Origin of the sequence: Luteibacter sp. dw_328, from assembly GCF_018449605.1 — a bacterium.
Lineage (GTDB): Bacteria > Pseudomonadota > Gammaproteobacteria > Xanthomonadales > Rhodanobacteraceae > Luteibacter.
In genome coordinates this window covers 1-230,686 of record NZ_JAAVUW010000001.1, presented here as the reverse complement: position 1 = coordinate 230,686, position 230,686 = coordinate 1, and the positions used below count along the sequence as shown (strand labels likewise).

Genomic DNA, 230,686 nt, shown 5'->3' with positions numbered 1-230,686 from the left:
ATCAAGCGTGACAAGTAAGCAGTGATCATTGACCGGCAGAGTCGATGCCAGCCCGTTGCATGACAATGGGGAGCATTCGGCCATGTTGCCCATCGTGAACGACGCGATATCGAATCCCTCCAGCCGCTTGCTGGCCGGGAGGACCACCTCGGTGGAAAACGATGGCTCGGGCTCAAACGCTTCCCAGGCCTTCTCGTTCTCATCGAACTGAAGCTCGTAAGCCTCGTAGTAGAAGAGTTTCAGTCCATCAAGCGAGATCGAGGCGGTGTTCGCCAAATCAACGATTTTCTGAGGCGAATCGAATAGCCAGTGGCCGTTGTGCTGCCAGTAGGTCATGTAGTCGGCAAACGGCTTCGAAATGCAGGCGCTGAGCGAATAGATGTCAGTCACGTTCACTGCGTCCAGCCATTCAGGCCGGTCGGAGACACGCTTGTACAGATATCCCAGCGGAATCATAGTGGGCGTCCATCGTTTTGGATTGCTGGCGAATATTATCGCCGGCCAACTGCGGAGGGTATATGAGTCGATGGGCAACCGTGCCGGACGTGCCGCCGCTTCCCGAGCCTGAGCAGAGCGGCTTCGTGAACAGTGACGGCGCGCGGATCTACTATGCCGTATTCAATCCCCACGGCGGGCGTCCCCATCCGCTAAAGACAGTTGGAAACCTGCCGATACACTTCGCTACGCGCGCGGGCACGCGCACCGGACTGGATAGCAGGGAGTTCCATGAAATATCGGTTTGCATGGTTGGGGCTGATCCTCGTGCTCGCGCAGCAGTCGCATGCGACTGAGGCCGCTCCGGTCCCGAAGCCCGTCGAGGCCTCCGAAAAGCGGATCATCGGTACTCCCGCCCCGCCCTTCCCGCCCAGCGCCATTCGTCAGGGTCACGAAGGGACTGTAAAGGTTCGGGTAAAGCTCAACGCGAACGGCGAGCCGGTAGACGTGTCGGTTGAGGAAAGCAGCGGCTACAGCGAACTGGATGCCGCTGCGGTCAAGGGGGCATACAGCTGGCGATTTCGACCCAGGGTGGTGGATGGGCGAAACATGGAGGATACCGTTGTGGCCCCAGTGACCTTCAGTCACTCTTTCCACTCCGGTGCGCCGGTGGCAGTGCCGGGACCGGAATTCAGCTGCGTCAAGGCATCGATGCCGACCGAGAAAGCCATCTGCAACGACCCGGAGCTCACCGGGCTCGAAGGCGGAATGGACGTTGCTTATCGTCACCGCCACTTTTTCGCCATGCCAAAAGATGCGCGGGCGATGGAGAAAGAACAGGATAATTTTATCCGCGAGCGCGCCGCACGCTGCGTAACGGACGTGCCGTGCATCAAGGAGATGACGACGGCGCGGCTTTGGCAGCTACCGTGGGATCCCGCGAGGTAACGCCCGCTCTTTCATTCCTGAACATCGCCTGCGTTCAAGTGTTGACGCGACGCAGAACGAGACTGCGCCACGTGGGAACCGCGGTCCGCAAGTCGACTGCCTCACCGTCACTGGTGAAGAACAGTCCTGGCTCGCGCTCGACCAGCAGTTTCACGCCGTTGATAAACAGGTAGCCGTTGCGCCGCTCGACGAGCACGTCCAGCGACGGCTTGCCCCATTGATAGATCTGATACTTCCCCGCGTATTTCGTCCACTCCGCACGATCGGGCCCCTTCGGATCATGAGGTCCCTCGTTGTAATCGACGCCGGCCTCCCCTTCGCTGCATTCGAGGTGGGCCGGCAAGTCGCCCACGGCTTCCGTGTACGTCCACGCGACAAGGTCATGGTCGGCATCCGCCGTGAAGAAGGCGGTCGGCGTCACGGCGAGGAACGGGCCATGCATCTCGAAGGCGTCCGACTCGAATCGAAGGCCGTCGTCGGTGTCATGAATGGTGGCGGTAAGGTTCCGCCCTACATAGGTGCCTGCGACCGTTTGCTTGAGGGCAGCCGTCGGCCGGATCGGTGCAATGTCCGTTGCACTGAGCCTCGGAGACTTCGCACCGAAGCGGGCGGCAAGAAGACCATCGATCAGCTTGCGACCGAAGCGATAGGGAGCGGATACCGACCGATTGAACATGGCGGCCCAGGCAAGCTTCGCCTCCGGACAATAGATGAAAACACACCCGAAGCCAAAACCGCCGCCTTTGTGGCTGAGCACGCGGACCGGGGTGTCGCCATAACGCAGTTCGTTGCGAATGACGCCAAGACCGTAGTCGCCGCCGAGGCCAAAGCCGTGCATCGCTTCCCACAGCGCAGGTGCCAACACGGGCTTGCCGTCGATACGTCCACCGTCGAGGTGAAACGCCGCGTATCGCACCATGTCACGTGCACTTGTGTAAACACCGCCTGAAGCTACCAGGGGTGTGACCGCCGGCACGCTGTCGTATCCCTTCTCGTGGCCGACGGCGCGATTGCGCCGCGTGGTATTCACGGCGGCATCGGCCGTGCTGTCGTGCATGCCCAACGGCTCGAACAGCTTCCGGCGAAGCCACTCGGCATACGGTATCCCCGTCTTTGGCGACCGCCGCATGACCGCCGGTCGTCCCGAAACCTTCGACCCAGGCCACCCTCCCACTCTCGATGAGGCAGACAGAAGTCCCCTCGATGCCTTCAGTGCGCATGGCTTCGAGGATGGCGGCACGCTCGGCGTCGATCAGCGTACCGGCCGTACCCAAGCTAGCGCGCGTGGCGGGAAGGCTTTCGACACGCCCGTTCGTGCCGATGGCACCCACGGCGATGCCGGCTGCCGCATGCGCCAGGAATGAGCGGCGATTCATGCTGGGGCTCATGAGGTCTCTCCCTGCTGGGTGGCGGCAGGTTCAACCATCAAATCCGAAAGGTCAACCCGAGCCACGCCGGAAGACATCAGGGACATCGACCGGGCGTTGTCGCCCGATCGATGCCACCCGGTTACTGGCTGATGCGATACATCACGGTCGCATGCGGCTCCAGCCTGGTCTTGATCGAGCCATCGCCCTTCGTGTCCGTGTGTGCCCATAGGTCGCGCACGGTGTGGCTGCCGCCGGCCTTCAGGCCAATCTCGGTCGCGGCGATGGCGACGTCCTTCGCGGTATCGGCTTCGTTGAACACCGCCACTGCGCGGCCGCCATCCTTCAGCGGTTTGACGATGACATGGATGCCGCCGGCATCACGCACCTGCTTGCCCTGCACGCCGAGCGGATCCTGGTCGATGGCAATAACGTCCTTGTTGAGCAGGATCTGTAACGCCTCGGGCTTCACGGTGCGCAGGTCGGTGCCGATCAGCAGTGGCGAGGCCATGATCGACCACAGGCTGAAATGGCTGCGGTATTCGACATCTGTCATCCCGCCGTTACCCACTTCGAGCATGTCCGGATCGTTCCAGTGGCCCAGGTGGGCGTAGCGATCGAGTACCACGTTCTGCTTGAAGATCTTCAGCATCGAGGGGTAGTTGTCGCTGATGTCGCCGGTGGTACGCCAGGAGCCCGCGTCCACGGGGTCCTTGCCCGCCCAGAGCCAGGGTTTGTTCTCGCCCCATTCGCACATGCTGAAGAAGATCTGCCGGCCGCTGCCGCGCAGGGCCTCGGCCATGTCGGTGTAACGCTTGTGCGCGTCCACCTTCTGGTTGTTGCAGTTGTCGTACTTGAGGTAATCCACATGCCAAGAGGCGAAGGTCTTCGCGTCGTCCTTCTCGTGGCCAAGGCCACCCGGGAAACCGCGGTTCTCCTCCAGGGGCTCGCAGGTAGAGACGCCCGCGCTGGAATACAGGCCGAACTTGAGGCCACGCTCATGGATATAGTCGGCGAGTGCCGCAATGCCACTCGGGAAACGCTTCGGGTTGGGCTGCAGATGGCCGTCCTTGTCGCGCTGCCAGTTGGCCCAGCAATCGTCCACGTTTACATACGTGTAGCCGGCATCACGCAGCCCGAGGCTGATGAACTTGTCGGCGACGCCGCGGATCATTCCTTCGTCGAACTCGGCGCGGCAATGCGTGGAGTTCCAGTTGTTGAAGCCCATCTGCGGCAGGACGGACGCCGTCTCGTCGGCCTTCACCGGCGCGGCGGCGACGCCAGCGGCGCAGACCAGTGCACTGAGAACCGCGCCTCGCAGAATGTTCGTCATGGAATCGCTCATCGATACGCCTCGTGTCGGGAGAAGGGAATGGGTCATGGCATGCCTACCGTGGACGTACCAAGGATGGGTCGCTTGAGCGTGCTGAGCACGGGTGCACCTTCCACGAGAAGGTCGAGCACGACGAGCTGGTTGCCATGCGGCTTGAGCCACACACCGGGTACGTAGAGGGTGCGTTGCGGACCGATGCTCCAGGTACGCCCCAGGGCGTGGCCGTTGAGCCAGACGAAGCCCTTACCCAGCCCGGCCGTGTCCAGGAACGTGTCCGCGGCGGCATTGCCGGAGGCAGGCGCGTCGAACGTCGCGCGATAGAAGCACGGCGCATGCTTGCACGCCGCCGAGGTGTAAGACAGCGAGGCGCTGTTGGCGAACGGCAGCGAGTAGTTCTGCCAGTCACGCAGCGGCTTGCCGTTGAGGCTGACGCCACCCAGGATGCCCTTGCGCTCGTTCAGCATTTTCTCGCCGAAGTTGATGCGCCCGTCGTTCTGAACGAGCAGGTCCAGCGTGTCGCCCTTGTGCAAGGCAACCTTCAGGCGGTCCTGCTTCAGCCGGCGATCGAGCGTGCCGATCCGCTTGCCGTTGATGTAGATCTGCGCATAGTCGTGCAGGGTGTCGATGCGCAGCTCACCGGATACGTCGGCGTCGATGCGTTTGCGATAGAGGATGTCGCCATAGGCCTGATCCAGCGACTCCATGGTTCTAGGCTCGGCCGAGGACACCGGTGCTGGCAGGTTGTCCCACAACGATGCCGATTCACCCAGTCGAATGCCGCCGATCGCCTGCGTCCCCGGTGTGGCAGGCACGGGTGGCAAGGCCACGCCGGTTTCCCTGGCGATTACCTCGCGCGCAGCCAGGTACTTCGGGGTGGGACGCCCGCTCTCATCGAGGGGACTGTCGTAGTCGTAGCTGGTGACGTCTGGCTGGTAGCTGTTGTCGTCCCAGTTGGCGCCGTTCATCCAGCCGAACGAGGTACCGCCGTGGAACATGTAGAAGTTGACCGAGTAGCCCTGCTTGAGCATCCATGACAGTTCGTCGGCCACCTTCTTTGCCGGGGCAACGTGGTGCGGCGCACCCCAGTGGTCGAACCAACCGATCCAGTACTCGCCGACCATGTACGGGCCACCGGGCTGCCAGGTGTGCAACTTTTCAAACTTCTGCGGGGCGTGGCCCACGCCGAAGTTGATGACCTGCACGACACCAGGCAATGAGCCGGGCTGCTCCGCACTATCGGAGGTGGTCAGCAGCGACGCATTGAACCCGCCGTCGACGATCCCGTGACGGATCTGCTCCATGTAGGCGGTATCCGTACCGAAGCTGCCGTACTCATTCTCGACCTGTACCGCGATGATGTTGCCACCGCGACTCAACTGCAGCGGTGCCAGCTCCTGCCCCAACCGATGCAACCAGCGCTGGGCCGGCTGCATGAACTTCGGGTCGGTGCTGCGTACCTTGACGTCGGGCTCCTTCAGCAACCAGGAGGGCAACCCACCGAACTCCCATTCGGAACAGACATAGGGACCTGGACGCAGGATCACGTACAGGCCCTCCTCCTTCGCCTCACGGACGAACTCGGCGACGTCGTTCTGCCCACTGAAGTCGTAGTGGCCGGGGGTCGCTTCGTGGGCGTTCCAGAACACGTACGTCGTGATGGTGTTCAGGCCCATCGCCTTGGCCATCTTCAGGCGATCCCGCCAGTATTCGCGCGGGACACGGGCGTAGTGCATCTCACCGGAAACGATGCGGAACGGCTTGCCGTCGAGGACGAAATGGCCCTTGTCGATGGTCATCGGCTGGCCCGCCGCGGCGGGTGCCGCGGCGGCCATGGCGCAAGACAGGACACCCAGGACGACGGATGCCACAACCTTCAATGGCAGCATCAGAACGTGCCTCGCAGGCCTACCGTGTAAATGGTGCCGTCCGCTTCGGCGTACAGGAAGCGATTTTTGTACACGGAGTAGTCGTAGAGGTGCTCGTGCGTCAGGTTGGTGCCTGAGACGAAGACCGACACGTGCTTGTTCAACGCATAGCTCGCGCTCAGGTCCAACTGCCCGTAGGCACTGCGCGTGGCCGGCTGGGCACCCGAGCCATAGGCGAGGCTCTCCAGATACTTGCCGCGCCAGTTGTACGCCGCGCGCACCTGCACGGGACCCTTTTCGTAGTACAGGCTCGCATTGGCCGAGTCACCGATACCCGGCACGGCGAACTTGCCCGATGCCGCGATGACGCCCGGGCTGAGCGCCGTGCTGCTCTTCACGTGCGTGTAGTTAAGCGCCATGCCCAGGCCGTTGAAGGGTTCGGGCAACAGATGCGTGAACTGGTAGTTGAAGGTGACCTCTTCGCCGTAGATATTCGACGAGTTGAGGTTGATCGGCTGCGTGAGCGACCAGATGAACGGCTGTCCGGTGTTCGCGTTCGTGAGGAACGGCACCGGCGTGCTCACCAGCGTGCTGAAGTTGCTGACCTTCTTGTAGAACCCTTCCACGGCGATATAGCTGGCATCGTCGATGTACCACTCAAGGCCCATGTCGTAGTTACGCGAGGTGTACGGCTGGAGATCCGGATTGCCCTGCGAGATGGTCAACGAGTTCGGGCGCGTGCCGAAGCTCTTGTTGTAGTACAGATTGCTGAGTGCCGGCGGCGTCAGTGTCTTGGACAGCGAGAAGCGGTAGATCAGATTGTCCAGCACGTTCAACTTCAGGTTCATCGACGGCAGCCACTTGTGATAGCCGCCCTTCGCCGACTGCGGTGCCAACGGGCCGTAGGTCACCTGGCCGTTGCTGGTGTCGTTCGGATCCACGTAGTACGCGATCGGCGGCTGGTTGACTGCGGTGGACGTCGAAACGATGTTGAGATAGCGCACGCCGACGTCGATCGCCCAGGGCATGTTCCAGACGTCCCCACCGAAGACAGCCTTGGTGAAGAATGACTTCTCCTTCTCGCCTACGTCGTTGTAGCTGCCGGGGTTGGGAATGGCGTCCAGGGTGCCGCCGTTGGCGGCCAGACCGGCAAGCAGCGCGGCGCGCTTGTCGTCGGGGAGCTGGTTATACGCGGCCGGCGAGGCCAGCCAGCTCAGGTAAGCACGCGGATCGTACTGAATCCACTGCGATGGCTGGCCCGGGGACGAGACTCCCTTGATTTTCGGCGGTGCATTGAACACGTACGCACCGATGGCGTCCGGCGGAACGGGAATGGAATAACCGCAATAGGCGTTACAAAGGATGCCGTTTGGCGTGCCGAAGCTGACCGACTTCACCCATTCGTTGGTGTACTGGACGCCAGCCTCGAGCCGATTCAGCACGCCGTCGTTGAAGGCCTTGTCCAGCTTGAACTGGTAGTTGTCGACCTTGTTGGTGACGTTGTTGCCCGAACCTGCGTTGCAGCAATGTGCCGCGAGGTTGTCCATGTTGGTGGACGAGAGGACGTTCGAGGACGTCGGCGGCTGGTTGTCGCCGTTGTTGGTCCAGGTTGGATTGGTGCCGAAGTTCTTCGCGCCGACCACGAGGAAATAGCCGTCGGCGCTCTGCTTGTTCCAGGCCTTGGAACTGGCCACGTCAAGACTGAGCTTGGTCGAATCGTCGATGTCGAAACCGAGGTTCAGGCCGTTCTGGTAGCTCTTTTCATAGCTGGGCGTATACGACGCGACATAGTCGTTCGCCATGACGTTCGGGCCCGAGCTGTTACGCACATAGCTCAGCGCGGTGCCGTTGGCGTCGGTCGTCAGCGACTGGATATCGGAGGTGTTGCCGTACTGACCGAACTCATGCTCGATCGGGTCGACCTTGTAGCTCGAATACATGGTGTCGAACGCGACCGTGAGCTGGTCGATCGGCTTCCAGTCCATGGCGCCGCTGAAGCCCTTGCGGGTGCGTGTCTCGTCCAACACGTTGCTTGCCAGGGTTTCCGGGACCGCCACGTTCGTATAGGTGGGCTTGGCCGCGCCAGGAACGGTGTAGATGTCCTGGTTGGCATACCAGGAATTGGCCTGCGTATTGAGCTGGGTGTCCTTCCGCTTGTAGTAGGTCGCCGAAGCCATCCAGCCGAAGGTGTGATCCTTGTTAGTCCAGCCGAACAGGCCCGAGGCCTTCGGCGTGGTCTTACCCTTCCAGTCGCCGGTCAGGTTGCTGTTGATGCCCGCCCCGCTCCACGCCCCATGGTAGCCATTGAAATCCAGCGGCCGCGCGGTCTGGATGTCCACCACGCCGCCGATGTCGACTTCTGAGATATCGGCCGAGGAGGTCTTGTTGACCTGGGCGACGCTGATGATTTCCGACGGAAGTACATCGAAGTTGAAGGCACGCGAGCCTGAGGCGGTGGCCATCGGCCGGCCATTGATGGTGACGGCGACGAATTCGGGACCGAAGCCGCGCACCGCAATCTGGCTGGACTCACCGCCACTGCGGTTCACCGACACGCCCGGTACGCGCTGGAGCGCGTCGGCCACGTTCGGGTCGGGGAACTTGCCTGCCTCTTCCGCTGAAATGGAGTCGACGACATTGACGGAATCCTGCTTGATCGCCTGCGCGCGCTGGAGCGCCGCCAGCTGGCCGGTGACCGCCACCCCTTCCAGTTCGGTCACCTTCTTATCGTCGGTCTTGCCCTTCGCGGGCTTGGTAGCCTGATCGGGCGTCGTCGCCGACTGCGCTTCGGCCTGAGCCGTTCCCGGCGCCGGTGCCGGTGCCGGCGCTGTCTGCGCGTACCCTGGTGCGCCGTAACCCACCATCCAGGCGACACCCGTTGCCACAAGCGATCGCCGCACGGCGACCGCCAATTTCGTTAGCTGCATGGCTACCCTCCCCCACTCTGTGGACTACCCCAATGTGCACACACAGCTTGCCGCCCGAAGCCCGCCTGCACCGTTACCCACAACGACGCCTTGAAGCCTCGCTATCCCTGTCTCCCCAACCCCTGACAGAGCGGCCAACTGCCACCGTTTATTTGTAGTATTTAATAATATTACCTAGCTTTCCCCCGGCAACAAGCTGCGGCGCAGCATGACAAGTTGGATGAGCCGGTCTAGGTTTAATTTGTACGACAAATGAATTTTCCCTGGGGCAGCGGATAGCTCGATGATGAGTAGCGAAGACCAGCAGACGACCTTGGGCGAAGCGCATTCCGACCTGATGGACCGGCGTCGGTTCCTGAAGCTGACAGGCGCCGTGGCGGCCGTGCTGCCGTGGCTCGGGCTGCCCAGGTTCGCCGAAGGCAGCCCCGTGGAACGCCCCCTTGGCGCTATACCGGCGGCAACCGCAAGGCACACCCTCTGGTACACCACGCCGGCACCGGAATCGAACGTGCTTCGCGAAGGACTGCCGATCGGCAACGGACGTCTTGGTGCGCTGGTCGGCGGCGACCCCGCCTCGACCTTCCTCTATCTCACGGACGCCACGATGTGGCTGGGCAAGCGTGAGGTGGTGTTGGGTGACGATGGCCAGCCCGACTATTCCACCGAGCACTTCGGCAGCCTGGCGATGCTCGCCAAACTGTATCTGTCCGTGGAAGGGCACGAATCCGCGCATATCACCGACTACCGGCGCGAGCTGAATCTTGGCCAGGGAACCCTGCGCGTTTCGTATCGAAAAGACGGCATCGCCTATACGTGCGACGTCTTCGCCAGCCACCCGGATGACGTCATCGTCGTCCATCTGACTCAGGCCGGCGGCGGTCTCTTTAGTGGTTCGGTGGCGTTGCATGGCACGCACGGCGAGAACCCGCCGGCCGGTAGCCACTTCGACGGCGTGCTGGAGAACGGCCTCAGGTACGCGGCGAACGTCGTGGCTGTCGCGGCTTCAGGTACCGTAACAGAAGACGCAAAGGGACTTCACTTCGCGAACTGCAGCGCGCTTACGGTCCTGTTTTGTGGCGGCACCAACTACGCACCGGATTTGGCATCGAACTACATGGATGCTTCGCTCGATCCATTGGCGCTTTCGATAAAGAAAACGAAAGCCGCCGCCACACAGACCCCAGCCACGCTACTGCATACTCACGTAGCGGACTATCGTTCCCTGTTCGATACGATGAGGGTCGACCTCGGCGCATCGACGGACGCACAGCGCGACATGGACACCTGGACACGCCTCCAGGCTCGGGCCGCCGCGGGCTCGCCTGCCGATCCGGAACTGGAAGCGTCCTATCTGCAGTTCGGACGCTACCTGACGATCGCCGGCTCGCGGGACAGCTTGCCAACCGGGCTGCAAGGTCTCTGGATGAGCGACAACGCGCCACCCTGGATGGCCGACTATCACAACGACATCAATATCCAGATGAACTACTGGCTGCCCGACCGCGCCGGGCTGCCTTCGTGCTTCGATGCATTTACCAGGTACTGCCTCAGCCAGGTCGAGGCCTGGACGAACCTCACCCACGAATACTTCAACGATCCGCGCAACGCGTATCGCAATAGCACCGGAAAGATCGCCGGCTGGACGGTGTGTATTTCCACCAACATCTACGGTGGCGGGGGCTGGCGGTGGCACCCGGCCGGGAACGCTTGGCTGTGCAACAACCTGTGGCAGCACTATCAGTACAACCCGGATCGCACCTACCTTGCGCGCATCTATCCGCTACTCAAGGGCGCCTGCGAGTTCTGGGAATCGCGGCTGATCAGCGTCAGCGTGAAGGACCCGGCGACAGGCCTCGCACGCGATGTCCTGATCGACGACGCGGACTGGTCGCCCGAGCATGGACCGACCGACGCGAAGGGCAACACCTATTCCCAGGAATGGGTTTGGGATCTGTTCGAGAACTACCGCCAGGCAAGCTCGCTGTTGGGCAAGGACCCTGGTTATGCCACGTCGATCGCCCAGCTGCAGGCGCGGCTCTATTTGCCACAGGTCAGCAGCAAGACCGGCTGGCTGGAAGAATGGATGACACCGGATAACCTCGGCGAGACGACGCATCGGCATCTTTCTCCGCTGGTCGGCTTCTTTCCTGGCGACCGCCTTCGAGCCGACAGCAGCCCGCCCGGACAGATCGAAGGGGTTACCAGGCTCCTCGAGGCCCGAGGCACGGGTGGCTATGGTTGGGCCTGCGCGTGGCGTGCGATTTGCTGGGCGCGCCTCGGCGACGCTGACAAGGCCTATGGGCTCCTGCTCACCAATCTGCTGCCCTCGAAGAATCACAGCAATGGAACAGCGCAGAATTTCTTCGACATGTACAACATGGATGCGGATACCGACGCCTTTCAGATCGACGCCAACTTCGGCACGCCCACCGCGATGCTGGAGATGCTGTTGTCATCGCGGCCCGGATTGATCGAGCTGTTGCCAGCCTTGCCCAAGGCATGGGCGGCGTCAGGCAGCGTGACGGGTATCGGTGCGCGTGGTGGATTCCACGTCGACCTCTCCTGGCGTAAAGGCAAGCTCACATCCGTCACCGTGCGAAGCGTCGGCGGCGGAGAGACGCGCTTGAAGTGGGGTGCCTGGACCAAGGCCATCGCGCTTCGCCCCGGCACGTCGGTCACTATCACTCCGTCTTAGTGCTCAGGAATTTCCTGAGTCGCTGCGCTGCCTGCATGATGCCTGCCTCGTGGCGATCTTCCAGCACGCGCCGCTCGGCATCGAGTGCCACTAAGCGGTGCTCGTGCCAATACTGACGCACGTCGCCGACCGGGAAGTGCTTGGTTTCCGAGTCGACGGCCTGGAAAGGCGTGAGCAGGGACCCGACGGGACGACGCGCTTCGTTCGCCCAGCGAAGTACATCACGAATGCCCTCGGTGAGGCCTGTTCGCCGCTCGATCAGCGCGTCGAGTGCCTTCTTCGTGTTCTCGACACCGATCCTTTTGTTCTCTTCCCACCCCGCGATTCGTTCATCGACTGACAGACCGTCGCCCTTTCGCTCGTCGTCAGAGAAATACAGCTCGAGGATCGTTCCCTCACCAACAGGCCGGCCCGAACCGTAGAAGATCTGCGTTCCGGGTTGCAGGAGTGGACCGACCCTATCCGGATAGCCGAAAGCGAGATAGGCGCGGCGAACCTCGCCTGGATAAAGGTCTTCCTCGATATCCACCCGGGTGTGGTAGCGAATCCGCGTCTCATGGCCGATTCGTATGTCCACCAACCAGGGCCTTGCCAGAAGAGGCCCCGCCCTGCCGCCAACTTCAGGCCGATAGAGCTCGACGGTTGCCAGCGCGTGCCTTGGCAGCTTCATACCGGACACCTCTCGCTCAGTCAGCAACGTAGTGAAACGGACCAATAGTCGCAGCGCACCAGACGCCGAATCGATGACAGACGGTAGCCCTGACCCAGAGCTCTGTATCGGTGATCACGACATCCATACCCTCACGGAGGGAGATTCCGTGATGGGCCAGGGCGTCGACCGTTCCACGCCGGTTGAGCGGCACGGAATTGTCCTCATACGTGGCATTGAAGTCGACGGGAAGAATGACTAGTGACGTCGCGCCCGGGAGTGCCCTCACGACGGACGCGGCCTGCTCCTCGTCGAGACCGATGAGGAGAACAGCGCGACTGTCCCAGAAAACCATTTCGAAGACGGCACCCTCGATCTGTGGCACCAGCGGCTTCCCCTTCCAGAACGCCGGATTGCCATCGGCGAACGGCAGGTCGATGACCTCAAACCTGGGCCCATGTGGAAAGGCATCGAGCACCCCCCATACGAACTGGGTCTCGTGGGGGACCCAGTGGGCGATGAGATCGGCCCCTGAGATCCAACCGTCCTTGATCTCATGAGGCCACGCGCTCGCCTCGACATCGGCGAGATGCCACATGAAATCGGCCCCGTTCACTCCCATCGCCGAGATGATCTCGGGAAGACCGGGAAGCGGAACCCCTTCGATGATCAGATCCATGCCCGGAATGTAGCGCGCGAAAGCCTCCGATTGCCAACGGTGGAAGGAAGATACATTCTCTCCCGCGGGGGACATGGGGAGCAGGCGCATGGCGAGACTTCTGATGGTGGCCTATCGACCACATCCGCATCAGCGGGACACCGTCCTGGGCCTGCTGTACGAGCAGTATCTTCTGGTCAGTGGACTCGGACTCATCGCGGACCGGCAGCCCTGGGTCATGGAAAGCGCCAACGGCGAGATTGTCTATGTCATCGCCTTCAGCGATGCAGGGCAAGTGGACCGCTGCTGGGAAAACGAAACCTTCCAGGACATCGACAGCCAGTTGTTGCAGCTCGCCGAGATGGTGCCTGTGCACAGCCTGCAAGAAGCCAGCGGCCCTTATCTCGATATGGAAGAACTCGACCTCAGCATGATTGCTGCGATGGCTGGGCAACGGAAAGGAGAATAAGGACATGGCTTATCCCTCGATTCGACTTATCGCGCTGATTGCGATGAGCCTGGCCGGACAACTGGCACACGCGTCGCCGCAGGATGCGACGCCGCACGATCGCGGGGAAGACGCCTCCCTCGTTCCGCCGCCTCCGCCGCCTCCGCCTCCGCCGCCGCCACCCCCGCCCAGGCTCCCCCTCCTACCGGGAGGCGACGGAACGAGGCCCGGCCACAAGCCGACGGAAAACGTGGCTTACCGTCTACGGACCCCGCCTCGTTACCCTCCCGAAGCCGTCGCGGCGAGGCACGAAGGTACTGTCGTGCTGGATCTTCTCGTCGGCGCCGATGGGACGGTCGAGAATGAGATAGTGCTGCGCTCGAGTGGCTATCCCGAGCTGGACGCCGCGGCGATGGCGACGGTACCCCTTTGGCGCTTCTACCCTGCCTACCGCGATGGGCAGCCTCGCCGCGCTTATGCGCATGTCCCCATCATCTTCGCGCTACCTCCTGCCCCAAAATTGCCGGCTGACGGCCCTTGAGGAACATTACGATGTCCAAGGAGTGCCGGTACGCCGCCTTCGCGTGCCTGATGATGGTGTTGGTCGGGTGCGCCACTGAGACGCCGAGGAAGCTCGTGGTGAACACGTCACCATCGGCAGACGACAAGGAAGTGCTGGATGGCGTCCGGATGATCCAGTCGGGCCAGATACAGGCGGCGATCGATGGACCGTTGAACGACGTGATCGGCCGCTACGAGACGAAGTATGCCCATAGCCCGGACCGAATTTATTCTGCCCGTGGTCCAGCACAGGGCCTGCTGTACATGGTGACCGAGGCCGGCAACCTGGGAAAGAACGACGTGCCCGGGGAGCGCAGAAATGCCATCGCACTCGGGCCGGCCTGGGCCATGGCCTACTGGGCCCGGGGCTATGCGTATGGCGAGATGGCGCGCTATACAGACGCCGAAGTCGAAGTGAAGAAGGCGCTCGCGCTTTCGCCGAACGACGCGCAATACACCGGCGAGCTCGCGTACATCTATCAAATGCAAAAGCGCACCGAAGAGTCACTGGCGCTCTACACCGCGATGCCCGACATGATTCCACTGATGGATAACGGGAGCGACACCGTGAAAAATGAGTTCTTCTGCAAGGCGTATCGAGGACAAGGTTACGATCTCGTCGAGCTGAAGCGCTACGACGAAGCCGTGGTCGCTTACCAGGCCTGCATGAAGGTCATTCCGGACGAACCCAAATCGAAGGCGGAGCTCGGGTACATTGAGGGTGTAAGAGGAAAAGGTCACTAAACCACTCGTATCGGGACGAGAGGTACTTCTATACTTCCGCGCCCTTCCGTCTGGTCAGCGTCCATGAAGTACCTCGCCATGTTCCTTCTCGCCGCGCCGATGGTTGCCGCGGCGGCACCGAACGTCTGTGCCGAACGCGGAAACTTCGCGTCACTCGTTGCCGTCGCCCGAAGCAAGGGCCTCGACGAGCGCTCTGTCACCGAGGCGGCCGCCACCGACCCGGGCGCGTCCTTCGTCGTTCGCTTGTCCCACATCGAGATCATTCAGACGTTGTATCGGAACTCGGCCAAGCCGCTCTCGCCGCCGGACGCGCAAGCTTCGGTTCGCCATACCTGCGAGCGGGCGCTGGCGAAGCCTCGCTGACGGAAGTTCGCACACATCCCAAGGAAGCGTCATGAACACTGCAGTTCAGAAAGGCTTGATCGTTTACTCAGCCGTCATCAGTACGGTTGCACTCGCCATATTCCTCATGGGAGCGCGGTCCCAGCCCACACGTTTCGATGAGATCAGCGTTCATCGACTCAACGTGACCGAACCTGACGGGACATTGCGCATGGTGATCTCCAATAAAGACCGCCTTCCTCCCGTGATCATCAAGGGCAAAGAGCGGCCGGAGATGGGCGAGGCCAGACCGCAAGCTGGAATGATCTTCTATAACGATGAGGGTACCGAGAACGGAGGCCTGATCTTCAGTGGAAGAAAGAACGACAAAGGACAGATCGTCGACGCCGGGGCGAGCCTTTCCTTTGATCGATATGGCGCGGGGCAAACCATTCAGCTTGCCGGCGTCGACGACAGCGAGAATCACTTCGCGGGTCTTGCGATCAACGATGTCGGCGGCCAGAGGGTGTGGGCAGGCCGCGACCGTACCGGACTCGCAAGCATCTCGTTGGCGGGAACGGACGGCAAGGAGCGCATTCGTCTGCAAGTGACGGGCGAGGGCCAGGCCAGCATCGTGTTTCTGGATGCCAAGGGCAACGTGATCCAGGAGGTTTCCCCGGCGAAGTGACTCCCTCAGATTCTTTACACCGGCCCGCCAACGCATGGCTCTATGTGACTTACGGCAGGTTATCCGGGACGCTGCTGCGGTTACGCTCGGCGTTTCCCTCCCCCGGAACGTCCCCATGCTTCGTGCGCTCGCCATCGCCTGCTGCCTCGCTGCTCTGCCCGCCTTCGCCGCAGACACCGTCCCGACCGCCGCCGAAACGGCGCAGGGCTGGCATTCCCTGTTCGACGGCAAGACGCTCCAGGGCTGGCACTCCTTCGGTCAGAAGGGCACGGGTAAGGACTGGAGCGTGGTCGACGGCACGATCCAGCTCGATCGCAACCTCAAGGCACCGGACGCGGACTTCGCGGACCTGGTCAGCGAGAAGGAATACGAGAACTTCGACCTCAAGCTCGACTGGAAAATGACCGCCTGCGCCGATGCCGGCGTGATGTTCAACGTCAAGGAATCACCGAAGTACAAGTACACCTGGGAAACCGGCCCGGAAATGCAGATCGCCGACCTGGTGTGCACCAAGCCGGACAGCTATACGCTGTACGAGCGGTCCGGCGACCTCTTCGACCTGATCTCGTCGGACATCGAGAACGTCAACGAGCACGGGAACTGGAACGCCATCGAGATCATCGTCGACCACGGCCATGTGCAGTTCTTCCAGAACGGACACAAGACGGTCGACACCACCCTATGGACGCCGGAGTGGACGGCCCTCGTGGCAAAGACGAAGTTCGCGAAGATGGCGGATTTCGCGCGCTTCCACAAAGGCCGTATTGCCCTGCAGGGCGGCGAAGACAAGGGCGTGCCGCCCATCCGCATTGCGTTTCGCAATATCCGGATCAAAGAGCTGAATTAAAGCCTGGTCGTTGTTCAGAGCACCGACCACATCCAGACCTTAAAACCCCGGCACATTGCCGGGGCAGCGATTTTCAGGTGTTGAGCACTGCTTCAAGCGTTTGCAGCCGCGTCACGACATCGGCAAAGGCGAGCGGGTTCTCAGACAACATTCCCGCCGAAGTCATTGCATCAAAATCCGCCTTGAGCAGCGTCAACTGATCTTCGTCAGGAATAAGCATCCAGCCTTTCGTAAGGCACCGGTCGTAGTTGAACCTTGAGTACGCGTAGAACTGTTGCTTGATGGCGACCACGTCCCGCAACAGCGCCCGGTTCTTCACCGCTTCGCACCCGAGCATATGGTCTGCGAGCATCGCGAGGTCATACCAGTGCCGTGCCTGGCGTTGCGGATTATCCCTGATGCTTTCCCGGACACATGCCGCATGGACGAGCGTCGCCTTCTCCCAAAACGTACGCTCGCCTGAAAGGACGGGAACAACCGCGACCGGGAACGTGATATCCGCAAAGGAAGAAGCGATTTCTGCGTGAATCGGCATGACCTGATGCGGCTCGGTTCGATTGCGTCCGCCGAACTCGAGAAGCACTGACTCAGCGATATACTCGCCCCGGTCCGCACAGCTAGGGTAGTTCACCCGCAACGCACCCTCAGATGCCTCGACCGTCACGGTGTGCTTCGTCAGACCGTCGTTGGCCAGGCATTGTTCCAGCCACGGAACCATGGCATCGACCAGATATTTCTGAACTCTCGCCTTCAGCGACTCAGAGAATTTCTTCTGCCTGGTGCGCGAGAGACCCGGCTCAAAAGGATCGACAGTCGGATCCAGGGACTGGTAGTCAATGGTGATATCGACATCCTCGGACAACCGTCGAATGGCGCCGTACGCTTTGGACAATGAAGTGCCACCCTTGAAGGCCATCGCATAGGCATCGGGTATGCGAAACACCGCATCCAATGCCCAACAGACCCAGATGTCCTTCTCGAGCAATTGCGGGTTCAGATGCGACTGGCTCGCACCGCGCTCTAGGACATCGCGCTGCATGTCTGGCGATAGACGAATAAACTCGGGACCCTTGTTGTTGCCCGCGCGCGCCGCTGTCTTCATCGAAGATATCCCTTCTTCAGGTACTTCCTACTACGCCGTTTGAGCGAGATGACCCCGCGCAGTTCCGACGACCTTTGCCATCCAGCCGGGCATGACGGCGGTGGCGTTGCACAGATCCGCAAACGCCCCAGCGGGGAGCTTACGAGAAATCTGCGCCACGACATCGGCAGTGACGTGCTCGCGCCCCAGATACCACAGTGCGTTCAGCGCAAGCCCGACCGGCGTTCCACGAAAAGCAAGACGCCTTGCGGCGACGTGCTGGAGCGTGACCTCGCCTCCGTTTTCAAGGCGAACAATACGCGATCGAGCCGTCGTATAGAAAACCGGGCGGACCTGCATCTGCGTGCTTAGTCCCAGCTTGCGAGCTGCCTCAGCACCATGGATTTCCAGCTGACCACCTTCCGAGCGAACAATGGCCTCAGCTACTTCCCACGCACCGGGCAGAACCTCACCTACCAGTGGACTCAGGCGAGGCCTCGCGAAGACGCCGCGGGCGAGCCTACGCACCTCTCCGGACCGTACGAGGTCCAAAAGGACCTGATCGACACATGCCCGCGGGCCAAACGGAATGAGGTCCCCCGGCCTGAACACCCGTCCACGAGCGAATTTCCGTATCCGGCTCCGAATCGCCGGCGCGTATTCTGGTCGGGTTTTCATAAGAAAAATGTACTTTATTTCTTTATGAATATCAAGGCTGTCATCCGCCCTGGAGGACGTAGCGCTCGATCGCCACCGCGACGCCGTCCTCGTTGTTGCTGGTGGTCACATGGTCCGCTACGGCCTTGACGGCATCGATCGCGTTGCCCATGGCCACGGCGACGCCAGCGAACTCCAGCATCACGAGGTCGTTTTCCTGATCGCCGATGGCCATGATCCGCTCGGAGGGAACGCCGAGATAGGCGGCCAAGGTGGCGAGTGCCCTGCCCTTGCCGGCTTCCGGGTGAAGGATTTCGAGGAAGTCGGCAGCGCTCTTTACCACCGTATAGCGCTGCATGAGTTCCGGCGGAAGGTTGGCAATCGCCTTGTCGAGGACAGCTTCGTCGTCGACCATCATGAACTTCCGGAAACGCCATGCCGGGTCGACCTGTTCGACCGAACGGTAAAGCAAGGGCGTGTGTGAGATGTACGCATCTCGCACCGTGTGCGAACTGATGTCCGCATTCGGCGTCATCATGCTCCGCTCGTAAAGCACGTGGAAATGCACACCGAGGTCTCGTGCGATTTTCTCGCAGTAACGGAAATCGTCGTAGCCCAGCGTGGTCTCCGCCACCGACTTCGTGCCGGAAGCATTCTGGATCACGGCGCCATTGAAGGTGATGCAGTACTCATCGTCGCCCGCCAGGCCGAGTTCCTCCAGGTACATCTCGATACCCGAGAAAGGTCGCCCGGTTGCCAGGACAATACGAACGCCGCGGGCGCGCGCGGCGGTAATGGCCGCCTTCACCCTTGGCGAAAGGGTGTGCGCGGAGTCAAGCAGGGTGCCGTCCATGTCGATGGCAATCAGTTCGATCATCGGATGTGTTCGGTAGGGGGATGTATCATGTTACTGCATTGCAGCAAACGGACGCCGCCTGGGATACCGTGTAGGCCCGTCGGCCCGGGATTTCACACCGCGACGACACGCTGACCAGCTTCATCGAAACATCCCTATCCCGCGCCATCCGACCACCCAAGGAGCCTGACGATGAAGCTTCGTCCCACCCTCCTGGCTCTCGTAGCCACCGTCATGGTGTTACCCGCCATGGCCAAGGACGTCACGCTGCTCAACGTGTCCTACGACCCCACGCGCGAGCTCTACAAGGCGGTGAATACGGCCTTCGCAGCCGACTGGAAGGCGAAGCATGGTGACAACGTCACTATCCAGATGTCCCATGGCGGCTCAGGAAAACAGGCGCGCGCTGTTGTCGACGGCTTGCCCGCCGATGTCGTGACACTCGCACTGGCCTATGACATCGACGCCGTGGCCGACCGTGGCCTGCTGGCCAAGGATTGGCAAACCCGCCTGCCAGACAACGCCTCGCCCTATACGTCGACCATCGTCTTCCTGGTCCGCAAGGGCAACCCGAAGGCCATTCGCGACTGGGGTGACCTTGTCAGGGACGGGGTCCAGGTCGTCACTCCCAACCCCAAGACATCCGGCGGCGCCCGCTGGAACTTCCTCGCTGCCTGGGGTTACGCGCTCAAGCTGCCCGGCGGCACCGATGATAAGGCCAGGACCTTCGTCAAGACGCTCTTCCAGCACGTGCCCGTGCTCGACACGGGAGCACGAGGCGCCACGACGACGTTCACCCAGCGCGGCATCGGCGACGTTCTGGTTGCCTGGGAAAACGAAGCGCTGCTGGCGAAGAAGGAAGCCGGCGGCGATCAGTTCGATATCGTCATTCCGTCCATCACGATCCTCGCCGAACCACCGGTAGCTGTTGTCGACAAGAATGCCGCGGAGCGCGGCACCCGTGAGGTCGCAGACGCCTACCTTAAGTTCCTCTACTCCCCGCAGGCCCAGGACATCGAAGCGCGCAACTTCTACCGGCCCCGCTCGCCCGACGTCGCCGCGAAGTACGCCGCGCAGTTTCCGCAGGTGAAGACCTTCACCCTGGCCGAGGTGTTCGGCGACTGGCGCAAGGCGCAGGCGAAGTTCTTTGCCGATGGCGCCATCTTCGACCAGATCGGCCCGGGCAACTGACCATGCGCCGAAGGGTTTTGCCCGGCTTCGGATTGAGCCTCGGCTTTGCCGTCACCTACCTTGGCCTAATCGTACTGCTGCCGCTCGCGGCCCTTGCATGGAAGGCGTCGGATGTCGGTTTCGCCGGCATCCTGAAGCTGCTCGCATCGCCCCGCACGCTGGCGGCGCTCAAGCTGAGTTTCGGTGGAGCGCTGCTGGCTGCGGGCATCAACGTCGTGGTCGGCCTGATGGTGACATGGGCGCTCGTCCGCTATCGCTTTCCCGGCCGGCGCATTCTCGACGCGCTCATCGACCTGCCCTTCGCACTGCCCACCGCCGTGGCCGGTATTGCGCTGACAGCCATCTATGCGCCTAACGGGTGGTTCGGCCGTTGGCTCGTGCCGCTCGGCATCCAGGTGGCTTATACCCCGCTTGGCGTGCTTCTCGCGATGGTGTTTGTCGGCTTCCCTTTTGTCGTGCGCACGCTCCAGCCCGTGCTGCAGTCTCTCGAACAGGACGTCGAAGACGCCGCCGAGAGCCTGGGCGCAACGGGCCTGCAGACCTTTCTGCGCGTCGTGCTCCCCACCCTGGTTCCGACCCTGCTGACCGGATTTGCCCTGGCGCTGGCCCGGGCCGTGGGCGAGTACGGCTCGGTGATCTTCATCGCCGGTAACATCCCCCTGCGCTCGGAAATTGCGCCGCTGCTTATCGTCCAACGGCTCGATGAATTCGACTACGCCACGGCGGCTGCATTGGGCGTCGTCATGCTGGCCTTCTCGCTCGTTCTCCTCGTTCTGGTTTCAGCGCTGCAGCGCTGGACCCGGCGGTGGGCGGAGCAGTCCGCATGACGGCGGGCCGTCCCGGACGTCCTGCCAGTGTCGCGCGGCGTCTTGGCCGGGCGTCGATCATCGTGGCTTCCATCCTCTTTCTCTGTCTCTTCCTCGTGGTGCCGCTGGCTTCCGTGTTTGTCGAAGCCTTCCGCCAGGGAGCCCACGCGTTCGTCGAAAGCATTGACCAGCCCGAAGCAATGGCCGCCATCCGGCTGACCTTGCTGGTGGCGGCCATCACGGTGCCGCTCAATGTGGTGTTCGGGATCGCGGCCGCCTGGGCCATGACCCGGTTCCAGTTCCGCGGTAAAGCCTTGCTCGGCGCGCTTATCGACCTGCCCCTGTCCGTCTCACCGGTGGTCACGGGTCTGCTGTACGTGCTGATGTTCGGTGCGCAGGGCTGGTTCGGGCCGTGGCTCGCAGCGCATGGGATCAAGATCATCTTCGCCGTCCCTGGCCTCGTTCTCGCAACGATCTTCATCACGCTGCCCTTCGTCGCGCGCGAACTCATTCCCCTGATGCAGTCCCAGGGCAGCGAAGAGGAAGAGGTCGCACGCGTGCTTGGCGCCAGTGGCCTGCAGACGTTCTTCCGGGTGACGCTCCCCAATATCCGTTGGGCGCTGCTCTACGGTGTGCTGCTCTGCAACGCGCGCGCCATGGGCGAGTTCGGCGCCGTGTCGGTGGTATCCGGACACATTCGCGGGCTGACGACCACCATGCCCCTGGAAGTGGAGATGCGTTACAACGAGTACAACTACGTCGGCGCCTTCGCCATCGCTTCGCTGCTTGCGCTCCTGGCGCTGTTGACCCTGGCAGTGAAGTCCGCCCTGGAATGGCGCTATCAAGCCGCTGAGAATCACTGATGACACTCGCTCTCAAACGGCTGAGCCGCCACTTTCCCGACATTGCCGCGCTCGACGACGTGAGCCTCGACATCGCTCCGGGCGAATTCGTTGCGCTCGTCGGTCCTTCCGGATCGGGGAAGACCACCTTGTTGCGCATTCTTGCCGGTCTCGACTATCCCGATGAGGGAAGCGTCACCCAGAACGGGCAGGACTTCCTTGCCGCCAGTGCGCGGGAGCGCAACGTCGGCCTCGTGTTCCAGCACTATGCGTTGTTCCGTCACCTGACCGTGCGCGAAAACGTCGCCTTCGGCCTCCGCGTGCGGCCACGGCGCAGGCGCCCTTCGCGTGACCAGATCCGTGCGCGTGTCGACGAGTTGTTGAAGCGCGTACAGCTGGCGGAACTGGGCAACCGCTATCCCAGCCAACTCTCCGGCGGCCAGCGCCAGCGGGTCGCCCTCGCACGTGCCCTGGCCGTCGAGCCGGATGTGTTGCTGCTCGACGAGCCCTTCGGTGCACTCGATGCGCAGGTGCGCACCGCGTTGCGCCGCTGGCTGCGTGAGCTCCACGAGGAGCTCGAGCTGACCACCGTGTTCGTCACCCACGACCAGGAAGAAGCGCTCGAGCTTGCCGACCGCATCGTGGTCATGAACAAGGGTCGCATCGAACAGGTGGGTCGGCCCCACGAGGTCTACCAGGATCCTGCCACGCCCTTCGTCTGCGAGTTCATCGGCAGGACGAACCGCATTGCGCTGGAACGGCGGGGAGACACGTGGGGCGCCGGTGGATGGTCCCTTCCGGCAGGTGCCGCGGGCGGGCTGTTCCGATCGGCTGTGGGTTATGTCAGGCCGGAGCATCTGTCGCTGTTGGTGCCTGAAGGTCAGCCAGCGTGGGAGGCGAAGCTGCGACACGTCTATCTCGCGGGGAGCATTGCGCATCTGGACATCTACGTCGCGGACATCGATCAGACGCTTGAAGTCGATGTGGCCAGTGAGGATCTGGCGCGTCTTGCTCTCACCCCCGGGGTGGCCTTGCGCGTCGCCCCGACCAGGCTGGTGGCCTTTCCTCTTGGTGACGGCCCTGCTGGCGTACCCGTGGTCGGGGAACGTTGGATCATGCGTCGTCAGAATACCGAGCAGTCGTAGGGCCTGACGCTACGACGTCGCGTCAGGCCCCGGCCGCTAAATCACTTCACAGCAACGTCCAGCGCAGCGTCCTTGCACTGGCCCTTCTTCGTGAGAATCGGGTTGCAACGGACCGTCACACCACCGGGGAAGCCGACGGAATAGCCGTGCTCCGACGGCTCGCCCGCCGGGTAGTCCGTGCTGATCAACTGTGCACCACTACCCAGAACAACATCACGACGTGAGCCGTCGTTCTTCAGGCCCTGCCCTTGTGCAGGATCGTCGGTACGAGCACGCACGATATAGCCCCGACGCACCAGCGCATCGATCTCATCTGCCGAGCACTCGTTGCATTCGGTGAACGCGGCATCCGCGGCGCCCGGCGTGGCGTTGGTGAAGATCAGGCGGCCTCGCAGCGACGGATGACCCTCACTATAGACACCTTCCATCTTGCGCTGGTCGAGCAGGAACACCACCTTGCCACGCGCCTTGTCCACGGTGGGCCAGCCACCCTGGCGCACGGCTTCGTCCAGACTCGCGTGCCCGCCGCGCACATCGTCGGGAACGACCATCTCGTTGCGCGGGAAGACCGAAGCGATTTCCGCGTCCAGCGCATCGAACACGGCAGGGGTGAACGGCTCGGGGGTCACCGTCGGGATCTTCACCTTCAGCGGGTCCTGCTTGGTCTCGACCAGGACGAACAGCGGCGTGTGTCCCGGGTGAGCCTTCGACCAGGCGCGCAGTTCGGCCAGGCACGCCGTGAACGGCTGGCAGGTGCTGCGCTGGTCCACGCCCTGGATGTGCATCACCTTGAAACCCGGCTTCTCCCAGGTCCCCGGCGCTGCCGTCGGCGGATCCGCCGGCAGGCCATTGAGCGCGATCATGTGATCCATCGCCGGATCCAGATACAGGCCACCCTTGGCGTCCGAGAACACATCCAGCTCCACCTGGCGGACACCGTCGTCAAGCTGGCGGGTCAAGGACGGATGGCTATAGTCGATCGCAGCGAATTCCTTCGGCGCTTCTTTCAGCATCACGCGCCGGGCGCTGGGCGCGAAACCGGCGTGATAGCTGTTATGCGTACCGATAACCTGGATCTGGTTGATGTGGATGTCGCTTGTAGCGGCGGCGAGCAACGAGGCCGACGCGACGAGAGATGAGGCCGCGGCAAGCGGCAGCAGGTAGGAACGTAGGGAAGCCATGAATATCCTCGGGGTAGATCAGCGGCTATGGCGTTTGCAGAGGGTAAAGTCGGAGTCGGACATGGACGGCGGCGGTGAGGTCGTACCCCAGCGCGACGGTGTCGGACCCATCACGAGATCCAGCGTGCCACCCTTGGCGATCTGGCCGTGGCGGAACCACGCCGCGTTGAGCGGCTGACCATTGAGCGTAGCCGATTGCACATAGCGGTTCGTGCCATCGGGCGTGAAGTTCTCGGCGTGGACGCTGAAGGTGTTGCCACCACCCAGGTCGATCGACGACTCGCGGAACGATGGCGTGCCGATCAGGTACACATCCTGGCCGGGGTTCGGATAGAAGCCCATCGACTGGAACGCGTACCAGCTGGACATCGCGCCGGAGTCGTCGTTACCCGGGATGCCACCACGATCCGCGCCGAAGGCACGATGCAGGAACGTCGTGACACGATCGGCGGTGAGGTCCGGACGTCCGGCCCAGAGGTAGAGGTCCGGAATCAGGAAGCCCGGCTCGTTGGTGATATCGAAATGCAGGTTGTCGAAGACCGTATCCAGGCGCTTCACGAAGGCTTCGTTGCCCCCTGACATCGCGATCAGCTTGCGCACGTCCTGCGGGGCATAGATCGAATACGTCCAAAGGTCGGCTTCATAGTAGAAGTCCGGCCACGTACCCCGACGGACCAGGTACTGCGGTGCCCAGCTGCCGTCTTCGTTGCGCGGACGAAGGAAGCCCGTGACGCCTTCCTGCTCGCTCGTCGCATCCCACAGGTTCGCCCAGTTGCCGGCATGGGCACGGTATAGCTTCGCTTCATCGTCATGACCCAGACCGCAGGCGACTTCGGCAATGCTGAAGTCATCATAGGCATATTCCACGGTGCGCGAACCGGCGCGTTCCGTCGGCTGCGCCACATAGCCAAGTCGGTTGTATGTCTCCAGACCCCCACGTCCTTCCTTGCGCGCATCGGTGGGCGCCACCGTGGCGTCCTTCACCATGGCCTTGAAAGCCGTCGCGTAGTCGATACCGGTGAGACCCTTGACGTACGCATCCGCCACCAGCACGTTGGCATTGCTGCCGCCCTGGGTACGACCGTTGTCATTGCCGACACGTGCGTCGGGCATGTAGCCGGCGTGGCGGTAGGTATCCACCAGCGAGCGGACGATGTCGCGCTGCACGTCCGGCGCGATCAGGGTCAGAAGCGGGCCCTGACTGCGGAACGTATCCCAGATCGCCTGGAAATCGTCGTAGTACGGCTCAGCGGACGTCCACTTCGGGTTCTCACCCGTGTGGTCGGACGGCATCATCATGGTGTGGTAAAGCGCCGTATAGAACGTCCGCCGCTGCGTGTCGTCCGCACCGGTGATCTCGATGCGACCGAGCGCCTTGTTCCACGCGGCAACGGCGGCCTGGTGCACGCCGTCGAAGCCCCAGCCGCGCGCCTCTTCCGTCGCATTGCGATGGGCCTGTGCCTCGCTCACGAACGAAATGCCGACCTTTGCCTGGATCGCCTGCCCCGCCTTCACCTGGTAATCGAACGAGGCACCAAGCGGCATGGCGCTGGTGGCGTGCACCGACAATGCCGTGCTGACGTTCTTGTCGAGCCAGGTTCGCGTCGCTACCGCTGGCGTATCGACGATCATGTCCACGTACACATCGTACGGGCCGCCTTCGTTCCAGCCGCCGGCATAGTGACCCACGCCGACGATCTCGGTAGGCGAGACTATGCGCAGGTCGCCACCGAGAAACTGCTGGGTCTCTTCTCCCGTCCCCTTGTAGAGCAGGTCGAGGTCGAGCGTCACATGCCCATCGCCGTCCTTGGCGAACGTATAACGATGCATGCCCATGCGCCGCGTGGCGGTCAACTCTGCCTTCACCTGGTAGCGCGTCAGGTCTACGGCGTAGTAGCCGGGGCTGGCCATTTCATTCGCGCGCGGCGAATGGAAGGCGCCCGGCTCGAGATCGCCCGTGGTGGCAATGACGCGGGCGTTTTCATATTTACCCGAGCCACCGCTCAGGTGCAGGTGGGAGAAGCCGCGGATGTCACCGGTGCTCTGGAAGCCCTTGCGATAACCGTAATCACGTACGTCGGGACCAACCTTCACCATACCGAAGGGCATGGTGGCGCCGACGAAGACCTCACCGAACCAGTCCGACCCGATGAACGGGTCGACGTCGGTGGCATGGTCGGTAGCCATGGCGGCAGGCGCCGCCAGGACCAGGGAGGCAATTGCGCCCGCGAGGGTGCGCCGTGCGATGGAGCTAAAGGTGTACATCGATGGACTTTCCTTTTTCGGCCTGCCGATCAGAACGTGTAGGTGGCCTGCACGGTGTAGTTGCGACCTGCCAGGTAGTAGAAGGTCGGATCCTTGGCCAGGCCGTTGCCCTGGATGGCCGTGCGGTGGTCGAACAGGTTATTGGTCGACAATTGCAGTCTCAGGTCAGGCGTGAAGCGGTAGCCGATGTTGAAGTTGGTGTAGTTGTACGTCGGCAGCTTGGTGTTCGGGTTGTACGTCGCCCCACTGGTCTCGCCGGTGCCAGTGAAACGCGTGCCCACGTATTTAACGAGGAACGAGCCGTACAGCGGGCCCTGGTCGTAGATGAAACCGACATCGGCCGTGGACATGGGCGAATTGGAGATCTGCAGGTGCGTCGTCTTCGAATACGCGCTGTTGATACTGCCGTTCGCGGTGAAGCTGAATCCCGAATCGCCCAGGATGTGCGTCAGTTCGCCTTCCACGCCCTTGTAGATCACGCCGCCCTGGTTGGCGAACACGCTGATCAACGAACCGCCCGGACCGATCGGTTCCTCGACGCTGCTCACCAGGTTGCCGAAGTCGATGTAATAAACATCGATGTCGGCCACGGTGGTCGGGGTCTTCCAGACCACGCCGGCCTGGTAGTTCGTGGTCGTCTGCGGATCGATGTGACCGGCAGGCCCCTGCACGATATTGACCTTCGGCGCCTGGAAGCCCTTGGCCACCTGCACGTACGCCGCGAGGTTCGGCGAGAACCGGTAGTTGGCCGCCACGGAGCCGAGCGTGGTGGCAAAGTGCCCGTCACCGCCGACCGGCAGGAAGTTGGACACGCCGTCGATCGTACGATCGAACACGATCTGCTTCACGCCGGGCACGATGCTCAGGTTTTCCAATGGCCGCCACTCGATCTCGAAGTAGCTCTGCGTCGTATTCGTGTGCTGGCTGGTATCGATGATGTTGGCGTTCGGTTCGCCCTTGAGGACGCGAGGCATCATCGTCGAGAGGTCGACGGTGACCTGGTCCTGCACCTGGTACGTGCGCTCGGCCCATATGCCCGCTTTCAGGGTGCTCTCGAGCCAGTCGCTGCCGACATCCTTCTCGGCCGTGAGGAAATCGCCGGCGGCGCGGTAACGGCTGTGGTTGATCGCACCGGGGACACCGCCATTGGGCAGCAAGGCGATATTCGGCGTGTTGCCGAGCAGGTCCACACCGCCCGGACCGCTGTCACGCAGGCCGTACGTGTAGAACTTGTTGTCGATACGCCAGCTGCCGTAGTCGCCATGCAGCTGGAGGTATTCGAAGTCCGCATGGCGGTCGTCGACGTTGTAATCGGCAAAGCCCTGCGAGGTCGGATCCTGATTGAGGCCACCGAAGTCCAGACCGAGGATGTCGGTCCGCTTCTTCGGCTGTGCGGTAAAGGTGTTCCACTTCACCTTGTTGTAGTCGGCCACCAGGGTCAGGGTCGTGTTGTCGCCCAGCGGCTGCTTTACCTTGAACAGGATATTGTCCTGCTTGAACCCCGCGTCATCGATCAGCCCGTTGGATTCGACGTGGCTGTAATTCACCGACGCCTCGGTGCCGATCTTGTTGAGCACGCCCGTATTGCCGTCGCCGGCGACCTGCCAGGTAGCGCCGCTGCCGTACATCGCGGACACCTCACCTGAGGGCTTGTCGGTGGTCGGCGCCGAATACAGCGCCACGGTGCCGCCAAACGTCGCATTACCAAGGTTGCTTGCCGTACCGGGACCGCGATCGACCACGACCTTGTCCAGGGAGGGTCCTGGAAAGAACGCGGTGGTGGCGTGACCGAAAGCGCCCGGATCACCGAACGGAATACCGTCGAAGGTCACGTCGTATTCGCCATCCTGGAAGCCGCGGATGGTGCCGCTCTTGCTGGAAAGGCCAGCGCCGTTCGGCGACGCATTTACCGCCGAGGGCGTGAGTTCCAGCAAGGCCAGGTAATCCGCCTTGGGTGTCGCGATCGTCTGGATGAAATTTCGGCTCAACACCGACTGCGGCTCGATCTCGAACAGGTTGCCTTGCGTCGGCGCGAGTGCCGCCGCGCTGCCGGGCGGTGCGAGGTTGGGGTCGTCAATGCCGGCAGAAACCGACACACCCTGCAGGTCCGTCGTGCGCTTCGTGATATCCGCGTCCGTGGTTTCGGCGGCGGCGCTGATAGCGGCTGCGAGGGCAGCGAGACCTAATCCAAAACGTACAGCGTGATGCATTGCGTTGAAACTCCTGCGTGTATCGGCCGCGCGGTTGCCCGCGACGGTCAGCTCTGTCGAGCCCGAAGGGATGGGAAACGGAATGTTGGGGAGGGGTGGCGGAAAACAGTAGTGAACGCTACTGTTTACATATGACAGCGCTTTGACGGTCACGTGGCATGGCACGGGAGGCGTGCAGGCATCGCGCTGCAGCACGCATGCCACTGCGAAATAAGTATCATCTGGAACCAATACGTCTTCGCTGAGAACTTACGAAGGCCCACGCCGAGGTCGACCCATGAACAGCGCCACGCGTCGGAAGAAAACCGATGCGCGTCCCGCGATCCCGCTGGACACCAAGCAACAGCCGATGCAGCAGCGCTCGGTCGAAACCTTCGAGTTGATCCTCGAGGTCACATCGCGCCTGCTCGGCGAAGTGGGGGTGGAGCGACTCTCCACCAACCTGGTGTGCGCGAAGGCGGGCATATCGCCACCGGCGCTGTATCGGTACTTCCCGAACAAGTACGCCATCCTCAAGGAGCTCGGCGAGCGCCTGATGAAATGCCAGAACAAGGCCTACCGCGCCTGGCTGGAAGAGGAGAAGGCGCTCAACTACGACGGCTCGCGCGAAGCCAGCATTCGTGGCCTGCGCGACATGCAGGCGGCGATCAACGCGGCGACGCTCGCCTTTCCGGGTGCGGTGTGGATCATGCGTGCGCTTCGCGCGGTCCCCACGCTAAGGCATATCCGTCTGGACTCGCACGACGATGTCGCGGAGACCAGCTACGAAGGACTGCGCGATCGCTACCCGAGCGCCGACCCGGAAGCCTTGCGCGTGGCGATGCGCCTCTCCACCGAAGTGATGTATGCGGCCACCGAAATGGCCGTGGACAATCCGTCGATGGATGGTGACATCATCAATACCGAGGTCGCCGAAATGGTCGTCCGCTACTACGACAAATTCGTCGAGGGCGAAGAACGCTATGCGGCGACCGTGAAGAAGCGCAAGGTCAAGCGTTGAGTTGAGACATCAACGTCAGCGCATTGGGTACAGCCTCGCCCCGCGCCGTGTTGTCGAAGATGCACCAGGCGACCTTGCCCGCTTCTTGCGCCTGGCGCATCCGTAACGCGACGCCTTTGATGAAAGCATCGTCGTAGGCTGAGTAATAGACCTGTGGAGCCCCGTGCAGGCGGATATAGAGCATCGTCGGGTCGCCTTCAGGCGGTGCGACGGCGGCCACGGGCGACGGATGTGCCCATACACATGAAACGCCCGCTTCGCTCATCACCGCGGCCCCTTTAGGCGTGAACCACGTGGCGTGCCGTGGCTCGCAGGCCACCGGCAGCTGCGTGTGTTTTCGCAGGAGGGAGAAGAAGCCCCTCGCGGTCCTCACATCCAGTGCGAGGCTGGGCGGTAGTTGAATCAGGATGCAGCCCAACCTGGCTCCCAGCCCGGACACCTCGGTCAGAAAGCCGAGAAGAGGCTTCTCAGCCTTTCGCAGACGCAGTTCATGGGTGATCGTCTGCGGCATCTTTACGCTGAAGCGAAACGCTTCCGGCACACTCGCGGCCCAACGAAGATAGGTCTTTTCCTGATGCGGCCGGTAGAACGACGAATTGATCTCAACGCATGGAAAAACGCTCGCATAGCGTTCCAGGTGCGTGCCTTCCCCAGGAAAGGACCGCGCGTCCTTTGATGCGAGTGACCAACCTGCGCACCCCACCAGGAGGGGCGATGCACGACGACGCTTCCGCTCGTTCACATGAGTGCTCCCAGGTCACAACGACCTTGAAACGTAGTTTCCACGTGGACTTGTCGAGCCGCCGTTATCCTGACGCCGCGTGCCTCACGTGCTTGTTGAATGCGGCGAAAAGTACAGCACAAGGAAGATCACGAAGGGCCACAGCCACAGCATGACTCTGGCTGTCCAGATTCGCCATTGCAACGGCTCGGGGTATTCGGCCTTGGGGAGGTTCATGTTGAACATGATGTACATGACTGCCCAGGTACTTCCGCTGTAGCCGAACCAGGTCGGCTTTGGCCACCGCCCCTTGTATGCAGGGTCGACATCCATGATTCTTGAAATCGTGCCACGGGCCAGGAAGGTGTACACGGAGGCATAGCCAACGGCGAGGCAACCAAGTTGTGCAGCTGACATTCCTACCTGAGGGCCCCTAAGATTCGATCCTGACGACAGTCCCTGAGCCGGCAGCGGCGGCATCTGGACGAAGACGTGCACATTGATTCTTTCTCACCCGTCGAAAGGGTAGCAAAAAGTGAATATCCTGGTACGCACGATCCTGTTCCTGACCGGCCTCGCGACACCCCTTGCGTTGCTTGCCCATGACATGACGCATGCGAATGGCCCGTCCGCGGTCGTTGCCAAGCTCTACAAGGACTTCGCCTGGGAAGCCCTGGGCCCCTCTGACGCCACGTTCGGGGCGCCTCTCTCGGAGCAACCGACTGCCGTTCTGAATAAATACTTCGACGGGACGCTGGCGTCCCTTCTGGCGAACGATGCCGCTTGCGTGCAGCGCAACCAGGGCGACGAGTGCAACCTTGGCTTCAACCTGATGTTCGCTTCGCAGGACCCTTCCGCGTCGGATCTGGAGATAGAGCCGTCAGGTTCGGATCGTGTGGCTGTCTCGTTCAAGTACCCGAGCGACGGCGAAACGATCCGCCTGGAATACATCACGGTCCAGACGCGATCCGGCTGGCGGATAAAGGACATTATTTACCATAACCAGAACGATGAAAGCCTCGTTCAAATATTGTCGACCAAGCCATGACCAGGATTCTCGCCCTGCTGCTCTCGAACATCCGACCTCGTGCGCGCGACTTTGATGAACGGGTGAAGCTCAATCGTTGAACCGCCGCGTTCTTCGGCATCTTCGCGCCTACTCCCGTGGCACCGGATTGTCGTGAAACGTCGCACGGCAGAAAGCCGATGGATCTCCATTCGGCCAATCCTGGTTGAACCACGTATTCGCGTAGTGGAGTTCGGGCATCCTCAAACCAGCTTTTAAGAGCACCTCCTCGGCCTGCGCCTCGGTCAGGCCACGCCACACTTGCGTTGTCTTGGTATCAATGACGTTGAAGCCACGGCATGGCTTTTCACCCGGAAGCGGCACCGTCTTGTCACCGGGACGCACGAGGCAGGTCGCGACGATGTACTCCTTCATGAGTCCCACCTGCGAAACGTAACGTTCAAGGACGCTGTTTCCCGTCACGTCATAAATGCCCATTTCAGCATGACTCGGAGCGGCCACCCAATAGCCGTTGGAGAGACAGCCGAAATCGCGCACCTTGCATGAGACGCACATGAGGCAGCCCATGAGGATTCCCAGTCTTTGAAGCTTCACAAATACGCTCCTCCCTGAGGCCATCTACCGAAAGCCAAGCTCGATTCACAGCTCACCTCAGCGGGAGCGCGGCACGAGCTCGATGGTGACACCGGCGCCTTTAATCGCCTGGAAGTCTACCGTCGCCGACGGCTCGTACGCCACGTTCAGCGTCTTCCCATCGACCCACCTCATCGTCACGGCACCTCCTGTCAGCTCGCGCGTGCTTTTATGGGAAAGCGTGACAATGTCGAAACCCTCGTCGTCGTCCCGTTGGCTTAGCTTGACCACGGTGTAGAGCGCCGCATTACCCGGCCCGCTCTGCTGGGTGGTTGCCGCATTGGCCTGGTAGTGACCGTCGGGGGACCGTGAGTGGGCCTCCCAGATGATGGCCTGGTCGGCGCTGCAAGCGGACAGTAAGAGTGCGGCTGCCAGGAGGCATCCAGGCACTACCAGCCGCACCGGCCAATGACAGATCGTCACAGAATTCATCTTGAGCAGTCCATGCGCAGGGTCAGTCGGATGAAGCGTAACGTCAGTCCCGTCCGGGGACGTGTCTTTTGTAAGGCGCCCACCTGTCCGAATGATGGTGACTGCCGTGATCATCCGATCGCTGGATCGGCCGCGAAAGCGCGGTCCCCTCCCTCCTGCAGGATCGCCGGGGCGAGCTCGGCGGACGCCGTGGCCAGCCCACTCGAGGTCGTGCTAACCGCCGACTGGAGCATGAGCGTCTCCACTTGTGCGGATTCGTCATGGGATGCACGCCGCGATACCATCGCCAACTGTTGCTGCTCCTGGGCGAGGGCTTCCTTCAACTCGAGCCGCCGCGTGACACTATGTTGGGAGCCGTTACCGTCGATGGATGGCTCGATAGCGCCACCCACTTAATGGCTGGGCACCACATCCTTCACGTGTTGAATGTTGAGCACATAGGGCGTCACCGGATCGGGATCAAGCTGAAACAGGCCCGTTATGGTCGCTATGCCGTGCCGTCCCTGCCGGTTCATCTGGACATAGAAGTGGTGAATATCCTTATGTTTCATAACCGCTTCCGTTTTGATCATCAACTCAATACCCCGGCCAGCGCATAGCCTGTCAGCGATGTTCATATGATCCTCGCCGAGGTAGACAAATCCTCGAACGCGAATCACCTGGTTAACGAACGCCCGAGGGTTCTTCAAGACGCTGCAAACGTCCGTTGAGATGGTCGTGGTCTCGACCTTTACTGTTCCCGCCGACGCTACAAAGGAAACGCTCAAAAGGCAGAGCCACGTGATCGAAACAGGCAGCGCCAGATGCTTCATAGCTTCCATCGTGTTCCCTGGTTATTGGTAACGTAACTAAATCACCGGCGAAAGTCCCCCATCAATCCGAAGATTAGTCCCGGTGATGTACCCGGCCAACGGGCTCACCAGAAAAGCTACAGCACGTGCGACCTCTTCCGGCTCTCCCGTTCGGCCAACGGGTACCTCGGCAAACAGCGGAAGGACCGCGCGCTCGATGGCGTCCCACGGCGCGTCCCGGTCCGCCAATCCCTTCTCCGCGGCAACCTCGCGAAAGCGCGCATCGAGCGCGTCGCTGTGGATCGTACCGGGCGAAATAGCGTTCACGGTGATCCCGCTCGAAGCGACCGCCTTGGCCAGTGACGAAGTCATGGCATTCATCGCCGCCTTGCAGGCGGCGTAGCCGGGAGAAGAGGCAGGCGCCATGGTTGCGGCGAGGCTCGAGATGTTGACCACCCGCCCCCATCGCCGTGCCTGCATTTGCGGCAACAGTCGGGTCGTCATGCGTACGGCAGACAACACATTTCGGTCATAGGCCGTCGTCCAGGAAGCAGGCTCAGTGGTTGCCCAGCTCTCTTTCACGCCGCCGGAACCACCGGCGTTGTTGACCAGGATGTCGACAGGACCGGCACGTTCCCCGGCTTCCTCGACGATGCGCTGCACCTGCTCATCAAACGTGAGATCCCCGACGACGACGTGGCCCCGACCGCCCGAGGCTAGGATATCAGCAGCAACCCGCTGGGCCTGGGCCTTGTCGCGCCCGTGAACAATAACGGTCGCCCCCTCCAGGGCCAGTGTCCTGGCGATAGCTTCGCCGATGCCCTTGCTACTGCCCGTCACCAGCGCAACCTTTCCCTGTAATTGCAGATCCATACCGAAACCCCACGTCGTTTTTAATATCTCGCTACGGTGGCCCCACATGACAGTTCCGACAACTACGCACTTTCAGGTGCCCACCACCCAGGAGTCTCCCGATGTGTGTCTGGGTCCGGCGGGATCGGCGGCGCACGTGACGCGAGTCGTACGCATGGTCCAGGGGCGCTGGAAGCTGCCGATACTGTTCAGGCTGTTTGCCGACCCGACCCTGCGTACCTTGCAGTTGAAGCGTGACCTGGGAAGTATTTCGCAGAAGGTACTAACCCAGCACCTGCGCGAGCTTGCCGAGGATGGTCTCGTCGCGCGCGTCGAACACGCCGGCAAGTCCCTGCGCGTCGAATATCAGCTGACGGAGATGGGCCGGCAGCTGCGTGCTGTTCTCGTTGCGGCACGAATGTTCTCGGTCGATCATCCGACTGGGCAACCTGGATGAAGCGACGGTGGCGTGCCAAGGTCAGTCACGCACCCACCGCCGTTGGCGTTCGTTTCACGCCCCGGCCCCGACGATGGGGCCATGACAACTCGTACCCCAACTCACCTCCTCACGAACCGGTCCCCTGACGGCAGCGCGGATCGGACTGGCATCGAGTCGCCCCAGCACAGGTCGCTCTCGCACCGACTGCTCAGGTACACGAGCTTGCTGGAGGACGCGGTCGGCGCTCAGGACCCCCTACGCGCCCACCGATGGGCCTGTGAGATCCGCAACCTCGGCTGGTCCGCGGCATTGCCCGGTCCGGCCGCCATGGCAGGGGTGTTGGCCATGCGCCTGTCGGATAAGAACGTTTCACCTGGAGAGATCGACCTGGCCCTCGACGAGACCATAGCCGAGGTCCACCGGGCCGTCGCCCGGATGGCCTAGGCAGGAGCAGCCATGGAAGCCCGTGACCTTGGAAGCACCATCACCCTGTACCTACCGCAAGCGAGTGGCGGCTCTGCTCCCTTCAAGGTTTTTCAGGATCGCCAGCCCGTTGGCGAATTCGCCACCCAGGCCGAATCGCTGCGATTCGCCATGGCGCTGGCCGAAACGATCGCTCGAAGCCGCCGCGTACCCGTTCGTGTGCGCAGCGAAGACGAGACAGGACAGTGGCAGAGCATCGAGGCACCGGCAGCGTCGCCGGGATAGCCTTCGTTTCGAGCGACCACCCTGTCAGCGAACTGGCCTGCGAAGGAGCACGACGCGTGCGACAACCGCCAGGCACAGAAACGACAGGGCGACAGCCGCGTTCGTATAGCTCAACATCTCGAACGGATACGACTCGCCAAAGAACACCCAAACCCCAACGGGGTAGAAAAGTACGATGGCCGACGCGGCAACGAAAAGTGTCAGGCCCGCCGCGCGGCGCTTCAATAAGAGCACTCCGCCGATGCCAGCCGTGACGGCGGCGACGACCCAGGTCACCCAATAGGCCTGCAGATGGGCCTTCCACCCCTGCATGTCCACGTCATGACGCCACGGGGGCAACGTTGCCGCGACAACGCGGCCCGTAGCGGACACCCCGTGCAGGCCATAAAGGGATGCCACGAGCATGACTACGGCGAGCGCAACGATTCCCGCACCCAATGACCTGAGAAACATATCTTTCCCTCTTTGTAGATAATCGGCACAGAAACCACCCAGGGACTCTCCATGCGTTTGCTCATGGTTTTTGCGGGAATCGCGGTCGGATTTATCGCATCTCCCGTCTGGGCGACGACGCCCGACCTCTCGTCACTGGCAACGCAGCTCGAAAAGATACGCCACTCCCGTGGCATAGACGAGGCGCGGAACGCCGGGCCCGAGTTCACGCCGGTCAAGCACGCCTTGCGCGAATGGGTGGAGCAGCAATTGCCCCCGGTACCGGGCGCGAGCATGGGGAATGGCACGGTCTACAACATGGATCCCGACGATCTGACGGCGCTGAGCGCGCGACTGACGCAGGCGCTCGACGACGCAGGATTGACGTGCGGCCAGCCGGAATCGTCCGGATACCGGTGCGGGGATCCCTCGCACACGGAAAGCGAACGAGGGTACCTCGACAAGATCCGCATGGCCCCCCTCGACTATCGTTACCTTCTGGTGGTGACCGGGGTGGGGATGCAGTGCGGTTTCGACCAGTCGGCGTACCTCTACGAACAAAGGCTGGATCACCATTGGCACCTCCTGATCAGCATCGAGCAGGACCGGTATGGCAAGGACGAGTACCAGCCCCAGCATTTTCTTTCGATCCAGACATCCTCGTACGACACCGCATGGAACGAACCTGCGCCGCCGCCCCTCGTCACGACGCTCGGCTACAGTCCCTGGTGTTCGTCGAACTGGCAAAGCCTTTATACGAAGTTGTGGCAGGCATCCAGGGAGACGACGACACCGCCTGCGCTGATTGATCGACAGGACAGCCTCTACATGGGCGATGACTTTGTTGCCGGAGCACACCTCACGAACCACGACCTGCTGGTCCAGTACATGGGCCCCAGCATCGACGGCACTGCCTTGGTCCGACCGCATGTCCTGCGCTATCAAATCGGGCCGAACCACGCCGTAAAGCGTGTTGCGCCTGTCGCGCTCGATCCACAGGCATTCGCCGAAGAATGGCTGACCCGACCCTGGGCGGAAGCGTCGCATTGGCTATCCCCCTCCGCCGACAGGACCGCCCTGGCGCAGCTGCACGCGGCAGAGCAACACAGCTATATCACCGGCGAGTACGACGGCAGCGCCAGGCGTTGCCGCGGCTCCACGTCTCTGTGGCAGGTTGCTTACAACCAAGACGCGGACCAGGGCACGCTACCGAGGTACTTCAAGGTTCAGTGGACGGCGCCGTACGACTTCAGCCTGGTTGCGGCGTCCACCAAACCCTTTGCGGGTTGTGACGTGACAGCGGCGCCGCCGCCGTCGACGATCGGCACGTTGTTTCCGGTTCAGGGGTGGACGCCATAGTCGTATTGGCTACCCGTTCGTGCTGTCACTCACGTGGTGGCTCGGCGGCCTTCTGCGGGCCAAGCACGATAGCCAGGTGCCTCAAGTCGTCGACGGAAAGGTCGTATCCCTTTCCGTCCTCGCGCTCCTTCAGCGTTCCAAGTGCATAGACTCTGAAGTACGCCACGTTTTCCGCCTGCTCAAAGAGTTCGAACCAGTAGCGACGATAGCGATAGGCATTGATGGTGGCAGACTTAACGTACAACGATATGGGCTTGCCTTGATGCTTATCGAAAAAAGTGAAACTGAAACCCGCGCCGTATTTTTTGTACCGTGCACCGCCAAACAGCACGCGATCACTCACTCCCAGGCGGGCCCATTCGATCGGGCGAAAGTAGGACTGCAGCGATACCTCACCGAGCCCTTTGACCTGGATCGTCAGGGCTTCGAATTCTTCCTTCGATAGCTCATCTTTCGCCTCCCGATAGCACTGCACAAGCCGTTCCAGGCTATTGGTGCTATGCCTCATCGGCGAAGGTCGACCGCTCCTGCTATTCCGACGAACGCCGCCTCCTTCCCCGGCGTCAAGCTGCTCATCGGGTGGTTCATTTCCTTGCTCGGGGCCGGCCTCCGTGGGGTCGAAGACATCAATGAAATCGTTGAGCTTCAGCTTGGCCTTACGCTCTTCCAGTTGACGATCTGTTTCGCCAGGCAGCCTCTGCCCCACATCGCCCTCGATTCCTACCCACTCGCATGACGCGTCATGATCGTCCACGGGATTGGCTCGATAGTGAGCGGTCTGATGCTTGGTCTGCTCCTGGGGTGGGACGTGATAGTTCACCCCGGTGACCTTGACGCCTCGTTTCCGGCAGGTGTCGGTTGAGCAGAGGAAGCTCAAGGCGCCGCGCTCAGGTCTGGCGAAATAGAACAGCATGGCCCCCGTTATCGGAAGAACCTCCTCCGCTTCAATGCAGTAGGCGTGCGTTATCCGCTTATTGCTCTTCATTCGCATCCGCTACCTATGTCTATCTCGACGCCTGGGAGCAAGGTGACCCCATCACTACCATTGAGCGATGGTAGGTGAAATCGCCCCATTTACCATGGAAGGTGAGGTGGTCAAATTTCAGCGTTACTTCGCGCGCGACAACGTTCTTACTTCGTCCTTCTTACTTCGTCCTTGGTCCAACACCGGCGTCCATCGGTACCCGCAACGCGCCGCTACGCCTTTTGGCCTATGCCGTATAGCCTATTTGTCCGATAGCTGCATCTTTCTCCGAGCCCTCGACGTAAACCCATGGACTGCCGACGGAACGGTAAGTCTGACCGGGGGGTCGAATGTGCTGAATGCGAGGCAGGAACCGCAGGCAATGTCGACGGAATTTCGGGAGCGGGATCCGTGTGAGGGAGCCGGCCGTGCCCGAGTGGTGCGCCGGTCACATCTGTCCGATCGACATGCGAGACCCATCATGAATCTGAAGCTTACCTGCCTGGCCGTTGCGCTAGCCTCCTTACCAGCTGCCGTCCTGGCTTCCAGCCATCGTGAAGCCCCTTTCATTGCCACTCAGCCGCAGGTAGACGCCAGCGACTTCTACATGTTCATGAGTTATGAGACGAACCGGGACGGTTATGTCACGTTGATAGCCAACTACGATCCCCTGCAGGATGCCTACAGCGGACCGAATTTCCATTCGCTCGACGAGAACGCGGTCTACGATTTCCACATCGACAGCAACGGCAATGGTCGCTCCGATCTGACGTTCCGCTTCCGCTTCGATAATCGCGACAAGAACCTCACCGTGCCCGCCGGCGGCAAGCCGCAGGCCGTGCCGCTGATCAACATCGGCGCCATCACCGCCACGGACCAGAGCAACCTCAATCGCACCGAGACGTACTCGGTCGAGGTGATGAAAGGCGAGTCGGTCGCCTGGCGCGGCCAGTCCCTGCTCAACATGGCAAATGGCTCAGGCGTCTTTACCAAGCCCGTCGACAACATCGGTAACAAGTCCATCGCCAATTACGAGGGCTACGCGAACGCCTACGTTTACAACGTGAAGATTCCGGGCTGTGCGGCACCGGGCCGTGTTTTTGCCGGCCAGCGCAAGGATGGCTTCGTCGCCGACCTGGGTGGCATCTTCGATCTGGTCAATCTCAATCCGCTCGGTGCGCGCGATTCGACACCCAACGCGCTGACACAGAAGAATGTAACGACGCTTGCCCTGGAAGTACCCGCCACCTGCCTGGGGGCGACCAAGCAGCAACCCGTCATCGGTGGTTGGACGACCGCCAGTGAGCCGCGCTATCGCGTACTCAACAACGCCGACAAACCGTACAGCTTCGCGGACTTCGTCCAGGTATCCCGGCTTGGTTCGCCCCTGGTCAACGAACTGGTGATCGGGCTGAAGGATAAGGACAAGTTCAACGGCAGCCAGCCGAACCAGGACAAGCAGTTCCTCAGCTACGTCACCAGCCCGACGGTGCCGGTCTTGCTCAATGCGCTGTTCGGAACCGCCGTGCCCCACACGCCGCGTAACGATCTGGTCAGTGTTTTCCTCACCGGCGTTCAGGGCCTGAACCAACCGGCGCACGTCACGCCTGCCGAAGAGCTGAGACTGAATACCTCCATCGCTCCCACCCCGGCCGCCTCGCAGAACGACCTGGGCGTGCTTGCCAACGACCTCGCAGGCTTCCCGAACGGTCGCCGCCCCTACGATGACGTGGTCGATATCGCGTTACGGGCAGAAGCCGGTGCCTTGTGCAGCACCACCATCGGCACGTGCGGCGACCAGACGGCGGATCCGAACAACGCCGCGCCGCTCACCGACGGCGCACGTGCTGCCGGGGCCACCGCCGCCACCTCGCAAGTCACCGGGAAGATTTCTGCCGCTGACACGTATCTGGACCATTTCCCGTACCTCAATACGCCCGTGCCCGGCTCGGTCACGCCGGCAGTCGCCGCGCAGTAGCGCGACCGCCTGAGACATCCTCGTATGCACGCCTTTAAGACGGCGAGCCCCAAGGTGATACGCCCTTCCTTACGGAAGGGCGTATTCCGCCTCGTCGGCATCGTCGCCGCGCTCGGCAGCGGTCCCCTCGTCGCCCAGCACGTCACGCCCTACGTCCCCGATTCGCCGGCCGTTGTCCTGCAACGTGTCCCTCCCGCGACCGATCCACGCGTCCGTCGGTTCGAGCAGCTACGCACCGATGCCGAAGCACACCCTGGGAATGCACAGAAAGCCGTCGTCCTCGCCCAGGCATATATCGACTTCGGGCGATCCACCGGTGACGCGCGCTACCTCGGCCGCGCCATGGCTGTGATCGACCCCTATATGAAAGCGCCGTCGCCACCGATTTCCGCGATGCTGGCCCATGCAACCATTCAGCAGAGCCGGCATGCCTTCGCTGCTGCGCGTAAGGAACTCGAGCAGATACTTCGCCGTGCTCCCGATAACGCGCAAGCCTGGTTGACCGTGGCGACCGTCGCCATGGTCCAGGGCGACTACCGTGGCGCCAACGATGCCTGCGTGCACCTTGCCAATTCAGGTGGCGATTTCATGGGCATGATCTGTACCTCGTCACTACGCTCGCTCGATGGCCGTGCGAAGCAGGCCTATGCCCTGCTGACGCTGATCGAGGACCCTGGCCCGAAAGCTCCGGCGACCATTCGCGCATGGATCGAAAGCCTGATGGCGGAGACGGCCGCGCGCACGGGGAATGTCGATGTCGCCGACGCGCATTTTCGACGCGCGCTTCAGTGGACGCCGGGCGACAATTTCCTGCTTGCCGACTACGGTGAATTTCTCCTCGATCACGCTCGCCCCGCGGACGCCCTGGCACTCGTCGGCAACGACACGACCTCGGACACCTCGTTCCTGATCCGTGTTGCCGCGGAAGTCGCGCTGAAATCACCGCGCGCCGCTGACGATATCGCCGCGATGGACGAGCGCTTTGCCGCCATGACGCAACGCGGCGACCACATCTTCCTGCGCGAACAGGCCACCTACCTGCTCCACGTGCGCGGAAAGGCGGCGGAAGCGTTGACCCTCGCGCGGCAGAACTGGGACGTGCAGCGTGCACCGAAGGACGCCCGGATCTATCTGGAGGCAGCACTCGCCTTGCACGATCCAGCTGCCGCCGCAGACGTCCTCGATTTCATCAAGGAAAGCGGCATGTCCGATGACACCGTCAATCCCCTTGTGACGCAGGCACAGGCTGCCATCGCTGTCGCCCAGGTGAAGCCCTTGCCATCGACGACGAACGGAGCCGCACGGCGATGAACACCACACGCTGGCTCTTCATGTTGTGTGTGGCACTGGCTGCCTTTGCACCCAGTGCCTGGGCACACAAGGAAAGCGACGCGTATCTCAGCCTTCGCACCGACCGGGCTGACGACCATCGCATGCATGGGCAGTGGGACATCGCCTTGCGAGATCTGGATTACGCGGTAGGCATCGACGCCAACCACGATGGCGCCATCACGTGGGGTGAGGTCCAGGCGCACCGCACGGCGATTGAGAGCTATGCGTTGCCCAGACTCACCGTGAAAGGCGACGGCCTGACCTGTGAGACAACCGCAACGGGACAGGCCATCGACGACCATACGGACGGCGCTTACGCCGTTATCCTGTTCGACGCGGTATGCGACAAGAACATCCCCAGCCGGCTGACGGTGGTCTACACCTTGATGGTAGACATCGACCCCTACCATCGCGGCATCGTTACCCTCCATGCAGGCGATCGTGTCGCCGGCGCCGTGCTTGGCCCGGATCGGCCGCAAGCCAGCCTCGACCTGCGAACGCCCGATCGATGGAACGAGTTCACCAGCTTTCTGAATGACGGGATCTGGCACATCTGGACGGGTACCGATCACATCCTGTTCCTGCTCTCGCTGTTGTTGCCTGCCGTGCTTGTGATGCAGCCGCGTAGCGGTCCCCATGTCTGGCGACGAAGAGCAAGCGTCGCGGAAAGCAGTGGCGCGCTGATGGCGCTGAACCCGATTGGTGCGACCCGCGTCTGGCACCCTGTTGAGAGCTTCTGGCCGGCCTGTCTTGACGTCATCAAGATCGTCACCGCGTTCAGCATTTCCCATTCGATCACGCTGTCGCTGGCCGTGCTGGGTATCGTGCACGTCCCTAGCCGGCTGGTGGAATCGGGCATCGCGTTGTCGGTGCTGGTCGCTGCGTTCAACAACGTCTATCCGATGGTCGCCAAGCGGGTATGGCTGATCGCGTTTGCCTTCGGTTTCATCCATGGGCTGGGCTTTGCCAGTGCCCTGACCGGGCTGCAGCTGCCGCCGGGCGCCATGGCCGCGTCCCTCGGTGGTTTCAGCGCGGGCGTCGAAATCGGTCAGGAAGCGATCGTGCTGGCCTTCCTTCCTGCGGCGTTCGCGATACGGCGCACGCGGTTCTACCAGATCGGTCTTCTACGCTGGGGTTCGTGGACCATCGTCGCCATCGCCGCGGGTTGGTTCATCGAGCGCGTGTTCGAGGTCTCGATCCCCGGCTTCGCCTCGATTCTGCCTAACTGATCCTAGAGATCGAGGTTCAAGGTCATGCGGTATTGCCGCGGCTCGCCTGGATGGACGGTAATGCCATCAGCGACCAGTGGACTGGTCGGCGTGACGCGATAATCCTGGTCGTACGCGATGTCGAAGTAACGGCGACCGAAGGCGTTGAGCACGTCGAGCACCAGGGTTAACCGAGGCGTCAACGCGCGACTCAGCCGCAGGTTCGTCACCAGCGACGACGGAGCACGCAAGGCGCCGTCCTGTGACAGGGGATAGCCACCGATGTAGAGCGTCTTGACGCTCGCGGACCACGGCCCGTAGCGATGCAGGGTCACACCGAGCGAGGCTACCTTGCCCACGGCGTTGGGAATGCGATCGCCGGATTCGCCGTTCTCGTCAGGATGGGCATAACGCGCGTGCGTCCAGGCCAGGTCGGCATCGATCAGTACATAACGGCCCAACGTCAGGTGGTTGTTCCACTCCACGCCCTGACGCCGGCTGGCACCGTTGATTTCCGTTCCGCCGGAATCGGCACCGTAGACGAGCTCTGAATCGCTATTGAGCCGCCAGACTGCCAGCGAGCTCTGCAGGCCTGGCACCCACTCGGTACGTACGCCGATCTCCTCGCCGAAACTTCCGACCAGGGCCGGCGCTCGCTGGAGCGTCGCTCCCGTTTGTGCATCGAAGCGGTCAACAGCACCGCGCGCGTCATTGCTGTGAAAGCCCTCGCCCGCGTTGATGAAGAATTCCGTTGTCTGCAACGGTCCGAAAATCAGCGCCATTTTCGGCGAGACGCGGTGATCGTCCACATGACCGCTATTGGGACGATAGGTGCGCGAGGTAAGGTCCAGCGCGATGCCGTCGGCCCGGATGCCGACGATGCTGCGAAACCAGTCACGCCACAGGGTGGTGTTCTGCAGATAAACCCCTGCCTCCGTCTCACCCACCTGGTTGTCGCTCACCGTATTGAACGCCTGGCGTGCCTGCGAATCGTAAAGCGACACGTGGATGAGGTCGTGCCGCACCTGCAAACCGGCTTCGGTCGTACTGTCGTGACCGAGCCAGGAGCCCTGCCAGCCCTTGACGATGTCGGTACCCAGGATGTTGCGCGCGTCGCGTTGATTGAACTGGTCGCCACGAACCGGGTCGTTCTCGAAATAGGTGAAGTTCGACCACAATTGCAGTCGGTAGTGTTCGAGATATGCCGATACCCGCGTATAGCCATCACCGTCCTGTGCGTGCCATTCGCCGGACAGGATCGCGCGTGCGGTGCGGCCACCGTCTGTCGGATCCAGCGCGCAGAAGCGACAGAGTGCTCCGGAGCGGATGAGCTCGAGCGGGACCTGATCGGTTGAATTCCAGCGTGCGGCGTAGCCGAGCGCCTCGGCCGACCACCCACGACGCTCGTCGCCATCGCTGAGCCGGAGCAAGCCGTTGAGCTTGCGCATACGATCGGGGCGTTTCCAGGGTCCATCCTCCTGCATCGATTCGATGGCGCCGAGCAAGGTCGGCCCCTGCGGTACTACCGTCGAGCCAGCGAGCAGCACCCGACGGTATCCATCGGATCCGTAGGTCGTGCTCAGGAGGGGCGCCGGTAGCGCCGCGCGGTAATGCACGTCGGCCGAGCCGGCCGATGAGAAGTCGCCGCTCTGTGCAAAATAGGGGCCTTTCCGGTAATCGATACGATCGACGAGCTCCGGGATCAGGAAGTTGATATCGCTGTACCCCTGCCCATGGCCATTCGTCGGCATGTTCACCGGCACGCCATCGACGCGCGTCGCAAAATCGGTACCGTGGTCGAGGTTATAGCCGCGCAGGAAATACTGGTTGGCCTTGCCCTCACCGGAATGTTGGGTCACCACCAGTCCCGGAATCGCCTCCAGAATCTCGCCAGGCCGCAAGGCAGGAATGTCCCGCAGCAGGCCGCCCAGGATCACGCCCTGCGACGCAGCATCGGACTTGCCCACGCCGTTATCGTAGTGCCCGTCGACCAGGATGGGCGCCAGGTTCACGGAGCGCGGAGGGTCCGAAGGGGTATCGCTGGCGTGAGCCACGTCGAACGCAAGGACGCCGACGACAAGGCACGCCACGCGTCCGAAGGTCCGCTCTACGCCTTTGCCGTGATGCACGCTGCGCCCTCGATCGTATGACCGGTACCCGGTGCACCCCTGCCCCAGATAGGTATACGAAAGCGGATGCGGCGTGGATGCGACGGCTGCGCACGGGACATCTATCCGTTTGAGGCCGGCGAGCCACCGTCACCCTGCTCCGCCGCCTTATACTCCCGCGCTTAAAAACCCGGCTGGTTCCCGCCATTGAGACGCCTGCCTAGCGAGTTCGATGCAGGGTAAACGTGGTCGAGACTTCCTGTGAGAAGCAGTCATCGTTGGGCTCAAGTGAGAGCGTCCAGGAAACGTCGACGTCCGACTCGCGAAGCACTGTCGTCAGCTCAGGAAGCGAGCCGTCAAGATTCACGTTCCTCACAGCATCCTTGTTTGGACGAATTTCCATGGGTTTGGTGCCAGGCGACAAGAGCGGGATGGACGTCGTCAGCTCATGTCCGTCCGCCTTTGCGACGGCACGAATATTCAGCAGGTTGGCACCAAAATGGAACTCGTCGATGACTACCGTCTTTTGCGTCGGGTTCTGAAGCACCAATCGCAGAATGTGGGCCGAGCCATCCTGAACAATCGAACTGCGGGTTGAAAGGGTCTCGCACGCTATGTGCTCTTCTGCGTGAACAACACCCATCCCAAGGACGCCTGACAGGCATGCGAAGAGCACAGCGCCCTGCCAACCTATTCTCATCACTCAACCACTCCAGATAGTCTGAGCTAGTCGCCGGGACCGGCGCGTCGTCACATCTTATCCAGCTTTCTGCTCCAGACGCGCCTTTATTCCTCAGTGCTTGCAGCTGATCGAGCTCCACGCCCTCAGCCGCTGTCGCTGAGCGGTGGTGGCCTTGTCGTAGCGTCCATGCTTGCTTTCGTGGCGCTTGTCGTACCCGAGGCATGAGCAGTACGAGTTGACCGTGGCTTTCAATGGCAGCGACCGTGCCTGGTCAACCTTAATCAATCCACGAAACGCAAGGGGATTGTCTAGGCAGGGCCTGCCTGACGCTAGCGCGGGCCACGCGGAAGGCCGGAATGCAACGTTTCGGTCATAAATCACCCTCGACGCCACACTGACGTAAAATAACCGGCTGCGCTGGATCGACGCGCCTTTTACAGTCAGGAGTCACCGTGAGCCGTTCGACCGTCGCGCCACCGCCAAAGTCCCACAAGCTTTCTACCCAGTTCATTGTCTTCATGGTGCTCGCGGCTGCGGCGCCACTGGCCTCGATGATTGGCAACCTCCCGATCGCCATCTCACGTGGCACGGGCGGGAACGTACCCGTTGCGTTCCTGATCGCAGGCTTGATCCTGATCGCATTTACCACCGGCTATGCCTTCATCGGCCGTCGGGTTGTCAGTACCGGCGCGTTCTATACCTATGTTGCCGAAGGCCTGGGCAAACCACTCGGCGTCGGGACCGCGTATTCCGCGATCCTGTCCTACGGCGCGTTCACCTTTGGTCTCGCGGCGGCATGCGGGTATTTCGACGAGCAGGTCTCGATCGCGGTCGGCCACAGGGTCGATTGGACAATCTGCGCCGCCGTGTCTGTCGTGCTCGCCGGCATTCTCAACTACCGGTCGATGGATGCTTCGACCAAGTTGCTGGCCGTCATCATCATCGTCGAGACCGCGGTGCTTGTCGTCTTCGATGTCAGTGTCATCGCAGCAAAGGGATGGGCAGCCTTCCCGCTTGCCTCCTTCGCGCCCAGCCAGTGGCTCGCACCCGGCGTCGGCGTCTCGCTGATGACGGCGTTCACCTGCTTTGTCGGCTTCGAGTCCGGCGCCCTTTATTCAAAGGAAGCAGCCGACCCGGTACGCAGCATTCCGCTGGCCAGCTATGTCTCGGTCATCCTGATCGGCTCGTTTTACCTGATGACCGCGTGGATCACCGTTGGCGCGCTCGGCGTAGGCGAGGCGAAGGCGACGGCCGTCGCTCATGGCGGTACGCTCATTCTGGACCTCATCAAGCAATATGACGGGCAGACCGCATCCGATATCGCCGGTGTGCTGCTGTGCACGTCGATGCTCGCGACCTATATCGCGATTCATGCCGCCGCCTCTCGCTACGTGTTCGCGCTGGCTCGCGAAGGCTTGCTGCCGCGGATGCTCGCCCGGTTCGACGAAATTCGCAATGTCCCGGTGGCGGCAACCCTCTGCATGTCCGCTGCGACGGTCGTTTGCCTTGCTGGTATCGCTTCTACGCGAACCGATCCCTATGCCGCGATTATTCCGGTACTGATCGGCATGGGTACGCTGGGAATCATTGCGCTTCAGGCAGCGGCGGCGATCGCTATCGTTTTTTATGTTGTTCGGCGTAGGCGTGAAGCGGGGCCGGTCGTCTTGATTTCGTCGGTGTGTGCGGCGATTGGTCTTTCCGTGGCGCTGACGACCGTCTGCGTCAATTTCACTTTGCTGTCGACGGTGAATACGCCGTTCGTGGCGTGGTTGCCGGCGCTGTACCTAGTGACGCTCGCGGCCGGGCTTGGGTTTAGTGTCTGGCTGCGGCAGGCGCGTCCGGCACAGTATGCTCAGTTGGCGTTGGTTGAGCATCGGGAAGCCGTTGGCTGATGCTGCTGTTCCAGTGATTCTCCTGTAGGCGTTCCATCCGATCAGTCCGATAACAGAATGGACGAATACTGGGGAGCGCCTGGATGGCGACGGGATATCCCCTTCCGACAAGGCTGTCGACTGTCGAGCTGCGCGTTTTCGGACAGCTCGCGGACGCCCCCATTTGCCGAGCTTTTTCCTACCTTTCCCCGGCGCTTTCAAACCTTCATACGCAGCTCGCAATCGCAATAACTTGCGCATTGACGGGCGAATAAAGTCCTGAGAGATTCTTGCGAACGCGTTTTTCGGGCAATCCGTCAGCGCGCAGGGACATGCCGTTAAACCAGGGGCCAGGGGGCATCTGAACGACCAACCACATTCGAGTTGCGGCTTTGGCGGCACGTTTGACCGCGTGTGTCCGATGCCCGGGTATCACGATTTAGAGTCGTAGAAGGGAAACAGCCTCTTCCGGCAGGACCGTGTGTCGTAACACGTCTGCCTGAGCTTTTCGATCGGTCGCGCAAAAAGGATAGCGGCTACACGGATGCTTATTTGGCAATGCACCTCCTCGAGCAGACGCTGCTCATTGCGCGGCGAATATCCGCACGAATCCGATGATGCAACCGAATGGTCCTACTCGCTCGATGCAATTCAAAGATTGGAGGCTGCGGAGGACAGATGAGATTGATATCGCAAGTGAGCGACGCGCTCGGATGCCTCTACATAAAATGCTCTGGTTTTGGCCTGCTCGATGACGCGTCCACTCGCAGTTTCAAGGCCAGTGTCTTCCTGGCCACGTGGCTCATGGCCGCCATCTTCTCGGTTTTATGCGTGTTTAACACCTGGGTTTTCGACTTGAGCCGGCTCTATAGCATCTTGGGGCCCTTCAAGGGACCCAATCCAGGGATTGAAGGAATTGGATTTTTGGTGATCGTCGGCATCCCGGCTCTCTGCGTTGCAGTGCGCATCGGCAAGAAGTACAACCGATACACGAGAACGAAAGCGACTTTCACGCAATCCGTGAGCTTGGCGGTTTGGTATGCCGCCGTAATCATGTCGATTCCTGCGAACAAGACCAACTACGGCTGCGTTTTGGTTCTGCTTTTCCACGTAGCTTTCTTCATCTTGCTCTTGCGCGAAGGTATCCAGATCGGAGAACGACTTGAAGAAGCCGAAGGTCGATGAAGTTAATCAAGCTCGCGCGAGGAGCCCTGGGCTGTCTATTTGTCGGTTGTTCCGGAATCGGCCTGAGAAATGACGCCGCAGGCCGAAAACAGCAGGCTGTCATTTTTGTAACCATATGGCTGAGCGTGGCGTTCTTGTCGATTCTCGGAACGTTCAGTCTTTGGATATATGACCTGAGAGATGCGTACTGGAAGATCTGCCCTTATGAGGACGCCAGCGCTCGATCGGCGGGACTCGGCCTCTTCGTTTTAATTGGAATACCAGCACTTTGGCTTGCCTGGAGCGTCGGGAAAGAATATTCAGCGTTCGCAAAGAAAAGCGCCACCTGGCAGGCTTATGTTGGCGTGTCCATCTGGTTTATATGTGTTTTTACGTCCGGCTTGCTCAACCTTAGCCGATATGGATCGCTGGTCGGCCTAGTCATCCACGTGGGATTTTTCGCTTGGCTGATACGGCAATACAGGACAAATCCGCCCGTGCTAGCTGGTATTGCCGGGAGGGTAACGTGAATCTCAGAACAATATTGTGGAGCCAACCCAGGGATGTCTTTCTCTATTCCTGTGAGGCGTACCGAATATGGATGGTGGAATCGCAGCGTTCGTCGCTAGCTGACACCGTCGCAGAGTATCCACTCGCAGGCTACGCGGGGTTTGTTTTATTTTCACTAGTCACTGTCGTGTACCCCGATGCTCGACATCTTAACCATCTTGCGATCGCCTCTGTTTTTATCTTCGCTGGGGTTGCGACGCATATCTATTTGAAGCAACGATGGGGGTTAGCTTCGGTAGTTTTCGCTCGCTATCGCAGGATCCCATATTTCAAAAGCGTCATCGTGGATGCCATCGTGATCCTGATGCTAGTCCTTATGCTGGCAGCCACCAGCGGCAGCCCTATGCTTACGCTGTGTGTGGTCGTTGTCCATTGGCTCATGGTGGGTACGGTCTTTTACGCGCTCATGGAGCGCAGACGTGTGCCGGATCAACAGGGGACGCCATCCCTATCCAGTAACGGCCCCTAACGTGAATCTCAGAGCAATATTATGGAGCCAACCCAGAGATGTGTTTCTCTACTCCTGTGAGGCTTATCGAATATGGATGGTGGAGTCACAGCGTTCGTCGCTAGCTGATACGTACGCGGAGATACCTCTACAAACATACATGGCTTTTGTTTTTTTCTCATTGATCTGCGTCGTGTTCCCCGACGCAAGGCATCTGGGCCGCCTCGAGATCGCCTCTCTTTGTGTCGTCGCAGCGGTCGCGACACATTTTTATTTGAAGCAAAGATGGGAATTAGCTGCGGCGGTTTTCGCTCGCTATCGGCGGATTCCATACTTCAGAAGCGTAATTGTGTATACCGTCATGGTTCTGATGCAAGTCCTTATGCTGGCATCCGCCAGCGACAGCCCAATCCTCACGCTATGTGCGATCGCGGCGCATTGGCTGATCTTGAGTACGGTCTTTTATGCGCTCATGGAACGCAGACGTTTGCCGGATCAACAGGAAACGCCATAGCGCGCCGAAAGCTACTTCCCATGTCAGACGAAAATGCACCTCGAACAACCGACTGATCAGCCTTGCGACGATCAGACCGCGAACGCGACTCCGCAAAGGCCTGCCATGGCCGAAGACACCGGCGAGGGTTATCCTGGAGATGCCGGAGGTTGCGCAAGAAGGCCACGGCAGGGGCGGGAACAACCAACGGATTCACCCGACACGCTGCCGATTCTGCCGTAGCCGCCCGGACAGCAATGGCTAAGCTCGGGCCCGACGTGTGGCCGGTGATACCAGTGCGCCCGGCCTGATGCCGTAACGGCCAACGACCGATCTCGGAGCAGACGAACGGAGATGCCTGTCGATCGATGGCTCGTTTCGCTATTCCTGACGCTCTCCCTCGCGGCCTGCCAGTCGTCGCCCAGCCGTGCTCCGATAGCCCCGTCCGAACTTGAGGGACGATTTTTTCTTATCGGCCGGAACCTCACTACACCTCCGCAGCCCAATATTGGTGTCGTGCAGTATCTATACGAGATGCCCGCATCCGGAGGCCCTCTTGCACTGCGGCTTCCGGAGTACAAACACGTCTCCGACCTGAGTTGGTACCCGTTATCGCATCGCCTTGCGCTCAACAACCGAGCTGATCCCCATCGGGGTCTTTTTCTGCTGGACACCAACAGCGACGCGAGCGACGCCATGGCCGCCCTCACACCTTCGCTGGACGCCATCTACTCCCAAGTCATTAGATTGCCTCCACCGTCGACTGAGCTGCCACTGACAACATACCGAACCCAGGTGGCCTTCTCTCCCGACGGGAGCCGGGTCGCAGGTTTTGACCATGCGGGGCACGTGTGTGTAGCAAGTCCAGAAACCGACGGCGCGATTCACTGCGAGGAGAGCGTCCTGGGATGCGTCGGCTCGACGCCTTCATGGTCGCCAGATGGCCACATGATCGCTTTCGCGGGAGCGATAAAGGCCGACGCGAGCTCGTGCAACCTGTTCGAGCTTTACGTCTTGGATGTGGCGTCTTACACCGTCAGACAGCTCACAGATATTCCAGGCCCTCGCATCGGTTACGAGCCTGACGGAAGCGTCGTGAAGCGTGGAGAAGTCTTGGATCGTTGGCACAAGACCAACAAGCCAAGATGGTCGCCCGATGGCCAGTGGATAGCGTTCACGACCTATGCCGGCGTCGGCCGAATTCATCCCGATGGAACGGGAATGCAAATCCTCGCCAAGGGCACTGGCGGCACCTGGTCACCTGACGGGACGATGATTGCCTACCGCGTCCCAGGAAAGGTCCAGCCGAAGGGCATCCTCTATCCGCGCTACAACATCTCATGGACGCTGTATGTCAGTCGTGCCGACGGGACCGGTGCGACAGAGATTCCCATCGATCCTACGGGGACGATAAGTGTCGAAGATGTGGTCTGGACGAATTGAAGGCACTGCAAAAATTCGGGCCGGGGACCATGCCTTAGGCGGAGGGTCGGCCGCGTTGACGATCAGCCGCGCAGTGGCCCGTCCCACGGGAACGGTTCCTGCAGCGTTTCGACAAGATGGTCGACGAAGGCCCGCACGGTCTTCGGCAGGAACGCGCGGGACGAGTACACGACACTGATGTCCAGGCTGTCCGCCTCGAATCCGGGCAACACGCGTACCAGCTCGCCACGTTGGATGTACGGGCCGAGGATGAATGTGGGTCCAAAGACAATACCCGCACCCGAAACGGCTGCCGCGCCGAGCATCTGTACATTGTTCGCCGACAGACGAGAGAGTCCGTCGATCCGGTGGGAGACGCCCTGGGCGTCCCGCACGGTCCAGTCCGGCACCGATACCGCTTCGCTGAACGACAACAACGGCAGCATGGACAGTGCGGCGGGGATGCCTACCGGGCCGTGCGCGTCGAGAAACGCCGGTGCCGCGCAGAGCACCATGCGACAGGCACCGAGACGCCGTGCGACCAGCGATGAGCTGGTCAGCTTGCCGATGCGCAACGCCACATCGACCGAATCGCTTCGAAGGTCGCTGTAGCGGTCGTCGAGCTGAACCTGGAGCGCCACGGCAGGATGCTGCTTGAGAAAGGCAGCCACGACCGGCCCGAGGTGGAGGGCGGCGAAAGTGACAGGTGCCGTGACCCGCAGGGTCCCGGAAATGACACTCGTCTGCGCACGCGCTTCCTCATCCGCCTCCCGCACTTCGGCCAGGATGCGACGGCACCGCTCGAGGTAAGCCTCGCCTTCCGGTGTCAGGGTGAGCTGGCGTGTCGTTCGCCGCAGGAGCAAGACACCAAGGCCCGCTTCCAGTGCCGCCACGTACTTGCTCGCCTGCGAAGGAGTCATGGCGCACGAACGTGCGGCACCGGCGATGCTGCCGGTGCGTGCCGTCGCTTCGAAAACGGTCATCGAGGTCAAACGGTCCATTCAATCCCATCCTGACCGACTGTCGGTCTGATGTTGCCACTAATCGTCGCCCCATAGGGTCCATAGGATAGAGGGAACCTTCCGAAAACAAACAGGTGTCCCATGTCCGTAGCATCCGCCATTCGCCCGAAACTGCACGTCCGTGAAAAGGGCACCCGTGGCCCAGCCCTCGTCTTTTTGCACTACTACGGTGGCTCGTCGCGCACGTGGACGCCCATCATCGACGCGTTACCCGCTGACACCCACACCGTTGCCGTCGACCTTCGCGGCTGGGGTCAGTCGGAGAAGCCCGAAGACGGCTACACGCTCGCATCCCTCGCCGACGACGTCGAGGCGCTCATCACGGCCAAGGGTCTGACCGACTTCGTCCTTGTTGGCCATTCGATGGGCGGTAAGGTGTCGCAGCTGCTCGCTTCACGCCATCCGGCCGGCCTGCGTGGCCTCATCCTCATCGCCCCTGCAACGCCGACGCCACTGGCGCTGCCGGCCGAAGCGCTGAACGGCTTCGCGAACGTGTACGACACGCGCGAAAGCATCGAAGCTGCCCTGGAGAACATGCTCGTCTCCGAGCCCCTTCCCCACGACCTGCACGAGCAGGTCATCGCCGACAGCCTGTCCGGCGCGCCAGGGGCGAAGGCCGGTTGGCCGCTGGTCATGAGCCAGGAAGACATCAGCGGTGAACTGGCTGGCATTCGTGTGCCGGTGCTGGTCATTGCCGGCGGCGCCGACAGGGTGGACCCCGTCGAGGCACACCAGACCGAACTGCTGCCCCGCCTGTCAGACGTCGAGTTCCACGTGCTACCGGGCATTGGCCACCTTGTTCCGCTTCAGGCACCCGTCGATGTCGCAGCGCTGATGTCCACGTTCCTGGCCCGATCAATCCACGCGCTCACCTGAGAACCGTTCCCGCGACGCGTCGTGACACATCCGCGAAAGAGGTAAGGGCGCAGAACCAACATTTGCGAACATTCTCATGCCCGTCTGATGGGCTTCTCTGTGAACGGTCGAGCATCCATGCCTGCGGGCCTGCCTCTGGCGCGATTTCCAACAACAAGCATTGACGAAGCGGCCTCACCTCGATTGTGCTCCACAGGGCCGCCCGTACCCGCCGGCAATTCGGCACCGTCTCAGACGAATGTCACCGCCCTCCCCCGTTGCGAGCGCTCCGAACCATGTTTGAATTTCTCGCTTTCCTGGTCAGCGCCGTCACGGATTCCTGGGGTCAGGCTGGGCAACGCAGGACCTGGTGGATCCTGGGCGCCATCGTGGTTCTCATCATCGTGGCGTGGGCGGTGCTTGGCAGGCGTGCCGCATAGATCAATGCGATCAGGGCGCTGATCGCGGATCAGACAACCGACTGGTGCGGCCTAAAAAAAAGTAACCCGCCAGCGCCAAAGCATGGACCAAAGGAAAGAACAACACGAAGCTGTCTACGGCGCCGCCGAGGCGCAAACGCGGAGGGAGCATTCCCAAGATCACGCCCGAGACCAGTGCCCAGCCAACGACAACCACGCGTGATGACCGCAACATTGGGAGTGTCGCCTTAGCCACAGCCAATCCGTACACGAGGATCCCTGCGACCCCGCAGATAACCTGCTCATCGGTGTTCGTAAAAAGGAATACCTGGCCGGCAAAGACAGCCATCGAAAGGACAAGCGCTGCGATGGCGATCATTCTGGACATGATTATTTTCCGCTTGCCTGTTACTGGGAAAAGACACCCCCGACGACTTCCGCGGAGTATACGGCCGGCTTCGACTCCCCATGATTTCCCACCATGTCCCCGCCCCCGACCGACACGCAAAGGTCATCAGCCGGTTGGCGGAGGTCGTAATCCCCACCCTGATCCGGTGAGCCTGCCGGCATCACCGGGCCTCGCGGGACATGGACGAGAACGTACGTGTGGTACCGGAATACGACGGAGCTCCCGGGCGGAGAGCCGGACACGGGCAGCAGGCGGCTCGAAGCACTAACCCGCCCATCGTCGCCGAACAGCCGTGCCGTCGTTAGCTCCCGCCCTGGCAGTCCGTCACCGCACCAGCGCAGGCGGACGTAGACATTCAGCTCTCGCCGTCGGATGACACGCGCGTAGTCAGTGTCGGAGTCAAAGTCGAGTCGAAACCAGTCAAAATCACGGATGCGATAAAGCGCGCGGGCGTCCACTGTGGGAATGGACATGACATCGACGGGCGATGCGCGAACGGGGCGCAAGGTGCCCATCGGTACCGTGCACCCGGCCGAGGCTGCAGTCATTGCCATGACGAGGAGAAGAAGCCTGCTACGCGTGGCGAACGTTGACTCCATCTTCGCGTGACCCCTTGGACCGGCATCGTTGCGTCACGGTGCCATGTCCGACGGGTGAGCGATGGGCGAATTCGGTGAAGTCCCTGCACCGTGGTTAGTCGTTGTAAGCGCAGAGCCCGCTGCAATCGGTGGACTTGAACACTTGCTCGAGCTGGCTGTACTCAGCCTGCTCGGAGGCGTTGTCGGGGGATGGCATTCTCAGTATCCGGAAGTAGATCTCTTTGCGCTGCCGTAGAGTGAGCGCGGCAGCCAGTGCGGGTGCCGAGTCGGCGAAAGCCATGAGCATGGCGCCGCGACGCTTGCCGAGCTCGCCCGCACCCGGCGACGCCATGAGGAGGCCGGTGACCATAGCGACCGCGCCCTTTCGAACGGCCAGCGCTTCGGCAAGCACCGTCGCGCGCTTGGGCTCCGGTTGGGACGGCAGCCAGTCCGCGAGAGCGGATAGCTCGTGTGCACCGGCATACATGGTCAAGATCACCAGGGGATACACCACATCGGCGTACTTGTCGGAATTCGCCATGGTCTGGGCAGAGGTCGGGTTGGTTCCCGCGGCAACCCCATCCGCCAGGTAGCGCTGGATAAGCCCAGCAAGCGGTAGCTTGACCTTGAGCACCCACGCCAGGTCCTGGGCAGACGACGGAGCGGTACCAAAGACGGCGCGACCCGAGGACACCTGAAGCAACGCCTGCATCCGGGGATCCGACCCTGCCATGAGCGGCGCGTTGGGATCCTGGCCGTCAACGACTACTTGAGCCCGACGAATAAATTCAACGGCACCGGGCGGCGTGTTCGCCAGGCTGCCGCCTGAGAAGCAGCACACCATTAACGCGCCGACGATCGGCACAAATCCCTTGAGTCGCATGGCCACTCCCCCGTTGGCGAGGGGGCATTATAGGGCGGGGCTTGCGACTGACGCACTCGCTAGCGGGAGCGCCTGGCCTCACCTGCCAGGCATGCTATGCCCGTGCTGCTGGCTCGCCGCTTGCTGATGAGTCTGTGTCTGCGCCTGCGCGGCCAGATCGACGTTGACCTGATCGATTTTCTGGCTGCTCTGCTCTACCGGCGTCTGTATCGCCGGTACGGTGTCAACGCTCGCGACGTTGTTCAGGGTCTTGGGAATGATCACGTCCGCGACAAACACCTGAGAGCCGTCGTCACTCAAGGCCAGCGTATCGATCTTCCTCAAACCGCCCTGCTTCGCCGCGACAGTCAACGCAGCCGCCAGGTTCTCGCTGCCCTGGTCCGGCGTTCGGCCGTGTTTGGCGTCCAATGCGTGCACGTGCGTTTCGGCCTGGCGAAACAGCGCGTGGTCGGGATGGGCGGCATGGTTGAGCATGACGGCAGCCGACTTCGTGGCCTCCAGCTCGTCACGCACGTTGCCCTTGGCCTCATTGGTCCCATAGATCATGCCGGGCGTACGCCAATGACCATCGGCGCCCTGGGTGTAAGCATGGCCGTCCGACGCGTCCCGTATAGTTTCAGGCTGCTTCAGCGCATGAGTGACAGAGTCGGGCATGGGTCCCTGCGCTTGCCATCCGTTCCGCTCGTAGGCGTCCGCATAATGCTGGGCGATGCCGTGAGGTGAGTCCGCGAGATTGGCCGCGATCGTCGCCTTCGCTGACTGCTCCAGCTCCGCGGCGCGTGTCGGCGTGGCCGTCTCCGTATGCGAACTCGTCATCCCGTGTTCCAGCACCTGATCGGTGACATGGCGGGACCATGCGTGCGTCTGAGGGTCACGTACCCACGGCGCATCCACGACGCTCGCGGTATCGTGCGGGCCCGGGCGCTGAGCATAAGGATCGGCCGGCGTGTTGTTGTGTGCCAGCGCCAGATCCACAGCCGTGCTCGAAGCCTTGTAATTGAGCGTGTTCGTTAAGGACGCATCGGCAACGTGCTGCTCGCGACCGAAATATGGCGCACCATTGGCCGCCGTCTTCATCACCGTCTCGGTGTGGGTCCACCCGCTGTCAGGGCGCGCGGGGTCGTAGTGCCAGTTCTTCCCACTCGCGTCGGCCTGGTTGTAAATACGATGGTTGTCTATCGCGTTGGCGATCTTGTCGCCGGCGATAGCGCCACCTATGGCGCCCACGGCGCCGAACACCACCACGCCAGGACCGGACTCGACACCCGCCAGCGCCGCTGCGCCACCGACCGCTTCGGCACCCGCCACCATGCCCAGATTCCGGCCGGCGAAGTGAACCAGCTCGGATTGCCCGCCCGTGACGTTACCTGCGTGAAGCAAGTCGGAGGTCTTGCTGGCGGTGTTAGCCGCGTCATAGGCGACTGCAGCGACACCTGCCACCTCCAGGCCCCTGGCTGCCAAGCTTGCGCCGGCTCGTCCCGCGAACGCCGTCTCTCTCTCGAGCCCTTGCGATTCCTTGACGCTCTCCAGGGAGGGCGGCCCGCGAGGTGCCTGACGCTCCATGACGGGCGAGGAATGCTCGACAGGCTTTGCCGCGCTCGCACTGGCCCCGGACAGCCGTGCCGCCTCCTGCAGGGACCAAGCGTTGCTCGCCGAGGTCATTTGGTCGGCGGTGAGTTGTTTGAACTCGGTGAGGGAATGGCCGAATACGGATTGGTTAGTGGCGTTATATCCGGCGGCCACGTAGACCTTCCCGCGAAGGTCGCCCACGCTGACCGGATGCGCGCCGTTGACGGTCGCGGATTCCGCCAGCGACTTCTCGAGTTGTTGGAATTCAGCCGCCGACTTGCTGGCGAAGGCCAGTGGGTCGGGACCGAAGGAGCTCATGGGATAGCCATTTGTCACGGCGGCGGGATATTGCTGCGCTGTAGGTAGTTCGAAGGTGCTGAAACCCCGCCCTATCGGCGCATTCTCGACAAAGGCCACGAATGGGCGGCCGCTGTTCATTGCGTTGTGGAGATAGGGGGAACTTCCAGCGTTCCACATCATGTCCTGGAGGGCGGCTCTAACGTCATTGTTGTACGGCGCGATACCTTCGCTTGCAAGAAACGTCACGAACTTCTGTTCGACAGCTGCGAATTCACGATTAGCCGGCAACTTGTCAATGAATTTACCCCACGGGGTATCACCGATAAGGCCGGCTTTCGCGCCACCGCCAAGCTGCTTGACGTACTCAGTGGCATTGTCGAAGTTGGAAACCCGAGCACTGTCGTAGCCGGAGTAACCGACATAGTCGTAACCCGACGGCAATACAGGAGGATGGGCCGACATTCTGCTCGACACAAACGTCTCATAGCTCGATGTCGCGTCGGGACCGGAGCCCGGTGCTTTCAGGTAGTCGGCAACTTGCTGGATCTGATCCGATGAAAGAGCCTTGCCGTCGGAGACATTACTGGCACCGCCCATCGTCGCCCGCACGTAGTCGTCGAAGATGAAGGACGTCATGGCACCGACCGTACAATGGGATGCGCCTCCACCAACACCTCGGCCAGCACCACCTGACCGTTCGAGAGCCGAGGAAGGTGCGCGGGAACGACCAGCCCGATATTCTGCAACGGCCCTTCCTGGGTCAACGCCACGTAACGGAAAGCTTCGGTGTTATCCGTGCGGCTCTCGAACGCCTTGACGAACCCTTCTGCCAATCCGCGGATGAAATCGAACCCATCGCCGTCGACTTGAAGCCGCTCCTTCACATTCAACATTGAGTTTATGACCTGAGGCTGACCCAGATCCATGGTGAAAAGACGAACGGTCTCCCCCGCCTCTTCGATCAGAGTGTGCAGGCCAAAGAACCCAAGTCCATCCCGCCTATCATCGTTTTTATAGATCGAGTACTGGTACTCAATTTCGCCTGGCGTCGGTCCTGGCTCCATCCGCGGTGGATAGATCACCAACGAATTCGCGCTATCGACGGCACAGCCGTATGCAGCTACAAAGTGGAGAGTCATGATATTTCTCGAAGGGGTTCGCTGGACTCGTAGCGGCCCCATGCGGAGCCTGCTGCACCGGAACCGGGGAGCGAGACGGAGGTCCCGTGCTCCGCGCCATTTGATACCGGACGAGGCCGGCGAGCGGTCATTCCTGACATAACGAGGGTCCTGTCCCGTTTTCTCGATAGTACGAGGTGGGAACGGCGGATTGCAATCCACAATTGCAAACGATTGAGCGGAGCAACCGAGGTCCGAACGCAACCCCCTTGCTAGATACTTACCGTCATCGCGTGTACGAGCATTGCGGATAGTGCTTGTCAAAAACAAACGCGGTCATGGCACCGACCGTACGATGGGATGGGCATCCACCCATGCCTCAGCCAGAACCACCTGCCCGTTTGAGCGACGAGAAAGATTGGCGGGAACCGCCAGACCGATGTCCTGTAATGGCGCCTCCTCGGTCAATGCGACGTAGTGGACGGCTTCGGTATTATCCGTACGGCTTTCGAAGACCCTGACGAGACCTTCCGCCAGTCGATGGATGAATTCGAAGTCATCGCCGTCGATATGAAGCCGCTGCTTCAGCTTCAACATTGAGTCGATTACCTGAGGCCCGCCCAAGTCTAAAGTGTTCAGGCGAACGGTTTCCCCTGCCTCTTCGGTCAGAACGTTCAAGCCAAAGAATCCAAGACCGTGCCGATTACGGTCCTTGTTATAGATCGCGTATTGGTATTCGACTTCGTCTGGCTTCGAACTTTGCTCCATCCGCGGGGGGTAGATCACCAAACCATTCGCGCTGTCGACGGCAGAGCCATGTGCGGCTACAAAGTGGAGAGTCATGGCATTGCTCGAAGAGATTCACGGGGATCGTAGCGCCTCGATGCGAGGCCTGCTGCACGGCAACCGCGGAGCGAGATGCGTGCAACAAGATCTATACCATGGTTACTGACGCAGCCGGAGCCGATGAGGGCACCTGTTCGTCATGAGATCGCAACGGCAACAGCAACCACATCTGCCAGCACTGCTTATGACGGAGGCGAAAAAGAGCCCCGCATCCATGCGAGGCTCTTGCCTGGTTCAAGCCGCGGCCTGATCGAGCAATTGGCGGACGCTGTCTTTGGCATCCGACGCCGCCGCCGACTCGATGTCGATGCGGCGCGGCTTCATCGCCTCGGGGATCTCACGCCTGAGGTCGATGGACAAAAGGCCGTCTGCGAGCTTCGCCCCGGTGACCTTGACGTGCTCGGCCAGTTCGAAGCGTCGCTGGAAGGGCCGGGTCGCAATGCCACGGTGGAGATATTCGCCTTCGGCTTCACTGTGGCGCTCGCCGCTGACAGTCAGCCAGTTTCCTTGCGACGAAATTTCCAGATCTTGCTCGCGAAATCCCGCCACTGCCATCGTGACGCGATATTGATCGTCAGCGAGCTTGATGGAATCGAAGGGGGGATAGTTGTCAGCGGCCTGTCCGCGCGACGCGGCGGCTTCGAGCAAGTCGAACATGCGGTCAAAACCGACGCTGGAGCGATGAAGGGGTGAAACGTTCAGAAGAGTTCGCATAACCATATCCTCTTGCAACATGGAATGAGTTCTCCGCTCGCCCCCGAAGCGGGCGAGGAGGCTGGTCCCGAAGCGGCCAGCGGTGAGTAATTTATGCAGCCAGAAACATTTTTCAAGAGGGTGGATTCATACTTTGTTTAGCCATCCATCCGACAGCCAACACTCCACGCTCGCATGCAACACCGATCGCAATTATGACTATGCAAATTCGGAAGATCGCGCAAAAAATAAAGATTCGATCACAGCTTCCATGCCATCTTCGGTTTGATCACCTTGAAGAAAGCGGCCATGGACGACGCGAGAGAAGGCTGGCCCCTGACCGCTGCTGAGATGGCCCAGAGCGCCCTGGCGATGAATCTGGCACTCCTTCATTCCGACCTGCCGGAAGCCCGCTTCCGGGCGAGACTTTTGCATTATCAAGCCACCTCGACCGGCGACCCGTCGCTCGAAGACGCCACCGCCCTGGTGGTGCAGCTTCTGGGGCCTCCTGGGTCGACGCCCAGCCTGGCGTGCGTCGAGGCCATGCGAGCGCTGAGCAGGCAACTAGGCGAACAGCTTGGCTAGGGGGGGTGATTACCGTCCCGCTGATCCTGGGGACGATCGCCGCCGGTCTTGGAAGCGGGTCACATTCATGTGGCGACACCAGACCGGCATTTGCTTGTCACTGTGAACGGCATGCGCCTGACACACTCGCCTAAAGATCGTGGCGGTGTCGCACTGGTGCAGGGCAACGTTCCGGCGGTATTTGCTTCGATGCCTGAGGGTGCCGCCCTACAGGTTGACGTCGATGCCGTGATCCCGGTGCAACAGCGGGGGGAAAAGATCGCCGGACATGTAGTGCGGCTTGCCGCCACTCAGTCCGTCTCAATGGATTCCCACTCGGATGCGCCGATCGAGGCTGAAGCCGCGCTTAGCCCTGGGCGCCAGGAGATGTCTGAGCTCACCCCTGTCGCTCCTTCCGCGTGCCCGGTATACCACAGCAGCCTTGTCGCTGACCACGAGCCATCCACGAAGAACGCGTGATGCTGCTTCGAGAAATGGCGTTGTCGGCAAAGGAGGCCGGAAGCGCAAGCCTCGCGGACGACTACACCACGCAGGCGAACGACGTGGTCGCAAAAGCTGAGCCGCTGCGAAGCATGGTCCTGACCACGAGTCCCTTCGGGCACGTCTAAGACCAGTGCACCTCGTGTATCACCGTCGCCGCCACGTCAGTTCGCCGCCTCAAAATCGCCATGCAGGGTCACTAGCTTCCATGTCTACCGACCACGCGCACCAGTCGAACGGTGCTCGACGTCCGGACGACATCGTCACGCCGCAGCGTGACGCCACAAGGGAGATGACCACATGGATCAGCATCACCGCACGCGCCGGCACTTCAGGCGCTCCTGGGCAAAGCCGACCTTTCTGTTCCTGGGCGTGGTGCTTGCCACCTCGGCGCAGGCAGCACCGCACTTTGTTACCTTCATCAACGACGCGGACCGAACGGTAACGTCCGTCGAGGCCGCTCCGGCAGGCACGCGCCATTGGCATGCCCTCGATCTTGGTGGACCGCTGATCGGCGGAAGAAGCGGCCAGGCCACCGTCCGGTTCGACAGCGCGGAGGTATGCAAACAGGACCTCTCGGTGACTTACCGCGGATTGGCGCCGTTGACCATCACGGGGTTCGATATCTGCCGCACCGACCGCCTTTACCTGGGAAAGGCCCTGGCGAAGGCCAGGAACGTGGACGTCGACAAGGTCGAAAGACCTGTATCTGGTGACTCACGCCGTTGAGCGATCCGGCCAACGCGCCCGGAGCTGACCCGCTATCTCCAGAGCGCATGCTGATCCCAATTAGCGGGGGCTCCCATGCTTTGTCTATGATCGTGGCTTGCAAGGAGTGGACGTAGATGATTACTTACGCGATCGCGCCAGTCGTTTACGTCAGCCGCGCATGAGCCAAGTAAGGCTTTAATGGCAAGCAGTGCAAAGTACATCCTGCCTACAGGATAGGTTCCTGCCATATGCTGCCAAGGCCCACTATTGGGTCTCATGGGGATGATACCTAGAACCCGATTCCACATACGCCCGTGATGAGCAGCGATATTTCGTATCGCACTGATGGCGTGGATCCAGTTGGCAAACACTGGGGAAGCGACGCCGAAGGCGGGATAGGTGGCTGCCGTCCTCACCGCGACTTCAATGTTGCAGATCGCCTCCATAATCAGGGAGCGCAACACTTGATCGAATTCATAGCGTGCTACAGCCTCTTCGAAAGTAGCCCCCGCCTCGTAGTCGTCGCTTCCAGGCCTCCGAAATGGAAATAGATAGCCCATGAGTCGGTAGTAACCAACGCGCTCCAAGTAGTAGCTTGCGCGCACAGGGTCTGCAACGTGAAGGCCTCGCAGCTGGAGCTGCTGCAGCTGTGCTGCGTACGTGAGAGGACCCTTCCTGTACTGCACCGTCGCTCTGCTCCCTGCAAGCGCTCAAAAAAAACCCGCCTATTTGCGCGTACAACGATGTTCTGCTGCATAGGCGTGGCGGGTGTGTTGAGCAAAGTATCTCGGAAAGTGGTACTCGATTCAACTAATACGAGCGTTCCGTGGGGGCCAGAATACCAACAAAACAAGCCGAAAATATTTCGCTCACGCAGAATATCAATTCCTTATCAATGACTTGACCTTTTACTCGGAGGGAGTGGCGACGTAACCCCCCACACGGCGTACGCGACTTCCCCTACGTGCCGCGTACGCATAGTTCACAGTTTGGTGCACATCGAACCGAACGTTGAATCTCACGAGTTGCTCGCTGGCCGTTCGACTCCCTTCCGTTTTTTCTCGACCCTGCCGGTGGCTCCCGCATCGACGTCATGCGGCAGGACGAAAGAAAGCCCTTGTGAAGGACCCCGCACGTCGACCCATACTCTCCGCCCACCTGAATTTCAACAACCCGGGTCCACGATGCACCTTTCACCCCGGAGAACACCATGAAGGCTCTGACCTACCACGGCTCGCAAGACGTGCGCGTCGAGACGATGCCCGACCCCACCATCCTTGCCGCTGACGACGTGCTGTTGCGGGTGACGGCAACGGCTATCTGCGGGTCAGACCTTCATCTGTATCACGGCAAGATTCCGGAGACGAAGCACGGCGACATCTTCGGTCACGAGTTCATGGGGGTCGTGGAGGAAGCCGGTCCGGAAGTGACCAACGTGGCCGTCGGTGACCGGGTGGTCATTCCCTTCGTCATTGCCTGCGGAAAGTGCTTCTTCTGTGAAAACGACCTCTTTGCCGCCTGCGAGACGACGAACCCCGACCAAGGGTCGAGTCTGCGCAAACGGTCCATGATGACGCCTCCCGCTGCCCTGTTCGGCTACTCGCACCTTTATGGTGGCGTGCCAGGTGGTCAGGCGGAATTTGTCCGCGTACCCAAGGCCAACGTCGGCCCGTTCAAGGTGCCGGGCAGTCTGTCCGACGAGCGCGTGTTGTTCCTGTCGGACATCTTGCCCACGGGATATCAGGCCGTGCTCAACGCAAAAATCGAGCGAGGCTCCACCGTTGCCATCTTCGGTGCAGGCCCCGTAGGCCTGATGGCCGCCGCTTGCGCAAAGATGTTGGGCGCGGAGAGAATCTTCATGGTCGACGAGGAGCGCTATCGCCTCGATTTTGCAGTCACGGCGTTCGATGTCATCCCCGTCGATTTCAGTTCGGTCGACCCGTCGGAGTTCATTCTCGAGCAGACCGCAGGCCGCGGCGTCGACGCCTCCATTGATGCCGTGGGGTTCGAGGCGAAGGGCAGCACGACGGAAACGGTGCTCAGCACGTTGAAGCTGGAAACCAGTTCCGGCGAAGTGCTTCGCCAGGCCATTTCTGCGACCCGGCGTGGTGGTGTGGTCAGCATCCCGGGGGTCTATGCCGGCTTCATCCACGCGTTCCTCATCGGGGATGCGTTCGACAAGGGCCTCACCCTGGCGATGGGTCAGACCCATGTCCAGAAGTACTTGCCGGAACTCCTTGAATTTATCGAAGACGGCAAATTGCAGCCGGACATCATCATCTCTCACCGCATGAAGCTCGCCGACGCCGCAAAGGGGTACGAGATTTTTGACAAGAAGGAAGCAGACTGCCGCAAGGTTGTCCTCACCCCATGACCCCCGGTTCGCCGGGAACCTAGCGTCCTTCCTCGACAGAGTTGAGCCCTTCCCGGTGCTGGGTGCCCCACTCGCTACGCCTGAGCAAGAAGTACAACCAGCCCAGTGCCGCGCCGCCGTGGCGCATCAACTGGAATGAAAACGGCTCCAGGATCGACGCGAGCAACGCCATGCCAAAACTTGAGGTTGTACTGTCGCCACTCCACCGTCGGTACAAATGCACGGACCAGGCCTGAAACGCCAGATCGACGGCGATCTTGCCCAGGATGATGATCAACACTGGCAGCACGATCGCGACATGGCCACCAAGGAGAAAGGCGAGCAGCAGGAAAAAGGCTGTCAGTCCGTAAAGCGGCTGCACCGTATCGAAAGCCTTGACCGGTAGCATCAATGTGCCGATCAGGCCGTAACGCCGGTTTCCGATCATGCTGCGATACCAGTACTGCGTCTGCAGAAAGCCGGCGAACCAGCGTCGCCGCTGACGCAGAAAGCTGGGCAAGGTGCTTGGCGCGTCCGTGCGCGCCCTGGCGCCACCGATCACGCGTACATCCCAGTCCAGACCACGATCCAGAGCATAGCGACGCAGCCGGTGAATCAGCTCATAGTCCTCGACCAGACAATCCGGATCGAAGCCACCGACCGTCAACAATGCGTCGCGTCGAAAGCACGCAAAGGCACCGGAGACCAGTAGAAGACTATGCGCTCGCATCCACGCATAGCGGGAAATGAAGTTGCGCATGTATTCATAGGTCTGGAACCACTGAAAGAAGCGACCGCTGGCCGTGCGACTGCACACCGGCGACAGCAAGCCTGCTGCTACTACCAGGTTTGGCGATCCGGCAAACGCACGGGACATGGCCGCACATGCGTCCGGTTCGAGCAGCGTATCCGCATCGACGGTCATCACCGTGTCGGTCGTCATCAAGACAATGGCCGCATTCAAGGCGCGCGCCTTGCCACCGTGCGGCATGCGCAGCCAGCGCAATGCGGGGAAGGACGGACTTGGTTCGCTCAGATTGCCCTCGCCAGGGTCAACCAGACCGTAGCGTTCAGCCAGAAGCGCGGCTGTACCATCGGTCGATCCATCATCGGCAATCACAATCTGCGTCGGTACGCGGGTCTGGCCGAGCAACGCATTGAGGGTGATCGACAATACCGCCGCCTCGTTATGCGCGGCAACCGCCACGCCAAGCGTCGGCTGGGCGCCACTGGCCGCAACGGGTGACGGCCTCATGAGCGAGAGTGAGTTCCACGCTACGAAGACCAGCAGCAGCGTGTCGTAAATGACATACGCAATGCCGGTGGACCAGGCAACGACGCCGTGCAGGAAGAATGCCCGCGCGAACAACACGATCCACAGCGCCATCACGCCGCCGTGGATCAGCACACTGATCAAAGGTGTGCGCACGGGCGAGAGGCGCGGCGAGGTCAGCGCTCGCGCGCGATCGAGAGCAAGAAGAGGCGTTTCCATCAACATTTCGGAAGCATCCGTCCCAAGACCGGATGGCGGTCGATCCACTGGTGCTTGAGCGCGCCCAGAATGTGCAGTGCCAGAACCGCATATAGTGCATAGCCGCATAGGGTATGCAGCGTTCCCAACTGCGTATGGAGTTGTTCTTGAAAGCCAGGTTCGAAATGCATCAGAAAACCGATGCGAGGCCATGGCACCACGCCGAACAAAGTCATCGGATGCGATGCGGCAGCGCTCCACGCCGAATCGTGCATCCAGCCACTGAGTGGCAGCGCGAAGATCAGCACGTAAAGTGTGATGTGTGCGGCGTGCGCCGTAGCCTTTTCCCAGCCAAGGAACACGCTAGGAAGCGGCGGCGGTCGATGCGTCAACCGCCACAGAACGCGCAAACTGGCCAGCCCAAGCACCGTGATGCCGATGGATTTGTGCATGTCGATCACCACGCGCGCACCCGTATCCGACAATATCGAGCTCGGCAGCAGCGCGGCACTAAGGCCGAGGGCGACATTGGCGATGATCAACAACGCGATCGTCCAGTGCAGCAGCATGGCGATATGGGTATATCGAGCCCTGTCCTCAATCAGCACATTGGCTGAAGGCTCATGCGCCATCCTTGCGCGAGCGCTTGGTTCAGTGGGTTCGGAAGATTTCACGATAGTCCGCAATGGTGGGCCGTAGCGGTCGAACGTCGGTTAGTGCCTGACCAAATCCATATAGTTGCACACGCGCAAGTCCGACTATGGGCTGCCCTTCTCCCAAAGCGTCCGCGCATGCGCCTGTGCCGTGCATTGAACCCCCATGTGCACCATGGCACCGATGGCCTCCATGCCGTGCGTTACACCTTGAGAATCGACGGTGTCGGATTCATGAGCGCCGCTTTACCTCGGCGGCATCCCAGTTCGGATGTGTCCAGATCTGGTGAGCAACGGCACGACGTGCCGCTTCAACTTGTAACTTCTCCGGCCCGTTCGTGGCCCGTACCGGGACCGCTGTCACCGCCATCCCCCTGTCCCGTATAGCGACGTAACCAGCGTATTCGTAGATGCCCACCTGACATCCAGAAATTTCATTGTTCGGTTTCGGGGCTGCCTCAACTGCTGGCGGTGGAGTGTGAATTTGGCCCGACACAGTAGGCGCTGCCGTTGCGAAGCCGAGAAAGGCCGACCACAGCCAACTCACGCGAAAGCGATGTTTCATTCCCCCTCCTTCTATGCACCGAAAGCTGATCTGATTGTCAGACGAACCGCGACGTGGTCGTCAGGTCGCGAGTCGTTCAACGCGACCGCCTCATCAGCAACCCCTTCTCTCGGGCAAATTCAACAACCTTGTTAACGGCGGACTGCTTGTACTTGAAGTCCCCCGGTCGCGACATCCACTTGACATCACGGCGACCCCTCAGCGCAAAAATCAGCTCATGGCGACGCGCGCCGAAAGTCATGCGCAGGCCGGTCACACCACCCATTAGGAGAAGGCCCACTCGAACGTACGGGGTGGGCGAAATCGACGACCAATACATCGCAAGGTAGACGAATGGACCCCAGGTGACGAGGCTCAACAGCGCTCCCAGTACGATGATGTGCAATGGTCGCTTGTCTCTATATGCAATAAAGACGCACTGCTCGATAGGAATGGCGATTACTTCGCCGCCCACCTTCGACGCGAACTTGCGATTCAAAAACTGGATGCGCTGCGTCGTCAAACCAGTCACTCGATTGATCTGATACTTGTATTCGTCAGCATGCACTAACGTTGCTACAAACTCTTCTTGCTCCATCAATCGCTCCTTGACTTCTTAGCAAAGAAACTGCAACAGAAAAATCCCCTTGTAAGCAGGGGTTTCCTTCCAACATGGCGGAGAGTGGGACGCGATCAACCTAATCTTCCCCAACGCCCGGGACACATTACGCGTATACGGGAATGTGTCACGGGATCGTAGCGTTTTGACCTTGCCTGTCAATGGAAGAAACATTTTTGCCCTGGCCCGTCGACGAGCCCGGGATCCTGGTCATCGTTGATCAAGAGATGCGGGACGTGTGCGACTGGTCAAGTGGCTTAGAAAACTGCTGTGCATGGCACGTCCATGGACAGTTGCCGCATCTCGAGAAGCCGTCCTTTGGGTGGCTTTTCTGTCGCCCCTACTTCTGCCTGTCCGGCCCGAGCGCCACTCCCTGGCCAGAGATTGCGCGAAGGAGCATGTGACGAGGAACGCTGCCAAGGAGCGTCATGGCCGGCAGGAGCCAGCTCAAATGGGATATTCGTTAATTGGACAGACCACCAAAGTGCTGAAGCGCGCTTCCCCCGATTGCGCCGCCTACGGCACCCACAACGAGTATCGCGCCGCCTATGGCCTGTCGTACAAAGTATCTGTGCCTTTCAGAAAGAATCATTTCCTTGGCTGCGCGCGTCCCTTTGCTGTCTTCTCCGCGAACGTAGCGCTGAGGCTGGAAGATGAAGTTAAAACTGTCCGACCATGATGAGAACTCGAGCCACTTTTCTCCCTGCTCGCGTGCCAGCTCTTTCGCCTTGTCGCGGACGCGAAGCATATGTTTCATGTTTCTGAGAATGTAGATGATCCCAGGGCTTGCCCCCAAAAGAAATCCAAGTTCAAATGAATCCATAGTGCTACTCCGGAGGAGTGGTGTCGTCTTTCTTAGGTGGAGGCAATGACGGCGAACGGGGCGGTTGCACGGGACCGACTGTAACCTTCGGCAACGTCCACCCCACGGCTGCACGGATATTAGTACCATCGTTAATACGGGTGATCGAACGCCATCACCTCGGCATGAGTGGCCTATGAGAGCCTACGTGCTTGCAGCGGAAGGTTTCGTGCTACGCATCCAAAGGGTCATCGGGGCTGGTTGTGATGATCCCTTCGCTCCAATGATCCTTGTCGAGTCGATAGGCGTCGGCAGTGAAACCATCCGTTTAAGGCCGAAAACCAGGCTTCGTCTGAGATATTCGATAACGCGATCTGCGATGTAGGAGCATGTAAACCTGAGTCATCGGAGGTCGTCCTCAAGGGTTCGAGCTTCGCTCGCCGCATGGTATCCCGACTCACCGTTCCGATGAACGCCTCACCGTCGTTGTCGACGAAGTTCAGCACGCACATCGTCAGCCATCGCACCTACCTCCTCGACGGCCTTGATCAAACGCTCAGCGGATACACCAAGCGACCGAGACCAATATTTCAGGTCCTGGGCTTCATGCACGTTGATCAGTGTCGGGTCCGTGGGGCCGCGCTGGAGTTTCGTAACATTCATCGTCTGAGCCTCTTCAGAAGAGCATGCGCTCCCACGAAGCTGCGCGCGTCAGTGCTGCGTCATTTGCCGTTGACACATCCATCATGGTGAGGCCGAAGGCTTTGTGTTCTGCTCGTCGCGACATTGCCGGGCTTCCTGCCCGGCATCCCAACGGGAGAGACCGCATGGGTTGGAATGACCACATCGATAACGATTTGTCCGAGTCCCTGAAGGAACTCATAGCCGGTGGGTTCGTCTTCGAAGGGGGCGCTCCGTTTGCCGTCGCTCAAAAGGCGATCGAAGGCGGACGAGCAAGCCTGACGCCGGACGAAATGAACGTTTTTGAAGAGCAGCTAGTTCCGGCCCTCAGAGCGCTCGAACAGGCGAAACTGGAAGACGAAGCCGAGGATGCCGTAGGCCCGCGACCGCCCGCCGACTGAGAACCACAGGCTCGAGGAAGACACTCACGGGGTCAGGACGCGACCGATGGCAGGTCACCACGCAGTCGCTGGCGACCATCCAAAGGCCGAAAATTGGGAGGCAGTCGGTGGTGAATCGCGGTGGCCGCCACGGCCGCATGCCCCACTGCGACGCTGATCTGGTTGAGGCCGGACACGACATCGCCTGCTGCAAACATGCCTGGAACGCTGGTCTCCATGGAACCGTCCACCACCAGTTTCCCGGCGGCATCGGTTCGCACGTCAAGCCCCGTCAGTAGCCCGGTGCCCGGCTCGCACCCCAGGACGGGGTAAATGGTGTCAAACCGGTGCACCCGTCCGTCGATCGTTCTAGCCTCGCACCCCGCCGCCGAAAAGCTCAATGAGTGCACGCCGGCATGGAGGGCAACACCCATCGCCTCGGCACGGCTGCGCTCGTCTGCCGAGGGCGTGTCATCGTCCGGACTGAGGACGGCAACACGTCCGGAGAAGGTCCGCAGAAATCCGGCGTGACCAAGCCCCTCGGATACCGGCGCATAAACCCCGATGGCCTCATCGCGGGCTTCATAGCCATCGCACACGGCGCAAAGGCGCAGCGCGCCCGACGCGATAGCGTCCTCGATGCCTGTTGCCGCTGGCAACCGGTCCCTGATACCGGCAGCAACCAACACCGTCCGGGCAGAAACGGTCGACCCCGCCGCGTTGAGCTGGAAGCCACCCTCCGACGGCTCCACGGCTGTGACGGTTCCGGCCATGAAAGGAACCTCGTGCTGTTCGGCCTGGGCGCGGAAATGCCCAAGCAGTTCCCGGCCTCCGACGCCGAACGGAAATCCGGGACAGTTGTGGCTGACGGGAATCCAGCGCGCTCGTGACTCTCCTGCATCAATCACGAGGACTCGGCGGCGGTAGCGCGCAAGGTAAGTGGCGGCCGTGAGTCCGGCAGGACCGGCACCGACCACGACACAATCGTAGGGTTCTTCCATTTGGACTCCGGGCCGGCTCTGGACGTGGGGCGGACCGCATGATGAGCCTCATCAAATGAAGGCCATGGCGCAGCGCTGTGAAGCCTTGCCCGATTTATGGGTCAGTCGATTCGAGGCAGTCGAGCCTGAGTCAGACCTTTGTCAATGGAATTCGGGGCGTGCTTCGCCACAAGCACTGACGGGAACAAATTCCCTACTGATGGTTTTTCTCAATTGGCCGCCGTCTGCATACATCGCAGTGTGTTCAATAGCGACGACTCCGAGGGTACGCCCCGTCAGACGCTCAATGAGCAACGGGCGCCAACCTTCCCAACCTTGCTCGACAGCGGAGCAACAGTCTGGATAGGCATTCAGAAATTCATCCACACCGCCGTAGGCCGAAATTTTCGCGGCAAATGGGTAAGCGACAGCCGTGCGATTTGCATTGATGATCGCAAGTCGTGGAGGGAAATAGCCGAGCGCGTATCCGATGGCTGCATCGGTGGCGCATCTGGGGCGAAGGGTATGCCTGAATGCTTGGGCAGTAGCCGTAATACGCGCGACCTTAGCGCACCCCAACAAGTGCCAGACCAATCCCAAGAACCGTCAGGGCCAGAAGACCGGTCGGCTTCATCGGTAGACACCTCAGAGGATGAATTGCGCTTAGCGCTGCATGGTGACCTTGCAATAGACGTCGCGGAAAGATTCTCCGACGCTCACTCGAATCGCACTTAAGAATTATTCAAGGCGAAAGCGATTTTCATGAAGAAATCCTTGTCCTATGATGACTAGTTGAAAGATGCCGCAAGTAGGCCCGTATCATTCTTGAGGAACCGTTCAGTCCAGCAGCGAATGCCCTTTGCCGCAGACACTCATGGGAACAAACCTCATTCGTAGGGTTTTATCCGCTTCATCATCGGCTATTGCTTGTCGCCTTATTGCCACGATGCGGTAAGTAATCCCTGTCACTCGCTCGTAGAACGTAGGCGACGAAACTTCCGGTGCACCATCGACGACGGTGCAACAATCGGGAAACGCCTTCAGAAAAGCATCCACGCTCTCGTATGCCGGGTTATACGTGGGCGACAAAAAGCGAAACGTGTGCAACTCGTATTGCACCGCAGAGCGGATACGCTCTTGGTCGCTCGGAGTATGCCCAGAACTGGGGCAATAACCGTAATACACACGCGTCTGACGTATACCAACTGCGCCGATCAACCCCGTCACCATGATCAAGAATGCGCATCGCAGGTAATTCATGGATCCTCCGGTGGAGAAATGAGTTTCGTGCGCTGTGCGCTACGAAACGTTAAAGTTCTAGCGCTCGTGGATTGCCTCCGAAACGCTTCGTCGAAGCGGACTCAACACGTAATCGATGACGCGCCTCCTACCCGTGCGAACCTCCGCAGACAATGACATTCCTGGACTCAATGCGACGCGAGTCCCATCAATGTCCATGGACCCTGTACTCAGCGCAATGCGCACCGGAAAGCGTTGTAGGGAACGGTGTCCAGCTTGACCGTGACTGCCTGACCGGCATGAATGAAGCCAATGTCTTGACTGAAAATCGTCGCCTCGACCTCGGCGGACTGGTCGTCGGGCACAACGGCGATTAAGGGCTGAGCCGTGACCACGCCGCCGACCGTATGAATTGCCAGCTGCTGGATCACGCCATCGACGGGAGCCCGGAGCTGCATCAGGGCGCTGCGTTGTGAAGCCCGCTCAACATCCGGCCCCGCCTGCTGAATCAGTTCGCCGGCTTCGCGCTCCTGATCCAGCCACTGCCGACGCGCTTCCGCCACAGTCGCATTGCGATCCTGGCGCGCTGCGGCGATCCCCGCAATCAACTCGGCACGGCGGTGACGTAGAGAATCCACTTCCCGCTCGGCGCTAATGCGTTCTTGCTCGCGAATCAACCGGCCGCGGTAGCGAGCGCGGAATTCGTCCATGCTGACGACCGTCGGCCGGGTCTTGGATCAGAACTTTGTCGCCCGCAACCCGCGCGACCACGAATGTCTGCCCCTCACCGCAAAGGGCAAGCGCTGGCAACGCGATACGATCAATGCGATCGACGGGCTGGGGGACGACGCGCGCTTTGAGTTCGAGCCGCCGAGCGGTCAGAAGCAACTCGGTTTCGGTGAAATCGCGGTCGCCCACACCAGCTTCGTGGCGTAACTGTGCGGCGTCGGCAGCGATTCCGTGGAAGCGGGCTAAAAGGATTAGCCCGTGCAGCCCTTGGTCCAGGGGCTCCCCTGGGGCTCCCGACTCTGCCGCGTGATCATCGCGATCGCGATCTTCGGGCAACTGAGCCTCTTGGATGGCGTCCAATCCAAACTCCTGCATCCTTGCCTCATTGTGAACGGCCAATGCAATCGCCTGGGCCGACTCGAAACGAGTCGACGAGCGCTGCGAAAACACTGGCCCCCTGCCCGTACAGTGAGACAAATCGCAGAAGCCTGCGTTCATCGCAAATACTTGCGGTGATTGTGCCGGGAACGTGCTGGCTGTCAAGTGCCATTTTCCGAGGCCGTCAGGAGCGTTTCCGGACTTCAGTAGGAGACCGGTTCCGACGTCACCTACCCTCCTCCCAATACGTCCGCGCATGCGCCTGCGCCGCAAACTGCCCCCTATATGCGTCAACGCCCCGATCGCCTCCAGCCCCGCAACCGCATCAGCAACCACATCGGAAGGATGTCGATCACATGAGCCGCTTTTCTGCGCCGCTACTTGCCGCTTTAGTCGCGACGACGCTGATTTCGACGCCCACCGCGGCCAGTGGCACGATCCGGCCCATGACGTTGGACGAAGTAGTTATCGGTGCGATCGCGCTGGTTTCCGGTACCTCTTCAAGCGTGGAGGCATTCTTCCATGCACCGCAAGGAGCACAGAGGGGAACGGTCGGATGGGTTCACCAGCCCATCGCCTACCGGACTCGCGACGGTGTTCTTCTGCACATTCAACTCACCTCGGACTGGGAGAACAAAGCGCCCGATGTTGTGCGCTCGATGGCCGAAGTCGATGGCAAGCAGTGCCTGGACGCGAAGAAGCTTCGAGACAAGCTGGAACATCGCTGGGACATTGAGGGCTTGCGTAAGGCGTGCGAGCCCCGACTTACCGAGGTGGGAAGAAGCTTGGTCCTGCGCGTTTTCGGCTGGGGCAATTTGTCTCAATGTATGGAAAATTCTTTTGGGTAGTATGGCTGTAGAGCGTGAAACATCATTCTTGCAGGGTGGGCGCTGACAGCTGATGTTAAAAATTGGAGCTGCTGAAGCAGCGTTTTACAAAAATTCGTCAGCATGGAAAGCGACGAGCAATAGCGTGGAAATAACAAATGGATTGGGTACCCATAGTCTTCATTACCTTCAAGGTTGCCGTATTCGGCACGGGCATGTTTTTCGCCATCAAGTGGCATTACGATCAAGGTAAGAAGGGAAAGCCCATTGAGAGGCGTGCAGTGCTACGCACGGCGGGCAAGGTGGCTTTGTTCGCCGTCATCTTCGTGCTGTTGGCCGTGGCCCTGTTGCTCGCCACCTTCGCCTTCGGCAAGAAACTTGGCTTGGACTTGAGTTTCCCATGATGGCAAATACGCGAAGCAAGTCAGTCGTCTTCGAGGCGACGGACGACCGCTCGCAGGGTCGCGCGGTGTGCGGCACGGATAGGCATCATGGCTTCTACAAAATCGTGATGACCATGGACTCTCGACCGGGGACCCGCCCGGCTTAGTCGCACCTTTCATCTCCGTTCCGGGCCGTCAGGACCGGGCAGACGATGGAAATCGGACGGCAGTCGAATGATGACTAGTTGGAAGATGCCGCAAGCGGTCCTGCGTCATCCCTGAGGAACCGCTCAGTGCAGCGGTGAATGCGCGTAGCCGCAGGTGTCGACCCCCCGTAAACTTACTCCAGACATAAACCGAGGTCTCCGGGCAATGACGTCGTCCCATTTTCCATACACGTTTAAACTAGAGTCGGGCCGCTTTTGACGTTGCTTCCTGACCTTTCAGTGCGTACTCGCTCGGGGCCAGATGACCAAGCGATCCGCGGGGTCGATGCTGGTTGTAGTCGTTGCGCCAGGCTTCCAGTTTTTGCCGCGCATCCTCGATCGATTCGAACGCATGGACATTGAGACATTCGTCGCGCAAGCGACCGTTGAATGATTCGATCATACCGTTCTCCGTCGGACGCCCTGGGCGGATGAAATCCAGGTGGATGCCGTGGTTGTACGTCCATTCGTCAACGACCTTGCAGGTGAGTTCCGTGCCGTTATCCACCGTGATCGCCCGGGGCAACGGATGCTGCGGACCCAGTCGATCGAACGCCGCGATGAGGCGTCGACCGTTCAACGAAAAATCGGCCTCCAGCAAGATACTCTCACGACTCCACTTATCGATCACCGTCAGCACTCGAAACGGCCTTCCGCTGACGAGCTGGTCATAGACGAAATCCATCGCCCAGTATTGGTGAGCGGCCGTCGGCGCGGGCGTCGGCCCCCGATGCAAGCTGATGACCTTGCGCCGGCGACGACGCATGCGCAGCTGCAGGCCTTCCAGGCAATACAGTCGGTGGACACGTTTACGCCCCACCGCCCAGCCCTCGCGGCGCAGCATCACTGTGATGCGCTCGTAGCCAAATCGAGGGCGGGCCTGGGCCAGGTCTCGGATGCGCATGCGCAGTGCCGACTGATCCTTGGCCTGGCTCTTGTACTATCACGTCGCGCGCTGAATCCCGGCCAGTCCGCATGCGCGTCGGGCGCTCACCTGAAATTGCTCATGGACCCAATCAGCAACGTCCCGGCGGCGGCCTGGCCTCAGATTTTTTTTCGAATAACTTCCGACAGGATTTGCTTGTCCAGGGTCAGATCGGCGACCAGTCGTTTCAGGCGGCCGTTCTCCTCCTCTAGCTGCCTCAGCTGGCGAAGCTCGGCCACGCCGAGGCTGGCGTACTTCTTCTTCCAGACGTAGAAGGTGGCCTCGCTGATGCCCATCTGCCGGCAGACGTCCGTGACGAGCGTTCCTGACTCCGCCAGGCGCAGCGCGTAGATGACCCGTTCTTCGGTAAACCGCGACTTCTTCATCGCTCCTCCGGGGTCCGATCGGGCCGGTGGGTGAAGCGACCTTACCTCTAGTTGTGGGCTGTGTCGAAAAAGTGGGCCCACGTCACTTAGAAAGAACGGTGCCTGGTTTGACCATGCGCAATTGCTGCATCTTTGAAGCCGTCCTTCGGGGCGGCTTTTTTGTTGGCACTGCTGTGCGCCCCGATGGGACGAAAGCCAGGCCGCAAAACCCGGGATGGAACCGATATCGTCAATAGCGTATCTGTAAAAACTTAGAGACCGCCATCATGAGACAAGCACTCAGCGGAACCGAGCGCGGTACATAACCGCAGCCACATCAGGCAGGAGTGATGTCCTGATATTCACCCTCCCCGTACGTCTTTCGCCTGGGCTTGTAAGAGCGCCTCACTCTCTGGGCGCGGCGTCCGTGGTATAGCTTCCGCCCGCTACTGGCTGGCATCCGTTGTCCGTTCGATTTTTCCATCAATTGGTGCGTTTTCTAAATCGATAGCGGTAGCACTGCATAGGCCAAGCCTGACGACACCGTCCTTGTGAACGTCAGCTCGAAACACGCCTCTAAGACTCACGTGCTTGCCATTAAAATCTGTCTCTCGGGCATCAAGTCCACCGCCGTTAATCACGGACAGGCAGGAAGCACCCTTTCGCCACATGGTGTAGTTTTTTTTCTGAGCGACGATGTAGCGCTTTTCGTCATCAATAACTATCCAGCCAGATACGGTCACTTTCTGGCCGTCGAAGACCTCCGGCGTCGAGTTCAATTGCTGAACTGTGACGTCTTGGTAACCCGCGACACTGATCAAGAGAAACGCTATGCCCATAACGACGTTCATGTCAACACCTATGGTTTGAGGAATTACCCCTACTGATTATTCAAATCTTTCTGGACCTGAAGTTGTTCAGTATGGGTCATCTTCCCGACGAGCATTCTCATTTGCAGTCGCCCATCGACCAACTCCCACGCTCCTGCACGTCCCAGACTCTCTGCGATATTAGGAAGGCCTTGAGAGAGTGGAGAAGCGTCTGCATCGCTTTGTAAGCCTTTGGAAGCTGCCCCCCGGTCGCTTCCGTCGATGTGACCGAGGACGAACTCGGAGTTCATGCCGTCAGCTCCTCGCTGCTTAGATTCTCATTCCGGCAACACACCTCGACCGTGCTCGGTCAGCCAAGCCGCAAAGCCAGGCACGGCCTTACGGAACACCGCAGAGATTCTAGCCAAGTCTAGCCCGACCCATTCGGCCTGCATCACCACGAAGTCTGCGGATTCCACGGACAATGTGCTGTTTTTGGTGAGCGCGCACCATACAAGTCGGTTTCTTGCTGATTCCGTCTTGTCGGCATATACCCCTCGCATGTCTGCATCAATAGCATCTGCGAACATCTTGAGGAATCGCGAGTATTCACCGTGGTCCTTACCGTCGAGGCGAGCGCGACCAACCTCGACCGCTTCGCGCTGTACCGTGCTCAGGGTGTCTTCGATGAGGTCGCACAACTGCACTGACACCCTCGGCATCGTTTCTTTGTCCGGCGGCGGGTTCGTGTCCTCAAGAAACAGGTAGATGGCGTCCGCAATTTCGGACGACTTTGTTGCCGACCATTCGCTGCCTGCCATTGTGCTAGCCCCCGGGGATGGAGTCAGAACCTTAGCGCCAATTTTATCAGTAACATAACTGCACGGCAGACATAGAGTCATGACTTTGCCGGCCTCGCCTCCAGCAGCGCACGGCGCTCATCGTGGAACCGTTACCTCATCGAGGTCCACCTGCAACCCAGTGATGGCATGGCAACGACGCGACGAACGCACGGATGGATCGGAGTACGACATCTTTCGCCTGGTGAAGATTGGGCCCGTCATCAAACTCTTTCCTACGGCGCCCAGCCTTTGAGCCCCTTTCCGGACAGATAAAACTCCAGAATTTGACCTTCGCCAACTGGATGCCCCTCGCAGTAGAGGACCTTAGCTCCCGGCTTCGCTAGCGGGGCGACCAGATCCGGGCGGGTGAATGCGAGATAGACGCGACGAACCTCTCCCGGGAAAAGTTCGTCATCCATATCGACGAGGAATCCGTAGTAACTCCCCTCACCATTCATGAATCGAAGGTCGCCGCGCCATTGCTGACCACGCAACAGAGGGCCTTTTCTACCGCACTTTTCGGTCGAATACAGCTCGAGCGTCGCAAGAGCGTGTCGTGGCAGTGCCATTGATCAGTCCTTGTTGCGAAGGAGCCGATGACGAACTCGCACGCGTATCCTCGCATACCACCATCAATCCGGTCGCGTCACTATCAACTCCGTTGTGGAGAAACGGTTCCCCACGAAGCCAATCATCACGTCGACGGCGTTACGAGTGAAAACAGTGCTTCGTAATCTGTAGATTCTAGAAACTGAGTGATGTAAGAAATGGTGTGTGCGTGAGCACGCGCCACATAATCCTCAAACAACTCTTTGTCGTTCCGGTCGGTTGACCAGAATGCATATGCAAGGCTCAGACCCCCTCCGTACTTGAAATACACGTCGCCGCCGAGTATCACGCGCCCGGCCTGAAGCAACATGTCTGCCGCCGCCAATGCGTCCTCTCGTCGAAGAGCAATGTCGGCAATGCCAAAGCGCTCTGACAACGAGAATCCCTTTTCTGACATCAGCTCCACATAGGCCGATGGCAATGTCATTCTGTCAGCCCATATCTGAAAGATTACTTGTGCGGCCGCGAAACCGCGCCGCTGCGCAAATACATCGGTGCATGGGAATCCCGACGACCTCGTGCGGCCTTCCGCCAGCGCCTTCGGCGCGGTTGCTCCCGTAGCGATGACAGGGGACGCAATACAAAGCTCAGCATCGAGCCATCCCGTGGCTTCGGCTGCTTAACTTGAAACGGTTATGGCTACGCTCCACCGCCTTCTGGCAAACCCACTGCGACAATTGCGTCTAGCGTTTTCAGCAGGCTTAAAGTCGGTACTTCGTTGAGTCCAAAAGTATCCAGGAACGTTGGCAACTCTATAGCCAGGAAATAGTCCAAGTTCCAGCGCTCTCGCTGCTCCGGTGTAAGGGGCAAGTTATGTAGAAAGTTTAGCACCGCCACAGCACGGTCAATATTGCCGCTTTCTGCGACACGTATGGCCTCTGGCAACCAGGTTTTCAAAACGATCTGTATCGAAAGAATGGGAACGTCATCGATACGACCCACAGCGCCTGCAAGCAGGGGGATGACATCGCCCGGACTCCTTCCGCCTCGAAGGAGATTCCGACTCGATATCACGGCGGACCGAATAACTTCGTCAAAGGTTTCTGTCATGGCTCAAACGTCAGATCACCGGGACTTTTAAACCCCGACCAGGGTAGTTGCTTCTCGATAACAGGAACCTCATTCAGACCGGCCTTGTATGCCGCTATCGCGCGATTATTCCCATCCAGAATATATGTTGCACCCTCGTGCTGCGTGACCACAAGAGGATCCTTCACGCCTTCGGTCTTGATGCTGTCGGTCAACCTGGCCATGCGACTGTTGCTCATGGTCTGACCATTGGTTTGCCTAAGCTCGCCGAGCTTCTGCATTCGGACTTCTGAATTGGCTAGTTCTGGAGTTGCCTCGGCCGTTTCGGCTGCCGCTGCCCCTCCACCGGACTCGGCCGTCTATGCCGCCCCGGCGGCGACCTTCGCGGCAGCGGCCTTCGCGGCAGTGCCTCGACGGCCGTCACCCCCGCACTGCCTGCGGCGATGATGGTGGGAAGCGCCATGATGACGGCCGCCCCTGCCGCATATGGTCCCAAAGCCTTGAACGCGTCCGGATGGCTCGCAATGGATGTAATGACCCAGCAGTTCCTGCACAGGTCAGGCCGCTAAGGCATACGCCTCAGCGGGTGTTTTCATCTTCAGCGCCTGATGTGGTCGCTGGTGGTTGTAGAAGTGGATTCAATCGCCGATCGTGCGCATGGCGTGGGTCAGGCTTTCGAACCGATGGCGATGCACGCACTGCTCTTTCAGCGTGCGGATCACCCGCTCGACCATGCCGTTTTGCTGCGGGCAATGCGGCGTGATGAACTCTTGCTGCAAGCCATAGCTGCGAACCAGGCTGGTGTATTTACGACTGGTAAAAACCAAGCCGTTGTCCGATCGAAGCAGGAAAGGCGCGTTGACCTTCCCCAGAGTGCCGAAGCGGCTGATCAGGGCCTGTTCCAAGGCACCGGCGGCCGTGCTGGCCTTGCCACTGCGCGACAGATGCCAGCCAAGAAGTTCGCGGGTGTGGCAATCGATAACCAGCGCCAGGCTGAGCCACCCGTCCTTGCCGCCCCAGACGCGACACAGATCCGTCGACCAACGTTCGTCCGGCCTGGAGGCGAACGACGGCAATGCCTGGATACGTGGACGCTGCCGCCGCACGCGCATTCGGCATCCCAGCGGTCTTTGCGTCCTGGGGCTACGGAGAAATACCCCCGGACGTTTCCGCAGCGAACATTGCGACTTCGATGAGCGATATTCCAAGCATGCTTGACCGATTGCTGCCGCGACGGTGAGTTCCCTGTCCAGCCGCGCAAACCAGACGGGCTGCACGGCACTCCATGCCACGGGCATGAGAAGCGTCATCGCGGCAAGGCCGCCAGCGGTACCGGCCGTTGCCACGCCTGTCCACCCAACGCTGTGGCCGAGGGTGGCGCCCCCTCCCCCGCCAGTCCGCGCCCGGGACTCGTCATGAACCACGGCGAGCACACGCTTGCCACCGCACACCGCGCGACCCCGCACCAACTGGTCCGGCACGGCTTCGTCCGCGATCGATGCTCTGTCTGACGCACAAACCGCGCGCTCAGGAGACGCGGGACTGCCATGACCGTGTCCAGCCGTCAGCCAAATCGGCGGCGGCCTCGGAGTCTGTGGGCTTGATCAACGCCTCGTTATTGGTCGCGTCGACCACCAGGAGCGCGCCAGTCGGGTCCATCGCCGCCCAGACGCGCTCGACGGCCTCGGCGGCGGTCGCGAGCGAGGCGACGAACCAGACAGACTGCTGGAGCTCTGCAGCCATGCCCAGCGCCCGAATTGCGGAGATGACCCGCGGGTAGTCCTGCGAGGCGCGATTGAGGTCGTACGACGCGATGAGGTTGTTCAAGGTCAGCCAGTTCCAGAGAGCGCCCGATTGCGCGATGCCATGGCAGCACACCTTTGTCTCACCGCTTGCGCCAGGTCAGCAATGCGAGGTGCCGGGCACCTTGCACTCCGCCAGGGCTTTGACCTTTTGATGTTTTCGGAGCATGCGTTTTGGCACTCCCGACACGTTGGTTCCCTTGTGAGAATCAAACGACACAAAACAGTTTCAGCGGTCCTGAATCAAAACGGAGAGTCCAATGCGCCTCATGCGCTCAGTTACCGTCGCGGCCGTGTCATGGCTTTCCGCAACCGTTGCCTGGGGTAACCCCATTGAGGACGGAGGGCAGCCTCCCTCGCCGCAACTGAATCGGCTTTTGGTCGATCTCGATGCGGACTTCGCCTCGATCGCTCCGACCGGGCCCGGCTGCGCCGTCGGCGTGGACGCGCCCGGGGCAGCGTCTGTGACACGCGCCTATGGCGTAGCTGACCTTGAGCATGCCGCGCCGCTCACGCCAGAAAGCGTGCTCGAGACAGGCTCACTCGCAAAGCAGTTTACCGCCGCGGGGATGCTTCTCCTCGCGCAGGACGGAAAGCTGACGCTCGACGACGACATTCGACGCTATCTGCCCGAGATGCCGAACTATGGGACGCCGATAACGATTCGGCATCTGCTCACTCACACCAGCGGACTCCGCGAGCAATGGAGTTTGCTTGCGTTGGCGGGTAGCGGACCGGGAAGCCAGATTCACACGCAAAGCACGATCCTTGACCTCGCGTCGCGCCAAATGGAATTGAACTTCTCGCCTGGCGCCGAATTTTTGTACACAAATACGAACTACGTCCTGGCGGCAATTATCATCGAGCGGGTGAGCGGGACCAGCCTGGAACGTTTTACTGAGCAGCGCCTTTTTCGTCCGCTCGGGATGACACACAGTCGCTGGCGAGAGGACTTTCGCACGATCGTTCCTGGACGGGCGTTGGCCTATGCGCCATCCAGTGACGGCTTCATCGCCAACATGCCCTTTACGAATGTCTACGGGAATGGCGGACTGCTGACCACGGTTGGGGACCTGCTCCGGTGGAACAGCTTCCTCGACCAACCTTCGAGGCTGCCCGGCGGTGACGCACTCGTCGCTGCCCTGCAAACACCGGGCAAGCTGCGCGATGGCACGACGCTCGAATATGCTCTGGGCCTTGAGATAACTCGCGCGCACAATCTGCGCCTCGTTGCGCACAGCGGGTCGACCGCTGGCTACAAAACCTGGTTGGGTCGCTATCCGGCCAAGGGGATTTCGGTTGCTGTGCTTTGCAACAACGGCGGCGTCGATGCAGTAAAGCTGGGTGAGAGAGTCGCTGAGCAGGCACTTTACGCGACAGGCTATGTCGATAGCGCACCACCGGCCTCACTGGTACCGCCTGTAGGCGTACCGAGCAAGCCGGCGGATCTGGCGAAATACGTCGGGCTGTTTCGGAACCCCGTCAATGGCGACCTGGTGTCTACCAAGATCGTCGACGGGAAGCTGACTCTGACGCAGGGGTCGACCGAAATCCTCAGCCAGATTGACGGCGGGCGCTTCCAAAGCGCCGACGGTCGTGTGGTGCAATTTGTCACGGTGAACGGAAAGGCTACGTCACTGACTTCGAGCACAGGCACATCGAGTCAGCGCATCGTCGCGGTCGCACCTGCCAAAACGGGCTCCGAGCTGCATGAGTACGTGGGGACCTATTACAGCCCTGAGCTGGACAAACGCGTCCGGGTGACCCAAGAATCCCAAGGCCTGCTGATGCGGCAAGCCTTTGCGGTTGAATGGCAGTTGGAACCGCGCTTTTCGGATGGCTTCACAACACGCCTGCGAGGCACGACCACTTTTGTCTTTAGCAGGACATCAAGTGGCCACGTCGACGGATTTGCCGCATGGGCAAACGGCGTGCGCGGTATCCGGTTTGTACGCCAGCCTTGACCCTTGAAAGCGTGGCGCCTTGAATGAGGCGCGATACGAAGGGCGACGTCCCCCCAGATCTGAGTAGCACCCCGGTTTCGACGTCAATCACCCACCCTGCTCCCAACACATCTTGGCATGCGCCTGCGCCGAGCACTGCACCCCCATATGCATCAACGCCCCGATCGCTTCCAGCCCGTGCGCCACACGCTGACAGTCCACGGTATCGGATTCGTGGATGAAGTCGGCTAGCAGCCGCGTCAGGCTACGTGCGTACTGAAGCCATTCGGTGGCTTCGTTCATCAGGTCGTGCGCCGTGGCTTCCGGATCGATGTGGTAGTGGAATCCGGGATGGGCGTTTCGTCCTTTCGTTGTGGTCATGACGATCTCCTTGAATGCCGCCCTGCCCGCCTCATCCAGGTGCGGCACGCTACGCATCGCGCAGCGTGCCGCGGATCACACGGATTCGCGGGTTCATCGGCTGCCCGTGACCGGGCGCCGTGCGGCTTGATTGACGAAGTGTGTTGCGGGGGCAGCCGCGTCCGTTCTCAGGTCACACGGCGACGTGCCGCGTTGCTCGGCCGAGAAAAAACTCAGGGAAACGGCTGGCGCCGCGGTTCTTCAACCGTGTCTGCGTGGACTGCAGAGCGCCCGGTGACCGATGGAGGTGCCGTCGAGGGGGTTCGGCGGGCGAGCTACTACCGTATGATCTGGCTTAGCCATATCAACTCCTAGAACAGTTGGTTTGGTTAGCGGTCCAGGGGTGGTGGTACACCTCTGGGCCGCGCTTCTCACCGCTTAGAGCGATGGTTGCCTGCGCAGCATTTCGTGCGCAGACGCAGGCAACGGAAAGACCGTATCAAAACAACTCGAAGTTGTCTGTAGGCGAAGCTGCTGATTTTGTCAGCGACCAGATGTTGCAGTCGCTCGACGTCTTGAGTTACAAATTGCACGCCGATCGCTGAAAGCGTCGGTGTGTGCCCGAATAGTCGTACGGCTGCGGGTGCCCGAGGTACCTCATAGAGGGCGCGGGAATCATCTTTTTGATTTCTTCGGAGCGCTCCATATGACCCACCTTAAATCCCTTCGCGCCATCGCATTCATGCTCAGCACGGGCAGTGCTACTACTGCAGCCGCACTATGTGGTTTTCCTCGCCTGCCGAATTGGGCTCGCGGCTTCCTTCCGCGCGGCACTTTCAGTGCACTGCGGAACACTTGCATGCGCGACAGGACGGCGGCCGTGACACCAGGACCAACATCGTTGCCGCGTGCTGGTACTGCATCACTCGCCGTCATAGGCGGAAGCGGCCGCTGGCTCCTCATGCCTACCGCAGGCACGTGCGGGCTCGTGTTGCGATCGGTAAATGGCATTCGGAGGCGAAAACCAAGCCTACGGCTGGCCCTTCAACGCGAGCGCCTTGACCTGCTCGAACTCCCTTTTCTGCTCGTCGAGCGGACCAGAATTTCCGCAGTTGTCGACGAAATCCATTCCTCGCCCTTTCGAAATGAAAAGCAAGTTGGGTTTACCAATATCCATTGGATACCTTGATGTAGTGTTCTCTGAGAATAGCCAGATAGGCTTTGTCGCGCGGCCTTTGAGCACCCGTGTCACCTTAACCACGTAGATCGTATAAATGGACGAATCGACATCTTCCGGATCCGGAACGTCGTGGCTCTCGATTGCAACGCCAACCACCACCAGAGCGGCCCTGGCAGCTTCTTTCGCCACCGTGAGCTTGGGATCCAGACAGGTAGCGTTCGTCACGAACGAAGAGGCAAGGCAGAGAAAGCCGATGAGGCCTGATTGAACCCATTTCTGATTCGGAATCAATTTCAAAACGAACCCTCGGGGCAGTCAACGTTGTCGGGGACACTCAGCCTCACGGGAATCACGCCAGGATCGCGAGCAATTCCGGGCGAATGCGTACATGTTAGCTGACTTGGAATGTCTGGGGTCGCGTTCGGCAAGGCACATGAAGACGACCTCGGCCTCACCGCACCCGCCGTGCAACATGCATTCATTCGAATTCTGGCTCACGACCTGAATGTGCTTACCCCGTTTCGCGCAGTAAGCATTGGCATCCCTTAAGGCACCGCCCTTCGCACGAGCGGGTCCAGCTATTTATGTCGGCAATTGCTTGCCGAGCTTTCTTCCCCATAAATGAAACGAGTCGAAACCGAACCGGCGGCTTTTCCAGCCCCGCTCCCCATCGGCGTTGTACACGCAGCTGCCAACCGTCGTACCCATATCCCCAGACCTGCCCCGCTGTCGCGTTGGCGGTTGTATTGCCGTGGCGTCGTAGGTCCGGGAGGCCGCGCCGATAGACGTCAGCCGGCCCTCACCGCTACTTGGTTGCGGCGGCTAGTTCCTTGCACAGTTGTTCCATCCCTGAAGCGCATTCGTGCTCAGCGTGCTCGCGTACCTTGCTCAAGGCGCTTTCGGGAATAGTCTCGTCAGACAGGTGCTTTATAACGAAGCGCTTGAATCCCGGATGCGCTGCGGTCAGCTTCGAGAGCTTGTCGAGGTCATTCCACTGCTCGGCAAGCAGCCTTGCGACCGTCTCACTGTAGGCACTCCAAACCTCGACAAAAGCCTCGCCGGTGCATGAATGGTCGGCGTTGAATGAAGACTAGAGCTCACGCCAATCGTTGATGCTCGCGACCATCGATTCCTGCCGCACGGACTCTTTCGGCGAGCAGCCCGGCGCTTGGGTCGCCACCGTAGGCCCACCCGCCGCAGAAACGAGAAGGAGCGCCACCAGGAACGTCGAGAATCTCATGCTTAGTGCTCCACAGTCAGAGTGGTTATCGGGTCACCAGACCGTTCGAGCAGCCTGATTGCGCCAGTTGCAACACTTCACGGCGTGACATCTTTCACTTGCTCGATATTGAGCACATAGGGCGTCAACGGATCTGGATCGGCCTGAAAGAGTCCCGTTATCGTTGCAAACCCTTTGCGTCCCTGATGGTTCATCTGCACGTAGAATCGATGGATATCCTTGTGATCCAGGGTTGCTTCTGACTTGATAACCAGTTCAATTCCGCGACCAGGGCACGCCCTATCGCTGATATTCATGTGATCCTCTCCGAGAATGACAAACCCTCGAATCCGAATCACCTGATTCACAAACGCCTGCGGGCTTTTCAGGACACTGCAAACCTCCGTGGTGTTGATCTCTGTCCCGTGTGTCCCGGCTCCGGCGAATGCGACGGGCGAGAAAAACAGGAGCCACGACCACGCAGCTAAGGCATTAAGCACACTCGTCTTCACTCTTCACCCTCTGGGCAAGCGATAAAACACGCGGAAACATTGACCACAGCGTCGTGCGCAGTGTTCGTCTCTGGTGTCTCGGGCCGACGCCAGCCGTGTTCTTTTTTGCCGCGTCGGATTGTCCTAGCGATGTCCTGAGTATCGCGGGTCATGCTCGTCAAGGCACATGAATACGACCTCAGCCTCGCCGCATCCACCGTGCAACATGCATTCGTTCGAATTCTCGCTCACGACCTGGATGTGCTTACCCAATTTGGCGCAATAGGCATTGGCATCCCTTAACGCATCGCCCTTTGCACGAGCAGGTCCAGAGAAAGGCGCTCGGATCGACACCGAGTACGTATCTTTCCCCGTCTCGCGCACGCCTGAACTCGCACATGCGGCCAGAGCGCTCGCTGCGATCAAACAAATGAATAGTCTCATCAGTGCCTCTTGGTCGTCAGAGCCGAAGGCCTGGAACACCCAGGATCCGCTCTGCGGGTGAGAGAAGTCGTCACAGTCCGTCCTAGGACGCAGCGATAGCCGTTATTGAAGAAATTATCGTCGCCGCGTCTCTGCTGTTGCACTGATGCTGAGAAGCATCGCCTACAGCTACCGACTTTGCGACCCATTCAATGGAGTATGGAGGATCGAGTGCTCGAACGATATCTGTAGTATCACCGCGCGTCCTTGTAGCGCAGATAATAAGATCGCACCGCTTCCGCTGAAAGAAATCTAGGCTGTCCCTCAAACGGCTGTTTGGATCACCTTGACTCTCGATTCCAACGTACTTTCCATTTACAGAGAATATCGCTCGCACGTCGGAGCGCACGTCCAGTCGATACATTGCACGGCCACCGGAAGTAACACGTTCTTCAGCAAGAAGGCTGAATTTGTTCAGGAGATGCTCGTAGACAATTTTCAGGGTCGTGCTCTTGCCACGGTTTCCAGCACCTTGAAGTACAACGATCTTGTTCATTCACACATCTCTGTTTTTCGGCTCATACGCATCGGTCGTATCTTCTGGAGGACTTCAGGCCCCTCCCATAATGCGATTGTTATCTGAAATCGTCACTTCGGAGTTGGCCAACCGTAGATCTTCCCAAGCGCGCCCGTGGAAACCTCATCCACGAAGCGATCTGGGGTACCTGACACGAACGTAGCGCCGGTCGCGGTCCGCTTGTGGGTGGCGGCGGCGACCAGTTCGTGTGAGCTCGCGTCGTAGAGCTCCACCGAGATGAAGAGCTGATCGCCCTTCCCTGACCAAGCTGTCGCGTTGTCTTCCCAGTGCGTAATCGTGGCCTGCATCACGTATGCGGAGTCATTGCGAGCGGCGTCGGCAAAGCCTTGCTCGACCGTCGAGTCTGCCGTGATCGCGACCGGGATGTTGTGGCCTGCGAGGGCCTTCCTCAGTGCGGCAGCCAGACCGGCGCCGCTCCCGACGGCCGGCGGCTGCCCCTGCTCCTGTCCATCCTTAATGGCGAGGACCAGGACCTTCTTGGCGGGGATCACCTGCTGACCTGGGATCGTGCCGCCCTCTTTGACGGAGCGGGGAACTGAACATGCAGACAAGCTGATGATTGCGAGCGACGTAAGCAAGCGAGTAAGCCACGGCGCGGCCTTCGTGAAGCGATAAGTCATGAGTTTTCCCCTGTGGCGTGGCCGCGGATGCTAGCACTCCGGCCGTTGGACACGATACGCCGGATCTCCCGTATGGATGCCCCCTGCTATTTATGTCGGCAATTGCTTACTGAGCTTCCGGCCCATATCTCGACTTCGATATGCATTTCCGGCAGTCCCCTTAAAGAAACATCGAATGCCGCCGACAGGCATTGCAGGGCGACGCCGCGTCGCTTCCATCATGGAGTTCAGCGCGATGACGCTCGAAGCCACCAATAGAATCGTCGCAATCATCCTCGCCGCCCTTCTTTTCGCTTCCCCTGTCGTCGCTCGACAAGCGCCCAGCGCAGCACAGCGTGATCAGTCGACTCAAAGCGCCCCGGCAACTCTCGTCGAAGGCGGGTACTACACCAACCATGACGGTGCCTCCATTCATCGACCGGCGCATACGACCGACAATCAGGTGCCGCCGGGGGCGTCAGCTCAATGTCGAGACGGTAGCTTTAGCTTCAGCGCTAGCCGGCGGGGGACATGTTCCCGGCATGGTGGAGTTGCTGCGTGGCTCTAGGTCCACGCCGGCATAACTAAAGGCGCTGCGCGCAATACTCTGCTTGACTGAATCCCGCTCGCGGGGCCCTGAAGGTCGACCATGATTCCCGATAGGCCGGGCGCATCCCGAATGTGTATGCAGTGCTACTACTGCACGCGCGCTATGTGGCTTTCTCCTCCTGCCGAACTTGGCCGCGGCTTCGCTCCGCGTGCTCCTCATGTCTACCGCAGTCACGTTCGGGCTCGTGTTGCGATGGGTAAATGGTATTCGCAACGATCTCATCGATAGGCATCATGCATTCGTCGATGCCACCACAGGGTTGCGATCCATTTAATGTCTTGCGTATGCTTCGCTCGAATCACCGGGCTTGGCCCGAGGCCGTAACCAGGAATCCCGATGAGTGCTGTACGGATGCGTCTGTCCTTTGTCCTGGCCTTGGGAGTCGCCGTGAGCCCTGCTTGGGCTCCCCCGGCGGACGCCGATAAGGCGCCCCCCTTGCGGCCAGGTTACGACAAGTGCCTGGAAGCATCGCAAGGCGTGACTCTCGCTGTGAACAACTGCATCGGTTCGGAATACGACTTCCAGGACAAGCGGTTGAATACTGCCTACAAGGCACTCCGCCAATCGATGGCGGAAACTCAACGTATTGCGTTGCGCGACCAGGAACGCGCCTGGATTGCGGATCGGGACAAGGCCTGCGCACCTCCCACCGACGGGGGCACGGCGGATATGTTGGGCGCCAACGAGTGCCGGCTCAACCGTACGGCCGTACGGGCCGCCGAGCTGGAAGCGCAGCTCAAGCACCCCTGAGGCCTTCGCGCCCACGACATGACCCATACAAGGAGTTGAACGATGACGGACGATCTCGAGCGCGCACAGCAGACTGCGAGCGAATGGCACCTCGGCCAGACCTCAGCCCGTTACGAATCCGGCGGCGATGTCGGCACCATCTCCACCGGCAAGGATGACAAGGGTGGTGTGTCGTACGGCGCCTATCAGCTCTCGTCAGTCTCCGGAACGTTACGGGAATACCTTGACCAGTCGCCTTATGGCGCTCAGTTCCAAGGTCTCACGCCTCCCACGTCGGCCTTCAATACGCAGTGGCAGACGTTGGCCCGTACCGACCCCGGATTCGGCCAGGACCAGCACCAGTTCATTGGGCAATCGCACTACTCCCAGCAAGTCGCCGCGCTTCAAGCTCGTGGTCTCGACCTCTCGCACCGCGGCATGGCCGTCCAGGACGCGCTATGGAGCACCTCGGTGCAGTGCCGCGGGCTGACGCCGGGCATCTTCGACAAGGGTCTGCAGGAAAAATTCGGCCAGCACTACGACCTGTCCACGTTGAGCGATAAAGATATCGTCGGTGCCGTGCAGGACTATAAGACGGCGCATGTCGACACACTCTTTGCAGGGTCGCCCAAGCTGCACGATTCTCTGAAGGCACGGTTCGGGCACGAAAAAGTAGCCTTAGAGACGCTTGCTGCGGCCGATGCGACTCTGACGGCAAACGGCTTGACCGTGCCCCACTCGGCGTTGCCCTTGCCAGCGGCACCGTCGCACGCGCAAGCGGGCCGTCACCACGGCGAAGGCGGAACGTCTGTCCGGCTGCACGACCGTGGTGCGTCGGTGGAAGCGTTGCAGCAACAGTTAGGTGCCTTGAATTACGGGAGTGCGAACGGTCAGCCAATTCGCGCAGACGGACATTTCGGTCCAGCGACGCAAGCCGCGGTCGAAGCCTTCCAGCGCGATCACCACTTATCGGCAGACGGCGTGGCTGGCCCCCGCACGCTAGAAGCACTGCATCAGGCCCAATTGGCTCCTGCCACCACTCTTGACGATCCCGCGCATGCGGGCCATGCCATGTATGGGCAAGCTCTGCGACTCGTCCAGAACATCGATGCACAACAGGGACGAGCCTCCGACCACATGAGCGCCAATCTCGCTGGATCGCTGAGCGCTCAGTCTCGAGCAGAGGGCATGACCCGACTGGACCACATTGCCCTGAGTGATGACGCCACTCGCGCCTATGTCATCCAGGGAGATTTGAATTCTCCCTTCAAGCAATACGCCTCGGTCGATGTCGCCCAAGCCGTCGTTCAGCCGCTCGAACAGAGCAGCCAAGCGTGGACACAGGCCAACCAGCAACAGCAGCAACAGATCGCTGCGCCGACTATCGATGTACCGCAGCAGGCTCCCACAGCGCCCACGATGAGCCGCTGAGGCCATCGGACAATGCAACGGCTAGCTGTACTCGAAGGATCGGCATTCCGCTCTTCTCTATGTACTATCGCGGGGGAACAATCGCGAAAGCCGTTAGAGATATCACACCCACTGGAGCACTGAGGAGCATCAGCCGTGAGCCTTGAAGCCAGTAGCGAAACCGAAGAAATGGAACGCTGGCATCGAATCTCGATGCATGTCCGCACGGCATGCACCGTTGTTGAGCGTGTTGGAACAGACGTACTCATCAAGTTCGACGGCGCGCGAGACAATGACGAGATCTATACCGTTGTCCTTGACGTTGGTCGTGAGACATCTTGCAGAGAAGACTCAAGCGATCTCGAAGAAGCTCTCTCGCGATTCTTCGGCGCTAGTCTTTCTGGAGCAACATCGCCAGCCGATGACTTTGCAGAACCACTTCGATCGTTTGATTTGCTTGCGAAGCGTGGCTTCGTCGTCGGTTTGATGATTATGCGAGTTGGGGCGCACCTCGAATTCGAGGTCTTTCTGTCACGAGACGACAAGACGTTCGAACCGATGAAGCGACGCGGGCCAGTATTTGTCAAAGTTGCCGACGAAATAATCCGATATGCCGGGCAAACCTCATAGCTTCGTGCGTCGACCGACGTCCCCCGGATTTCGGGGATCGATCACATGAACCGCTTTTCTGCGTCTCTACTTGCCGCGTTAGTCGCGACGACGCTAGTTTCCATGCCCACACCCGCCGGTGGCGCCAACCGACCCATGACGTTAGACGAAGTAGTTATCGGTGCGATGCCACTGGTTCCCAGCACCTCTTCAAGCGTGGAGGCATTCTTCCGTGCACCGCCCGGAGCACAGCGAGGAACGGTCGGATGGGTTCACCAGCCCATCGTCTACCGGACTCGTGATGGTGTTCTTCTGCACGTCCAACTCACCTCGGACTGGGAGAACGGGAAAGCGCCCGATGTCGTGCGCTTGGTGGCCGAAGTCGATGGCAAGCAGTGCCTGGACGCGAAGAAGCTTCGAGACAAGCTGGAACGAGGCCAGGACATCGCCTGGACGTCGCAAGGAATCAATCAGGGCTGGTCAGCGAAATGGGAGAACCGATTCGTGACGATCGGGCAGCGCGACGGGCGTTGCCTGGCTTCGGTGAACGTGGACGTCAGACAACAACCACGACTTGCACCTCCGCTCAGGCCATACAAGATGGATCGGTCCGGGATTCCCCGCCCTGTGTTGCCGGGACATTGAGGGCTTGCGTACAGCGTGCAAGCCATGACATATCGAGGTGGCTTAGTGCGATCGCCAATCGAGCGGCCGCTTCACCGTGCTGCCTGGCCAAGACGGCACACCATCCTGATCAGATCCAGACGTACCGATCTCGAATATGCCGTACGGCCCATTGACGCTCCTGTACAAATCGGCGTCCGAGCGGGATAGCATCATGAAATACTGTCCTCCAAGACTGCAACAGATCGGGTCGCTTTCCTGTATCCCTTCCCGATAGACGACGCGGACCGTCACAGTTGCGCCCCCTTTGAGAATTGAATCGACGCGAACGGTCGCGATGGCCAGGACGTCTGGCTTGTTTGGATCGTCTGGGTCTAAAGCGACGATCGTTCCGACAATCACGATATCTGCGGAGTGAATCCGCGCTTCGAGGCTCCGCTTGGGCACCTCATAGGCGAGAACCGACGCGCTGAAGAAGGCCATCGCCGCTGTCAAAATAGTCCGTCTGAGTGAGTACATTGCGAGCTCCATCGCACAAGTAGTAAGTCGACTGTGGCTGTTAATCGCTGCGTCGGCGGCCGGCATTTCGTCGGCTACGTTCCTGAACTCGACGAAGCGCCGCATGATCCCGCTTATTGCGTCTATCGTGTCTGGTACGCCAACGATCCATGGCCCAGGCGATGCCAGCGATCAGCAGTACAGCGACGAGTACCACTCCGAAGACCAAGTTCACCTGTTGGTGAAGGGCGTAGCTCGCAGCGTTGAACGGCCTTAGCAGGAGCGCCTGAAGCATATTTGAGCCCCCAGTGATTCTTGAGGGCGATGGTGCACGTCCTTCGCCACGGTCGCAAGACAGATCGCGGGTGAGCCGCTGCTTACATGGCGGACGCGTGCTCCATCGCCCAGTTTTCCGAGAAGAACCTCCTACCCTGGGCGGCCCAGGTAGACGATTCGAAACTCCCCCCAGGAAAGCCTCACTCGATACACGCCCCCTGCTCGCGTGAGCCGCTGAACGATCTCTGCCTCACCCTTTCCGTCTAACCAGACCCAGCACCCTATCAATGGGTCGTCGACCACCGGTGGCCGACCAATAGGAATCCATTCGCTCTCTCCGAACTGCTGCCGAATTTCTCCCCACCTCTCGGCAGAGACCGGGCTAAGCATCCCGGATGTTCGTGGGGCTGTCCCGACGGGAAGGGAGAGGCGCGCTTCCAGCTCATCGCGGCTACGCTCCCAGCGCCGTGCGGCGCTAGGTTCCCAGATCCAATGACGCGGCGCCGCGAAACGTATCCACTCGGCGAAACAACGGCATCCATCATCAGGTCGACCGGACATGTTGAGAGATCGATTTCGATCATGCGGGCGTTCATAGCCCGGACCTTGGTTGCTTTCGGTTCGTCAACCAGGTGACTGACACGTATCTCCACCAGAAGGTCTCCGCTCGCATCGGTCACGACGGCATCCGACCGGATTTCTCCTATGACCACCTCCACGTGACCGTTCCCCACCGCCGTATTCACTGCCGGCCAATCCACAGCCTCGCCGTATCTCAGGACGCCCTCCCTGTCGCTGGCGGTCGGCGGATTCGGCATATTCGCTTGACCGTTCCAGCACGGCAGCCGGAGGGAGCAACTTTCGGCAACGACCTGCTTTGCGTATCGATGCACGGCGGACTCGAAGCAGCCGCCGCTTTCGTCGCCGCCGTGGTGGGCGAAGTGGGCACGCCGCTTCGCGCCCTGCCGGGCAACCAGGCTTGCCCCACAGCCGGGACAAACGCAGCCGCATGCAAGACCTCGCTACACGCTCGCCGCCGCGAGAAGCCGTCCACCGCGCTCGCCGAACGGGATGCCCAACCGCTCCGCCCCATTCCAATCGTCTGACCCGTTCGAATTGCTTGCCATGTCTCCGTCCCCTCGCTATGAAGGAGACCGACACTGGTCCCACCACGGATGGAGAAACATGGACAAAGAGACGCGATCCCCGTTATCGACCGTTTCCGCGCTGGACGCTTTCGATCGTTGGCTCGAGGCCGAGCCTGCACAAGGGAAGGTCCGTCAGGCACTTATGGTCTTGAGTAGCCAGACGCGGCACGCCTTGGGCCGAAACGAGGATCCACCCGCTGCCGAGGTCATCCAACTCTTCGCCTGGCACCGGGATCGCTTTGGGGGACTCCGCCCGACCGAGCCAGTCACAGCCAAGTGGTTGCCCACATCACAGGTCAGGACGTGGTGGTCGGGTTACGAAAACAGTCGGCGACAGTTTTTCCAGGCGGCGGGTGTCGAGCTTGAGGTCGTCTTGGTGATCGACCGCGGCGGCGGGCGCGGAAACGCCACGATCTATCGCCTGGCCTTTGCAGCCCTAGGCGCCTTGACGGAGCCGGCTGAGGCCGCGGAGACCCCGTCAGCCGATCCGAGCATGCCCCCAGGTTTCGACCGGGCTTTCCACATGACCTACGAACTCGAGCCAGCCAAATGTGCCGCGCTTTGGTGGCCATTGCTCGGCCGGCCCTTCTCCATGCGGTCCGGTCGCGGCGTTGCTTTCATCGGCATTGTGGCACTCCCCTTCGCCATCGCCATGATCTGCGGCGCTGCGCTGTGCATGATCTATTTTTCTAGCCCGACCAGTATCTCCAAGGCAATGGGGCCACTTCTAACTACCGGACTGCTCGCCGCCGTCGTGACTTGGGTGCAAAGGCCTTTCTGGTCTCTGCCGATGCTTCGCATCACGATTGCGCCGGACTGGTTGCTTGCCTTCAGCCAGACGTATGGCCAGTTCCGCCTGACCCGGGACAGTGACAGCAAGACAGGTGGGCGATTCTCGCTAGTGCGGTTTCATGGCACCTGCCCGGTATGCGCCGGAAAAGTCGAGATCCGCGATGGGGGAGCGGCTTATCCCGGGCGCTTGGTCGGATGTTGTTCTGATAGTCCGCGGGAACACGTCTTTAGCTTCGATGCGGTGACGCGCGCTGGGAGGCTGCTTGTCGATCGCTGAAGCGACATCTATGAGCATTTCCGGCAAACAAGCTAAAGGAACATCGAAGATCGCCGACAGGGCTTGCAGGGTGACGACGAAAAGCTATTCCAACATGCCTGCAAAGCGCCAAGACTTCACCATCTACACCGCGGATGGACTCCGCCTGACGAAGGCAAATGGTCCGTTCGCAACAGGTCTATCCCCGTTCAATCGAGCATTCCCGGTCGACGACCCCTTTGGTGTACGTCGGGCAATTCTGCCCACACTTTTGCGGTTTCCCGATGGATCGATGCAAGGAGTCGGGACAGCCTTCCACGTTGATGGATGGGGGACATACATCACAGCCGATCACGTCGTCGATGTCGTTCGATCTCATCTTGGCCCGGATCGAGTCCTGCCTGGCACGTTGCACGACGCGGACCCAAATATGCCGCATATCGTTCTCATGACTGGCGTCGGCGTTGTCTTCGGCACGGTGACGCTAGAACCGGACGTATTCATCGCCGCTACAAAGGTCACCTCAATCTTCGAGGAATACCAAGACCCCCTCTCGTTCTCGAATGCTTCGCGAGGACGCGTCGCCGTCGACATTGCATCGCTGTCTACCCAATCAACCTCGCGGGCATCATCCTCCATCAGTCTTCGTGCGACACGTTGGATTCCTGAGCTAGGCGAGGTCGTCCTTGCTTTCGGGTACCCAACTTTGAAAGTCACTGAGAGGGATCGCTACGTCCGGACGGCGAGCATTTCCGAAGAACTTCACGGGGCATATGGCCGAGTGTTGCGAATATTTCCCGAGGGTCGCGGCGGACACAATAGAGGACCAGGCTTCGAAGTCGAAGCTGACTGGCCGTCAGGAATGAGCGGGGGGCCCGTCTTCAACAGCGCGGGGGAAGCCGTCGGCCTAGTAAGTAGCTCGATCGCCCCAGACGGAGACGAGCCCGGAGTCGGGTACGCGACCTGGCTCCACGGGATACCGGAACTAAGAATGCTAACACCAAGGCTCCATCACGAAAATCCGGGGAGGCGTTTCGGATACGCCGTACTAACGTTTTCACCATGGCGTCTCCACGCAATTTTCCCGGACGAAGCTTCAGCTACTTCCTGGCGCAACCGGACCGTGGCCAGCGCCGAAGTCGTTTACGGATCGCACAGAATTGGGACCGACGAATTCATGGTCACCTAAGCCGCTCGATCTCCCATAAAAGATGCGCCCCGCGGTACAAAATCGCACACCTGACATAGATGACACTCGAAAGTGCCCATCCGACAGTCGTACGAATGCTCGTCGTGGTTGTTGCGAGAGCGGCATGCCGCGGCGAACCCGCAGCCAATCGAAAAAACGCGTCTATGTCGAGCGTTCTCCGCGCTTCAATAGCGACATTGACCCTCCCCCTCCGAATCTTCGACATTTTAAGATCCCATAACCAAGGGGTGCCATTTTGGAACAGTTTTGCCTGCTGAGCTACGAAGACCCCGAGGTCTCAATTCCTTTTCTCGACGATGAATCCAGTAACAGGAATGGGCCACACGTCTCTATCGTCATAGGGCCGAACGGCTCAGGCAAGAGTCGAACCCTTAGTCGAGTTGTCGACGAACTCTGCTACCTCAGGGCGTGCCGCGACTCGGACAATTCAGCGATGACTAGATTTCGGCCTGCGTCCAACAAAGCCGTGATTCGGTACCGACTAAATGGCGCGCGCTGTGAGATCTCTCGAGGCGATTACGGCATCCAATGTACGTTGGACGGCAAGACGACGTCGCTGGCCGCAATCCTCTTCCCCGAGCGTGTCGCAACAGTTTCTCATTTGCCGACGGATAAGTTTCGATTCGCGCGTAGCGAGGCTTCAGACTTCTACAGATATCTCGGCCTCCGTCAGGCCACGAACTTAACTACGACCGGGGCCCTAGAAGCCAAGGTCGTGCAAAGCTTGATCGTCGGATTTACCGTTAAAGGCTTCGCAGAGAAGTTAAGAGCGTGGCTTTCTCTTGGAGGCATGACAGAAGATGTCGGCATCGCGATAACATTATCCACAGAAAAACTGCTTGAAGTTCGCTACGAGGGCTTCAAGGAAATAGCCATGAAAGCGGCGGAGCGACGGGTCGGAAGTGCACGCGTCAGTACTTTCGAGGCAAGCGAGAGTTGGACAAAAGATCTCGATAGCATGTGGCGGCTAATATCCGAGCTTCGTCACCTGCATTGGTCAACCAGCAGCAAAGCTCCGTCGGTAACATTGGATCTAGAGCGCTTCATGGCAGGACCCGTAGATGCGCAAGCTCTCGCAGAGGGCTTCGACGCCGCAAGGCGGTGGAAGCTATTCAGAGACACCTCGCTGGTTTTAGGCAAGGAAGGTGGTAGATATCCGTTCTCTGACCTCAGTTCCGGCGAACAGCAGCTTATAGGAACCAGCGCACGCTTGTTGGCGGAGCTAAAACCAAACGCTCTAGTGGTCATTGATGAGCCGGAGATAAGCCTTCACCCCGACTGGCAAATAAAATATGTCCATACGTTACTGCAGACATTGAGAGCAAGCCCCGCGACCCACGTAGTGATAGCAACACATTCGCATTTCATGGTGTCTGATCTCGACAGCAGGAATTCCGCCCTCATTATGTCATCTTATGATCAGGGCCCTAAATTCAAACAGTTCGATGGCGAGGTCTATGGTCGATCGCCCGAGAATATCCTTTATCGTGTCTTTGGCGTGGCCACAACAGGAAATTCAAATGTTGAAGCGGATCTATTTGCTTCACTGCAAATGCTTTCGAATGCGGTACCACTAGACGGGGACGAACTTCAAAAGATCTACGGCCGGCTGTCCAGGGTCCGTGGAGCGGACAATTCCGCGATGAACCTTATCCTGGACCGTGTGCAGGCTGCTTTGGAGAAGCCGGAGTGATCACTTTACCGCAGAGCGCAACAATCGATCCCGTCATCCAGAAGAAGCTAGATGCGTATCCCGTCGACATTCGGCCGAAGCGCTGGAATGGTAAAGCAAAATCGGTGACTCATTTTAAGCTCGAAGTCCTCAAGCATGGGCTTACGATCCAGTCCGGAAAATGCGCGTGGTGCCAACTAGCAGTCGGCGAAGAGGGGCGAAGGACGCCCCACCGAGATCACATCGCGCCGAAGGCTAAACATGCCAAGTGGACATTCCTCCCGCAGAACATTGTTATATCGTGCGAGTACTGCAACGGATTCGCAATTAAAGGTGAGATTGACACCATTTCAGTTCTTGCGGATGACTACGAAAGATGCACTTTTCACGTTGTGCACCCGTACATTGACGACGCGACAATACACGTACGATTCGTCCCGGATGCTACCAATGCTCCTATTATCATTCAAAGCCTAAGTGACAAAGGTGCGTGGACAATACAGAAGCTCAAGCTCGATACGCCTAGCATGACCTTGGAGAGGGCTAAGAGTCATCTCTACGAGCGGTACGCGGCTCAATTAAATCCAGCAGATCGTGCGCTCTTTACAGAGGCTATCGCGTTGTCATGATGATGATTTCGCTCGTCCATCCTATTGCCAGTAGAAGACATGCCTACCTCACACCGCAGCGGGCTCTCGGCCTAAGCTCTTCAGCAGGCGCCGAACTGAAGCCAACTCAAAGCCATGCTCAGAGGCTCGCTGCGCTATCTGTGGCGACGTTGCTACAGGTGAGGAGCCAGAGATCTATAGTTCACAAGAGCGCAATCTCGTCCAAGATCTCACCCAACCTTTAGCCTGAGCCCTGCAGATTTGAGGTCAGTCTCACTGAGATCGCAAGTTCTATACGTCAGTGATTAGGTTATTTGGAGCGAAGAACGTGCGATCAAGAAGATCAGAGGAAGGGATTCGAACCGTCCGCCGAAATTGGCGAAAAACCCAAGGAGCTGTGGGCCTGAAATGAACATCCAATCCATTCACATAAAGAATTTCCGCACATTGAAGGATGTGGCAATACCGTTCGATTCAGTCACCACTTTCATCGGGCCGAACGGCGCCGGGAAGTCGACCGTGCTTCGTGCGCTAGACTGGTTCTTCAACGGAAAACCTGGCTCGCTGACGGATAGCGACTGTTCCTTTGGGATCACCACCGAGAACATTGAGGTTCAAGTCACGTTCGCCGACCTGACTGACAAAGATCGCGAAGCGCTTGGAAAGTACGCGCCTAACGGCGTAAACACATTTACGGCATGGAAGCGCCGGTCACTCGACGGTTCTGAGGTACTTTCGGCAAATGCGAAGGGCTTTCCAGAGTTTAACGCGGTCAAAGCGGCTGCCGGCGCAGCAGCAAAGAAGGACTTGTATGCCAATCTCCGCGGCAGTCGTTCGGATCTAAGGCTCCCGGCAGCGAACACCGGCGTGGCCGTTGATCAGGCAATGATGGCCTGGGAAGCCTCTCATACTGACCAGCTTGTCGATGCCCCCGAAACACTTCAGACAAACTTCTTCGGTTTCAACAGCGGAGGAAAGATGAGTGGCCTCTTCGATTTCGTCCTGGTCACTGCCGATCTTCGCGCGGGCGAGGAATCGACCGACGGCAAGTCGAGCATAATTGGCCGAATCCTTGAGCGGTCAATTGACCGCGCTGCTGCCGACGCCGAAATCGCGGCAATCGTCGAAGAGTCCCGCACGAAGCAACAAAAAGTCTATGAGGAAAAGTTCAAGGCGCAGCTGGAAGGCCTGACGATACAACTCAACGACATTGTCGCATCTTACTCTCCCGGCCGGGCCGTCACGGTTGCCCCTGCCGAAATGGAACTCAAGGCCCCCCGCACTACATTCGAAGTGGCCATACTCGATGGCTCAACCGCGACCATTGTGGAGCGCCAGGGGCACGGTTTTCAGCGAACTCTTCTGATCTCGGCACTCCAACTTTTGGCGCAGTCCGGTGCAGCGTCGACAGAGGGTGTCATCTGCCTAGCAATTGAGGAGCCAGAACTCTTTCAGCACCCGATCCAAGCTCAGACCTTTGCAAAGGTACTAAGGTCCCTTGCCGAGAACGCCAATAAACGAATTCAGGTGACCTACGCAACACATAGCCCATACTTTCTGGAAGCTCGACATTTCAATCAAGTCAGACGATTGACGCGATCACCCGACGAAAACCCTGTGGTGACTGCTCATTTCACCACAATCGACGATGTGAAGAGGAAGCTAACTGGAGTAGTTGATGCCGACCAAGTTGACCGTCAGCTTGATGGCATTGTTACGAATCGCCTCTCCGTCGCTTTGTTCGCCGCCCGCGTACTATTGGTTGAAGGTGATACAGAGGCAGCGGTGTTTTACGGTATCGGTGATCGGGACGTCGTCGGGCGTCTCGAGTCCCAAGGGCTGTCAATTGTTTCCGCAGGAGGAAAGGGAGGAATACCGCTTGCTCATGCCATCCTTACTTGCATCGGAATTCCGACCTACGCGCTGTTCGATGGCGACGATGGCTTTGAGATGCGAGCCAGATCTGCAGGCAAGAATCAAGCCGTTATAGATGGCGAGCGCACAAAATTTTCGGCAGAGAATCGTCGATTGCTAAAGTACTTCGAGCAGCTTGAGGTGGATTTTCCACCAGAACAAGTTGGCGATCAGGTGGCGACCATGAGCGATCACCTCGAGGCATATCTAGCATCTAACTGGACTGAATGGGTTGCGTCGTGTGCAGAGATTGAGGCCGCCGCTGGAATCCAGCTAGCAAAGAACCAGTATGCGTACCGGACTGCAACACTTGAGGCGAAAGGGACTGTTCCACAGTTTCTCAAGCGGATTCTCACAAAGGCGGTAGGAGCATAGAGATGCATGAGATCATCTGCCCGCACTGCGGGAAGGCGTTTAAGATCGATGAGGCCGGTTACGCGAACATTCTTAAACAGGTCCGCGACGTCGAGTTCGAGAAGCAGCTACATGAGCGACTAGAACTCGCTGAGCAGGACAAGTGGAACGCGGTCGAACTCGCGCAAGCTAAGGCAGCGAGCGATCTGCAAACGGCCGCCGCAGTTAAGGACGCAGAGATCCATGACTTAAAGGCCAAGCTCAATGCCGGCGAAGTCGCGCGAAAGCTCGCCGTGACCGAAGCCCTAAGCGCCATAGAAAAAGAGCGCGATGCCCTCGCGAACGAACTCGACCAGGCTAAACACGATAAGCAACTCACTTCCGAGCTGGCTGATGCCAGACTGGCTAACGAGCTGCAGATGGTCGCCGCGTCGAAGGGCGCCGAGATACAGGGCCTTCGAGCTAAGCTTGACGCCATCGACGTCGTTCAGAAGCTAGCCATAACCGAGGCCGTCAGAGCAGTCGAAAGGGAACGCGACGAACTGAAGAATGGCCTGGAACGCTCAGAGCTTGAAAAACAACTCGCCGAGAAATCACTCAAAGATAAATATGAGACGCAGATCAGGGATCGCGATGACGAGATCGAGCGCCTACGGGACATGAAGGCTCGCCTGTCGACAAAGATGATCGGCGAGACGCTCGAACAGCACTGTGAGACAGAGTTCAACCGCATTCGAGCGATGGCGTTTCCGAATGCATATTTCGAGAAAGACAACGACGCGCGGACGGGAAGCAAGGGCGACTACATCTTTCGCGACTCGGATGAGGCTGGCACAGAAATCGTCTCCATCATGTTCGAAATGAAGAACGAGAGCGATCGAACTACATCCAAGAACAAGAATGAGGACTTTCTAAAGGAGCTCGACAAGGATCGCACCGAAAAAGGATGCGAGTATGCGGTGCTAGTCTCCCTTCTCGAACCCGATAGTGAGCTCTACAACACCGGCATCGTCGATGTGTTCCACCGCTATCCAAAGATGTACATCGTTCGACCACAGTTCTTCCTTCCACTCATCACGCTTTTGCGGAATGCTGCGATGAACTCGCTTAGATACAAGTCGGAGCTGGCACTCGTCAAGGCGCAGAACATAGACATCACAAACTTTGAAGCCGAACTTGACGCGTTCAAAACTGGGTTCGCGAAGAACTACGAACTGGCCTCAAGGCGATTTCAAACTGCGATCGATGAGATCGACAAGTCAATTGACCATTTACAGAAGACGAAGGAGGCCCTTCTCGGTACAGATCGGAACCTTCGTCTTGCGACGACAAGGCCCAGGACGTGACAATCAAGAAGTTGAATCGGGGGAATCCCACGATGGCAGCCAAGTTCGCTGAACTAGATAACAGCCCATCCGATGCAGGATGAAACGCCGGCCACGGCCGAACCAAGTCTTTAAGGTGCAGATCAACACAGTGCGGGCCAGTAGGCCCGCTGTAATGTGGTCATGCCCCCGACTAAGATTTCGAGGAGTACCCACTTTTTACCTCGGCGTGCGTGTTTATGTAGGCATTCAGTCCGTTGCCGGCGTCGGCCAATCGCTTCATGGTGTCAAGGTGATTCTCGCCGATACCCGACGCGCGGTACTCATATGTTCCGCCGAACTTAAACTGGACGATAATCCAGTCGTTACCGTAGTCGTATGCGGAGATTCCGGAGTCGCCATTCATGTCCCTATACGTTTTCATCCAAAACCCCTCTCGTGAGTAAACAGAACGCGTCGTTCCATTCATGCGACTAATGCTGAAGTGGTCGGTGCGGGCCCATCAACAACACTCAATGACTCGCAGAAGGGCCGTCGCCATCAATCAATCGCATCTTGTGCTTGCGCATGTCAACAGTGATGCGGAAGTTGACCTGCAAATATGCCGAATACTCGTACATTGCCTGACGTGGATTCTCCTCAGAAGGAGGCCACCTGCTTGTACGTGCCCACGCAAGCTCGGTTAAAGACCATCCAGATGCCATGCTTCGCACGTTCTGCGACCTTCAACTTTAAAGGCGCACCCGGAGGCACGAGATCGAATTAGTCAGAAGCTCCCAAGATCTTCTTGAGAATGGACGCGCTGCAGAAACGGGACTTGCCGTGAGCGGAGCGGCATCGTGCGAACTGGTACACCTGGGTTCATATATGCCCGCCGCCACCTGAGGCACTACTCGACAGTTACAAGAGCTTGAGACAGTCATAGTCGGCGGTTCTGAGAGCGTTCTTCCCCATAGATTTCGCTATTCCACATCCTCGTGTACACCATCGGCACCGGTGGTGAATCTCTGGTCTGGCTGTCCATCTGTTCCGCTATTAGCGTTGCACCCAACGGGCAACGGTGCGGAGCGTCTCGCGAGAGCGGAGCCAGAAGGGACTTGCTTGGGCTGTTGCGGAACACACATATCCGCCCTGTGTGCCCAATTGAGCACGATGTCCCTCGCCATCAGTAGTGGTCCGATCTTGATTTCAGGATTAATGAAACTGTTTCGCGTAGGCAGCGAGAGTCAGTACGCCGAGTGCCTTCTTCGGTCGCTCCTCGTTGTATTTCCGTCGCCACCTCTCGATCTCGGTTCGAGCATGTAGAAGGCCGGTAAACAATGTTCGTTGAGCATTCACCGCGAAGCCTTCCGTTGAAAGATTCGATGTAGGCGTTCTGGTTCGGCTTGCCAGGATCGATCAGGCGCAACTGCACTCCGCGTTCGTCTGCCCATGCGACCGCCTCGGAGCGGCCTTTCCTCGACAGCATCATTGAACGACAGGATCTTCGCGCTCGATAACGTAGATCCAGTGCAAGTCCAGGCGGCGTTCGCCGGAATGCACATAGGCCTTCGGCGAGAAGGTCACGTCCCTGGATGGAAGACCGAAGATGGATTCCGGCGTAATCCGTCCGGATACGCCCGATTGCTGCCATCCCTTCAGCATCGAGGTATGGCGCTCGGAATACTCTATCTCACCCGTTCCGTCACGGGTAAAGCACGCCCCGGACCGAATGGTTTTGATGGCCGCAAGCGACTCGAACCGTTCAGCAGAAACCGCGTAGAAATCAGCCTCGCCCAGCTCGCGATCGAGGAGAAACCTATCAATGCGATCGTCGCGCAGTAGCGGGTTATGGCTTGCATGAAGGCACTTGAGGAAGACGTCGTCCGAAAATCCGAGATCCACATATGCCCAATACGTCAACAAGACAACAACCTTGTCCACAAGCAACATCAGGGTCTCCGGGCCGCCCTCTGGAAGCTTCAAAGCGCCGCCATGAGCTATCTGATTCCGAATCTCCGTAATGGTTTCTAGGTCGTCGTCGGAGATGTTGATGACCGACATTACCCGGCGATCAGAAGCAGAGGTAGCTAAGCGATACCGGGCCCCGACGCTATCGCTCTTGCTGAACATCTCTTTGACAATGCCGACCAACCTTGAGAGTTGCCCTGAAGACAAAGGCTCCGCAAGATGACCTGCCCTGCGGATGAACTCGTCAATTTTTCTTCGCGCCGGAGGAACCCGGGGAATGGATTGTCCACGCAACCTTTCTTCCATCACGCCATCTAGCATACTGAAGTAGCCAATGACGCGGTATTCCCAGAAGCTGTCATACCGCAACATGCCAGCCATCCTGGCCCAGGCGACTTCGCGGAAGGGAGACCGGTAGTAGTTTTCAATCACTTGTTGCCACTGGCCGTCTAGGCGATTGCGCTGAATGAGGCACCGCGGAATAAACCAGCCCTTGCCCTGATCTTGCTTTCGATTGAAATGGGGAAAGTAGGTGGCGTGGAGCTGGGCGCTTTCGCCGATGACCCAAACCGTTTGAACGTCAATAACCTGAGCGAGAAGCAATGAGATCAGCCCGGAGAGCTCACGGCACTTTAGCCTGACGTCTTCCATTCCAAACGGATTTTTGTGTGGCTCGAAGGTAAATCGCACATAATCCTCTCCAGCTTGATTGCCTTGGGTCTCGCTAGCGGAGACCACCGTTGACCTCAGCGAGAATGAATTCTCACCAGCCCTGATGGCGACGTCAATTGGTCCGGACTGGGCGCTCGTCGTTGAAGCGTCGCGAGAAACTAGGTTTCTTCCACTGAGGAACCATTCGGACACGTCAACAAGCCGGATGCAGATGCCACGGAACGCCTCGCCCGGGTCGCCCTCGATCATCGCTTCGGCCAACACGGAACGTCCGTGGTACGCGCAGGCAATGAGCGACAGGACTTCTCCTGTAGCCGTGGTCGCCGTCAGCTTCGGATATGCCTCTCCGTCAGTCAATTTCGGCGGTGTCATCGATTGCTCGAGGTGCAAGGTCGGCCATCCACCGTTTCCAAAGCTCAGTTCCCCAAAGCCAATGGAGCCGAGGCTTTCATGCTGGACCTCCACGCGGCATACATGAGAACGAAAAAAGGAGTCTTCGAACATTAGGGGGCGTTCCTTTCAACTTGCACGGGTGCCTTTCCGGTTTTGAATGGGCCTCAAGCCCGCGGGTTAAGGCATGCGGGCGTCCAGCGGGCAGCACATCCGGAGAACCTTTGCAGTCGACACGCCGTTAACGATGGTTTGAATCGCCAGATTGCCGGCGCGCAACTCCGCTACCCATGTGCCAAGCTCGATCCGGGTCACCCAGTGCGTGAGCATACGCCCGTGCGGCGATCGGATTCACGCGTGCTCAGACTGGCTTTGAAGATTTTTGTACCGACCGCCTCGAGAAGGTCAGCGGGAACGACGAGCCGGAAGTGGAACACGCCGATGGATGGCGAAACAGCTGGTGAGCAAGATGCATGGTTGGAGTTGACCAACCGAATTGACCAAGCGCCGTCATTTAGATCGTGCGTAAGCGACTGATCGAAAAGGAAGTCTTTTGGCTTGGCGGAGAGAGTGGGATTCGAACCCACGGTAGGCTCACACCTACGGCAGTTTTCAAGACTGCTGCCTTAAACCACTCGGCCATCTCTCCTTGTTTTTCTAACGCACCGGTCGGGCATTGCACCCGGCCGGCGCCAATTGTACCCGACGAGCGGGTACCGAGGGATCAGGCAATCGCCTCAACCCCCGCCATATAAGGCCGCAACACGTCCGGCACCTCAATGGACCCATCCGCCTGCTGGAAATTCTCCATCACGGCAACCAGGGTCCGCCCCACAGCCAACCCCGACCCATTCAACGTATGCACCAGCTCCGGCTTGCTGCTAGCCGGATTCCGCCAGCGAGCCGACATCCGCCGCGCCTGGAAATCCGTGCAGTTGGAGCAGCTGCTGATCTCGCGATACGTATTCTGGCTGGGCAGCCAAACCTCGAGGTCATAGGTCTTGGCCGCAGCAAAGCCCATATCCCCCGTGCAAAGCTGCACCTTCCGGTACGGCAGCTTCAGCGCCTGAAGCACGGCTTCGGCGTGGCCAACCATCTCCTCAAGCTGCGCGAAGCTGGTCTCGGCCGTGGCGATCTGCACCATCTCGACCTTCTCGAACTGGTGCTGGCGGATCATGCCGCGGGTGTCGCGGCCGTAGCTGCCGGCTTCCGCGCGGAAGCACATGGAGTGCGCGGTCATGCGCATGGGCAGCTCGCCGGCGTCGACGATGCTCTCGCGCACGAGGTTGGTCAGCGTCACTTCGGAGGTGGGGATGAGGTAGCGCTTCACCTCGTCGACCATCGTGCCGAACAAATCGTCTTCGAACTTGGGCAGCTGGCTGGTGCCTTCCATCGCCGCCGCATTCACGATCAACGGCACGTTGTGCTCGAGGTAGCCGTGGCGCGTGGTGTGCAGGTCCAGCATGAACTGGGCGAGCGCGCGATGCAGGTGCGCGAGCTGGCCGCGCAGCACGGTGAAGCGCGCGCCGGACAGCTTGGCCCCGGCTTCGCCGTCGAGCCAGCCGTGACGGGCGCCCAGGTCCACGTGGTCCTTCACCGGGAAGTCGAACGGACGCGGGTGACCCCAGCGGAGGATCTCCACGTTGTCGCTCTCGTCCTTGCCGATGGGCACGGACTCGTCAGGGAGGTTCGGGATGCCCAGCGCGATGTCCGCCAGCTTGGCCTGGACCTCGGCAAGCGCCTGCTCGTTGGCCTTGAGCTTGTCGCCGATGCCGGCGACCTCGGCCATGAGCGCGTCCACGCTTTCACCCTTGCCCTTGGCCTGGCCGATGGCCTTGGAACGGGTGTTCCGCAGGTTCTGCAGCTCCTGGGTCTCGGTGGAGAGCGCCTTGCGCTCGGATTCGAGGCGCTCGATCGTCACGACGTCGAGGTCGAAGTTCCGGGCGGCGCGCAGGCGCTCAGCCGTTTCGGCGAGCTTGCCGCGCAGGAGGGCGGGATCCAGCATGAGTCGGGCTTCCGTGGGTGTACGAGCCGGGGATTATCGCAAATTTGGGCGCCTCGGTATGATCGGGCCACCAAGGGAGGGGGACGCATGGCCAAGCGCACGGGCACAGGGAACAGGGGCGGCACCGAAGAACTCCGGCCGGACGTCTTCGTCAAATTCTTTCTCGGCGTGCTGGTCCTGATCGCGCTCGGGGCCTGTGGCTTCGTCATCTACTACTGGTGGACCGCCACGGACCGGGCCGTCACCCCCTTCGGCGTCAGCCTGTGCGTGCTGATCCTTGGCCTGGCCGCCTACGGCGTGAATCTCACCCGGACCCACATCGTGATCGAGCCGGACGCGGTGGTGATCAAGGACGCGGTCTCCACCCGTCGCATCGAGCGCTCCGACATCGGCGGTGCGCGCGAGGTCTATGTGAACTCCCGGCGGGGGACGGAGCTGTGGCTTTACGACAAGTCCGGCAAGCGGATCTTCGTTCCGCCCGAGCTTGGGCAGAAGCTCCTGGGTGACACGTGGTCCGAGGGGATCGAAGACCTCGACCAGAGGGACATCACCCGGATGAGCGACAGTTTCGCCAACGATGAGCGGTGGGGCAGCTACGAGGGCGAGCGCCGTTGGAACGGAAGTGTCTGGCTGGGTCGGACCAACTTCCTGGCCCTGCTCTCCGTTCCGATCTGGGTGATCGCCGTGGTGTATGGCGGTGATCCAGCGATACGTTGGCCGATGTTTCTCATCGTGGACGCGATGCCGCTGATCGCTGTGGGTATCAACGTATTCACCGATGGTGCCGTGGACCTGTATCGCCGCGACGACGAAGGCCCCAATGTGCAGATGTACAGTTGGGCACCGCTGATCCTGTTCTGGCGCTCGTTCGACGTGGAGGGTGGTCGTTGGGGATCCGCGTGGCTACTCGGTTTTCTTCTGGCGATCCCGGTCACCTACTGGCTTTCCCGCTGGACACGTGAGGCCGGGAACGCGTCGAACACGCGCGGGCCGGTGACCTTCCTGCTGGTGGCGATGTACTTCGCATCGACCATCCTGATAGTGAAAGGCCACCGGGCCGAGATGCGCGAGAAGCGCCTGCAGGCGGACCAGGTCAGTGTGCAGGTTTCCAGTCCGCGAACGAGACCGGCTTCGCTTTATCCGCGCGTGTGACGGAGGTCTTGTCGGGCGTTCCCTCCAACGGGAATGACATCGTGTGGATCTCGCTGTGGAAGAGCCACTTGCCAGCCTTTGCGTCGTAGCGAAACGTGACGAAGTCCGACCAATGGGACCCGCACGCGACGGCATTCTGCACCGTGAAGTACGCACCCTTGACGGCCAGGCCCTCGTCGTCCTCGTCGAACGGATCGCACTGCCCGCCTTCGTCGGCTCTGAGCACCACAAGATCGTTGCGAGCGGTCAGTTTGAAGGCGCCGTCGTCCTGGCTTTCGAAGATGAGAAGCGGACGCGGTGAGGCGTTGGCCATGGTATCCACGGCGTGGTGCACGACGACGAGAAGGCTCTGCCGTTTGTTGCCAAGTTCCGGTCCCGGCGCGGATTGCATGACCTCGAATCCATGAGGGATCTGCGCCTGGATAGCCTTCGGCAAGGCATCTGCCGACAGGCAGACAGACGTCGAACCGAGCGCTGCCGCAGCGACCAGTGCAAACACAGCGGGCTTCTTCAATGCCATTGTTGTTTCCTTAAGCCAGACCTTAAAAACCTTGTAACTCTCGTACGCGGTCGTAGCACGCGCCGCAGAGGATCTCGATCCCCAGCGCCTTCTCCGATCGTTCATTCCAATGGCCGCTGGCCCCACCCTCCCGGACGCGTACAACCTCACACTCGGAACACCACGCATCACCTCGAGGCTCGCCTGACCAGAAGAAACCTACTTTCTCGCCGGTCTCAAGGGACTCAGCCAGGTGCTGGCAGACAAAGGTCTCCTGCTGCTCTCCGTGGACGTGGCATTGGATGGTGTCGCTCATGGTGTTCTCCGGTAACGACGGGCATATTCGCGATGGTCATCATAAAATCTTGCCACCACCTGCTACGTCGCCGATATCGGCAATACCGTACACCTCTCCGCGGTCGGCGATGGAACGCCCTCCGACCCGTGGCCGGACCGGAGGGCGCCTCGCCTTACTTACCTCACGTAGACCCGCGCCGTGGCGTCGGGCTTCAGACCCACCACTGAGCTGGAGCAGTTCGCCGTTTTGAAATACTCGAACAAATACGGAATGTTGCGAACGATCCAACCAGCCTGCGAGGACGCATTCACGGACAGGCAAGCCCAGAGCTTCCGCGGCTGGCCTGGAAGGGAGACGTAGACTTGGTAGGCCATCGCGGTCGGCGGATTCCAATAGTTGAAATTGCCCTGGATGGTGCAGGTCGCCGTCGTGGTCGTTGCACAATTCACGTCTGAGAAGGACATCAGGGCCGGATTACTCGGCTCCTGGGAGAACTTCGCCACTAGCGGCGCCATCGCCGACAACTGGGTCGACGTGCTCAAGTCCGAAACGGCGGATTCCGAGACATTGGTGTCACAACCGTTACAGGGCGGGGCACGATTGAGTGGCCACTGCGTGACGGCAAAGAGGTTGAACGTCGGGTGTTCGCCGAGAAAGCGTGCAATCTGCGAAGCCGTCGTTGCATCGTTGTGGTACGTCTCGACCAGCATGATCGGCTTGGTGCGTTCCGACGCTGGCAGGTTGTTCCAGACGCTGGTGAGTCCCGCGTAAACGTCGCCGTAAGCGGTAAACGCATAACGTGGAGGACGCACCGTTCCATAAGAGGCCAGCGCGACCGATACGTTCGCATCATTGGCAATACTTGAGAAGCCGAACGTATCCGACGAGCCAAATATGTAGGTGTAGTCCTGCCACAAGCGCTGCATGAACTGGAGATTCTGTCCGGCAAGGTTCCCTGCCGATTCACCACCCAGATCGTAGATGGCGCCAGTGACACTTCCCGCCAGCTCCTGATCTGTAATCAGGTGAACCTTTACGATGTAGTTCCACGAATGCGAATAGGCCACCTCGTCCCAGCTTGTCCATTGGGTGGCCGCGCCATCGGTGAATCGAATGACGACGTTGCGGAAACCGAGTGCCACGATGCGCTGGAGCAATGCCCGAAGGTTGGCCTCATGCATTGGATGCATCGTGCCCAGGCTGCTGTCGATCAGCTCACCCCACACCCAATCATCGGGGAAGCCGTTGTAACAGGCTCCGCTTGCCGCGCAGACCGAAAGGTCCCTCATGCCGAACTGAAGGACGATGTAGTCCATCCCCGAAGCGCGCATCGCCGCCAATTGCGAATCCGCAAGTGTCGGATTGATGTTGTAGAGCCCGATCGGCGTCTTGAAGTTACGGCCGGGCGTATACCAATTATTGGTAGTGAGCGACCAAGGGATATTGGATGAGTACGTACCGAGGTCGTAGGTGAAGTAAACCACCCCATGACCGCCGACCGAAGCCGCTTGCGCCGAAGAAAACAGGCCAGCCACGATTAGGCAAAATAGAGCCGCGAGATATCGAAATTTCACGAGAACCCTCCTGGTTGATGTCGCAAATGCGCCGGCGTCCACCTGGGGACGCGAGCAATGCGACGTTCCGTCGTCGGCGCTGGGCCGGATACGTTGCGACATCCCCTGTGGCGCCGGCGAGTCTACCCCGCTCTGGGGACCAGAAGAATGACAATTGAAATCTCGCCGGTAAACGAGGTCACGGCTTGGCGTCCGCTGTGTAATATCTTCCCACCAGACGGGTGGCATGGAAAAGCGCATGGAACCAGCCGACAACGAAGGCGTCCCCGACAACTCCGTGATTGACGTTTACCAACGTCATGGTGCGACGTGGGCAACGCTGCGTGGCGAGCGATTGGCGGAGGGCCCATGGCTGGCACGCTTCTGCGCCCTGCTTCCTGCCGGCGCTTCGGTGCTCGACATCGGCTGCGGCTCGGGCGTGCCGATGGCGCGAGAGTTGATTCGGCGCGGCTTCGCCGTGACGGGAATCGATGCGGCCCCGACGATGCTCAAGCTCTTTAAGTGCAATCTGTCGGGCACCCCGGTCTACCTCGGAGACATGCGCGAACTGGCACTCGGCAGACGCTTCGCCGGGCTCCTCGCGTGGGACAGCTTCTTTCACCTCTCCCCCTTGGATCAACGTCCCATGTTCGCGCGATTCCAGGCGCATGCCGCACCGGGCGCTCCCCTGATGTTCACCAGTGGAGATGTCGAAGGCAGCGCGATGGGAACATTGGAAGGCGATGCGCTGTACCACGGCAGTCTCGGATCCGACGAATATCGCGAGCTGCTGGACGCGACGGGCTTCGACGTTGTCGAGCACGTTCTACAAGACCCAAGCTGCGGCCATCGAACCATCTGGCTGGCTCGACAGCGCGGATGAGGCGTACGTCGGCTGCTCCTTCAGGTCAGGGCGTACCCATCCGCTGGAAGTCACCACGCCAGGTCGCCTTGGGCGAGGCTAAGGTGATCTGCATGCGGCCGTTAGCGGCCATCGTCGTCTTGAGGTCGCGACCCATCAGGCTATCGCAGAAGCGCCCGCCATTCCTCGACACGCCAAAACGATAGTAGACCGTGCCGCCGTCTTCCTTGAGTAACTTAGCAGGCACGTCGCACGCGAACGGCTCGGCGAAGTGCATGGATGCACCCTGCGGTATAAAAGTGACCTCGGCGGCGACGTCCGTGTTTGCCTGCATGATCAATCCCCGCCAGTTACCCGTCGGCTGCGCGGCAAGCGCGACGGCGGGCATCACGGAGAGCAGCGCAACCGCGCCGAGCGCTTTCAACGTATTCGAAACCATGGATTTCCCCCTTAGGAAATGAGTCGTGCGGCATCCTAGTGGGAAAGCGCACTGCCATGCCTACGTCTCCGGCAAATACCTCGCCCGCCTAGCCGCCACTGATGCGCGTGGCCTCGGCCGGCAGCACCGTCAGTTCGCGCCAGTCCAGCTGCTCGAGCAGGAAGTTGTAGTCGTCGTCGCTCAACTGAAAGGCCAGCCGGCAGCGCTCCAGCTCGGCGCGCTGGGCGGCCACTGCCGCCTGGGACAACGCGCAGTGCCGGTCGAAAGCCTCGGCGCGGGCCGGTTCGTCGAGGGCATCGGCCTCGATGCGATAGAGCGCGGCAAGGCGCTTGCCCTCCTCGTCCGCTTCCACGGCCATGCACTCCAGCGCCGCCTTCACCAGACCCAGCCTCACGGCTCGTAGCTCCTGCTCGCCCGCGGAGCGCCTGTCGAGGCCGAGCAGGCGGATCACTGGCGCCAGGGTCAGACCCTGCACCACCAGTGTCACCAGCACTACGGAGAAGGCGGTGAGCACCACCGTGTCTCGCTGCGGAAAGTTGTCCGGGAGGATGAAGGCGGTGGCGAGGGTGACCAGGCCACGCATGCCGCACCAGCCGGCCAGCGCCGCCTGCTGCCAGCTGGCGGGCGATTCCCGACCACGAATGGCCCGGTACCAGACGACCGTCCGATTGACCGCGAGCGCAAAGGCGATGCGTACGACCACGACGATGACGGTAACGATGCCCGCAAACATCAGCGCCTGCCGAAGATGTTCGCCGCCCATGCCACCGACGATGCGCCGCGCCTGCAGGCCCATCAGCAGGAAGGCGGTGACATTGAGCACGAACACCACCGCGCCCCACACCGCGTACGACTGCACGCGCAAGCGCGGCGAGCTCGGGTGTGATCGACGACTGGCAACTGTCATCGCCATGGCGACGACGGCAAGCACAGGCGAGACGTGCAGGTGTTCAGCGACGATCCAAACGAGGAACGTGTTGACGAACTGGAACAGGTTGCTGTCCAGCGCGCCTGAGATGTACCGCGTCGCATACGGCAGCAGCCACCCGACCAGGACGCCGAACAGCACGCCGCCCGGCGCCGCCAGCGCAAAGCCAACCACCTGTGGCGCCGTCACCGCGCCCGCCGTCTGCACCGACAACGCCACGCCGAACAACAACAGCGCCGCTGCATCGTTGAACAGACTTTCACCGCGAATGATCGCGTCGGTGTTACGCGGAATGGACATGCCCGAGAGAATCGCCGTGGCGGCCGCGGCATCCGGCGGGGCGACGATGGCGCCGAGCACCAGCGCTGCGGCGAACGGCAGGCCGGCAAGCGCCCAACCCGCCCAGGCGACGAGCAAGGCCGTCAGCAACACACCACCGAGCGCCAGGTTGACCAGTGGCACCCAGAAACGCTTCGCCCGATGCACCGGGAAATCGAAAGCCGCATCCATCAAGGCAGGCGCGATGAACAACGGCAACGCCGTGCGTGGATCGATCGGAAAATCCGGCGCGCCCGGCAACAACGCCACCGCGACGCCGGCTAACGCGAGCATGGAGGGATAGGGTAACGACAGGCGGCGCGCGACCTGTAGCAGCAGGACGGCTGCCGCGAGCAGGAGCAGGAGGCTTTCGAAAACAGTCACGCGAGACGCCCCTCAAGGTTTCATGCCTGGAGGGTACGTCTCGCAGCCGGGCGAGGCTACTGATCGTTGGCTAGTGGTGTCGCGAGATCACTTCGCCGCAAAGCCATGCTTCACGCCCCTGCCCAACCACCAGCCCATCACCGCCCCGGCCAGCAGCCAACCAAAGGCCTGCTCGATCAAGGTGCCGAAGGTGTAGGCCATCGGGAACCGGTACCAGTTCCAGAATGGCACCGCCAGCGACAGCCACGCAAAGACGCCGAAGGCCAGCCCCGTATAAAGCCCACGAATGGCATTGACCACCGAGCGGATGAGGATGAATGCAATCAGCAAGGCTGCAAGCGTGTCGGACAACCATTGGTGGAACAGGTTGTAGCCCATCGCCATGTAGTCACGGCCGTAGGGCGCGTAGACGATGAAGGCGAACGGTGAGGACTTGGCCTTGATCGAGAAGGCTTCCTTGGCCTTGGGATCGTCGCCCTTGGCCATGTCGAAAAACGGCAACACGTAGATCGCATGCTCGGCCGGAAGATTGTCGTGCAGCGCAGCAATCACCTTGTCTTCGTTGACCGGCGCCCGAAACGACATCTCGCCGATCGGCAGCACCATGTGCGCGAACGCACCCCAGAGGAACATCACAAGCCCGCCAAGCAAGGCGGCTATGGCAATGCGCATGGTCCTTCTCCGTGGCCGAGGTGGTTCGAGGGTACGTCCTGACCGGGGGCCTGCGATATCGGTCTTTTGGGAGGGTCCGCGCATTACCCGTCCCTGCCCCTGTAGGAGCCGATTCATCGGCGAAAGGCCCCGCCACAACATAGCCCCCCACCCAACTTCCCGATAAGCTCCCCCCACACACCGGGAAGGGTGATCCCGGTGCACAGCAATGGATGAAAGGGGAATTCGATGCAGTGCAATTATTGTGGTGAGAACCTCGCGCCGGCAGCAGATGTGTGTCCGATTTGCCAGGGGGCGGCGCCATCGCCTCTTGGCTCGCCCTCAGCTGCGGTGTACGCCCAGTCGGCCAAGAAGAAAGAAAGCAAAGACATCTCGCAGCTGACGTGCCTGCTGATCGCCCTGCCGATCTTCGCGGTCGACTGGCTGCGAATGAACGCGGCCAAGCCTGACGACGTGCCTTTTACGCTGGGCCAGGTGTTGGGCCATGCGCTCATGGCCTCGTTCGTGGCGTGGCTCATCAGCAAGTTTGCGAAAACACGTTTCCGACTAACGTGGATCATTACGCTCCCTATCGTCGTCGTGATCACGATGGCGCAGTCGCTGGGGGCCGAGTCCACAGACGCCGTTTCGACGGGTCCATTGGCGCTGCCGAAGGTCACATGGCCAGCAGGCTGGACACCGGCCACCCCCGTACAACCGCCCGGCGTGGATGGCCTCATCCAGACCGCGATGTTCGTTGCGAACGGGCGAAACACAGCGTCGCTCTCAATCATGCTGACGCGACACCCACGCCTTGGTGCCCTGTCCGACGAGGCTAAAGACATGATCCTCGGGCACTCCGACGCGGCTTCAAAGAAGGGCATAACGTTGTCGTCCTCGGTGCCAACCGAAAGCACGTGGCTAGGCAACCCCGCCCAGCAATATGACGTCACCATGGAGAATCAGGTGCGAACACGTCAACGCACGATTGTGACGCGTGGATCTCCGACCATCTCGTGCTCGGTGAGTTACGCGGCGATCGACACGGACTTCGAGAAATACCTGCCCGAATTTGAAAAAATGAAAAGCCAGTTTGTCTGCCCCGACCACACCTAGACCAGCCCCTGGTTGTGGCCCTCGGCACGGCTATTTGTAGGAGCCGATTCATCGGCGATCCCGCGTAAGCGGGCGCGTTTGCGGCGAGCACCCCTTCGCCGATGAATCGGCTCCTACAACATCCGCTAGCGCAACACGGACGACAAAGGTCATGGAATGAAGTACGTCGCATGGACGCTGCTGGTCGTGATCAGCGTTCTCGCCGCCATCACCGGACTGAAGATGCTGGGCGCGTTCGCCAGGCCGCCTCAGCACGTGCCCGTGACCGTCGTGAAACCCCGGGTGCGTCACGCGCGAAGGCCCCCGCCGGACCCGATGCCACCGCTGAGCCTGCCATGGCCCGCTGGCTGGGAGGTCACGCCGGACGACGGCGGTCAGCGTCCTTATGCCAGGCAGATCACCGCCCGCCTGAAGAAACACGGCAAGACCATTGCATCCATCGACGCGTCGATCGGATGGGTGGACCCGCCTGATCCGCTCGAAAATTTCATTGACGACCTGATCGAAGGAGATGTCGTCTCGGCAAGAAAAGGCAGGCAGGCCCTGGTAAGACCCTCACCCGAGCAGGGAACCTGGCGAGGTCAACCTTCGGTCCAATATGAGATCTCGTACGTGTCCGAGGGCGATCCCATGCGTCGCCGTCTTGTCGTGACAAAAGGCACCGGTTCGCTGCTATGCATGATGGTCATCAAAGCCACGGGGAGGAACTTCGAGAAGAACCTGCCCATATTCGAACGACTGATGGATCAGTTCCCCTGCCCTTGATCGGCGCCAAGTTCAAGGCAGCGCCATCGTCGCTCCCACGCCCAGCGAAAACGTCACGGGAAACCTCACGTAACTGGTGGCGAACTGTCCGTTCGCGATGAGAGCGCGGAATTCGGCACTCTCTGCGTTCTTGCGCGCCGCCTTGTCGAGTTCTTCAAAGCCACTACTCTTCGTGACTTCGACTTTCTCGATCGACGAGTCCGCGTTGACCTTCACGAGGAGCATAACGGCACCTTCATGCCGTTCTCTCACCGCCACGTACGGGAATTTCAAGGGCGCCTTCCACAGAAGGACGGCCGGCGAATCGGTCATGGGGAGCAGGACCTTGCGGCTAGCGACACACTCTTTCATCGCAACGGCGTAAAAGTCGATGTACATCGCGTGCTCTGGTTCGGCGTAAGCCGCCTCGGTCAGGCGTTTGTCTTCATCGGCTAACGGACCGCGCCGCACGTTCACGTCGATCTCCTTGAGGGCGGTTTCCAGCGGAACGCCCTGCTCCCGCGCGGCATGCGCTTTGGCGGACGTCGACGCCGATGCTGCGCAGTAGGACGCCAGTTGCTCCTGCGATATCGTCTCCGCTGCAGCGGACGTGTGGATCCCAACGAGCGCCACCAGCGTGACGCGACTCATCCAGGCCTTCATATCGTCCCCTGATAATCCTGGCCCCCGCCAGATCGGGCCATCGTAGCCGCAAGCGGGAGTGACCTTCCAGAGGCATATGTCGGATAGCGCTCCATCTGTAGGAGCCGATTTATCGGCGATTGGGTGCTTGCGACACAGCAGCAACCTGGCCCCGCTAGCGCGGGATCGCCGATGAATCGGCTCCTACCGAGCGGGGTGCGCCTTGGCTTGGTAGGAGCCGATTTATCGGCGATGGGTGCTGGCGGCGTCGTGGCAACCTGGCCCCCGCTGGCGCGGGGTCGCCGATGAATCGGCTCCTACCGGGCGGGGTGCGCCTTGGCTTGGTAGGAGCCGATTTATCGGCGATGGGTGCTGGCGGCGTCGTGGCAACCTGGCCCCCGCTGGCGCGGGATCGCCGATGAATCGGCTCCTACAACAGCAATAGCAATAGCAATATCGATAGCAACGGCAACGGCAACGGCGGCGCTATTGGGGTTTCTTTTCCCGGGCGGCTGCTCGGGCGGCGCGGAGGGCGGCTAGTTTTTCGCCTAGCTTTAGCTCCAGTCCACGATCGACCGGCTCGTAGAACGTCATGCCGACGAGTTCGTCCGGCAGGCATTGCTGATCGAGCGCGACGCCACCTTCGGCGTCATGGTCGTACTGATACCCGCTCCCGTACCCCAGGCCTTTCATCAACTTGGTAGGCGCGTTGCGCAGGTGCATCGGCACGTCGAGCGTGCCCATCTGCTTCACCGTCGCCTTCGCCTTGTTGAACGCCATGTACGCCGCATTGCTCTTCGGCGAAATCGCCAGCCAGATGGCCAGCTGCGCAAGGCCAAGCTCACCCTCAGGGCTACCCAGACGTTCGAACGTATCCCACGCATCGAGCGCCATCCGCCAGGCGCGCGGCTCGGCGAGGCCCACGTCTTCCACGGCCATGCGCGTCATCCGGCGCGCGAGATAGAGCGGATCGCAGCCACCATCGAGCATGCGCGTGAGCCAGTACACGGCGGCATCCGGATCCGAGGAGCGCACGGACTTATGCAGCGCCGAGATCTGGTCGTAAAACTGCTCGCCACTCTTGTCGAAGCGACGCGTGCGATCGGCGAGCACCTGCTCGAGCGTGGCGTCGTCGATGTGTCCGCCCTCGGCAAGCTCGGCGGCGATTTCCAGCAGCGTGAGTGCACGACGTACATCGCCGTCCGCGGCGCTGGCGATCATCCGAAGCGAGGCGTCTTCGACCGAAAGGTCGAGGTCGCCGAGCCCGCGTTCGCTATCGGCCAGTGCACGACGCAACGCGGCGACGATGTCATCCGGACTGACCGAGTCCAGCACGTGCACGCGGCAACGCGACAGCAACGCGGAGTTGAGTTCGAACGAGGGGTTTTCGGTCGTCGCGCCGACGAAGATGATGACGCCACGCTCGATATGCGGCAGGAAGGCATCCTGCTGGGCCTTGTTGAAGCGATGCACCTCGTCGACGAAGAGCACGGTGCGGCGACCCTGCGCGAAGTTGCCTTCGGCTTCGGCCAGCGCCTTGCGCACGTCCGGTAGGCCACTCATCACCGCGGAAATCGCGCGGAAATCCGCGTCCGCGTAGCGCGCCACGAGCAGGGCCAGCGTGGTCTTGCCGCAGCCGGGCGGGCCCCACAGGATCATGGAGTGCACCTTGCCCGCTTCGAGCGCACGGCGCAGGGGCTTGCCTTCACCGGCCACGCGCTGCTGCCCGACGATTTCGTCGAGGCTGCGCGGACGCATGCGCTCGGCCAGGGGCTTCAGGGCTTCGGGTTCGGCGAAAAGGCCGGGGGACTGAAAAGACATGGGACTCGGTGCCGACGGTGAGCGCGCATTATCGCGCGTTCACCGTGCAGGCGGGCTCAAGGCGCTTCACGCGGCCCGGTAGGCGGCTTCCGGAGCAGGCTCACGGCCATGCCGCCGACCACCAGCACGCCCAGGCCGAGCACCACCCAGAGGATGACCCGGGTCCAGTCGAAGGGCCCTACTGGCGTGACCAGGGCCTTTTCTCCCTCCATGCGCACGCCAGGGCCGGTCGTGGCCTGGGCGGGTCGCCAGCCCTCGGGCTGTTGCTTGCGCAGGCTAGCGAGGGCATTGGCGATGGGCCAGGGCGGACGGCTCTCGATGTGGCTGCCGACGAACAGCTGGTGCGGCGGCGGCCCCTCGGGCAAGAAAACGAAGCGATCCGGCACCCAACCCAGCGCGAGGTGTGGTGGCTCGCGCAGCGGGGTGGCCGAGTGCAGGCGCAAGGCGTCGCGGCGGCCCGCCGGGATGTTGAGCGTGGTGCTGCCATCCCCCTGCCCGGAGGTGACGACGAGCGTGCCGAGCGATTCGCTCAGGTGAGTTCCTTCGAGGGACATCGCATCCACGCGCGCCACCGCGTCGCTGCCGCGCTTAAGGCGCAACGCATTGATCGGCAGTGCCGCCGGTAACGCGTAGTCGTAGTCGACGCCCTGCCCGCTCGACGTCGTCCGGGTCGGCTCGACATCCAGCCACTGGCGCGGAGCTTCGTCAACGACGAGTTTTTCTTCCACCCGTCCGGCCAGGTTGACGGTGGCGTCGCCCGCCGTCGCCCAGTGCACGCTGCCGCTGACGATACGCACACGGAAGTAGCGACCCGTCGCGCCTTCGATCTTCACCGTGGTGACATCGGGTGCGTTGCCGTTGCGTCCCATCGACAGGATCGTGGCCTGCCGGACCAGGCTCGTCCACGATTGCAGATCGTCGCTCACGTCGATCGAGACATTGTCGAGCTGCACGTCCGCACCGTCGCTCACCTGGGTCGGCGGGAAGGTGATCTGACTGAGGTTGATGGGCGTGCGCGCATCGATCAGCCACTCCTTCACCGGGCCGGGCGCCGTGATATTGCCGGGCTGGATAACGATGTCGCCGTTCGTGCTGCGCTCGATACGCGGTCCCGGCGAATCGGCTTCGGCAGGCGGCACCGCGAGCAACGGCAAGGTCAGCGTGACCCGGCGCGATACGGATTGCAGCGGCTGATACGGTCCCGAAGGCACCTGCATGCCGTCCGCGTCGACGACGACCACATCGGTCAGCATCGTATCCGGGCGGGTCCAGGTGTAAGCGTCCTGTGGCAAGGCGACCACGTAGGCCGGCGCAACCGACTCGGTCGCGATCGGATAACTGACGGCGTAATGACGAGCGGGTTCGATAACGGGCGTCGTCGCCTGAGCGCTGGACGCGACCAGGGCGAGGGCCAGCAGACCAGGGCGAACGTCAGGACGCATGCTCAGACTCCGAGGCGGGTTCAGCGGGTTGCCGCGGCGGCGCGGGCGCAAGGTAGCCGATGACCGTGCAGAGCAGGCCATAGGCGATGAACGACGCGATGCCGAACAGGTTGCCGAGGTGCCCTCGATCGACGAGCAAGAGCTTCGCGAGCACGAGTGCCATGGTGCCGGCACCGGCCATCCACAGCAGACGTTGCCCACGCTTCGAACCGAGCACCCAGGCGACGACACCGATGATGCTCCAGACCACGGTGAGCGACAGCTCGGCGAGGCTCGAATCCGGCATCGAGTTATCCCACGGCACGCCGCCGAGATGATGCACGGAGCGCAGCGTCATGCTGGTCGCAATGATGAAGAACATCACGGCGAGGACGGCCGGGCGCACACGACGCACACTCACCGGCATGGTGGCGTCGGAGATGCCACGCGCGGTGAGCAGGAGCACGGCGACCAGCAGCAGGTCGATCGGGTTGAGTACGGGAATGAAGACGAGCGGGTTCGAGGCACCGGCGGAACCGAGCGCGATGAGGCCGGCGACGAACAGGGCCAGCGCGGCACAGGCACCTACCGCATTCCGAATCGCCTCGGCATACACGTTCAGCGGCGCAGCGACCACACGCGGACGCCACAGCACTAGCGCCGCCAGCAGCAACGTCGGCATGGCGGCGGCAAGCACTTTCCATCCCTGCCCCATCGTCGTCACGAAGTCGAACGCGAGCACGATGGCCGCGGTGCCGATGGCAAGCCAGCGCACCCAGCCGAGGGTTGCCGCGAGAATCGCCGCGACGCGATGCGCCGCGAGCGCACGCAGGGTGAACCAGCCCGTCACCAGCATCACCGCCACGCCCGCCAGCGGCCAGCCGGCGAGCGGCTGGATGCTTTCGTCAGCGGCCGTCAGCGCCACCACCATGCCTGCGAAGAGGAACAACGGCACGCTGAAGGCGAGGACCACGCCGAGATCGAGCTTGCGCACGCGCTTGCATGCTTCGGCGAGGAGCCACCCGGTAACCGCAAGCACGGCCAGCCAGTAACCAAAGGCCAGCGGGCGATCGACCACGAAGGTGTCGATCTCGTTGATGAAGCTAACCAGCCACCAGATCACCGCCCAGACCAGCAGGCCAACACGTGCGAGGCCGGACACGCCCCGCGACATGCCATGCCGGTCGAACTGCCACACGCCGACACCGGCACCGATCACCAGCAACAGGCTGCCGATGAAGGCGGCATTGAGGATGGGCAGGTCGTTGTAGTGATGCGTGAAAATCGCCGCGAGGGCCCAGGCGATGCCGGCGGCCAGTTGCAGGAACACACCGGACCACCGCGGCAGGCGTCGCGCCTGACGGAAACCCAGCCAGATCAGACCCGCACCTTCCAGCGCGAACACGCTGGCGGTCACACTGGCACTGAGCGCAAGCGGCACGGCAATCGTCGCGAACGCCACCGCCAGCACGGCCCATGTTTCGCGCAGCAGGCCCATGTCTTCGCGCTTGCGGATAGCGAACGCGATGGCGACATAGATGACCGCGGCGACCAGCGCCGAGAGCGCCAGCGGCATCGGTTCCCAATCGAGCAAGGCACCTTGCAGCAGCAGGCTGGCGATGGGATTGCCGAACATCAGGCAACCATCGAGGATCGCGCGCCCGCGCTTCGGCGAACGCAGCACGTGCAGCCAGGGCACGACGAGATACAGGAGGAAATGCAGGATAAGGAACGGCTCGGTGCTGGCGAAAAGCGCCGGCCGATAACTCAGCACACCCCACGCCGTCCCGACACCGAAAGTCGCGACGAAGCCGAGCACGTTGAGCACGCGCCACGCCTTCTTCCAGGCAATACCGAGAATGCCGAGGTTGAGAATGGCGTAATAAGTAAACAGGGCGACGTGATTGCCCTGCCCCGTCGACGCGATGATCGGCGCCGCGAAACCCGCAATCAAGCCGAGCACGGCGAGCGCCAGTGCGTCCTGCAACACGGCAAGTACGCCCAGTCCTGCGACGAAGACGATGAGCAAGGCGAACGTCGCGGTAGCGGGTAGCAATCCGTAGAGCCGGTACGCGGCGAACACCGTCATTACCAGCACGCCCAGCGCACCACCCTGCAACGACAACGCAAACGCACGGCGCTTATCCCGCTGCATCCAACCGAAACCCACGCCCGCAATGGCGAACAGCGCCACGAGACTCAGGCGCACCGACATCGGCACGCGCAACAAGCCCTGGTCCGAGGCGTACTTCAGGAATGCCGCCACACCGGCAAACAACACCAGCATGCCCACCTTCACCGGCACGTTGCCCTCGGTAAACCAGCGCTTCGCCGCATCCGCCAACCGCTCGAACCACGTCGGACCGGCAGGCACCGGTGGCGGGGAAACCGGACGCGGAACCGGAACCGGAGCACTCGACGGCACCGGCGGCATACCCGATGGCGCCACCGGTGGCATACCCGGCGGCTCTCTGTGGGAGCCGGCTACGCCGGCGATAGGCACAGCAGGCCCGGACACCGTCCCAGCGCCGGCTACGCCGGCGATAGGCGCCCCATCAGGCCACTCCACCCGACCAGGCGCAGCCCCGCCGGCATCGACATCCAGGCGGTGCTCCATGTGGGAGCCGGCTCCGCCGGCGACAGGCGCCCGAACCTTAGCCACAGGCCCCAGTTCAGCCAACCGCGCCCGTACGGCATCAAGATCGCTCTTGAGCCCCGACATCCGCCCCCAGAGCAACCCGATGGCGAACCCGGCGACGGCGCCTTCCCAGCCCTGCGTAACCAGCGCCCCGACAATCGCGCCAATGATGGCCCAGACCACGATCATGCCTTCCCCACTCCCGAACATCCTGTGTGCGGCGAGTCTGGCATGAAATTGCGAACCTGTAGGAGGGTCACAAACCCCACCGGCTCAACGCCCCTCATACGGTCACCGCTCCTCATACGGTCACCGCTCCCCGTAGGAGCCGCTTCAGCGGCGAACCCTCAACCTGTCGAGGTTACGAATGAGGCTATGCGGTTATCGGGCGAGCGTCTGAACAGCCTGCACGATGCAATGCCAGGCCTCGTTCGCAAAATGAAAGCCTGAGGGTTCGCCTCTGAAGCGGCTCCTACCAGGCAGTGGCAAGCGTCAGCGCGATGGCGTAGCCGAGCCGGCGTTGAGCGTCAGAGCGATGGCGAAGCCGAGCCGGTGGTTAAGCGCAACGCGATGGCGAAGCCGAGCCCCTTACTTAACCGGCTGCGTCTGCAGCACCGGCGCATCCCCGATCACATCCGTCCCCTGCGGCGGCACGAAGTCGAACGTACCCGCGGCGACCGGTCCGTTCTTCACCCAACCGGCAAACTGAATCTGCGTGGTGTTGCCGAGCTGATCCTTGAACACCATCCGCGCCAGCCCACCTGCATCGAACCCGAGGTCGGCGAAGTCGAACTGCGGATCCTTGCTGGTCGACTGCAGGCGCAGCCAGACCATGCCGTCGTGCTCGCCCTTCTCGGTGACCTTGAAGTCCTTGTCCATCTGCGAAAGGTCGGTCAGCACGGTGAGCGGGCTCTGGGCTTCCTCGCTGCTCTGCTTGCGCACGGTGACCTGCTCGAGGTCCGGGTCATACAGCCAGACGCGGCTGCCGTCGGCGACGATGGTCTGCTTGTACGGGCTGAGCGTTTCCCAGCGGAACTGGCGCGGTGCTTCCAGCGCCATGGTGCCCGTGGTGGTCTTGCCCGGGTCGCCGTTCGCATTGATCAGGGTCTGGCTGAAACGCCCGGTGACCGAGTGCAGGCCTTTGGAAAATGTATCCAGACGCTCACGCGCAGGGCCGGCAGCGGCGAAGGCCGGCAGGCTGAGGAGGGACAGGGTCGCGACAAGCAGGAAGCGTTTCATCAGGCGATTTCCGTAGGGTTCGGCGCGATTGTCAGCGATCGGTTTCGAACAGCGACTTAAGCATGTCGATGGCTTCGCCGGGACTGATCTCCCCTGCCTCCATCTTCTCGCTGATATCGGCAATGGCCTTGCCGTCACGATGCCAGAACGGCGCCGCGCGGGTGGCGTTGTGCACCGGCCGGGCTTCCTGGCCCAGCACCACGATCTCGGCGATGGCTTCCTGTTCGGCGAAGATCACTTCCAGCGCGTCGTCCACGCCGGCGGTGTGGCCAACCGGGTAGTCGCGGGTGACGAAGCAGGCGCGGCCGTCGTCGGCGCGCAGCTCCAGGCCGGGAATGGATGGGTTGAGCTCGAAAATGCTCTCGACCTCGTCCAGTACTTCGGACGTCGGCGCGAGATCACCGGTAACGAGCAAGCCCCAGGGGCGCTGGCGTAGCGCGCCCGGCTTCATGTCGTTCATGGCGGATCAGTCCTTCGGAGGCGGCGGCGCGAGGACTTCGCGGTTGCCGTTGTGTTGCGGCGCGCTGACGATGCCGTCCTGCTCCATCTGTTCGACGAGGCGGGCGGCGCGGTTGTAGCCGATGCGCAGGTGGCGCTGCACGCCGGAGATGGACGCGCGACGCGTCTCGGTGACCACGCGCACGGCGCGGTCGTAGAGGGCGTTGTCGCTATCGCTGTCGCCTTCGGCGTCCTGCGGCAGGCCGGAATCGTTGATGATCTTGCCGTCGGAGGTGGACTGGATTTCCTCGAGCACACCGGTGATGTAGTTGGGCGCACCCTGCGCACGCAGCCACTCGACGACGTTATGCACCTCGTGGTCGTCCACGAACGCACCGTGCACGCGCTCGGGCGTGGCCGTACCCGGCGGCAGGTAAAGCATGTCGCCGTGACCGAGCAGCGCTTCGGCGCCGGACTGGTCGAGAATGGTGCGCGAGTCGATCTTCGACGACACCTGGAACGCGATGCGCGTGGGGATGTTCGCCTTGATCAGGCCGGTAATGACATCCACCGACGGACGCTGCGTCGCGAGAATAAGATGCACGCCCGCGGCGCGCGCCTTCTGCGCCAGACGCGCGATGAGTTCTTCGACCTTCTTGCCGACGATCATCATCATGTCGGCGAATTCGTCGATGATGATGACGATGTGCGGCAGCGGCTCGAGCGGCTCGGCGACCATGCCCGGCATGTCCGGGTTGGCGCGGAACAGCGGATCGAGCAGCGGCTGGCCGTTGCTCTCGGCGTCCTTCACTTTCTTGTTGAAGCCACCGAGGTTACGCACGCCCACCGCGGCCATGAGCTTGTAGCGGCGTTCCATCTCGGCCACGCACCAGCGCAGGGCGTTGGCGGCTTCTTTCATATCCGTGACGACCGGCGCCAGCAGATGCGGAATGCCCTCGTAAACCGAGAGCTCCAGCATCTTCGGGTCGATCATGATCATGCGCACGTCTTTCGGGCTGGCCTTGTACAGCAGGCTCAGCACCATGGCGTTCACCGCCACGGACTTACCCGAACCGGTGGTACCGGCGACGAGCAGATGCGGCATCTTGGCGAGGTCGGTGACGACAGCCTTGCCACCGATGTCCTTGCCCAGCGCCAGCGCCAGCGGCGACTTCATCTGGTCGTACTTTTCCGAACGCAGAATCTCGGAGAGGTAGACGATCTGCTTCTTGGTGTTGGGGATTTCCAGGCCGATGACGTTCTTGCCGGGAATCACGTCCACCACGCGCACGCTGACCACGGAGAGGCCGCGCGCAATGTCCTTGTCGAGGCTGGACACCTGGCTGCCACGTACACCGGCGGCGGGCTCCAGCTCGAAACGGGTAATGACCGGACCCGGATAGACGCCCATGACGCGGGCCTCGATGCGGAAATCCTTGAGCTTGAGCTCCACCTGGCGCGAGAGCACTTCGAGGGTTTCCTCGGAGTAGCCCGGACCTTGCGGCGGTGCTTCGTCGAGCAACGACAGCGGCGGGACTTCGCCGTTCATCGATGCGCCGGTGAACAGGGGAATCTGGTTTTCGCGAGTGGCGCGGTCGCTCTTGATCACCATCGGGACCGGGGTCTCGATGCGCACGGGCTCACGCCTGGCCTGCTTGATCGCGTCGGCCTTCTTGACCACTTCGCGTTCGGCACGGGCATTACGCGCGGCCATGACTTCCGGTGCGCGACGCACCTTGCCGCCGAACCAGCCGCCCAGACGCACGACGCCCTGCCCCGTCAGGTCCATGAGCTTGAACCAGGACAGGCCGGTGGCGAGGGTGACGGCGATGAGGAACACGGCGAGCAGAAGCAGCGGTGCGCCCTTGTCGCCAAGGGCGCTGTGCAAGCCATGGCCCACCCACTTGCCGACGATGCCGCCCGGGCCTTCCGGCAGCACGGGCGAATCGACGTTCAGGTACACCAGCGCGGGGCCGGTGATGAAAAAGAACACGAAACCGATCAGACGCAGGGAAGGCTCCCACGGCGCGACGAGACGTTCGCCGCGCGCGCGGAGCACCTGCACGCCCAGAGCCAGCAGGAGCAGCGGAAAGCAGTAAGAAACCAGGCCGAAGATGTACCTGAGCAGGTTGGCGATGTTTGCCCCGATCGAGCCACCGAAGTTGGTGGCCCGCTCGGCAATGCCCATGTGACCCCAGCTCGGGTCCTGGTCGTTATAGCTGAGCAGGCAGACGAGCAGGTACAGGGCGAGCGGCAACAGCAGCAACGCCCCGGCCTCACGCAGGCGGCGCTTGAGCTCGTCGCTCAAGCCCTCGCTCTGGGCCTTGACCTGGCTTCTAGCCTGTTTCTTGACGACTTTCGCGCTGCGCGCCACTTAGCAGAGAACCTCGGATCCGGTTTTCGGCATCATGCCATGCCCTGAAGGGCCGGGTGCACGACCTTGCCGGCCTCGATGTTGATACCGCCAGCCAGTGCCGCGTGGTCGCGCCACTCGTTGCCGGCAGCCAGGCGCTGCACATACGGCAGGATGGCGGCCGAGATGGCGGTGGACGAGGTCTGCGGCACGGCGCCGGGCATGTTGGTCACGCAGAAGTGCGTCACGCCGTGGACGTCGTAGGTCGGTTCCTTCCAGGTGGTCGGACGCGAGGTCTCGAAGCAGCCGCCCTGGTCGATCGAGATATCGACGAGCACCGAGCCCTTCTCCATCGTCTTGACCATGGCTTCGGTAACGACGCGCGGGGCCTTGGCGGACGGGATCAGCACGGCACCAACGACGATGTCGGCGTTGCGGACTTCTTCGGCGACCGACAACTCATACGCGTACAGCGCGGTGACGTTCGGGCCCATCGCCATCATCTCGGCGAGGCGGTCCTGACGCTTGTCGAACACGACGACGTTGGCACCGGCCGAGGCGGCCAGGGCGGCGGCGTTACCACCGGCAGCGCCGGCGCCGAGGACGACGACCTTGCCACGCGGGGTGGAGGCCATGCCGCCGAGCAGCTTGCCCTTGCCACCGTTGGGCTGGTGCAGGAGGGTCGTGCCGATCTGGGTGGCGATACGGCCGGCGATGACGGACATCGGCAGCAGCAGCGGCAGCACGCCGTTCTCATCGACGGACTCGAAGGCGATACCGGTCAGGCCGATGTCCAGCAGGCTCTTGGTGAGCGCCGGCTCGGCGGCCAGGTGCAGGTAGCAGAACAGCAGGTGGTGCTTCTTGAGCAGCTTGAGATCGCCCTCGATCGGTTCCTTGACCTTGACGATCAACTCGCCCTTCTCATAGACAGCAGCGGCGTCGGCCACCACGGTCACACCCAGCAGGGAGTAGTCGGCGTCCGAGTAGCCGCTCTTGGTGCCGGCGCCGGACTGGATGAAAACCTCATGGCCGCGGCGGACCAGATCGGCGGCAGCGGCCGGGATGAGGGCCACGCGGCCTTCGAGGGTCTTGGTTTCGGAGGGGATACCAATGCGCATCTTATGGAGGATCCTGAATGAGATAAAAGCCGCCCCGTGGGGACAAGGCGACAGCCGTCATTGCATCGATGTCTTGAATCGCACCTCGGTCTTCCCCATTCTCACGGGTCGACACACCTCGCAAACCCTCGACACGGCTTTAGCATCCTGCCGCAAGGGGCTAGCGGTACGACCGAAACACGCCGCAGTAAACCTCAAGGATTATACATGAGCACCCCCAAGCACAGCCGCCTGCTGATCCTCGGCTCCGGCCCCGCCGGATACACGGCCGCCGTCTATGCGGCGCGCGCCAACCTCAAGCCGACGATGATCACCGGCCTGGCACAGGGCGGCCAGCTCATGACCACCACCGAGGTGGACAACTGGCCGGGCGACGAAAAGGGTGTTCAGGGTCCGGAGTTGATGCGGCGCATGGCCGAGCACGCCGAGCGCTTCGAAACCGAGATGGTTTTCGACCACATCCACAGCGTGGACCTGGGCGTCCGCCCGTTCCACCTGAAGGGTGACAGCGGCGAGTACACGGCCGATGCGCTGATCGTCACCACCGGCGCCACCGCCAAGTACCTGGGCATCGCCTCGGAAGAGAAGTTCAAGGGCCGCGGCGTCTCCGCCTGCGCCACCTGCGACGGCTTCTTCTTCCGCGACCAGGACGTGGTCGTGGTCGGCGGCGGCAACACCGCCGTGGAAGAGGCCCTGTACCTGGCCAACATCGCCCGCAAGGTCTACCTGGTCCACCGCCGCGACAAGTTCCGCGCGGAAAAGATCATGCAGGACAAGGTGTTCGAGAAGGTAGCTGCCGGCAAGATCGAGCTGCTGTGGAACCACCAGGTCGACGAAATCCTCGGCGACGACTCCGGCGTCAACGGCGTGCGCGTCAAGGACGTCAACACCGGCGTGAAGCGCGATCTGGAAGCCCAGGGTTTCTTCGTGGCGATCGGCCACACCCCGGCCACCGGCATCTTCGAAGGCCAGCTCGAGATGAAGGACGGCTACATCCAGATCCAGTCCGGCCTGCACGGCGGCGCCACGGCCACCTCGGTGCCGGGCGTGTTCGCCGCCGGTGACGTCGCCGACCATGTCTACCGCCAGGCGGTGACCTCGGCCGGCTTCGGCTGCATGGCCGCGCTCGACGCCGAGCGCTGGCTGGACCAACAGCACATGCTGACCTGACCGGAACCGGCCCCGCGCCTCGCGCGCGGGGCAACCGCCGCATGACCGGCATTCGATTCCTCGACAGCCTTGGTGGCATCGCGCCCGCCGACTGGGACGCGCTTGTGCCCGACGGCAACCCTTTCGTGTCGCACGCTTTCCTGAGCGGGATGGAAGCCAAGGGCTGCCTGCGCGAAGACTATGGCTGGAAGCCCTACCACCTGGGCATTTTCGACAGCAACGAGCGCCTGGTCGCCGCCGCCCCCACCTACCTCAAGGGAAACTCGCACGGCGAGTTCGTCTTCGACTGGAGCTGGGCCTCGGCCTGGGAACGCGCCGGCGGCGACTACTATCCGAAGATGCTGGTCGCCTCGCCCTACTCGCCCGTGCCCGGCCCCCGACTGCTGGTGCGCGACGGCATCGAGGCGGAGATCCTGCGCAACCGGCTCACCGCGGCCCTGGTCGACGAAGCCGACCGCCTCGGCCTGTCCTCGATTCACGCCAACTTCCTCGCCGACGCCGACCTGGACGCCTTCGACGATCGCTGGCTGGTCCGCTCGGATTACCAGTTTCACTGGCACAACCAAGGCTACGCGGATTTCGACGCCTTCCTCGCCTCGCTTAAGGCCAAGAAGCGGAAGAACATCCGCCAGGAACGCGCCCATGCGATGGATGCCGGCCTGCAGCTGGACATGCGCGGCGGCGACGAACTCTCCGACGCCGAGTGGCGGCAGATCCATGCGCTTTACGAACTCACCTTCGACCTGAAGGGCAACCACGCCGCGCTGACCGCACGCTTCTTCCAGTACCTGGGTCGCACCCTGGGCCCGAAGGTGCAGGTCGCGATGGCGCGCGACGGCAACGAGATCGTCGCCATGGCCTTGTTCCTGCGCGGCGGCGACGCGCTATACGGACGCTACTGGGGTGCCAGCGTCGAAGTCTCCGGGCTGCACTTCGAGCTCTGTTATTACCGTGGCATCGACTATGCGATACGCGAAGGCATCGCCCGTTTCGAACCTGGCGCACAGGGCGAGCACAAGCTGGCCCGCGGCTTCCTTCCGACGCTGACGCACTCGCGGCATTACATCGCTCATGAGGGCTTCCGCCGGGCGGTGGCCGGCGCGCTGGAAGAGGAAGCGCTGCACCGCGAAGCGTACCGCGACGAACTGCTCGCCCATTCGCCGTACGCGGACCGATGATCCGCCTGCCGCAACTGAATCCCCTCCGCCCCGGCCTGTTTCCGGATCCCGAGGATGCGCTGGACGAACCCAACGGCCTGCTCGCCTGGGGCGGCGATCTTTCCCCCGAGCGTTTGATCTCGGCCTACGCGCAGGGCGTCTTTCCCTGGTTCAACGCGGACGAGCCGATCCTCTGGTGGTCACCGGATCCACGTTGCGTGTTCCGCACCGACGCGGTCCACATCAGCCGCAGCCTGCGCAAGCAGCTGTCGAAGTCCAACTGGCGGATCACCGCCGATACGTCGTTCACCCGCGTGATGCGCGCCTGTGCCGCGCCGCGTAGCGGATCGATCGGCACATGGATCGGCGACGACATGATTGCGGCGTACGAAGAGCTGCATCGGCAGGGTCACGCGCACAGCGTCGAGGTGTGGGACCGCGGCTCGCTGGTCGGCGGGATTTATGGTGTCGCGGTGGGTCGGTTGTTCTGCGGCGAGTCGATGTTCTCGGCACGCACCGGCGGCTCGAAGGTCGCACTGGCCGGCATGTGCCAGCTGTTGCACCGCTGGGGGTTTCCCTTCCTCGACGCCCAGGTGACCAACGATCACCTGCTGTCGATGGGTGCGGTGGAGATTCCGAGGCGGCAGTTCGTGGCGCAGGCGAAGCGCCTGGCAGCGATGCCGGGGCTGGTCGGTTCGTGGGTGCAACACCCCATCGCGTTGCCCTGACCCGTGGAGGCCTGCTCCCTGTGGGAGCCTGCTCCTTGTGGGAGCCGCTTCAGCGGCGATGCTTTTGCGGGTGAAGCGCATCGCCGCTGAAGCGGCTCCCACAGAAAGCGATCCTAACGGCCGCGATGCCCGCTCATCTCTGCCCCGGCATTCCTCGGCAACGCCAGGCACACCGGCGCGGCGATCAGCGACACGAACGTCACCACGAGAAACGCCACGCTGAAATCCGGCAGCTGCGCGTGCGCGTGCCCGTTCCACGTTACCGACACATGCAGCGCCGCCGCAGCCACACAGATGCCTACCGACAGCATCAGCTGCTGGAACGTCGTGTAGAAACTCGTGGCGCTGGAGAACCGCTCACTCGGCACATCCGCGTAGGCCACCGTGTTGTACGCGCTGAACTGTAGCGACTGGAAGAAGCCGCTCAGAAGCAGGACGGTGTAGATCGTCCACAACGGCCAGTCCGGTCGAAAGGCGGCGCACAAGGCGACGCAGACCATCGACAGCACGCCGTTCCAGACCAGGGTGGCGCGGAAGCCCCACAAGCGGAGCACGGGCGCCGCGGTGGCCTTCATCAGCATGGCACCGAGGGCGGAGACGAAGGTCACCACGCCGCTGTGCGCGGCGGAAAACCCGAAGCCCAGCTGCATCATCAGCGGCAGGAGGAAGGGCACCGAACCGGCGGTGATGCGCGTGAGCGACCCTGCAATCACCGAAAGACGGAATGTGGGAAAGCGCATCAACGAGAGGTCGAGGATGGGATTGGCCACGCGCTTCGAATGCCACACGTAGACCGCACCGACGATGAGGCCAACGACGATCAATCCCGCGGAACTCGACCCCGCCGTACCGCCACGACTCGCCATTTCCAGCCCGAACACCAGGCACGACAGCGAGATGCCCGACAGGATGAAGCCCACTGTGTCGAAACGCTGCCGCTCGGCGATGCGCACATCGGGAACGTACTTCGTCGCCAGCCACATGCCGGCAAGACCGATCGGTACGTTGATGTAGAAGATCCAGCGCCACGAGGCCCAGGTGACGATGAAGCCACCCAGCGGCGGCCCGATCACCGGCCCGATGAGTGCCGGCACGAGCAGCCACGACATGGCGCTGACCAGCTCGGACTTCGGCACCGAACGCAGCAGCACCAAGCGCCCCACCGGCACCATCATCGCGCCGCCCATGCCCTGCAGCAGCCGCGAAAGCACCAGCAGCGGAAGGTTGCCGGAGAGCCCGCAGAGGATCGAGCCGATGGTGAAAATCGCGATGGCCGAGCGGAAGACGTTACGCGAACCGTAGCGGTCGGCGATGGCGCCGCTGGCGGGAATGAACACCGCGAGGCTGAGCATGTACGAGGTGAGTGCCACGCTCATGTGCAGCGGCGACACGTCGAACGATTCCGCCATGGAAGGCAACGCCGTGGCGAGGATGGTGCCGTCCAGCTGTTCCATGAACATCGCGCTCGCGATGATCAGGGCTACGGTGCGGAAGCCAGGGGCGGGAGTCATCCGGGGAGGGTTGGCGGGGGAGCGCATAGTCTGCGCCCGCGGGGATCAAAGGTCGAGTGAACGTAAACTTAGAAAGCGCCGTTCTTCGTCGGTGAAGGGATCGATGAAGGAGAGTTCGCGTGCGAGCAGTTGCATAGGCTCACTGAAATCCGCGGTTTCCTCGCGTAGGTCGGGGTACATCGGATCGCCCAGGATGGGTGCGCCCAGCCCCGCCATGTGCACGCGCAGCTGGTGCTTGCGTCCGGTGACAGGCTCCAGGCGATACCGCCACGCATGCTCGCCGCGCTCGATCACGTCGATGTGCGTGGTGGCGTTCGCGGGACCGTCCACTTCATGTGTGCGAAAGAACGGTTCCCCCCGCTCGATGCGACTGCAGCGCGAGAGCGGAAACGTCAGCCCGGGCAAAGGCGCCGCCAGCGCTTCATAGGTCTTGGCGATGGCGCGCTCGCGGAACAGGCGCGTATACGCGTCGCGACTGGAGGGACGCGCCGAGAACACGACCAGGCCGGCGGTACCGCGATCGAGCCGGTGCAGTGCGACGAGGTCCGGATTGTCGAGGCGACGGATGAGGCGCACCGACAGGGTCTCCTCCACGTAGCGTCCGGCCGGCATCACCGGCAGAAAGTGCGGCTTGTCGGCCACGACGAGGTCGTCGTCCTGGTAGACGATGGTCTCCTCGAAGGGAATGCGTGGCTCGGCGGATACCTCACGCCGATAGGTGACGATGTCACCCGGGCGGTAGGGCGTGAGGTGGTCCACCGGGCGGCCGTGCGCCTCGACGAGGCCGCGCTCCATGCGGTCTTCCCAGGCATCGCGGCTGATCGCCGGGAAGCGCTCGCAGAGAAAATCGAGCACGCTGGGCCAGCCGCCGGGCGGCAAGGCGATCCTGCTGAGGGGCATGTGGTCCATGGGGTCATCCTAACCTTGCCAGCGCATGGGTCGCCAAGTGTTTCCCACCGGGCCGCAGCTTATACTGGCGCCGTCCCCCACATCGAGACACTCCGCGTGATCGGCCGGTTCCTCAGGAAGTTGTTCGGCGGCGGCAACGCGCCTCCCGCCCCTACCGTCGTGCCCGCGCACGCCGCCGTGAGCATCACGCCGGTGGTGATCGACGTGCCCGTCGTGGAGGCCCCGGTGAGTGCGCTGGCCGCAGAAGAAATCGAAGACCGCTTCTACCGCCTGGTGCTCGGCCTCTCCCCGTCGGACGATGCCGCCTTCTCGCCGGCCGAACAGAGCGTGTTGCGCCGTGTGCGCGATGCCTTCGGTGGCGAGCGTTTCGATGTCGGCTCCCTGCCCCGGCTGCCTTCGGTAGTGCCCCAACTCATGCGCTCGCTGCGCAACGACGACAGCGACAGCCGCGCACTGGCCGAACTGATTGCCCGCGACACCGTGCTGGTCGGTGAGATCGTGCGGGTGGCGAACAGCGCCTTCTTCAAGACGTCCCGACCGGTCACCGGCCTGCCCCAGGCGATCACCCTGCTGGGACAGGACGGTTTGCGCCGCGTCGTCATGCAGCTGGTGATGCGGCCCATCCTGCGCACCAACATGGGCGGCGCCAGCCAGCACGCGGGCGAGCGCCTCTGGGAGCACGCCGAGCGCTGCGCCCGCGCCTGCATTTTCCTGGGCCGCAATGTCTGCGACCCGTTCGAAGCATTCCTTGCCGGGCTGATCAGCCAGACCGGCGCGCAGACGATCCTGCTCGAGCTGGAAGAACAGAACGACACCCGCGCCACGGCTTTCAGCCGCCCGCTCGTCGCCGCGCTGGCCCAGCAGATCGAACGGCTGTCGCTCCACGCGGCACGTCACTGGGCCTTCCCCTCGCGGGTGGTCCAGGCGCTGGCCGAGCGCGCGGACCCCGCCGACGCAGGCGCACGCACGCCGCTGGGGCGCGCCCTGCTTGCCGCAAGCCGCGTGGCGATGCTCGATGTACTGATCGAACAGGGCCTGGCCGACCCGGACTCAGCCCTGTTGGCGAGCCCCGGCCAGACCTTCACCCAGGCGCAGCTGATCGCCTGCCGCGACGCCCTGCGAACAGCCGCGCCAGCCGAAGCCTAAGCCCCTGTAGGAGCCGATTCATCGGCGAAGGGTTTCCGGCAGCAATCCATGTGGGAGCCGATTCATCGGCGAAGGGCGCCCAGTGACGCCCCATGTGTCCTCAGCGCCGAACACCCGTAGCCACAACATCCGCCCAGAGCTGATCCGCCAGCTGGGTGGAGGCACCGGTGATCAGATTCGGCACGATCGTGTCCAGACGCGGCGGATCCGTCAGTACGGGCGCGGTCTTGCTGACGTGGTAAACCTTCGAGACGACCACACCGCGCGCGACGATGCGGCAGTTCACCGTCAGGTCCATGGTCACGACCGACGGCTCGCCGTCCGGCGTGTGCACGGCAGTGGTCTGCTGCAGGCCACGGCAGCCGATGATCAGATCAGTGAAGTACTTCGGCTGCAGCGAGGTGCGCAGCTGGGCTTCGATCGCGGAGGCGATATCCGGGGACACCTGCACCTTGGGCGAGCCGGACAGGCCGCCGACGCTGATCACATGGTCACCCTTGTTTTCCAGCGTAAGCCACGGCGAGGCCGGGCTGGCCGCCACCGTGCGGGTCATGTCGCTTTCGATCATGGTCTTGCCGCCGCAGGCGGACAGCATCATGGCCGCGGTGGCGACCAACGCACATTTCGTTACTACGTACTTCATCACGTGCACAAACCCCTGTATTCCCCCAAGACAACCCTCCCAATTTAGCGGCTGGCACAGGCAGCAGCAACCACTCACGAATGTGAAGACGCCTTCTCCGCCGGCTAAAGGCTCATTCCGTGACGCCGATAACCTTTTCGACCCGACCGCGCGAGCGGTTATGATGCCGCTCCGATTGCCGGCAGGACCTCACCCACGATGTTTTCCGCTCGACAGCCTTCCGCTGGTGGAACAGACGCGCTCGCGCGCCTGACCTGGCAGGACTTCGAGCACCTGCTGGCCGAGCACTATCGGGCGCAGGGCTATCGCGTGGAGCACCATGCCCCGGTCACGTCCCTGAAGGCCCTTGCCGCTGGCGTCGACCTGCGCCTGACCCGCGGCAACGAGTCCGTCATCCTGCAGTGCAAGCACTGGGACGCCCTCGAGGTGGAGGTGCAGGAGGTCAACGAGCTGCTCAGCGTGATGCTCAACGAAGCCGCGACCAAGGGCATCCTCGTCACGCGTGGCCGCTTCAGCGCCGAGGCGATCAACATCCAGCGTCGCCAGCCACGCCTGCAGCTGATGGACGGCGACGTGCTGCGCGTGTTGCTCAAGCTTCCCGAACATCTCGATACGTCGCTGCCGGGTAGCGCGGCGGCGGCGCCCACGAAGAAGAGCGCGAAGGCCGCGCGTCGCCGCGGCACGTCGTCGCAGGGATCGCACCTGTTGCCGGCCCTGCTCGTCCTCGGCATCGTCATCCTGCTCGGCCTGTTCGGCTGGAAGGTGATGTCGCGGCGCGATGCCGTCGCGGAAGCGCCGCCCCCTGTCGACACCCCGGCGGCGACACCCGCGGCCTCTCGTGCGCCAATACCTGATCTGCCGCCCGCGCCGCCACCGCCGCTCAGCGGCGCCTCGGGCATCGTGTCCGTGCCACCGTCGTCGTCCCTGCCTCCGCCGCCGACGCGCGAGTTGCAGGAGCGCCAGCGCGTGCTCGAACAGTCCGAGCGCGAGCGGGCCTCGCAGCGCAAGAACGAAGACGGCCTGAAAGTCCTCGAGAAAAATACGCGCGAGCTCGGTTCGCACGACTGAAGGCGGTTTTGTTCACGCCGGGACAATCCCCGGGCGCATAGGCTGCTTGGCGACCCTGTCGCCTGGAAGTCCCCATGACCGCACCGCTCGCGCCCGACCTCCTACGCCGCATGCACGCCTACTGGCGTGCCGCCAACTACCTCACCGTTGGCCAGATCTACCTCCGTGACAACCCCATGCTGGAAGAGCCCCTGTCGAAGGAGCACATCAAGCACCGCCTGCTCGGCCATTGGGGCACCACGACCGGGCTGAACTTCATCTACACCCATCTCAATCGCGCGATCGTCGAGCGCGACCTCAACATGATCTACGTCATTGGCCCCGGCCACGGCGGCCCCGGCCTGGTAGCGCATACGTACCTCGAAGGTTCGTACACCGAGATCTATCCGCATATCGACCGCAGTGTGGCCGGCATGCGCGAGCTGTTCCGCCAGTTCTCCTGGCCGTATGGCATTCCCAGCCATGTCGCACCGGAAACGCCGGGCTCGATCCACGAGGGCGGTGAACTCGGTTACTCCCTGTCACACGCGTTCGGCGCGGCGTTCGACAATCCGGACCTGATCGTCAGCTGCGTGGTCGGTGATGGCGAAGCCGAAACCGGCGCACTGGCCACCAGCTGGCATTCGAACAAGTTCCTCAATCCCGTGCGCGATGGCGCCGTGCTACCCATCCTCCACCTCAACGGCTTCAAGATCGCCAACCCGACGGTGCTCGCCCGCATCGAACCGGAAGAACTCCGCGATCTCATGCGCGGCTACGGTTACGAGCCGCACTTCGTCGAGGGTCACGAGCCCGAGCCGATGCACCAGGCGTTCGCGGCGGCGCTCGATACGTGCCTGGATGAGATCAGGCGTATCCAGAGCGAAGCACGCGAAGGCACGGCCTCCGAAGCGAAGCGTCCGCGCTGGCCGATGATCGTGCTGCGCAGCCCCAAGGGCTGGACCGGCCCCAAGGTGGTCGATGGCAAGCCCGTGGAAGGCACGTGGCGCGCGCATCAGGTGCCGATCGACAAGTTCGATAACGAGGGTCACATCAAGATCCTCGAAGACTGGATGAAGAGCTACGACGCCCACGAGTTGTTCGACGAGCGTGGGCAGTTCCGCGAGGAGTACGCCTCCCTCGCACCGCGCGGCCAGCGACGCATGGGTATGAACCCGCACGCCAACGGCGGCCTGCTGCTGAAGCAGCTGCACATGCCGCACTTCCGCCCCTTCGCCGAGGACGTCAAGACGCCGGGCGATCACAAGGCCGAAGCCACGCGTGTGCTGGGCAAGTTCCTGCGCGGCGTGATGCAGCAGAACATGGAAACGTTCCGCGTGTTCGGGCCGGACGAAACGGCGTCGAACCGGTTGGAAGCGATTTACGAAGTCAGCGGCAAGACCTGGCTGGCCGAGTACGAAGGCGTCGACGAGAACCTCTCGCCCGAAGGCCGCGTGATGGAAGTGCTCAGCGAGCACCAGTGCCAGGGCTGGCTCGAAGGCTACCTTCTCACCGGCAGGCATGGCTTCTTCTCCTGCTACGAAGCCTTCATCCACATCATCGATTCGATGTTCAACCAGCACGCGAAGTGGCTCAAGGTCACGCGCAAGATGTCGTGGCGGCCGCCGATCGCTTCGCTCAACTACCTGTTGAGCTCGCACGTGTGGCATCAGGATCACAACGGCTTCTCGCACCAGGATCCCGGCTTCATCGACCATGTGGCCAACAAGAAGTCCGAGATCGTGCGCGTGTACCTGCCGCCGGATGCGAACTGCCTGCTCTCGGTCGCCGATCATTGCCTGCGCAGCCGGCACTACGTCAACGTGATCATCGCCGGCAAGCAGCCGGACTGGCAGTGGCTGGACATGGAAAGCGCCGTGCGCCATTGCACGGCCGGCGCGGGCATCTGGTCCTGGGCCAGTCGCGGGCAGGACGATCCGGATGTGGTGATGGCATCTGCCGGCGACGCCCCCACGGTCGAAATCCTCGCCGCGATCATGTTGCTGCGCGAGTACGTGCCCGATATTCGCATCCGCATGGTCAATGTGGTGGACCTGATGGCGCTGGAAACGCCGGACGAGCATCCGCACGGCCTCGACGACGATGTGTTCGACGACCTGTTCACCAAGGACAAGCCGGTGATCTTCGCCTTCCACGGCTACCCCGGCATCATCCACAAGCTGACCTACCGCCGGCACAACCACGACAACATCCACGTGCGTGGTTACAAGGAAGAAGGCACGACGACCACCGCGCTGGACATGATGGTGTTGAATAACATGGATCGTTTCCAGCTCGCGCTCGATGTGATCAACCGCGTGCCTCGCTTTGCCGGTGAGCGCGAGAAGGCGACGCAGCGTTACTGGTCGGATATCCAGCGCCACAAGCTTTACGTCAGCGAACACGGCCAGGATCTTCCCGACGTGCGTAACTGGCAGTGGCAGGCCGAGGAGGCGGGCGAGTGAGCATCGCCACTGGCCATGTGCTCGCCCTCAACACCGGCTCTTCGTCGCTGAAGTACGGTCTGTACCGTGTCGATGGCGACACGTGCGAGGCCTTGTTGACGGAGAACACCGAGTCCGCTGGCAACGGCAGTGATCCAATCGCGACCATTGTCGGCACGTTGCGCGATCGCGGCCTGCCGGCACCGGATGCCATCGGCCATCGTCTCGTGCATGGCGGCCCGAACGTGCGTCAGCACGCACGTATCGACGAGCAACTGATGGTGCATCTGGATGAAGCGCGTGCCTTTGCACCGCTGCATGTGCCGGCAGCGGTGCAGATGGTGAAGCGCTGTCGCGTGGCGTTTCCCGGCGTGACGCAGGTGGCCTGCTTCGATACGGCGTTCCACGCGACCATGCCGGAAGTGGCGCGCACCCTGCCCTTACCGGCGGATCTGCGAGCGGGTGGCATCGAGCGTTACGGCTTCCACGGGCTGTCGTACGAGTCCATCGTGCGGCAGCTTGGCGATGCGGTGCCTTCGAAGCTCGTTATCGCCCACCTCGGCAATGGCGCCAGCCTGTGCGCCGTGCGCGATGGCAAATCGATCGATACCACGATGGGACTGACACCAACGGGCGGCATCGTGATGGGCACTCGCCCGGGCGATCTCGATCCCGGCGTGCTGCTCTACCTTATGCGCGAGCGCGGTTACGACGCCAAGCGCCTGGAGACCCTGGTCGACCACGAGTCGGGATTGAAAGGCCTGTCCGGCGGGACGAGCGATATGCGCGAGTTACACACCATGGACAACGCGGCGTCGCATCTCGCGCAGGATGTCTTCGTGCACGTGGCGAGCAAGCACATCGCCGGGATGATCACCTCGCTGGGCGGTATCGACCTGCTGGTCTTCACCGGCGGCATCGGCGAGAACGACGCGGTAACCCGAGACGCCATCCTCGCCAGCCTGCAGTGGATCGGCGACTTCGATTCCCGCGTCATCCCCACGGAAGAGGATGAGCAAATCGCGCGGCACACCTGGAAGCTGGCCGGATAGCCTTGTGATTCTGATCTTGCTCGGTAGGAGCCGATTCATCGGCGATTGGGTGCTCGCGACACCCTGACGGCCGCTTCGCGGCCATCGCCGATGAATCGGCTCCTACCGAGCGAGAGCATCGCCGCTGAAGCGGCTCCCACACAACCCCGCAGCGGATTCATGTAGGAGCCGATTCATCGGCGATGCCGTTAGACCACCACGACCGGAATCTTGCCGATGCGCGACTGCCATTCCTTCGGGCCGGAGATGTGCACCGACGAACCGGCGCTATCCACCGCCACGGTCACCGGCATGTCCTTCACCTCGAACTCGTAGATCGCTTCCATGCCGAGATCCTCGAAGGCGAGCACGCGTGACGCCTTGATCGCCTTCGACACGAGATACGCGGCGCCACCCACGGCCATCAGATACACCGCCTTGTTATCGCGAATCGCGTCGATCGCCGTCGGACCACGCTCGCTCTTGCCGACCATGCCCAGCAGGCCGGTGGTCTCGAGCATCTGGCGCGTGAACTTGTCCATGCGCGTTGCCGTGGTCGGGCCAGCGGGACCCACCACTTCGTCACGCACGGGATCCACCGGACCCACGTAGTAGATGAAGCGATTGGTGAAGTCGACCGGCAGCTGTTCGCCACGGTTGAGCATGTCGATCATGCGCTTGTGCGCGGCATCGCGGCCGGTGAGCAGCTTGCCGTTGAGCAGGATGGTCTCGCCCGGCTTCCAGCTCTGCACTTCTTCGCGGGTGATCGTGTCGAGGTTCACGCGGCGACCCTTCGAAGAGTCGTAGGTGAGCTTCGGCCAGTCTTCCAGCGACGGCGGATCCAGCGCGACCGGACCCGAGCCGTCGAGCACGAAGTGCGCGTGGCGCGTGGCGGCACAGTTCGGAATCAGCGCGACCGGCAGGTTGGCCGCGTGGGTCGGATAGTCCTTCACCTTGATGTCGAGCACGGTGGTGAGGCCGCCCAGGCCCTGCGCACCGATGCCGAGCGCGTTGACCTTCTCGTACAGCTCCAGGCGCAGCTCTTCGGCACGATTGGACGGGCCACGAGCGATCAGGTCAACGATGTCGATCGGCTCCATGAGAGCCTCCTTCGCCAGCAGCATCGCCTTCTCCGCGGTGCCGCCAATGCCGATGCCGAGCATGCCCGGCGGGCACCAGCCGGCGCCCATGGTCGGTACCGTCTTCAGCACCCAGTCCACGATGGAGTCGGACGGATTGAGCATGGCGAACTTGGACTTGGCTTCCGAACCGCCGCCCTTCGCCGCCACGATGACGTCGAGCTTGTCACCGGGGACGATCGTCACGTTGACCACGGCCGGCGTGTTGTCGCGCGTGTTCATGCGCTTGCCGGCGGGGTCGGCGAGTACCGAGGCACGCAGCTTGTTGTCCGGGTGGTTATAGGCGCGACGCACGCCTTCGTTGACCATGTCCTCGACGCCCATGGTGGCATCGTCCCAGCGCACGTTCATGCCCACCTTGAGGAAGACCGTGACGATGCCGGTGTCCTGGCAGATCGGCCGGTGGCCCTCGGCGCACATGCGCGAGTTGATGAGGATCTGGGCGATGGCGTCCTTGGCCGCCGGCGACTCTTCGCGCTCGTAGGCGGCGGAGAGGTTCCGGATGTAGTCGACCGGGTGGTAGTACGAGATGTACTGGAGGGCGTCTGCGACGCTCTGGATGAGGTCGTCCTGCTTGATCGAGGTCATGGCGCTACGGCTGGCTCGCGAGGCTGGCAAAGGCGGGATTTTAGCGCACCTGCCGGTGTAAGGTCCGGGGATGTCGGCCGGTCTATTCACGGCACCCCGAAAACACGGAGTTTCCATGCGTCAGATCCGCCTCGCCTTCCTCGCCCTGTTCGTCGCTTTGGCCTCCCTGGCCGCGGCCGGACCGGCGACGGCTGCCCAGACCGCGCCCGAGTTCGCCGGCATCGCCAAGTGGCATAACTCCCCGCCGCTGACCATGAAGGGGTTGCGCGGCAAGGTCGTCCTGATCGATTTCTGGACGTATTCCTGCATCAACTGCCTGCGCACCCTGCCCCACGTCACCCACTGGTACGACCAGTACAAGGACAAGGGCCTGGTAATCATCGGCGTGCATTCGCCGGAATTCCCGTTCGAGAAGCAGGAAGGCAACGTGCGCGACGCCATTGCCCGCTTCGGCATCAAATACCCGGTGGCCCAGGACAACGACCTGGAAACCTGGGACGCCTGGGATAACAAGTACTGGCCGGCCGAGTATCTGGTGGACCAGCGCGGCAACGTCGTCGCGCACCACTATGGCGAAGGCAACTACATGGACATGGAGAACGCCATCCGCACCCTGCTCGGCCTGCCGCGACTGGCCGACGCCGATGCCAAGGCGGAAACCGACAAGGACGCCCCGGACTTCGCCCAGCTAGGCTCGCCGGAGATGTATTTCGGCGCCGACCGCAGCGAAAACAACGGCAGCCCCGAGGGCAGCGACACCGGCACGCGCGATTACACGGCGCCCTCCCGCCTCGAGTTGAACAAGTTCGCCCTGGTCGGGCGCTGGGAGATCGGCCGCGACAACGCCAGTCTGGTCGGCGCCAACGGCGAGATCCGCCTGCACTTCAAGGCGAAGATGGTCCACATGGTCGCCAGCGCCAACGACCCGATGACCGTCGAAGTCGCCGTGGACGGCAAGCCGCAGCCGCCGGTCACGGTGCAGGCGAGCAAGCTCTACACCTTGTTCGACGGCGACGGGTACAAGGACCACGTGCTCACCATCAAGATTCCGAAGGCGAATTTCCACATGTTCACCTTCACCTTCGGGTAATAGTGTGGGAGCCGATTCATCGGCGATGCCCGGCGCAGCCGGGCCCGGACATTGCGGCGACCTGCTTTCGCCGCTGAAGCGGCTCCCACAGAAAACGGGGCATCAGAACTGCCGCGCGGCGGCATCGACGGCCTTGCAGTTGCCCTCGAACTTCTCGATGCCGTCGATCGTGATCTCGCCGGTACGCCTGTCTATATCAACCTTCGGGTGGTTGAGGCCATTCAAACGGCAACTCGCCCGGATGCGGTCCGGCGACACGTCGATATCCGTCAACGGCCACCAACCGTCCTGTCCGCCCGACGAAATGGGCGGTATGAGGCGTTTCGGTGGCCGTATGCGTCCTTGCCCCTGGTGGATCTCGATCTGGGCCGTCCCCTGCACCTGAGACGGATCCAGCGTGTTGTGCTGGGTATCGACATATTTGTGGTGCTTCGAATCCCATTCGGAGTCGTAGCTGGTATGCGACTCGAGATGCTCGCCGACGCCCGGGCAAATCAGGCTGAGATCGGTCTGGGGCGACTGCTGGGCTGACGCAATCGTCGCCAGCCAGGGCAATCCGACGTAAGTCAGGAAGACGGCGACACGCTTCATGTCCAACCTCTGTGGTCCGGAAGGAAAGGCCTCGGTCCGTAAGAAAACACGTTAGTCGACCATCTGTCGAGGGTCGGTCACTTGCCAAGAGTGTTTCTTAAGATATATCGTACGATCACTACGTACGATACATCGGAGAACACCCATGCACTTTTTCCACCACGCCAAGCACCGGTTCCACGACAAGATGGCTGCCATGGCCATGGGCCGCGGCGGCCGTTTCGGCGGCGGCCCGTTCGGCTTCGACGACCGTGACGGCATGCGCGGCGGGCGCGGCGGCGGTCGTTTCGGCGGCGGCCGCATGTTCGGCACCGGCGACCTGCGCCTCCTCCTGCTCGCCCTGATCGAAGAGCAGCCGCGCCACGGCTACGAACTCATCCGCACTATCGAAGAGATGTTCGACGGCCAGTACAGCCCCAGCCCGGGCGCCATCTACCCGACCCTGACCATGCTCGAAGAACTCGGCTACGCGCGCGTCGAAGCCGAGACCGGTGGCAAGAAGCTCTACGCCATCACCGAAGCAGGCAGCCAGTTCCTGCAGGACAACCGCGACACCCTCGAAGCCCTCACCGAACGCCTGCAGGTGATGTCCCGTCACATGCGCCGCATGGGCGTGCCGGACGGCATCCGCGAAGCCATGCACACGATCAAGCACCAGCTCATGAACCACCACAAGAGCTGGGACGATGCCGAAACCAAGCGCGTCGCCGGCATCATCCACGCCGCCGCAAAGGCCATCGCGGAGCGCAACGCATGAGTGCGACCGAACGGCACGCTATCCAGCGCGTGCGCCACGAACTGAAGATGCGCCTGCTCGACGTGAAGCAGGTCACGCGGCTTACGCCCCACATGGTCCGCGTCACGCTCACCGGCGAGGACCTCAAGGGCTTCGTCTCCGCGTCGCCGGACGACCACGTCAAGGTCTTCTTCCCCGTCGAAGACGGCGCGATCAACCGCCCGACGATGGGACCGGACGGCCCGGTCTACCCGGAGGGCGTCACGCCGTCACCGGCCCGCGATTACACGCCGCGCCGCTACGACGCCGCCAGCAACGAGCTCGACCTCGACTTCGTGCTGCACGGCGAAGGCCCGGCATCCACCTGGGCGGAATCGGCGAAAGTCGGCGACACGCTCGGCGTCGGCGGCCCGCGTGGATCCATGGTCATTCCCGACGATTACGATCACTACGTGCTGGTCGGCGACGAGACTGCCCTGCCCGCCATGGGGCGTTGGCTCGAGGAGATGCCTTCGACCACGCCTGCGACCGTGTTCGCGGAAATCGCCTCGCTCGAAGAGAAGCAGTCGCTTCGCCGCGATGTGCGTTGGTTCGTTCGCGGTGAGTCGCCTTCGATGGACGAAGCGCTCGCGGCGTTGCCGATCCCTGCAGGCGACGCGTTCTGGTGGGTCGCCGTCGAGTCCATGCGCGCCCGCGCCCTACGCTCATTGCTCGTGGAAAAGCGCGGTATCGACAAGGACTGGGTGAAGGCGACCGGGTATTGGCAGGCTGACTGAGTTGCCAGCACACTAGGCGGATCGGCTCACAAGGATGGCGATGCGCATGACGTTCATTCGTTGGCTTCACCTCTGGCGGCAGCGCCCCGCCGCCCTGCCGATGGAGCAGGAGAACCTTCTCGAGGACGTGCTGTTGCGCGTCCTTGCAAGCATCGACTCACGGCTTGGTGCGAGCGGTCATCGCTTCCCGGCGCGTACCGTGCTCCTCGCCCTGTATTCCTCGTTCCTGGTCGATATCGACCAGGGGATGCGCTCCCCGCGCCGGCCGCGAGGCGACGACTTGCCCGAGGACCTGCTCGATCGTGCGTCCCGGCCCGACATCGACGATGCCACGCGCGAGGCGTGCCAGTTCCTCCTCACGATGCACTGGTCGGGCCGCTTGCGTGAGCGGGCCCTGCGCGCGATGGAGCCGGGCGGATCGCGCCTGGCGCTGGCAGCCAGTCTCCTGCGTTGCGCGGACTGGGTCGATCCCATCCGCCACGTGGCCACGGACATGACGGCACGTCTGCTCGATCGGTCCACGGATGACGACGTGTTCGCCCTGATGCCGCTCATCTACAGGATGCGTGGCCATGTACGGTTTCCCCACGACCGCCTGGACCCGAAACTGGAGGCATGGCTGACGTCCAGCGACGCGCGCCTCGAGCGTGCGTTGACCTCGTTCGTGCTTTTGAAACGCTGGGCTCTGCGCTTCCTCTTTGAACAACGTGCCCCGGTTGAGGCACGCGTTCTCGAACAGGCTATCGCCGACCCCGACCCCACGATTCCCATTATCGTGTTCGAACGGCTTGCCGAACTTCCCGTTGCGTCACGGGCCATCGTGATGGCCTCAGGATTGAGAGCGAAGCACCCACTGGTTCGGCAGTACGCACTTCGCGCCATCGCACGCGACGTGTCGCGGGTGCCGCTGCAGGTGCTGCATCGCGCCTTGATCGACAGGTCGGCAGGCATGCGCTCGTTCGCGGCGCACACCCTGCGCACGCAATATCACGACGATCCCGTCGCATTCTGGCGTGGTCTTGTCGATGCCGGGACGGCACCGTGGAGCGCGTACCTGTCCCTCGCCGAGCACTCGACAGCCGACGACGAGTCCCGCTTGCGCCGGGCACTGGTCCATCCATTCGCGCGCGTCCGTGCCGCCGCATTGCTCGCGCTGATGAGGTTGGGCATGAGGGCCACGGACGCGGAGTTCGTTCGCTTCGCCAGCGATCCCAGCCCCCGCGTCCGCCGTGTACTCGCCGGGTTCTGCCGTAGCGGGGACATTCCACTCGTAAACCATCGCTTGCGGTTGCTCTGGACGGCGCTTCCCAACTCGGCGACGGGCTCCGCGGGCGAGCTCCTGGATGCCCTGCCCGCGGGCGAGCGTCTCGACCTCCTGTTTGCCTTCGAACCGACGACCGACGCTGAACGTCGTTGGTGGAATGGCATGCTCGCCGTCTGGTCGGACTCGGCACTTGGCTGGTGGGAAACCGAGCCGGCGCTTCGCGCCCGCCTTGCCGAATTACTGGCAAGACGGTCTTCCGTGCTGGACCTGCCGCTACGAATCCGGCTGGAGAAAGGGGCCGCGCGCTAGCCGTTCCCGGTTCCGTCGATCGTCACATTCCGTGGACGTCCCTTAATCGCCGCCTTCCACGAACACATAACCTTGTCAGCCCACCGGTTACCTCTGTCACCGTTATGGGAGTGGAGGCGACATGATGCGGCGTGGAAGGAAGATAGTGGCGTGGGTGGTGGGGATCCTGATCCTGCTCATCATCGTGATCATTCTGTTTATCGCCCTGTTCGACTGGAACAGGCTTAAACCGACGATCAACGAAAAGGTTTCCGAGGCCATCGGCCGGCCTTTCGCCATCAATGGCGACCTTTCGGCACACTGGTCGCGCGAGCCAGGCGAAGACGGGCTGGTCAGTCTGATTCCGTGGCCGCACTTCACCGCGCTCGACATCACGGTGGCGAACCCGGACTGGGCGAAGACGAAACAGTTCGCGACGTTGCAGTCCCTTGAGTTCCGCCTTTCGCCGTTCCCGCTTATCTCGCACCGCATCGTCGTGCCGGAGATTCGACTCGGTCAACCGGTTATCGACCTCGAGCGCGTGAAGAACGGCGACAACACCTGGACGTTCAAGATGCCCGAGAGCACGGGCCCGTCCGAGTGGCAGCTCGAGCTCAACGCCATTGCCTTCGACAAGGGTCACGTCGATTTCAACGACGCGACCAACCAGATCGCCATGGGTATTGACGTGACGCCGCTGGGCAAGGGCATTCCCTTCGACGAGATCATGGCGCAGCAGGAGAAGGATTCGCGCGCGCAGGCCGCGAAGACCAATGGCGCCACGACGAAGGCCATGGCCAGGAACGGCGCCGGAGACACGGATCGCCAGGACCAGACCAAGAAGAAGCAGGTGTACCAGTTCCAATGGGACGCCAAGGGTACGTACAAGAAGTCGACTGTCGAAGCCAAGGCGAAGACCGGCGGTGTGCTCGCGCTTCGCGACACGAATCGTCCCTTCCCTGTGCAGGCCGACGCACGCTTCGGTGACACTCATATTGCTTTCGTCGGCACGCTGACCGATCCGCTCAACGTGGGTGCGCTCGACATCCGCCTGTGGTTGTCGGGCACGAGCATGTCGCATCTCTACGATCTCACCGGCGTGACCCTTCCCGATACGCCGCCGTTCGCCACGGAAGGCCATCTCAAGGCCAACCTCAAGAAGGGCGCGAGCGTCTTCACCTATGACAACTTCACCGGCAAGGTCGGCGGCAGCGATCTCGGCGGCAGCCTCACCTTCAACACCGGTGGCCAGCGTCCGAGCCTGACCGGCAAGCTGAAGTCGAACCAGTTGCTGTTCTCGGATCTCGCCCCACTGGTCGGCGGCGGTTCCAACGCAGAGAAAACCGAGCGCGGCGACTCGGTGAAACAGCCCGACGACAAGGTGCTTCCGGTCGAGCCGTTCAAGACCGATCGCTGGAACGCGATGGACGCCGATGTCGAGTTCACCGGCGTGCATATCGTTCATGGCGATCGCTTGCCGGTCGACAACCTCTTCACCCATCTCACCATGAAGGACGGCAAGCTCGCCCTCGACCCTCTGAGGTTCGGCGTGGCCGGTGGCACGGTCGGCAGCAACATCCACGTCGATGGCTCCGCCACGCCCATGAAAGGCACGTTCAACATGGGTGCGCGGCATATGAAGCTGAAGGAGCTGTTTCCCAAACTGGCGCCGGGAGACACGACGCTGGGTGAACTCAATGGCGACGCTTCCCTGACTGCCGTGGGCAATTCGCCGGCGGCCTTGCTGGGCAGCTCCAACGGCGAGATCAAGTTGCTGATCAACGATGGCGCGGTCAGCAGTTCGCTGCTGGAACTGGCCGGCCTGAATGTCGGTAGCTATGCAGTGAACAAGCTGTTCGGCGACGAGACGGTCAAGATCAACTGCATGGCGGCGGACCTCGTGTCCACGAACGGCGATATGGATTCGAAGCTGTTCGCCTTCGATACGGAGAAGGCGCTGATCAATGTGACCGGCGACATCGACTTCAAGAGCGAGAAGCTCAATCTCGACATCGTGCCGCACACGAAGGGCTTCCGCCTGTTCTCGCTGCGCTCGCCGCTGTACGTGCACGGCACGATGAAGAACCCGTCGGTCGGCGTGCATCCGGGGCCGCTCATCCTCCGCGGCGGTGGTGCCGTCGCCCTCGCGGTATTCGCCGCACCGGTCGCCGCCCTCGCTGCCCTGGCCGTCCCCGAAAGTGGTAAGGCCGACGCCACCCAGTGCAAGCCGCTCCTCGACGATCTCAGGAGCGCTCCGCCGAAAGCCCCGCCCCCGGGCAAGACCCAGGCCCAGGCCGACGCAAAGAAGAAATAACGCTGACTGCCCTTGCATCCTGTAGGAGCCGATTCATCGGCGATGGTATCGCCCAGACGGTGGCCGCTGCCGCGGCCTTCGCCGATGAATCGGCTCCTACACAAGAACTGCGTTTTGCCGCAAGCTTGCGGGCATGCTGCCTTCCCGAAGAGCCCACCTCCAGATCCACTTCTGTGTCCTGCTGTGGGGCTTTACCGCCATCCTCGGCAAGCTGATCACGCTGGCGGCGTTGCCCTTGGTGTGGTGGCGCATGTTGCTGGTGTCGGCCACCCTGCTCTGTGTGCCCCGTGTATGGCGCGGGTTGCGTGCGTTGTCGCCGAAGCTGCTGCTTTCCTACGCGGGCATCGGCGTGATCGTCGCCCTGCACTGGCTCACGTTCTACGGCGCGATCAAGCTCGCCAACGCGTCCGTCGCGGCGACATGCATCGCCTTGTGCCCGGTGTTCCTCGCCGTTGTCGAACCCTGGGTAGCCGGTCGTCGCTTCGATCCACGCGAGTTGCTGATCGGTGCCGCCATCGTGCCGGGCGTCGTCCTCGTGGCGGGTGGCTTGCCGGGTGAGATGCGGCTAGGCCTGGCGATCGGTGTGCTTTCCGCGCTGTTCGTCGCTTTTTTCAGCGCGTTCAACAAGCGACTGATCGATCGGGCGGATGCACTCACGGTGACCTGCATCGAACTGGGTACGGGGACGTTGTTCCTTACCGTGTTGGCACCATTCATGGCGACGCCGGCCTTCGTCCTGCCGAGCCTGCACGATGCGTTACTGATGGTGGTGCTGGCGTATGGGTGCACGTTGCTGCCGTTCGCGCTGGCGCTGGCAGCGCTGCGACATCTGACGGCGTTTGCAACGCAGATGGTGACGAACCTCGAGCCGGTTTACGCGATCGTGCTGGCGATTCCGCTGCTGGGCGAGCAGCGGGAACTGGGCTGGACGTTTTATCTTGGCGTGGCGGTGATTATCGGTGCGGTGTTTGCGCATCCGTTGTTGCACCGGGGCGAGGCTGCTGCCCCGTCCGACCTGGTCGCGCCATAAGAAGAACCCGCACCCTGCAGCACCCTGCTCGGTAGGAGCCGATTCATCGGCGATGCCCTTTAGCCGCTGCCGCGGCATCGCCGATGAATCGGCTCCCACATGGGGCTGGCGATTAGCGGCGGCCGCCGCGAGAGGAAACCGTGCGCTGCCGACGCACACGTTCTGCCGCCGACCTTGTCGTGCCTTTCTTTCGTGAATTCGAGGGTGACGAACGCTTGGCTCGCAGTTGCGGGCTGGATGTCTTCACGGGGGTGCTCCGGAAACGGAACCGGGAGGGTCCATGGTGGACCCTCCCGGTAAAAAACCCGCTAAGGGTTCGTCAGATCAGTTTGATCTCGCGCAGACGCTCGAGCAGGTACTCGTGGGCCGTGATCGGCTCCGGGTAGCGCTTCGGGTTGTCGGGCGTGACACAGGACGGCAGCACGTCGAGAACGACGTCCGGGTTGGGGTGCAGGAAAAACGGCACCGAATACCGGGGCTTGCGCGCGTTGGCGTTCTGCGGATTGATTACGCGGTGCGTCGTGGACGGGTACACGTGGTTGGTCAGGCGCTGGAGCATGTCGCCGATGTTGACCACGATGGCGTCGCCTTCGGTGGTGATGGGCAACCAGTCGCCTTCACGCGTGAGCACTTCGAGGCCTTCGGCGCTCGCGCCGACCAGCAACGTGATGAAGTTGATGTCCTCATGGGCGCCGGCGCGCACATTGGGCACATCTTCCTGGACGATCGGCGGGTAGTGGATCGGGCGCAGGATGGAATTGCCCGAATCGATCTTGTCGTCGAAGAAGGTTTCCGGCAGCTCGATGTGCAGGGCCAGGGCGCGCAGCACGCGCGCGCCGAGCTGGTCCAGCGCTTCATAGATGCCGTAGCCCTTATCTTCGAAATCCGGCACTTCGGTCGGCCAGACATTGGGCGGCATGACGGCGGCGAACTTCGAGTCGCGCGGGATCTCGCGGCCGATGTGCCAAAACTCTTTCAGATCCGCGAACTTGCTGTCCTTTGCTGTCTCGACCTTGAAGGGCGTATAGCCCCGCGCGCCGCCACCGCCGGGGATGTGGTACTTGCGCTTGGTGTCGTCCGGCAGGGCGAAGAAGCGCTTGAACGCGTCGTAGGCGCCGTCGACAGCCTCGACAGGAATGCCGTGGCCGCTGATGCAGCAGAAACCGAATTCACGATAGGCCGCGCCCAGCTCGGCCACGAAGGCCTCGCGGTCGGTGTCGTAGCGGCGGATATCGAGGGTGGGAACCTTTTTCATGCGAAGTCCGGTGGAGGCGTCAGGCGGTCGCCTGAGCCGCCGATTTTACGGCGTCCGCCAGTCGCGCCGCCAGCCGTTCCACTTCGGCGGCATCGGCGGCTTCGATCGTCACGCGGACCAGCGGCTCGGTGCCCGAGGCGCGCAGCACCACGCGTCCGCGGCCTTCCAGAACGGCTTCGACCTCGGCGAGGACCTGCTTGACCGAATCGCTGCCCAGGGCCGCCTTGGCGCCCTCCACACGGACGTTGAGCATGGTCTGCGGCAGCTTGACCAGGCCGGCGCGGGCGTAGGCGAAGGTCTCGTTGTCGTCCGCCAGGGCTTCGAGCAGCGCCAGCGCCGCCACGATGCCGTCACCCGTGGTGAAACGGTCCAGGCAGAGCACGTGGCCGGACGTCTCGCCGCCCAGCACGCCGCCATGTTCCTTCAACTGCTGCAGCACGTAGCGGTCGCCCACGTTGGCCCGGACGAAGGGGATGTCCATCTGCTTCAGGGCGCGCTGCAGGCCGTAGTTGCTCATGAGGGTGCCCACCACGGGGCCCGGCAGGTTGCCACGGCGCTTCCAGTGGCGGGCGATGACGTAGAGCATGTCGTCGCCGTCGGTTACCGTGCCGTCGCGGTCGACGATGCGCACGCGGTCGCCGTCGCCGTCGAAGGCGATGCCGAGGTCCGCGCCCCGCTCCACCACGGCTTTCGCCAGGGCGGCCGGTTCCGTGGACCCGACCCCGTGGTTGATGTTGAGGCCATTCGGCTCGGCACCGATGGTGGATACGTCGGCGCCCAGCTCACGAAAGACTTTTGGGGCCACCTGGTAGGTGGCGCCATGGGCGCAGTCGAGCACCACGCTCAGGCCATTGAGGCTGAACTCGTCGGCCACCGTGGATTTGCAGAACTCGGCGTAGCGGGTCACCGCATCCTCGATGCGGCTGGCCTTGCCCAGCGCCTCGGAGGCGACGGTGACGAATTCGGCCTCGATCTCAGCCTCGATCTCGGCTTCCAGCGCGTCGTCGAGCTTTTCGCCCTGGCCGGAGAAGAACTTGATGCCGTTGTCCTGGTGCGGGTTGTGTGAGGCGCTGATCACGATGCCCGCGTCGGCACGCAGGGAACGGGTGAGGAAGGCCACAGCCGGGGTGGGCATCGGGCCGAGCAGGCGCACATCTGCACCGGAGGCGACCAGGCCGGCTTCGAGCGCCGACTCGAACATGTAGCCGGAAACGCGTGTGTCCTTGCCGATCACCACGGTGACCTTGCGGCCATGGTCGCGGCGGTCGGGACCGGCGTTCGGGCCCCTGCCGTCGGCGGCGCGGCGGCGCGCGAGCACGGCGCCGAGGGCCCGGCCGAGGCGAAGGATGAAGTCCGCGCTGATGGGATAGGTGCCCACGTGGCCGCGGATGCCGTCGGTGCCGAAGTATTTGCGCTCGCTCATGCTGATCATCCTGCCGGGGACGGAGAAGCATACTCCGACAGGGGCTTTAACCAGATATTCCAAAGGCCTGTAGCACTTTTGTGGGACTGGCCGAGTTGGCGCGAGCACCCGATCGCCGATGAATCGGCTCCTACAGAAGGGGATGAGGGTGGCGGCCGCTCTTAGTCGTCGTCGGGCCAGCGGGGCATCGAGGGCTTGTCGATGCGGGGGGCGGTATCGCCGGCTTTGACGGCGGCCCAGACGGCCAGGGCGTCGACCGTCGGGCCCACGTCGTGCACGCGGACCAGCACGGCGCCGCGCTGGACAGCGATCAGGGCGGCGGCCACGGAGCCGTGGACGCGAGCGGCCGGATCGGTGCGGCCGGTCATGGCGCCGATCATGGACTTGCGGGAGACACCCACATAGGCGCCCGCGCCGAGCTCGGCGAACCGGGCCGTCGCTCTCAGCAGGGCCAGATTGTGCTCGAGGTTCTTGCCGAATCCGAAGCCGGGGTCGACCAGGACGCGCTTGCGGTCGATGCCGGCCAGCTCGCAGGAGAACAGCCGATCGGTGAGAAAGCGGTGGACCTCGCCGACCACGTCGTCATAGTCCGGCGCGTCCTGCATGGCGCGCGGCTCACCCTGCATGTGCACCAGGCAGACCGGCACGCGCAGCTCGGCAGCGGTGTCCAGCGCGCCTTCGCGGCGCAGCGCGTAGACATCGTTGATCATGCCGGCGCCCGCGCCGACCGCGGCGCGCATCACCTCGGGCTTGGAGGTGTCGATGGACAGCGGCACGGTCGTCGCCGCGGCGAGGCGCTGGATCAGCGGCAGCACGCGACGAATCTCGTCTTCGGCGGAGACGTCGTCCGCACCGGGGCGGGTCGACTCGCCTCCGATGTCGAGCATGTCCGCGCCCTCTTCCACCAGCTTCAGCGCATGCGCATAAGCGGCGTCCAGGCTGTCGTACCGGCCGCCGTCGGAGAAGGAATCCGGCGTGACGTTGACGATGCCGACCACACGCGGCCGGTCCAGGACCAGGGCACGGCCGTTGCAGTCCAGTACGGTGGCGAAGGGGTCGTTCATGCGTTCAGCCCTGCTGGGTGCCCGCCATCGGGCCCATGAATCGACGGTAATAACGGAGCTCGTCGATCGAATCGCGGATGTCCGAGAGTGCCGTGTGCGCGGAGTCCTTGTTGAAGCCCCGTGCGATCTCCGGCGACCAGCGACGCGAAAGCTCCTTCAGCGTGGACACGTCGAGGTTCCGGTAGTGGAAGAAACGCTCCAGCTTCTGCATCTCGCGGTGCAGGAAGCGGCGGTCCTGGCAGATGGAATTGCCGCACATGGGCGACTTGCCGGGCAGGACCCATTTCTTGAGGAAGGTGATGGTGGCCTCCTCGGCCTGTTCGGGCGTGGCATCCGATTCCACCGCGCGGCCCCACAGGCCCGAGCGCTGGTGCTGGTTACGGTTCCAGGCGTCCATCTTCTGCAGGCGGGCATCGCTGTGCGAGATGGCGAAGACCGGGCCTTCGGCCAGCACGTTCAGATCCTTGTCCGTCACGATCGTGGCGATCTCCAGGATGGAGTCGTTGTCCGTGTCCAGACCCGTCATCTCCAGGTCGATCCAGATGAGGTTGTCCTCGTGTGCGGGCGTCATGGGTTCTCCTTGGAAGTACCGCGCAGTCTAGCGTATGCGATCATTCCCCGATGGCCGAACCGACCTTCTTCTGGCACGACTACGAAACCTTCGGCGCCGATCCCCGCCGGGACCGCCCCAGCCAGTTCGCCGGCATCCGCACCGATGCGGACCTGAACGTCGTCGGCGAGCCCCTGATGATCTACTGCAAGCCGCCCCGGGACATGCCCCCGCAGCCGGCGGCGTGCCTGATCACCGGCATCGCGCCGCAGCTGACCGAGCGCGAGGGCATGCGCGAGGCCGAGTTCGCCGCGGCGATCCACGAACAGCTGGCCGTGCCGGGCACCTGCACCGTGGGCTACAACTCGCTGCGCTTCGACGATGAATTCACCCGCCACCTCCTGTACCGCAACTTCTACGACCCGTACGGGCGCGAGTGGGAAAACGGCAATTCACGCTGGGACCTGATCGACCTGGTGCGCCTGTGCGAGGCCCTGCGCCCCGAAGGCATCGTCTGGCCGACGCGTGAAGACGGTAGCCCCAGCTTCAAGCTGGAACACCTGGCCACCGCCAACGGCCTGAAGCAGGACCGCGCGCATGACGCCCTCTCCGACGTGGAAGCGCTGATCGCCCTCGCCCGCCTTATCCGCCAGCATCAGCCGAAACTGTGGGACTGGTACTTCGCCCTGCGCCGCAAGCAACGCGTCTTCGAGCTGCTCGACGTGGCGGCGATGACGCCGGTCGTTCACGTATCCTCGCGCTACCCGGCGAGCCGCCACTGCCTCACGGTCATCGCGCCGCTGGCCGCGCATCCGTCACGCGCCGGCGAAGTGATCGTCTACGACCTCAGTGCCGATCCCTCCGACCTCCTCACGCTCGACGACGGCGACGTGGCCGACCGCGTGTTCACCTCGCGCGCCGACCTGCCCGAGGGCGTGGAGCGGGTGGCGCTGCGTACCGTGCGCGCGAACCAGGCGCCGGCGCTCGCGCCGCTGTCCGTGCTGAAGGGCGCCGATCACGGCCGTCTCGGGCTCGACATGGCCGCCGTGGAGCGCCACCTCGACATGTTGCGCAACGCCGAAGGCCTGGCCGAGAAGTTGCGCCGAATCTATGGGCAGGCAGCCTCGCTGCCACCCGCCGAGGATCCCGAACTCGCCCTCTACGGTGCCTTCCTGCCTGACGCCGATCGCCGCCTGCTGGGCGACGTGCGCGCCACGCCACCCGAGCAGCTCGGCACGCGCCCGTTCAATTTCCGCGATCCGCGTTACCCGGAACTGCTGTTCCGTTACCGCGCGCGCAACTGGCCGGACACGCTGAGTGCCGACGAGCAGGCCCGCTGGGAAGCCTTCCGCGTGGATCGCCTCACCCGGCGCAGTGCCCTGACCACGCTCACCCTCGACGACTACAACGCCGAACTCACCGCCTTGCGCGCCCTGCCCGGCTCGCCGCTGCCCCTGCTCGACGAGCTGGAAGCGTGGGGCCTCGAACTCGCACCGAACTGACCCGACCCATGGCCAAGACCTACTTCACGCCCGCGACGTTCCGCTTCTTCAAATCGCTGATGCGCCACAACAACCGTGAATGGTTCCACGAGCACAAGGACGACTACGAGAAACATGTGCGTGAGCCGTTCCTTGCGTTGATCGGCGACCTCGACGCCCCGCTGAAGAAGATCAGCCCGCACTACCGTGCCGATACGCGCAAGGTGGGTGGTTCGCTCTACCGCATCCATCGCGACACGCGCTTCGCCAACGACAAGCAACCGTACAAGGGCTGGCAGGGTTCGCGTTTTTTCCATGAGCGCCGCCATGAAATCCAGGCACCGGGCTTCTACCTGCACATCCAGCCGGACCAGTGCTTCGCGGGCGGCGGCATGTGGCATCCGGAACCGCCGGTGCTGAAGAAGCTACGCGACTTCCTTGCCGATAACCCGGATTCGTGGAAGCGGGCAACGCATGGAAAGGCCTTTCGCGAGCGCTTCGAGTTCTGGGGCGAGAGCCTGACGCGCCCGCCGCGCGGTTTCGATCCGAACCATGAGTTGATCGACGACCTGAAGCGGAAGAATTTCGCCGCCGGGCAGAATTTCGATGAAGCCCTGGCGTGTTCGTCGGAGTTGCTGCCCTTCATCGTCGACACGTTCAAGCGACTGGCGCCAATGGTCGACTACCTCTGCGCCGCACAGGAACTCGAGTTCTAAACACCCGCAAGCACCCCATCGCCGACGAATCGGCGCCCACACAGATCGACCTCAACGCTCACACAACTCGATCGGCAAATCATCCGGATCGGCGAAGAACGTAAACCGCTTCCCGGTGAACTCGTCTACCCGAATCGGCTCGCAAGTGACCCCACGCTCGCCCAACGTCGCCACCACCGCGTCGATATCGCTCACGACGAACGCGAGATGACGCAACCCCTGCGCCTCCGGCCGTGATGGCCGCTTTGGCGGCGTCGGAAAGGAGAACAGCTCCAGCTGGACGCCCGGGCTGACTTCGAGATCGAGCTTCCAGGAATCGCGCGCTTCGCGGTAGACCTCGTGGATGACCTTGAGGCCGAGGGTTTCGGTGTAGAAGGCCTTCGAGCGCGGGTAGTCGGCGCAGATGATCGCGACGTGGTGGATGGATTCGAGCATGTTCACGCTTCCGAAAACGGAAACGCCAACACATCGGCAATCGCGTCGGTATCCGCCAGGACCATCAACAACCGCTCGATGCCCAGCGCCACGCCCGCACACGCCGGCATATCGCCAAGCACCGCCAGCAAGCGCTCGTCCATCGGCACTTCCGCATCCCCACGCTGACGTCGTTTAGCGTTGTCGCCTTCGAACCGCGCGCGCTGCTCGGCCGCGTCATTCAGCTCGTGGTACCCGTTGGCCACTTCATAACGCCCCACATACGCCTCGAAACGCTCAGCCACCGGCGGGTCGCTCTTGCGAATGCGCGCAAGCGCGCACTGACTGGCCGGAAACTCCGAAACGATAGTGACCCGATCGCGCGGGAATTCCGGCTGGATGCGGTGCGTGAGCAACAGGTCCAGCCAGTCGTCGCGCTCCAGGCCTTCGCTGCTGATGTTTGCGTCGGCGAGCGGTTTCTTCAGCACCTCGATCGGATCCAGCAAGGCATCCACGCCCAGCGCATCGTGAAACAACCCACGGTACGTCGTTTCGACAATCTCGAACGTGCGCCCCGCGCCCAGCAGCAGCCGTTCGAGCAGGTCGATCACCTCGCGCGCCAGCCGGTTATGGTCCCAGCCCACGCGGTACCACTCCAGCATGGTGAATTCGGGATTGTGTCGTCCGCCCGCTTCGCCGTTGCGAAACACACGCCCCAACTCATAGCAGTCGCCCACGCCTGCGGCGAGCAACCGCTTCAGGGGAAACTCCGGCGAGGTACGCAACCAGCGCTCGCGCGCACCGGCATCCACGTGACCACTGAAGTTCGTGTGGAAGCTCTGGATGTTCGGGTCGGTATTGCCCGCGGCGGAGAGCATCGGCGTCTCCACCTCGAGCACGCCGCGCTCGCTGAAAAAACCGCGGATCGTGGCATACGTCTGCGCGCGCAGACGCAGCTGATTCATGTCGGTCATGGCGCCACACCGTGTTCGGTCAGCAGGGCCAGCAGGTCCGCTTCCGTATACACCGGCACGCCGAGCTCATTGGCTTTGTCCAGCTTCGAGCCTGCCGCTTCGCCGGCAAAAACGCCGGTGGTCTTCTTCGACACCGAGCCCGCCACCTTCGCGCCGAGCGACTCGAGCCGCTCGGTCGCGTCGTCGCGCTTGAGCGTCTCCATCGTACCGGTGATGACGTAGGTCAGCCCTTCCAGCGGCAGCGCGCTGGCGGCTTTCGCTGGCAGCGCCGCGGCCAGCGAGCGCATGGCTTCGTCGGCGCGTCGCAGTTCGGCGACGCGTTCGGCGTCGGCCAACAAGGCGGTGAGGTTCGAGGCGGCTGCCTGTGGCACGCCGGCGACGATCCACTGGTGCTCGCCCGCTTTCACCAGCGCGTCGAGGCTCGCGTAGTTCTTCGCGAGGATGCCAGTGCTCTTCGGGCCGAGCTTCGACACCTTGGCGGCATCGAGCAGCACGTCAAGCCCTAGCCGCTCACGCAGCTTGGGCGAAGGCGCGCCTTCATCGGCAAAGGTGATACCCGCTTCGAGCAAGGCGTCGACGACCTTCTGGTTGCCCTCCTGCTCGAAGAACGCCGCAATGGACGTCGCTACTTCATCGCCGATATCCGGCAGCACGCGCAACACCGGCGCCGGCGTGCGCCGCACGAAGTCCAGCGAGCCCAGCCACAAGGCCAGCGTCTTCGCGGTGCTCTCGCCGATATGCATGATGCCAAGGCCGAACAGGAAGCGCGGCAGCGTGGACTTCTTGCTGGCGTCGATCGCCTCCACCAGGTTCTCCGCCCACTTCGTGGCGACCTTGCCCTGCTTCACCGTCTCCGGCGTGGAGCCGTCGCGCTCGTCCGCCAGCGTCTTCAGCTTCACGAAGCGGTCGACGGTGAGCGCATAGAGGTCGGCCGGCGTATGCACCATGTCGAACTCGACGAGGGCATCGACGAAACGATCGCCGAGGCCGTCGATGTCCATGGCGCGGCGCGAGGCGAAGTGGATGAGCGCCTCCTTGCGTTGCGCCGCGCAGATCAAGCCGCCGGAGCATCGGTAAGCCGCTTCGCCTTCTTCACGCAACAGTTCTGAATCGCACACCGGGCAGTGGATCGGCATATGCCACGGCACCGTTCTTTCCGGACGGAGGTCTTCTACGACACGCGCAACCTCGGGAATTACATCACCCGCGCGACGTACAATTACTGTATCGCCGACACGCACGTCCAAACGCGCGACTTGATCGGCATTGTGCAGAGTTGCGTTGGTTACGATCACGCCGCCAACCTGCACTGGTTTAAGACGTGCAACAGGGGTCGCCGCGCCGGTGCGCCCGATTTGGATCTCGATCGCCTCGACCGTGGTCATTTGCTCTTGCGCAGGGAACTTGTGCGCGATCGCCCAACGCGGGGCTCGCGAAACGAAGCCCATAACCATTTGGCCTTCAAAGTCGTCTAGCTTGTAAACAACGCCATCAATATCGTAGGGCAGCCTGTCACGCTTCTCGCCGATCTTGCGAAAGTACGCAATGAGACCTTCGAAGCCAGTCGCCGTGGAAACTTCCGGCGAGATCGGAAAGCCCCATTTTCGCAATTGCATCAGCGTCTTTGAGTGACTCGACGGAAGGATGCCATTGTGGAACGCGCCAACGGAATACGCGTAGAACGAGAGGTCGCGCTTCTTCGTGACTGCAGGGTCGTGCTGCCTCAGGGATCCAGCGGCACCATTTCGCGGGTTAGCGAGGGTCTTTAGGCCGTGACTCAATGCGTACTGGTTAAATCGATCGAACGCATGCCGCCTCATTATGATCTCACCTCGGACCTCAAGTACGTCAGGCCAGTCATCCCCCCGCAACCGTTTTGGCACTGGCCTGACCATCCTGAGGTTCTCGGTCACGTCTTCCCCGACTTCCCCGTTCCCGCGGGTCGCACCTTTCACAAAAACGCCGAACTCATAGCGGAGACTAATGGCAAGTCCGTCGAGCTTCGGCTCCACGGAAAAGACTGGATTATCTCGACGAAGCTCTTGCTCAATCCTCTTTTCAAAGTCCGCTACTTCTTTGAATCTCTGGCGATCCGATTCTCCTGCCTGCTCGAAAGCGTTCGAAAGCGACAGCATCGGAACTTCATGGGTGACAGGGGGAAAACCGCCCAGGGCCCTAGGCCCAACACGCAATGAGGGAGAATCCGGCGTAATGAGCTCGGGGTTCTCGTCCTCAAGCTTCCAAAGTTCACGCACCAACTGGTCGTACTCCGAATCAGGAATATGGGGGTCATCCAGAACGTAGTACTGGTAATTTGCTTCCTCGATGCCTTCCCGAAGGAGTGCAGCGCGGGCAACCAGGGGCGAAACTTTAGACATGTGTGTAGTCCGTTAGGAACCGTGGCTTGCACAACCCTAAACTGTCGGACGAAGACGGCCTAATTGCAAGCTGTAGATAAGTTATAATCGATCGGCCATGCCAGCCCACGACGTCATCGACAGCCTCCCACCGACCGACGTCCACGCTCTCTCCACCGACCGCCCGGCACTGGCACCGGCGGAACCGTCGAGCAAGGCCCGCTACCGCGGACTCATCTGGCTCGTTTCGGCCGCTTTCTTCATGCAGGCGCTGGATTCGACGATCGTCAACACCGCCGTGCCCGCCATCGCGAACGCGCTGGATGTCGGCCCGCTGAGCATGCGCACCGCCCTGACCAGCTACGTGCTGACCCTGGCGATCTTCATCCCCATGAGCCCCTGGCTGTGCGACCGCTTCGGCACAAGGCGCGTTTTCGGCGGAGCGATCACGGTCTTCGCCCTCGGTTCGCTGCTCTGCGGCCTGGCGCAGACGCTGCCGCAGCTGGTGGCCTCGCGTATCGTCCAGGGCCTGGGCGGCGCCGCCCTGATGCCCGTGGGCCGCTACGTACTGGTACGCAGCATCGACCGGCGTGAATTCGTCAGCGCCATGACCACGGTGGCCACCTTCGGGCTGCTTGGCTCCGTGTTCGGCCCCCTGCTCGGTGGCGCGCTGGTGGAATTCACCAACTGGCGGCTGATCTTCCTGATCAACGTGCCGGTGGGCATCGTCGGCCTGCTGCTCAATCGTAACGAAATGCCCGAATACCGCGTGGAACAGGCCAACCGCTTCGACACCATCGGCTTCCTGCTCTTTGCGGGGTCGTCGGCCTTGTTCCTTATGGCCGCGGAGACCGTGGGTACGTCGGGCCACTGGCTGAGCATCGCCGGCTATGCCCTCGCCGCGGTGGCCTTTGGTGCGCTGTATGTGCGCCACAGCCGTCGCACGGCGCACCCGGTGAGCGACCTCTCCCTGCTCAAGGTGCGCAGCGTGTGGGTGTCGCTCGCCGGCAACCTGTTCACGCGGCTTGGCGTGTCCGGCATGTACCTGCTGCTGGTGCTGTTCCTGCAGATCGGCTGCGGCTGGTCGCCGCTGCACGCCGGCCTGATGATGGTGCCACAGGCGATCGGCTCGATCTCGGTCAAGCCCTTCATCCACCGGCTGCTCACGCACTTCGGCTATCGCAGGCTATTGCTCGGCAACACCATCGCGGTCTCTATCGTGCTGTGCTCGTTCGCGCTGCTCACGCCGGAAACGCCGATGTGGATCATCGCCAGCTTCGTCTACGTCTATGGCGCCTTCATGTCGCTGCAGTACACCTCGATGAACACGCTGGCGTACGTGGACCTGGATGTCCGCCACGCGGCCATGGCCTCGTCCATGGCATCGACGGCGCAATACCTGTCGATGAGCTTCGGCATCGCTCTGGCCTCGCTGCTGATGGGTGGCTTCCTCGGTTCCCATGACGCCCAGGGTTATGTATCGGCCTTCCGCTGGTCGGTGATCGTGCTGGGCCTGATCACTCTCGCCGCGAGCTGGGTTTTCAGCCGCCTACGCGACACGCGGGTTGCCACGGTCACCGACGCCACGGCATAAAGGGTACCCTCGGGAACGACAAGGAGTGACCCCATGCACGATTCCGCAGGCATCCTGCTGACCCTTTTCATCATCTTCGTCGCCGCGCAGATCGGCGGCGAGATTGCGCAACGCCTGCGTTTGCCGGCCGTGGTGGGCGAAATCGCCGCCGGTTGCGTGATCGGTCCCTCAGCGCTGGGCTGGATCAGCGTGCCGGATATCGCCACCGGCACCCCGCTGGATGTCCTCGCGGAAATCGGCGTCATCCTGCTCCTTTTCTCAGTCGGCCTGGAAACGCGGCTCGACGATCTGAAGAAGGTCGGTGCGAGTGCCTTCATGGTCGGCGTGCTCGGCGTGATCATCCCCTTCGCGTGTGGCGCCGTGTGGGCGCATGGCTCCGGCTTCGACTGGATCCGCTCGATGTTCGTCGCCGCCGCCTTCGTCGCCACCTCGGCCGGCATCACCGCGCGCGTGCTGCAGCAACTGGGTGTACTGCAACGCCGTGAAGCGCGGATAATCCTGGGCGCCGCCGTGATCGACGACATCTTGGCCATGCTCCTGCTCGGCATCGTGTCGTCGCTGCAAGGCGGCGGCGATGTCGATATCGGCGGCCTGGTCGGGACGCTGCTCGGTGCCATCGGCTTCGTCGCCGTGATCGGCTGGGGCGGCACGCGGGTCATGCGCCGCGGTTCCGGCTGGCTGGACAAGCCGAGCAACCCGATGTCGCCGCTGGCGATCGTACTGGCCCTGTGCCTGGGCCTCGCGTTCCTGTCGATGAAGTTCCACCTGGCCGCGATCATCGGCGCCTTCCTCGCCGGCATGATCGCCTCCGAGACCAGCCAGCGACACCAGCTCGAGGAGCAGACAGCACCCTTGCTGGCCTTCCTCACACCCTTCTTCTTCGTGGTCACCGGCGCCAAGGTGAACCTGTCGGCACTAGCCAACGCGAGTGCGCTGGGCATGCTCGCCGTGGTCACCGTCATCGCCATCGTCTCCAAGCTGGCCGGCGGTTACCTCGGCTCGATGTCGTTGGGCCGACGCGGTGCGCTGATCGTCGGCTTCGGCATGGTGCCGCGGGGCGAGGTAGGCGTCGTTATCGCGTCACTGGGGCTCGCGGCCGGTGTCTTCGACGAAACGATCTACGCCGTCATCGTCGCGATGTCCCTGCTCACGGCCATGGTCACTCCGCCGGTGCTTGCCCTGCTCCTGAAGGACCGCTCCGCACCGACTGATACGCCGTAAGCGCCTCATCCCGGCTGCGTCTGAGATCGACCAGCGGTCGCGGGTAGCCCGACTGTTTCAGGAAGGCCTCGTCCTCCCATGGCGCGTGGACGAGGCGACCTTTTGCATGCGCGAGCTCCGGCACCCACCGACGGATATACGTGCCGTCGGGGTCGAATTTCTCCGACTGTGTCACCGGATTGAAGATGCGGAAATACGGTGCGGCATCCGCGCCACTGCCGGCCACCCACTGCCAGCCCATCGCGTTGTTGGCCAGGTCGGCATCGACCAGCGTGTCCCAGAACCATTTCTCGCCGAGCAGCCAGTGCTGACGAAGATTCTTCGTCAGCAGGCTCGCCACCAGCATGCGCACGCGGTTGTGCATCCAGCCCGTGGCCCATAACTCGCGCATGCCGGCGTCGACGAGGGGGATCCCGGTCTTGCCTTCTTTCCAGCGCTTGAGCGCATGCGCGTCGCGTTTTTCCCAGCGGAAAGCGTTGAACTTCGGATTGAAGTTTTCCTTCGGCGTTTTCGGAAAGTGATACAGCAGATGGTGACCGAACTCGCGCCAGCCGAGCTGACGCAGGTAAGGCTCGACGTCGGCGCCGTTCTTTCGTTTCTTGACGCGCTCACGCAGGCCCTCCGCCACCTGGAGCGGCGAGATCTCGCCGAAATGCAGGTGTGGCGAGAGACGCGAGGTGCCGTGTCTGGCCGGTATGTCGCGACCTTCCACGTAGTGGCCCACGGCATCGTCGGCGAAGAGGTCGAGCATCTCTTGCGCGCCCTGCTCGCCCGGCGTCCATTCGGCGAAGCCGCTCGCCCAGTCAAGCGTCGGCATCAGGCCCAGTGCGTCGAGCGACGACGTTTTCGGCAATTTTGCCAGGTGCAGGGTCGACGGTTCTTCGACCGGGCCGACCGCATCGATGCGCGTGCGCAGGTTGCGCCAGAACGGGGTGAACACCCGGTAGGGCTCGTTCTGCTGGGTGGCGATGTCCCAGGGCTCACACCAGAGCGCGGCGTTGAACGAGGCGACCTCGATGCCGTCCGCTTCCAGCGCGCGTCGTACCACCTTGTCGCGGGCGATCGCTTTCGGTTCGTAGAGGCGATTGAAGTAGACGACTGTCGCGCCGGTGGCCTCGATGGCGGCGCGCAGGGCGTCAAGGCTGGAGCCCTGCAGGATCTGCAGGCTGCCTTTATGCCGGCCCAGGGAGGTGTCGAGCGCGTCGAGCGAGTGATGCAGCCACCAGCGACTGGCCGCGCCGGGCGCCCATTCGCCCTCCTCGTCGGGGGCGTGGACGTAGAGCGGCACCACCTTTTCGTGGGCAGCCACGGCGGCATGAAGGGCGGGATTATCTGCAAGACGCAGGTCGCGGCGGAACCAGAGGATGGCTGTACTCATCCGCCTAGTATCCACGGAATGCGTGAAGCCAGAATCGCTCCATCGTCGTTCAGCCGACATGCTTAGACTGTTCCCCATGCGGCTAACCCTGCCAGCCGCCCGAAAGGAGACCACCATGAATTTCAAGACCGTCCTCGGCATCCCGATGGCCGCCCTGCTCGCCACCGCGGCAGTCGCCCCCGTTTCGGCCGCCACGATTACCCGGTCCGACGGCATCTATGTCCGCTGCGACCAGTGCGGTGTGGTGCAGAGTATCGAGCGCAACGTCGTCCAGGGCCGTGACCACGGCACGGCAGGCGCGGTGATCGGTGCCATCGCCGGCGGCGTCCTGGGCAACCAGGTCGGCCGCGGCAACGGACGCAAGGTCGCTACGGTCGCCGGCGCGGTCGGCGGCGGCTTCGCCGGTAACGCCATCGGCAAGGGCGGCGGCAGCGAGAGCTACACCCTGCGCCTGAAGATGGGCGGCGGCGGTTACACGAATGTCCAGGTCGCCGATGCCTCGTCTATCCGCACGGGTGACATCGTGGTGGTAGACGAAAAGGGTAACGTCCAGCGCGTGCAGTAAGCGCCTGGGTGTTTCAATGAAAGGCCGGCCTTCGGGCCGGCCTTTTCTGTGGGAGCCGGCTATGCCGGCGATGGGGTTACGGCGACCTGGCTATCGCCGCTGAAGCGGCTCCCACACGGGCAGCTATCGCGTCGTAGAACGACTCGGGCAGCACCGCACGCACCGGCACACGCCACCAGTTTGCCCGTGCGAAGTCGCGGCACTTCACCGCGTCCTTGTCCGTCATCAGCACGGGGCAACCATCGGCGAAAGTAAAATCGTCGCGGGTGAATGCATGGTGGTCTGCAAAAGGATGGCCATCCACAGCAATGCCGTGCGCCGTAAGGCTGCTGAAGAAACGTGCGGGATTGCCGATGCCTGCGACGGCATGTGCGGGGCGTCCTGCGAAGTCCGCCAGTGGGGCGGTCAGCGACGGATCCGCCATATTGATCGCGACGCCACCTTCCAGTGCCATACCGATCTCCGCTCCGGCTGGCGTGCCGCTGTTGACCACAACGAAGTCGACATCGGCGAGGCGGCTCGCCGGCTCGCGCAACGGCCCGGCCGGAAGCAGATGACCGTTCCCCAGCCGACGCTCACCATCGATTACACAGATCTCGACATCGCGACCCAGACGATGATGCTGTAATCCATCGTCGGCAAGAATGAGATTGCATCCGGCGTCTATAAGCAACTGCGCCGCTTCCGGACGCTCGCGCCCAATAGCCACGGGTACGCCACTCTGACGAATGAGACTAGGCTCATCGCCGACCTTCGCAGGGTCGTCCTGGCCCGTGAGCAGATAGGGCCCACGCTCGCTACCGCCATAGCCGCGACTCACGACACCCGGAACGAAACCCCGCGCCGACATCGCTTCAGCCAACGCCACGATCAGCGGCGTTTTGCCGGTACCGCCAATGGTGATATTGCCGACGACCACGACCGGCACGGAAAGCCGAATCACCGCCGAAGGATCGTTGCGAAAGCCTGCCGCACGACGCCGCACAACAGCCCCGTAAAACACCTCCAGCGGACGCGTCCAGAGCGGCGGCTTCCCGCCGCCGTACCAATGTCGCTGCAGTGAGGCGCCGAGGCCCACCGCTTAGCTCGCCGCTTGCTCGTGGAACTGCATGCGGTGCAGGGCCGAATACTGGCCGCCGATGTCGAGCAGTTCGCGGTGCGTGCCGAGCTCGATGACCCTGCCCTGGTCCATGACGGCGATCTGGTCGGCGTGCTCGATGGTCGAGAGGCGATGGGCGATCACCAGCGTGGTGCGGTCGCGCATGAGGCGTGTGAGCGCGTCCTGGATCAGGCGTTCCGACTCGGTATCGAGCGCGCTGGTCGCCTCGTCGAGGACGAGGATCGGTGCGTTCTTGAGGATGGCGCGGGCGATGGCGATACGCTGGCGCTGGCCACCGGAGAGCGAGTTACCGCCCTGCCCGATCTGCGTCTGCAGGCCTTCGGGCAGGCGCTCGATGAACTCCATGGCGTTCGCGGCCTTCGCTGCCGCGGTGATGTCGGCTTCCGAGGCGCCAGCCATTTCGCCGTAGGCGATGTTGGCGGCCACGGTGTCGTCGAAGAGCACCACGTTCTGGCCCACCCAGGCGATCTGACGGCGCAGCGAGGGCAGCGTGTACTGCGAGTAATCGCGACCGTCGACGAGGATGCGGCCCTCGGTCGGCTGGTAGAAACGCGGCAGCAGACTGACCAGGCTGGACTTGCCGCTACCGGAGCGTCCCACCAGGGCCGTCACCGTACCGGGCTTGCAGACCAGATCCACGCCACGCAGGGCGACGTGGTTGTTGCGCTCGTACACCAGGTGGATGTTCTCGAAACGGATGTCGCCCTTGGTGCGAACGAGGTCTTCCGTGCCGGTGTCGATTTCCGCCGGCGTGTCGATGATCTCGAACAGGTCTTCGGCCGCCGTCACACCCTTCTGCAGGCTGGCCTGGATGCCGGCCAGACGCTTCAGCGAGGGAAGCATACCGCCCATGGCCGTGAGCACGGCGGTGAAGATGCCGGGGGTGATCGTCTCGATGACACCCGGGCGCGAGCCGAGGAACACCAGGGTGGCAAGCGCCACCGCGCCGACCGTCTGGATCGTGGCGCTGGAGGCGGCGCTGGTCGCGGAGACCTTGAGGTTGAGGCGGCGCTGACGTTCGGCGATTTCGCCGAAGCGATCGCCTTCGCGCGCCTGCCCGCCGTAGATGCGCACTTCGCGATTGGCCGCGACCGCTTCTTCGACGGCACTGGTCACGGTGCCCATGTTGCCCTGGATGCGCTTGCTGATCTTGCGGTAACGGCGACTGATCACCGTGACGATCACCACCACGCAAGGCACCAGCACGAGCAGTGCCATCGCGAGATAAGCACTCCAGTACAGCATGACGCAGAGCATGCCGACGACCGTGAGACCTTCGGTGATGGCTACCTTCAGCGAATCCGCCGAGGCCGAGGCGACCTGCTCACTGGTATAGGTGATGCGCGAGATCTGCTGGCCCGACGGCTCCTTGGCGAAGAAGGTCGCCGGCAGGCGCAGGTACGATGCGAAGACATCGATACGCATGGCCTGCACCACGTTACGACCCACGTAGGCGATGCCGTAGTCCGTCGCATAGGACGCGATGCCGCGTATGGCAAAGATCACGATGATCCAGATCGGCATCCAGAAGATCGTGTAGGGATCCTTCTCGACGAAGATCTTGTCGACCAGGGTCTTGAGCAAGCTGGTGAAAAGCGACAGGCATGCCGGGTCGATGATCATGCCGAGGACGGCGATGAGGCCCGCGGTACGGAAGCGACGCGTGTAACCGAGCAGGCGCTTATAGGTCTGCCAGGTCTTGGCGTCCCAGACCGAGACTTTTTCCTTGCTCACCGGGCCGGATCCGTCTCGCTCGGCGTGGTCGCGATCGACAGTCGGGTAAAGCCCACCTGGCCGAGCGCATCCATCGCGCGAACCACGTTCTGGTGCGGCGTCATCGCATCGGCGCGGATCACCACGAGGCGATCGCGGTCGTTACCGGCGACGCGCTCGATGGTCGCCTTGAGCGGCTCGATGCCCTCGCCCAGCACTTCGTCGCTGCCGACCGAGTAGTGACCGTCACGATCGACGACCAGGGTGAGCGCGTTGTCCGTGGACTCGCGCGCCTGGCTGTCGGCCTTGGGCAGGTTGACCTTCAGCCGGGAGTGCTCTACGAAGGTGGTGCTGAGCACGAAGAACATCAGCAGGGTCAGCAGCACGTCGATCAACGAAATGACGTTGATCTCGAAATCGTCCTCGCGACGGGAACCGATGCGCATGGATCAGCCAGCCTGCGAGGTAGCGGCTTCCGACGCGGCGGTGCGACGGCGCGGTGCCGGGCGCGGCGCGGACAGGTCGTCCAGCAGCGCCGTGGCTTCCTTTTCCATCTGCACGACATAGCCGCCCACTTTGGAACGGAAATAACGATGCAGCACGTAAGCCGGGATCGACACGACCAGGCCGAACGCCGTGCAGATCAGCGCCTCGCCGATACCACCGGCCATCTTGGTCGGATCGCCGATGCCGCCGGCCATCACACCCATGAACATGCGGATGAGGCCGATGACGGTACCGAGCAGGCCGAGCAGCGGGCCGATGAGGGCCACGGTGCCGAGCGTGTTGAGGTAGCGCTCCATGCGATGGACCACATGGCGACCGGTGTCCTCGATGCGCTCTTTGATCAGCTCGCGCGGACGGTCGCGCACGGCAAGGGCGCCGGCGAACAGTTCACCCAGCGGGGAGCCTTTCTCGAGGGCTTCGAGGTGGGAGGCGTCGAGCGAGGCGGATCGCGCCCACTCCCGCACTTCAGCGCCCAGGCCCGGCGGAAACACGGACGAACGGCGCAATGCCCAGAAACGCTCGAGGATGATCGCGAGCGCAACAAAGGAACAAATGAGGATCGGCAGCAAAGCCCAGCCGCCAGCCAGAAGGATCTCGAGCACGTCAACCCCGGATGAACAAAAGTCAGGCGGGCATCATAGCAGGGCCCGCCATGGGGACTGAGGCGCCCTTAACACTTGTGGCAGACAGCCTCCCTCCAGGAGGCAGCTTTACTGTGGGAGCCGCTTCAGCGGCGATCCCTGCGGAGAGGGGTGCTGCAGGTTACCGCGAGCACCCATCGCCGATGAATCGGCTCCTACAGAGAGAGAGCGAACCTCTCAGCGGTGGCCGAGGAACTCGACCTCGCTCAGATCCAGCCCGGTCGTATCAGCGGAAACGAGACGCAGGCGGTACCAGGCATACGCGCCCGGCGTGCCGACAGCGAACGCCCTCGTCTGCAAGCGCCACGGCCAGCTTTCACCCTCGCGCTTGTCGACCGCCTTGTAGTGCTTGCCGTCGGTCGACCCTTCGAGCACCCAGCCCGAGGCATCGCCCGGTTTGGCGCCCGAGGTCAGGGTGAGCATCTCCACCGTCACCGGATGATCGAAGTGCCAGCCGACCACAGCGTCCTTCGCGGCCAGATGCGCCGAGGTATCGGAGGTGTTGTCGAACAGCTTGTCCAACTCGGCGCCCTTCAATGAACCGAAGGCCTTGCCGCCCTCGCTCGTCAGGTCGACCAGCGGCGCTGGCTTACTGCCTTCGGCGCTGATCGAAGCCGGCAGCGCATCCGCACCGGTTCCCCACGTCGACGGCGTCGGCCCCATGGTGAACTCGAGCGTCGCACCCTTCGCCAGCAGTTCGTGCGGCAGGGTCAGCTTGTTCCACGGCTGGCCGTTGACCGTCAGCGACTGCACGTAGCGGTTCGTGTCGCTCACGCCCGGCGCCTTGATGTCGATCGTCGCACCACCTTCCAGACGAAGACTCATGTGCGGGAAGTGCGGCGCACCGATGACGTACTCCGGCGTGCCCATGCGCAGCGGATAGAAACCGGCGGCGCCAAACAGCCACCATGCCGACATCTCGCCGTTGTCTTCGTCACCCGGATAGCCCTGGCCGATCTCGCTGCCCACATAGAGGCGGGACACCGCGTCGCGCAGCTTGTCCTGCGTCTTCCACGGCTGGCCGGCTTCGTCGTACATCCAGATGATGTGATGCGAGGGCTGGTTCGAATGACCGTACTGGCCCATGCGGACGTCGCGTGCCTCGAGCATCTCGTGGATCACGTCGCCGTAATCGCCAACGTCGTACTTGCCCGGCGTGCTGAAGAACTGGTCGAGCTTGGCAGCCAGCGCCTCGCGACCACCGTACAGCGCGGCCAGGCCGGCACCGTCCTGCGGGGCGTGGAAGGCCATGTTCCAGGCATTGGTCTCGGTGTAGTCGCCACCCCAGCGAATCGGGTTGAACTCCTTCGCATCCCACCGCCACTTGCCCGCGGCATCGCGTGCGACGAAGAAACCGACGGCGGGATCGAACAGGTTGGTGTAACCGAGGGCACGCGAGCGATACCAGGCGGCATCGTCGGCGTAGGAGGCGCGGTAGGCGTCACCGGCCGGCGCGTCCTTGGCCAGTGCCCGGGCCAGGTTGCCGATGGCGAAGTCGTTGATGTAGCCATCCATCGACCAGGACAGGCCTTCTTTGACGCCGTCGTCGGTATAGCCGTTGAACAGCGAACGCTGGATGCCCTTGCGACCGGCACCCTTCACCTCGCTGACGCTGGAGGCATTGCGGATGGCCGACTGGTAGAAGGCGGAGACATCGAAATTACGCACGCCCTTCAGCCATGCATCGGAGAAGGCGACGTCCGAGCTCGTGCCCACCATCAGGTCGGCATAGCCCGGCGACGACCAGCGCGCGATCCAGCCCGAGTCGCGATATTGCTGCACGAAGCCGTCGATCATCTTGCCTGCTTCGTTCGGGGTGAGCAGCACATAGGCCGGCCACGCCGTGCGATAGGTGTCCCAGAAGCCGTTGTTGACGAACGGCTGGCCCTCGACGATACGCGCACCCGTCGCGGTATCCGTGTTCGAACCTGCCGGCGCCGAGAACGGGCTGGCGTAACGCCACACGGGGGCGTCCTTGCTTCCGGTGTTCTCGTAGGCGTGGTTCGGGTACAGGAACAGGCGGTACAGGCTCGAGTAGAGGATGGTTTTCTCGTCGGGCGAGGCGCCTTCCACCTTGACCGTGTCCAGGCGATCGTCCCAGGCCTTGCGTGCCCGCTCGTGGACGCTGTCGAAGGTGTCGTCCGGCGCGATTTCCTGGGCGAGATTGGCCTTGGCCTGGTCAACGCCGATCAGCGAGGTGGCGATCCGCATGGTAACGACGCGATCGCCCTTCTTCGACGTATCGAAGCCGAACCAGGCGGAGGCAGCGTCGCGCTTCTCGCCGGTGAGGCGGCCGCTCTCGGTCACGGGTTTATCGAACACCGCGTAGAAGAACAGGCGCGTGGCACCGGTGGAAAGACTGCTCTTGACGTCCGACCAGCCCTGGATGCTGCGCTGGCCCGGATCGAGCGTGACCGCCGCCTTCTCATTGAGGTTGTCGAAGACCAGCTGCGAGCGCTTGTCGGTGAAGGTGAAGCGGAAGATCGCCGCGTGGTCGGTCGGCGTGATCTCGGTGGTGATGCCGTCATCGAAGTGCACGCGGTAGTAGTCCGGATGCGCCAGTTCGGCGTCGTGGCCGAACGACAGCGCACGCGTCTCGCGTTTCAGCGCCGGTGCACCGGAAGCCGCCTGCGCCGGCATGACCTGGAAGGTCTGGCGCTCGCCCATCCACGGGCTGGGCTCGTGCGAGAGGGCAAAGGCCTCGATGCGCGGGCGATTGTCCTCGCCATTGCGGGCCTGGTACTGGTAGATCCAGTTGGACCCGGCGTTGGTCGTCGGCGTCCAGAAGTTGAAGCCATGCGGCATGGCGACTGCTGGGAAGTTGTTGCCGCGCGAGTAGTTTTCGTTGGCGTTGGAGCCACGACGCGTGTCGACGTAGTCGGTCGGGTGCGTGCTGTTGACGACTTTGACGTCGCCGATGCGCACGTCGTCGAGGTAGCCCTCGAAGGCTTCGCCCGCAGGAGCGTCCGCGGTGAGTTCGATCGAACGGACACGACGGCCCTTGGCCACGGCGCCCAGATCCACGCTCACATAGTTCCACTGGTCGGGATAAAGCACACGACCTTCGCCCTGCCCCTTCGCGGTGGCGGGCACGCGATGCTGGTCGCGCGCGGCGCTGGTGGAGAGGCGCGTGCCGTCGTCGAACACGAGGTCCACGGCCAGGTAGTTGGCCGGATTGACGAGGTCGTCCTTGTTGGAGCGAGGGAAGACCAGCCAGGACAACACCGTGTCGTCGCCGATGCGCACATCGGTGTCGAACAGCTTCGTCGTCGCCGGCGAGCCATTGCCCGTACCCGTGTAACGCAGCGAGTGCGTGCCGGTGAAGCCGACATTGGCCTTCGCGGTAAGCACTGCCTCGGGAGGTGGCCCCCCGACGACGCGAACGTCGAGCGTTCCCTTGGCCGCCAGCGGCGCGGGCTGCCCGGTCTCGAAGGAGCTGTCAAAGCGCTGGGTCGCCGCTAGGGCTCCCACCGGTACCACAAGAGACGCCGTCACCAGAGCGAACGCCGCCCTGCCCCAACCGTGCTTCGATACCGTCACGCTCATCCCCTTGTCTAGCGGAACCCGCATTTAAATCGTTCTAAATTGGGAATGTCAAACGGCGGTGCAGCACGGAGGGGGTTCGGGCGGTGGACGGCCCTCCTTACTCCCGCCAGTAACGGCTCGCCGGTCGACGCCACTCCCGCACTACCCGAGGCGTGGCATCACGCGGCATATCGACCACGATCGCGCCGCTGATGGCGGTGTTGAGCACGTCAGCCCCCGCATCCTCATGCCGCGCCAGCACCGAAGCATGCGGATGGCCAAACCGATTGCGCCACCCCGACGACACGATAGCCAGCTCAGGCTGCACAGCCCGAAGCCAAAGCACATCCGACGAATGCTTGCTGCCGTGGTGCGCTACCGTTGTCACCGTCGGCAGTTCAGACCACAACGCATCGCGATCCATACGACGCTCGGCCTTGGCACTGATGTCGCCGGTGAGCAGGAAGCGCCCTCCTTCTCCTTCGATCGATAGGACGCACGAGCGGTCGTTGCTGGCTGTCTTGCCCTGACCCTCGCGCGGCACGTCGAGAAAGTGGAAGCCGACGCCATCCCACGACCAGTCCGCCTCCGACGTGCACGGCTCTGCCGGAAACTCCAGCCTGCCCGGTTCGCCGGAGAGCCGTCGCGCCTTCGGGTAGCGGCCGACGATGGCCGCTGCACCACCTGCGTGATCGACATCCCCGTGGCTCACGACGAGGGTGTCCACACCGCCCAGGCCCAGGGCCGTGATCGACGGCAGCACGATCCCGGCGCCCGCATCACGGCCGCCGCCGTAGGCAGGGCCGGTGTCGTAGACGAGTGTGTGGTGTCGCGTGTGGACGACTACTGCCAGTCCCTGCCCTACGTCGAGCACCCAAGCGCGAAAGGCGCCGGCCTTGGGCATATCGCGTGGAGGCAGCAGCAACGGCAGGAACAATAAGGCGCCGTAGCCACGCAGCGGCACGCCACGCGGCATGAACAGCCACAGCGCTCCCACCGTCGCCAGAACAACCGCCAGGATGCCGCTTTCGGCCACGCTCAGTTGGGCGCCCGGAACATCGGCCAGTGCGGCCAGCATTCGCCACAGCTGCTTGAGCAACCACGCCGCCGCTATGAGTAAAGGAACCGCGAGAGACGGCACGGCCAGGAGGACGCAACCCACCAGCGTGAGCGGCACCACGACGAAGCTCACCAACGGTGCCGCGACCAGGTTGGCGACGAAGCCCATCAGCGACGTGCTGCCGAACAGGCACAGGGACAGTGGCAGCAGCGCGATGCTCATCGCCGCCTGCGCTCTCAGAAGTTCGCCGACCCAGCCGAGAAAACCCCGCGACCGCGGTGCCACGCAACACACCAGAAACCCCACCCCTGCGAACGACAACCAGAACCCCGCTGAGAGCACGGAGAGCGGATCGAATGTCAGCACGGCGAGCATCGCGAAGGCGAGCAGCGACAATCCGCCCGCGCGGCGACGTGCCATCCCCGCCAGCACCACGACGCCGATCATCAGCAAAGTGCGCACGGTCGGTAGCCCCAGCCCGGCGAGCATCCCGTAGCCGCCCGCCACCAGCATGCCGACCATCGCCTGCGTCATCTGCCTCGGCCACAACAGTGCGAGCATCGGCCACCACGCGTAGAGCAGCCGCGTGGCGAGCACTCCGCCCCCGGCGGCTACGCCGACATGAAATCCCGAGATGGCGATCAGGTGCGACACACCCGTGGCGCGGGCGATATCCCAGTCCGCCGCGTCGAGGCCGCGCGTGTCGCCGACGGCGAGCGCCTTGAGGATACGGGCGTCCTCTGCGCCCAGGTGGCCGTCCAGCGCTCGCGCAACGCCGTCGCGCCAGGCGTCCACGCACATAGCCACTCCGATGCGCGCGTTTTCCGGGGCAGCGCGTACATAGCCCGTGGCGACGATGCCGCGCTGAAGCGCCGTGCGTTCCGCGTCTCCGCCACCCGGATTGATGTTGCCGCGCGGACGACGCAGGCGAACCGTGAGGTGCCAGCGCTCACATGGCGCGGGTGAGACCTGCGTGCGGTACCAGCTGAGGCGGTAGGTGCCACGCGTTGCGGGTGGCGCACCGCCTACGGTGTCCGGCACGAACAGGAACGACGCATCGCCGCCACGCGCTCGCGGAAGATCGACAACGCGCCCCGTGACGACGACATCCTTCCCCTCGTCGTCCGCCGGCAATCTCGCACCCACGCCGCGCGCGCCCTGGAGGGCAGCCCATGCGGCGAACAGCATGAATACAGCGAGATGTCGCGCGGGCCTCCATGGCAAGGCGACGGCACAGGCCAAAGCGACGACAGCGGCCAGCATCGACCAGGGCCACGCGGGCAGCCACGCTCGCGACTGCACGGCCGTACAGCCGAGCAGCGCGGCGACGGCCAGCGAAACCAGCGATAACGGAGGAACGCGAAACACCACGACAGACGCCGTTGTATGCGGCGGTCCAGCCTAGGCGTGATGAGCGGTTCGCTGGCCCGTCAAACCCTGTGGGTCATCACCGCGCCGTCAACGCTCATCGCGATTACTGGCGCCCCGATTGACGTTGTTGCGCGGCGGCGAGTGCGAGCCCGACGAGGACGGCGGACGGTTACCGGGTTGCCCACCACCGTGCCAACCACCCGGCGGGGGCTGATGATTGCCCCCTTGCCCACCCGGAGGTGGCGGACGACCACCGCCCTGCCACCCACCCGGGGGTCGATGATCACCGTCGCCGGGACGACCGTGCCAGCCACCCGGAGGCGGCGGTCGCGGATGATCGTGCCCGTCACGGTCTCGGTAATACCGACGGTCGTAACCGCCGCCGTACCAGGCGGAACCCACGGCAATCGTCGAGTACCCACCGCCGTAATAACCCGGGCCGTAGTAGCCGTAACCCGGGTCGTAGTAAGCACCGGCAGGCTGGACGACCGTCGTCGTTTCCGTGCCGTAATACGCATCGCCCCCGGAGCGGCTGCGAACGTAGCCGGGGTCGTAGTAACAACCCGCCAGCGGCAGGGTTGCCGCGAGAGCGAGAAGCAGGGAATGCGCACGACGCATGGGGTTTTCTCTGATGAGATGACGGCGATGGACGACTTCGACACTGCGCCCCCGCGATTGAACGCCCGCTAAAAAGGAAAGGGTCGCGAAAGCGACCCTTTCCCTTCATTCAGCATACGCAGACCGAAGCCTTCGTCGATCAGGGCTTGCTCTTCTGCTGATCGCCGCGCTGATGCGCCTCATTGGCGTAGTTGGCTTCCGGCGATGCCGGCGAAGGTGACGGCGGATTCTGCTCGCCACCCGGTTGCGTGGCCGGCACACCATTGCTGTTCTCTCCCGTCGGCCACGAGGGCGGCTGACGATCGCGCTCGCGCTTGGCTTCAAGCAGTGCCTGGATGTGCGCGACGGCCTCTTCCTGGCTGATGTGTTGAACCGGCTCGTCGGTAGTCGTCGCTGCGGGCGTCGCCGGCTTCGGGCGGGGCTTCGGCGCGGGTTTCGCCTTGGCGACGACCGGCTTGGCTGCCGCTGGCGAAGAGGCGGTTGCCGGCGCGACAGTCAGCGGCGGCTTACGCGGCGTGTTGGTCGCGGGGACACGCGATACCGGCTTCTGTTCGATCGTGTGCGCGCTTGCACTGCGCTTGGTCGGAGCGGACTTCGAGACCGGCGTCGCGGCGACCTTCTTCGCCGGAGCGGTATTCTTGCGTGCCGGCGCCTTTGTGGCGACAACCTTGCGCGCGGCTGTCTTGGGAGCCGCCTTCTTCGCGACGACCTTGCTGGCGGCCGTCTTGCGGGCCGGAGCCTGCTTTGCTGCCGCCTTGCGGGCCGGAGCCTTGCGTGCGGAGGCCTTGGTGCTGACCTTCTTCGCGGCGGCCTTGCGCGGCGCTGCCTTCTTCGCGGCGACCTTGCGTGCCGGTGCCTTCTTCACAGCGGCCTTGCGCGCGACAGTTTTCTTGACGGCCTTCTTGGCGGCGGCCTTCCTGACTGCCGTCTTCTTACCGGCAGCCTTCTTCACGGTGGCTTTCTTGCCAGCGGCCTTGCGCACGGCCGTTTTCTTTACGGCTGACTTCTTTGCGGCTGACTTCTTTGCGGGTGACTTCTTGGCCGCTGACTTCTTGACTGCCGCCTTCTTTACGGCCTTCTTCGCCGCTGCCGGACGTGCGGCCGCCTTGCGTGCGGTCTTCTTCGCAGCGGCGCGTACGCCTGCTTTCTTCGCGACGGTCTTCTTTACCGCGCTCTTTTTCGAGGCCGGTTTACGGGCCGCTGATTTCTTCGTGGCAGTCTTGCGGGTGGTAGCCATGCGTTCACTCCTCCTACGTTAGTAGCCGACGCGAACCGCCCCACCGGGGAAGACCCGCGTGCATGCCGGACGACTTGGAAAAGGGTGGCGTTCGATCCGGACAAACGCATGATGTATCAGCTGTCGTCCGAAGTCACATAACTGGTTCGTAAAAGTTCAGGTTCGCGGTCAGGAAAAGCGCGGTTGTGATAGCAACGCGATGAATCGGGGAAGCACGGCCGGGTTGAGCGCGATGGTAAAGATCACGCCGTAAGCGGCACCCCACAGGTGCGCGCTGTGGTTCACGTTGTCTCCGCCGCGCTTGTCCATGTAGATCGAGTACGCCACGAAAAGCACCGAGTAGATGATCGCAGGCAGCTTCACGATGAAGACGTAGATGCTGGACCAGGGGCTGAGCAGCACGTAGGCGAAAAGGACCGCAGAGACCGCGCCGGACGCGCCCAGGCTGCGATACGAGGCATTGTTACGGTTCTTCATGTAGGTCGGCAGGATCGAGAAGATCAGCGCGCCGATGTAGAAGGTAACGAAGCCCAGCGCGCCCATGGCCGCGGTGTAGAACTCCTCCATGATCCTGCCAAAAAAATACAGCGTGAGCATGTTGAAGATCAGGTGCGACCAGTCTGCGTGGATCAGGCCGTAGCTCACCAGCCGGTAATACTCACGGCTGCGCGAGAGTGCGGGCGGCCAGAGGATCAGGTCGTCCATCAGGCGCCGGTTGCTGAAGGCAAAGAAGGAGACCACAGCGGTCACGAGGATGATGAGCAGCGTAGTCATGCGACGAAACAGCGTCCTTTAGGACCGGGCCAGCGCGCATCTTGGCGGTAACGCGCGCCGATGTCGAACCCCCGGCCCATGCCGGACAGGCGATGGATGGCTATCATGGACGACCTCCCCCGCTCCTGGCACGACCGATGTCCCCCATCCGTTACAAGCAGCTCGACGTCTTCGCCGCCCGTCATGGCGGCGGTAATCCACTGGGCGTCGTCATCGACGCCGAGGGCTGGTCCGACGAGCGCATGCAGCGCTTCGCCCACTGGACCAACCTGGTCGAAACCACCTTCCTGATGCCCGCGCGCGCCGAAGGCGCCGATTACCGGGCGCGGATCTTTACGCCGACCAAGGAAATCCCCTTCGCCGGCCATCCGACCATCGGCAGCGCGCACGCCGCGCTCGATGCCGGTCTGGTCACCCCCGACGCGGCCGGCATCATCTGGCAGGAATGCGGCGCCGGTGTGCTGCCGATCCGCGTGGAAAAGGACGGCAAGGCACGTGAGCTGTTCGTGCAGTCGCCCAAGGCGCGCATCGTCGGCGACGCCTCGTGTGCCGGTGAGACGCTGTCCGCCGTCCTCTATGGCGTCAAGCTAGGCGCCCTGGCCCCGGCCTGCGTCGAAGGCGGCCGTCGCTGGTGGGTCGCCGAGTTCGCCGACGAAGCCGCCCTGCGCGGCTGGCGCCCCGACCATGCAGCCATACGCGCGCTCGCCCTGGCCACGGATACCCTCGGCCTGTGCGTGTTCGCGCGCTCCGCCGAAGGCCTGGCCGTGCGCGCCTTCCCGGCCGGCGTCGGTATCGTGGAAGACCCCGCCTCCGGCGCCGCCAATGGCCTTATTGCCGCCTATGTCGCCGCACGCGACACCAGCGGCACGTTGGCGAAGGGCTACGTGGTCAGCCAGGGCCGCGAAGTCGGTCACGACGCCCGCATCATCATCCGCATCGACGGCGAAGCCGTATGGGTCGGCGGCTGCACCAACACCATCGTCGACGGCCACGTGGACTGGACGGACGCCTGACCGTGCAGATATGGGTCGACGCCGACGCCTGTCCCAACGTCATCAAGGACATCCTGTTCCGCGCCGCCGAGCGCGAACAGGTCAACGTAACCCTGGTCGCCAACGCGTGGATCCGCACGCCGGCCTCGCGTTTCGTCCGTTCGATCCAGGTGCCGGGCGGCTTCGACGTGGCCGACGATGAGATCGTGCGCCGCGTGGAACCGGGCGATCTCGTCGTCACCCAGGACATTCCGCTGGCGGCCTTCGCCATCGAGAAAGGCGCCCTCGCCCTGCATCCGCGCGGCGAGATGTACACGAAGGACACGATCGCGCAGCGCCTTTCCATGCGAAATTTCATGGAAGAACTCCGCGGCTCCGGCGTCAACACCGGCGGCCCCGCCACCATGCACCCACGCGACCGGCAAGCCTTCGCCAATGCACTGGATGCATGGCTGGCGAAACGGCGCTCGGCGAAATAACGCTAATTGCGTGGGAGCCGCTTCAGCGGCGAATGCATTGGCTGCGGATCGCCCGCTCCGCGAGCGCATGCCTTAAGCGGCGTTCGCCGCCTCACGCTCGTGCTGCCGTGGGTGTCGCGGTCGGGTTGGCCCTTGGGGCCGCGGCGCGGCTCTTCGAGACGGGCCGTAGGCATCGCTCTCGCTGGCACGGGAACCGGGCGGCCCTCAGCTTAAGCGGCCCCAAGGGCCAACCCGACCGCGACACCGAACGTTGAGGTGGCGTGTGGTAAGAACGCCCCGCCGCTTTGTTGCCTCGTATCGAATGACGACGCACCACGCTCTCGTAGGAGCCGCTTCAGCGGCGAACCCTCAGGCTGTCGAGATAACGAATGAGGCCTTGTGATCATTGGACGAGCGGTTGAACAGCCCTTATATCGCTATCCAAAGCGCCACTCGCGCGACCAACGATGAGGCCGAACCGCTCAGCGAACAGCCACAACAAAAGCCGCAGCAGACGCAACATGCGTAGCAGGCGATACGATAAAGGCACCGAGCATCAGCAGGCAGGTCAAAACGCTGGCGGCGAAGAAGGTATGCAGCATGGCGGTTTCGAATTTCATGGTCGTTGTCCTTTGACGATGTTTGAGGTGGAGTCGTAGGTACCTCTGCATCGGTCGTGCCAACGGTGGAAATCAACGGCAAGGCGCATTCTTGCGCGGGTTTTGCGAATCGACCAAGAAGGCTGGACGTGTCCGCGGACGATGCGTAGGGCGTCCGGACGGGTGTCCGGGCGTTGTCGCGATCTGGTTATCGCCGATGAATCGGCTCCTACAAGAGCGGCGCTGTGAGTGGCGGGCGGTTTGCTCGGCCACACGCAACCTCGGCGTTCGGTGGCGCGAGGGGCAAGGCCCTTGGGGACGCTTAAGCTGAGGGCCGCTCAGTTCACAGGGAATGCGAAAGAGGAGCTACGGCCCGTCTCGAAGAGCCGCGCCGCGGCCCCAAGGGCCTTGCCCCTCGCGGCTCCCAACACACCCACAAGCGTGAGGCGGCGTAAGCCGCTGGTTACATGGGTCGCGTAGCGACCGTCCTTTCGCTGATGAATCGACGCCTACAAAAGCCAGCGGCTAGGCGCCGACGGCTTCATCCAGGCGCAACGTCAGGCACTTGGCTGCACCGCCCGACTTCATGAACTCGTCCAGCGCGACTTCGATCACCATGAACCCGGCACCCTCCAGACGCGAACGCAGATCCGGGCTGGCGCGGTTGAGGATCACCACCTTGCCCAGGTTCACCGCATTACAGGCGAAATCGAGGGCGTCGTGCTCATGTACGGCGATGCGATGGCTCGGCGGGACGTGCTTCTCGATCAGTGCCAATGACGGCGCGTCGAACGCCGCCGGATAATACAGCGTGTAGCCGTTAGCCAGCGGGCAGAAACAGGTGTCCAGGTGGTAGAAGCGCGGGTCGGCCAGTTTCAGCGGCAGCACTTCCACATCGAGCAGCCGCGCCAGTGCGGGTGCCGCGGCCTGGTCGGATCGATGACCGTAACCCATCCACAGGCGACGTGAGACGCCGCGATCGAACAGGCCGTCGCCGGCACCCTCGAAGAAGACGTCGTCAGGGAGATCCGCGATGTCGAAACCGTGGCGGATGAACCAGGCCCGGTTAGGGGCTTCCTCGCCCTGCCGCTCGGCGTACCGGAAGCGACTGGGAATGAAGGTATTGCCGAAGACCAGACCGGCGTTGGCGGCAAAGGTCATGTCGGGCTGGCCCTGCGCGGGCTCTTCCTGCGCGACATCCGCATGGCGCGACACCGTTTCGCGGAGGGCGTCCCACTGCCTGCGGGAGCGTTCGGAGGTCGTGTCGTGGATGTGGCCGGTCATCCATGGGTTGATGACGTAGCTGACTTCGAAGAACGTGGGTGCGCACATCAGGACGCGAGGAACGGTACGTTCCATCGTCGAAGACATCGTTTCTGCCATGGACGGTGCTCACCGGGATGGGGGAACGAGCCCCCATCATGGCAGAAACGCAGGTTCGATCGTCAGGCCAGCTTGCCGCTGATCGCGGTGACGGTGTCCGACGAAAAATGCAGTTCCTTCAGGGCTTCCTCGAGCGAGTCGCGCGAGTTCGCTTCCACTTCGACTTCTTCACCGACGCTGGCCGGCGAGACATGCACGTAGCGACTGCCTTCCTGGTAGGCAATGCCTTCGTCGTGGTAGATCTGCTTGGTGGCGAGCTTGAAGGTGCCGTCGTTCGATTCCTTCACGAGGACCGCGCGACCCTCGTGCATGCCCTCGTATACCGTCTTCCAGCTTACCGTCATGATGTCCCTCCTCAGCTGCACAACAGCGTGCGGGTCCGATTGTCGCGGACCCGCAGGGGTAATGATTGTGAAGGCTTGCCGAAATCCTTACCGGCGTCAGTCCTTCAGGTGTGCCCTGCCCTCGGCCACACGGGCCAGGCCCGAGAAGTCCAGCTCGCCGTCACCCGCCGCCAGGGACTCCAGCAAGGCGTCGTGCAAGACGCTGGCGAACGGCATGGGCACGCGCTTGGCATCGGCTGCGGCGCGGGCCAGGCCGATGTCCTTGAAGCCCAGGCTCAGCTTGAATGCCGCCGGCGTATAGGTCTGCGCGGCGATCATGCCGCCGTAGATCTTGTAGATCGGCGAGGCGAACAGCGAATTCGACATGACATCGAGGAAATCCGCCGCCGAGACGCCGTGGGCGCGGGTCAGCGTGGTCGCCTCGGCCATGCTCTCGATCGCCGCACCGATCAGGAAGTTGCCGCCGATCTTGACGATGGTGGCGCGGATCGGGTCGTCGCCCATGGGCCAGACCTTCTGCCCGATCAGCTCGAGCAGCGGCTGCACCTTCGCTACCGCGTCCGGCTTGCCGGAAGCGACGACGTTGAGGTTGCCCGCGGCAGCTACTTCGGGACGACCGAAGACGGGCGCCGCGACATAGCCGAGACCGCGCTTCTCGTGCGCGGCGATCAACTCCTGGGCCAGCGCAACCGAAATGGTGGCGTGGTTCACGTGGACAGCGCCCTTCGGCAAGGCATCGAGCACGCCACTGTCGAGGATGACCTCGCGCACGGCGGCGTCGTTGGCCAGCATGCTGTGCAGTACCTCGGCGCCGGTGGCAGCGTCCACGGGTTTGGCGGCTACCTTCGCGCCCTGCTCCGCCAGCGGCTTCGCCGCGTCCGCCGAGCGGTTCCATACCGTCAGCTCGTGGCCACCCTTGATCAGGGTACCGGCCATGCCGGTGCCCATGTTGCCCAGTCCGATAAAACCGATCCGCATACGTTGCTCCGCGTCAGACGGCCAGGCCGGCGGCATTGCCGGAGGCCCAGGCCCATTGGAAGTTATAGCCACCCAGGTGCCCCGTCACATCGAGCACTTCGCCGACGAAATAGAGGCCGGGCTGGCGTTTGGACATCAGGGTGGACGACGAGACCTCGTCGGTATCCACGCCGCCGAGGGTGACCTCGGCCGTGCGATAGCCCTCGGTACCGCTGGCCACGACCGGCCAACTGGCTAATTGTGCGCCGATGTCCTTCAACTCGGCGTCACGGTATTGCCGCATGGGACGATTCGGCAGCCAGATTTCGCACAGGCGCTCGGCCAGGCGGCGCGGCAGCAAGGTGGCGAGCACGGTCTTGAGTTCGGCGAGCGGACGCTCGTCACGGGCTGCCAGCAGCGCCTCCGCGGCGTCGATGCCCGGCAGCAGGTCTACGCGAAGGTCGGTGCCCGGCTCCCAGTACGAGGAGATCTGCAGGATGGCCGGGCCGCTGAGGCCACGATGAGTGAAGAGCAGCGCATCGCGAAAACTTGCGTCGTTGGCCGCAGCCTCCACCGGCAGTGCCACGCCAGCGAGGCCTTCGAAGCGCTCCTGGTGCTTGCCGCTCAGCGTCAGCGGCACGAGGCCCGCGCGCAGCGGCAAGACGGCGTGACCGAACTGCTTTGCCAGCTCGTAGCCGAAGCCGGTGGCGCCCAGGCTCGGAATCGACAGCCCGCCGGTGGCAACCACCACGGATGTCGCCCGCACGTGGCCCAGCGGTGTATCGCAGCCAAAACCGGTATCGGTGGCGCGCAGGCGGGACACCGCACAGTTGATCTCCACGCGAACCCCGGCCGCCGTGCATTCATCGAGCAGCATGCGCACGATCTGCTTGGAGGAATCGTCGCAGAACAGCTGCCCCGGGGACTTCTCGTGCCAGGCGATCCCATGCTTGTCGACCATCGCGATGAAGTCCCACGGCGTATAGCGCGCCAGCGCGGACTTGCAGAAATGCGGGTTCGCCGAGAGGAAATTGGCCGGCGTCGTGGCGGTATTGGTGAAATTGCAGCGCCCGCCACCGGACATCAGGATCTTCTTGCCGGCCCGATTGGCGTGGTCGACCACCAGCACGCGCTTGCCGCGGCCGCCTGCGACGATGGCCGTCATCAGGCCTGCCGCGCCCGCCCCGATGACGAGGACGTCGTATTCCATGCTGGGTTTTCCGTCGCGCAAACACACATGGTACCGCCCTCGCGTAAACTTGTTGACCTCGCCACGACTTTGGGATCCCCGTCATGCCCTCCTTCGACATCATTTCGGAAGTCGACAAGCACGAACTCACCAACGCCATCGACCAGGCCAACCGCAAGGTGACGAGCCGCTTCGACCTGAAGGGCACCTCGGCCGGCATGGAGCTGGAAGAGAGCACCGTCACGCTGAAGGCGGACAACGAATTCCAGCTCGAGCAGCTGATGCCCATCCTTCGCGAATGCCTTTCGGCGCGCCATATCGACGTCCGCGCCATGGATGTCGGCAAGCCGGAGTCGAACCTCGCCCAGGCCCGGCAGAAGGTCACCATCAAGCAGGGTATCGAGCAGCCGATCGCGAAGAAGCTCATCGCGTCGATGAAGGAAGCGAAGCTGAAGGTGGAAGCGCAGATCAACGGCGACAAGGTGCGCGTCAGCGGAAAGAAGCGCGACGACCTGCAGTCCGCAATGGCGCTGTTGCGCAAGGCGGACGTGGAACTGCCGCTGCAGTTCGACAATTTCCGCGATTAACGCTTACGCCGCCCGCGCCCCTGCTCGGTAGGAGCCGGCTCTATGTGGGAGCCGCTTCAGCGGCGATGCCTGTTGACAGCCAAGAGCATCGCCGTTGAAGCGGCTCCCACAGAATCAGAGGCCAGCGATGCGACTCCGGTTACGCCCGTCGTTCTTCGCCTCATAAAGCGCTTCATCCGCGCGGCCCAGCAGCGAATTCAGCGACTCCGGCGAACGCCACATTGCCACGCCCGCGCTCACCGTGATGCGAATCCGGTAATCCCCGTGGACGATCACCAGCGCCGCCAGCGCGTGGCGCACGCGCTCGGTGATATCCAGTGCATGCTCGGCCAGCGCGCCGGGAAGGCAGAGGATGAATTCCTCGCCGCCGAAGCGCCCGGCCAGATCGTCCGCGCGGCACATCGACGAAATCACCCGCATCGTCTCGCGGATCACCGTGTCGCCGGCCAAATGGCCGAAGGTGTCGTTGACCGTCTTGAAGTCGTCGATATCCAGCAGCACGAGGCTGAAGGGAATGCCGTCGTTGGCTGCGCCCTGGCGCACGCGCTCGGCCTGTTCGAGGAAGCGGCGACGATTGAGCGAACCGGTGAGCTCGTCGGTGCCGGCCAGATGATCCAGACGCTCGTTGGCTGCCTTGAGGTCACGTGTGCGGGCGTCGACCTGGGCCTGCAGCAGCTCCGCACGGCGGCGCAGGTACAGCGTGCGCAGCGAGACCAGGCCGAAGAAGGCGGCTACGGCGAGCGCCACGGCGGCCAGCAGGGTCCAGGGGCTTTCGTACCAGCGCGGGGTCACGTCCACGCGCACCGAGGTTTCCACGGTACGCGCATCGAGGCCGCGCATCGTGGCGCGTAGCCGAAGCGTGTAGGTGCCGCTGGCCAGGTTGGTATAGATCGCGCTGGGCGGAATACCCCGTGCGACCTCATTCCAGCCCGTGTCGGCGTCGTCCATGCGGTAGGCGTAATGCGTTTCCATCGGCGCGCGATAGTCGAGCAACGCGAAATCCACGCGCAGGTTACGACCGTCGCCGCCAATGGTGATCCGGCCGCCGTCTTCGGGCAGGTCGGCCAGCGGCAAGGGTTTGTCGTTGATGCTCACGTGCGTGACGGCCATGCGCGGCGGCACGATCTGCGGCGCCACCCAGTACGGACGAATCACGGTGAGACCGCCGAGGCCGCCGAACATCAGCTCGCCGCCGGGAGCCTCCGCCGCCGCGCGGTGGATATAGCTGGGAATGCGCAGGCCGTCACGTATGCCCAGGTCCGAGACGCGGTGGCTGCCGGTGTCGATCACGGCCACGCCGTTGGCCATAGAGGCCCACACCCGATCGTCGTGGTCGACCAGCAGCGCGTTGATCTTGCTGTTCACCAGCCCCTCGCGCGCACCGATCAGGCCGAACCGGAACGGGCCATGCGGATTGAACTGGTCCAGGTAGGCGATGCCGCCGAAGGTGCCCAGCCACAGGCGGTGGTGCGAGTCGAACACCATGGAGCCGGTGTAATCCTGCGGCAGGCTGTTGGGATCGGCGGGATCGTGGCGCAGGTTCACGAAACCCGGCTGGCCGTCGTAGCCGATGCTGATACCGCTGATGGTGGCGAACCACCAGGCGTCCGGCATGCGCACGATGTGGCGCACCTGGTCACCCACGATGCTCGCCGGATCATGCGGGTCATGGCGCATCTGGATGAGCTTGCCGGTGACCGTGTCGTACTGGAAAAGACCGTCGTAGCCGCCGATCAGGATCTCGTTGCCATCGCGCTGCATCGACAGGATGAGCCTGCCGTCCAGGCTGGGGATCATCGAGCTGTGCAGGGCGAAGGTGTCGGGATCGATACGCGAGATCCCCTGTGCGCCTGCCCAGATCGAGCCGTCCGGCGCGACCACGAAAGCCTGCACGTCGCGCTCGGCCTGTTCGCCGCCCAATTGCAGGTGGCGCATCGTGCCCTTGCCCAGGTCGAGCACGTCGATGCGCCCCATGCCGAGGCCGAGCCATACGCGCCCGCGCGGATCGACGAACACCGAGTGCACGTTGGCATTGGACAGCGTGTGCGACTCCAGCGGCGACGGCAGCACGGAAAACACCTTGCGGCCGTTCGGGTCGTAATGCGCCGCGCCCAGTTCGGTGGCCACCCAGATGTTGCCGGTGCTGTCCTGGAAGATGTCGCGCGTGATATCTCCCGGCAACGACGAGGGCATGGCCGCGTCGTGACTCAGCACGCGCAACTGGCTGGTGTTGAAGTCGTAAGTGACCACGCCGGCACCGTCGGTGGCGGCCCAGAGCACGTGTTGGGGGGTCTCGTGGAAGGCGCGCACCGTGCGCCGGCGAGCCATGCCGTTCTTCCCGGAGAAACCCGGCACCAGGTGCGCATGGCCCTGGGCGTCGATGTTGACGGCACCGGACTGGCCGGTGCCGACCCACAGGCGCGACTGGCTGTCCTCGAACAGCGCCCATATCTGGTCGTGAAGAATTTCGTCGATCGCCGGATCGTCCGACGCCACGCGCTGGAAGCGCCCGCCCGGGCGGCGCACGAACAAGCCGTTATCCGCGCCTGCCCACACGTTGCCCGCCTTGTCCTCAGCGACGACGAAGGTGCGTGCGAGCATGTCCTTCGCGTCGCCGGGCTGGCCGGATTCGTGGGTGATCTTGCCCGTACCGACATCGACGCGATCGATGCCACCTTCGGTGGCGATCCAGAACACATTGCGTTCGCGAGCACGGGCGATCGAAAAAATCTTGCCGTTCGAGGTCCCGCCGGCGCCAATGGGATAGACGTGGAATCGTGTCGTCACCGGGTCGAAGCGCACCAGGCCACCGGCATTCGTACCGATCAGCAGGCCGCCGTCGGCCAGTGGCATGAGATCGCGCACATAAGCGTCGGGCAGCACGGCGCCGGCGTAAGCGTCGGGCTCCTGGCCGAATACCTGCATCCGGTAGCCGTCGTAACGGGCGAGGCCGCCGAAGGTGCCGATCCAGATTACCCCGCGGGTGTCCTGCACGATGGCGGTGGTGGTCGAATGCGGCAGGCCATCGGCGACGCCGACCGTGTCGAACCAGGCGGTTTCGTAGACGGCCCAGGGGTCGACGCCGACGGTGGGTGCGGCGGGAGCTATCGCCGCTGAAGCGGCTCCCACAGGAACCGGGCTCTTCGTGGGAGCCGCTTCAGCGGCGATGGCCCCCGCGACAAGGCAGCAGGCCAATCCGGCTCCCACCAGGAAACGGGAGATGCGCGGCCGCCCGTCAGCCTGCATAGACCAACGTCGGGTCGAGATACCGACTGAAAGCAGCCGGCGTCATGGGGCGCGCAAAGTAGAAACCCTGCCCCACGTCGCACCCGAGCCCTCGCAACCAATCGGCCTGCGCTTCGGTTTCGACGCCTTCGGCGATGGTGCGCATGTTGAGTTTCTTGGCCAGCCCGACGATCGCTTCGGTGATCTCACGGTCGACGAGGTTGGAGTCGCTGCCGCGCACGAAGGACTGGTCGATCTTGATCGTGCCGACGGGCAACTCACGCAAGTGGCCGAGGTTCCAGTAGCCGGCACCAAAGTCGTCGATCAGCAGGTCGAAACCGTGCGAGCGCAGCTTGACCAGCTGGCGCAAAGTTTCTTCCGGCTCGCGCATCGCGGTGGACTCGGTGAGCTCGAAGCGGATCCGCATGGGATCCACGCCGTAGGAACGCACCGTGCGAGCCAGCGTCTCGACGAAAGCCGGCCGGCTGAGCTCATGCATGGAGAGGTTGATGGCGACGTAGTCGACGTGGGTGCCGGCCGCATCCCACAGCTTCACCTGCGTCAGCACCGAGCGCAGCACGTATTCGCCCAGCGCATGGATGAGTGCCGAGCGCTCGGCGATCGGCACGAATACCGCCGGCGGCACGTCGCCGCGCACGGGATGATGCCAGCGCGCCAACGCTTCGACACCCGCCAGCGTGCCGTCGCGCAAATTGCGCTTGGGCTGGTATTCCACGTCCAGCTCGCCACGCTGCAAGGCCTCGCGCAACTCCACCGTGAGGGCGAGACGCTCGCGTGCCTGCTCGAGCATGCCCTCTTCGTAGAAGCGGAAATCGGCCTTGCCGGTTTCCTTCACCGCGTACATGGCGGCGTCGGCGTTACGGATGAGCGTTTCGGCCACATCGCCATCGCGTGGCGCCACGGCGATACCGATACTCGGGCTGACGGCGACGAACTGCCCGGCGACGTTCACCGGCTGCGATACCAGGTCGAGCACCTTGCGGCAGACACGCACGAGGTTTTCGAGGCCGCCGTACGCCTGCACCACCACGACGAACTCGTCGCCGCCGAAGCGCGAGACCACGTCACGTTCGCGCACGCTGCTGCGCAGCGAGGTAGCCACCGCACGCAGGAAGGCGTCGCCGGCTTCGTGGCCCAGCGTGTCGTTGATCGACTTGAAGCCGTCGAGGTCGATGAAGAGCACCGCCAGCGACTTCGTTTCCCCCGAGGCCAGCGCCTCCTCCAGCTCCTGCATCAGGTAGGCGCGGTTGGGCAGGCCGGTCAGGGTGTCGTGGTAGGCATGGAAGGCGAGCGCGCGCCGGGCCTGCTCGCGCGGGTCCTTCAGGCGTGCATTGAGGCGCCGACGCTGCGTGTAGAGCCAGCCGATGACCAGGCCGGCCAGCGCGCTGACCACGATCAGGGCGACCAGCCAGCCGAGGCCTGCGCCGACGGTACTGAAACCCGAGCAGCGGTCGCCCTCGCCGGGCCCGATGAGGGACCAGCGAGCGCACTTCGCCATCGCCAGGTCGAGGCCGGCGTCGCTAAGATTTGTCAGCACGCCACGCTCCGGCCCTGCACAAGACGCTTCCCTTGGGAGTATCGGCCACTACCGCCCCCGACTTTAGTGTCGAAACCAGCCCGAATGATGATGGGTCGGTGGAAAAACGCAATCCATGGTGGTAGTTCGGTCAACCACCGTTCGGGAATGTCTACTTCCCGTTGGCCGGAAGGTAACGATCGAACCAGGCCAGGGCCCGGGCCAGCACGTCACGCCGGCTGGCGTCGCGCGCAAAGCCATGACCCTCACCCGGGTAGACCACGAGCGAGGTCGGCACGTTCTGGGCGCGCAGCGCGTGCCAGAACTCGAACGACTGCGGGGCCGGTGTTTCGGCGTCGCGCTCACCGACCACGATCAGGGTCGGCGTCCGCACTTCCTTGATGAAGTTAATGGCCGAGCTCTTCGCGTACACGCCCGGATCGTCGTACACCGAGGCGCCGAAGTACGGCTTCATCCACTGGTCGATCAGGTTCTGGCCGTAATAGCTTTGCCAGTTCGAGATGCCGGCACCGGCCACCGCCGCGCTGAAGCGATGGGTCTGGGTCACGGCGAACATGGTCATGAAACCACCGTAGCTCCAGCCCGTGAGGCCAAGGCGCTTATCGTCGACGGGATGGGTTTTCTCGATGCTATCGACCCCGGCGAGCACATCGCGCAGGTCGCCGTAACCGAAGTCCTTGCGGTTAGCCTGGACAAAGGCTTCGCCCTGGCCGTAGCTGCCACGGGGATTGGGCATGAAGACGAAGTAGCCCAGCGCGGACAGCGGCGCACCGCCATAACCTGCGCCCGGCCAACGCGGCGTCACGGCAGCCGCCGGACCGCCGTGGATCGAGACGATCATGCCGTAGTGTTTCTTCGGGTTGTAGTTGGCCGGGTAAAGCAGCCAGCCCTGGACGTCATGACCTTCGTTCTTCCAGGTGATGGATTCGGCCTTGCCCCAGGACGGTTTCAGGCCGGCGTTGAACGAGGTGACGGACACCGGCGCTGCCTTGCCGTCGAGGTTGGCGACATGCACTTCGAACGGCTTGTCGTACGAACTGGCGGTGAAGACCGCCTTGTTCGCGTCCGCCGTGAGCGACACGGACATCGACAGGCGACCGTCGCCGATCGTCATCGGCACTTCGAACACGGTGGACGCGGAGGCGTCGCCATTGGCCGAAAGCGCGTAACGCGACACGCGGCTGGCGCCGGCCGCCGCCTCGGAAACGAGCAGTTCGTCTGCGCCCGTCCAGGTGATCCAGGCCGGCGTGGTGGTGATGCCCGGGGTCACGTCGACCGGTGCGGCACCGCCGTTGCTGGAGACAGTCCAGATATCGCCACCGGTGGAACCCTGGTCGCTCATCAGGCCGCCGATGAAGGCGATGCGCGAGCCGTCCGGCGAGAAGCGCGGCACGGCCATCTGCAGGTCCTTCAGCGGACCGGTGAGCGTCGAGGTATCGACGACCGTCACGGGCTTGGCCGTCGGCGCGGCGGGCTGCACGTAGAGCTTCGCCACCCACCAGTTGTTGTCACCCGGCGGTTCGGCGGCGACATAGGCGAGGCGACGGCTGTCCGGCGCGAAGCTGAATTCATAGACGTGCAGGCCGGCCGGGGTCAGCGTCGTGACTGCACCCCCGGTCGCTTCGACCATGGCAACCTGCTGGATCTCGATGCCTTCGACGCCGACTTCGCCGGTCTGCACCTTGGCCGCGGCGGTGGCGCTGGCCCGGCGGGTCGCATTGGGGACATAAAGGAAGGCGAGCGCCTTGCCGTCCGGACGCCACTCGAGGCCGTCGATGTAACCGGTGAGGTGGGTCAGGCGCTGCGGCGCCGCTTTGCCGGCGATGTCGACCACGTTGATATCGTTCTGCTTCCCCTCTTCCACACCCGGCGCCTTGCCGGCGCAGTCGGAGAGGAAGGCCAGGTGCCGGGAATCAGGCGCCCATGCCACGGAGATCTCACTGCAGCCCTTCGAGGCGGTGATCCGGTGTGCATTGCGGCCGTCGGCATCGGCCACTTCGACGACGGGCTTGCCGTTGGTCTTCACGGCCCAGGCCAGGTGCTTGCCATCGGGCGAGAAGGCGACGGATTCGACGGTGCGGACCTTGCCCAGCGAGTCGAGGATTGCGGCGATACGCGGGTCATCCGCGGTCTTCGCGGCGGTGTCGGCCTGGGCAGAGCCCACACAGGCAAGCGCCACGGCGGCGGCAATCCACTTCGTTCGCATAGGTGACCCTGAATATGAATGGGGAGCGCGAAAACTAGCACGTCCGTTCAGGTTGCGGCGAGACCCATCGCCGCTGAAGCGGCTCCCACAGGGAGCAGTCCTGCCTTTTGTGGGAGCCGCTTCAGCGGCGATAGCCCGATCACCTCAGCCCGCAGGCACCAGCAGATGCGCATACTCCGGATTCCGCTTGAACCACGCCTCGGCGTAAGCGCACGCCGGGTCGATCTTCCAGTGCTGCTTCTGCGCCGTCTCGACGGCGTACTTCGTTAGCAGCGCCGCGATGCCACGGCCGCCTACCGGCGAAGGCACTCCGGTATGCGTAATGCTCATGATCTTGCCCTGCAGCCGGTATTCCAGCTCACAGTCGTAACCGTCCACCTTGGCCACGAACAGCTGGTTCGCGGTGTCGTGACTGATCTCAAGCGGTTTTGGCGTTTCGCTCATCGTTCTCTCCAATCAAGCCAGGCCGACCCTTCGCATTATGTGGATGCACCGGCCGGTAACGTTCGAGGATCAGCATGCACGTGTTCCGACCGGCATTCCATCACCAGCGAGGAGAGCATCATGCAAAAGTGGGGATCAGCAGTATGGCAAGGCGGGATCAAGGACGGCCAGGGCGTCATTTCGAGCCAGACCGGCGTTCTTAAGGAAGCCCCGTACGGATTCAAGTCGCGCTTCGAGGACGGCCCCGGCACCAATCCCGAGGAACTGCTCGGCGCGGCGCACGCGGGCTGCTTCAGCATGGCCCTGTCCGGATTGCTCAATGCCGCCGGCCTGACCGCCGACAAGATCGAGACCAAGTCGACGATCACCCTGGAAAAGGACGGCGACGGCTTCACGATCACCAAGGCCCACCTGACCGTGAAGGCGAAGGTGCCCGGTACCGACCAGGCGGGCTTTGAAGCGATCGCCAAACAGGCCGAGCAAGGCTGTCCGGTATCGAAAGTTCTGAAGGCTGCCATCACGATGGACGCGACGCTGGAAGCGTAAACTGCCCGCGCCGCCGGCTACGCCGGTGGCGCTCCCAGGTCGCCAAGGACACCATCGCACGTGCTGATTATTCACGAACACGGGAATCTCACCGGCCCCGTCCAGTGGACCGCCGGGATGGGCAAGCCGAACGCCCCGATCTGGGTCGACCTGTTCGACCCCAACGAAGACGAACGCCGCTGCGCCGCCGAGATCACCGGACTGCGCGTGCCCGAGCGTAGCGACATCGTGAACCTGGCCCTGTCCAGCCGTATCCGTACGGACGACGACGCCATGTACCTGTCCATCCCCTATTTCGCCGACACCGACAACGGCCACTACCCGGGCCCGGTCGGCATCGTGGTCACCGGCCGCGTGTTGATGACGCTGCGCTTCGCCGAATCGCCAGCGTTCAAACTGGCCAGCGACAGCTGCCGCGAGCACCACTGGGAATCCAGTGCCGATGCGCTCGCCACCCTGATCGAGGCCATCGTCAACCTCGCTGCGCAACGCATGGAAGATGTCTCGGCGGAGCTGAAGAAACTCTCCGACCGCGTGTTCACGCCGGAACGCCTGGGCACGCCGTTGCTGCGCGACATCATGCTGGAGATCGGCCGGCTCGAGGGTCTGCAGGCGCGCAATCGCTCATCCATGCTGGGCGTGCAGCGCATCGTCTCGTTCGTGCGCGCCAAGAAGCCGGAATGGATGTCCGAGAACGTGGAGGTGCGCCTGCGCGTGGTCGATCACGACCTGCGGACGCTGGACGAGTTCGACGACCAGCTCACCAACAAGCTGCAGTTCCTGCTCGACGCCACGCTCGGCTTCATCAGTACCGACCAGAACCATGTGATGAAGGTGCTGACCGTCGCGTCCGTCGCGACCATTCCGCCGATCATCCTGGCCGGCATCTGGGGCATGAACTTCAAGGACATGCCCGAACTCAGCATGCCGTACGGCTATCCCATCGCGCTGGGCGTGATCATCCTCAGCACGCTCCTGCCGGTGTGGTTCTTTAAATGGCGAGGCTGGTGGTCCGGGGACTGAGTCCATGACGACCTTCGCGCGCCTGCTTCGTCCCGCCTCCGCGCCCATCCGGCGCTGGGTGCTCACGGCGTTTCCCAGGCCGCCCTCGGGCGGCATCGACTACGACCATCCCGTGGGCGATCCCGGCCTGTTCGGACCCTCCAGCGTTACCTGGCGCATGCACTCGGATTTCTGCGGCATGCTTGCCGGTGGCCTCTGCGCGCTGTACCTGCAACTGCTGCACCCGCGTGCGCTGGCTGGCGTGTGGGATCACTCGAATTTCCGCGAGGATCTGGTCGGCCGACTGCGCCGGACCACCGCCTTCGTCGGCGCGACCACTTACGCCCCCACGAGCGAAGCGCAGGCACTCATCGGGCACGTGCGCATGATCCACAGCCACGTGCGCGGCGTGGATGAGGCCGGGGCTCCCTACGCGGCCGACGATCCGGACCTGCTCACCTGGGTCCACGTCAGCGAGATGTCGAGTTTTCTGGCCGGCTATCGCGCCTACGGGCCTAAGGCCGTCACGCCACGTGTCGCCGATGCCTATCTGGACGAGACGCGTCGAGTGGCCGAAGCCCTCGGCGCCCGCGATGTACCGGGCTCAGTCGCCGACATGGACGCGTATATCGCGCAGGTGCTGCCAACGCTGGTGTTCGGGGAGCGCTCGCATGTGGTGCTCGACGTGCTCAGGCGCCTCGACCTGCCCGTACCGATGGCCGGTCTGTCGCGCGACCTGTTCCTGCATGCCGGCGCCGCGTTGCTGCCGGACTGGGCGGCAACACTGTTGCAGCGAACGGATAGCGACCTGCGCAAGGCGCGACTGGCGCGTGGCGCCCTCCGCGGCATGGCGCCCTTGTTCCGCGTGGCGCTGACCGAAGGCGTCGCCTCGCGATCCTGCCGAAGGGTCGGCGTCGATCCGGCGCTGCTGGCGCATTGGCCACCCATGCCGGAATGACGCCCTAACCCAACCCATCACATTCGTGAAGCGACAAAAGCGGAACCCGTTCTCAGTTTCCTACATTTTCCTGAATTCTTGCCGAATTTGCCCTAAAGTTCGCGATGACGGTGCCGCTAACAACTTCGAGGTTGCGCGGTAGGGGATCATCGTCGCGACACCAACAGGGGAGGAAGGGGTCGGTGCCAGCCAGTTGCTCACATAGCGGACGTCACGTCGCAGGAGACATGCGCTCATGAGGTCGCCCTGGCATTCGCTTGCCGGTGGGCCGCCGGAGTCGCGCCTGCTCGCCTCCGTGGCCGAGTTCACCCACCACCGCGATATCGACGCCCTCGACCACAGCCTGGTGCTGTCGCTGGCCGAACTGATTTCCGTCAGCAGCGTCACCCTGTGCAAGCGCGGCGAGAGCCTGCAGCTGCCGGTAGATTCCATCGTGGTCTGCTCGCGCAATGCCGAAGGCGCCTTCGTGGTCGAAGCGCTGGATCCCACGCGCGACGGCGATCCGATCGACACGATCGTCTGCGCTATGGAAACGCTGGAAGCCATCAGCGATGTCACCGACGACGGCACCTGCCGCCTGGTGATCCCGATCCAGCGTGACCACGCGGCCATCGGCGCGCTGATGCTGGAATCGGAAGATTCGCTGGACAGCGTGCGCAACATGGTCGAGGGCTACGCCCGCATCTACGGCAACTACATCGCGCTGCTCAACGAGAGCGAGCGCGACAAGCTCACCGGCCTGTACAACCGGCGCAGCTTCGAGCAACGCCTGCAACGCCTGCTCAAGTTGCAGCGCCAGCGTGCCCGCGCCTCGGCCAAGGGCGACGACGAGCGCCGCCTGCCCTTCGAGGACGATGTCTCGCAGATCTGGCTGGCCATCCTCGACATCGATCACTTCAAGCGCATCAACGACACCTACGGCCACGTCTACGGCGACGAGGTCATCCTGATGCTCGCCCAGCAGATGCGCCACAGCTTCCGCCAGAGCGATGTCCTGTTCCGTTTTGGTGGCGAAGAGTTCGTCATGCTCATCGCCGCGCAGGACGAACGCGTCGCGCACATGGCACTGGACCGTTTCCGTCACTTCGTCGCCGAGCACGCGTTCCCCCAGGTGGGCCACGTGACGGTGAGCATTGGCTACGCGCGCATCACCGAGAACGACTACCCCGAAATCGTGCTCGACCGCGCGGATAAAGCGCTGTACTTCGCCAAGGAAAATGGCCGAAACAGCGTGCACGGTTATGAGGCACTGACCAAGCTCGGCGAGCTGGGTTCAGCCGTCGCGCTGGGCAGCATCGATCTCTTCTAAAGCGGCCTCACCCGGAACGCCAGGCTGATCCGCGGGCCCACCTCACCGCGCGCCTTGGGAATCCCATGATCCCAATGGAACTGCGTGGCGTAACTCATCGTCAGCAGGCTTCCCGGCTCCAGCTTCACATCGAACTTCCGCTTCGGCGATTCGCGCTCGCGCAAGGCCATCGTCCGGGTGGCGCCCAGCGACAGCAACGTGATCGGCGCGCCTTCCGCCAGCTCCTCGATGTGGTCGTTGTGCGGCGCCACGCTATCGCGCCCGTCGCGATACAGGTTCAGGCCCACCGATGTAAACGGCACGCCCGTCGCCGCGATCACCTCGCGGCCCGCATCACGCAGCACGGAAGGCAACGCCGGATCCTCCAGCGCGTAATGCTGGACCAGCCGCGGCACGTCCACCTCGCGGCCATACATCTCGCGGCGCTTGGCCTGCCAGGGAATGTCTGCCAGCAACGTGGCGAACCAGGTCTCCGCCAACGGTACGGAAATGACGTCCGGCTCATACGCAAACCGCCCGTGGCCGTCATCGACGATCACGAGCGGTTCGGCTGCGAAAAGACCGCCTTGGGACATGCGACCCTTACTTGATCACGCCGCAGGCGATACGCGCACCGCCGCCGCCCAGCGGAGCCGGCTCATCAGCGTAGTTGTCGCCGCCGGCGTGGATCATGAGGGCGTGGCCCTTCAGGGTGGCCAGGCTCTTCAGGTGCGGCGCGGTGACCGCGGTGGTGTCGGTGCCATCGGCTCCTACCGTGATGCGCGGGAGGTCGCCTTCATGACCGGCGGCGTCCGGGCCTTCGTGCTTGCCGGTGTGCTGCGGATCGAAGTGACCACCGGCAGCGAGGGCGGCGCCCTTCTTGCCGTCCTTCTCGCCCGGATCGCAGCTGGCCTTCTCATGCAGGTGGAAGCCATGGTCGCCCGGCGGCAAGCCGTTGAGGTTCGGGGTGAAGACGAGTCCACCCGCCGACTGGGTGACAGTCACGGTACCCACGGAGGCGCCCGCGCCATCGGCGGTCACCAGGGTCATCGGGACGACGACACTCTTGTCGACGACGTTACCCGCGGTGGCTGTACCGGCGAAGAGGCTGGCGAGGGCGACGGCAATAGCGATCTTGGTCATGAGGTGCTCCTTGGGTGATCGTGTGGACTCTCCGATACTGCACCCGGCGTGGACGGAACGTCCACACATGGATAAATGTGGGAGCCGATTCATCGGCGATGGGTGCTTGCGCCGACTCTGGCCCGCTGGCGCTTGATCGCCGATGAATCGGCTCCTACAGAGCCGGGGCGCCGTTGGGGGCAGCGAAGATGCGGGCGGTGTCTTCGGCAGTCAGCTGGCGCCATTCGCCCGAAGGGAGGCCTTCCAACGTCAGGCCACCCAAGGCGACGCGCTCCAGGGTTTCGACGTGATTGCCGATGGCAGCGAACATGCGGCGGACCTGGTGGTAGCGGCCTTCGGTAAGCGACAGACGTATATGACGCGGCCCAAGCACGTCGAGCGCGGCCGGCTCGAGCGGATCGGTTTCGCCGTCGAGCATCAACGTGCCGGCGGCGAAGGTCGCCGCTTCATCGCCGCGCAAGTCCTCGGCGAGCGTCGCCTCGTACACCTTGGCCACCGAGGACTTCGGCGAAATGATCCGGTGAAGCAACGGGCCGTCGTCGGTGAACAGCAGCAGGCCCGAGGTCTCGCGGTCGAGGCGCCCGACCGTCGACAGCACCGGATTGCGAATGCCGTAACGCGGCGGCAGCAGCTCGTAGACGAGACGACCGACGTCCTTGCGCGAGCACGTATACCCGGCGGGCTTGTTCAACATGATCAGCATGCCGGCCGGCGGATCCAGCGGCTCGCCTTCGAAGCGCACGTCGGCGTGTTCGACCTTGTCATCGGCATAGAGCACCTCGCCCGAGGCATCGGTGACCGCGCCTTCGCGGAACAGGGAGGCGACTTGTTTGCGGCTGCCATAGCCGAGGTTCGCCAACAGGCGCACGAGTTTCATCGACGAGGCTCCTTCGCTTCGATCACTTTGAACCCGTCGCGCTCGGCGACGGTACGAACATGGGTGAAGCACGCATCGAGCGTGGCTTCGTAGGCAAGATGCCGGTTGGCCACCATCCAGAAACGACCCTGCGGCGACAAGGCGCGCGCCGCGACCGCAATGAAGGCGCGACCCAGCTCCGGCTGGTCGGCGCGTCCCTGATGGAACGGCGGATTGGAAACGATGGCGTCGTAGCCACCGTCGATACCATGGGTCACGTCGTGCCACTGCACGTGAGTAGCGATGGCGCGGCCCGACGCGGTAACCGCCGCGGCGATGTTCCGACGGGCCGGCTCGATGGCGCGCCCTTCCGCTTCGTACAGGTCCACCGCGGTGACGCCGGGATTCGTCGCGATGACACGGCAGGCCAGATAACCGAAGCCCGCGCCGAGATCGGCAACGCGACCGGCGAAGTTCTCGGGCAACACCGAGCTCAGCAAGGCCGACGCGATGTCGATGCGATCCCAGGCGAACAGGCCACGCCGGCTGACAAAGCGACCCTCGTCGATCGGCAAGGACCCGTCCAGCGCCAGCCATGCGTCGAGCAAGGCGGGATCCGGCACCGCGCCGGGACGCGTCCAGAAGACGCGGCATTTGTGCTTGGAGAGGGTCGTCACGCCGCCGGCCAGCAGCGCAAGATCGGCTTCGGCGGTCTTCGCGCCTTCGGCGTTCGGCACGGCGGCGAGGACGGCGCCATCGGGCGTGACATGGGCCATCGCCTGCGCGAACAAGGCGCGCGACTCTTCGCGCTGCCGGGTCGGCAGCACCATGACGACGGTAAACCGGCCTTCGGGCAGATCCGCGCTCACGGCGAACCCGGAACGCGCCAGGGCATCCGCCGCTGGCTTGAACGACTGCTGCAGCACCCAGCCAGGACGACGCTGCTCGCGCAGCACGAAACCGTCCCGCGCCCGCAGCATCAGCACGTCGCCAGACGCGGGCCACGCGAGATCGCCCGTGACGAACGGGACGAAAAGCGCTTCAAGAGCGGCATCGGAGGCGGAACCAGCGGACAACGCGACAGGCCTGACTAAAGATCCGGGCCGCTGATTCTACCCTGTGGCCCGTCAGCTACTGCAGGAAAGCATGGAGCAGCCGACCCGGTCGCGTGCCCACTCGGGCCGGCGGCCGGCAAGGTGATCCCTGCCCGCCTGCTCGTCGTAGGGCTGGCGGAGGGTCTCCATCAGCTCATGCAGGGGCGCGTCGTCGCCCTGCTCCGCGCTGTCGATGACCTGCTGCGCGAGGCAGTTGCGCAGCACGTAGCGCGGGTTGCTGGCATGCATCAGGGCAAGCCGCTCCGACGCCGGCGATTCATCGGCCTGCACGCGCGCCGCATAACGCTGCAGCCAGGACGCCAGCGCCTCCTGCGTCGCGACGCGCTTGTCTTCCTCGTAGAACGCCGCCCCGACGACACCCGGATGCGGCGCATCGAGATCGAGCAGCGCGAGGTCACGGAAGAAAATCGTCATGTCCATCCCACCCAGGGTGAGCAGGCCACGCAGGTCGGCGACCAGCGCCTCGTCGCCTTCGCGGGCGTTAGCGAGACCGAGCTTGGCCGCCGAGAACGCCGCGTCGGTGGCTTCGAACACCTCCACATAGCGATCCAGCCCGGCCTGCAGCGCGTCGACGCCGGTAAACAAAGGCGACAACGCCTGGGCGAGACGTTGCAGGTTCCAGTAAGCCACGCGTGGCTGGTGGCCGAAGCGGTAGCGCTTGTGCGCGCGATCGGTGGTGTTCGGTGTCCAGTCCGGGTCGAAGTCATCGACCCAACCGTAGGGGCCGTAGTCGATCGTGAGCCCGAGGATGGACATGTTGTCCGTGTTCATCACCCCGTGCACGAAGCCCACGCGCATCCAGTGCGCCATGAGGCGTGCCGTCCGCTCGCAGACCTCGGTGAAGAACGCGGCGTACCGCCCTTCCCCGTCGAGGCCGGCAAAGGCCGGGTAATGCGTGGCGATAGTGAAGTCCGCCAGGCGGCGCAACAGGTCGAGGTCATTGCGCGCCGCCGGCAGCTCGAACGAGCCGAAGCGAATGAATGAGGGCGCCACACGGCAGACGATCGCGCCCGGTTCCAGCGCCGGGTGGCCGTCGTACATCACGTCGCGCAGCACCTCGTCACCGGTCACCACCAGGGACAGTGCCCGGGTCGTCGGCACGCCGAGGTGGTGCATGGCCTCGCTGCACAGGAATTCGCGAATCGACGAGCGCAGCACAGCACGGCCGTCGGCCCCGCGCGAGTACGGCGTGCGGCCGGCGCCCTTCAGCTGCAGTTCCTGGCGGCCGTCGTGGGCGGTAATCACCTCGCCCAAGCTCAACGCGCGGCCGTCGCCCAGCTGCCCGGCCCAGTTGCCGAACTGGTGGCCGCCGTAGGCCATGGCGTAACCGGTCATGCCCGGCCAGCGAGCGTTACCCGAGAACACCTCCGCAAAATCTGGCGCCTCGGGCGAGACGCCAAGCATCGTCGCCACCTCGGCCGAGGCCGCGACCAGCCGCGGTGCCGCGACCGGCGTCGGGTCCACCCACGAGAACGCCGCGCCGACGACCTGGCGCGGACCGTTGGATCGTTCGGGGTCGGCCGGCAACTCGCGGACGAAGGCATTGTCGAAGCGCAGGTCTGTCATCGGGATCAGGGGTAGGACGTTGTTTCCAATATCCGGGCATTCACGGCGCATGCAAGGGCATACGCAACTCGTGCAAACTAGCGCCCCTGCTCACCTCAACCTGGCCCTCATGCGTCCCACTCGCCTCCTGGCCATCCTGTTATGCGCTGCCCTGGCTCCTGCCGCGGCGGCCGATCCCGTGAGTGTGCAGCGCAGCGACAAGACCCTGGTCGAGATCATCAACTCGACGATGGGGACCCTGCCCAACGCGGTGGATGCGTTGTCCCGCAAGCTGCCGGGCGGCTTGCACGCCACCACCGACGCCCCGCCGCAGATCGTGCGCAGCGTGCCCTTCATCACCCGCGACGGCTACCGCGTGAGCGCCTTCGAGGCCCGCGGCTTCAACGAAGGTGGCGACGTACCGATGGTGCGCTTCACCTCGATCCAGCTGGAACAGCGGCCGTGCTTCGCGAGGAACGAGCTGACCGAAGCTTTCCACGCGAGCGCCTCGGAAACCAACCTGCCCGCCGCGCCGGCCATGCTGCCGAACCGCTATACGGTCATGCAGATGCCCTGGGGACGGCTCTCCTTCGGCAGTTCGCAGGAAAGTGGGGCCTGCATCATCGCCATCGTCGGCGACGCGACGGGCGGCGTGGTAGATGCCCGCACGCCCTTGCCGCTACCGCAGCCGACCACCATGCCCGGCATGCCGGACCTGCGCCGTACCTGGCCGATGCCGACGGACGCCTATCCGGCCGAATGAGTCGCCAGCGGGGCCGGATATGGCCCGGTGACCCGGTCGATGCGGTCTTCCGCCACGGCCGGCGAGAACAGGAAACCCTGCAGTTCGTCGCAACCGGCTTCGGTCAGGAAGGCCCGCTGCTGCTCGGTCTCCACGCCCTCGGCCACGACGCACAGGCCCAGCGCGGCGCCCAGGTTGGACACCGCCCGCACGATGGCCGCCGAATCGCCGGCCTGGGTCGCGTTCTGCACGAAGGAGCGGTCGATCTTGACCTTGTCGACGGCGAGGTCCTTGAGCAGGGTCAGGCTGGAGTAGCCCGTCCCGAAATCGTCGAGCGAGATACGCACGCCGGCCCGGCGCAGACGCTTGAGTAGCCGGACTGACCCACCATCGGCATTGACGATGGCCGTCTCGGTGATCTCCAGCTCCAGGCGCTTCGGCGACAGGCGCGTCTCGATGAGTACGCGCATGACCATGTTGGCGAAGTCGTCGTCGCGCAGCTGCACGGCGCTCACGTTGACCGCAACGAACAGCTCGTCGAGCTTGGCCACGCGGGCGCAGGCGGTGCGCAGCACCCATTCGCCCAACTGGCCGATCAGGCCGGTCTCTTCCGCCACGGCAATGAACTGCACCGGCGAGACCACGCCGAGGGTGGGATGCCGCCAGCGGGCCAGCGCCTCGAGGCCGACCACCTTGCCGTCCGAGCTGCGGATCATCGGCTGGTAGTGACAACTCAGGCCCTCGCGGGTCAGCAAGGCCTCGAGCAGCGCCTTCTCGATGTCGCGGCGATGGGCGAGCGCGGCGTCCAGCGCCTTGGTGTAAACCATCAGGCGGTTACGCTTCTTCTTCGCTTCGTACAGTGCGCTATCCGCCTTGCGAGCCATCTCTCCCGCCGCGACCGCTTCGGCATCGATGGCGACCATGCCGATGGACGTACCGATAAAGGTGGTCGTCGAAAGCACGTCGAAGGGCTCGCCGGCGAGGGCCAGAATGCGCTCGGCAAGGCCCTGCACGTCGAGGTCGCCGTGATCGTCGACCAGCAGCGCGAACTCGTCGCCGCCGATCCGGGCCACCGTGTCGTCAGGACCGACGACACTGCGCAGACGCGCACCGAACTGCACCAGCAGCTCGTCGCCCACAAGGTGGCCGTAGGTGTCGTTGACCTTCTTGAAGCCGTCCATGTCCAGGTGGAACAGCGCGGCGTGAAGGCCACCGCTGGCCGCGCGGCCGATGGCGGCGTCCAGCCGGCTGAAGAGTGCCGTGCGGTTGGCCAGCCCGGTCAGCGCATCGTGGCAGGCCAGCCAGCGCACATGCGCCTCGGACTCGCGCAGCTCGGTGATGTCGGTGACCGAGGCCAGCACGTGGAGCGCGCCTTCCAGGTCGATGCAGGTCTTGCGGGTTAGCAAGGTGCGCACATGGCCCTGGGGGTCGGTCACCGTTTCCTCGGTTTCGACGACCTCGTGGCTGCGTAGCACGGCGTCGTCACCCGCTTCGAAGCGGGCGGCCTGCTCGGGCGGGAAGAGTTCGGCGTCGGTCCGGCCGAGCACCTCGTCGGCGTTCAGGCCGAAGTATTCGCAGCCCATGCGGTTGACGAACACCCAGCGGTGCGCCGCATCGCGCACGAACATCGCCGTGGGCATCAGCTCCAGCACCGTGGACCAGCCGGCCAGATCCTGTATCAAGCGAGTCTCCCCCTGTCAGGAACACGCTTCCAATGTGAAACGCGTCCCGTGATGTGGGTGTATGCACCCTCGGTCACCCTTCGGTCAAGGTCTGGCGGGCTGGGTGAACGGCCGGAGCGACTCGAACTTGCGCTGGTACTCGTCGGTGACCTGCTTGGCCTCGTCTCCATTGGTGATCACCCGTGGGGTAATCAGGACGATCAGCTCGGTACGGGTCCGTGTCCGGCTGGTCGTGCCGAATAAACGGCCGAGTACGGGAATCTGGTTGAGCCCCGGGATACCGGTATCGGTCAGGGCGTCGTTCTGCTTGATCAGGCCGCCGAGCAGCACCGTCTGCCCGCTCTGCACCGCGACCTGGGTGGCCACTTCGCGCTGCTGGATCGGGAAGTTGCCGGTGGTGGTGTCCTTGATGCCCGGGCTGCTCACCACCTGGCTCACATTGAGGTAGACCAGGCCACCCGGATTCACGCGCGGGCGCACGTTGAGGATCACGCCGGTGTCCTTGTATTCCACCTGGCCGATCGTGTTGTCCGTGTTCGCCCCGGTGTTGACGAAAGTCTGCGTGATCGGAATCTGGTCGCCCACTTCGATGTGCGCTTTCTGGTTGTTCAGCACGACCAGCGAGGGAGCGGAGAGCACCTTCGTGTTTCCGTTCTGCTCCATCGCGTGCAGCGCGACGGAGATGTTGTTGTTGACGAAGGAGTAGAAGAAGTTGTCGCCTGTCGCCAGCGTCGCACCGCCGCCGCCTAGCGCGTACTGATGCTTGTTACCCGGCTGGGTCGGTTGCCCATTGGTCGTGCCGGTCAGGCCTTCGAGGTACCACTGCACGCCGAACTCGAGATCCCCCGAGAGGGTCACCTCGAGGATGCGCGTCTCGATTTGCACCTGCATCGGCACGGCGTCCAGGCGTTTGATCGCCTCTTCGATCTCGGTCCACTGCGCGGGGCGGCACCGGACCATGAGCTGGTTGTTCGCATCGACCGAGGTGATGCGCACGCCGTCGTCGGTGGTGGTCGAGGAATGCCGATTGCCCGGATCACCCGAGCTATCGTCGGAAGAACCCGAACCGGAACCCAGGCCCGAGGTGGACGTGCCACCCAGACCCGAGCTGCTACCACCGAGACCGCTACCCGTGCTCATGCCGCCGGTGCTCGACGATCCGGACGACGACGAACCCGTGTTGCCGAACGCACCCGTCGTGCTACCGATACCGGAGCCACCGCGGTTGCCGAGATCGCTGTCGCCGCCACCGAGCGTTCCGGAGCTGAGACCGGGGCCGACCTTGCCGCCCTTGTCACCCGAACGGCCACCCGACCCGCTGCCATAGATGTCCGAAAGGTAATCGGCCATGTCCGAGGCCTGCACGTTACGCACATCCACTACGTACAACTGCGGCTCGTTACCGCCGCCCCGGTCGATGCGATCGATCCAGCTGCGCACTTCCTCGAGGTACACAGGCTGCGGGCTCAGCACGACGAGCGAGTTGGTCCGTTCGATCGGAATGAAACGCAGCATGCCGGCCATCGGCGTGTTGCCCTTGTCGCCGAAGATGCCTTCGAGCTTGGGCGTGAGGTCCTTCACCTGGGCACGCTGCAAGGCGAACACACCGACCGACATGCCGCGCAGCCAGTCCACGTCGAAGGTGGCCACGGTGCGCTGGTAGTTGTCGAGCTCGGTCGGTGTTCCGGCCATCACCAGCACGTTACGTGTGGGATCGGCGAGCAGCGTCGCGTCCGGACGCGCGAACGGTTTGATCAGCTTCTGCATCTCCGTCGCGGAGATGAAGTGCAACGGAAAGAGCCGTGCCTGAAGACCACCGGCCGGCGCGTTGGCGCCGATGCTTGGCACGAGGTTGCCAGCGACGGCGTCCTTCGCAGGCATGACCACGTAACGGCCATTGCTGTGGACGAGCGCGTTACCCGTCCAGGAGAGCAAGGTCTCGAGAATCGGCAGCGCCTGTTCCGCCGTGACCGGCTGCGAGGTCGAGAATGAAACGTTGCCCTGCACACCCGGTACGATCGAATAATTTTCGTGCAGCAGATCGCCCAGGATGGCTTTCACCACCGACTCGACCGGCTGGTTCTCGAAATTGAAGGTGACCGTGCCCGCGCCTTCGGCAACAGGCTTCGGCTTGGCCAGCCCGACCGGTTTAATGAACTCACCGGTACCCGTCGTGACCTGCGGCGCCGTATTGGCCGGCACCGATGGGTTGGTCGACGGCGCGATACGCGGCTTCGGCGCCGGGAGTTCGGTGCCGGCCATGGCCTCGCGCTGCAGTGCGCCATCGTCGCGGGGCTGCGGCAGCGTGGAGCAACCTGCCAGGGCCACCACCAGCGCCGTGGCGCCGATCGTAAGAAAACGAGTCATGCAAAAACCATCATGGTTACCGAAGCCTGCGAGATTGGGGGGTGCGTGTTGCGACCCCGTGACGCACTGTTGCATGGCATACGGAAACCGGCAACTCGCGCAAAGAAAACGGCCATCCCCGGAGGATGGCCGCTGCTTCCACGAACGTCGGCCGAGCCGTTACTGCGGCTGGGTGGCCACGGCGGTCGGCGCACTACCCACGTTCACCGTCGCGATCACCGTATTGCGAAGCGGGTCGATCACGGAAACGTTGTTGGTGCCCGAGTTGGTGACATAGACACGACCGGAGTCGCGACTGACGGCCACGGACTCCGGGGAATTGCCCACCGGCACGGTAGCGAGCGTCTTCTTGCTGAAGGTCTCGATCACCGACACCGTGTTGTCGCCGAAGTTGGATACATACGCCGGCGTACCGACGATGCTGGTCGCCACATCATAGGTACCGTTACCGGCGGTGAGGTTGCCAACTACCTTGTTCTGCAGCGTATCGACGATGGAGACATTGCTGGAGCCGACGTCGGGCACGAACAAGCGCGCTCCGAGGGGCCCCATGCCCAGACCGAACGGCACGCCATTGACTGCCACCGTGGCCGTCACCCTGCCCGCACGCACGTCGATCACCGACACGGTGCCATCGCCGATGTTCCCCGTGTAAACGCGAGCCCCACCAGGACCGACCGCGATACTGAGCGGCGCGCTGCCGACCGCGATCTCGCCAACCACCGAGTTGGTGACCGCGTTGATCACGGAAACGGTGTCGGCGGCGGAATTCGCGACATATACCTTCGTACCGTCGGCGCTGACGGCGACGGCGGCGGGCGTCGAACCAACCAGCACGTTAGCGGCGACGATATTGGTCGCTGCATCGATCACGGAAACCGTATTGGCCTGGCTGTTGACCACATAGACGTGATTGCCGTCGGGACTGACCGCAGCAGCCACGGGTGTGATGCCCACCGGAATCGTGGCGGTCACGGCATGGGTAGCCATATCGATCACGGAAACCGTGTTGTCGATCTGGTTCACCACATACGCATGGTTGTTGTGGGCAGCCGATGCCGGCAGTGCCACGCCGGCAGCCAGGAGCGGAAGCGTGCAGCGCGCCGCGGAAGCGAGCCAGCGGCGATGGGACGGCACGTTTTGAGTCGTCATGAGAACACCTCGGTGATGGATGTCGGTGGTGGATCACTTACGACGCTATCGCGTACTCGTGACCATTCAGCGATGTCCATATCTCCGTGGACATGACAGTTCCAGGACGCAGGACCGTCAGGACGATGTAACGGACGTCCATCGAAGCACGCGATAAGCACGCGGATCACCGGGCGCGTTCTGAAGGGTCACCGTGGCCCGGATACTTACCGCGAGTGCGTCGCTCAAGGTCGCGGTAGAGACGATGGTGACCGTGCCACTACCCTGTACGAAGGACTGTGATGCTCCCACGTTGCCGGGCACCGCAGGAAGGCCGCCGTGTTCGGGATCCATCGCGCGAACGTCGGTCACATAGGCTTCCGCAGCCGCCCGCCCCGCCCCTGTCATCGCGACGACGACAACCGCGGGCGCGTGAGCCAGGTTCGGTCCCGAGCCCGACCACAGCGTCACCGCCGGTTCCAGTCGATCGACCACGTCGCCGGGCAAACCAGGCACGCGACGCAATTCTTCCAGACTGGTGAATCCACCCTTCGCCAACAGGCTATCGGAGTAGCGTTCACCTCCACTCCCCCATCGGACGATGGCATCGCGCAGCCTCGGCACCTGCCCAGCATCGACGCCCAACGCCTCGAGCAACGCACCCAGCTGTGCGGGTGACGCCTTGTTGAGGTTGAGCTTGCCATCCTCGTCGGTCACGGTGACCGATACGGTCGCGTCGCCCTCGCGCAGGCGGTAGGTCCGGCCATCGACAGCCCATCGCTGTGATGCCGCCTGGGCGCGTAGTCGGAACACGGCCTGCTCGATGCCGGCCTCCGCAGCGTAGAAACCCCTGGTCTGCAGGTACTGGCCCCTCGCCTGGATGCCTTCGACCTTCGCGCCGCTCGCCAACGCACCAAGCGTGATCGCCGCCAGCGTGCATCCCCACAGCACCACGAGAAGTGCGATGCCCCGCTGCCCACCGACGCGCCCATGCGCTTTCACGATTTCGCCTGCGTAGCGGCCAGCCGGGTAAAGGCCTCGCGCGTGTTCACCGCTTCCGGATCCATCCGCAGCGGCACCACGAAGGTTGGCCAGCGCAGGCCAACACGCAACCGAAGCTCCAGGCCGATCATCGTCGGCATGCGATCTTCATAAGGCCACGATGGCCTCCAGGTTACCGGGTGACCCTGGTCATCCATGCCGCTGTAGACGATACGCCCCGACGCGACATGCTCGAGCAGCGTTTCGGGCGATGCCGGTACAATGCCTGCACCCGCACGGGTGGCGAGCGGTGCAAATGACACTTCAAGCCGCTGGTCACCCGGTGTGCCGACAATCGACAGCGTCTGTCGCTGGAGTCCATCGGCAGCGAGATAACCCGGTCCGGGCGATACAAAGGTGACTGCCTGCGCACTGCCACGAAACACCACCGCTTGCCTGTCGTGACCGAGCGCCCACGGATAAGCGAGCGCGCCCGAGAGCGCCCTTCGCAGGTAGTTCTGCGCAGCGCGCATCTCGTCGAGTCGTTGTGTCGCGGCAAGGCTCGCGTGCGTCGATCGTGCAATCGTGTCCAGCGATGCCACCACACCGAGAAGCAGCAACGCCAACAAGGCGAGCGCCGCCAGCGTTTCCATGAGACTGAAACCTGCCGACCGCTTCACGAGTCGCCCCCCGGTGATGGGACATCCCTGGGCAGAACCTCGGAGACGGCGCGGAGGGTTTCGAAACGCGCCGACGCATCCTTGCCCTTCTCATTCCAAACGACGGTCAGCTCGATGCGGTAAAGCCGCATCGGCGCACTCATCCGCATGATTGCCTCCGATGGTGGTTCGGACACCGTCATCTTCCATCGGTAGGTCTCATCGAACCGCCCCTCATGCACACCGGTGGAGGGAAACTCGGTCACGTATTGCCTGTCGAGCAAGCCAGTGGCCCATAGCGAGGCCTGCGTGTAATCGGCGGCCCGGGCGTTGAGTGCCATGGACGCTCCCGCGGCTTTCATCAAGGCGCCAAAACACAACGCGAGCAGGAACATCGCTGCCAGCGTTTCCAGCAGGCTGAATCCGTGTTCGCGACGTTGCCGCATCGTGTTCCCCTCCTTCCTGCACAAGAGTACGGCGCGTTAGGTTTCGTTCGCATGACGCAGGAAAAGAAGGGGCCCCGAAGGGCCCTTTCCGCTCGTCCATGACTCATCCGTGAAATCCGATCAGAATTCGATCAGGCGTTGATGCAGGTGTTGATCTTGACGTTGGCGGTCGGCGCGGTGACGAACGCATAGCCGGTGCCGGTGCCGATGAGCGTGGCGCCAACGCGGCGGGTGGCGCTGTAGGTGTACGACATCAGGTCACGCACGGCCGTGACATCCGTGCCGTTGCCCTTCTCGTTGAAGATCAGGTTGGAGACGGCAAGGATCGGATAGCTCGTGCCGATGCCGTTGGCGTAGGCCGTCGGGTTGACCATCAGCATGCAACCACCGACCGGCGCGGCCGGGCTCAGGGCCTGGAGCTTCGGCGTACCGAGCGTTCCGGTGGTATTCCAGCCATTGATGACGTTGTCGACCACGATCGTGGTGAAGGTGTACGACGAGGCGAGATCCGAGTACGGGTTCTTGCCGTTGACGTTGGCAACGTGGGTGTTGGCCGAAACCGATGTGTGCTGCAGGTTGGCCGACTCCGCGTAGCCGATCGCGCCCGGTGTGGTGCTGATGGCAGTCACGACGCCCGGGTTACCGGTGCCGGCGACCGAACCCGCAGGCAGACCAAACTGGGCGACAACGGTGGAGAACGCCTGGTCGGCCTGGAAGAACTTGCCAGCGATCGTGCCGCACACCGTGCTCAGGTGGTTGGCCAGCGAGAAGGTCGTACCGCTGCCATCGCCACGATAGGCGACCTTGAGCGCGCGGGCCGGCAGCGGGAAGGTCGACGGCAGGGTGTGGAAATCGGACGACACCAGGTTGGTCCAGTCGGTCACCTGGCCGGAGAAGATGCGGCAGATGCCGGCATCGCTCAGGTCGAGGCTCGACGCGTCCGGATTGTTGAACGCGATGGCGACGGAACCGACGATGGCCGGGAACTGCGACGGCTGGCCGTACTTCGTAGCCTTGTTGCCGAGGTTGGTGCCATTGCCGAACCAGCTGAACTCAGCCTGGGACATCGGCGCATCGCTGCCCACGAAGTGCGGATCGACGATGGAGGTATCGGCGCCGAAGCCGGAGGTCGCACTAGCAGTGGCCGAGCAAGCCTGACCAGCGCCACCCCACGTAGCCGTACCGTCGGAATGATCGAAGATCTTCTTGCCGCCGCCGCTGCCGGTCTGGCAGTACGAAACGCTGTTACCGCTGGTGCTGGCCCAGTTGCCGATCAGCGAGGTCGAGTCGACGGTCGCGCCCGGCTTGCTCGCCACGCTGCTCGAAAAGATCGTGGACGTTGCGCCCGAGGTGGTGAAGTTCCAACCGACATACCCGCCGGCCGGCAGCGTCGCACCGCCGCCGCCGACGTTGGTGCTCATCGCTGCGCCGGCAGCCGTCAAACCGAGCGTCATCAGGACGGCGCCAGCCAGAAGCTTGGCGCGGGTGTTCCCCATAGCATTACGCTTGAACATGGTGTTACCCCTAGTCGTTAGACCTCCTTTTGGAGGCGTTCCGAGTATTCGCCCGATAGTTGTCGTACCAGTGACGCGGGGATGTCCCTGCATATGCCAGGACCGTGACAGCTTTAACGCACGGTTGGCATTATCACGTTAATGACAAATCACATGACAACGAAAGGCACGGCATCACTGCATGAGGCGAGCACGCTCCGTGGGCGTCAGTCCATCACCCGCCACGCCTGCGCGACGCACCACCTGCACCGGACTTGCACTGTCATAGCCCGAACCATGCGTGCCGCTATCGATGCTTGCGCTGGGGTCGCCTCCGATCACCTGCACCGAGATGATCGACGGCTGGCGATCGCGCGCGTCTGACTGTTGCTGGCGTGCAACGTCCTCGGCAGCCTTCGTTGCCGCAGTCGCTGCAGAACTCGCCGCGTTGAGTGCACCGACATTTACCGCCTGCACGACAGGCAAGCCGACGGAATCACCCTTGACCTGTACGTTATCGGCATTGGCAACGTGCGCCGCCGCGACGACGAGATTGCCGGACACCCGTATGCCTGCATCACCAGCATCCACCGTGCCCCGCGGGGCCATGAGGTACACCGATCCTTCTGGCGCATCCGGAATCGTCTGTAGCGTGGCGATGCCCGCACCGCTTACCTGCCCCGCCGCATCCTGCGAACACCAGGCGTCCAGCGTGCACTCGTAACGAACCGGCGGGATCTCGCTGTTGGTCTTCGCCCCCTTGCCCGCATTGATGTCGCCGTTGGAGCTCCAGATGGTGACGTCACCGCCCTGCTCGGTGAAGATACGGCTCTGCGCAAGTAACGTGCTGGTGTCGGTGAAGATCGATACGTCGCCCTTCTGAAGCGTCAGGATGCCTTGGGTATTCGGGCCCGCAAGCACGCCGCCGCGCGTGTCGACGATGACAGGCGGAGCGGAAACACTTCCCAGCAGCGCCTCACCGCCGGGAGCAAGAATGGAAACATCGCCTCCCCGCTGGGTCTGGATCGTGCTGCCGCGGATATCCAGGTCACCCATGTGGACGAGCTGTTGGGCGCCATTGCTGCCGCCATCGAGTCCGTTGGCGGTATAACCCAGCAAGGCGGGGAACAGAGTGTTCAGGGCTGCATACCCGCGGACATACTGGTTGGCGTACGGGCTCGAAGCATCGCTGTAGTCCTTGCCCACCTGTGCCAGCACGCCGAACAGCGTCTGCTGTACGAAGATCGCCTTCGCGTCATCCGGCAAGGCCTGGAACCTCGCCCACGCCTGCTCGACGGTATAGGTCGGCACGTGCCGATCGGCAAGAAGCCCCGTATCCACGGCCTGACCAGCGTCATAGTTCTCGACGAACGTCACCAGGCCAGCGGAGCCATCGTCGAGGCCGGGCGGCTTGACGGCGGACGGGTCGATGTAGCGCGCAATGAAGGCCGCGTCGTCGACACCTGGCGCGACACCGTACGATGCCATGATCGACGCGCCCTGACCCGCAAGGTTGGTGTTGTAGATGTTGCCGACCGAGTCGATACCGGTGTAATTGCCGCCACCCGGGGCCAGAAGCGTGCTGTACTGAACCCTCGTGTTGCCATAGAACTCCGTCTGCGATGCGAGACGGCCGAGATTGCGCCCGGCTTCGACGGAAAGGTAACCAGGCCCGGCCTGGGCGATGACGGCCAGGATGCCACGAGGCAGGTCAACCGGAGGAATGGCGCCCAATGGCGTATCGATAATATCCCGACCTGCCTTGATGACCGAGATATCGTTGCCATGCAGCTGCTGGCCAACGTAAGCGAGGTCCACGATGTCACGGCCCGCCTCGATATGCGACACCTTGTCGGGCATGAGGAACACCGCGCCCGCTCCACCGCCCGTACCATTGACGATATCGCCGTCCAGCGCGAAAACGCGCACGGGGTCGATATCGGCAGCATGCCAGGGATCGGCAGCATGGAAGAGAACCGCATCTTGCGGGTTGGTGGAAATCTGCTGCGCAAGGTATCCGCCGGTGGGTGCGTCGGTCCCGGGCGAGACATTGGGATCGATCGGGAGAAGGTTCAACGGCGACACCATGGAACTCAACGGTGCATCGATCATGCCCCAGGCGTAGCGCGTTGCCAGCCCGAGCCCCGTGAGGGCGAAATTCACGTCGCCCTGCGCCAACAGGGTCAGGTCGCCGTTGTCCGACGGGAAGAGTTCTCCGCTGGTCAGCAAGCGCAGGTCGCCGTGAGCGGCCGTGAAGTTGACGGATGCCGGGAGGATATCGCCGCCCGTATCGGAGGAGATGCTGGTCTGCGCGCGTACACCGGGCACGAACAGCGACATCGGCGAGGCGAGGTCGGCATAGACGACATCGCCCGCGAACGATGTCACGTCGACGCTCGAGGTCGTCGAATAGTTCTGTCCATCGAGATGACCTGTCGGCGCAAGGGCCATCACGCTGCTGCTGTTGAGCAACGATGGATCGAAAATGCCGCCAAGCCTCACCGACCCGCCAGCCTGCACCGACACCTGGCTGTCCTGCATGGCGATGAGTGTGGAAACGGGCATGGTCGCCGACGTGCCGCCGATCGGCGTCGCATAACCCACCGAGAAATCGCTACCGATCTGGCCGCTGGCCTGGATGCTGCCCTGCCCTCGCGCTACGAAGTAGCTGCCGCTGAGGATGTCGCCACCGGCCTTGACGTCGAGATCGCCACCACCGAAGGTCTGCAGGCTACGTGTACCAGCTGCATCGGTGTTGATCATCCAGGTGGTGGGCAGCGATACCGAGAGATCGCGAATATCGCCACCGGCCTGCACGCTCACGTTACCACCAACACTCATCACGCCCTGGTCGAAACCGCCGAAGTTGATCGACGAACGCGTGTCGGTGTTGCCTGTCTGCATCCACGGCCACCAGTACTGTGCCGTGCGCGTTCCTGCCGTACCCGTCAGGTCGCCGGTCGTGTCGACGGTGTTCTGGATACCGTCGATGTCGCCGCCCGCGCGCAAGCTCAGGTGACCCGCATCGTCGGGGTTGACCTCGGCGGTGACGACGAGCTCCGGCGTCGCCGACTGCTCCAGGCCGATGTTCAGCGAAGGACGGAGTATCGACACGCCATCATCCGCCGTGGTGCCTTGCGCGGGTGCGCCTGCCGTATAGACGGCGGCTGGAGCGCGATCATCCGTCCAGCGGATGTCGCCCGCTGCAGCGATTTCGATGTCTCCTGTTCCCGTGCGCACAACGGTGGGTGCGGCAAGCACGCGATTCGTCTGAGGGTCGCTGTAGTCGGTGTGCCCACCCAACAGTACCGCGCCAAGGGCGCCCTGCAGCGTGGCGCCGGGATCGCTCGACGTAAAATCCGCACCTGCCGTGAGCCGATAGCTGGAACTGTTGCCGCCGGTCAGGGTGGCGCTGAGAATCGGCAGGGGATTGGTCGCAGTCGCACGCGGCGACGGGCTGTTGTCGAGCGGGGCCGCCGTGGGAGTGATGAGGTCGAGCGTCGTCGGTGGTCCATCCAGGGTGGCGAAGTCGTTCGGCACCGAAAAAGTATCCGGAAAGTCGGTTGATCGTGCCGAGGTAAGTAGATAGCTCTTGTACGCGTTCAGATAAGACGGAAATTCGCCCAGCGTTTGCGGCGTCGGCAGTTTCGCGGGCGCTTCCACCGTCGGGTCGACGAGACCGAAACCGACGCCGAAAGCGATGATCGTGGCCGGGCTGATGTCGTTACCGACCGAGCTGAACTCATCGATCTTCGCCGTCAGGTACTTCGCATATTCCACGTACTGGCCGTAGTACTCCTTCACCGCTTCCGAATCACCGTCGGCAAACTCGGCCGGCTTCGAGAAGACACCATCGATCTGGTCAGCACCATTGCCCTGGCTGACGATCGTGTCGTACCACGTCTCCGCTTCCGCCTGGTCGGATTCCGGCGGTGCACCACCCACGCCACCCGCGCTGCCCTGCTGGTAGAAGCCATCGGTAATGCTCGCCCGGATGTCGAGGTCGCCCCCGGCGCGCAGGCTCAGCGCCGGCGCCTGATCGCCGTAACGATACGCAAGGTGAAGCGTGCCGTCGGCGTCGCTGGTGCCTGCACCTAGGTTCCAGTTGGTCAGCACGGCGATATCGCCGCCATTCCAGTCGGCATTGTCATTGCGCAACTCAACGCCAGGCCGTACGACCAGCCCGGGCACCGCGCTCTTCAATCGGGATTCGAAGCTAAGACCCGGATTCTCGATGAAGCTCATCAACGAGCCGGCACCCTGCGCTTCGTCGCCGTTGACATAGCCGTAGAACGTGGCATGCGCCTGATTGGGGTCGGTGGGCGTGAAGCGGTAACGGGCCAGGTAGTCGGCCACCTGTGCCGCGTTGGTGGGATCCGGCCCGGCAATCGGATTGCCTGCGTCGTCGGAGAACGTCCCGGAAACCAGCGTCGGAACGCCCGTCACCGGATCGGCCGCGTACCAGCCTGCGGCGTCAACCAGACCGTCGAAGTGCTTACCTGCATCGGCTACGGGATCCGCCGGCGTATCGCGCGTGTCCCACACCGCATAGGCTTCGACCGTGGGATTGCGGCTGTGTGAGAGATCCACCGCCGTTGCGATGTCGATGGGTACGTCGCCGTCACTGAGCAAGGGTGCTCGCAGGTACAGCTTGCCATCGGCATCTGTGCCGTCCTGTACGATCCTCGCACCGCTGCCGATGCGGATATGACCCGCGTCGGTGCGCTGCACTTCCTCGTACCCGAAGGTTGCGTTCAGCTGCCCATCGCTAGTGCCACCGGTGCCGATGAAGATGTCACCGCCGTCCTTCCCGGCAGCGGATGCACTGGTGTTCAGGCCACCGTCGATATCGACACCGCGCGCACCGGTCAGGTTGATCGTGCCGCCGAACGTTCCCGACGCGTCGATATCGCCGGCGACATTCACATCGCCGCCGTCCGCGGTGAGCTTCACCACATGGGCGCGCAGTGTCTGGCCGCCGCCGATCGAAAGGTCGCCGCTACGCGTATGCACGGAGATCGACCCGTCCATGCCACCTGCGTCTGCCACCGAGGCCAACGAACCGAGGTCCACCGCATTCGCCGTATCGACCGAGAGCGTACCTCCCAGGTATCCATCCGCGGCGTGGCCGATGAAAGAGCCGCCCAGCATGGCGCTCCCCTTCGACGCGACAACATCCAGCTCACCGGCGCTGCCAGAGCTCTTGCCGCCGTCAGGACCGCTAACGTCGATCAAGGAGCCGGCGGACGTCACGACATTGCCTTCGTCAGCCTGCAAGGTCACCTCGCCACCCGGCACAGGCACGGTCGTATCGATGAAGGGTAACGTGACGCCGGCGACGTCGATGATCGCGTGGTTACCGAGGTGGACATCGCCCTGCGTGGCATGCAGCGAGACATTTCCGCCCGGCGCCACGATAGCCGTGCCGACATCGAGGCTTCCCGCCTGAAGCGCGAGTTTGCCGCCGGTGTTATCGCTTGAGGCAGGTGCCGGGCCGTTCGTGGACAGATGCATGGCACCCGTCGTCTCCACGCGATTGTCCGCGCCGATCGGGGCAACGACACCTGGTGTGGCGACGTCGACGTTGGCGCCCCCCAGATCGATCGTGCCGACACCCGAAGCGTAGACCCCTGACCCGGCAGTCGCGGTGAACTGTCCAAGCCCGCTGAATACCGTGGTACCCGAGCCCAGATGCAGCTCGTTTGCGTCGACCTCCAGCTGGCCGGTGCCAACCGACCATGTCGGCGATGCAGCGCCAGTATCGTTCTCAATGGTAAGCGAACCCGCAGCGAGCGAAGCGTTTCCGCCGTCGCTCTGGATCGACGGGGCGCTCAGCGTCAGCGCATTCGACACGGATAGCGAGGCGTCGCCGATCAGGTCGATCGCCTGGCGACCACGCAAGGTGGTTTCGTCGCTGTTGGCGAACTGCGCGAGGATACGCGGTCCGATAAGCAGGCTACCAGCCTGGTCCTGCACCGTAGGATCGCTGCCGGTCAGGCCGATACGTCCAGCCGTCACATCGATCTCGTGTGCGCCAAGGGTGGCATCGGGCGCGAGCGAGGTCAGCCCCGTCGCATCCATGCTGATGGAGTTCGCAGCACTGATCACGGCACCCGCGCCGATGGCGAGATTGCCGCCCGGCGTGCCGGCAGGACCGTCAAGGCCCGTGATGTTCGTGCGCACGATGGGCGCGGCATCGAGCCCGGACACACGCAACAGGGCGCCGTCGCCACTGACCGCTGGCGTCGTACCGCTGGCCGCCTCGCCGATGAGCAAAGATGGAGACGCGACATCGTCGGTGGCCGTGGCACGCAGCACGCTGCCGTTGTCGAGCACTACACCGCCCTGGCCACTGGCGACAAGGACGATCTCACTACCCTGCAACGGGTGCGCTGCGTCGTTCGAAAGCAGTACATCGCTCGCCAGCACATCGATCCTGTCGCCGGCGTCGGTGCTTTCGCGTTTGCCACCGATCAAGAGGCTGCCTGCAGCCAGGGTCGTAAGCTCATCGGCAGAGACGTGCAGATACCCATCGCGCGCGGTTTCGCCGGCACCCAGTATCTGGATAGCTTCGCCGGCAATGTCCACCTGTGAGCCACGGCCTCCCTTCGCCGGAGCGGCATCCAGTGTCGCCCCCAGGGTCAGTGCTGCCGTGGCAGCAATGCTCAACCGACCGGCATCGGCGCCCAGACGGGGAACGACGTCACCATTCGCGTTGGCCTTGTCGGTGAAGAATGTCGATGCCGAGGTCAGCGAATACTCCGAGTACTGACCCCACGTATCCGCGGACTGCACGACGAACGAACTCGACCGTGCATCCCGCGCGCCAGTCAGCGTATCGGTGAAGTAACCCGTCACGAGGTGGCTGCCATCGGGCGCCGTGGTGGATGCACCTGGCACCGGGTCTTTTACGCCCGTGTTCTGCACGACGCGATAGGCTCCGGGTAGCGTCGCATAGCGGGCAGGCAGCAGCGTGTAGACGCCATCGGGGAGCCCCGGCACACCGGAAAGGTACACCGCCTGACCGACGCCAGGCGCCGCACCGGCCCCTGATTCGAGCGCGGCGTCGTGTGCGGCGAGCGGCGACTGGACGCCGGGGATGATCGCGTAGATCGGGCGGTCGTCTGCGTATTGCGACTTCTGCACGCCTGCCTGCGAATTCGTATAGTCGGTATAGGTCTGCGCCAACACGTCGCGCGATCCGCCCGTACCCGGAATCCATTCCACGGCCTGGAGGTCGCCGCCGCCGGAAAGGTCCACGGTCGCCCCCGTATCCATGGACACCGAACCACCTGCGATCGACACCGATTTCTCGGGCGGACGATCGACCAGTGGCTGTGCCGACGTGGCGTTTTCGTAGTGCCAGTCCTTCCCGTCCTCGGTGGTGCCGTAGGGCACGATCGCATTGTCCAGCGATACCGAGGTGACGCTCCCGGAAGCGAGATGCACGTCCCGCGTCGACGCGACCGGCAGCGCACTGCCCAGTCCGAGAGCCGTCTTCATGTCCGAAGGATCGTCGGTGCCCAGGACGATCGATCCCGAGGGCACCCAGAGCGTGCCGTCCTGCTCGATGTGATCGGCAGCCACGGCGAGCGTGCCACCGGCACTCAGCGGCGTCGAATCGTCCGCAGCGACTGCCTGGTGAAACGTGACCGTGGTCTCGGAGGACGGACTGGCTGCGTCGATCAGGAACGCGTAGTGCGTCATCGGATAAAGGCGGCTGGCCGTGAACTCCAGGTTGCCCGTGCTGTAGAGCCATCCGGTCTGATTGATGCCGGCGTCGTTCGTCGGCAGGGTGAAGCGGATATCACCTCTCGCATCGAACGATGCCTGGCCGAAGCCGGCCAGATTGACGCGTCCGCCGAGATCGATGACGTCGGCGTTGACCTCGAGCGTTCCGTCAGACGGGGTGGTTTGAGAGGGCGCCGCAGGAACCGCCGCCGCGATGCCTGAGCCCAGGATCGACACATATGGCGCATGGAGATCGACCTGGCCAGCATGGCCGTCCTGGGCATCGCCGGGAGTACGCGCATCGGAAGCCATCGCGGACAGGCCGATCGTCTGCAGTTGGATGCTCCTGCCTGTGCGCAGGGAAACGTCACCGGCAAAAGCCACCGTCATCGCCTGCAGCTGCGTGGTGTCGCCGCCGGCAATCGGAAGGCCAAGATAGAGATCGTCGACGCCGGACCCATCGAGACGGTCGACGGCGAATCGCAGGTCACCGCCATCCAGTTCGTCCAGGCTGGTGGACGAGAACGGATCGCTACCTTCCGGCAGGCGCCACCCGTCCTGAGTGAGCACGAGCAGCCCCTTGCTGAGGCTACCCTGTTGAGCACCCACCCGAGCCGAGATGGCTACCTGGCCGCCCCGGGCCTGTGCCGCACCACCATGGGCGTCGAGACTCCCGTCGAAATACAGGCCCGCGTTTGCCTGAATGTCCAGGGTTCCGGCATCGCTCCACACCGGGGTTGCCAGATACGTCGCCTGTTCGATGCCCGTGCGGCGACCTTCCGTCGGCAGGTCGTACGTATCGCTTGCGCCGGAAAGGAGTATCCGGGAACCGCGCTCCGCGACCACGTCATGGTCCGCATACAACTGCACCGTGCCGCCCGCGAGAACCACGCCGTCTGCACGAAGTACGTTATCGGTACCGTCGCCAGGAAGCGCGCCGGCCGCAGGATCCCGCAGGGATACACCGCTGGCGTCGAGCACGCTGGCGGCACCCAGCCAGACACTGCGATTGGGCGCATCGGGTTTCGCTGCCGCAGGCTCGAGGTCGTGTAACGCGATCGTTCCGCCATGAGCGACCAGCGCACCGTCTACCACCACGTTGCCTGTCGCGTTGAGCGCAATCGTGTCGCCCGCATCCACCTCGATATGCGCGCCTTCACCCACCGTCACGCTACCGGTGATGCCAGGCAGGTCTGGGCCCCGCCAGTTGCGATAGTCGCCTGCCTCGATGGTCAGGCCGTCGTTCGCCTCCCGATGCGCATACCGCACATACGGATCGAGAACGCCCACGGACGCCACATCGCCCTGCCCGTCTGCACCCAGCAGGTGGGCGCGACTGCTTATATCGAGCAGTGCCGTCTGGTCGGCAAGCATCGCGCGCGACCTCACCATGATCTGCGCGCCCGGCATCACGGTAGCATCCGTGTCGGCAATCACGTCGTATTGCGAGAAGCCCAGCGAAGAAAACATGGCGGGGTCGAGGTAAAGCGACGCGGTGTCGGATCCGGACGATTCCTCGCCACCGATCTGCACCTGCGGCGCGTGCAATGTAAGTGTTCCACCGCCCGAGAAGCCCTCGGCGATAAGCGTGGCGCCGAGCGCGATCGCACCTCCCGACAGGTCACTGGGCTGAACGCCCAGCGAGTTGTAGTTGAACCCCGGGCCGTCCACATGGGTCTGAATGGTGACGTCGCCACCGCGCCCGCGCGGCACGTCGCCGTCCATCGACAACAGGTCGTCGGTCCCGACATAGCCACCGCCGGAGACATCGATCACGGCGCCATGGGCCAGCAAGATATCCGGCGTGGTGTCGGGCGCATTGCCGCCACCGCTCGTCAAACCGGTCAGCGAGACGCTGCCTCCGTTTATCCAGTGGTCTCCCTGCAACTCATCGGCCGTGCGGCCGGCATCGTTCACCCAAAGGCCGCTCGCGTCCAACCGGGCCCGCTCGCCCATGGCGATCGACGAGGACACGTCGCTCAGGTGGTCGCCGTTGGTGTTGCGCGAAGACAGATCGATCGTGCCACCGTGGGCGACGATCGATCCCTCGACGTCGACGTTTGTCGCGGTGATATCCACTTCGCCACCGTCGGCAACATGAAGGTCGGCACCGTCTTTGACCAACACCGTGCCCGCCGTGGTCAGGCGAACCTTGCGAAGGCCTGCGTTGTCGATCATGGCGGTCGAGAGGCTGTGCCACCACAATGGATTGTTCGGGTCCGTCGGATCGCCCCCGGGGGTTGGCCACGGATCCTTGGCACTGAAGTCAGGCGCATAGCTTTCGAGCGGAATGCGATCCGTCTGAATCACGAAGTTGACTGCTCTACCCGGATTGTTGTCGGTCGCCTGGAAAAACGGGATGTCGACGATGTCGATATCGAGCGTGCCGCCCAGCGGCTCGGTCCCGCTGCGCACCTGCTCGCGGCCGGCATAAGCGTGCGCGCTCACCTCACCATCCAGGATAACGTCGTCGACCAGGGTCACATTTCCGCTCTGGCCGAACGACAGCGTGCCGGCGTTACCACCACTGATGAAGCCAGGATCCCACCGGCCCATATTCGCCAATAGCGGGTTCGTATAGGTTTCGGTCACGCCCCAGCGGGCGTGGTTCTGGCTGAAGACGCCAGCAAAGCCGGTGTAGTCGACGCTCGGGTCCGCCGAGGCGATGTCATAGACCAGGCCGTTCGCCGCCTGAAGACGCGGGGTGGTGATGTACCCGGGCAGGTAGTTTAGGAAGCCGCCTTCGAGGCGCAGCTGGGCGCCAGTGCGAACAATTCCGCCGAGCTGGAACGCAATACTGCCGCCGTTGATCATCAACTGGTCGACGGTACGCGGCACGTTGTTCACGTAGCCCGCTGCGTTGAGCACGGGGCTGCCCACCCAGTCGAGGCCATCGCTGCGCGTTCCCGACTGCGTGCTGTCCACCGCCACGTTCTTTGCCGAGAACAGGAAGCTGTTGCGCAACAAGGGCGAGTTGGCAAGCTCGTTAAGACCAATGCGCGGAATGATCACGAGCAGCGACGACATGGGCAAGGTAACGTTCGCCAGCCCCGAGACGTCGATCGTGGCGCCGCTGTCCACGTACGCCTCCCGGTGGAACGTGACGGTCCCGGCCGGGACCTCGACCAGTGCCCCGGGATTCAACACGGCCTTCATGTTGAAGTCCACGCTGCTCGTGACGAAAGCCGCGTCGGCATCGGGCGTGGACGTGGTGGTTTCACCGTCCTTTTCGGGAAGGATTGTGGTGACCGAGCCCTGGCCCAGCGTCACCACCGTCGACACGTTGTGTGCATTTCCCAGATCGAAACTGATACTGCCCGGGTGGCTCAGGCTCGTGGACGACACCAGCACGCCACCCTGGTGCAGGTCTTCGCCGAGCCACTGGATCCCGCCCTGGCGCGCCTGGAGAAGACCTGTGTTCTCAATCGATCCGTTGAAGTCCGTCGACGTGACAGGAGCGACCGCGCTCAAACCACCACCAGACGCCTTCGTGGCAATACTGAGACCCTGTACCGCCGCGAGGATCACCTGGCCGTTATCGGCGACGATTTCGCCCGCCTGACTGATGGCCGGAGCGGCTACGAGGGCGAAGCCATCCGCGGAGGCGGTGATGGACGCGCCCTGCTCCACCTTGATCGCACCACGTTGCGCACCCGGCTTGGCCGCGTCTCCGTTATCGGTGAGGGAAATGACCGAAGCGCTACCGTTGCCCAGGATATTCTCCGGGTCCGCCCCGCTACCGACACCGTACTTCAGGAAGAACGCGTTGCTCTTGGTCACGTCATGGGTGAACAGATCCAGCGAACTGGCGATCAACGAATGTGTATCGACCTGCGCCCCGCCGCCGAAAATCATGCCATTGCGGTTGAGCAGGTACACCGTACCTTCCGCCTTGATCTGGCCAAGAATCGTGCTCGGATTGCCGGAAGGATCGTTGATCCGGTTCAGCGCGATCCACTGGTTGCTGCCGTCCGTCCGGGTGCCACCGGTCTGGTCGAAGTGAACCGTCGTATTCCGGCCGACATTGAACGACTCCCAGGTCAGGATCGCTTTGGCGGCATTCTGCTTGATCTCGACGTCGGTATGCCCGTTAGCCACCGACTGCGTGGGCGCGTTGGCGTTCTGCCAGAGCGTCGGATCGCTGAGGACGTTGCGATCGACCTTCAGGCCACCCGCGGCGATGCCATCGGGCACGTTCGATGCCAGCTGCTGCGCGGCCTTCTGGGCGCTGCTCTGCGCCGCCATCTGCGCCGCAACGGCCTGTGCGGCGGCGTCCAGGTTGGCGATGGACTGTTGCACGCGCTGCTGCAACATCACGTTGCCGGGCGTGAATACGTTGCCGCCGTTATTGCCTGCGGCACTGCCCGGGGTGGGTGTCGTCGACTGCGCGGCACCGGCCTGCTTCGCGGCCAGCCAGGCCTGGCTGAAAGGCGGCGGCGTCGCGGCGTGGGCCGTGCCACCGAACAGCGCCATGGCGATGAAGTGGCACATGGCATTGCGGCGGAAAGTCGGGCGCGGCTTGTTCATGAGAAATCACCAGTCATCGATGCCACTTCATCGTTAAGTTCGGGTAGTGCGGCGAGCTCCCTGAGCTCGTCATCGCAGAGTTCACGCAGCACCGCGCGGATCGCCAGCCGGCGTCCGTCATGCAGCCACGTGTTGAGCACGCTGGCGATCGCGCGGATCGTCGGCAGCGTCGTGTCTTCCTGTGTCGCCTTGCGGTATTTCAGCCGGTCGTCGACCGCATAGCGCACGCGACCGCCGAGGAACGCCGTCGATTCGCCGAGCAGCTGCTCCAGCGTTTCCCGCGAGCAACGGTCGATGAGGACCTCGGCCGCCTTGTTCTGCCTCGCCGTATACAACTGGCGCAGCATCTCGGCGAGCGCATGCAGGCAGCTCATACCGCCCGCCCGTGCGTCCACTTCGGCTCTTGCGCGTGAAGCACGCGGCTTCGGTGCGCGGTATTCGGGCAAACATGGCGAATCATGGTCGGGATACATCGCGTGCCTCGCTGACCTGCTTCATGAAAGAGAGACGTCCCTGTCCGTTGCGATGTCCGATGCATTCCTTTGCGCCCCACCGCCGGGCTGACGGGTCCTGGTTCATTGCGTGGCGGAAACCTGGCCGGCACGGGGATCGAAGCGCTGTTCGTAGAGCTTGTCGCCGAACGACTGCGCGGCGTTTTCGAGCTTCACCCGCGACTTCGCCGCGAACGGCTGGCGGGAGCTGACGATGTCCGTTGTGTCGATGTTCTCGTAGGCGGCGATCACTTCCTTGCCCACTTGGTACATCTGGACGTTGCGCGCGGTGCAGGCGTCCACCTGCGAATGCGACAGCTCCAGTTCCTTGGCCAGGCGTGAGCGCTCGGCTTCCGCCGTGCGCAAGGCCACGCTGGCCGATTCGGCATCGGACTTGCTCCGCTGCAGACTCGCTTCGGCGGCCTCGCGTCGCTGGCGTTCGGCGGCCAGTTCACGCGTGCTTTCCGGCGACACTGCGGGGACCGCCTTGGTCGCATGCGCCGCTGCAGCTTCCTGCTTCGCGGCGTCGCGCTCCTTTTCCAGCGCCGCCTTCTCGGCAGCCCAGGTGGATTGCTGGGCCTGGAGCTCCTGCAACTGCGTGCGCGTTTCCCGCAGCTGGTCGCGCATGCGGCTTTCCAGGCTGGCGGTTTGTGCCTGTGCCGCGGGGAACACGGCAAGCAGGACCAGCGCGATGAGGGTGCGTTTCATATCGCCTCCTTAGAACCGGGCATTCATTTCAAGCTGGAACACGTCGATCGAGAGCGGCGGGCCGAACACTTCCTTGGCGTTGAAGTAGCGCAGGCTCAGCCACGCGTACTTGGAAATGCCGTAGCTGCCGCCGAGGATGAAGCCCTTGGCATTGGTGCCACCCAGGTGGAAGTCGGTATCGGTCAGGCCGTCGAGCGTGGCGTCCGGCTGCAGGTACTTGTAAGCAAGGCTCACGTTCCAGTCGCCGGCCGCATGCGGGTTCACGTCACCCAGGGTGGCGCGAAGCATCCAGCCCACCGGGCCGCTCTTGTACGTCGCCTCGGTGATATCGCCCGCGCCGAAGTTGTTGACCAGGCGATTCAGCCCGACATCGGGACGGAACGCGTCTGCACGGTGGTAAGCCATGTTGCGGATGTAGTCGGCCTCGATGCGCAGCGGCGTGTCGGCCACCTTGGTGTCGAACTGGGCGTTGGCATCGGCGACGTGATAGTCGTAGACCAGACCGACGAACTGCGGCTGCGCGTAGTTGGTCGGCGAGTTCGGATCCGGCACGATGTCGCGGATCAGGAACAGCGAGTTGCCCTTCTGCATGAACGCCGAGCGGCTCGTGTCGGTATCGCAGGCAGCGACGCCCAGGTAGATCGAGCACGGCGAGGACAGCTGGCCTTGCATGTGGTCGAAGCGGTAGTACGCCAGGGCGGCCTTGAGCTGGGTGTCTTCGTTGAACTTCCAGGTAGCGCCGAGCTGTGCGCCGGTCATCCACTTGTCGCGGCTGGACTCCTTGACGCCCTGCTGCGACGGGAAGTCGTCCGCCTGGTATTCGATCGGGAACATGCCGACGTTGGCGAAGGTGCTGAGCTGGTCGGTCATCGGCACATTGAACTTGCCGACGATGCCGTCGAAGTTCAGGTCGTTCGAGTAGACCAGGTCCGTGCTCATGAACGGGTTCGCCATGCGGCCGCCGATGACCTGCGCCCACTCGGTCGGCTTCCAGGCCAGCCAGGCCTGGTCGAGCCACACGTCCTTCTTGGCAAAGCCACCGCCGAGGGTCTGCGTGGTCGAGACCGGGTTGTTGTCGTTGCCCGAGCCGAGACGGATCCCCGCGGTGACACCCTCACCCATATCCACGTTCACGCCCAGGCGCGCGCGGATGCGCAGCGAGTTCGTCCGGTTTTCCAGCGTATTGAGCAGCGGCGGCGGGTTGTTGCCGTTGAGGTCGTACGGACCGGTCTTGTTGAGCTGCGCGAAGTCCACGACCGGCGAGGCATTGCCCTTGTCGTAGTAGTGGAACTCGTCACGCACGCGCATGTCGCCCGTCCAGCTGATCCGGTCGAGCCATTCGGGCAGCTTGCCCGGCTCGGCCCAATGCTCGGTCTTGGCCTGTGCGACCACTTCCTGGCGCAGCTCATCCTTGATCTGGTTGCGCACCACTTCCGGCACGTAGGTAACGCGCACCTGGCCCGGCGTGGTCGGCGCCGCGTTGGCGGTGCCGGCGAGCTTCTGTGCCTGGGCGGCTTCGGCGTTGGCCTGGGCGATAAGGCCATCCGCATCCGACTGGGTGAGCACGCCGCGCTTCACCAGCAGGCGCACGAGGTTGATCGTGGCGTTGTCCGACGCGGCACTCTGCGCCTGGGCAGCGCCCGCGCAGAGCGACAGCCCGATGGCGAGGGCCAGCATGGCTCGCGCGGGTCGATGGCGGGCCTTTCCGATGGTCATGCGAACTCTCCGGGGTTCCAAAGCGTGTGTTTCAAAGGGGGTTGGCGTGGCGGGCGTCATACGGGGCGCTTCCCGCGGATGGACACGCGCACGGGGAAGTGCAGCGAGGCGGGCGGCACCACGTCGATGCGCGGCATCGCGCGCAAGGCCTCGAGCAAGGCTTCGTCGGTCTTTGCGTTACCGCTGCCGCCGACCAGTTCGGCGCGGGCGAGCTTGCCGTCGGCATCCAGCCATACGTCGGCGCGCACATCGAAGGCCAGGCGGTTGACCCGGTCGTCGCGCTGCACGGCCTGCTGGATCGCATAGCCGAGGTACTGGCTGTAGCTGCCGGTACCCGTGCCGTTGCCGCCACCGGAACCGACCATGCCGCCGCCATCGCCGGCGCCGATATTGAAGTTGTCGCTACCAGCCTGCGCATCGCCGTTGATCGTGACGTTCTTGGCCACGTCGTTACTCGGCTTCGGCGCGTCGGTCGGCTTCTGCGGGATGTCCTGCGGCTTGTCGATCGGCTTGATGTCGTCCTCGACCTTCTTCGGCTCCGGCGGCTTTTCCTTCGGCGGCGGAGGCGGTGGCGGGAGGGGTGTGATCGTGGCGATGCGTGGCGCCTCGCGACGCACGCCCACGCTGCTACCAGCGAAATGCCAGATCAGCACCCCCAGCAGTACAAGCACGGCGACACCGACCGCCGGACCGAGCCAGCGACGAGGTGTTCTTCGGCGGGAAGTAGACAAGGTCACGCGATCATCCCTTCGGCGACTTGCCGGTGACCAGGCCGACCTGCGGCAGGTCCACGCGACGCAACAGATCCAGGATGTCCATCACCTTCTGGTACTGGACCGTGGAATCGCCCTTCACCACCACCGGAAAATCCGGGTTGATCGCCTTCAGCGAGCGAAGACGTTCTTCGAGTTCGCCGATCGTCACCGGATAGGCGTCGAGGAAGATCTGTCCCGATTCCGAGATCGTGATCGCCTTGGTCTGCGGCTTGGCCATGCTTACCGCGGCGCTGGCCTTGGGCAGGTTCACCTTGATGCCCTGCACCGACGCGGTGGTCATGATGATGAAGATCACGAGCAACACGTACGCCAGGTCGAGCATGGGCGTGATGTTGATGTCGTCGTACGGTTTGTCTTCGTCTTGCGCGCGCATGATCCGTTCCTCAGGCCGCGACGGCCGACGGGTGGGTGGCGCGCTGCTGTTCCGCCAGGCGAGTCACGAACTCGTCGACGAACACCTGCATGTTCGCGGTGACGTTCTTGTTGCGGATCAACAGGTAGTTGTAGCCAAACAGCGCGGGGATCGCGACGAACAGGCCGGCGACGGTCGCCAGCAGCGCAGCGGCGATACCGGGTGCGATGGCGTTGACGTTCACATCGCCCGCCGCGGCGATCGCCGCGAAGGTGATCATGACGCCGACCACGGTGCCGAGCAGGCCGAGGAAGGGACCGCCGGAGATGGCGATGGTCAACAGCACCATCGACTTCGACAGCTTCTGGTTCTCGCGCACGAGCACCGAATCCATGGTGGCGCGGATCGCTTCGATGGATTCAGCCGCGATATGGTCGTGACCGTCCGCGTCGCGGCGATTCCACACTTCGCCGGCGCCGACCTTATACAGGCGGTACAGCGACGCGTCTTCCAGGCGGGAAGCGGTGGGATCGCGCGACAGCGCGAGAATGTTGCGACCCTGCTGGCGGAAGGCCTCGAGGAAGTCCTCGTTGGCGTTCGTTACGCGGTTGACGTACGACGCACGCTGCCACATCACCACCCACGACAGCACGGCCATGATCATCAGGATACCGATGATCGACCAGGCGTCGGCGGTGACCGACTTGACGATGATGCCGAAGTACCCGAAGCCCACGCCCGACTGCTTCTCGTCGGCGCCGTAGTTCAGCAGCTTGGATTCCGCTCCCTGGGTCTGCGCGTCCACCGCGATCAGCGTGGACGGGCGGGCAATGCGCGACAGGCGCACCTCGTCCATCTGGCCGGTGAACGGTACGAAGGTTTCCGTCTGGCCCGGGGCGTCACCACCAAGCGTCGCCTGGCTGGTCATCGCAGGCAGCTTCGCGGCAAGCTTGGCGTACGGCTTGCCATCGACATACAGCTCGATGTCGTCGCCCGCGGCCGTGACGGCCAGGTGCGTCCAGGCGCCGGCCTTGATCGGCTCACCGGCGGCGCTGGTGGCGTCGCCCGTCTGCACGAAGGGCACGCCATGGTCGAGACCGATCAGGAGCTTCTGGTCACCCTGGCGGCGGGCGTAGACCAGCGCGCGACCATCGGCGATGGCGTCCAGCTTGATCCAGGTGCTGATGGTGAAGGTGCCGCCCTCGGCGACGTTCATCGACACGCTGCCCGGCAGCGTCACGATCTTCGAGCCATCGAAGCGCGCGGCCTTGCCGATGATGCCGTCGACGCCCGCGATGTCGTTACCGACGGCGTTGTTGCCGTAGGCCGTGGCATCGTGCGGCGGCGTGCCGGCGGGCTCTTCGAAGTGATAGACGGCGGCGTAGTCGGCGTCGAATACCGCACCAGCCTTCTCGGCACCCTGCGCCTTGGTGTTGCCGTAGTACATCCACACCTGCTGCTGCGCGTCCGCGGCCACCTGCGGCACGTCCACCCAGATCAGCGCCACGCCCAGCACCGGATCGAAGCTTTCGATCTGGAAGTTCAGCGGCGTCTTGTCGTCAGCGGCGACGAAGCGGATATCCGCGCCCGACTCGGACACACCGTCGAAGGTGAAGTTGCCCGAGTGCAGGCGAACCAGTAGCGGCGTACGGCCGACCGCCGTGCTGACATGACCACCCTTGGCCGTCGTGTCGATGGTGATCGCCTTGCGGAAGGAGAAGTCCTGGTTCCACCACGAGGTGTCGGCGTGCGCCGCAGGCACCCAGCCGAGGATGAGCAAGCAGGTCAGTAACAAGATTCGAGTCACGGTGATACCCCTGGAGTCTATGGTCCGACCTGCCGGTCAGAGATCCGCTTTGAGTGAGAAATGGATGCGAGTGTCGTGCGCACGCGTGGCCTGCCCGTTGTTGAACGGATAGGCCACCTCGAACGCACCGGTAGCGATGTTGAAGATCTGGAAACGGGTACCGACGCCGACGCTGGAAAGGTCGTAGCTCGTCACGCGCGTGCTGCCTGCGGCGGGATTGGCCGGATCGACAAGCTGCGGTAAGGCGTTCATCAGCGCGAGGTGCGCAGCGTCGGCAAAGGCGTGGAAGCGCCAGTCGTTCACCCAGCCACCGATGTGCTGGGCGATGGACGGTGTACGGAATTCGATCGAGCCGATCACGCCATGGTCGGCAGTCTCTTCGGCTTCGAGGTAGCCACGCACCGTGCTGTCGCCACCGGCCGCGTACTGTTCGCTGGAGACCAGCGACGAGGTCGACAACTGCAAGCCGAGGCGTCCCGCGAGGCTGAAGCCATCCTCGAAGTTGAGCGTGTGGCCACCATCGAACTTCATGTAGAAGAAGTTCTGCCGCGCCTTGTAGCGCTGGTTGTCGAACTCGGCCGAGTCGCTGCCACCGGCCCGGAAGCCGAACGTGCCACTGATACCGATGCTGCTCGCCGAGCGTTCGCCGACGGACTGGCCCTGGTAGCTCGCGACCAGCGGGATATAGGTGATCGGTGCTTTCGAGGTCTGTCCACCCAGACTGATGTTCTGATCGAAGTGCTTGCGCGTCAGGCCCAGGGACAGCGACTGCGAGTACTCACCGTGGGTCGGGAGCGTGCGCACAAAGGTGAACCCGAAGGCGTTACCCTTGCCCAGTACCGTGGTACCACCGACGGCGTTGGCATTGCTGTTGGACTTGTAAGCGGAGGTCAGCACGCTCCAGTCGGTGCTCAACGGAATAAGATACGAACCCGCCCAGACCTCCGCGGCGTTGCGATCCTGGGGCGCGACGATATAGGTCAGCGACGCGGACTGTCCCTTCTGGAACAGGTTGTCGTCGCGCACGCTGGCCACGGTGCGCAGTTCGGGCGTGTTGACGCTATGGTCGTTGTTGACCTCGAGGCTGGCATGCAGCGGCGAGCTGTCCGTGACCTTGAGCGTCACGTCCATCGTCTGCGGCAGCTTGCCCGGCGCGAGCACCGGCACGACTTGGGCACCACCGCGCTTGTTCACGTCGGTGAGCTGCTGCTGGGCATCGGCGAAGTTCGGTACATCGCCTTCGCGCAGGGCCGGCACCGCATCGCGGATATCCTTGGGGGAACGGTACGTGGCGCCTTCCACACGCACGCGCCCCACGGTGTTCTCGGTGACCTGGAATCGCACCACGCCGCCCTTCACCTGCTGCGGCGGCAGGTCCACCACCACGGACTGGTAGCCGTGCGCCTGGTAGAGCTTCTGCAGTGCATCCCGCGCCGCGCTCACGTCGTTCATCGATTTGCCGGGACCGAGGAACGGATAGACCGCCGTTTCGATATCCAGCGCCTGCAGTGTCGTGTTGCCGTCGACGACGTATTCGTTCACGTCGAACGCGGTCGGCGCGTCCTGCGCCATGGCGGCACCTGTCAACGACAGCGAAATCGCCAGCGCCAGCGCGTGTGCGCCTCGCACCCATACTGCTCGTGTAGCCACGCGGAGCTTCCCCTGATGTTCCATCTGCCCTAAGGACGCGTGGGCAGTGGTGGCACTGAACCGTTGTCACGAAAAATTCATGAGGCCGACGGTGCCGACCCCGTGCGACAGTCAGCTCAACAACACCCAACCACCCGGAAGATGGGTGGCGTGCGCGCCATAGGCGTCTTCGATCAGCGTGGCCACGTCGGCCATCTGGTCCAGGGTGAAACGCGCATGCACGCGGCGCTCGCCGAGCGCGTGGTCGGTAATGACGATGCGGCCGGGGCGATAGCGATTGATGTCGGTGACGACGTCGGCAAGGGGTTGGTTGTCGTAGATCAGTACGCGGTGCCTCCATGCGAGCGCGGTATCCGGATTGACGGCAACCGCAGCGCCAAGGCCGTCGGCATCGAAGGCCAGCTGCTGCGAGGGTTTGACCAGGGTCTTCGTCGCGGCACGCGCCAGCACCGCCTGCCCTTCCAGGCAGGTCACCGTGGACACGCCGTCCACGCAGCGCACAGCGAACGAGGCGCCCGGACCCGAAAGGACGCGCGCATCCTCCAGTTCAACGACGAAGGGTGCGGTGTGCAACGAGTCGATACGGACCACGGCCTCGCCCGAACGCAGGCGGACGCCGGTGATGGCGTTACCCGACGAACGCACGCCGATATCCGTGGCGGTGTTCATTTCCAGGGCAACGCCCTGCGTCACGTCCACGTGCCGCTGTTCGCCGATCGCCGTGCGCAGGGTGGCGCCGGTGCCGCGTTGGCCACCCATGTCGAATCCATACCGGGCGACGACCACCGCGGCGACAGAGGCCGTGATAGCGGTGCCGAGGAAGGCGCGACGACTCATTCGTATCGCGTGCTTCGGTACCGGGCGTCCGCCCCTTGGGATCGATTGCTGACGCCGCGCGATGGCCGGACCGAGGTCCTGCCACATCTGCCGCGTCCGTGCGAAGGCCTCCGCATGCTGTTCGCTCGCCAGGCACCAGCGACGGAAGGCTTCGCCGTCCTCGCGGGTGGCCTTACCCGAGGTCAGATGCACCAGCCACGCCTGGGCCTCGCGTTCGCTCTCGTGGATGTGAGTCGTGTCCATACCGGTCAAGACGCATCTCCGGCACCGGGACCGAACCGCTGTACCGATTTTCTTCCCACTTTTGCGGCACAGGTCTCAAGTGCCTTCTTCAGTTCCTTGCCGACCATGCGCACGGAGATGCCGTAGCGCGCGGCGATTTCTACCTGGGGCAACTCGTCGATACGTGCCGCGATGAGGATCTCGCGCTGGCGACGGGTGAGCATATCCAGGGCCAGGCCCAGCGCCGCGATGTCCTGCTGCGAAGACAATACGGTGGGCGGGTCGAGGTGATCGTCAACGCCTTGTATCAGGTCGTCGACCTCTTCGCCGGTGAGCAGTCGGCCCGACGAACGGTGGTGGTCCGCGGCCATGTTCAAAGCCATGCGGAACAGATAACCGGTGGGGTGCGTGGCGCGCTCGGCCTCGGGATCGAGCCGTTCCACCCGCAGGTAGGTCTCCTGCAGTACGTCGTCGACGAGATCGTCCGAGCGCAGGCGACGGCGCAGCCGGCGACGGAAGTCTTCGTAGTTGGCGAGGAACAGCCCCAGCATCGAGGTATCCACGTCAGCCCTCCCCTGCGCGCGAGCCGGTGCAGCGATAGGCGCCAGGAGCCGACGGCGTTAGCAGAACTGTCACAGGGCTGAAACGGGATGTCGACGGAGGCAAACGCAGACCGCGCAGCGCAGCGACCACGCGTGCGTCACGATGCGGATCGTCCGACGGTGCCAGCGCGGACACCTCGGTGATGGCACCCGCCCCATCGATCCACACTTGCATGGCGAGGCGAAAACTACCTGGCCGTGTCGTCGCGTGTGCGCAGAGCGCGGCTTCGATGCCGACCTGGATCACCGCGGCGCCACGCTCGTCAAGCGAAGGCGTGGCGTCGCGCACCTCCGTTTCAGGAGGCAGGGACGCCTCGGCGGCTGTCGTTGGATCGGCTGTGACGGTGAATGCGTTCATCGAGGCGAAATGGGCGCTGAGGCCCGTTCCCACGAGCAAAACACGCAACGCGTCGCGTGGGTCGGCCACGCCGTGGATACCGGGCGACGAACGTTCCGCGACGAGCGAATCGTCGAAGAGGACAGCAATGCCCGTCGCTTCGCTGTAACCGCGAAGAGCGGTCGCAAGCGGCTGTGCGTCGATGTCGAAGCGCGTTGGCGCATGCGTTTCTTCCGACCCCTGTGATGCCTCCGCCGGGGTCCGCACCTGCGCCGCGAGATGCGGCGATGCGAGCAGGATGGTGCACGCGACCAGCGCGAAAACGCAGCGTGTCACGGTCATTCCTTCGCGCATGGGCGTACGGGACGGGGACTTGTCTCGTGGGAAGGCTAGGCGCGGCAAATGACACAACCGCGCTGTTTTCGTGACAAAGTTAGTGACAACACCATGACAACAGCCGCGCCACTTCCGCAGGGCTTGCTGCGCGTGTTATCCAGCGCAGTGACGACTCAGGGAATGATGTATGCGTATTCGGCAACTCGTGTTCGTATTCACCGCCGCAGCAACGTCTGGCGCGTTTGCGCAGGAAACGAAGGGCGTCGTGACCCTGCCCGGCGTGCATGCGTCGGCGACCCCGGGATGCGTCGATCATGAGGAGGGGAACGCGACGCTCTCCTACGCCTGCCTCAACCACATGGTCGCGACCGCTGTGACGCCGGTACCGATGCCCGGCGACGCGGACATCACCAGGCGCCCCTCGAACACCCTCGGCCTGTACAACGCGAACGGCCTCAGCCACCGCATGGGCCCGAACCTCGGCATCTCGGTCCAGCCCTACCGTCCCAAGCTCACCTACCCCACCCCGCTGGCGACAAAGCCCTAGCCGTTGTGGGAGCCGATTCATCGGCGATCCCGCGGCAGCGGGCCAGGTTACAGCGAGCACCCCT

Annotated in this window: 203 protein-coding genes, 1 tRNA gene and 2 pseudogenes (1 of these 206 cut by a window edge); 79 read left to right on the top strand and 127 right to left on the bottom strand. The window is 62.8% G+C overall.

The genetic code is table 11. The annotated features are described in order from the left end of the window. A protein-coding gene (locus tag HB634_RS01035) for a hypothetical protein (protein ID WP_213947098.1) crosses the window boundary here: on the bottom strand, positions 1–456 show its 5' portion. Its footprint begins 90 nt before the window's first position; only the first 456 of its 546 coding nucleotides appear in the window; the start codon lies at positions 454–456; its stop codon lies off the left edge, out of view. 270 nt (positions 457–726) lie between these two features. Here HB634_RS01035 and HB634_RS01030 point away from each other — a divergent pair, with 270 nt between their 5' ends. Continuing rightward, positions 727–1,383, top strand: a complete 657-nt coding sequence (locus HB634_RS01030) for a TonB family protein (RefSeq protein ID WP_213947096.1) — start codon at positions 727–729, stop codon at positions 1,381–1,383. A gap of 34 nt (positions 1,384–1,417) precedes the next feature. Here the strand turns inward: HB634_RS01030 and HB634_RS01025 are convergent, their stop codons facing one another. The 4 genes from HB634_RS01025 to HB634_RS01010 form a co-directional block, all read right to left on the bottom strand. Then, entirely contained in the window at positions 1,418–2,512 is a 1,095-nt protein-coding gene (locus HB634_RS01025; protein ID WP_255548307.1) for a serine hydrolase domain-containing protein, read from the bottom strand. A 380-nt stretch (positions 2,513–2,892) separates the two neighbouring features. Then, positions 2,893–4,083, bottom strand: coding sequence for a glycoside hydrolase family 27 protein (locus HB634_RS01020; RefSeq protein WP_255548306.1), 1,191 nt, complete (start codon positions 4,081–4,083; stop codon positions 2,893–2,895). A 44-nt stretch (positions 4,084–4,127) separates the two neighbouring features. After that, positions 4,128–5,969, bottom strand: coding sequence for a glycoside hydrolase family 35 protein (locus HB634_RS01015; RefSeq protein ID WP_255548305.1), 1,842 nt, complete (start codon positions 5,967–5,969; stop codon positions 4,128–4,130). Beyond that, on the bottom strand, positions 5,969–8,875 hold the full coding sequence (locus HB634_RS01010; protein WP_082878850.1) for a TonB-dependent receptor: 2,907 nt from the start codon (positions 8,873–8,875) through the stop codon (positions 5,969–5,971). Before HB634_RS01010 ends, HB634_RS01015 begins: the two co-directional genes overlap by 1 nt. A 283-nt stretch (positions 8,876–9,158) precedes the next feature. On the opposite strand from HB634_RS01010, the gene HB634_RS01005 reads away from it, so the two are divergent. Further along, complete coding sequence (locus HB634_RS01005) at positions 9,159–11,570, top strand: glycoside hydrolase N-terminal domain-containing protein (RefSeq protein ID WP_255548304.1); 2,412 nt, start codon at positions 9,159–9,161, stop codon at positions 11,568–11,570. Here HB634_RS01005 and HB634_RS01000 read toward each other — a convergent pair. Both HB634_RS01000 and HB634_RS00995 read right to left on the bottom strand, forming a co-directional pair. Then, on the bottom strand, positions 11,557–12,240 hold the full coding sequence (locus HB634_RS01000; protein WP_157503825.1) for a DUF2489 domain-containing protein: 684 nt from the start codon (positions 12,238–12,240) through the stop codon (positions 11,557–11,559). The genes HB634_RS01005 and HB634_RS01000 overlap by 14 nt on opposite strands. A gap of 16 nt (positions 12,241–12,256) precedes the next feature. Beyond that, positions 12,257–12,898 carry a hypothetical protein gene (locus HB634_RS00995; RefSeq protein WP_213947093.1) on the bottom strand — a complete coding sequence of 214 codons (642 nt, stop codon included), beginning with the start codon at positions 12,896–12,898 and terminating at the stop codon, positions 12,257–12,259. 88 nt (positions 12,899–12,986) lie between these two features. Here HB634_RS00995 and HB634_RS00990 point away from each other — a divergent pair, with 88 nt between their 5' ends. From HB634_RS00990 to HB634_RS00965, 5 genes are all read left to right on the top strand, one after another. Continuing rightward, positions 12,987–13,346 (top strand): hypothetical protein, encoded by a 360-nt coding sequence (locus tag HB634_RS00990; RefSeq protein ID WP_213947092.1) that lies wholly within the window; start codon positions 12,987–12,989, stop codon positions 13,344–13,346. Between the two features lie 531 nt (positions 13,347–13,877). Next, positions 13,878–14,630, top strand: coding sequence for a hypothetical protein (locus HB634_RS00980; protein WP_213947086.1), 753 nt, complete (start codon positions 13,878–13,880; stop codon positions 14,628–14,630). 63 nt (positions 14,631–14,693) lie between these two features. Next, the gene (locus HB634_RS00975) at positions 14,694–14,993 is read left to right on the top strand and encodes a hypothetical protein (protein ID WP_157503828.1); all 300 of its coding nucleotides are present in this window, start codon (positions 14,694–14,696) and stop codon (positions 14,991–14,993) included. Between the two features lie 31 nt (positions 14,994–15,024). Continuing rightward, positions 15,025–15,639, top strand: a complete 615-nt coding sequence (locus HB634_RS00970; protein ID WP_213947084.1) for a hypothetical protein — start codon at positions 15,025–15,027, stop codon at positions 15,637–15,639. A gap of 115 nt (positions 15,640–15,754) precedes the next feature. Further along, entirely contained in the window at positions 15,755–16,486 is a 732-nt protein-coding gene (locus HB634_RS00965) for a DUF1080 domain-containing protein (protein WP_255548303.1), read from the top strand. Positions 16,487–16,559: 73 nt separating this feature from the next. Here the strand turns inward: HB634_RS00965 and HB634_RS00960 are convergent, their stop codons facing one another. From HB634_RS00960 to yidA, 3 genes are read right to left on the bottom strand one after another with little or no spacing between them, the layout of a single operon-like run. Then, the gene (locus HB634_RS00960) at positions 16,560–17,588 is read right to left on the bottom strand and encodes a nucleotidyl transferase AbiEii/AbiGii toxin family protein (protein ID WP_213947082.1); all 1,029 of its coding nucleotides are present in this window, start codon (positions 17,586–17,588) and stop codon (positions 16,560–16,562) included. A 30-nt stretch (positions 17,589–17,618) separates the two neighbouring features. After that, positions 17,619–18,245 carry a DUF6088 family protein gene (locus tag HB634_RS22795; RefSeq protein ID WP_255548302.1) on the bottom strand — a complete coding sequence of 209 codons (627 nt, stop codon included), beginning with the start codon at positions 18,243–18,245 and terminating at the stop codon, positions 17,619–17,621. 40 nt (positions 18,246–18,285) lie between these two features. After that, the gene (gene yidA / locus HB634_RS00950; RefSeq protein WP_213947079.1) at positions 18,286–19,101 is read right to left on the bottom strand and encodes a sugar-phosphatase; all 816 of its coding nucleotides are present in this window, start codon (positions 19,099–19,101) and stop codon (positions 18,286–18,288) included. Between the two features lie 171 nt (positions 19,102–19,272). Between yidA and HB634_RS00945 the strand changes: the two genes are divergently transcribed. From HB634_RS00945 to HB634_RS00930, 4 genes are read left to right on the top strand one after another with little or no spacing between them, the layout of a single operon-like run. Further along, positions 19,273–20,271 carry a sulfate ABC transporter substrate-binding protein gene (locus HB634_RS00945; RefSeq protein ID WP_213947077.1) on the top strand — a complete coding sequence of 333 codons (999 nt, stop codon included), beginning with the start codon at positions 19,273–19,275 and terminating at the stop codon, positions 20,269–20,271. Next, positions 20,268–21,098, top strand: a complete 831-nt coding sequence (gene cysT / locus HB634_RS00940) for a sulfate ABC transporter permease subunit CysT (protein ID WP_231873833.1) — start codon at positions 20,268–20,270, stop codon at positions 21,096–21,098. The genes HB634_RS00945 and cysT overlap by 4 nt, the downstream gene beginning before the upstream one ends. Next, complete coding sequence (gene cysW / locus HB634_RS00935; protein WP_063570551.1) at positions 21,095–21,940, top strand: sulfate ABC transporter permease subunit CysW; 846 nt, start codon at positions 21,095–21,097, stop codon at positions 21,938–21,940. Before cysT ends, cysW begins: the two co-directional genes overlap by 4 nt. Continuing rightward, entirely contained in the window at positions 21,940–23,064 is a 1,125-nt protein-coding gene (locus tag HB634_RS00930) for a TOBE-like domain-containing protein (protein WP_213947075.1), read from the top strand. The genes cysW and HB634_RS00930 overlap by 1 nt, the downstream gene beginning before the upstream one ends. Before the next feature lie 41 nt (positions 23,065–23,105). Here HB634_RS00930 and HB634_RS00925 read toward each other — a convergent pair whose 3' ends face one another. From HB634_RS00925 to HB634_RS00915, 3 genes are read right to left on the bottom strand one after another with little or no spacing between them, the layout of a single operon-like run. Further along, positions 23,106–24,245, bottom strand: coding sequence for a phosphatidylinositol-specific phospholipase C1-like protein (locus tag HB634_RS00925; RefSeq protein WP_213947074.1), 1,140 nt, complete (start codon positions 24,243–24,245; stop codon positions 23,106–23,108). An 18-nt stretch (positions 24,246–24,263) separates the two neighbouring features. Further along, positions 24,264–26,510: a GH92 family glycosyl hydrolase gene (locus tag HB634_RS00920; protein ID WP_213947072.1), complete on the bottom strand. Its 2,247-nt coding sequence runs from the start codon at positions 26,508–26,510 to the stop codon at positions 24,264–24,266. A gap of 29 nt (positions 26,511–26,539) precedes the next feature. Beyond that, positions 26,540–28,720, bottom strand: coding sequence for a TonB-dependent receptor (locus tag HB634_RS00915; protein WP_213947071.1), 2,181 nt, complete (start codon positions 28,718–28,720; stop codon positions 26,540–26,542). A gap of 277 nt (positions 28,721–28,997) precedes the next feature. Here HB634_RS00915 and HB634_RS00910 point away from each other — a divergent pair, with 277 nt between their 5' ends. Continuing rightward, positions 28,998–29,720 (top strand): TetR/AcrR family transcriptional regulator, encoded by a 723-nt coding sequence (locus HB634_RS00910; RefSeq protein WP_063570929.1) that lies wholly within the window; start codon positions 28,998–29,000, stop codon positions 29,718–29,720. Here the strand turns inward: HB634_RS00910 and HB634_RS00905 are convergent. Together HB634_RS00905 and HB634_RS00900 are read right to left on the bottom strand one after the other, a co-directional pair. After that, the gene (locus HB634_RS00905) at positions 29,710–30,462 is read right to left on the bottom strand and encodes a DUF72 domain-containing protein (protein ID WP_213947070.1); all 753 of its coding nucleotides are present in this window, start codon (positions 30,460–30,462) and stop codon (positions 29,710–29,712) included. The genes HB634_RS00910 and HB634_RS00905 overlap by 11 nt on opposite strands. Positions 30,463–30,546: 84 nt before the next feature. Then, on the bottom strand, positions 30,547–30,858 hold the full coding sequence (locus tag HB634_RS00900; protein WP_063570927.1) for a hypothetical protein: 312 nt from the start codon (positions 30,856–30,858) through the stop codon (positions 30,547–30,549). A gap of 118 nt (positions 30,859–30,976) precedes the next feature. Between HB634_RS00900 and HB634_RS00895 the strand changes: the two genes are divergently transcribed. After that, positions 30,977–31,489, top strand: a complete 513-nt coding sequence (locus HB634_RS00895) for a hypothetical protein (protein WP_213947069.1) — start codon at positions 30,977–30,979, stop codon at positions 31,487–31,489. 108 nt (positions 31,490–31,597) lie between these two features. On the opposite strand, the gene HB634_RS00890 is transcribed toward HB634_RS00895, so the two are convergent. From HB634_RS00890 to HB634_RS00875, 4 genes are all read right to left on the bottom strand, one after another. Beyond that, positions 31,598–32,062, bottom strand: coding sequence for a hypothetical protein (locus HB634_RS00890; RefSeq protein ID WP_213947068.1), 465 nt, complete (start codon positions 32,060–32,062; stop codon positions 31,598–31,600). Positions 32,063–32,119: 57 nt separating this feature from the next. Next, the gene (locus HB634_RS00885; RefSeq protein ID WP_213947066.1) at positions 32,120–32,533 is read right to left on the bottom strand and encodes a hypothetical protein; all 414 of its coding nucleotides are present in this window, start codon (positions 32,531–32,533) and stop codon (positions 32,120–32,122) included. A 392-nt stretch (positions 32,534–32,925) separates the two neighbouring features. Beyond that, a complete protein-coding gene (locus tag HB634_RS00880; RefSeq protein WP_213947065.1) occupies positions 32,926–33,354 on the bottom strand; it encodes a hypothetical protein in 429 nt (142 codons plus the stop codon). A gap of 27 nt (positions 33,355–33,381) precedes the next feature. Beyond that, positions 33,382–34,197 carry an SDR family NAD(P)-dependent oxidoreductase gene (locus HB634_RS00875; protein ID WP_213947063.1) on the bottom strand — a complete coding sequence of 272 codons (816 nt, stop codon included), beginning with the start codon at positions 34,195–34,197 and terminating at the stop codon, positions 33,382–33,384. Positions 34,198–34,243: 46 nt separating this feature from the next. Between HB634_RS00875 and HB634_RS00870 the strand changes: the two genes are divergently transcribed. From HB634_RS00870 to HB634_RS00860, 3 genes are all read left to right on the top strand, one after another. After that, on the top strand, positions 34,244–34,633 hold the full coding sequence (locus HB634_RS00870; protein WP_213947062.1) for a helix-turn-helix domain-containing protein: 390 nt from the start codon (positions 34,244–34,246) through the stop codon (positions 34,631–34,633). A gap of 204 nt (positions 34,634–34,837) precedes the next feature. Beyond that, entirely contained in the window at positions 34,838–35,059 is a 222-nt protein-coding gene (locus HB634_RS00865; protein ID WP_213947061.1) for a hypothetical protein, read from the top strand. A gap of 12 nt (positions 35,060–35,071) precedes the next feature. Then, on the top strand, positions 35,072–35,323 hold the full coding sequence (locus tag HB634_RS00860; RefSeq protein WP_213947058.1) for a hypothetical protein: 252 nt from the start codon (positions 35,072–35,074) through the stop codon (positions 35,321–35,323). A gap of 24 nt (positions 35,324–35,347) precedes the next feature. Here the strand turns inward: HB634_RS00860 and HB634_RS00855 are convergent, their stop codons facing one another. Beyond that, the gene (locus HB634_RS00855; protein ID WP_213947056.1) at positions 35,348–35,776 is read right to left on the bottom strand and encodes a hypothetical protein; all 429 of its coding nucleotides are present in this window, start codon (positions 35,774–35,776) and stop codon (positions 35,348–35,350) included. A 51-nt stretch (positions 35,777–35,827) separates the two neighbouring features. On the opposite strand from HB634_RS00855, the gene HB634_RS00850 reads away from it, so the two are divergent. Continuing rightward, positions 35,828–37,114, top strand: a complete 1,287-nt coding sequence (locus HB634_RS00850) for a hypothetical protein (RefSeq protein ID WP_213947054.1) — start codon at positions 35,828–35,830, stop codon at positions 37,112–37,114. Positions 37,115–37,139: 25 nt separating this feature from the next. Here HB634_RS00850 and HB634_RS00845 read toward each other — a convergent pair whose 3' ends face one another. After that, positions 37,140–38,099, bottom strand: coding sequence for a hypothetical protein (locus tag HB634_RS00845; protein ID WP_213947053.1), 960 nt, complete (start codon positions 38,097–38,099; stop codon positions 37,140–37,142). A gap of 460 nt (positions 38,100–38,559) precedes the next feature. On the opposite strand from HB634_RS00845, the gene HB634_RS00840 reads away from it, so the two are divergent. Genes HB634_RS00840 through HB634_RS00830 form a run of 3 tightly spaced genes read left to right on the top strand, consistent with a single transcriptional unit; the run spans position 38,560 to position 42,617 of the window. After that, on the top strand, positions 38,560–40,056 hold the full coding sequence (locus tag HB634_RS00840) for a DUF4331 domain-containing protein (protein WP_213947051.1): 1,497 nt from the start codon (positions 38,560–38,562) through the stop codon (positions 40,054–40,056). 24 nt (positions 40,057–40,080) lie between these two features. Further along, positions 40,081–41,367 carry a hypothetical protein gene (locus HB634_RS00835; protein ID WP_213947050.1) on the top strand — a complete coding sequence of 429 codons (1,287 nt, stop codon included), beginning with the start codon at positions 40,081–40,083 and terminating at the stop codon, positions 41,365–41,367. After that, the gene (locus HB634_RS00830) at positions 41,364–42,617 is read left to right on the top strand and encodes a HupE/UreJ family protein (RefSeq protein ID WP_213947049.1); all 1,254 of its coding nucleotides are present in this window, start codon (positions 41,364–41,366) and stop codon (positions 42,615–42,617) included. The genes HB634_RS00835 and HB634_RS00830 overlap by 4 nt, the downstream gene beginning before the upstream one ends. A gap of 2 nt (positions 42,618–42,619) precedes the next feature. Here the strand turns inward: HB634_RS00830 and HB634_RS00825 are convergent, their stop codons facing one another. Both HB634_RS00825 and HB634_RS00820 read right to left on the bottom strand, forming a co-directional pair. Then, positions 42,620–44,608: a TonB-dependent receptor gene (locus tag HB634_RS00825; RefSeq protein WP_213947048.1), complete on the bottom strand. Its 1,989-nt coding sequence runs from the start codon at positions 44,606–44,608 to the stop codon at positions 42,620–42,622. Between the two features lie 316 nt (positions 44,609–44,924). Further along, positions 44,925–45,347 (bottom strand): hypothetical protein, encoded by a 423-nt coding sequence (locus tag HB634_RS00820; protein WP_213947047.1) that lies wholly within the window; start codon positions 45,345–45,347, stop codon positions 44,925–44,927. Between the two features lie 491 nt (positions 45,348–45,838). Here HB634_RS00820 and HB634_RS00815 point away from each other — a divergent pair, with 491 nt between their 5' ends. The 5 genes from HB634_RS00815 to HB634_RS00795 all read left to right on the top strand — a co-directional run bounded on the left by HB634_RS00815 (position 45,839) and on the right by HB634_RS00795 (position 51,375). Then, on the top strand, positions 45,839–47,278 hold the full coding sequence (locus HB634_RS00815) for an APC family permease (RefSeq protein ID WP_213947046.1): 1,440 nt from the start codon (positions 45,839–45,841) through the stop codon (positions 47,276–47,278). Positions 47,279–47,953: 675 nt separating this feature from the next. Then, entirely contained in the window at positions 47,954–48,442 is a 489-nt protein-coding gene (locus HB634_RS00810) for a hypothetical protein (RefSeq protein WP_213947045.1), read from the top strand. Next, complete coding sequence (locus tag HB634_RS00805; RefSeq protein WP_213947044.1) at positions 48,439–48,951, top strand: hypothetical protein; 513 nt, start codon at positions 48,439–48,441, stop codon at positions 48,949–48,951. Before HB634_RS00810 ends, HB634_RS00805 begins: the two co-directional genes overlap by 4 nt. A 648-nt stretch (positions 48,952–49,599) precedes the next feature. Then, complete coding sequence (locus HB634_RS00800) at positions 49,600–49,953, top strand: hypothetical protein (protein WP_213947043.1); 354 nt, start codon at positions 49,600–49,602, stop codon at positions 49,951–49,953. Positions 49,954–50,286: 333 nt separating this feature from the next. Continuing rightward, positions 50,287–51,375 (top strand): PD40 domain-containing protein, encoded by a 1,089-nt coding sequence (locus HB634_RS00795; protein ID WP_213947040.1) that lies wholly within the window; start codon positions 50,287–50,289, stop codon positions 51,373–51,375. 62 nt (positions 51,376–51,437) lie between these two features. On the opposite strand, the gene HB634_RS00790 is transcribed toward HB634_RS00795, so the two are convergent. Beyond that, a complete protein-coding gene (locus HB634_RS00790) occupies positions 51,438–52,355 on the bottom strand; it encodes a LysR family transcriptional regulator (protein WP_213947039.1) in 918 nt (305 codons plus the stop codon). Between the two features lie 102 nt (positions 52,356–52,457). On the opposite strand from HB634_RS00790, the gene HB634_RS00785 reads away from it, so the two are divergent. Next, entirely contained in the window at positions 52,458–53,252 is a 795-nt protein-coding gene (locus HB634_RS00785; RefSeq protein ID WP_213947038.1) for an alpha/beta hydrolase, read from the top strand. Positions 53,253–53,527: 275 nt separating this feature from the next. Continuing rightward, the gene (locus tag HB634_RS00780) at positions 53,528–53,671 is read left to right on the top strand and encodes a hypothetical protein (protein WP_213947036.1); all 144 of its coding nucleotides are present in this window, start codon (positions 53,528–53,530) and stop codon (positions 53,669–53,671) included. Positions 53,672–53,681: 10 nt separating this feature from the next. On the opposite strand, the gene HB634_RS00775 is transcribed toward HB634_RS00780, so the two are convergent. From HB634_RS00775 to HB634_RS00750, 6 genes are all read right to left on the bottom strand, one after another. Next, entirely contained in the window at positions 53,682–54,038 is a 357-nt protein-coding gene (locus HB634_RS00775; protein WP_213947034.1) for a hypothetical protein, read from the bottom strand. A 714-nt stretch (positions 54,039–54,752) separates the two neighbouring features. Next, positions 54,753–55,520 carry a hypothetical protein gene (locus HB634_RS00770; RefSeq protein ID WP_213947032.1) on the bottom strand — a complete coding sequence of 256 codons (768 nt, stop codon included), beginning with the start codon at positions 55,518–55,520 and terminating at the stop codon, positions 54,753–54,755. Positions 55,521–55,598: 78 nt separating this feature from the next. Continuing rightward, the gene (locus HB634_RS00765) at positions 55,599–58,025 is read right to left on the bottom strand and encodes an XVIPCD domain-containing protein (protein ID WP_213947030.1); all 2,427 of its coding nucleotides are present in this window, start codon (positions 58,023–58,025) and stop codon (positions 55,599–55,601) included. Beyond that, positions 58,022–58,528 carry a hypothetical protein gene (locus HB634_RS00760; RefSeq protein ID WP_213947029.1) on the bottom strand — a complete coding sequence of 169 codons (507 nt, stop codon included), beginning with the start codon at positions 58,526–58,528 and terminating at the stop codon, positions 58,022–58,024. Before HB634_RS00760 ends, HB634_RS00765 begins: the two co-directional genes overlap by 4 nt. Before the next feature lie 315 nt (positions 58,529–58,843). After that, positions 58,844–59,350 (bottom strand): hypothetical protein, encoded by a 507-nt coding sequence (locus HB634_RS00755; RefSeq protein ID WP_213947027.1) that lies wholly within the window; start codon positions 59,348–59,350, stop codon positions 58,844–58,846. 237 nt (positions 59,351–59,587) lie between these two features. Next, entirely contained in the window at positions 59,588–60,067 is a 480-nt protein-coding gene (locus HB634_RS00750; protein WP_213947025.1) for an Hsp20 family protein, read from the bottom strand. Between the two features lie 288 nt (positions 60,068–60,355). Here HB634_RS00750 and HB634_RS00745 point away from each other — a divergent pair, with 288 nt between their 5' ends. From HB634_RS00745 to HB634_RS00735, 3 genes are all read left to right on the top strand, one after another. Beyond that, positions 60,356–60,631: a hypothetical protein gene (locus HB634_RS00745; protein WP_213947024.1), complete on the top strand. Its 276-nt coding sequence runs from the start codon at positions 60,356–60,358 to the stop codon at positions 60,629–60,631. A gap of 455 nt (positions 60,632–61,086) precedes the next feature. Continuing rightward, positions 61,087–61,239: a hypothetical protein gene (locus HB634_RS00740; protein ID WP_213947022.1), complete on the top strand. Its 153-nt coding sequence runs from the start codon at positions 61,087–61,089 to the stop codon at positions 61,237–61,239. 172 nt (positions 61,240–61,411) lie between these two features. After that, positions 61,412–61,840: a hypothetical protein gene (locus HB634_RS00735; protein ID WP_213947021.1), complete on the top strand. Its 429-nt coding sequence runs from the start codon at positions 61,412–61,414 to the stop codon at positions 61,838–61,840. Between the two features lie 32 nt (positions 61,841–61,872). Here HB634_RS00735 and HB634_RS00730 read toward each other — a convergent pair whose 3' ends face one another. Next, positions 61,873–62,427: an Abi family protein gene (locus tag HB634_RS00730; protein ID WP_345777442.1), complete on the bottom strand. Its 555-nt coding sequence runs from the start codon at positions 62,425–62,427 to the stop codon at positions 61,873–61,875. A 605-nt stretch (positions 62,428–63,032) separates the two neighbouring features. On the opposite strand from HB634_RS00730, the gene HB634_RS00725 reads away from it, so the two are divergent. Next, positions 63,033–64,196, top strand: a complete 1,164-nt coding sequence (locus HB634_RS00725) for a zinc-dependent alcohol dehydrogenase (protein ID WP_213947017.1) — start codon at positions 63,033–63,035, stop codon at positions 64,194–64,196. A 19-nt stretch (positions 64,197–64,215) separates the two neighbouring features. On the opposite strand, the gene HB634_RS00720 is transcribed toward HB634_RS00725, so the two are convergent. The 5 genes from HB634_RS00720 to HB634_RS00700 all read right to left on the bottom strand — a co-directional run bounded on the left by HB634_RS00720 (position 64,216) and on the right by HB634_RS00700 (position 68,927). Further along, positions 64,216–65,583 carry a glycosyltransferase family 2 protein gene (locus tag HB634_RS00720; protein ID WP_213947016.1) on the bottom strand — a complete coding sequence of 456 codons (1,368 nt, stop codon included), beginning with the start codon at positions 65,581–65,583 and terminating at the stop codon, positions 64,216–64,218. An 83-nt stretch (positions 65,584–65,666) separates the two neighbouring features. Beyond that, complete coding sequence (locus HB634_RS00715; RefSeq protein ID WP_213947015.1) at positions 65,667–66,320, bottom strand: cytochrome b; 654 nt, start codon at positions 66,318–66,320, stop codon at positions 65,667–65,669. 620 nt (positions 66,321–66,940) lie between these two features. Beyond that, positions 66,941–67,441 carry a hypothetical protein gene (locus HB634_RS00710; RefSeq protein WP_213947013.1) on the bottom strand — a complete coding sequence of 167 codons (501 nt, stop codon included), beginning with the start codon at positions 67,439–67,441 and terminating at the stop codon, positions 66,941–66,943. A 484-nt stretch (positions 67,442–67,925) separates the two neighbouring features. Next, positions 67,926–68,285 carry a hypothetical protein gene (locus tag HB634_RS00705; protein WP_213947010.1) on the bottom strand — a complete coding sequence of 120 codons (360 nt, stop codon included), beginning with the start codon at positions 68,283–68,285 and terminating at the stop codon, positions 67,926–67,928. A 456-nt stretch (positions 68,286–68,741) separates the two neighbouring features. Next, the gene (locus tag HB634_RS00700) at positions 68,742–68,927 is read right to left on the bottom strand and encodes a DUF3606 domain-containing protein (protein ID WP_082878933.1); all 186 of its coding nucleotides are present in this window, start codon (positions 68,925–68,927) and stop codon (positions 68,742–68,744) included. Between the two features lie 164 nt (positions 68,928–69,091). On the opposite strand from HB634_RS00700, the gene HB634_RS00695 reads away from it, so the two are divergent. Beyond that, complete coding sequence (locus HB634_RS00695) at positions 69,092–69,346, top strand: hypothetical protein (RefSeq protein WP_213947008.1); 255 nt, start codon at positions 69,092–69,094, stop codon at positions 69,344–69,346. A gap of 32 nt (positions 69,347–69,378) precedes the next feature. Here the strand turns inward: HB634_RS00695 and HB634_RS00690 are convergent, their stop codons facing one another. The 3 genes from HB634_RS00690 to HB634_RS00680 form a co-directional block, all read right to left on the bottom strand. Next, positions 69,379–70,326: an NAD(P)/FAD-dependent oxidoreductase gene (locus tag HB634_RS00690; protein WP_213947007.1), complete on the bottom strand. Its 948-nt coding sequence runs from the start codon at positions 70,324–70,326 to the stop codon at positions 69,379–69,381. An 816-nt stretch (positions 70,327–71,142) separates the two neighbouring features. Next, complete coding sequence (locus tag HB634_RS00685) at positions 71,143–71,565, bottom strand: hypothetical protein (protein WP_213947006.1); 423 nt, start codon at positions 71,563–71,565, stop codon at positions 71,143–71,145. A 209-nt stretch (positions 71,566–71,774) separates the two neighbouring features. Then, entirely contained in the window at positions 71,775–72,254 is a 480-nt protein-coding gene (locus HB634_RS00680) for an HlyD family efflux transporter periplasmic adaptor subunit (RefSeq protein WP_213947004.1), read from the bottom strand. Between HB634_RS00680 and HB634_RS22790 the strand changes: the two genes are divergently transcribed. The 3 genes from HB634_RS22790 to HB634_RS00665 all read left to right on the top strand — a co-directional run bounded on the left by HB634_RS22790 (position 72,253) and on the right by HB634_RS00665 (position 73,882). Beyond that, positions 72,253–72,480 (top strand): hypothetical protein, encoded by a 228-nt coding sequence (locus tag HB634_RS22790; protein WP_255548301.1) that lies wholly within the window; start codon positions 72,253–72,255, stop codon positions 72,478–72,480. The two genes, HB634_RS00680 and HB634_RS22790, sit on opposite strands and share 2 nt — an antisense overlap. 527 nt (positions 72,481–73,007) lie before the next feature. Next, the gene (locus HB634_RS00670; protein WP_213947000.1) at positions 73,008–73,499 is read left to right on the top strand and encodes a hypothetical protein; all 492 of its coding nucleotides are present in this window, start codon (positions 73,008–73,010) and stop codon (positions 73,497–73,499) included. Between the two features lie 137 nt (positions 73,500–73,636). Further along, on the top strand, positions 73,637–73,882 hold the full coding sequence (locus tag HB634_RS00665; protein ID WP_213946998.1) for a hypothetical protein: 246 nt from the start codon (positions 73,637–73,639) through the stop codon (positions 73,880–73,882). A gap of 384 nt (positions 73,883–74,266) precedes the next feature. Here HB634_RS00665 and HB634_RS00660 read toward each other — a convergent pair. The 10 genes and pseudogenes from HB634_RS00660 to HB634_RS00615 all read right to left on the bottom strand — a co-directional run bounded on the left by HB634_RS00660 (position 74,267) and on the right by HB634_RS00615 (position 80,473). Beyond that, positions 74,267–75,378 (bottom strand): annotated as a pseudogene (locus HB634_RS00660) (IS3 family transposase). Positions 75,379–75,803: 425 nt separating this feature from the next. Then, complete coding sequence (locus HB634_RS00655) at positions 75,804–76,208, bottom strand: hypothetical protein (protein WP_213946997.1); 405 nt, start codon at positions 76,206–76,208, stop codon at positions 75,804–75,806. Positions 76,209–76,237: 29 nt separating this feature from the next. After that, complete coding sequence (locus tag HB634_RS00650) at positions 76,238–76,477, bottom strand: hypothetical protein (protein WP_213946995.1); 240 nt, start codon at positions 76,475–76,477, stop codon at positions 76,238–76,240. Positions 76,478–76,504: 27 nt separating this feature from the next. Further along, a complete protein-coding gene (locus tag HB634_RS00645; RefSeq protein WP_213946993.1) occupies positions 76,505–76,987 on the bottom strand; it encodes a hypothetical protein in 483 nt (160 codons plus the stop codon). A gap of 254 nt (positions 76,988–77,241) precedes the next feature. Next, entirely contained in the window at positions 77,242–77,577 is a 336-nt protein-coding gene (locus HB634_RS00640; RefSeq protein ID WP_213946991.1) for a hypothetical protein, read from the bottom strand. 125 nt (positions 77,578–77,702) lie between these two features. Then, positions 77,703–78,044: an Imm40 family immunity protein gene (gene imm40, locus HB634_RS00635; RefSeq protein ID WP_213946989.1), complete on the bottom strand. Its 342-nt coding sequence runs from the start codon at positions 78,042–78,044 to the stop codon at positions 77,703–77,705. Positions 78,045–78,256: 212 nt separating this feature from the next. Continuing rightward, entirely contained in the window at positions 78,257–78,667 is a 411-nt protein-coding gene (locus HB634_RS00630) for a hypothetical protein (RefSeq protein WP_213946988.1), read from the bottom strand. Next, the gene (locus tag HB634_RS00625) at positions 78,664–78,927 is read right to left on the bottom strand and encodes a ParB/RepB/Spo0J family partition protein (protein ID WP_213946987.1); all 264 of its coding nucleotides are present in this window, start codon (positions 78,925–78,927) and stop codon (positions 78,664–78,666) included. Before HB634_RS00625 ends, HB634_RS00630 begins: the two co-directional genes overlap by 4 nt. A 357-nt stretch (positions 78,928–79,284) precedes the next feature. Continuing rightward, positions 79,285–79,758, bottom strand: coding sequence for a DDE-type integrase/transposase/recombinase (locus HB634_RS00620; RefSeq protein WP_255548300.1), 474 nt, complete (start codon positions 79,756–79,758; stop codon positions 79,285–79,287). A 415-nt stretch (positions 79,759–80,173) separates the two neighbouring features. Continuing rightward, complete coding sequence (locus HB634_RS00615) at positions 80,174–80,473, bottom strand: hypothetical protein (protein WP_213946985.1); 300 nt, start codon at positions 80,471–80,473, stop codon at positions 80,174–80,176. A 235-nt stretch (positions 80,474–80,708) separates the two neighbouring features. Here HB634_RS00615 and HB634_RS00610 point away from each other — a divergent pair, with 235 nt between their 5' ends. Continuing rightward, positions 80,709–82,412 (top strand): serine hydrolase, encoded by a 1,704-nt coding sequence (locus HB634_RS00610; RefSeq protein ID WP_213946983.1) that lies wholly within the window; start codon positions 80,709–80,711, stop codon positions 82,410–82,412. A gap of 87 nt (positions 82,413–82,499) precedes the next feature. On the opposite strand, the gene HB634_RS00605 is transcribed toward HB634_RS00610, so the two are convergent. Then, positions 82,500–82,772, bottom strand: a complete 273-nt coding sequence (locus HB634_RS00605; RefSeq protein ID WP_213946982.1) for a hypothetical protein — start codon at positions 82,770–82,772, stop codon at positions 82,500–82,502. 759 nt (positions 82,773–83,531) lie between these two features. Between HB634_RS00605 and HB634_RS00600 the strand changes: the two genes are divergently transcribed. Next, positions 83,532–83,813 (top strand): HNH endonuclease, encoded by a 282-nt coding sequence (locus tag HB634_RS00600; RefSeq protein WP_213946981.1) that lies wholly within the window; start codon positions 83,532–83,534, stop codon positions 83,811–83,813. On the opposite strand, the gene HB634_RS00595 is transcribed toward HB634_RS00600, so the two are convergent. From HB634_RS00595 to HB634_RS00580, 4 genes are all read right to left on the bottom strand, one after another. Beyond that, complete coding sequence (locus HB634_RS00595) at positions 83,782–84,228, bottom strand: hypothetical protein (RefSeq protein WP_213946977.1); 447 nt, start codon at positions 84,226–84,228, stop codon at positions 83,782–83,784. The two genes, HB634_RS00600 and HB634_RS00595, sit on opposite strands and share 32 nt — an antisense overlap. A gap of 1,020 nt (positions 84,229–85,248) precedes the next feature. Further along, entirely contained in the window at positions 85,249–85,467 is a 219-nt protein-coding gene (locus tag HB634_RS00590; protein ID WP_213946975.1) for a hypothetical protein, read from the bottom strand. A 700-nt stretch (positions 85,468–86,167) separates the two neighbouring features. Beyond that, positions 86,168–86,620 (bottom strand): hypothetical protein, encoded by a 453-nt coding sequence (locus tag HB634_RS00585; RefSeq protein ID WP_213946974.1) that lies wholly within the window; start codon positions 86,618–86,620, stop codon positions 86,168–86,170. A gap of 92 nt (positions 86,621–86,712) precedes the next feature. Continuing rightward, the gene (locus HB634_RS00580) at positions 86,713–87,282 is read right to left on the bottom strand and encodes a DUF4823 domain-containing protein (RefSeq protein WP_213946973.1); all 570 of its coding nucleotides are present in this window, start codon (positions 87,280–87,282) and stop codon (positions 86,713–86,715) included. A 76-nt stretch (positions 87,283–87,358) separates the two neighbouring features. Between HB634_RS00580 and HB634_RS23040 the strand changes: the two genes are divergently transcribed. The 5 genes from HB634_RS23040 to HB634_RS00555 all read left to right on the top strand — a co-directional run bounded on the left by HB634_RS23040 (position 87,359) and on the right by HB634_RS00555 (position 91,264). Next, complete coding sequence (locus HB634_RS23040; protein ID WP_345777441.1) at positions 87,359–87,829, top strand: DUF3761 domain-containing protein; 471 nt, start codon at positions 87,359–87,361, stop codon at positions 87,827–87,829. Between the two features lie 378 nt (positions 87,830–88,207). Further along, on the top strand, positions 88,208–88,621 hold the full coding sequence (locus HB634_RS00570) for a lysozyme inhibitor LprI family protein (protein WP_255548299.1): 414 nt from the start codon (positions 88,208–88,210) through the stop codon (positions 88,619–88,621). Between the two features lie 42 nt (positions 88,622–88,663). After that, on the top strand, positions 88,664–90,031 hold the full coding sequence (locus tag HB634_RS00565) for a peptidoglycan-binding domain-containing protein (RefSeq protein ID WP_213946971.1): 1,368 nt from the start codon (positions 88,664–88,666) through the stop codon (positions 90,029–90,031). 135 nt (positions 90,032–90,166) lie between these two features. Next, positions 90,167–90,640, top strand: a complete 474-nt coding sequence (locus HB634_RS00560; RefSeq protein WP_213946970.1) for a hypothetical protein — start codon at positions 90,167–90,169, stop codon at positions 90,638–90,640. A gap of 45 nt (positions 90,641–90,685) precedes the next feature. Next, positions 90,686–91,264, top strand: a complete 579-nt coding sequence (locus HB634_RS00555) for a hypothetical protein (protein ID WP_213946968.1) — start codon at positions 90,686–90,688, stop codon at positions 91,262–91,264. 42 nt (positions 91,265–91,306) lie between these two features. On the opposite strand, the gene HB634_RS00550 is transcribed toward HB634_RS00555, so the two are convergent. Then, the gene (locus tag HB634_RS00550; protein WP_213946966.1) at positions 91,307–91,867 is read right to left on the bottom strand and encodes a hypothetical protein; all 561 of its coding nucleotides are present in this window, start codon (positions 91,865–91,867) and stop codon (positions 91,307–91,309) included. A gap of 974 nt (positions 91,868–92,841) precedes the next feature. Between HB634_RS00550 and HB634_RS00545 the strand changes: the two genes are divergently transcribed. The 6 genes from HB634_RS00545 (at position 92,842) to HB634_RS00520 (ending at position 101,317) form a co-directional block, all read left to right on the top strand. After that, positions 92,842–93,123, top strand: a complete 282-nt coding sequence (locus HB634_RS00545; RefSeq protein ID WP_213946965.1) for a hypothetical protein — start codon at positions 92,842–92,844, stop codon at positions 93,121–93,123. A gap of 79 nt (positions 93,124–93,202) precedes the next feature. Continuing rightward, positions 93,203–94,234, top strand: coding sequence for a hypothetical protein (locus tag HB634_RS00540; RefSeq protein ID WP_213946964.1), 1,032 nt, complete (start codon positions 93,203–93,205; stop codon positions 94,232–94,234). A 10-nt stretch (positions 94,235–94,244) separates the two neighbouring features. Next, a complete protein-coding gene (locus HB634_RS00535) occupies positions 94,245–95,402 on the top strand; it encodes a serine protease (protein WP_213946963.1) in 1,158 nt (385 codons plus the stop codon). A gap of 556 nt (positions 95,403–95,958) precedes the next feature. Continuing rightward, positions 95,959–97,116 carry an AAA family ATPase gene (locus HB634_RS00530; RefSeq protein WP_213946962.1) on the top strand — a complete coding sequence of 386 codons (1,158 nt, stop codon included), beginning with the start codon at positions 95,959–95,961 and terminating at the stop codon, positions 97,114–97,116. 995 nt (positions 97,117–98,111) lie between these two features. Beyond that, positions 98,112–99,992: an ATP-dependent endonuclease gene (locus tag HB634_RS00525; RefSeq protein WP_213946961.1), complete on the top strand. Its 1,881-nt coding sequence runs from the start codon at positions 98,112–98,114 to the stop codon at positions 99,990–99,992. 2 nt (positions 99,993–99,994) lie between these two features. Further along, the gene (locus HB634_RS00520) at positions 99,995–101,317 is read left to right on the top strand and encodes a DUF2130 domain-containing protein (RefSeq protein ID WP_255548298.1); all 1,323 of its coding nucleotides are present in this window, start codon (positions 99,995–99,997) and stop codon (positions 101,315–101,317) included. A gap of 1,173 nt (positions 101,318–102,490) precedes the next feature. Here the strand turns inward: HB634_RS00520 and HB634_RS00515 are convergent. From HB634_RS00515 to serS, 4 genes and pseudogenes are all read right to left on the bottom strand, one after another. Beyond that, positions 102,491–102,734, bottom strand: a pseudogene (locus HB634_RS00515) (transposase); the annotation flags it as partial. Between the two features lie 29 nt (positions 102,735–102,763). Next, the gene (locus HB634_RS00510; RefSeq protein ID WP_213946960.1) at positions 102,764–104,422 is read right to left on the bottom strand and encodes a hypothetical protein; all 1,659 of its coding nucleotides are present in this window, start codon (positions 104,420–104,422) and stop codon (positions 102,764–102,766) included. A 445-nt stretch (positions 104,423–104,867) separates the two neighbouring features. Then, positions 104,868–104,957, bottom strand: a tRNA-Ser gene (locus HB634_RS00505). 75 nt (positions 104,958–105,032) lie between these two features. Further along, positions 105,033–106,313 carry a serine--tRNA ligase gene (gene serS, locus HB634_RS00500; protein ID WP_213946959.1) on the bottom strand — a complete coding sequence of 427 codons (1,281 nt, stop codon included), beginning with the start codon at positions 106,311–106,313 and terminating at the stop codon, positions 105,033–105,035. Positions 106,314–106,400: 87 nt separating this feature from the next. Between serS and HB634_RS00495 the strand changes: the two genes are divergently transcribed. After that, a complete protein-coding gene (locus tag HB634_RS00495; protein ID WP_213946958.1) occupies positions 106,401–107,465 on the top strand; it encodes a hypothetical protein in 1,065 nt (354 codons plus the stop codon). Here the strand turns inward: HB634_RS00495 and HB634_RS00490 are convergent. The 3 genes from HB634_RS00490 to HB634_RS00480 all read right to left on the bottom strand — a co-directional run bounded on the left by HB634_RS00490 (position 107,407) and on the right by HB634_RS00480 (position 109,836). Beyond that, a complete protein-coding gene (locus tag HB634_RS00490; RefSeq protein WP_213946957.1) occupies positions 107,407–107,985 on the bottom strand; it encodes a hypothetical protein in 579 nt (192 codons plus the stop codon). The genes HB634_RS00495 and HB634_RS00490 overlap by 59 nt on opposite strands. 22 nt (positions 107,986–108,007) lie before the next feature. Then, on the bottom strand, positions 108,008–108,280 hold the full coding sequence (locus tag HB634_RS00485; protein WP_213946956.1) for a hypothetical protein: 273 nt from the start codon (positions 108,278–108,280) through the stop codon (positions 108,008–108,010). 158 nt (positions 108,281–108,438) lie between these two features. Then, complete coding sequence (locus HB634_RS00480) at positions 108,439–109,836, bottom strand: hypothetical protein (protein ID WP_213946955.1); 1,398 nt, start codon at positions 109,834–109,836, stop codon at positions 108,439–108,441. 226 nt (positions 109,837–110,062) lie between these two features. Here HB634_RS00480 and HB634_RS00475 point away from each other — a divergent pair, with 226 nt between their 5' ends. Beyond that, the gene (locus HB634_RS00475) at positions 110,063–110,698 is read left to right on the top strand and encodes a class I SAM-dependent methyltransferase (RefSeq protein WP_213946954.1); all 636 of its coding nucleotides are present in this window, start codon (positions 110,063–110,065) and stop codon (positions 110,696–110,698) included. 25 nt (positions 110,699–110,723) lie between these two features. On the opposite strand, the gene HB634_RS00470 is transcribed toward HB634_RS00475, so the two are convergent. From HB634_RS00470 to HB634_RS00460, 3 genes are all read right to left on the bottom strand, one after another. Then, positions 110,724–111,116: a hypothetical protein gene (locus tag HB634_RS00470; protein ID WP_213946953.1), complete on the bottom strand. Its 393-nt coding sequence runs from the start codon at positions 111,114–111,116 to the stop codon at positions 110,724–110,726. Positions 111,117–111,204: 88 nt separating this feature from the next. Further along, positions 111,205–112,746 carry a cation:proton antiporter gene (locus HB634_RS00465; RefSeq protein ID WP_213946952.1) on the bottom strand — a complete coding sequence of 514 codons (1,542 nt, stop codon included), beginning with the start codon at positions 112,744–112,746 and terminating at the stop codon, positions 111,205–111,207. A gap of 87 nt (positions 112,747–112,833) precedes the next feature. Then, positions 112,834–113,418: a hypothetical protein gene (locus HB634_RS00460; RefSeq protein ID WP_213946951.1), complete on the bottom strand. Its 585-nt coding sequence runs from the start codon at positions 113,416–113,418 to the stop codon at positions 112,834–112,836. A 228-nt stretch (positions 113,419–113,646) separates the two neighbouring features. Here HB634_RS00460 and HB634_RS00455 point away from each other — a divergent pair, with 228 nt between their 5' ends. Both HB634_RS00455 and HB634_RS00450 read left to right on the top strand, forming a co-directional pair. Next, on the top strand, positions 113,647–114,513 hold the full coding sequence (locus HB634_RS00455; protein ID WP_213946950.1) for a hypothetical protein: 867 nt from the start codon (positions 113,647–113,649) through the stop codon (positions 114,511–114,513). Positions 114,514–114,669: 156 nt separating this feature from the next. Beyond that, a complete protein-coding gene (locus HB634_RS00450; protein WP_213946949.1) occupies positions 114,670–115,278 on the top strand; it encodes a hypothetical protein in 609 nt (202 codons plus the stop codon). A 12-nt stretch (positions 115,279–115,290) separates the two neighbouring features. Here the strand turns inward: HB634_RS00450 and HB634_RS00445 are convergent, their stop codons facing one another. The 8 genes from HB634_RS00445 to HB634_RS00410 form a co-directional block, all read right to left on the bottom strand. After that, a complete protein-coding gene (locus HB634_RS00445) occupies positions 115,291–115,920 on the bottom strand; it encodes an energy transducer TonB (protein ID WP_213946948.1) in 630 nt (209 codons plus the stop codon). A gap of 465 nt (positions 115,921–116,385) precedes the next feature. After that, complete coding sequence (locus HB634_RS00440) at positions 116,386–117,720, bottom strand: replication-associated recombination protein A (protein WP_213946947.1); 1,335 nt, start codon at positions 117,718–117,720, stop codon at positions 116,386–116,388. Between the two features lie 56 nt (positions 117,721–117,776). Then, positions 117,777–119,162: a DUF3999 family protein gene (locus HB634_RS00435; RefSeq protein WP_213946946.1), complete on the bottom strand. Its 1,386-nt coding sequence runs from the start codon at positions 119,160–119,162 to the stop codon at positions 117,777–117,779. Beyond that, complete coding sequence (locus HB634_RS00430; protein ID WP_213946945.1) at positions 119,152–121,968, bottom strand: DUF2339 domain-containing protein; 2,817 nt, start codon at positions 121,966–121,968, stop codon at positions 119,152–119,154. Before HB634_RS00430 ends, HB634_RS00435 begins: the two co-directional genes overlap by 11 nt. Before the next feature lie 399 nt (positions 121,969–122,367). After that, positions 122,368–123,018 (bottom strand): outer membrane lipoprotein chaperone LolA, encoded by a 651-nt coding sequence (lolA, locus tag HB634_RS00425; RefSeq protein ID WP_213946944.1) that lies wholly within the window; start codon positions 123,016–123,018, stop codon positions 122,368–122,370. A 31-nt stretch (positions 123,019–123,049) separates the two neighbouring features. Further along, entirely contained in the window at positions 123,050–123,478 is a 429-nt protein-coding gene (locus tag HB634_RS00420) for a hypothetical protein (RefSeq protein ID WP_213946943.1), read from the bottom strand. Positions 123,479–123,484: 6 nt separating this feature from the next. After that, a complete protein-coding gene (locus HB634_RS00415) occupies positions 123,485–125,764 on the bottom strand; it encodes a DNA translocase FtsK (protein WP_218625385.1) in 2,280 nt (759 codons plus the stop codon). 98 nt (positions 125,765–125,862) lie between these two features. Beyond that, on the bottom strand, positions 125,863–126,927 hold the full coding sequence (locus tag HB634_RS00410; RefSeq protein ID WP_213946942.1) for an alanine dehydrogenase: 1,065 nt from the start codon (positions 126,925–126,927) through the stop codon (positions 125,863–125,865). A 207-nt stretch (positions 126,928–127,134) separates the two neighbouring features. On the opposite strand from HB634_RS00410, the gene trxB reads away from it, so the two are divergent. Genes trxB through aat form a run of 3 tightly spaced genes read left to right on the top strand, consistent with a single transcriptional unit; the run spans position 127,135 to position 129,982 of the window. Continuing rightward, complete coding sequence (trxB, locus tag HB634_RS00405) at positions 127,135–128,097, top strand: thioredoxin-disulfide reductase (protein ID WP_063571228.1); 963 nt, start codon at positions 127,135–127,137, stop codon at positions 128,095–128,097. Positions 128,098–128,138: 41 nt separating this feature from the next. Further along, positions 128,139–129,275, top strand: a complete 1,137-nt coding sequence (locus HB634_RS00400; protein WP_063571229.1) for a GNAT family N-acetyltransferase — start codon at positions 128,139–128,141, stop codon at positions 129,273–129,275. Continuing rightward, positions 129,272–129,982, top strand: a complete 711-nt coding sequence (gene aat / locus HB634_RS00395; protein WP_213946941.1) for a leucyl/phenylalanyl-tRNA--protein transferase — start codon at positions 129,272–129,274, stop codon at positions 129,980–129,982. The genes HB634_RS00400 and aat overlap by 4 nt, the downstream gene beginning before the upstream one ends. 113 nt (positions 129,983–130,095) lie before the next feature. On the opposite strand, the gene HB634_RS00390 is transcribed toward aat, so the two are convergent. Further along, a complete protein-coding gene (locus HB634_RS00390; RefSeq protein ID WP_255548297.1) occupies positions 130,096–131,493 on the bottom strand; it encodes a DHA2 family efflux MFS transporter permease subunit in 1,398 nt (465 codons plus the stop codon). Between the two features lie 45 nt (positions 131,494–131,538). Next, positions 131,539–132,393 (bottom strand): pseudouridine synthase, encoded by an 855-nt coding sequence (locus HB634_RS00385; protein ID WP_213947711.1) that lies wholly within the window; start codon positions 132,391–132,393, stop codon positions 131,539–131,541. Between the two features lie 105 nt (positions 132,394–132,498). Between HB634_RS00385 and HB634_RS00380 the strand changes: the two genes are divergently transcribed. Then, positions 132,499–133,548 carry an HDOD domain-containing protein gene (locus HB634_RS00380; protein ID WP_213946939.1) on the top strand — a complete coding sequence of 350 codons (1,050 nt, stop codon included), beginning with the start codon at positions 132,499–132,501 and terminating at the stop codon, positions 133,546–133,548. 100 nt (positions 133,549–133,648) lie between these two features. On the opposite strand, the gene HB634_RS00375 is transcribed toward HB634_RS00380, so the two are convergent. Next, the gene (locus tag HB634_RS00375) at positions 133,649–134,191 is read right to left on the bottom strand and encodes a hypothetical protein (protein WP_213946938.1); all 543 of its coding nucleotides are present in this window, start codon (positions 134,189–134,191) and stop codon (positions 133,649–133,651) included. Positions 134,192–134,389: 198 nt separating this feature from the next. Here HB634_RS00375 and HB634_RS00370 point away from each other — a divergent pair, with 198 nt between their 5' ends. The 3 genes from HB634_RS00370 (at position 134,390) to HB634_RS00360 (ending at position 138,734) form a co-directional block, all read left to right on the top strand. Continuing rightward, positions 134,390–135,259, top strand: coding sequence for a restriction endonuclease (locus HB634_RS00370; protein WP_213946937.1), 870 nt, complete (start codon positions 134,390–134,392; stop codon positions 135,257–135,259). Between the two features lie 74 nt (positions 135,260–135,333). Beyond that, complete coding sequence (locus HB634_RS00365) at positions 135,334–137,703, top strand: phosphoketolase family protein (protein WP_213946936.1); 2,370 nt, start codon at positions 135,334–135,336, stop codon at positions 137,701–137,703. After that, positions 137,700–138,734, top strand: coding sequence for a hypothetical protein (locus tag HB634_RS00360; protein ID WP_197478243.1), 1,035 nt, complete (start codon positions 137,700–137,702; stop codon positions 138,732–138,734). The genes HB634_RS00365 and HB634_RS00360 overlap by 4 nt, the downstream gene beginning before the upstream one ends. 188 nt (positions 138,735–138,922) lie before the next feature. Here HB634_RS00360 and HB634_RS00355 read toward each other — a convergent pair whose 3' ends face one another. After that, on the bottom strand, positions 138,923–140,440 hold the full coding sequence (locus tag HB634_RS00355) for a fumarate hydratase (RefSeq protein WP_063571818.1): 1,518 nt from the start codon (positions 140,438–140,440) through the stop codon (positions 138,923–138,925). 115 nt (positions 140,441–140,555) lie between these two features. On the opposite strand from HB634_RS00355, the gene HB634_RS00350 reads away from it, so the two are divergent. Continuing rightward, positions 140,556–141,530, top strand: coding sequence for a thioredoxin family protein (locus HB634_RS00350; protein WP_213946935.1), 975 nt, complete (start codon positions 140,556–140,558; stop codon positions 141,528–141,530). A 102-nt stretch (positions 141,531–141,632) separates the two neighbouring features. Here HB634_RS00350 and HB634_RS00345 read toward each other — a convergent pair whose 3' ends face one another. After that, positions 141,633–142,121, bottom strand: a complete 489-nt coding sequence (locus HB634_RS00345; RefSeq protein ID WP_213946934.1) for a hypothetical protein — start codon at positions 142,119–142,121, stop codon at positions 141,633–141,635. A 145-nt stretch (positions 142,122–142,266) separates the two neighbouring features. On the opposite strand from HB634_RS00345, the gene HB634_RS00340 reads away from it, so the two are divergent. From HB634_RS00340 to HB634_RS00320, 5 genes are all read left to right on the top strand, one after another. Then, positions 142,267–142,878, top strand: coding sequence for a PadR family transcriptional regulator (locus tag HB634_RS00340; protein WP_063571816.1), 612 nt, complete (start codon positions 142,267–142,269; stop codon positions 142,876–142,878). Next, a complete protein-coding gene (locus HB634_RS00335) occupies positions 142,875–143,633 on the top strand; it encodes a siderophore-interacting protein (RefSeq protein WP_213946933.1) in 759 nt (252 codons plus the stop codon). Before HB634_RS00340 ends, HB634_RS00335 begins: the two co-directional genes overlap by 4 nt. A gap of 46 nt (positions 143,634–143,679) precedes the next feature. Next, a complete protein-coding gene (locus tag HB634_RS00330) occupies positions 143,680–145,206 on the top strand; it encodes a hypothetical protein (RefSeq protein ID WP_213946932.1) in 1,527 nt (508 codons plus the stop codon). A gap of 121 nt (positions 145,207–145,327) precedes the next feature. Then, positions 145,328–147,499 carry an AsmA family protein gene (locus tag HB634_RS00325; protein WP_213946931.1) on the top strand — a complete coding sequence of 724 codons (2,172 nt, stop codon included), beginning with the start codon at positions 145,328–145,330 and terminating at the stop codon, positions 147,497–147,499. A 133-nt stretch (positions 147,500–147,632) separates the two neighbouring features. Beyond that, positions 147,633–148,529, top strand: coding sequence for a DMT family transporter (locus tag HB634_RS00320; RefSeq protein ID WP_213946930.1), 897 nt, complete (start codon positions 147,633–147,635; stop codon positions 148,527–148,529). 319 nt (positions 148,530–148,848) lie between these two features. On the opposite strand, the gene HB634_RS00315 is transcribed toward HB634_RS00320, so the two are convergent. The 4 genes from HB634_RS00315 to orn all read right to left on the bottom strand — a co-directional run bounded on the left by HB634_RS00315 (position 148,849) and on the right by orn (position 152,842). Then, the gene (locus HB634_RS00315; protein WP_213946929.1) at positions 148,849–149,784 is read right to left on the bottom strand and encodes a 2-oxoglutarate and iron-dependent oxygenase domain-containing protein; all 936 of its coding nucleotides are present in this window, start codon (positions 149,782–149,784) and stop codon (positions 148,849–148,851) included. A gap of 19 nt (positions 149,785–149,803) precedes the next feature. Beyond that, positions 149,804–151,207, bottom strand: a complete 1,404-nt coding sequence (gene glmM, locus HB634_RS00310; RefSeq protein ID WP_213946928.1) for a phosphoglucosamine mutase — start codon at positions 151,205–151,207, stop codon at positions 149,804–149,806. A gap of 161 nt (positions 151,208–151,368) precedes the next feature. After that, entirely contained in the window at positions 151,369–152,271 is a 903-nt protein-coding gene (folP, locus tag HB634_RS00305) for a dihydropteroate synthase (RefSeq protein WP_213946927.1), read from the bottom strand. Between the two features lie 4 nt (positions 152,272–152,275). Then, a complete protein-coding gene (orn, locus tag HB634_RS00300; RefSeq protein WP_213946926.1) occupies positions 152,276–152,842 on the bottom strand; it encodes an oligoribonuclease in 567 nt (188 codons plus the stop codon). A 50-nt stretch (positions 152,843–152,892) separates the two neighbouring features. On the opposite strand from orn, the gene sbcB reads away from it, so the two are divergent. Together sbcB and HB634_RS00290 are read left to right on the top strand one after the other, a co-directional pair. Next, positions 152,893–154,323: an exodeoxyribonuclease I gene (gene sbcB, locus HB634_RS00295; protein ID WP_213946925.1), complete on the top strand. Its 1,431-nt coding sequence runs from the start codon at positions 152,893–152,895 to the stop codon at positions 154,321–154,323. An 8-nt stretch (positions 154,324–154,331) separates the two neighbouring features. Then, positions 154,332–155,018, top strand: a complete 687-nt coding sequence (locus HB634_RS00290; protein ID WP_213946924.1) for a DUF2461 domain-containing protein — start codon at positions 154,332–154,334, stop codon at positions 155,016–155,018. 51 nt (positions 155,019–155,069) lie between these two features. On the opposite strand, the gene HB634_RS00285 is transcribed toward HB634_RS00290, so the two are convergent. Genes HB634_RS00285 through ligA form a run of 3 tightly spaced genes read right to left on the bottom strand, consistent with a single transcriptional unit; the run spans position 155,070 to position 158,784 of the window. After that, positions 155,070–155,453 carry a VOC family protein gene (locus HB634_RS00285; protein ID WP_213946923.1) on the bottom strand — a complete coding sequence of 128 codons (384 nt, stop codon included), beginning with the start codon at positions 155,451–155,453 and terminating at the stop codon, positions 155,070–155,072. A 2-nt stretch (positions 155,454–155,455) separates the two neighbouring features. Further along, positions 155,456–156,406: an EF-P lysine aminoacylase EpmA gene (gene epmA / locus HB634_RS00280; protein WP_255548295.1), complete on the bottom strand. Its 951-nt coding sequence runs from the start codon at positions 156,404–156,406 to the stop codon at positions 155,456–155,458. Next, positions 156,403–158,784 carry an NAD-dependent DNA ligase LigA gene (gene ligA, locus HB634_RS00275; RefSeq protein WP_213946922.1) on the bottom strand — a complete coding sequence of 794 codons (2,382 nt, stop codon included), beginning with the start codon at positions 158,782–158,784 and terminating at the stop codon, positions 156,403–156,405. The genes epmA and ligA overlap by 4 nt, the downstream gene beginning before the upstream one ends. A 97-nt stretch (positions 158,785–158,881) precedes the next feature. Between ligA and HB634_RS00270 the strand changes: the two genes are divergently transcribed. Together HB634_RS00270 and HB634_RS00265 are read left to right on the top strand one after the other, a co-directional pair. Next, entirely contained in the window at positions 158,882–160,357 is a 1,476-nt protein-coding gene (locus tag HB634_RS00270) for an MFS transporter (RefSeq protein ID WP_213946921.1), read from the top strand. Positions 160,358–160,390: 33 nt separating this feature from the next. Next, positions 160,391–161,578: a cation:proton antiporter gene (locus HB634_RS00265; protein WP_213946920.1), complete on the top strand. Its 1,188-nt coding sequence runs from the start codon at positions 160,391–160,393 to the stop codon at positions 161,576–161,578. Here the strand turns inward: HB634_RS00265 and HB634_RS00260 are convergent. Further along, positions 161,517–162,956, bottom strand: coding sequence for a deoxyribodipyrimidine photo-lyase (locus HB634_RS00260; protein WP_213946919.1), 1,440 nt, complete (start codon positions 162,954–162,956; stop codon positions 161,517–161,519). The genes HB634_RS00265 and HB634_RS00260 overlap by 62 nt on opposite strands. Before the next feature lie 115 nt (positions 162,957–163,071). Between HB634_RS00260 and HB634_RS23000 the strand changes: the two genes are divergently transcribed. Continuing rightward, entirely contained in the window at positions 163,072–163,521 is a 450-nt protein-coding gene (locus HB634_RS23000; protein WP_213946918.1) for a glycine zipper 2TM domain-containing protein, read from the top strand. A 76-nt stretch (positions 163,522–163,597) separates the two neighbouring features. On the opposite strand, the gene lpxK is transcribed toward HB634_RS23000, so the two are convergent. The 9 genes from lpxK to HB634_RS00210 all read right to left on the bottom strand — a co-directional run bounded on the left by lpxK (position 163,598) and on the right by HB634_RS00210 (position 176,087). Next, positions 163,598–164,599 carry a tetraacyldisaccharide 4'-kinase gene (lpxK, locus tag HB634_RS00250; RefSeq protein ID WP_213946917.1) on the bottom strand — a complete coding sequence of 334 codons (1,002 nt, stop codon included), beginning with the start codon at positions 164,597–164,599 and terminating at the stop codon, positions 163,598–163,600. A 3-nt stretch (positions 164,600–164,602) separates the two neighbouring features. Further along, the gene (gene msbA, locus HB634_RS00245; protein WP_213946916.1) at positions 164,603–166,375 is read right to left on the bottom strand and encodes a lipid A export permease/ATP-binding protein MsbA; all 1,773 of its coding nucleotides are present in this window, start codon (positions 166,373–166,375) and stop codon (positions 164,603–164,605) included. Continuing rightward, positions 166,372–166,800 (bottom strand): biopolymer transporter ExbD, encoded by a 429-nt coding sequence (locus HB634_RS00240; RefSeq protein WP_063571911.1) that lies wholly within the window; start codon positions 166,798–166,800, stop codon positions 166,372–166,374. Before HB634_RS00240 ends, msbA begins: the two co-directional genes overlap by 4 nt. Positions 166,801–166,803: 3 nt before the next feature. After that, the gene (locus HB634_RS00235; protein WP_197478282.1) at positions 166,804–167,463 is read right to left on the bottom strand and encodes a MotA/TolQ/ExbB proton channel family protein; all 660 of its coding nucleotides are present in this window, start codon (positions 167,461–167,463) and stop codon (positions 166,804–166,806) included. Positions 167,464–167,679: 216 nt separating this feature from the next. Then, positions 167,680–171,042 carry a GH92 family glycosyl hydrolase gene (locus HB634_RS00230; protein ID WP_345777440.1) on the bottom strand — a complete coding sequence of 1,121 codons (3,363 nt, stop codon included), beginning with the start codon at positions 171,040–171,042 and terminating at the stop codon, positions 167,680–167,682. A 103-nt stretch (positions 171,043–171,145) separates the two neighbouring features. Further along, positions 171,146–173,458, bottom strand: coding sequence for a DNA internalization-related competence protein ComEC/Rec2 (locus tag HB634_RS00225; RefSeq protein ID WP_345777439.1), 2,313 nt, complete (start codon positions 173,456–173,458; stop codon positions 171,146–171,148). An 87-nt stretch (positions 173,459–173,545) separates the two neighbouring features. Continuing rightward, the gene (locus HB634_RS00220) at positions 173,546–174,076 is read right to left on the bottom strand and encodes a hypothetical protein (RefSeq protein ID WP_213946915.1); all 531 of its coding nucleotides are present in this window, start codon (positions 174,074–174,076) and stop codon (positions 173,546–173,548) included. Positions 174,077–174,215: 139 nt separating this feature from the next. Continuing rightward, on the bottom strand, positions 174,216–175,313 hold the full coding sequence (locus tag HB634_RS00215) for a histone H1-like repetitive region-containing protein (RefSeq protein WP_213946914.1): 1,098 nt from the start codon (positions 175,311–175,313) through the stop codon (positions 174,216–174,218). A 168-nt stretch (positions 175,314–175,481) separates the two neighbouring features. Then, positions 175,482–176,087, bottom strand: a complete 606-nt coding sequence (locus tag HB634_RS00210) for a rhomboid family intramembrane serine protease (protein ID WP_213946913.1) — start codon at positions 176,085–176,087, stop codon at positions 175,482–175,484. 137 nt (positions 176,088–176,224) lie between these two features. Between HB634_RS00210 and HB634_RS00205 the strand changes: the two genes are divergently transcribed. After that, the gene (locus tag HB634_RS00205) at positions 176,225–177,100 is read left to right on the top strand and encodes a PhzF family phenazine biosynthesis protein (protein ID WP_213946912.1); all 876 of its coding nucleotides are present in this window, start codon (positions 176,225–176,227) and stop codon (positions 177,098–177,100) included. Next, the gene (locus HB634_RS00200; RefSeq protein WP_213946911.1) at positions 177,040–177,558 is read left to right on the top strand and encodes a YaiI/YqxD family protein; all 519 of its coding nucleotides are present in this window, start codon (positions 177,040–177,042) and stop codon (positions 177,556–177,558) included. The genes HB634_RS00205 and HB634_RS00200 overlap by 61 nt, the downstream gene beginning before the upstream one ends. A gap of 461 nt (positions 177,559–178,019) precedes the next feature. Here HB634_RS00200 and HB634_RS00195 read toward each other — a convergent pair whose 3' ends face one another. The 5 genes from HB634_RS00195 to HB634_RS00175 all read right to left on the bottom strand — a co-directional run bounded on the left by HB634_RS00195 (position 178,020) and on the right by HB634_RS00175 (position 182,030). Further along, a complete protein-coding gene (locus tag HB634_RS00195; RefSeq protein WP_213946910.1) occupies positions 178,020–178,157 on the bottom strand; it encodes a hypothetical protein in 138 nt (45 codons plus the stop codon). 504 nt (positions 178,158–178,661) lie between these two features. Next, a complete protein-coding gene (locus HB634_RS00190; protein WP_255548294.1) occupies positions 178,662–179,495 on the bottom strand; it encodes a nitrate reductase in 834 nt (277 codons plus the stop codon). An 86-nt stretch (positions 179,496–179,581) separates the two neighbouring features. After that, the gene (locus HB634_RS00185; RefSeq protein WP_063573566.1) at positions 179,582–179,863 is read right to left on the bottom strand and encodes a hypothetical protein; all 282 of its coding nucleotides are present in this window, start codon (positions 179,861–179,863) and stop codon (positions 179,582–179,584) included. Between the two features lie 96 nt (positions 179,864–179,959). Beyond that, the gene (locus HB634_RS00180) at positions 179,960–180,841 is read right to left on the bottom strand and encodes an NAD(P)-dependent oxidoreductase (protein WP_063573565.1); all 882 of its coding nucleotides are present in this window, start codon (positions 180,839–180,841) and stop codon (positions 179,960–179,962) included. Positions 180,842–180,854: 13 nt separating this feature from the next. Then, a complete protein-coding gene (locus tag HB634_RS00175) occupies positions 180,855–182,030 on the bottom strand; it encodes an NAD(P)/FAD-dependent oxidoreductase (protein ID WP_213946908.1) in 1,176 nt (391 codons plus the stop codon). 83 nt (positions 182,031–182,113) lie between these two features. Between HB634_RS00175 and HB634_RS00170 the strand changes: the two genes are divergently transcribed. Beyond that, entirely contained in the window at positions 182,114–182,596 is a 483-nt protein-coding gene (locus HB634_RS00170) for a YajQ family cyclic di-GMP-binding protein (RefSeq protein ID WP_213946907.1), read from the top strand. A 114-nt stretch (positions 182,597–182,710) separates the two neighbouring features. Here HB634_RS00170 and HB634_RS00165 read toward each other — a convergent pair whose 3' ends face one another. From HB634_RS00165 to HB634_RS00150, 4 genes are all read right to left on the bottom strand, one after another. Further along, positions 182,711–185,725, bottom strand: a complete 3,015-nt coding sequence (locus HB634_RS00165; protein WP_213946906.1) for a ligand-binding sensor domain-containing diguanylate cyclase — start codon at positions 185,723–185,725, stop codon at positions 182,711–182,713. Between the two features lie 106 nt (positions 185,726–185,831). Continuing rightward, positions 185,832–187,379, bottom strand: coding sequence for an EAL domain-containing protein (locus HB634_RS00160; protein WP_213946905.1), 1,548 nt, complete (start codon positions 187,377–187,379; stop codon positions 185,832–185,834). 151 nt (positions 187,380–187,530) lie between these two features. After that, entirely contained in the window at positions 187,531–189,585 is a 2,055-nt protein-coding gene (locus HB634_RS00155; RefSeq protein ID WP_213946904.1) for a S9 family peptidase, read from the bottom strand. A gap of 144 nt (positions 189,586–189,729) precedes the next feature. After that, positions 189,730–190,029: a GNAT family N-acetyltransferase gene (locus HB634_RS00150; RefSeq protein ID WP_213946903.1), complete on the bottom strand. Its 300-nt coding sequence runs from the start codon at positions 190,027–190,029 to the stop codon at positions 189,730–189,732. A 120-nt stretch (positions 190,030–190,149) separates the two neighbouring features. Here HB634_RS00150 and HB634_RS00145 point away from each other — a divergent pair, with 120 nt between their 5' ends. The 4 genes from HB634_RS00145 (at position 190,150) to HB634_RS00130 (ending at position 193,844) form a co-directional block, all read left to right on the top strand. Next, the gene (locus HB634_RS00145) at positions 190,150–190,575 is read left to right on the top strand and encodes an OsmC family protein (RefSeq protein WP_063572541.1); all 426 of its coding nucleotides are present in this window, start codon (positions 190,150–190,152) and stop codon (positions 190,573–190,575) included. A 60-nt stretch (positions 190,576–190,635) separates the two neighbouring features. Next, positions 190,636–191,598, top strand: coding sequence for a CorA family divalent cation transporter (locus HB634_RS00140; protein ID WP_213946902.1), 963 nt, complete (start codon positions 190,636–190,638; stop codon positions 191,596–191,598). A gap of 4 nt (positions 191,599–191,602) precedes the next feature. Further along, on the top strand, positions 191,603–192,535 hold the full coding sequence (locus HB634_RS00135; protein WP_213946901.1) for an oxygenase MpaB family protein: 933 nt from the start codon (positions 191,603–191,605) through the stop codon (positions 192,533–192,535). A gap of 235 nt (positions 192,536–192,770) precedes the next feature. Next, on the top strand, positions 192,771–193,844 hold the full coding sequence (locus HB634_RS00130; protein WP_213946900.1) for a GGDEF domain-containing protein: 1,074 nt from the start codon (positions 192,771–192,773) through the stop codon (positions 193,842–193,844). Here the strand turns inward: HB634_RS00130 and HB634_RS00125 are convergent. From HB634_RS00125 to HB634_RS00105, 5 genes are all read right to left on the bottom strand, one after another. Then, on the bottom strand, positions 193,841–194,419 hold the full coding sequence (locus HB634_RS00125; protein ID WP_218625381.1) for an alpha-ketoglutarate-dependent dioxygenase AlkB: 579 nt from the start codon (positions 194,417–194,419) through the stop codon (positions 193,841–193,843). The two genes, HB634_RS00130 and HB634_RS00125, sit on opposite strands and share 4 nt — an antisense overlap. A gap of 7 nt (positions 194,420–194,426) precedes the next feature. Beyond that, complete coding sequence (sodC, locus tag HB634_RS00120; protein ID WP_213946899.1) at positions 194,427–194,966, bottom strand: superoxide dismutase family protein; 540 nt, start codon at positions 194,964–194,966, stop codon at positions 194,427–194,429. A 154-nt stretch (positions 194,967–195,120) separates the two neighbouring features. Continuing rightward, on the bottom strand, positions 195,121–195,843 hold the full coding sequence (locus HB634_RS00115; protein WP_213946898.1) for a pseudouridine synthase: 723 nt from the start codon (positions 195,841–195,843) through the stop codon (positions 195,121–195,123). Continuing rightward, on the bottom strand, positions 195,840–196,898 hold the full coding sequence (locus HB634_RS00110; RefSeq protein WP_255548292.1) for a class I SAM-dependent methyltransferase: 1,059 nt from the start codon (positions 196,896–196,898) through the stop codon (positions 195,840–195,842). Before HB634_RS00110 ends, HB634_RS00115 begins: the two co-directional genes overlap by 4 nt. A 51-nt stretch (positions 196,899–196,949) precedes the next feature. Then, positions 196,950–198,503 (bottom strand): YdiU family protein, encoded by a 1,554-nt coding sequence (locus HB634_RS00105; RefSeq protein WP_213946897.1) that lies wholly within the window; start codon positions 198,501–198,503, stop codon positions 196,950–196,952. A 109-nt stretch (positions 198,504–198,612) separates the two neighbouring features. Here HB634_RS00105 and HB634_RS00100 point away from each other — a divergent pair, with 109 nt between their 5' ends. Continuing rightward, positions 198,613–199,245: a hypothetical protein gene (locus HB634_RS00100; RefSeq protein WP_213946896.1), complete on the top strand. Its 633-nt coding sequence runs from the start codon at positions 198,613–198,615 to the stop codon at positions 199,243–199,245. Here the strand turns inward: HB634_RS00100 and HB634_RS00095 are convergent. From HB634_RS00095 to HB634_RS00010, 18 genes are all read right to left on the bottom strand, one after another. Next, a complete protein-coding gene (locus HB634_RS00095) occupies positions 199,230–200,906 on the bottom strand; it encodes a GGDEF domain-containing phosphodiesterase (RefSeq protein ID WP_213946895.1) in 1,677 nt (558 codons plus the stop codon). The two genes, HB634_RS00100 and HB634_RS00095, sit on opposite strands and share 16 nt — an antisense overlap. Positions 200,907–200,990: 84 nt before the next feature. After that, positions 200,991–203,273, bottom strand: a complete 2,283-nt coding sequence (gene gspD / locus HB634_RS00090) for a type II secretion system secretin GspD (protein ID WP_213946894.1) — start codon at positions 203,271–203,273, stop codon at positions 200,991–200,993. Positions 203,274–203,432: 159 nt separating this feature from the next. Continuing rightward, entirely contained in the window at positions 203,433–204,425 is a 993-nt protein-coding gene (locus HB634_RS00085; protein ID WP_063572217.1) for a beta-propeller fold lactonase family protein, read from the bottom strand. Between the two features lie 117 nt (positions 204,426–204,542). Then, positions 204,543–205,406 (bottom strand): type II secretion system protein GspK, encoded by an 864-nt coding sequence (locus HB634_RS00080; RefSeq protein WP_197478315.1) that lies wholly within the window; start codon positions 205,404–205,406, stop codon positions 204,543–204,545. Then, positions 205,403–206,065, bottom strand: a complete 663-nt coding sequence (locus HB634_RS00075) for a prepilin-type N-terminal cleavage/methylation domain-containing protein (RefSeq protein WP_345777438.1) — start codon at positions 206,063–206,065, stop codon at positions 205,403–205,405. Before HB634_RS00075 ends, HB634_RS00080 begins: the two co-directional genes overlap by 4 nt. Then, positions 206,062–206,490 carry a prepilin-type N-terminal cleavage/methylation domain-containing protein gene (locus HB634_RS00070; protein WP_213946893.1) on the bottom strand — a complete coding sequence of 143 codons (429 nt, stop codon included), beginning with the start codon at positions 206,488–206,490 and terminating at the stop codon, positions 206,062–206,064. The genes HB634_RS00075 and HB634_RS00070 overlap by 4 nt, the downstream gene beginning before the upstream one ends. 131 nt (positions 206,491–206,621) lie before the next feature. After that, on the bottom strand, positions 206,622–208,004 hold the full coding sequence (locus HB634_RS00065) for a substrate-binding domain-containing protein (RefSeq protein ID WP_063572213.1): 1,383 nt from the start codon (positions 208,002–208,004) through the stop codon (positions 206,622–206,624). A gap of 174 nt (positions 208,005–208,178) precedes the next feature. Beyond that, positions 208,179–220,241 carry a filamentous haemagglutinin family protein gene (locus HB634_RS00060; RefSeq protein ID WP_213946892.1) on the bottom strand — a complete coding sequence of 4,021 codons (12,063 nt, stop codon included), beginning with the start codon at positions 220,239–220,241 and terminating at the stop codon, positions 208,179–208,181. Next, the gene (locus HB634_RS00055) at positions 220,238–220,615 is read right to left on the bottom strand and encodes a hypothetical protein (protein ID WP_213946891.1); all 378 of its coding nucleotides are present in this window, start codon (positions 220,613–220,615) and stop codon (positions 220,238–220,240) included. Before HB634_RS00055 ends, HB634_RS00060 begins: the two co-directional genes overlap by 4 nt. 201 nt (positions 220,616–220,816) lie before the next feature. Continuing rightward, complete coding sequence (locus HB634_RS00050) at positions 220,817–221,440, bottom strand: hypothetical protein (protein ID WP_213946890.1); 624 nt, start codon at positions 221,438–221,440, stop codon at positions 220,817–220,819. Positions 221,441–221,449: 9 nt separating this feature from the next. Next, complete coding sequence (locus HB634_RS00045) at positions 221,450–223,156, bottom strand: putative porin (RefSeq protein WP_213946889.1); 1,707 nt, start codon at positions 223,154–223,156, stop codon at positions 221,450–221,452. A 56-nt stretch (positions 223,157–223,212) separates the two neighbouring features. After that, positions 223,213–223,893 carry an energy transducer TonB gene (locus tag HB634_RS00040; RefSeq protein ID WP_213946888.1) on the bottom strand — a complete coding sequence of 227 codons (681 nt, stop codon included), beginning with the start codon at positions 223,891–223,893 and terminating at the stop codon, positions 223,213–223,215. Between the two features lie 4 nt (positions 223,894–223,897). Next, positions 223,898–224,305: a biopolymer transporter ExbD gene (locus tag HB634_RS00035; RefSeq protein ID WP_063571809.1), complete on the bottom strand. Its 408-nt coding sequence runs from the start codon at positions 224,303–224,305 to the stop codon at positions 223,898–223,900. 10 nt (positions 224,306–224,315) lie between these two features. After that, positions 224,316–226,091: a MotA/TolQ/ExbB proton channel family protein gene (locus HB634_RS00030; protein WP_213946887.1), complete on the bottom strand. Its 1,776-nt coding sequence runs from the start codon at positions 226,089–226,091 to the stop codon at positions 224,316–224,318. Positions 226,092–226,127: 36 nt separating this feature from the next. Beyond that, positions 226,128–227,741 (bottom strand): ShlB/FhaC/HecB family hemolysin secretion/activation protein, encoded by a 1,614-nt coding sequence (locus HB634_RS00025; RefSeq protein WP_197478268.1) that lies wholly within the window; start codon positions 227,739–227,741, stop codon positions 226,128–226,130. Positions 227,742–227,852: 111 nt separating this feature from the next. Next, complete coding sequence (locus tag HB634_RS00020) at positions 227,853–228,821, bottom strand: DUF4880 domain-containing protein (protein WP_255548333.1); 969 nt, start codon at positions 228,819–228,821, stop codon at positions 227,853–227,855. A gap of 5 nt (positions 228,822–228,826) precedes the next feature. Then, positions 228,827–229,363, bottom strand: a complete 537-nt coding sequence (locus HB634_RS00015) for an RNA polymerase sigma factor (RefSeq protein ID WP_231873907.1) — start codon at positions 229,361–229,363, stop codon at positions 228,827–228,829. A gap of 1 nt (position 229,364) precedes the next feature. Next, positions 229,365–230,075 (bottom strand): STN domain-containing protein, encoded by a 711-nt coding sequence (locus HB634_RS00010; RefSeq protein ID WP_213946885.1) that lies wholly within the window; start codon positions 230,073–230,075, stop codon positions 229,365–229,367. Between the two features lie 187 nt (positions 230,076–230,262). Here HB634_RS00010 and HB634_RS00005 point away from each other — a divergent pair, with 187 nt between their 5' ends. Beyond that, on the top strand, positions 230,263–230,622 hold the full coding sequence (locus HB634_RS00005; RefSeq protein ID WP_213946884.1) for a hypothetical protein: 360 nt from the start codon (positions 230,263–230,265) through the stop codon (positions 230,620–230,622). Positions 230,623–230,686: the final 64 nt, after the last annotated feature.

Bases quoted from the DNA above. Each gene is read 5' to 3' on its own strand.
- HB634_RS01030 (WP_213947096.1), top strand. From the start codon at position 727: ATGAAATATCGGTTTGCATGGTTGGGGCTGATCCTCGTGCTCGCGCAG.
- HB634_RS01025 (WP_255548307.1), bottom strand. From the start codon at position 2,512: ATGCGGCGGTCGCCAAAGACGGGGATACCGTATGCCGAGTGGCTTCGC.
- HB634_RS01020 (WP_255548306.1), bottom strand. From the start codon at position 4,083: ATGACGAACATTCTGCGAGGCGCGGTTCTCAGTGCACTGGTCTGCGCC.
- HB634_RS01015 (WP_255548305.1), bottom strand. From the start codon at position 5,969: ATGCTGCCATTGAAGGTTGTGGCATCCGTCGTCCTGGGTGTCCTGTCT.
- HB634_RS01010 (WP_082878850.1), bottom strand. From the start codon at position 8,875: ATGCAGCTAACGAAATTGGCGGTCGCCGTGCGGCGATCGCTTGTGGCA.
- HB634_RS01005 (WP_255548304.1), top strand. From the start codon at position 9,159: ATGATGAGTAGCGAAGACCAGCAGACGACCTTGGGCGAAGCGCATTCC.
- HB634_RS01000 (WP_157503825.1), bottom strand. From the start codon at position 12,240: ATGAAGCTGCCAAGGCACGCGCTGGCAACCGTCGAGCTCTATCGGCCT.
- HB634_RS00995 (WP_213947093.1), bottom strand. From the start codon at position 12,898: ATGGATCTGATCATCGAAGGGGTTCCGCTTCCCGGTCTTCCCGAGATC.
- HB634_RS00990 (WP_213947092.1), top strand. From the start codon at position 12,987: ATGGCGAGACTTCTGATGGTGGCCTATCGACCACATCCGCATCAGCGG.
- HB634_RS00980 (WP_213947086.1), top strand. From the start codon at position 13,878: ATGTCCAAGGAGTGCCGGTACGCCGCCTTCGCGTGCCTGATGATGGTG.
- HB634_RS00975 (WP_157503828.1), top strand. From the start codon at position 14,694: ATGAAGTACCTCGCCATGTTCCTTCTCGCCGCGCCGATGGTTGCCGCG.
- HB634_RS00970 (WP_213947084.1), top strand. From the start codon at position 15,025: ATGAACACTGCAGTTCAGAAAGGCTTGATCGTTTACTCAGCCGTCATC.
- HB634_RS00965 (WP_255548303.1), top strand. From the start codon at position 15,755: ATGCTTCGTGCGCTCGCCATCGCCTGCTGCCTCGCTGCTCTGCCCGCC.
- HB634_RS00960 (WP_213947082.1), bottom strand. From the start codon at position 17,588: ATGAAGACAGCGGCGCGCGCGGGCAACAACAAGGGTCCCGAGTTTATT.
- HB634_RS22795 (WP_255548302.1), bottom strand. From the start codon at position 18,245: ATGAAAACCCGACCAGAATACGCGCCGGCGATTCGGAGCCGGATACGG.
- yidA (WP_213947079.1), bottom strand. From the start codon at position 19,101: ATGATCGAACTGATTGCCATCGACATGGACGGCACCCTGCTTGACTCC.
- HB634_RS00945 (WP_213947077.1), top strand. From the start codon at position 19,273: ATGAAGCTTCGTCCCACCCTCCTGGCTCTCGTAGCCACCGTCATGGTG.
- cysW (WP_063570551.1), top strand. From the start codon at position 21,095: ATGACGGCGGGCCGTCCCGGACGTCCTGCCAGTGTCGCGCGGCGTCTT.
- HB634_RS00930 (WP_213947075.1), top strand. From the start codon at position 21,940: ATGACACTCGCTCTCAAACGGCTGAGCCGCCACTTTCCCGACATTGCC.
- HB634_RS00925 (WP_213947074.1), bottom strand. From the start codon at position 24,245: ATGGCTTCCCTACGTTCCTACCTGCTGCCGCTTGCCGCGGCCTCATCT.
- HB634_RS00920 (WP_213947072.1), bottom strand. From the start codon at position 26,510: ATGTACACCTTTAGCTCCATCGCACGGCGCACCCTCGCGGGCGCAATT.
- HB634_RS00915 (WP_213947071.1), bottom strand. From the start codon at position 28,720: ATGCATCACGCTGTACGTTTTGGATTAGGTCTCGCTGCCCTCGCAGCC.
- HB634_RS00910 (WP_063570929.1), top strand. From the start codon at position 28,998: ATGAACAGCGCCACGCGTCGGAAGAAAACCGATGCGCGTCCCGCGATC.
- HB634_RS00900 (WP_063570927.1), bottom strand. From the start codon at position 30,858: ATGTCAGCTGCACAACTTGGTTGCCTCGCCGTTGGCTATGCCTCCGTG.
- HB634_RS00885 (WP_213947066.1), bottom strand. From the start codon at position 32,533: ATGAATTCTGTGACGATCTGTCATTGGCCGGTGCGGCTGGTAGTGCCT.
- HB634_RS00880 (WP_213947065.1), bottom strand. From the start codon at position 33,354: ATGGAAGCTATGAAGCATCTGGCGCTGCCTGTTTCGATCACGTGGCTC.
- HB634_RS00875 (WP_213947063.1), bottom strand. From the start codon at position 34,197: ATGGATCTGCAATTACAGGGAAAGGTTGCGCTGGTGACGGGCAGTAGC.
- HB634_RS00870 (WP_213947062.1), top strand. From the start codon at position 34,244: ATGACAGTTCCGACAACTACGCACTTTCAGGTGCCCACCACCCAGGAG.
- HB634_RS00860 (WP_213947058.1), top strand. From the start codon at position 35,072: ATGGAAGCCCGTGACCTTGGAAGCACCATCACCCTGTACCTACCGCAA.
- HB634_RS00855 (WP_213947056.1), bottom strand. From the start codon at position 35,776: ATGTTTCTCAGGTCATTGGGTGCGGGAATCGTTGCGCTCGCCGTAGTC.
- HB634_RS00850 (WP_213947054.1), top strand. From the start codon at position 35,828: ATGCGTTTGCTCATGGTTTTTGCGGGAATCGCGGTCGGATTTATCGCA.
- HB634_RS00845 (WP_213947053.1), bottom strand. From the start codon at position 38,099: ATGAAGAGCAATAAGCGGATAACGCACGCCTACTGCATTGAAGCGGAG.
- HB634_RS00840 (WP_213947051.1), top strand. From the start codon at position 38,560: ATGAATCTGAAGCTTACCTGCCTGGCCGTTGCGCTAGCCTCCTTACCA.
- HB634_RS00835 (WP_213947050.1), top strand. From the start codon at position 40,081: ATGCACGCCTTTAAGACGGCGAGCCCCAAGGTGATACGCCCTTCCTTA.
- HB634_RS00830 (WP_213947049.1), top strand. From the start codon at position 41,364: ATGAACACCACACGCTGGCTCTTCATGTTGTGTGTGGCACTGGCTGCC.
- HB634_RS00820 (WP_213947047.1), bottom strand. From the start codon at position 45,347: ATGGGTGTTGTTCACGCAGAAGAGCACATAGCGTGCGAGACCCTTTCA.
- HB634_RS00805 (WP_213947044.1), top strand. From the start codon at position 48,439: ATGAAGTTAATCAAGCTCGCGCGAGGAGCCCTGGGCTGTCTATTTGTC.
- HB634_RS00800 (WP_213947043.1), top strand. From the start codon at position 49,600: ATGGCTTTTGTTTTTTTCTCATTGATCTGCGTCGTGTTCCCCGACGCA.
- HB634_RS00795 (WP_213947040.1), top strand. From the start codon at position 50,287: ATGCCTGTCGATCGATGGCTCGTTTCGCTATTCCTGACGCTCTCCCTC.
- HB634_RS00790 (WP_213947039.1), bottom strand. From the start codon at position 52,355: ATGGACCGTTTGACCTCGATGACCGTTTTCGAAGCGACGGCACGCACC.
- HB634_RS00785 (WP_213947038.1), top strand. From the start codon at position 52,458: ATGTCCGTAGCATCCGCCATTCGCCCGAAACTGCACGTCCGTGAAAAG.
- HB634_RS00780 (WP_213947036.1), top strand. From the start codon at position 53,528: ATGTTTGAATTTCTCGCTTTCCTGGTCAGCGCCGTCACGGATTCCTGG.
- HB634_RS00775 (WP_213947034.1), bottom strand. From the start codon at position 54,038: ATGTCCAGAATGATCGCCATCGCAGCGCTTGTCCTTTCGATGGCTGTC.
- HB634_RS00770 (WP_213947032.1), bottom strand. From the start codon at position 55,520: ATGCGACTCAAGGGATTTGTGCCGATCGTCGGCGCGTTAATGGTGTGC.
- HB634_RS00765 (WP_213947030.1), bottom strand. From the start codon at position 58,025: ATGACGTCCTTCATCTTCGACGACTACGTGCGGGCGACGATGGGCGGT.
- HB634_RS00760 (WP_213947029.1), bottom strand. From the start codon at position 58,528: ATGACTCTCCACTTTGTAGCTGCATACGGCTGTGCCGTCGATAGCGCG.
- HB634_RS00755 (WP_213947027.1), bottom strand. From the start codon at position 59,350: ATGACTCTCCACTTTGTAGCCGCACATGGCTCTGCCGTCGACAGCGCG.
- HB634_RS00750 (WP_213947025.1), bottom strand. From the start codon at position 60,067: ATGCGAACTCTTCTGAACGTTTCACCCCTTCATCGCTCCAGCGTCGGT.
- HB634_RS00745 (WP_213947024.1), top strand. From the start codon at position 60,356: ATGGACGACGCGAGAGAAGGCTGGCCCCTGACCGCTGCTGAGATGGCC.
- HB634_RS00735 (WP_213947021.1), top strand. From the start codon at position 61,412: ATGGATCAGCATCACCGCACGCGCCGGCACTTCAGGCGCTCCTGGGCA.
- HB634_RS00725 (WP_213947017.1), top strand. From the start codon at position 63,033: ATGAAGGCTCTGACCTACCACGGCTCGCAAGACGTGCGCGTCGAGACG.
- HB634_RS00710 (WP_213947013.1), bottom strand. From the start codon at position 67,441: ATGGAGCAAGAAGAGTTTGTAGCAACGTTAGTGCATGCTGACGAATAC.
- HB634_RS00705 (WP_213947010.1), bottom strand. From the start codon at position 68,285: ATGGATTCATTTGAACTTGGATTTCTTTTGGGGGCAAGCCCTGGGATC.
- HB634_RS00700 (WP_082878933.1), bottom strand. From the start codon at position 68,927: ATGAATGTTACGAAACTCCAGCGCGGCCCCACGGACCCGACACTGATC.
- HB634_RS00695 (WP_213947008.1), top strand. From the start codon at position 69,092: ATGGGTTGGAATGACCACATCGATAACGATTTGTCCGAGTCCCTGAAG.
- HB634_RS00690 (WP_213947007.1), bottom strand. From the start codon at position 70,326: ATGGAAGAACCCTACGATTGTGTCGTGGTCGGTGCCGGTCCTGCCGGA.
- HB634_RS00685 (WP_213947006.1), bottom strand. From the start codon at position 71,565: ATGAATTACCTGCGATGCGCATTCTTGATCATGGTGACGGGGTTGATC.
- HB634_RS22790 (WP_255548301.1), top strand. From the start codon at position 72,253: ATGCTGACGACCGTCGGCCGGGTCTTGGATCAGAACTTTGTCGCCCGC.
- HB634_RS00680 (WP_213947004.1), bottom strand. From the start codon at position 72,254: ATGGACGAATTCCGCGCTCGCTACCGCGGCCGGTTGATTCGCGAGCAA.
- HB634_RS00670 (WP_213947000.1), top strand. From the start codon at position 73,008: ATGAGCCGCTTTTCTGCGCCGCTACTTGCCGCTTTAGTCGCGACGACG.
- HB634_RS00665 (WP_213946998.1), top strand. From the start codon at position 73,637: ATGGATTGGGTACCCATAGTCTTCATTACCTTCAAGGTTGCCGTATTC.
- HB634_RS00655 (WP_213946997.1), bottom strand. From the start codon at position 76,208: ATGAACGTCGTTATGGGCATAGCGTTTCTCTTGATCAGTGTCGCGGGT.
- HB634_RS00650 (WP_213946995.1), bottom strand. From the start codon at position 76,477: ATGAACTCCGAGTTCGTCCTCGGTCACATCGACGGAAGCGACCGGGGG.
- HB634_RS00645 (WP_213946993.1), bottom strand. From the start codon at position 76,987: ATGGCAGGCAGCGAATGGTCGGCAACAAAGTCGTCCGAAATTGCGGAC.
- HB634_RS00640 (WP_213946991.1), bottom strand. From the start codon at position 77,577: ATGGCACTGCCACGACACGCTCTTGCGACGCTCGAGCTGTATTCGACC.
- imm40 (WP_213946989.1), bottom strand. From the start codon at position 78,044: ATGACATTGCCATCGGCCTATGTGGAGCTGATGTCAGAAAAGGGATTC.
- HB634_RS00630 (WP_213946988.1), bottom strand. From the start codon at position 78,667: ATGACAGAAACCTTTGACGAAGTTATTCGGTCCGCCGTGATATCGAGT.
- HB634_RS00625 (WP_213946987.1), bottom strand. From the start codon at position 78,927: ATGCAGAAGCTCGGCGAGCTTAGGCAAACCAATGGTCAGACCATGAGC.
- HB634_RS00620 (WP_255548300.1), bottom strand. From the start codon at position 79,758: ATGCGCGTGCGGCGGCAGCGTCCACGTATCCAGGCATTGCCGTCGTTC.
- HB634_RS00610 (WP_213946983.1), top strand. From the start codon at position 80,709: ATGCGCCTCATGCGCTCAGTTACCGTCGCGGCCGTGTCATGGCTTTCC.
- HB634_RS00605 (WP_213946982.1), bottom strand. From the start codon at position 82,772: ATGACCACAACGAAAGGACGAAACGCCCATCCCGGATTCCACTACCAC.
- HB634_RS00600 (WP_213946981.1), top strand. From the start codon at position 83,532: ATGTGGTTTTCCTCGCCTGCCGAATTGGGCTCGCGGCTTCCTTCCGCG.
- HB634_RS00590 (WP_213946975.1), bottom strand. From the start codon at position 85,467: ATGAATATCAGCGATAGGGCGTGCCCTGGTCGCGGAATTGAACTGGTT.
- HB634_RS00585 (WP_213946974.1), bottom strand. From the start codon at position 86,620: ATGAACAAGATCGTTGTACTTCAAGGTGCTGGAAACCGTGGCAAGAGC.
- HB634_RS00580 (WP_213946973.1), bottom strand. From the start codon at position 87,282: ATGACTTATCGCTTCACGAAGGCCGCGCCGTGGCTTACTCGCTTGCTT.
- HB634_RS23040 (WP_345777441.1), top strand. From the start codon at position 87,359: ATGCCCCCTGCTATTTATGTCGGCAATTGCTTACTGAGCTTCCGGCCC.
- HB634_RS00570 (WP_255548299.1), top strand. From the start codon at position 88,208: ATGAGTGCTGTACGGATGCGTCTGTCCTTTGTCCTGGCCTTGGGAGTC.
- HB634_RS00565 (WP_213946971.1), top strand. From the start codon at position 88,664: ATGACGGACGATCTCGAGCGCGCACAGCAGACTGCGAGCGAATGGCAC.
- HB634_RS00555 (WP_213946968.1), top strand. From the start codon at position 90,686: ATGAACCGCTTTTCTGCGTCTCTACTTGCCGCGTTAGTCGCGACGACG.
- HB634_RS00550 (WP_213946966.1), bottom strand. From the start codon at position 91,867: ATGCGGCGCTTCGTCGAGTTCAGGAACGTAGCCGACGAAATGCCGGCC.
- HB634_RS00540 (WP_213946964.1), top strand. From the start codon at position 93,203: ATGGACAAAGAGACGCGATCCCCGTTATCGACCGTTTCCGCGCTGGAC.
- HB634_RS00535 (WP_213946963.1), top strand. From the start codon at position 94,245: ATGAGCATTTCCGGCAAACAAGCTAAAGGAACATCGAAGATCGCCGAC.
- HB634_RS00525 (WP_213946961.1), top strand. From the start codon at position 98,112: ATGAACATCCAATCCATTCACATAAAGAATTTCCGCACATTGAAGGAT.
- HB634_RS00520 (WP_255548298.1), top strand. From the start codon at position 99,995: ATGCATGAGATCATCTGCCCGCACTGCGGGAAGGCGTTTAAGATCGAT.
- HB634_RS00510 (WP_213946960.1), bottom strand. From the start codon at position 104,422: ATGTTCGAAGACTCCTTTTTTCGTTCTCATGTATGCCGCGTGGAGGTC.
- serS (WP_213946959.1), bottom strand. From the start codon at position 106,313: ATGCTGGATCCCGCCCTCCTGCGCGGCAAGCTCGCCGAAACGGCTGAG.
- HB634_RS00495 (WP_213946958.1), top strand. From the start codon at position 106,401: ATGGCCAAGCGCACGGGCACAGGGAACAGGGGCGGCACCGAAGAACTC.
- HB634_RS00490 (WP_213946957.1), bottom strand. From the start codon at position 107,985: ATGGCATTGAAGAAGCCCGCTGTGTTTGCACTGGTCGCTGCGGCAGCG.
- HB634_RS00485 (WP_213946956.1), bottom strand. From the start codon at position 108,280: ATGAGCGACACCATCCAATGCCACGTCCACGGAGAGCAGCAGGAGACC.
- HB634_RS00475 (WP_213946954.1), top strand. From the start codon at position 110,063: ATGGAAAAGCGCATGGAACCAGCCGACAACGAAGGCGTCCCCGACAAC.
- HB634_RS00470 (WP_213946953.1), bottom strand. From the start codon at position 111,116: ATGGTTTCGAATACGTTGAAAGCGCTCGGCGCGGTTGCGCTGCTCTCC.
- HB634_RS00460 (WP_213946951.1), bottom strand. From the start codon at position 113,418: ATGCGCATTGCCATAGCCGCCTTGCTTGGCGGGCTTGTGATGTTCCTC.
- HB634_RS00455 (WP_213946950.1), top strand. From the start codon at position 113,647: ATGCAGTGCAATTATTGTGGTGAGAACCTCGCGCCGGCAGCAGATGTG.
- HB634_RS00450 (WP_213946949.1), top strand. From the start codon at position 114,670: ATGAAGTACGTCGCATGGACGCTGCTGGTCGTGATCAGCGTTCTCGCC.
- HB634_RS00445 (WP_213946948.1), bottom strand. From the start codon at position 115,920: ATGAAGGCCTGGATGAGTCGCGTCACGCTGGTGGCGCTCGTTGGGATC.
- HB634_RS00440 (WP_213946947.1), bottom strand. From the start codon at position 117,720: ATGTCTTTTCAGTCCCCCGGCCTTTTCGCCGAACCCGAAGCCCTGAAG.
- HB634_RS00435 (WP_213946946.1), bottom strand. From the start codon at position 119,162: ATGCGTCCTGACGTTCGCCCTGGTCTGCTGGCCCTCGCCCTGGTCGCG.
- HB634_RS00430 (WP_213946945.1), bottom strand. From the start codon at position 121,968: ATGATCGTGGTCTGGGCCATCATTGGCGCGATTGTCGGGGCGCTGGTT.
- lolA (WP_213946944.1), bottom strand. From the start codon at position 123,018: ATGAAACGCTTCCTGCTTGTCGCGACCCTGTCCCTCCTCAGCCTGCCG.
- HB634_RS00420 (WP_213946943.1), bottom strand. From the start codon at position 123,478: ATGAACGACATGAAGCCGGGCGCGCTACGCCAGCGCCCCTGGGGCTTG.
- HB634_RS00410 (WP_213946942.1), bottom strand. From the start codon at position 126,927: ATGCGCATTGGTATCCCCTCCGAAACCAAGACCCTCGAAGGCCGCGTG.
- trxB (WP_063571228.1), top strand. From the start codon at position 127,135: ATGAGCACCCCCAAGCACAGCCGCCTGCTGATCCTCGGCTCCGGCCCC.
- HB634_RS00400 (WP_063571229.1), top strand. From the start codon at position 128,139: ATGACCGGCATTCGATTCCTCGACAGCCTTGGTGGCATCGCGCCCGCC.
- aat (WP_213946941.1), top strand. From the start codon at position 129,272: ATGATCCGCCTGCCGCAACTGAATCCCCTCCGCCCCGGCCTGTTTCCG.
- HB634_RS00390 (WP_255548297.1), bottom strand. From the start codon at position 131,493: ATGACTCCCGCCCCTGGCTTCCGCACCGTAGCCCTGATCATCGCGAGC.
- HB634_RS00385 (WP_213947711.1), bottom strand. From the start codon at position 132,393: ATGCCCCTCAGCAGGATCGCCTTGCCGCCCGGCGGCTGGCCCAGCGTG.
- HB634_RS00375 (WP_213946938.1), bottom strand. From the start codon at position 134,191: ATGAAGTACGTAGTAACGAAATGTGCGTTGGTCGCCACCGCGGCCATG.
- HB634_RS00370 (WP_213946937.1), top strand. From the start codon at position 134,390: ATGTTTTCCGCTCGACAGCCTTCCGCTGGTGGAACAGACGCGCTCGCG.
- HB634_RS00365 (WP_213946936.1), top strand. From the start codon at position 135,334: ATGACCGCACCGCTCGCGCCCGACCTCCTACGCCGCATGCACGCCTAC.
- HB634_RS00355 (WP_063571818.1), bottom strand. From the start codon at position 140,440: ATGACCTCGATCAAGCAGGACGACCTCATCCAGAGCGTCGCAGACGCC.
- HB634_RS00350 (WP_213946935.1), top strand. From the start codon at position 140,556: ATGCGTCAGATCCGCCTCGCCTTCCTCGCCCTGTTCGTCGCTTTGGCC.
- HB634_RS00345 (WP_213946934.1), bottom strand. From the start codon at position 142,121: ATGAAGCGTGTCGCCGTCTTCCTGACTTACGTCGGATTGCCCTGGCTG.
- HB634_RS00340 (WP_063571816.1), top strand. From the start codon at position 142,267: ATGCACTTTTTCCACCACGCCAAGCACCGGTTCCACGACAAGATGGCT.
- HB634_RS00335 (WP_213946933.1), top strand. From the start codon at position 142,875: ATGAGTGCGACCGAACGGCACGCTATCCAGCGCGTGCGCCACGAACTG.
- HB634_RS00330 (WP_213946932.1), top strand. From the start codon at position 143,680: ATGACGTTCATTCGTTGGCTTCACCTCTGGCGGCAGCGCCCCGCCGCC.
- HB634_RS00325 (WP_213946931.1), top strand. From the start codon at position 145,328: ATGATGCGGCGTGGAAGGAAGATAGTGGCGTGGGTGGTGGGGATCCTG.
- HB634_RS00320 (WP_213946930.1), top strand. From the start codon at position 147,633: ATGCTGCCTTCCCGAAGAGCCCACCTCCAGATCCACTTCTGTGTCCTG.
- HB634_RS00315 (WP_213946929.1), bottom strand. From the start codon at position 149,784: ATGAAAAAGGTTCCCACCCTCGATATCCGCCGCTACGACACCGACCGC.
- glmM (WP_213946928.1), bottom strand. From the start codon at position 151,207: ATGAGCGAGCGCAAATACTTCGGCACCGACGGCATCCGCGGCCACGTG.
- folP (WP_213946927.1), bottom strand. From the start codon at position 152,271: ATGAACGACCCCTTCGCCACCGTACTGGACTGCAACGGCCGTGCCCTG.
- orn (WP_213946926.1), bottom strand. From the start codon at position 152,842: ATGACGCCCGCACACGAGGACAACCTCATCTGGATCGACCTGGAGATG.
- sbcB (WP_213946925.1), top strand. From the start codon at position 152,893: ATGGCCGAACCGACCTTCTTCTGGCACGACTACGAAACCTTCGGCGCC.
- HB634_RS00290 (WP_213946924.1), top strand. From the start codon at position 154,332: ATGGCCAAGACCTACTTCACGCCCGCGACGTTCCGCTTCTTCAAATCG.
- HB634_RS00285 (WP_213946923.1), bottom strand. From the start codon at position 155,453: ATGCTCGAATCCATCCACCACGTCGCGATCATCTGCGCCGACTACCCG.
- epmA (WP_255548295.1), bottom strand. From the start codon at position 156,406: ATGACCGACATGAATCAGCTGCGTCTGCGCGCGCAGACGTATGCCACG.
- ligA (WP_213946922.1), bottom strand. From the start codon at position 158,784: ATGTCTAAAGTTTCGCCCCTGGTTGCCCGCGCTGCACTCCTTCGGGAA.
- HB634_RS00270 (WP_213946921.1), top strand. From the start codon at position 158,882: ATGCCAGCCCACGACGTCATCGACAGCCTCCCACCGACCGACGTCCAC.
- HB634_RS00265 (WP_213946920.1), top strand. From the start codon at position 160,391: ATGCACGATTCCGCAGGCATCCTGCTGACCCTTTTCATCATCTTCGTC.
- HB634_RS00260 (WP_213946919.1), bottom strand. From the start codon at position 162,956: ATGAGTACAGCCATCCTCTGGTTCCGCCGCGACCTGCGTCTTGCAGAT.
- HB634_RS23000 (WP_213946918.1), top strand. From the start codon at position 163,072: ATGAATTTCAAGACCGTCCTCGGCATCCCGATGGCCGCCCTGCTCGCC.
- HB634_RS00240 (WP_063571911.1), bottom strand. From the start codon at position 166,800: ATGCGCATCGGTTCCCGTCGCGAGGACGATTTCGAGATCAACGTCATT.
- HB634_RS00220 (WP_213946915.1), bottom strand. From the start codon at position 174,076: ATGCGTCGTGCGCATTCCCTGCTTCTCGCTCTCGCGGCAACCCTGCCG.
- HB634_RS00215 (WP_213946914.1), bottom strand. From the start codon at position 175,313: ATGGCTACCACCCGCAAGACTGCCACGAAGAAATCAGCGGCCCGTAAA.
- HB634_RS00210 (WP_213946913.1), bottom strand. From the start codon at position 176,087: ATGACTACGCTGCTCATCATCCTCGTGACCGCTGTGGTCTCCTTCTTT.
- HB634_RS00205 (WP_213946912.1), top strand. From the start codon at position 176,225: ATGTCCCCCATCCGTTACAAGCAGCTCGACGTCTTCGCCGCCCGTCAT.
- HB634_RS00200 (WP_213946911.1), top strand. From the start codon at position 177,040: ATGGGTCGGCGGCTGCACCAACACCATCGTCGACGGCCACGTGGACTG.
- HB634_RS00195 (WP_213946910.1), bottom strand. From the start codon at position 178,157: ATGAAATTCGAAACCGCCATGCTGCATACCTTCTTCGCCGCCAGCGTT.
- HB634_RS00190 (WP_255548294.1), bottom strand. From the start codon at position 179,495: ATGGAACGTACCGTTCCTCGCGTCCTGATGTGCGCACCCACGTTCTTC.
- HB634_RS00185 (WP_063573566.1), bottom strand. From the start codon at position 179,863: ATGACGGTAAGCTGGAAGACGGTATACGAGGGCATGCACGAGGGTCGC.
- HB634_RS00180 (WP_063573565.1), bottom strand. From the start codon at position 180,841: ATGCGGATCGGTTTTATCGGACTGGGCAACATGGGCACCGGCATGGCC.
- HB634_RS00175 (WP_213946908.1), bottom strand. From the start codon at position 182,030: ATGGAATACGACGTCCTCGTCATCGGGGCGGGCGCGGCAGGCCTGATG.
- HB634_RS00170 (WP_213946907.1), top strand. From the start codon at position 182,114: ATGCCCTCCTTCGACATCATTTCGGAAGTCGACAAGCACGAACTCACC.
- HB634_RS00155 (WP_213946904.1), bottom strand. From the start codon at position 189,585: ATGCGAACGAAGTGGATTGCCGCCGCCGTGGCGCTTGCCTGTGTGGGC.
- HB634_RS00150 (WP_213946903.1), bottom strand. From the start codon at position 190,029: ATGAGCGAAACGCCAAAACCGCTTGAGATCAGTCACGACACCGCGAAC.
- HB634_RS00145 (WP_063572541.1), top strand. From the start codon at position 190,150: ATGCAAAAGTGGGGATCAGCAGTATGGCAAGGCGGGATCAAGGACGGC.
- HB634_RS00135 (WP_213946901.1), top strand. From the start codon at position 191,603: ATGACGACCTTCGCGCGCCTGCTTCGTCCCGCCTCCGCGCCCATCCGG.
- HB634_RS00130 (WP_213946900.1), top strand. From the start codon at position 192,771: ATGAGGTCGCCCTGGCATTCGCTTGCCGGTGGGCCGCCGGAGTCGCGC.
- HB634_RS00125 (WP_218625381.1), bottom strand. From the start codon at position 194,419: ATGTCCCAAGGCGGTCTTTTCGCAGCCGAACCGCTCGTGATCGTCGAT.
- sodC (WP_213946899.1), bottom strand. From the start codon at position 194,966: ATGACCAAGATCGCTATTGCCGTCGCCCTCGCCAGCCTCTTCGCCGGT.
- HB634_RS00115 (WP_213946898.1), bottom strand. From the start codon at position 195,843: ATGAAACTCGTGCGCCTGTTGGCGAACCTCGGCTATGGCAGCCGCAAA.
- HB634_RS00105 (WP_213946897.1), bottom strand. From the start codon at position 198,503: ATGACAGACCTGCGCTTCGACAATGCCTTCGTCCGCGAGTTGCCGGCC.
- HB634_RS00100 (WP_213946896.1), top strand. From the start codon at position 198,613: ATGCGTCCCACTCGCCTCCTGGCCATCCTGTTATGCGCTGCCCTGGCT.
- gspD (WP_213946894.1), bottom strand. From the start codon at position 203,273: ATGACTCGTTTTCTTACGATCGGCGCCACGGCGCTGGTGGTGGCCCTG.
- HB634_RS00085 (WP_063572217.1), bottom strand. From the start codon at position 204,425: ATGACGACTCAAAACGTGCCGTCCCATCGCCGCTGGCTCGCTTCCGCG.
- HB634_RS00070 (WP_213946893.1), bottom strand. From the start codon at position 206,490: ATGCGGCAACGTCGCGAACACGGATTCAGCCTGCTGGAAACGCTGGCA.
- HB634_RS00065 (WP_063572213.1), bottom strand. From the start codon at position 208,004: ATGTTCAAGCGTAATGCTATGGGGAACACCCGCGCCAAGCTTCTGGCT.
- HB634_RS00060 (WP_213946892.1), bottom strand. From the start codon at position 220,241: ATGAACAAGCCGCGCCCGACTTTCCGCCGCAATGCCATGTGCCACTTC.
- HB634_RS00055 (WP_213946891.1), bottom strand. From the start codon at position 220,615: ATGAGCTGCCTGCATGCGCTCGCCGAGATGCTGCGCCAGTTGTATACG.
- HB634_RS00050 (WP_213946890.1), bottom strand. From the start codon at position 221,440: ATGAAACGCACCCTCATCGCGCTGGTCCTGCTTGCCGTGTTCCCCGCG.
- HB634_RS00045 (WP_213946889.1), bottom strand. From the start codon at position 223,156: ATGACCATCGGAAAGGCCCGCCATCGACCCGCGCGAGCCATGCTGGCC.
- HB634_RS00035 (WP_063571809.1), bottom strand. From the start codon at position 224,305: ATGCGCGCGCAAGACGAAGACAAACCGTACGACGACATCAACATCACG.
- HB634_RS00020 (WP_255548333.1), bottom strand. From the start codon at position 228,821: ATGGACACGACTCACATCCACGAGAGCGAACGCGAGGCCCAGGCGTGG.
- HB634_RS00005 (WP_213946884.1), top strand. From the start codon at position 230,263: ATGCGTATTCGGCAACTCGTGTTCGTATTCACCGCCGCAGCAACGTCT.